Source organism: Curtobacterium sp. VKM Ac-2922 (assembly GCF_022815645.1).
Taxonomy (GTDB): Bacteria; Actinomycetota; Actinomycetes; order Actinomycetales; family Microbacteriaceae; genus Curtobacterium.
This window is the reverse complement of record NZ_JALGRO010000005.1, coordinates 1-189,188: the sequence shown is the minus strand read 5'-3', so window position 1 is coordinate 189,188 and position 189,188 is coordinate 1. Positions and strand designations below refer to the sequence as shown.

The 189,188-nt window shown below is 71.4% G+C and carries 175 protein-coding genes and 1 tRNA gene; 68 read left to right on the top strand and 108 right to left on the bottom strand.

Annotation, left to right across the window (positions count from 1 at the left end):
* Positions 1-43: 43 nt before the first annotated feature.
* Positions 44-1,822, bottom strand: a complete 1,779-nt coding sequence (locus MT346_RS08055) for a phosphatase PAP2 family protein (RefSeq protein ID WP_243562326.1) — start codon at positions 1,820-1,822, stop codon at positions 44-46.
* Positions 1,823-1,980: 158 nt separating this feature from the next.
* The gene (locus MT346_RS08050) at positions 1,981-2,958 is read right to left on the bottom strand and encodes a CPBP family intramembrane glutamic endopeptidase (RefSeq protein ID WP_243562325.1); all 978 of its coding nucleotides are present in this window, start codon (positions 2,956-2,958) and stop codon (positions 1,981-1,983) included.
* A gap of 21 nt (positions 2,959-2,979) precedes the next feature.
* Between MT346_RS08050 and MT346_RS08045 the strand changes: the two genes are divergently transcribed.
* On the top strand, positions 2,980-3,669 hold the full coding sequence (locus tag MT346_RS08045) for a metal-dependent transcriptional regulator (protein WP_243562323.1): 690 nt from the start codon (positions 2,980-2,982) through the stop codon (positions 3,667-3,669).
* A gap of 555 nt (positions 3,670-4,224) precedes the next feature.
* On the opposite strand, the gene MT346_RS08040 is transcribed toward MT346_RS08045, so the two are convergent.
* Both MT346_RS08040 and MT346_RS08035 read right to left on the bottom strand, forming a co-directional pair.
* Entirely contained in the window at positions 4,225-5,535 is a 1,311-nt protein-coding gene (locus MT346_RS08040) for a sodium:proton exchanger (RefSeq protein ID WP_243562322.1), read from the bottom strand.
* A gap of 436 nt (positions 5,536-5,971) precedes the next feature.
* Complete coding sequence (locus MT346_RS08035) at positions 5,972-6,616, bottom strand: HEAT repeat domain-containing protein (RefSeq protein ID WP_243562320.1); 645 nt, start codon at positions 6,614-6,616, stop codon at positions 5,972-5,974.
* A 90-nt stretch (positions 6,617-6,706) separates the two neighbouring features.
* Between MT346_RS08035 and MT346_RS08030 the strand changes: the two genes are divergently transcribed.
* Positions 6,707-7,660, top strand: a complete 954-nt coding sequence (locus MT346_RS08030) for an aldo/keto reductase (RefSeq protein WP_243562318.1) — start codon at positions 6,707-6,709, stop codon at positions 7,658-7,660.
* A gap of 125 nt (positions 7,661-7,785) precedes the next feature.
* Here MT346_RS08030 and MT346_RS18385 read toward each other — a convergent pair whose 3' ends face one another.
* Positions 7,786-10,083 carry a septum formation family protein gene (locus tag MT346_RS18385; RefSeq protein ID WP_243562317.1) on the bottom strand — a complete coding sequence of 766 codons (2,298 nt, stop codon included), beginning with the start codon at positions 10,081-10,083 and terminating at the stop codon, positions 7,786-7,788.
* Positions 10,080-10,631: an orotate phosphoribosyltransferase gene (gene pyrE, locus MT346_RS08020; RefSeq protein ID WP_243562316.1), complete on the bottom strand. Its 552-nt coding sequence runs from the start codon at positions 10,629-10,631 to the stop codon at positions 10,080-10,082. Before pyrE ends, MT346_RS18385 begins: the two co-directional genes overlap by 4 nt.
* Before the next feature lie 75 nt (positions 10,632-10,706).
* Here pyrE and MT346_RS08015 point away from each other — a divergent pair, with 75 nt between their 5' ends.
* Positions 10,707-12,320, top strand: a complete 1,614-nt coding sequence (locus tag MT346_RS08015; protein WP_243562315.1) for a hypothetical protein — start codon at positions 10,707-10,709, stop codon at positions 12,318-12,320.
* A 67-nt stretch (positions 12,321-12,387) separates the two neighbouring features.
* A complete protein-coding gene (locus MT346_RS08010) occupies positions 12,388-13,728 on the top strand; it encodes a M23 family metallopeptidase (RefSeq protein ID WP_243562314.1) in 1,341 nt (446 codons plus the stop codon).
* Here MT346_RS08010 and MT346_RS08005 read toward each other — a convergent pair.
* Complete coding sequence (locus MT346_RS08005; RefSeq protein WP_243562312.1) at positions 13,725-14,525, bottom strand: aminoglycoside 3'-phosphotransferase; 801 nt, start codon at positions 14,523-14,525, stop codon at positions 13,725-13,727. The two genes, MT346_RS08010 and MT346_RS08005, sit on opposite strands and share 4 nt — an antisense overlap.
* A 97-nt stretch (positions 14,526-14,622) precedes the next feature.
* On the opposite strand from MT346_RS08005, the gene MT346_RS08000 reads away from it, so the two are divergent.
* Complete coding sequence (locus tag MT346_RS08000) at positions 14,623-15,459, top strand: exodeoxyribonuclease III (protein ID WP_243562311.1); 837 nt, start codon at positions 14,623-14,625, stop codon at positions 15,457-15,459.
* 529 nt (positions 15,460-15,988) lie between these two features.
* Here the strand turns inward: MT346_RS08000 and MT346_RS07995 are convergent.
* Positions 15,989-16,912, bottom strand: coding sequence for an AEC family transporter (locus MT346_RS07995; RefSeq protein ID WP_243562309.1), 924 nt, complete (start codon positions 16,910-16,912; stop codon positions 15,989-15,991).
* A 94-nt stretch (positions 16,913-17,006) separates the two neighbouring features.
* Between MT346_RS07995 and MT346_RS07990 the strand changes: the two genes are divergently transcribed.
* Positions 17,007-17,597, top strand: coding sequence for a nitroreductase family protein (locus tag MT346_RS07990; protein WP_243562308.1), 591 nt, complete (start codon positions 17,007-17,009; stop codon positions 17,595-17,597).
* Between the two features lie 116 nt (positions 17,598-17,713).
* Positions 17,714-18,484: an HAD-IIB family hydrolase gene (locus tag MT346_RS07985; protein ID WP_243562306.1), complete on the top strand. Its 771-nt coding sequence runs from the start codon at positions 17,714-17,716 to the stop codon at positions 18,482-18,484.
* A 56-nt stretch (positions 18,485-18,540) separates the two neighbouring features.
* Here the strand turns inward: MT346_RS07985 and MT346_RS07980 are convergent, their stop codons facing one another.
* Both MT346_RS07980 and MT346_RS07975 read right to left on the bottom strand, forming a co-directional pair.
* Positions 18,541-19,164, bottom strand: a complete 624-nt coding sequence (locus MT346_RS07980; protein ID WP_243562305.1) for a phosphoribosylanthranilate isomerase — start codon at positions 19,162-19,164, stop codon at positions 18,541-18,543.
* A gap of 49 nt (positions 19,165-19,213) precedes the next feature.
* Complete coding sequence (locus MT346_RS07975; RefSeq protein ID WP_243562304.1) at positions 19,214-20,266, bottom strand: serine/threonine-protein kinase; 1,053 nt, start codon at positions 20,264-20,266, stop codon at positions 19,214-19,216.
* A gap of 191 nt (positions 20,267-20,457) precedes the next feature.
* Between MT346_RS07975 and MT346_RS07970 the strand changes: the two genes are divergently transcribed.
* Positions 20,458-20,661 (top strand): DUF2945 domain-containing protein, encoded by a 204-nt coding sequence (locus tag MT346_RS07970; protein WP_243562303.1) that lies wholly within the window; start codon positions 20,458-20,460, stop codon positions 20,659-20,661.
* On the opposite strand, the gene MT346_RS07965 is transcribed toward MT346_RS07970, so the two are convergent.
* Positions 20,662-21,372, bottom strand: a complete 711-nt coding sequence (locus MT346_RS07965; protein ID WP_243562301.1) for a DedA family protein — start codon at positions 21,370-21,372, stop codon at positions 20,662-20,664. It abuts the gene before it with no gap.
* Positions 21,373-21,440: 68 nt separating this feature from the next.
* Between MT346_RS07965 and MT346_RS07960 the strand changes: the two genes are divergently transcribed.
* The gene (locus tag MT346_RS07960; RefSeq protein WP_243562300.1) at positions 21,441-23,222 is read left to right on the top strand and encodes a beta-N-acetylhexosaminidase; all 1,782 of its coding nucleotides are present in this window, start codon (positions 21,441-21,443) and stop codon (positions 23,220-23,222) included.
* A gap of 368 nt (positions 23,223-23,590) precedes the next feature.
* On the opposite strand, the gene MT346_RS07955 is transcribed toward MT346_RS07960, so the two are convergent.
* Genes MT346_RS07955 through MT346_RS07945 form a run of 3 tightly spaced genes read right to left on the bottom strand, consistent with a single transcriptional unit; the run spans position 23,591 to position 27,533 of the window.
* Entirely contained in the window at positions 23,591-25,696 is a 2,106-nt protein-coding gene (locus tag MT346_RS07955) for a fructose-specific PTS transporter subunit EIIC (RefSeq protein ID WP_243562298.1), read from the bottom strand.
* Positions 25,693-26,748 (bottom strand): 1-phosphofructokinase family hexose kinase, encoded by a 1,056-nt coding sequence (locus MT346_RS07950; RefSeq protein WP_243562297.1) that lies wholly within the window; start codon positions 26,746-26,748, stop codon positions 25,693-25,695. The genes MT346_RS07955 and MT346_RS07950 overlap by 4 nt, the downstream gene beginning before the upstream one ends.
* The gene (locus MT346_RS07945) at positions 26,745-27,533 is read right to left on the bottom strand and encodes a DeoR/GlpR family DNA-binding transcription regulator (RefSeq protein ID WP_243562296.1); all 789 of its coding nucleotides are present in this window, start codon (positions 27,531-27,533) and stop codon (positions 26,745-26,747) included. Before MT346_RS07945 ends, MT346_RS07950 begins: the two co-directional genes overlap by 4 nt.
* Before the next feature lie 104 nt (positions 27,534-27,637).
* On the opposite strand from MT346_RS07945, the gene MT346_RS07940 reads away from it, so the two are divergent.
* A complete protein-coding gene (locus MT346_RS07940; protein ID WP_243562294.1) occupies positions 27,638-29,641 on the top strand; it encodes an acyltransferase family protein in 2,004 nt (667 codons plus the stop codon).
* Positions 29,642-29,682: 41 nt separating this feature from the next.
* Here the strand turns inward: MT346_RS07940 and MT346_RS07935 are convergent, their stop codons facing one another.
* From MT346_RS07935 to MT346_RS07885, 12 genes are all read right to left on the bottom strand, one after another.
* Positions 29,683-30,243: a DUF2231 domain-containing protein gene (locus MT346_RS07935; protein WP_243562290.1), complete on the bottom strand. Its 561-nt coding sequence runs from the start codon at positions 30,241-30,243 to the stop codon at positions 29,683-29,685.
* A 78-nt stretch (positions 30,244-30,321) separates the two neighbouring features.
* Positions 30,322-31,491, bottom strand: a complete 1,170-nt coding sequence (locus MT346_RS07930) for an ABC transporter permease (protein WP_243562288.1) — start codon at positions 31,489-31,491, stop codon at positions 30,322-30,324.
* Complete coding sequence (locus tag MT346_RS07925; RefSeq protein ID WP_243562287.1) at positions 31,488-32,162, bottom strand: ABC transporter ATP-binding protein; 675 nt, start codon at positions 32,160-32,162, stop codon at positions 31,488-31,490. Before MT346_RS07925 ends, MT346_RS07930 begins: the two co-directional genes overlap by 4 nt.
* 11 nt (positions 32,163-32,173) lie before the next feature.
* Positions 32,174-33,223, bottom strand: coding sequence for a peptidoglycan-binding protein (locus tag MT346_RS07920; protein ID WP_243562285.1), 1,050 nt, complete (start codon positions 33,221-33,223; stop codon positions 32,174-32,176).
* A complete protein-coding gene (locus MT346_RS07915) occupies positions 33,220-33,759 on the bottom strand; it encodes a hypothetical protein (RefSeq protein ID WP_243562283.1) in 540 nt (179 codons plus the stop codon). The genes MT346_RS07920 and MT346_RS07915 overlap by 4 nt, the downstream gene beginning before the upstream one ends.
* A gap of 47 nt (positions 33,760-33,806) precedes the next feature.
* Positions 33,807-34,979: a HAMP domain-containing sensor histidine kinase gene (locus MT346_RS07910; RefSeq protein WP_243562281.1), complete on the bottom strand. Its 1,173-nt coding sequence runs from the start codon at positions 34,977-34,979 to the stop codon at positions 33,807-33,809.
* Positions 34,976-35,629, bottom strand: coding sequence for a response regulator transcription factor (locus MT346_RS07905; protein WP_243562280.1), 654 nt, complete (start codon positions 35,627-35,629; stop codon positions 34,976-34,978). Before MT346_RS07905 ends, MT346_RS07910 begins: the two co-directional genes overlap by 4 nt.
* A 19-nt stretch (positions 35,630-35,648) precedes the next feature.
* Positions 35,649-35,780 carry a hypothetical protein gene (locus MT346_RS18025; protein ID WP_279396828.1) on the bottom strand — a complete coding sequence of 44 codons (132 nt, stop codon included), beginning with the start codon at positions 35,778-35,780 and terminating at the stop codon, positions 35,649-35,651.
* A gap of 112 nt (positions 35,781-35,892) precedes the next feature.
* A complete protein-coding gene (locus MT346_RS07900; protein WP_243562279.1) occupies positions 35,893-38,061 on the bottom strand; it encodes an ATP-dependent Clp protease ATP-binding subunit in 2,169 nt (722 codons plus the stop codon).
* 53 nt (positions 38,062-38,114) lie between these two features.
* Positions 38,115-39,503, bottom strand: a complete 1,389-nt coding sequence (locus MT346_RS07895) for an MFS transporter (RefSeq protein WP_243562277.1) — start codon at positions 39,501-39,503, stop codon at positions 38,115-38,117.
* Positions 39,504-39,630: 127 nt separating this feature from the next.
* Positions 39,631-39,909, bottom strand: a complete 279-nt coding sequence (gene tatA, locus MT346_RS07890) for a twin-arginine translocase TatA/TatE family subunit (RefSeq protein ID WP_374202516.1) — start codon at positions 39,907-39,909, stop codon at positions 39,631-39,633.
* A 128-nt stretch (positions 39,910-40,037) separates the two neighbouring features.
* Positions 40,038-42,818 carry a glycoside hydrolase family 2 protein gene (locus tag MT346_RS07885; protein WP_243562275.1) on the bottom strand — a complete coding sequence of 927 codons (2,781 nt, stop codon included), beginning with the start codon at positions 42,816-42,818 and terminating at the stop codon, positions 40,038-40,040.
* A gap of 231 nt (positions 42,819-43,049) precedes the next feature.
* Between MT346_RS07885 and MT346_RS07880 the strand changes: the two genes are divergently transcribed.
* Both MT346_RS07880 and MT346_RS07875 read left to right on the top strand, forming a co-directional pair.
* Positions 43,050-43,469, top strand: coding sequence for a pilus assembly protein CpaE (locus MT346_RS07880; RefSeq protein WP_243562273.1), 420 nt, complete (start codon positions 43,050-43,052; stop codon positions 43,467-43,469).
* A 59-nt stretch (positions 43,470-43,528) separates the two neighbouring features.
* The gene (locus MT346_RS07875) at positions 43,529-44,359 is read left to right on the top strand and encodes an aldo/keto reductase (protein WP_243562272.1); all 831 of its coding nucleotides are present in this window, start codon (positions 43,529-43,531) and stop codon (positions 44,357-44,359) included.
* A 61-nt stretch (positions 44,360-44,420) separates the two neighbouring features.
* On the opposite strand, the gene MT346_RS07870 is transcribed toward MT346_RS07875, so the two are convergent.
* The 4 genes from MT346_RS07870 to dnaK all read right to left on the bottom strand — a co-directional run bounded on the left by MT346_RS07870 (position 44,421) and on the right by dnaK (position 48,492).
* Positions 44,421-44,831, bottom strand: coding sequence for a heat shock protein transcriptional repressor HspR (locus MT346_RS07870; protein ID WP_243562423.1), 411 nt, complete (start codon positions 44,829-44,831; stop codon positions 44,421-44,423).
* Between the two features lie 126 nt (positions 44,832-44,957).
* Positions 44,958-45,956 carry a DnaJ C-terminal domain-containing protein gene (locus MT346_RS07865; RefSeq protein ID WP_243562271.1) on the bottom strand — a complete coding sequence of 333 codons (999 nt, stop codon included), beginning with the start codon at positions 45,954-45,956 and terminating at the stop codon, positions 44,958-44,960.
* A 23-nt stretch (positions 45,957-45,979) separates the two neighbouring features.
* Positions 45,980-46,627 carry a nucleotide exchange factor GrpE gene (locus MT346_RS07860; protein WP_243562269.1) on the bottom strand — a complete coding sequence of 216 codons (648 nt, stop codon included), beginning with the start codon at positions 46,625-46,627 and terminating at the stop codon, positions 45,980-45,982.
* A 2-nt stretch (positions 46,628-46,629) separates the two neighbouring features.
* Positions 46,630-48,492 (bottom strand): molecular chaperone DnaK, encoded by a 1,863-nt coding sequence (dnaK, locus tag MT346_RS07855; protein ID WP_243562267.1) that lies wholly within the window; start codon positions 48,490-48,492, stop codon positions 46,630-46,632.
* A 239-nt stretch (positions 48,493-48,731) separates the two neighbouring features.
* Here dnaK and MT346_RS07850 point away from each other — a divergent pair, with 239 nt between their 5' ends.
* Both MT346_RS07850 and MT346_RS07845 read left to right on the top strand, forming a co-directional pair.
* On the top strand, positions 48,732-50,885 hold the full coding sequence (locus MT346_RS07850; RefSeq protein WP_243562265.1) for a hypothetical protein: 2,154 nt from the start codon (positions 48,732-48,734) through the stop codon (positions 50,883-50,885).
* Positions 50,886-51,043: 158 nt separating this feature from the next.
* A complete protein-coding gene (locus MT346_RS07845) occupies positions 51,044-51,481 on the top strand; it encodes a DUF3060 domain-containing protein (protein WP_243562263.1) in 438 nt (145 codons plus the stop codon).
* 555 nt (positions 51,482-52,036) lie between these two features.
* Here the strand turns inward: MT346_RS07845 and MT346_RS07840 are convergent.
* The 4 genes from MT346_RS07840 to MT346_RS07825 are packed head-to-tail and all read right to left on the bottom strand — an operon-like array spanning position 52,037 to position 57,248.
* Entirely contained in the window at positions 52,037-53,464 is a 1,428-nt protein-coding gene (locus tag MT346_RS07840; protein WP_243562262.1) for a polysaccharide biosynthesis tyrosine autokinase, read from the bottom strand.
* A gap of 54 nt (positions 53,465-53,518) precedes the next feature.
* Positions 53,519-54,508, bottom strand: coding sequence for a glycosyltransferase family 4 protein (locus tag MT346_RS07835; protein ID WP_243562261.1), 990 nt, complete (start codon positions 54,506-54,508; stop codon positions 53,519-53,521).
* A complete protein-coding gene (locus tag MT346_RS07830) occupies positions 54,505-55,962 on the bottom strand; it encodes a hypothetical protein (protein ID WP_243562259.1) in 1,458 nt (485 codons plus the stop codon). Before MT346_RS07830 ends, MT346_RS07835 begins: the two co-directional genes overlap by 4 nt.
* The gene (locus MT346_RS07825) at positions 55,959-57,248 is read right to left on the bottom strand and encodes a hypothetical protein (RefSeq protein ID WP_243562257.1); all 1,290 of its coding nucleotides are present in this window, start codon (positions 57,246-57,248) and stop codon (positions 55,959-55,961) included. The genes MT346_RS07830 and MT346_RS07825 overlap by 4 nt, the downstream gene beginning before the upstream one ends.
* Before the next feature lie 55 nt (positions 57,249-57,303).
* Between MT346_RS07825 and MT346_RS07820 the strand changes: the two genes are divergently transcribed.
* Together MT346_RS07820 and MT346_RS07815 are read left to right on the top strand one after the other, a co-directional pair.
* On the top strand, positions 57,304-58,155 hold the full coding sequence (locus tag MT346_RS07820; protein WP_243562256.1) for a glycosyltransferase: 852 nt from the start codon (positions 57,304-57,306) through the stop codon (positions 58,153-58,155).
* Positions 58,152-59,342 (top strand): glycosyltransferase, encoded by a 1,191-nt coding sequence (locus tag MT346_RS07815; protein ID WP_243562255.1) that lies wholly within the window; start codon positions 58,152-58,154, stop codon positions 59,340-59,342. Before MT346_RS07820 ends, MT346_RS07815 begins: the two co-directional genes overlap by 4 nt.
* Before the next feature lie 88 nt (positions 59,343-59,430).
* Here the strand turns inward: MT346_RS07815 and MT346_RS07810 are convergent, their stop codons facing one another.
* Genes MT346_RS07810 through MT346_RS18380 form a run of 3 tightly spaced genes read right to left on the bottom strand, consistent with a single transcriptional unit; the run spans position 59,431 to position 63,195 of the window.
* Positions 59,431-60,168: a sugar transferase gene (locus tag MT346_RS07810; RefSeq protein WP_243562254.1), complete on the bottom strand. Its 738-nt coding sequence runs from the start codon at positions 60,166-60,168 to the stop codon at positions 59,431-59,433.
* Positions 60,165-61,175 carry a UDP-glucose 4-epimerase GalE gene (galE, locus tag MT346_RS07805; protein WP_243562253.1) on the bottom strand — a complete coding sequence of 337 codons (1,011 nt, stop codon included), beginning with the start codon at positions 61,173-61,175 and terminating at the stop codon, positions 60,165-60,167. The genes MT346_RS07810 and galE overlap by 4 nt, the downstream gene beginning before the upstream one ends.
* 13 nt (positions 61,176-61,188) lie before the next feature.
* Positions 61,189-63,195 carry an acyltransferase family protein gene (locus MT346_RS18380; protein WP_243562252.1) on the bottom strand — a complete coding sequence of 669 codons (2,007 nt, stop codon included), beginning with the start codon at positions 63,193-63,195 and terminating at the stop codon, positions 61,189-61,191.
* A gap of 90 nt (positions 63,196-63,285) precedes the next feature.
* Between MT346_RS18380 and MT346_RS07795 the strand changes: the two genes are divergently transcribed.
* Complete coding sequence (locus tag MT346_RS07795; RefSeq protein ID WP_243562251.1) at positions 63,286-64,458, top strand: ankyrin repeat domain-containing protein; 1,173 nt, start codon at positions 63,286-63,288, stop codon at positions 64,456-64,458.
* A gap of 113 nt (positions 64,459-64,571) precedes the next feature.
* Here the strand turns inward: MT346_RS07795 and MT346_RS07790 are convergent, their stop codons facing one another.
* From MT346_RS07790 to MT346_RS07755, 8 genes are all read right to left on the bottom strand, one after another.
* Positions 64,572-65,759 carry a glycoside hydrolase family 1 protein gene (locus MT346_RS07790; RefSeq protein ID WP_374202517.1) on the bottom strand — a complete coding sequence of 396 codons (1,188 nt, stop codon included), beginning with the start codon at positions 65,757-65,759 and terminating at the stop codon, positions 64,572-64,574.
* Positions 65,760-65,812: 53 nt separating this feature from the next.
* The gene (locus MT346_RS07785) at positions 65,813-66,685 is read right to left on the bottom strand and encodes an alpha/beta fold hydrolase (protein ID WP_243562250.1); all 873 of its coding nucleotides are present in this window, start codon (positions 66,683-66,685) and stop codon (positions 65,813-65,815) included.
* Between the two features lie 4 nt (positions 66,686-66,689).
* Complete coding sequence (locus MT346_RS07780; RefSeq protein WP_243562249.1) at positions 66,690-68,471, bottom strand: ABC transporter ATP-binding protein; 1,782 nt, start codon at positions 68,469-68,471, stop codon at positions 66,690-66,692.
* A complete protein-coding gene (locus MT346_RS07775) occupies positions 68,468-69,421 on the bottom strand; it encodes an ABC transporter permease (protein WP_243562248.1) in 954 nt (317 codons plus the stop codon). Before MT346_RS07775 ends, MT346_RS07780 begins: the two co-directional genes overlap by 4 nt.
* The gene (locus MT346_RS07770) at positions 69,418-70,398 is read right to left on the bottom strand and encodes an ABC transporter permease (RefSeq protein ID WP_243562247.1); all 981 of its coding nucleotides are present in this window, start codon (positions 70,396-70,398) and stop codon (positions 69,418-69,420) included. The genes MT346_RS07775 and MT346_RS07770 overlap by 4 nt, the downstream gene beginning before the upstream one ends.
* Positions 70,395-72,134 carry an ABC transporter substrate-binding protein gene (locus MT346_RS07765; protein WP_243562246.1) on the bottom strand — a complete coding sequence of 580 codons (1,740 nt, stop codon included), beginning with the start codon at positions 72,132-72,134 and terminating at the stop codon, positions 70,395-70,397. The genes MT346_RS07770 and MT346_RS07765 overlap by 4 nt, the downstream gene beginning before the upstream one ends.
* A gap of 282 nt (positions 72,135-72,416) precedes the next feature.
* The gene (locus MT346_RS07760) at positions 72,417-73,517 is read right to left on the bottom strand and encodes a LacI family DNA-binding transcriptional regulator (RefSeq protein WP_243562245.1); all 1,101 of its coding nucleotides are present in this window, start codon (positions 73,515-73,517) and stop codon (positions 72,417-72,419) included.
* 475 nt (positions 73,518-73,992) lie between these two features.
* A complete protein-coding gene (locus tag MT346_RS07755; protein ID WP_243562244.1) occupies positions 73,993-74,694 on the bottom strand; it encodes a GntR family transcriptional regulator in 702 nt (233 codons plus the stop codon).
* 141 nt (positions 74,695-74,835) lie between these two features.
* Between MT346_RS07755 and MT346_RS07750 the strand changes: the two genes are divergently transcribed.
* Positions 74,836-75,981 carry an MFS transporter gene (locus tag MT346_RS07750; protein ID WP_243562419.1) on the top strand — a complete coding sequence of 382 codons (1,146 nt, stop codon included), beginning with the start codon at positions 74,836-74,838 and terminating at the stop codon, positions 75,979-75,981.
* A 102-nt stretch (positions 75,982-76,083) separates the two neighbouring features.
* On the opposite strand, the gene MT346_RS07745 is transcribed toward MT346_RS07750, so the two are convergent.
* The gene (locus MT346_RS07745) at positions 76,084-77,232 is read right to left on the bottom strand and encodes a Vms1/Ankzf1 family peptidyl-tRNA hydrolase (RefSeq protein WP_243562243.1); all 1,149 of its coding nucleotides are present in this window, start codon (positions 77,230-77,232) and stop codon (positions 76,084-76,086) included.
* A 226-nt stretch (positions 77,233-77,458) separates the two neighbouring features.
* Between MT346_RS07745 and MT346_RS07740 the strand changes: the two genes are divergently transcribed.
* From MT346_RS07740 to MT346_RS07720, 5 genes are read left to right on the top strand one after another with little or no spacing between them, the layout of a single operon-like run.
* Positions 77,459-78,823, top strand: a complete 1,365-nt coding sequence (locus tag MT346_RS07740) for a sugar ABC transporter substrate-binding protein (RefSeq protein ID WP_243562242.1) — start codon at positions 77,459-77,461, stop codon at positions 78,821-78,823.
* Positions 78,820-79,908: a carbohydrate ABC transporter permease gene (locus MT346_RS07735; protein WP_243562241.1), complete on the top strand. Its 1,089-nt coding sequence runs from the start codon at positions 78,820-78,822 to the stop codon at positions 79,906-79,908. Before MT346_RS07740 ends, MT346_RS07735 begins: the two co-directional genes overlap by 4 nt.
* Positions 79,905-80,840, top strand: a complete 936-nt coding sequence (locus MT346_RS07730; protein ID WP_243562240.1) for a carbohydrate ABC transporter permease — start codon at positions 79,905-79,907, stop codon at positions 80,838-80,840. The genes MT346_RS07735 and MT346_RS07730 overlap by 4 nt, the downstream gene beginning before the upstream one ends.
* Entirely contained in the window at positions 80,837-83,860 is a 3,024-nt protein-coding gene (locus MT346_RS07725; RefSeq protein WP_243562239.1) for a glycoside hydrolase family 2 TIM barrel-domain containing protein, read from the top strand. Before MT346_RS07730 ends, MT346_RS07725 begins: the two co-directional genes overlap by 4 nt.
* A 17-nt stretch (positions 83,861-83,877) precedes the next feature.
* Positions 83,878-85,026 carry a class I SAM-dependent methyltransferase gene (locus tag MT346_RS07720; protein ID WP_243562238.1) on the top strand — a complete coding sequence of 383 codons (1,149 nt, stop codon included), beginning with the start codon at positions 83,878-83,880 and terminating at the stop codon, positions 85,024-85,026.
* Between the two features lie 138 nt (positions 85,027-85,164).
* Here the strand turns inward: MT346_RS07720 and MT346_RS07715 are convergent, their stop codons facing one another.
* Positions 85,165-85,584: a DUF3151 domain-containing protein gene (locus tag MT346_RS07715; RefSeq protein WP_243562237.1), complete on the bottom strand. Its 420-nt coding sequence runs from the start codon at positions 85,582-85,584 to the stop codon at positions 85,165-85,167.
* Between the two features lie 313 nt (positions 85,585-85,897).
* Between MT346_RS07715 and MT346_RS07710 the strand changes: the two genes are divergently transcribed.
* The gene (locus MT346_RS07710; protein ID WP_243562236.1) at positions 85,898-87,478 is read left to right on the top strand and encodes an ABC-F family ATP-binding cassette domain-containing protein; all 1,581 of its coding nucleotides are present in this window, start codon (positions 85,898-85,900) and stop codon (positions 87,476-87,478) included.
* Between the two features lie 34 nt (positions 87,479-87,512).
* Here the strand turns inward: MT346_RS07710 and MT346_RS07705 are convergent, their stop codons facing one another.
* The 10 genes from MT346_RS07705 to MT346_RS07660 form a co-directional block, all read right to left on the bottom strand.
* Positions 87,513-88,208: an SDR family oxidoreductase gene (locus tag MT346_RS07705; RefSeq protein WP_243562235.1), complete on the bottom strand. Its 696-nt coding sequence runs from the start codon at positions 88,206-88,208 to the stop codon at positions 87,513-87,515.
* Between the two features lie 74 nt (positions 88,209-88,282).
* Positions 88,283-89,320: a YihY/virulence factor BrkB family protein gene (locus MT346_RS07700; RefSeq protein WP_243562234.1), complete on the bottom strand. Its 1,038-nt coding sequence runs from the start codon at positions 89,318-89,320 to the stop codon at positions 88,283-88,285.
* 2 nt (positions 89,321-89,322) lie between these two features.
* The gene (locus MT346_RS07695) at positions 89,323-89,817 is read right to left on the bottom strand and encodes a hypothetical protein (protein ID WP_243562233.1); all 495 of its coding nucleotides are present in this window, start codon (positions 89,815-89,817) and stop codon (positions 89,323-89,325) included.
* Positions 89,818-89,999: 182 nt separating this feature from the next.
* The gene (locus MT346_RS07690; RefSeq protein WP_243562232.1) at positions 90,000-91,043 is read right to left on the bottom strand and encodes a Gfo/Idh/MocA family protein; all 1,044 of its coding nucleotides are present in this window, start codon (positions 91,041-91,043) and stop codon (positions 90,000-90,002) included.
* 196 nt (positions 91,044-91,239) lie between these two features.
* Positions 91,240-92,151, bottom strand: a complete 912-nt coding sequence (locus tag MT346_RS07685; RefSeq protein WP_243562231.1) for a prenyltransferase — start codon at positions 92,149-92,151, stop codon at positions 91,240-91,242.
* Positions 92,148-92,561 carry a lycopene cyclase domain-containing protein gene (locus MT346_RS07680; protein ID WP_243562230.1) on the bottom strand — a complete coding sequence of 138 codons (414 nt, stop codon included), beginning with the start codon at positions 92,559-92,561 and terminating at the stop codon, positions 92,148-92,150. Before MT346_RS07680 ends, MT346_RS07685 begins: the two co-directional genes overlap by 4 nt.
* A complete protein-coding gene (locus MT346_RS07675) occupies positions 92,558-92,893 on the bottom strand; it encodes a lycopene cyclase domain-containing protein (protein ID WP_243562229.1) in 336 nt (111 codons plus the stop codon). The genes MT346_RS07680 and MT346_RS07675 overlap by 4 nt, the downstream gene beginning before the upstream one ends.
* The gene (gene crtI / locus MT346_RS07670) at positions 92,893-94,563 is read right to left on the bottom strand and encodes a phytoene desaturase family protein (RefSeq protein ID WP_243562228.1); all 1,671 of its coding nucleotides are present in this window, start codon (positions 94,561-94,563) and stop codon (positions 92,893-92,895) included. Before crtI ends, MT346_RS07675 begins: the two co-directional genes overlap by 1 nt.
* Entirely contained in the window at positions 94,560-95,495 is a 936-nt protein-coding gene (locus MT346_RS07665; RefSeq protein WP_243562227.1) for a phytoene/squalene synthase family protein, read from the bottom strand. The genes crtI and MT346_RS07665 overlap by 4 nt, the downstream gene beginning before the upstream one ends.
* A complete protein-coding gene (locus MT346_RS07660; protein ID WP_243562226.1) occupies positions 95,492-96,550 on the bottom strand; it encodes a polyprenyl synthetase family protein in 1,059 nt (352 codons plus the stop codon). Before MT346_RS07660 ends, MT346_RS07665 begins: the two co-directional genes overlap by 4 nt.
* Positions 96,551-96,571: 21 nt before the next feature.
* On the opposite strand from MT346_RS07660, the gene idi reads away from it, so the two are divergent.
* Together idi and MT346_RS07650 are read left to right on the top strand one after the other, a co-directional pair.
* Positions 96,572-97,105 carry an isopentenyl-diphosphate Delta-isomerase gene (idi, locus tag MT346_RS07655; protein WP_243562225.1) on the top strand — a complete coding sequence of 178 codons (534 nt, stop codon included), beginning with the start codon at positions 96,572-96,574 and terminating at the stop codon, positions 97,103-97,105.
* 58 nt (positions 97,106-97,163) lie between these two features.
* The gene (locus MT346_RS07650; protein ID WP_243562224.1) at positions 97,164-97,751 is read left to right on the top strand and encodes a glycerol-3-phosphate responsive antiterminator; all 588 of its coding nucleotides are present in this window, start codon (positions 97,164-97,166) and stop codon (positions 97,749-97,751) included.
* 73 nt (positions 97,752-97,824) lie between these two features.
* On the opposite strand, the gene MT346_RS07645 is transcribed toward MT346_RS07650, so the two are convergent.
* The 4 genes from MT346_RS07645 to MT346_RS07630 all read right to left on the bottom strand — a co-directional run bounded on the left by MT346_RS07645 (position 97,825) and on the right by MT346_RS07630 (position 102,994).
* The gene (locus tag MT346_RS07645) at positions 97,825-99,252 is read right to left on the bottom strand and encodes an FGGY-family carbohydrate kinase (protein WP_243562223.1); all 1,428 of its coding nucleotides are present in this window, start codon (positions 99,250-99,252) and stop codon (positions 97,825-97,827) included.
* The gene (locus tag MT346_RS07640; RefSeq protein ID WP_243562222.1) at positions 99,249-100,766 is read right to left on the bottom strand and encodes an FAD-binding oxidoreductase; all 1,518 of its coding nucleotides are present in this window, start codon (positions 100,764-100,766) and stop codon (positions 99,249-99,251) included. The genes MT346_RS07645 and MT346_RS07640 overlap by 4 nt, the downstream gene beginning before the upstream one ends.
* 64 nt (positions 100,767-100,830) lie before the next feature.
* Positions 100,831-101,607, bottom strand: coding sequence for an SDR family NAD(P)-dependent oxidoreductase (locus tag MT346_RS07635; RefSeq protein ID WP_243562221.1), 777 nt, complete (start codon positions 101,605-101,607; stop codon positions 100,831-100,833).
* Between the two features lie 97 nt (positions 101,608-101,704).
* Positions 101,705-102,994, bottom strand: coding sequence for a nitrate/nitrite transporter (locus MT346_RS07630; protein WP_243562220.1), 1,290 nt, complete (start codon positions 102,992-102,994; stop codon positions 101,705-101,707).
* Between the two features lie 322 nt (positions 102,995-103,316).
* Here MT346_RS07630 and MT346_RS07625 point away from each other — a divergent pair, with 322 nt between their 5' ends.
* From MT346_RS07625 to MT346_RS07610, 4 genes are all read left to right on the top strand, one after another.
* Entirely contained in the window at positions 103,317-104,339 is a 1,023-nt protein-coding gene (locus MT346_RS07625; protein WP_243562219.1) for a LacI family DNA-binding transcriptional regulator, read from the top strand.
* A gap of 586 nt (positions 104,340-104,925) precedes the next feature.
* On the top strand, positions 104,926-106,449 hold the full coding sequence (mmsA, locus tag MT346_RS07620; RefSeq protein WP_243562418.1) for a multiple monosaccharide ABC transporter ATP-binding protein: 1,524 nt from the start codon (positions 104,926-104,928) through the stop codon (positions 106,447-106,449).
* Positions 106,446-107,738, top strand: coding sequence for a multiple monosaccharide ABC transporter permease (mmsB, locus tag MT346_RS07615; RefSeq protein WP_243562218.1), 1,293 nt, complete (start codon positions 106,446-106,448; stop codon positions 107,736-107,738). Before mmsA ends, mmsB begins: the two co-directional genes overlap by 4 nt.
* A 62-nt stretch (positions 107,739-107,800) precedes the next feature.
* Positions 107,801-108,907, top strand: a complete 1,107-nt coding sequence (locus MT346_RS07610; RefSeq protein WP_243562217.1) for a sugar-binding protein — start codon at positions 107,801-107,803, stop codon at positions 108,905-108,907.
* A gap of 338 nt (positions 108,908-109,245) precedes the next feature.
* Here MT346_RS07610 and MT346_RS07605 read toward each other — a convergent pair whose 3' ends face one another.
* From MT346_RS07605 to dcd, 3 genes are all read right to left on the bottom strand, one after another.
* Positions 109,246-109,587, bottom strand: coding sequence for a HepT-like ribonuclease domain-containing protein (locus tag MT346_RS07605; RefSeq protein WP_243562216.1), 342 nt, complete (start codon positions 109,585-109,587; stop codon positions 109,246-109,248).
* Positions 109,584-110,099, bottom strand: a complete 516-nt coding sequence (locus tag MT346_RS07600) for an XRE family transcriptional regulator (protein WP_243562215.1) — start codon at positions 110,097-110,099, stop codon at positions 109,584-109,586. The genes MT346_RS07605 and MT346_RS07600 overlap by 4 nt, the downstream gene beginning before the upstream one ends.
* Before the next feature lie 81 nt (positions 110,100-110,180).
* The gene (dcd, locus tag MT346_RS07595; protein ID WP_243562214.1) at positions 110,181-110,768 is read right to left on the bottom strand and encodes a dCTP deaminase; all 588 of its coding nucleotides are present in this window, start codon (positions 110,766-110,768) and stop codon (positions 110,181-110,183) included.
* A gap of 87 nt (positions 110,769-110,855) precedes the next feature.
* Between dcd and MT346_RS07590 the strand changes: the two genes are divergently transcribed.
* The 3 genes from MT346_RS07590 to MT346_RS07580 all read left to right on the top strand — a co-directional run bounded on the left by MT346_RS07590 (position 110,856) and on the right by MT346_RS07580 (position 114,832).
* Entirely contained in the window at positions 110,856-111,956 is a 1,101-nt protein-coding gene (locus MT346_RS07590) for a GNAT family N-acetyltransferase (RefSeq protein WP_243562213.1), read from the top strand.
* 10 nt (positions 111,957-111,966) lie between these two features.
* Positions 111,967-112,665, top strand: a complete 699-nt coding sequence (locus MT346_RS07585; protein ID WP_243562212.1) for a DUF6882 domain-containing protein — start codon at positions 111,967-111,969, stop codon at positions 112,663-112,665.
* A 121-nt stretch (positions 112,666-112,786) separates the two neighbouring features.
* A complete protein-coding gene (locus MT346_RS07580; RefSeq protein WP_243562211.1) occupies positions 112,787-114,832 on the top strand; it encodes a cytochrome c oxidase assembly protein in 2,046 nt (681 codons plus the stop codon).
* A gap of 200 nt (positions 114,833-115,032) precedes the next feature.
* Here the strand turns inward: MT346_RS07580 and MT346_RS07575 are convergent, their stop codons facing one another.
* Positions 115,033-115,389 carry a hypothetical protein gene (locus MT346_RS07575; RefSeq protein ID WP_243562210.1) on the bottom strand — a complete coding sequence of 119 codons (357 nt, stop codon included), beginning with the start codon at positions 115,387-115,389 and terminating at the stop codon, positions 115,033-115,035.
* Positions 115,370-116,449 (bottom strand): DUF6177 family protein, encoded by a 1,080-nt coding sequence (locus tag MT346_RS07570; protein WP_243562209.1) that lies wholly within the window; start codon positions 116,447-116,449, stop codon positions 115,370-115,372. The genes MT346_RS07575 and MT346_RS07570 overlap by 20 nt, the downstream gene beginning before the upstream one ends.
* Before the next feature lie 197 nt (positions 116,450-116,646).
* On the opposite strand from MT346_RS07570, the gene MT346_RS07565 reads away from it, so the two are divergent.
* Positions 116,647-116,720, top strand: a tRNA-Gly gene (locus MT346_RS07565).
* 48 nt (positions 116,721-116,768) lie between these two features.
* Here the strand turns inward: MT346_RS07565 and MT346_RS07560 are convergent.
* Together MT346_RS07560 and MT346_RS07555 are read right to left on the bottom strand one after the other, a co-directional pair.
* Positions 116,769-117,824, bottom strand: coding sequence for an amidohydrolase family protein (locus MT346_RS07560; protein ID WP_243562208.1), 1,056 nt, complete (start codon positions 117,822-117,824; stop codon positions 116,769-116,771).
* Between the two features lie 104 nt (positions 117,825-117,928).
* A complete protein-coding gene (locus tag MT346_RS07555; protein ID WP_243562207.1) occupies positions 117,929-119,119 on the bottom strand; it encodes a hypothetical protein in 1,191 nt (396 codons plus the stop codon).
* Positions 119,120-119,197: 78 nt separating this feature from the next.
* On the opposite strand from MT346_RS07555, the gene MT346_RS07550 reads away from it, so the two are divergent.
* Positions 119,198-119,821 carry a TetR/AcrR family transcriptional regulator gene (locus MT346_RS07550; protein ID WP_243562206.1) on the top strand — a complete coding sequence of 208 codons (624 nt, stop codon included), beginning with the start codon at positions 119,198-119,200 and terminating at the stop codon, positions 119,819-119,821.
* 71 nt (positions 119,822-119,892) lie between these two features.
* Here MT346_RS07550 and MT346_RS07545 read toward each other — a convergent pair whose 3' ends face one another.
* Entirely contained in the window at positions 119,893-120,558 is a 666-nt protein-coding gene (locus MT346_RS07545; RefSeq protein ID WP_243562205.1) for an SDR family oxidoreductase, read from the bottom strand.
* 48 nt (positions 120,559-120,606) lie between these two features.
* Here MT346_RS07545 and MT346_RS07535 point away from each other — a divergent pair, with 48 nt between their 5' ends.
* Positions 120,607-121,245, top strand: a complete 639-nt coding sequence (locus MT346_RS07535; protein WP_308221882.1) for a helix-turn-helix domain-containing protein — start codon at positions 120,607-120,609, stop codon at positions 121,243-121,245.
* An 87-nt stretch (positions 121,246-121,332) separates the two neighbouring features.
* On the opposite strand, the gene MT346_RS07530 is transcribed toward MT346_RS07535, so the two are convergent.
* A complete protein-coding gene (locus MT346_RS07530) occupies positions 121,333-121,899 on the bottom strand; it encodes a TetR/AcrR family transcriptional regulator C-terminal ligand-binding domain-containing protein (RefSeq protein ID WP_243562204.1) in 567 nt (188 codons plus the stop codon).
* A gap of 81 nt (positions 121,900-121,980) precedes the next feature.
* Here MT346_RS07530 and MT346_RS07525 point away from each other — a divergent pair, with 81 nt between their 5' ends.
* From MT346_RS07525 to MT346_RS07505, 5 genes are all read left to right on the top strand, one after another.
* Positions 121,981-123,207, top strand: coding sequence for an FAD-dependent monooxygenase (locus tag MT346_RS07525; protein WP_243562203.1), 1,227 nt, complete (start codon positions 121,981-121,983; stop codon positions 123,205-123,207).
* 71 nt (positions 123,208-123,278) lie between these two features.
* Positions 123,279-123,602 carry a hypothetical protein gene (locus MT346_RS07520; protein WP_243562202.1) on the top strand — a complete coding sequence of 108 codons (324 nt, stop codon included), beginning with the start codon at positions 123,279-123,281 and terminating at the stop codon, positions 123,600-123,602.
* A 273-nt stretch (positions 123,603-123,875) separates the two neighbouring features.
* Entirely contained in the window at positions 123,876-124,985 is a 1,110-nt protein-coding gene (locus MT346_RS07515) for an FAD-dependent oxidoreductase (RefSeq protein WP_243562201.1), read from the top strand.
* Positions 124,986-125,052: 67 nt separating this feature from the next.
* Complete coding sequence (locus MT346_RS07510) at positions 125,053-126,144, top strand: glycerate kinase (protein ID WP_243562200.1); 1,092 nt, start codon at positions 125,053-125,055, stop codon at positions 126,142-126,144.
* A 63-nt stretch (positions 126,145-126,207) separates the two neighbouring features.
* Positions 126,208-126,399, top strand: a complete 192-nt coding sequence (locus MT346_RS07505) for a hypothetical protein (RefSeq protein WP_243562199.1) — start codon at positions 126,208-126,210, stop codon at positions 126,397-126,399.
* Positions 126,400-126,407: 8 nt separating this feature from the next.
* Here the strand turns inward: MT346_RS07505 and MT346_RS07500 are convergent, their stop codons facing one another.
* Positions 126,408-126,563, bottom strand: coding sequence for a hypothetical protein (locus tag MT346_RS07500; protein ID WP_243562198.1), 156 nt, complete (start codon positions 126,561-126,563; stop codon positions 126,408-126,410).
* Positions 126,564-126,849: 286 nt separating this feature from the next.
* Here MT346_RS07500 and MT346_RS07495 point away from each other — a divergent pair, with 286 nt between their 5' ends.
* Positions 126,850-127,896 carry an NAD(P)-dependent alcohol dehydrogenase gene (locus tag MT346_RS07495; protein ID WP_243562197.1) on the top strand — a complete coding sequence of 349 codons (1,047 nt, stop codon included), beginning with the start codon at positions 126,850-126,852 and terminating at the stop codon, positions 127,894-127,896.
* Positions 127,897-127,990: 94 nt separating this feature from the next.
* Here MT346_RS07495 and MT346_RS07490 read toward each other — a convergent pair whose 3' ends face one another.
* Genes MT346_RS07490 through MT346_RS07475 form a run of 4 tightly spaced genes read right to left on the bottom strand, consistent with a single transcriptional unit; the run spans position 127,991 to position 131,788 of the window.
* Positions 127,991-129,397, bottom strand: a complete 1,407-nt coding sequence (locus tag MT346_RS07490) for a hypothetical protein (RefSeq protein WP_243562196.1) — start codon at positions 129,395-129,397, stop codon at positions 127,991-127,993.
* Positions 129,387-130,184, bottom strand: a complete 798-nt coding sequence (locus tag MT346_RS07485; RefSeq protein WP_243562195.1) for a TIGR03943 family protein — start codon at positions 130,182-130,184, stop codon at positions 129,387-129,389. The genes MT346_RS07490 and MT346_RS07485 overlap by 11 nt, the downstream gene beginning before the upstream one ends.
* The gene (locus tag MT346_RS07480; RefSeq protein ID WP_243562194.1) at positions 130,171-131,190 is read right to left on the bottom strand and encodes a permease; all 1,020 of its coding nucleotides are present in this window, start codon (positions 131,188-131,190) and stop codon (positions 130,171-130,173) included. Before MT346_RS07480 ends, MT346_RS07485 begins: the two co-directional genes overlap by 14 nt.
* 19 nt (positions 131,191-131,209) lie before the next feature.
* Positions 131,210-131,788, bottom strand: coding sequence for a TetR/AcrR family transcriptional regulator (locus MT346_RS07475; RefSeq protein WP_243562193.1), 579 nt, complete (start codon positions 131,786-131,788; stop codon positions 131,210-131,212).
* A gap of 95 nt (positions 131,789-131,883) precedes the next feature.
* On the opposite strand from MT346_RS07475, the gene MT346_RS07470 reads away from it, so the two are divergent.
* Together MT346_RS07470 and MT346_RS07465 are read left to right on the top strand one after the other, a co-directional pair.
* Positions 131,884-132,198 (top strand): multidrug efflux SMR transporter, encoded by a 315-nt coding sequence (locus MT346_RS07470; protein ID WP_243562192.1) that lies wholly within the window; start codon positions 131,884-131,886, stop codon positions 132,196-132,198.
* 1 nt (position 132,199) lies between these two features.
* Positions 132,200-132,538: a multidrug efflux SMR transporter gene (locus tag MT346_RS07465; protein ID WP_243562191.1), complete on the top strand. Its 339-nt coding sequence runs from the start codon at positions 132,200-132,202 to the stop codon at positions 132,536-132,538.
* Positions 132,539-132,730: 192 nt separating this feature from the next.
* Here MT346_RS07465 and MT346_RS07460 read toward each other — a convergent pair whose 3' ends face one another.
* The gene (locus MT346_RS07460) at positions 132,731-133,870 is read right to left on the bottom strand and encodes a CE1758 family FMN-dependent luciferase-like monooxygenase (RefSeq protein ID WP_243562190.1); all 1,140 of its coding nucleotides are present in this window, start codon (positions 133,868-133,870) and stop codon (positions 132,731-132,733) included.
* A 256-nt stretch (positions 133,871-134,126) separates the two neighbouring features.
* Here MT346_RS07460 and MT346_RS07455 point away from each other — a divergent pair, with 256 nt between their 5' ends.
* Complete coding sequence (locus tag MT346_RS07455) at positions 134,127-134,564, top strand: hypothetical protein (protein ID WP_243562189.1); 438 nt, start codon at positions 134,127-134,129, stop codon at positions 134,562-134,564.
* Between the two features lie 103 nt (positions 134,565-134,667).
* On the opposite strand, the gene MT346_RS18375 is transcribed toward MT346_RS07455, so the two are convergent.
* Positions 134,668-135,582, bottom strand: coding sequence for a phosphatase PAP2 family protein (locus MT346_RS18375; RefSeq protein ID WP_243562188.1), 915 nt, complete (start codon positions 135,580-135,582; stop codon positions 134,668-134,670).
* A 253-nt stretch (positions 135,583-135,835) separates the two neighbouring features.
* On the opposite strand from MT346_RS18375, the gene MT346_RS18370 reads away from it, so the two are divergent.
* Positions 135,836-136,282, top strand: coding sequence for a DUF4383 domain-containing protein (locus MT346_RS18370; RefSeq protein ID WP_243562187.1), 447 nt, complete (start codon positions 135,836-135,838; stop codon positions 136,280-136,282).
* Between the two features lie 153 nt (positions 136,283-136,435).
* On the opposite strand, the gene MT346_RS07440 is transcribed toward MT346_RS18370, so the two are convergent.
* The 11 genes from MT346_RS07440 to MT346_RS07390 all read right to left on the bottom strand — a co-directional run bounded on the left by MT346_RS07440 (position 136,436) and on the right by MT346_RS07390 (position 146,040).
* Positions 136,436-137,737, bottom strand: coding sequence for an ATP-dependent RecD-like DNA helicase (locus MT346_RS07440; RefSeq protein ID WP_243562186.1), 1,302 nt, complete (start codon positions 137,735-137,737; stop codon positions 136,436-136,438).
* Positions 137,734-139,809: a cytochrome c oxidase assembly protein gene (locus tag MT346_RS07435; protein WP_243562185.1), complete on the bottom strand. Its 2,076-nt coding sequence runs from the start codon at positions 139,807-139,809 to the stop codon at positions 137,734-137,736. The genes MT346_RS07440 and MT346_RS07435 overlap by 4 nt, the downstream gene beginning before the upstream one ends.
* Positions 139,810-139,927: 118 nt before the next feature.
* Positions 139,928-140,215: an HU family DNA-binding protein gene (locus MT346_RS07430; RefSeq protein ID WP_111114318.1), complete on the bottom strand. Its 288-nt coding sequence runs from the start codon at positions 140,213-140,215 to the stop codon at positions 139,928-139,930.
* A gap of 278 nt (positions 140,216-140,493) precedes the next feature.
* The gene (gene rpsN, locus MT346_RS07425; protein ID WP_243562184.1) at positions 140,494-140,799 is read right to left on the bottom strand and encodes a 30S ribosomal protein S14; all 306 of its coding nucleotides are present in this window, start codon (positions 140,797-140,799) and stop codon (positions 140,494-140,496) included.
* Between the two features lie 2 nt (positions 140,800-140,801).
* Positions 140,802-140,972, bottom strand: a complete 171-nt coding sequence (rpmG, locus tag MT346_RS07420; RefSeq protein ID WP_056123557.1) for a 50S ribosomal protein L33 — start codon at positions 140,970-140,972, stop codon at positions 140,802-140,804.
* On the bottom strand, positions 140,972-141,208 hold the full coding sequence (gene rpmB / locus MT346_RS07415; protein ID WP_056123559.1) for a 50S ribosomal protein L28: 237 nt from the start codon (positions 141,206-141,208) through the stop codon (positions 140,972-140,974). The genes rpmG and rpmB overlap by 1 nt, the downstream gene beginning before the upstream one ends.
* A 322-nt stretch (positions 141,209-141,530) precedes the next feature.
* Positions 141,531-141,977, bottom strand: a complete 447-nt coding sequence (locus MT346_RS07410) for a Fur family transcriptional regulator (RefSeq protein WP_243562183.1) — start codon at positions 141,975-141,977, stop codon at positions 141,531-141,533.
* Complete coding sequence (locus MT346_RS07405; protein WP_243562182.1) at positions 141,974-142,870, bottom strand: metal ABC transporter permease; 897 nt, start codon at positions 142,868-142,870, stop codon at positions 141,974-141,976. The genes MT346_RS07410 and MT346_RS07405 overlap by 4 nt, the downstream gene beginning before the upstream one ends.
* Positions 142,870-143,751, bottom strand: a complete 882-nt coding sequence (locus MT346_RS07400) for a metal ABC transporter ATP-binding protein (protein WP_243562181.1) — start codon at positions 143,749-143,751, stop codon at positions 142,870-142,872. The genes MT346_RS07405 and MT346_RS07400 overlap by 1 nt, the downstream gene beginning before the upstream one ends.
* Complete coding sequence (locus tag MT346_RS07395; RefSeq protein WP_243562180.1) at positions 143,748-144,662, bottom strand: metal ABC transporter solute-binding protein, Zn/Mn family; 915 nt, start codon at positions 144,660-144,662, stop codon at positions 143,748-143,750. The genes MT346_RS07400 and MT346_RS07395 overlap by 4 nt, the downstream gene beginning before the upstream one ends.
* A 112-nt stretch (positions 144,663-144,774) precedes the next feature.
* Entirely contained in the window at positions 144,775-146,040 is a 1,266-nt protein-coding gene (locus MT346_RS07390; RefSeq protein WP_243562179.1) for a PTS transporter subunit EIIC, read from the bottom strand.
* Between the two features lie 178 nt (positions 146,041-146,218).
* Between MT346_RS07390 and MT346_RS07385 the strand changes: the two genes are divergently transcribed.
* Together MT346_RS07385 and MT346_RS07380 are read left to right on the top strand one after the other, a co-directional pair.
* Positions 146,219-146,455 (top strand): PTS transporter subunit EIIB, encoded by a 237-nt coding sequence (locus MT346_RS07385; RefSeq protein WP_071279534.1) that lies wholly within the window; start codon positions 146,219-146,221, stop codon positions 146,453-146,455.
* On the top strand, positions 146,452-146,904 hold the full coding sequence (locus MT346_RS07380; RefSeq protein ID WP_243562178.1) for a PTS glucose transporter subunit IIA: 453 nt from the start codon (positions 146,452-146,454) through the stop codon (positions 146,902-146,904). The genes MT346_RS07385 and MT346_RS07380 overlap by 4 nt, the downstream gene beginning before the upstream one ends.
* Before the next feature lie 162 nt (positions 146,905-147,066).
* Here the strand turns inward: MT346_RS07380 and MT346_RS07375 are convergent, their stop codons facing one another.
* Complete coding sequence (locus MT346_RS07375) at positions 147,067-147,801, bottom strand: GntR family transcriptional regulator (protein ID WP_243562177.1); 735 nt, start codon at positions 147,799-147,801, stop codon at positions 147,067-147,069.
* A gap of 133 nt (positions 147,802-147,934) precedes the next feature.
* On the opposite strand from MT346_RS07375, the gene MT346_RS07370 reads away from it, so the two are divergent.
* The 5 genes from MT346_RS07370 (at position 147,935) to MT346_RS07350 (ending at position 153,399) form a co-directional block, all read left to right on the top strand.
* Positions 147,935-148,561: a response regulator transcription factor gene (locus MT346_RS07370; protein ID WP_243562176.1), complete on the top strand. Its 627-nt coding sequence runs from the start codon at positions 147,935-147,937 to the stop codon at positions 148,559-148,561.
* Complete coding sequence (locus MT346_RS07365; RefSeq protein WP_243562175.1) at positions 148,554-149,738, top strand: sensor histidine kinase; 1,185 nt, start codon at positions 148,554-148,556, stop codon at positions 149,736-149,738. The genes MT346_RS07370 and MT346_RS07365 overlap by 8 nt, the downstream gene beginning before the upstream one ends.
* 96 nt (positions 149,739-149,834) lie before the next feature.
* Entirely contained in the window at positions 149,835-151,877 is a 2,043-nt protein-coding gene (locus MT346_RS18365; RefSeq protein WP_243562174.1) for a bifunctional lysylphosphatidylglycerol flippase/synthetase MprF, read from the top strand.
* On the top strand, positions 151,877-153,223 hold the full coding sequence (locus tag MT346_RS07355; protein WP_243562173.1) for an alpha/beta hydrolase family protein: 1,347 nt from the start codon (positions 151,877-151,879) through the stop codon (positions 153,221-153,223). Before MT346_RS18365 ends, MT346_RS07355 begins: the two co-directional genes overlap by 1 nt.
* Positions 153,220-153,399, top strand: a complete 180-nt coding sequence (locus MT346_RS07350) for a hypothetical protein (protein WP_243562172.1) — start codon at positions 153,220-153,222, stop codon at positions 153,397-153,399. The genes MT346_RS07355 and MT346_RS07350 overlap by 4 nt, the downstream gene beginning before the upstream one ends.
* Positions 153,400-153,451: 52 nt before the next feature.
* On the opposite strand, the gene MT346_RS07345 is transcribed toward MT346_RS07350, so the two are convergent.
* The 5 genes from MT346_RS07345 to MT346_RS07325 all read right to left on the bottom strand — a co-directional run bounded on the left by MT346_RS07345 (position 153,452) and on the right by MT346_RS07325 (position 159,020).
* Positions 153,452-154,027: a GNAT family N-acetyltransferase gene (locus tag MT346_RS07345; RefSeq protein ID WP_243562171.1), complete on the bottom strand. Its 576-nt coding sequence runs from the start codon at positions 154,025-154,027 to the stop codon at positions 153,452-153,454.
* Positions 154,028-154,095: 68 nt separating this feature from the next.
* Positions 154,096-155,682, bottom strand: a complete 1,587-nt coding sequence (locus tag MT346_RS07340) for a dihydrolipoamide acetyltransferase family protein (RefSeq protein WP_243562170.1) — start codon at positions 155,680-155,682, stop codon at positions 154,096-154,098.
* Positions 155,683-155,734: 52 nt separating this feature from the next.
* The gene (locus tag MT346_RS07335; protein WP_243562416.1) at positions 155,735-156,694 is read right to left on the bottom strand and encodes an alpha-ketoacid dehydrogenase subunit beta; all 960 of its coding nucleotides are present in this window, start codon (positions 156,692-156,694) and stop codon (positions 155,735-155,737) included.
* Between the two features lie 86 nt (positions 156,695-156,780).
* Entirely contained in the window at positions 156,781-157,917 is a 1,137-nt protein-coding gene (locus tag MT346_RS07330) for a thiamine pyrophosphate-dependent dehydrogenase E1 component subunit alpha (RefSeq protein ID WP_243562169.1), read from the bottom strand.
* A gap of 5 nt (positions 157,918-157,922) precedes the next feature.
* Positions 157,923-159,020: a histidinol-phosphate transaminase gene (locus MT346_RS07325; RefSeq protein WP_243562168.1), complete on the bottom strand. Its 1,098-nt coding sequence runs from the start codon at positions 159,018-159,020 to the stop codon at positions 157,923-157,925.
* A 116-nt stretch (positions 159,021-159,136) separates the two neighbouring features.
* On the opposite strand from MT346_RS07325, the gene MT346_RS07320 reads away from it, so the two are divergent.
* Genes MT346_RS07320 through purB form a run of 3 tightly spaced genes read left to right on the top strand, consistent with a single transcriptional unit; the run spans position 159,137 to position 161,463 of the window.
* Entirely contained in the window at positions 159,137-159,535 is a 399-nt protein-coding gene (locus MT346_RS07320; RefSeq protein WP_243562167.1) for a phage holin family protein, read from the top strand.
* Between the two features lie 27 nt (positions 159,536-159,562).
* Complete coding sequence (locus MT346_RS07315) at positions 159,563-160,081, top strand: low molecular weight protein-tyrosine-phosphatase (protein ID WP_243562166.1); 519 nt, start codon at positions 159,563-159,565, stop codon at positions 160,079-160,081.
* The gene (gene purB / locus MT346_RS07310) at positions 160,078-161,463 is read left to right on the top strand and encodes an adenylosuccinate lyase (RefSeq protein WP_243562165.1); all 1,386 of its coding nucleotides are present in this window, start codon (positions 160,078-160,080) and stop codon (positions 161,461-161,463) included. Before MT346_RS07315 ends, purB begins: the two co-directional genes overlap by 4 nt.
* A 94-nt stretch (positions 161,464-161,557) precedes the next feature.
* On the opposite strand, the gene MT346_RS07305 is transcribed toward purB, so the two are convergent.
* A complete protein-coding gene (locus tag MT346_RS07305; RefSeq protein ID WP_243562164.1) occupies positions 161,558-162,472 on the bottom strand; it encodes a LysR family transcriptional regulator in 915 nt (304 codons plus the stop codon).
* Positions 162,473-162,543: 71 nt separating this feature from the next.
* Between MT346_RS07305 and MT346_RS07300 the strand changes: the two genes are divergently transcribed.
* On the top strand, positions 162,544-163,533 hold the full coding sequence (locus tag MT346_RS07300; protein WP_243562163.1) for an EamA family transporter: 990 nt from the start codon (positions 162,544-162,546) through the stop codon (positions 163,531-163,533).
* On the opposite strand, the gene MT346_RS07295 is transcribed toward MT346_RS07300, so the two are convergent.
* Both MT346_RS07295 and MT346_RS07290 read right to left on the bottom strand, forming a co-directional pair.
* Positions 163,502-164,494, bottom strand: coding sequence for an epimerase (locus MT346_RS07295; protein WP_243562162.1), 993 nt, complete (start codon positions 164,492-164,494; stop codon positions 163,502-163,504). The genes MT346_RS07300 and MT346_RS07295 overlap by 32 nt on opposite strands.
* Complete coding sequence (locus MT346_RS07290) at positions 164,491-165,162, bottom strand: DUF4166 domain-containing protein (RefSeq protein ID WP_243562161.1); 672 nt, start codon at positions 165,160-165,162, stop codon at positions 164,491-164,493. The genes MT346_RS07295 and MT346_RS07290 overlap by 4 nt, the downstream gene beginning before the upstream one ends.
* A gap of 48 nt (positions 165,163-165,210) precedes the next feature.
* Here MT346_RS07290 and MT346_RS07285 point away from each other — a divergent pair, with 48 nt between their 5' ends.
* Positions 165,211-166,119 carry a cation diffusion facilitator family transporter gene (locus MT346_RS07285; RefSeq protein WP_243562160.1) on the top strand — a complete coding sequence of 303 codons (909 nt, stop codon included), beginning with the start codon at positions 165,211-165,213 and terminating at the stop codon, positions 166,117-166,119.
* Between the two features lie 330 nt (positions 166,120-166,449).
* Here MT346_RS07285 and MT346_RS07280 read toward each other — a convergent pair whose 3' ends face one another.
* Positions 166,450-167,049: a hypothetical protein gene (locus tag MT346_RS07280; protein WP_243562159.1), complete on the bottom strand. Its 600-nt coding sequence runs from the start codon at positions 167,047-167,049 to the stop codon at positions 166,450-166,452.
* 70 nt (positions 167,050-167,119) lie between these two features.
* Positions 167,120-168,391, bottom strand: a complete 1,272-nt coding sequence (locus tag MT346_RS07275) for an MFS transporter (RefSeq protein WP_243562158.1) — start codon at positions 168,389-168,391, stop codon at positions 167,120-167,122.
* Positions 168,392-168,440: 49 nt separating this feature from the next.
* Here MT346_RS07275 and MT346_RS07270 point away from each other — a divergent pair, with 49 nt between their 5' ends.
* The gene (locus tag MT346_RS07270; protein ID WP_243562157.1) at positions 168,441-169,349 is read left to right on the top strand and encodes a LysR family transcriptional regulator; all 909 of its coding nucleotides are present in this window, start codon (positions 168,441-168,443) and stop codon (positions 169,347-169,349) included.
* Positions 169,350-169,464: 115 nt separating this feature from the next.
* Here the strand turns inward: MT346_RS07270 and MT346_RS07265 are convergent, their stop codons facing one another.
* From MT346_RS07265 to MT346_RS07245, 5 genes are all read right to left on the bottom strand, one after another.
* Positions 169,465-170,847, bottom strand: a complete 1,383-nt coding sequence (locus MT346_RS07265) for a DHA2 family efflux MFS transporter permease subunit (RefSeq protein WP_308221884.1) — start codon at positions 170,845-170,847, stop codon at positions 169,465-169,467.
* A gap of 61 nt (positions 170,848-170,908) precedes the next feature.
* The gene (locus MT346_RS07260; protein WP_243562155.1) at positions 170,909-171,172 is read right to left on the bottom strand and encodes a hypothetical protein; all 264 of its coding nucleotides are present in this window, start codon (positions 171,170-171,172) and stop codon (positions 170,909-170,911) included.
* On the bottom strand, positions 171,169-171,828 hold the full coding sequence (locus MT346_RS07255) for a DUF308 domain-containing protein (protein WP_243562154.1): 660 nt from the start codon (positions 171,826-171,828) through the stop codon (positions 171,169-171,171). The genes MT346_RS07260 and MT346_RS07255 overlap by 4 nt, the downstream gene beginning before the upstream one ends.
* A gap of 144 nt (positions 171,829-171,972) precedes the next feature.
* On the bottom strand, positions 171,973-173,859 hold the full coding sequence (locus MT346_RS07250; protein WP_243562153.1) for a hypothetical protein: 1,887 nt from the start codon (positions 173,857-173,859) through the stop codon (positions 171,973-171,975).
* 196 nt (positions 173,860-174,055) lie between these two features.
* Positions 174,056-175,702 carry an alpha-amylase family glycosyl hydrolase gene (locus tag MT346_RS07245; protein ID WP_243562152.1) on the bottom strand — a complete coding sequence of 549 codons (1,647 nt, stop codon included), beginning with the start codon at positions 175,700-175,702 and terminating at the stop codon, positions 174,056-174,058.
* A 128-nt stretch (positions 175,703-175,830) separates the two neighbouring features.
* Between MT346_RS07245 and MT346_RS07240 the strand changes: the two genes are divergently transcribed.
* From MT346_RS07240 to MT346_RS07225, 4 genes are all read left to right on the top strand, one after another.
* Positions 175,831-176,388 carry an NADPH-dependent FMN reductase gene (locus tag MT346_RS07240; RefSeq protein WP_243562151.1) on the top strand — a complete coding sequence of 186 codons (558 nt, stop codon included), beginning with the start codon at positions 175,831-175,833 and terminating at the stop codon, positions 176,386-176,388.
* Positions 176,389-176,549: 161 nt separating this feature from the next.
* Positions 176,550-177,062: a MarR family winged helix-turn-helix transcriptional regulator gene (locus MT346_RS07235; protein ID WP_243562150.1), complete on the top strand. Its 513-nt coding sequence runs from the start codon at positions 176,550-176,552 to the stop codon at positions 177,060-177,062.
* 96 nt (positions 177,063-177,158) lie between these two features.
* A complete protein-coding gene (locus MT346_RS07230; protein ID WP_243562149.1) occupies positions 177,159-177,665 on the top strand; it encodes a Dps family protein in 507 nt (168 codons plus the stop codon).
* Positions 177,666-177,681: 16 nt separating this feature from the next.
* Positions 177,682-178,875: an NAD(P)/FAD-dependent oxidoreductase gene (locus MT346_RS07225; RefSeq protein WP_243562148.1), complete on the top strand. Its 1,194-nt coding sequence runs from the start codon at positions 177,682-177,684 to the stop codon at positions 178,873-178,875.
* A gap of 96 nt (positions 178,876-178,971) precedes the next feature.
* Here MT346_RS07225 and MT346_RS07220 read toward each other — a convergent pair whose 3' ends face one another.
* Complete coding sequence (locus MT346_RS07220; protein WP_243562147.1) at positions 178,972-180,066, bottom strand: alpha/beta fold hydrolase; 1,095 nt, start codon at positions 180,064-180,066, stop codon at positions 178,972-178,974.
* A gap of 175 nt (positions 180,067-180,241) precedes the next feature.
* On the opposite strand from MT346_RS07220, the gene MT346_RS07215 reads away from it, so the two are divergent.
* From MT346_RS07215 to MT346_RS07205, 3 genes are all read left to right on the top strand, one after another.
* The gene (locus MT346_RS07215) at positions 180,242-181,963 is read left to right on the top strand and encodes an alkaline phosphatase family protein (protein WP_243562146.1); all 1,722 of its coding nucleotides are present in this window, start codon (positions 180,242-180,244) and stop codon (positions 181,961-181,963) included.
* A gap of 66 nt (positions 181,964-182,029) precedes the next feature.
* On the top strand, positions 182,030-182,317 hold the full coding sequence (locus MT346_RS07210; protein WP_243562145.1) for a hypothetical protein: 288 nt from the start codon (positions 182,030-182,032) through the stop codon (positions 182,315-182,317).
* 101 nt (positions 182,318-182,418) lie between these two features.
* Complete coding sequence (locus MT346_RS07205; RefSeq protein ID WP_243562144.1) at positions 182,419-183,144, top strand: hypothetical protein; 726 nt, start codon at positions 182,419-182,421, stop codon at positions 183,142-183,144.
* 123 nt (positions 183,145-183,267) lie between these two features.
* Here the strand turns inward: MT346_RS07205 and MT346_RS07200 are convergent, their stop codons facing one another.
* The 3 genes from MT346_RS07200 to MT346_RS07190 form a co-directional block, all read right to left on the bottom strand.
* Complete coding sequence (locus tag MT346_RS07200) at positions 183,268-184,125, bottom strand: DUF1206 domain-containing protein (RefSeq protein ID WP_243562143.1); 858 nt, start codon at positions 184,123-184,125, stop codon at positions 183,268-183,270.
* Positions 184,126-184,230: 105 nt separating this feature from the next.
* Positions 184,231-184,875 (bottom strand): DUF6226 family protein, encoded by a 645-nt coding sequence (locus MT346_RS07195; protein ID WP_243562142.1) that lies wholly within the window; start codon positions 184,873-184,875, stop codon positions 184,231-184,233.
* Between the two features lies 1 nt (position 184,876).
* A complete protein-coding gene (locus MT346_RS07190) occupies positions 184,877-186,043 on the bottom strand; it encodes an RtcB family protein (protein ID WP_243562141.1) in 1,167 nt (388 codons plus the stop codon).
* 502 nt (positions 186,044-186,545) lie between these two features.
* On the opposite strand from MT346_RS07190, the gene MT346_RS07185 reads away from it, so the two are divergent.
* Together MT346_RS07185 and MT346_RS07180 are read left to right on the top strand one after the other, a co-directional pair.
* Complete coding sequence (locus tag MT346_RS07185) at positions 186,546-188,375, top strand: glycoside hydrolase family 15 protein (protein ID WP_243562140.1); 1,830 nt, start codon at positions 186,546-186,548, stop codon at positions 188,373-188,375.
* A gap of 64 nt (positions 188,376-188,439) precedes the next feature.
* Positions 188,440-189,036, top strand: coding sequence for a DUF1992 domain-containing protein (locus tag MT346_RS07180; protein WP_243562139.1), 597 nt, complete (start codon positions 188,440-188,442; stop codon positions 189,034-189,036).
* Positions 189,037-189,188 lie beyond the last annotated feature (152 nt).

Here is a 189,188-nt window from a genome sequence, read left to right as displayed (position 1 = left end):
CGGCCGACGCTGGGTGCGTCGGCCGGCCCGCGGGTGGGATGCGTCAGCCGCTGACGACGGGCAGGTGGATGCCGGTCGGCGTGGTGACGGTGGTGCCGGACCCGGTCGTGCCGGTGCCGGTGGTGCCGCCCGTGGTGGGGGCAGCGGTCACGGTGATCGCGAGCGGGGCGACGAGTGCCGAGGCGCCCGCGGCGTCGACCAGGTCGACGGTGTGCGATCCGGCCGCGGTGCCCGCCGGGATGGCGACGCTGCCGGTGACGGCACCGTTCGCGTCCGCGGTGAGCGTGCCGACGACCACCGGGTCGCTGTGCAGCACGACCTGGTAGGTCGCGCCGGCGGTCAGACCGGTGCCGGCCAGGGCGAGCTGCGACCCGGCCTGCACGGTCGTGCCGTTCGGGGCGGTCAGCACGCCGGAGACGACCTTCGCGGTGCCGCCGGTCGAGACGACCTTGACGGAACCGTCGGCAGCGACGTCGACCGTGGCGCTGGTGGCAGCGGCCAGGTCGATGCGCTCCCACGAGCCGTTCGCGGTGCCGGACTGGTCGAGCGGGTCACCCGAGGCGATCTCGGTCTGGGCGAGCACGGCGGTGCGCTGGGCGTCGGTCAGGGTCGGGAACGTGCTGAGCAGCAGGTTCTCGGCACCGGTCGGGACGCTCGGGGCCAGGCCGGTGGTGCCGGTCTTGGCGAAGCCGTAGTCCATGCGCTCGTTGTAGACCTTGACGGCCGAGGCGCGGTCGGTCACGATCTGCGACGTGCCGCCGGGGATCGCCTTCCCGCCGTACGGGTCGTTCTGGTAGGGCTTCTCGGCGGCGATGCACTTCGCCAGCGTGTTGCCGCACTTCGCCTCGAGGTAGGCGGTGAGCTCGGCCCGGGCGGGCTCCAGCACGTCGGTGCGGAACGCGGTGTCGGACCAGCGGGCTGCCAGGGCGGCCTCGCCGTCCATGCGACCACCCATGATGTCGAGCGGGTAGTGCACGCCGAGCACGATGCGGTCGTTGCCGTTCTCGGACGCGCGGGCCAGGATCTCCGGCGCGAGCTCAGGGACGAGTGTGGCGAGGGTGATGCCGGCCTGGTACGCCGTGGTGGTGTGGCCGCTCGGGTACGAACCGCCGGTGCAGATGCCCTGGGTCCCGTAGCCCGGGTCCAGGACGACGTCGCTCGGCGAGAACTCGTGCGTGGTGTCCGTCTGCACGGGCACGCGCGTGATCGTCAGGTTGCCCTTGGCGTCCGCCCAGGCCTTGCCGGTGCGGTTCGCGGCGAGCGACGAGGCGTTCACCTTGGCGGGTGCGCAGTTGACCTGGTCGTCGCCGGCCGGCAGGGTCGCCGAGGCGTCCGTCGGCAGGTACGGGCGCGGGTAGCTGAAGTGCGCCTTCGCGGTGCCGGTGCTGACGTAGGCGCCGGTGGTGCCCGTGTTGCTGTTGATGAGCGCCTCGGTCAGCGGCAGGTCACCGTTCTGCCGGCCCTGCAGGTAGAGCTTCTCGAGCGCGTCGCCGAGCCCCTGCCCCACGGTCGAGGACTGGTCGTACCCGGTGGGGGTGTTCTTGTACTCGGAGTCCTGCAGCGCCGTGAACTGCTGCGCCTTCGTGGCGTTCTGGTTGATCCACGAGGTCAGCTGGTCGTTCTGCGCCAGGGTGGCACCGCTGACGACCGTGCCGTGCAGGTCGTTCGTGCCGCTGGACTTCCAGAAGGAGTCGTAGCCGCTCAGCAGCGAGACCAGGTCGGGCTTGGCGGAGTCACTCGGGTAGGTCGCGGCGTTCGCCACGAGCGGGTTGCCGATGACCAGGGACGTCGCGATCGCTGCGACCGTCACCCCTGTGGCCATGGCGCGTGCGGATGTGCGCATGCGTGGTTGCCGCCCCGGTCGGGGCGACGCTCCTTCCTGTGGTCCGGCCGGCGACGGTGTCCGGACGGGCTGGGTTCCCGGGTTGGGATCGCAGTGACGGTAAGGAGGCCCGGTGACGGTCCGAGGAACGGTTGCCGTCAGGCAGGTGAACCGGACGGGGTGTCTGTGCGGGTTCGCAGGTCGTTCCGGTCCGGAACGGGTTCGGGCTGTCCGGCAGGCGCTGCGGTGTCGCGGGGCGGGACGTGGTCGTGCCCGTGGTCCCGGGGCGGGACGTGGTCGTGGTCGGCGTCCCGCGGCGGGACGTCACGCCAGCGTCGGCGCAGGCGTCGGGGTCGGTCGTCGCGCCAGGCCACCACCCCGCCGGCCACCACGCCGAGCGCCAGCACCGCGAACGCGAACAGCCCGATGGCCCCGGCGACCGCGATGTCGTCGAAGCCCTGCCGCGAGGTCGCCGACACCGCGATCGAGCCGAAGTCCCAGAACGCGTGCAGCAGCACGGGCAGCAGCAGGTTGCCGGTCAGTCGGCGGGCCAGGTACAGCGTCGACCCGAACGACGCCGCGAACACCACCTGGATCAGCGTCGGGCCGATGCCCGCGCCGGCCAGGGCGTTCAGCAGGTGCAGCAGCCCGAACAGCACGCACGAGGCGATCCACACGCCGAACTCCGGCAGGCGCCGACGCAGCCCGACCAGCAGCACGCCGCGGGTCAGGAGCTCCTCGAAGACCCCGACGAACAGCACACCGATGCCCAGCAGCGCAAAGTAGTGCCAGGGCAGCGCCGTCCAGTCGACCAGCGGCAGGCGCGCCAGACACACCACGGCGATCAGCGCGGGAGCGACCCACGTCCACCGCGGACGACCGCGAGTGGGATCGACGGTCGCGATGCGCCACCACCCGAGCCCGGTGACGACCACGGCGAGCGCCATCGCGGCGATGCCCTCGGGGACGACGAGCGCGCGCAGGACGCTGTCGACCGTCAGCCCGAGCGACGGGTAGTCGTCACTGGGCCGTGCGCGCCAGGCACTGACCGCCGCGAAGACGACGACCGGGGCGACGCCGATCAGCAACGACGGCGGGACGGGCCAGCGGCGACGACGGCGCGTGGGTTCGGGCATCCCTGTTTGTACCATTGGGGCATGCGCCTCCCTTCGCTCTCGACGATGGCCGAGGACTACGTCAAGCTCATCTGGAAGGCGCGCGAGCGTGGGGACGGCGGCATCGCCACCCGGGACATCGCCGCCGCGCTGAAGGTGTCGGCGTCGACGGTGTCCGGCAACCTGCGCAAGCTCGACCGCGACGGCCTGATCGAGCACACCCCGTACTACGGCGTCGTGCTCACCCCGCTCGGGCAGCAGGTCGCCGTGGCGATGGTCCGACGGCACCGGCTGATCGAGTCGTTCCTGGTGTCACGCCTGGGCTACTCGTGGGACGAGGTGCACACCGAGGCCGAGGCGCTCGAGCACGCGGTCTCCGAGACCTTCCTCGACCGGGTCGACGCCGATCTCGGCCACCCGACGCACGATCCGCACGGCGACCCGATCCCGCGCGCGGACGGCACGGTGCCGGACTCCCCCGGCGCGCTGCTCGGCACGATCGCACCCGGTTCGTGCGGCACGGTCGACCGCGTCTCGGACGACGACCCGTCGCTGCTGCGCTACTTCGACGAGCTCGGCGTCGGGCTCGGGACGCACCTGCGGGTGGAGCAGGTGCGGGACTACGCGGGCGTCATCGCGGTGTCCCGGCGTTCCCCGGACGGCACCGAGTCGCTCGTGGACCTGCCGTCCGCCGCCGCCGCCGCGATCTGGCTCGCTCCCGACGCCGACTGACCCGCCCCGCCTCGCCGCGGCGCCCCGCTGCCGGGCGCGCCCCGCTGCCAGGCGCGCCCCGTCCTTTGGCGCTGCCCAGCCCGACCGGTCACAACACCCCGCTCACCGTCCCCCGACCGGTCGCATCCCGTCGCTCGCCGACGTCTCCAGCGACGTTCTCCGACCGGCCGGCGCGCGACCGACGGGGTGTCGTGACCAGTCGAACCGGCGCGATCACGTGGGACCACCGGACGGGAGGGCCGGTGCCAGCCCGCCCCGAGCCTCCCGTCCGACGGGCGGTCGCGCCCCGCCGCACCGGCCGCATCCCGCCGCACGCCCACCGGTCACAACGCCCCGCTCACGTCCGCCGACCGGTCGCATCCCGTCGCTCGCCGACGCCCCCAGCGACGTTGTCCGACCACTCGACGATGGCCGGACGGGGTGTTGCGACCACTCGAACCAGCACCCAACCGCCCCGGTACCGCGCCGCCGCACCCCCGCACCCCCGCACCCCCGCACCCAACCGCCGAACCGCCCCGGCACCGCACGACCCCGGCACCGCCGCACCGCCAACCCTCAGCGCAGCGCCGGGCTCGACGGGCGCCGGAACGGGGCCGTGATCGTCGGCACGATGTCGCGGCGGTTGATCCACAGCACCACGAGGGCCACCGCCACGTGCACCCCGCTCAACACCCACCGCCCACCGGTGTCCGTCACGACGAACTGCACCGCGAACAGCGCCACGAGAGCGATCGCCGACCACCGGTGGAAGCGCAGCGCGATGATGATCGCGACGCCGAGCACGGTCTGCGACGCGGTCAGCATGAACTCCTCCACCTGCCGAGCGTCGAGCGGCAGCCCGCCCGTGGTGCCACCACCCAGCACGTGCGCGATCGGCAGCGACCCGACCAGCAGCGACCACTGGTTCACCTTCGAGGCGATGAGCGTCCCGATGGCTGCCCCGCCCATGCCCCGCAGCGCGAAGAGGGCGGCGACGATGAACTCGGGCGCCTCGGTGGCCAGGGGGGCGAGCCACTGCACCAGGAAGTAGCTGTCGATGCCCAGTGCGCCGCCGGACTGCACCAGGGCGTCGGCGAACGGCTCGGCCGAGGCCAGGATGACCGCGGCAGCCACGACGAACAGCGCGACGATGGTCCACCGGCGCGGGCGCTGCCCCATCGACGCCAGGTTTCCCGCCATGCCGACGAGTTCTTCGTCGTCGTCCTCGTCGTCGGACGTCTTCGAGGCCCGCCACAAGTACAGCACGAACGCGACGAGCATCGCGAACCCGAACCACAGCGGGATGGAGCCCATCGCCGGGATCAGGAACGCGACCAGGGCCAGCAGCGCCAGGAACCCGATGTCCACACGCGACGAGCGCTCCAGTTCGAGCACCTTCGTCGCCGCGGCGGGCATCGCACCCGTGCGGACGAACCGGCGGGCGACCAGCAGCGAGATGATCACGACGAGCGGCCAGCCGAACCCCAGCAGCAACCGGTTGGACCCGGTCATGTTGGCGGCGGCGAACTGCTCGTACGCGGGGTCGGAGCCGGACCGGAACGCGTAGTACAGGTCGACGGCGTACTCGGGCAGCACGGCGATGAGCGCCAGGATCGCGATGGCGAGCGCGCCGGCGATGTCCTTCTGCGCGGCCTCGGCGGCCCAGGCCAGCAGGAACGACGCGGCGACGACAGCCGCACCGAACACGAGCAGGTCGACGACGGGGTTCGGCGCGAACCCCGTCACACGCCAGTGCCTGTCAGCAGCGAGGGCGACGGCGGGCAGGGCGATGGCGAAGCAGATCGCGATCTTGCCCCAGGCACTGGCGCCCATGCGGGGAGCCGGCGCCGCGGTGGCGGGTGCCTGCACGGCGATGGTCTCGGTCATGGTGGTCCTCGTGGTCGAGCCATGACGCAGCACACACACTTCGAGCGGCTTCGGCCATGGCAGAACGGCCGAAGGTCTCGCTCGCTCCGACTGCCCGTGACCAGGCCGACCGGAGTGGTGCACCGGGCCGATCATCGTGATGGCCAGTGTGTCGATGCACGCGCTGGGAGCTACTCCCCTTCGGCACCCATGCTGGCGCGCTCCGATCCGCATGCGCAAGCCGATCCACCCTGTTCGGCAACCCGAATCGTCGGGCTCGCTCGCCCGCCCCGGAACCCCGCGGCACCCACTGGAGGCCCGTGGCGACCCCGCCACGTTCCTCCCGTCCCGAGCGCGACGCGCTGGTGCGCGTCTGGTCGCCTGGTGCTCGCTTGTTGCGCTGCACGGGCCGCGCAACCTCGCACCGGCCCGGAAGTCAGCACCGTGCGCGGCCGTGTCAGCCCTTCGCGGACCGCGTCCGCCCCAGCGCCACCTCGCGACGGGCTCGCTCCCGGGCGAGCTCCGACGCGGCGTCCGGGTCGCGCAGCAGACGCTCGGTCTCGGCGGCGTGCTCGCGGACGGCCGTCGACCGGTGCGCCGAGGCGTCCCGCAGCACGGGCTCGACGACGGCTGCGCCGAGACCGACGAGCGCACGGCTCAGCGCCAGATGGGTCTCGCGGTCCCCCTGTCCGAGCTGCACGGCGAGCGCCCGGGCCAGGGACTCCCGCGAGCCCTCGGGCACCAGCACAACGGCCGCACGCCAGGCGGTCCGGACCACGCCGGGGTCGTCGTCCCCGAGCCGCGCGACCACCTGCGGGTACACCGACCCGTCGTGGATCTTGGACAGGGTGTGCAGTGCCTGGCTCCGCGCCTGCGCCTCGGGTCGGTCGAGCTCGGCGAGCACGCGGGGCAGCACAACGTGAGCGGGCAGCCGGATGAGCGCCCAGGTCAGCATCTCGCGCACCTGCAGGTCGGGCTCGTCGCGGCACTGCTCCACGAGCAGCTCGAGGTCGTCGGTCGAGGGCGAGGTCCCCGCTGCCATCACCGCCCGCAGGCGCACGGTCGGACGGGGGTCGGCGAGGTACGAGGTGAGCGTCGGCATGTCCCCCACAGCCCACCCCGACACCACACCGATGTCAAGGCGCGCGGCATACCGTGGGCCACGAACCGTACTGCGACGAAAGGACCCCGCATGCCCCGCATCGGAACCAGCGACCTGCACGTCTTCCCCCTCGCCCTGGGCGGCAACGTCTTCGGGTGGACTGCCGACGAGTCGACCTCGCACCAGGTCCTCGACGCCTACACCGCGGCCGGCGGCGACTTCATCGACACCGCCGACGTGTACTCCGCCTGGGCGCCCGGCAACTCCGGCGGCGAGTCCGAGACCGTGATCGGCTCGTGGCTGGCGAAGTCCGGCAAGCGCGACGACGTCGTCATCGCCACGAAGGGCTCGCAGCACCCCGAGTTCAAGGGCCTGTCCGCGGACACCGTCGCGAAGGCCGCGCGTGCCAGCCTGCAGCGTCTGGGCACCGACCACATCGACCTGTACTACGCGCACTTCGACGACCAGGACACCCCGCTCGAGGAGAGCGTCCGCGCGTTCGACCAGCTCGTCAAGGAGGGCCTGGTCCGCTACACCGCGATCTCGAACTACTCGAAGGAGCGCGCAGCGGAGTGGATCCGCATCGCCGACCAGCACGGTCTGGCCAAGCCCGTCGCGATCCAGCCGCACTACAACCTGGTCACCCGCCAGCCCTACGAGTCCGACATCGCGCCGCTCGCGCACGAGCACGGCCTGGGCGTCGTGCCGTACTTCGCGTTGGCCGCGGGCTTCCTGACGGGAAAGTACCGAACCAAGGACGACTTCGCCGGCAAGGACCGCGAGGGGCAGGTCGCCGGCTACTTCACCGACGCCGGCCTGGCCGTCGTCGACGCGCTCGACACGATCGCTTCGGCACACGACGCCGAGATCGCCTCGGTCGCGCTGGCCTGGCTGCAGGCGCAGCCCGACGTGGTCGCGCCGATCGCCTCGGCGCGCAACACGGAGCAGCTGCCGGCACTGCTCGCCTCGGCCGACCTCGAGCTCACGCAGGACGAGCTGGCGACGCTCAGCGACGTGTCCGCGCAGGTCCCGGTCACGGCCTGAGACCCGGCCACACCACAGACGGGAGGCTCCCCACCGGTCCGGTGGGGAGCCTCCCGTCCGTCAGGGGTCGGCTGGCTCTCTGGGGTCGGCTGGCCGTCTGGTGCCGCCTGGCTCTCTGAGGTCGGCTAGGCCGACGGTGCCAGGGAGCCGGTCATCGTGCCGCCGCCGGAGCGGGTGACGAAGCACGACCAGAAGCGGTCGCCGCGGTTCCACGAGGCGTCGTCGGGCGGGTAGACGCTCTGCACCTGGACGTCGCCGTAGGCGGATGCCGCTGACACGTCGAGTGCGCCGTCGGACTGGCACTGGTCGGTCGCGATGCGTTTCGCCTCGTCCGCACCCGGGAACGCGTCCGCCTCCATCGCACCGCGCCGGGTGAGCTGCGCCGCGTGTGCGGAGCCGCAGTCGACGACCGTGAAGTCCTCGGCCCAGGCGTTCGTGAACGGGGTCAGGCACTCGCCGCCCGCCAGCTCGTACCAGGGGTGCTGGCCGGGCGCAGCCGCCGTGGTGGCGAACGCGATCGTCGGGGCCGAGGCCGGGGGCGCCGCGGCCTGGGGCGCCGCGGTCCTGCTGGTCTGCACCGAGGCCGATGCTGCCGCCGGGGACTTGGTCGGCGTCAGCTTCTCGTCGATGTTGTTGCTCTTGATCCACCACGTGAGTGCGAAGACCGCCACGAGCATCACCAGGATGATCACGATCGCCCCGCCGAACAGCAGCTGCTTGCCGCGCGTGCCCTCACCGCGCAGCCGGGCGAAGCCGCGGTTGATGAAGTTGCCCGTGTCGGCCGGGGGCGGCACCGGAGCGCCGGACCCCGATGCGCCCGGGGACGATGTGCGGGCCGGCGTGGGCGCGACGGCAGCGGGCATCATGCGCGTGCCGGTGTCGTGCGGGTCGTAGCCGGTGGCGCCGAGCTGGTCGACCGCCTCGGTGCCGAACAGGTCCTTGATGGCGCTCGTGTCGCTGGTCTCGCGGCCGTCCCACTCGGACTGGTCGAGGTCGTCGGCGCCGGGCGCTGCCGGTGGCAGGCCGAACGGGCTGCGGGTCGGTTGGACCAGCGGCGGAGCCTGCCGCTGGTCGGCAGGTGTCGGGGCCGGGCGCGGGGCCGGCTGCTCGGCGGGCGGCGGGGTCGGCTGCTCCGCAGGCGGCGGGGTCGGCGTCGGGCGCTGGAGTGCCGGCATCGCCTGGGTCGGGACGTCGGCGCCGGGGACGTCCGTCGACGAAGGGTCCGTCGTCGGGCGGTCGGTCGACGAGGGGTCGGTCGTCGGGGCGTCCGCCGGCAGGTCGTTCATGGGGAACGGGGCGGGTTCGTCGGCCGCGGTGGGCTCGTCGGCGGCCCACCACGGGGTCTCGCCGGTGCGGACGGCTTCGTCGACCAGGGACCAGCTGCCGCTGTCGCTCGGGGCGTCGCGGCGCACCGGGTCGGTCGGCGGCGTGGGGTCCGGTGCCGGGGCCGGCGCAGGCATCGACGTCGGCAGTGGGACGGACGCGGCCGCGACGGGGGGAAGAGGGATCTCGCCCGACACCACGTCATCGTCGTCGTCGTGGTCGGCCGCCAGTGACCACGAACCGACGTCGAGCGTCGTCGTGTCGTACGAGGGTGACGTCAGCGCGACCGGCACCTCGCCCGTGGCGTCGTCGTGCACGGCCCAGTTGAAGGGCTTGTCCGCCTGGTCGCCCCCGGGGATTCGCAGCAGGTCGGTGAAGCTCGGCGGCTCGTCGCTCGTCGGCAGTGCGTTCGGCACCCCCAGCGGTTGCGCGACGGGGCCGGTCGGGGTCGGGAGGTCGCCGAGCCCGGGCGCGGGCGCGGGCGCACCGGTCGCGCGGCCGAGCCAGTCGACGTCGTCACGGCCCTCACCGCGGGGGTCGTTCCGGCGGCGCTCGGCCTCGATCGCGAGCACCTCGGCAGCGCGCTGCTCACGGTGCGTCATCGCCGACGGCAGCTGGATGGCGCTCGGGTGCGGCGCGGTGCTGTTCGGGGGCACGTCGGACGCGGCGGGGATCCGGCTGCTCAGCAGGGAGCGGTCCGGGTCGGACGCGGGCTGCGCCGGCTGCGAGGGCCGGGCGAGTTCCTCGGGCATCGAGATCGCCTGGGTGGCGTCGTCGGCGAGCGGCTCCGGCGCGGCGGGCTGCTCCGGTGCTGCCGGTGGCTCCGGCGCGGCGGGCTGCTCGGGTGCCGCGGGCGGCTCGAACGGCTCGGGCAGCGGCTGGCCGGTCTCCGCGGCCGCGCGCTCCGCCTCGCGGCGCTCGCGACGCGAGGGCCACTCGTCGGCCGTCCGCGGGGCACCGAAGATGTCCGCGGCGCTGCGGAGACCCGGGAACCGAGCGTCCGGGGCGGACGCGGGCGGAGCCTCCTGGTCGTCCGCCCCTGCTGCGGGGCGAGCGACGTCGTCGGGCTCGCGCGCGTCGTCCGGACGCTCCTCGGTCACGCGGACAGCCCCAGATCAGCCAACCCGATGGCCGCGAAGTACGGGTACCCGGCAGCCTCGATCTTCTCCTTGGCGCCGGTGTCGCGGTCGACCACGACGGCGACGGCTGCGACGATCGCGCCCTCGCGCTCGAGCGCTTCTGCGGCCTTGAGCGGGGAACCACCGGTGGTCGACGTGTCCTCGAGGACGACGACGCGCTTGCCGCGCAGGTCCGGGCCCTCGACCTGCTTGCCGCGGCCGTGGTCCTTGGGTTCCTTGCGGACGACGAACGCGTCGTACGCCTTGCCCTGGGCGGCGGACTGGTGCAGGACGGCGCTGGCGATCGGGTCGGCACCCATCGTCAGGCCGCCGACGGCCACGACGTCGGGGACCTGGTCGACGAGCTCCGTCATGACCTGTCCGATCAGCGGTGCCACGCGGTGGTCGAGGCTCACCTTGCGGAGGTCGATGTAGTACGTCGCCTTCTTGCCGCTGGTGAGCGTGAAGTCACCGTGGAACACGGCCTCGGCCGTGATGTGGTCGATCAACTGCTGGCGCGCGTCCGTCACAGCGCACAAGGGTAGCCGTTCCCGCCAGGACGCGCTCATCGGCCAGGTCGGAGGGGCCGTGGGTACGCTCCCTGCATGCGTTCCGCCCGTCTCCGTGCCCTCGGGCACGAGGCCGTCGGCGCGGTCGTGGCACTGGCGCTGACGGTCGTCGCCCTGCGGCACGTGATCGCCTCGGCGCGGGTGTCGTTGCTCTGGTACGACGGCGACTCGGTCCTGCTCCCCCTGGTCGTGCGGTCGATGCAGGCGGGCGACCCGTTCGAGTGGGCCATGTCCCCCGCGCTGTTCTTCTTCCCCGAGCTGCCGGTGTACCTGCTCTGCTCGCTCGTGACCGCGACGCCACAGCAGGCCCTGGCGCTCAACGGGGTGCTGGTGCTGCTCGGCGTGTACGCGCTGCTGCGGGCCGCGGCGAACGAGCTCATGCCCGCCGCCGGACGACCGGCGCGGATCGCGGTGTCGGGCATCGCGTTCGCGTTCCTGACGCTGCTGGTGCTCACAGAGTCGAGCGCCTCGGCGACGTCGCTCGAGCTCGCGTCCCTGCTCCTCACCACGACCTACTACTACGGCGTCGTGCTGGCGCTGCTGGCGACCGCCGTGCTCGTGCTCCGCGCGGTGCGCACGGGCCGCGCATCGGTCCCCGTGCTCGTCGTCCTCGGCCTGGTCGCGGCGGCCACGACCGCGTCGAACCCGCTCTACGTGCCGTGGTCCGGCGCCCCGGTGGTCGTCACGCTCCTCGTCCTCGCCCTGGCGCAGCGGGTGCCGTGGCGACCGGCACTGCTGGTGTCCGGCACGGTGGTCGCCGGTGCGGTCGTCGGGTACCTGGTGCGGATCCCGCTCCGGCCGTTCGTCTCGCTCGACCCGTCGACCTACGTGCACCCGGACCAAGCGATCTCGACCCTCGGCTTCTTCGCGTCGCTCACCGACGTCCGCTCCGGAACGCTCATCGGTGACGTCGGGCTCGCGCTCATGCTGATCGGGGTGCTGCTCGCAGTCGGCGGGACGGTGTGGGCGTGGCGTGTGCGGGCATCGCGGACGGTGCTCGTCGCCTCGGCGCTGCCCGTCGTCACCGTCGTGGCGGTGTCCCTCGGGGTCGTCGCCGCCGGGTCGGAGACGCCGCGGTACCTGGAACCGGTCGTGGTCGCGCCCCTGCTGGCCCTGATCGCCGTGTGCGAGCTGGTCCGGGTCGCCGTGCGGCAGACCCGCGTGTACCGACCCTCGCGCGGCATCCGGGTCGGGCTGGCGATCGGTACGGCCGTCGTGCTGGCCGCGGGCATCGCCGTCACGCCGAGCACCCTGCGCACCGTGCGCACCGCGTCGTACGCCCCCGCGGCGTGCCTGGACCGGTGGGCGGACGGCAAGCCGGTCGTGGGCGTCGGCCAGTTCTGGACCGTCCGGCCGCTCGCAACCTACGCATCACAGAACGTCCGCATGCTGCAGGTCCGTGACTCGTTCCAGGTGTACCCGTGGCTGGTCGACCTGGGCTCCTACCGGAACGCCGACCCGACGTTCGTCCTGGTCGGCTCCGGGGACGTGTGGCCGACCTCGGTCGAGGACCAGCTCGGCGCCCCCGTGTCGGTCACCCACTGCACCGGGTTCGACATCTGGGACTACGCCGGCACGGCCGGTTCGGCGACCCTGCGCGACCGCGTCGTGGACAGCGCCGCCCAGGTCCGGCGCGACCGGGGGTTCTGAGCGAGTTCTCCACAGGTGGTGCGTCGGCGTCGCGGTGACCCTGTGTGGATGTATAGGCTCGCTCCCGATGTCTCGTCCTGCCGCGCCCCACCAGCCCCAGCGTGTCCGCGCGCCCCGGCGCATCCGCGTGTCCGCGCGCCGTGCGGTCCGTTTCGCCGTCGCCGGGTTCTCGCTCGTCGGACTCGCCGGCGCGCTCGTGCTCGACGCCCCGCCTGCCCAGGCAGCCACCTACCCCTCGTGGGACGACGTCCTGGCCGCCCGCGGGCAGGAATCACAGAAGAACGAGCAGATCTCCGGCATCGAGACCCTGATCGGCGACCTGTCGAGCAAGGCCGACGCCGCGGTCGCCGAAGCCGAGACCCGCGGCAACGAGTACGCCGAGGCCCAGCGCAAGTCGCAGCGCGCTGCCGAGAAGGAACAGCGGCTCCGCACCGAAGCCGAAGCGCACGCCGAGACCGCCGCCCAGAGCGCCGCCCAGGCCGGGCAGTTCGCGGCGCAGATGTCCCGCTCGGGTGGTGCCGACGTCACCTCGAGCGTGCTCACCGGCGGTGACGACTCGCGTGACCTGCTGTACGACCTCGGTGCGCTGAGCAAGCTGTCCGAACAGGCGGAACGCGTCGAAGCCGTCGCCAGCGCCGATGCCGCCGTCGCCCGTGCCCTGTCCGGCCAGGCCGACCGTGCCGCCACCGAGCTCGCCGAACTCGCTGCCGACGCCGAAGAACGCATGGCCGAGGCGCAGGCGGCGTCCGACCGCGCCCAGGCGGCGTACGACGAACAGCAGGACAACAAGGCGCGGCTCGAGGCACAGCTCGCGACGCTCAAGTCCGGTCGTGTCCGGACCGAGGCCGAGTTCGCCAAGGGTGAAGCGGAGCGCAAGGCAGCCGAAGAACGGGCCCGCGCTGCGGCGGCCGCGGCGGCCGCGCGCGCAGCAGCGGCGAGCTCCGGCGGCGGCGGCGGGAGCAGCAGCTCGGGCGGCGGCGCAGTCGGGTCCGGTTCCGGGTCCGGGTGGGTCCGTCCCGCCGGCGGGTACATCACCAGCGGCTACGGCTCACGCGTGCACCCGATCACCGGCGCGGTCACCTTCCACGACGGCATCGACCTGGGCAGCGGCTGCTCCACGGCCATCGTCGCGGCGGCCGCAGGCACGGTGGAGTACGTCGGCTGGTACGGCGGGTACGGCAACTACGTGCGGATCGACCACGGCGGTGGGGTCAAGAGCGCGTACGGCCACATCGTCAGCGGTGGCTTCCGGGTCGCCACGGGCCAGCGGGTCGCTGCGGGCACCCTGGTCGCGCTCGTCGGGTCGACCGGCAACTCGACCGGATGCCACCTGCACTACGAGACCCACGTGGGCGGCGGCACCACCAACCCGGTGTCGTTCATGGCTGCGCGCGGGGTCGGTTTCTAGCCAGCTGCGTCGGTCTCCGTCGCGTCGCGCTCATCGACGCTGCAGTCCCACATCGCCCGGTACCAGGCCGTCCGCTCCGGGTCCACCGGGACGCCGTACGCCTGGTGGAACTCCTCGTCCCACCCCGGCCCGTAGTTCCAGCCGAGCGCCATCGTCGCCACGGCGATGTCCGCCCAGCGGTCCGCGACCCCGAGCGACCCCAGGTCGACGTGCCCGATCCAGCGGCCGTCGTCACCGAGCAGGGTGTTCGGCGAACAGGCGTCCCCGTGGCACACGACCAGCAGGTCGGGCTCGGGCGCGGGTCCGATGCGCTCGACGTCGACCCCGGCGGCACGGGCCCGGTCGAGCCGCATCGACGCCGACCAGTCGAACGGGCACTCCGCCACCGGCAGCCGGTCGTGCATCGCCCGGAGCCCCTCGGCGATCGCCACGACCGCTGTGCGGGGGTCCTCGCGCCACCGCGGGTCGACCGCACTCCACCCGGGCACGGCGCGGGTGCGCAGCCACGCCCCGTCGTCGTCCGTGCCGTGGTCCAGCACCTCGGGCACACGCAGCCAGTGCCCCGCCCAGTGCAGCCGTTCGGCCTCGGCGGTGACCCAGACCGTGTAGGGACGCGGGACCCACTTCAGGTACTCGTCGGCGGTGTCGGCGCCGCCGTCGCCCCCGACGCGGAAGGTCTTCCCGCCGATCTCGTTCACCCACACCGGCACCAGCGGACGCCCGGCGGCGAGACGGGCGATCGGACCGGGGACCTCGACGGCCTCGTCTGCGGCGGGGATCCCGTTCTTCGACGTCACACGACCAGCCAACACCAGACGCCCGGCCCGCACCCGGCACGCGCCGCGCGCCCCGCGGCGCTGCGGCCCGCAGGTCACGCCCAGTAGGTTCGATCCCATGCGCGTCGCGACCTGGAACGTGAACTCCGTCCGCACCCGAGTCGGCAGGATCGTCGACTGGCTCGTCCGGCAGGACGTCGACGTCCTCGGCATGCAGGAGATCAAGTGCAAGCCCGAGCAGTTCCCCGTCGAGGCCTTCGAGGCCGCCGGGTACCACGTCGAGGTGCACGGACTCAACCAGTGGAACGGTGTCGCCTTCGCCAGCCGGCTGCCGATGGACGACGTCACCCGTGACTTCCCCGGCCAGCCCGGGTTCCTCAAGGGCCACGAGGGCCCGGACCTGCCGGTCGAGGCCCGCGCGATCGGAGTCACCGTCGACGGCGTCCGACTCTGGAGCCTGTACGTGCCGAACGGCCGCGAGCTCGGCGACCCGCACTACACGTACAAGCTCGACTGGCTCGCGCAGCTGGCTGACCGCACCACCGAGTGGCTCGAGGCCGACCCGTCGCTGAAGCTCGCGCTGATGGGCGACTGGAACGTGGCACCGCTCGACCAGGACGTCTGGGACGTGCGGGTCTTCGAGGGCGCCACCCACGTCAGTGAGCCGGAGCGCGCGGCCTTCCGCACGTTCGAGGAGCGCGGCCTGCAGGACGTCGTCCGGCCTCTCGTCCCCTCCGGCTACACCTACTGGGACTACAAGTCGCTGCGCTTCCCCCGCAACGAGGGCATGCGCATCGACTTCGTGATGGGCTCGCAGGGCTTCGCGGACGTGGTGACGGGCGCGTCCATCCACCGCGACGAGCGCAAGGGCGACGCCCCGAGCGACCACGTCCCCGTCGTCGTCGACCTCGACCTCGAGACCTCGCTCGACGACGACCGCCCGATGATCTTCTGACCCCGGCGAGGCATCCCGCCCGGCGCGCCCCACCCGCCGACCGGTCACAACACCCCGCTCACCTCCGCCGACCGGTCGCCCCGTCGACCCGACGCCCTCCCTGGCCGGTCACAACACCCCGCTCACCTCCGCCGACCGGTCACAGAACGTCGCCTGCGGCGCCGCCACCCGACGACCTCCGACCACTCGGCGCCCCGCACCCGGGGTGTCGCGACCACTCGGGGTGGCACCGGACCCCGCGGCCAGCCGCAGACCCACCGGACGGGAGGCTCGCGACGGGCAGCTCCCGAGCCTCCAGTCCGGCCGTGGCCGGCCCACACCCCCCCGCCCACCGGTCACAACACCCCGCTCACCTCCCCCGACCGGTCACAGGACGTCGCCTGCGGCGCCGCCACCCGACGACCTCCGACCACTCGACGCCCCGCACCCGGGGTGTCGTGACCACTCGGGGCGCCACCGGACCCGCGGCCAACGCCACCGGACCTGCGCCGAGCACCACGCCCCGCGCCCCCGCCAAGCGCCGCGCGGCCTACGGGTGCAACAGCGCCGCGATCGCGACCAGCACCGGCACGGCCCCGAGCGTCGAGATGAGCACCACGTCGCGCGCCACCGGCACCGCGGCACCGTAGCGCTGGGCGTAGTTGAAGACGTTCTGCGCCGCCGGCAACGCGCCGAGCGTCGTGAGCACGAACACCTGCTGGTCGCCGAGGCCGAACACGAACCGGGCGAGCACGAACGCCACGGCCGGCATCACCACGAGCTTGATCGACGACGCGACGATGACGTCCGTGCGGATCGACGGGTCCCGCAGCGGTGCGGCACCGTGCAGGCTCATGCCGAACGACAGCAGCACGATCGGCACGGCGGCAGCCCCGACCAGGGCGAAGGGCTGCAGCACCGGGTCGGGCAGCGTGATCCGGAACGCCGAGCACAGCAACCCGAGCAACGACGCGATGATGAGCGGGTTGGTCACCGGACCGAGCACCCGGCGCTTCCACCCGCCTCCGGAAGCGGTGGCGGCGTCCAGGATCGTCAGCGCGATCGGCGCCATCACGACCAGCTGCAGCAGGATCACCGGCACCACCGCGGTGGCCTGGCCGAGCACGTACACGGCGACGGGCAGCCCGATGTTGTTCGCGTTGACGTAGCTCGCCGCGAGCGCCCCCACGGTCGTGACGGTCACCGAGCGCCGCAGCACCAGGCGGAACACGGCAGCGGTGCCCAGCGCGACCACGGCCGCGCTCAGCAGCGACACCCAGAGCATCGGCGACACCAGCGACGCGATGTCCGCGGTGGCGATGGTGTGGAACAGCAGGCACGGCATCAGCACGAAGAACGCCAGCCGGCTCATCACGAACTGGGCGTGCGGGCCGAGCAGTCCGGCGCGGCCGACGCCGTACCCGGCCGCGATGATCGCGCCGATGATCGCGAAGCCGATCAGAACGCCACCCATCCCCTCCATCCTGGCAGGCACGTTCGGTACTGGCGCGACATGTGACGTCGTTCAGCTCGGAAATACGTGCGCGGTCGGCATCGTTCCAGGCAGCATGACCTCCGTGACGACCCTCACCCGTTCGACCGATGCGAGCCAGCCACTCGTCCCCCTGCTCGACGAGCGCTGGAGCCCGCGCTCGTTCGACGAGTCGGCGACGATGTCCGATGCGCAGCTCGACGCCGTGCTCGAGGCCGCCCGCTGGGCACCGTCCGCCATGAACCTGCAGCCGCGCCGTTTCATCGCCGGCCGTCGTGGCACCGACACGTTCCGGAAGATCAACGACAACCTGCTCGGCTTCAACGCCGCGTGGGCCTTCCGTGCCAGCGCGCTCGTGGTCGGTGTCCTCGAGACGGTGAGCGAGGACGGCGACGAGCGTCCGTTCGCCCAGTACGACCTGGGGCAGTCGCTGGCGGCGCTGACGGTCCAGGCACACGCCGAGGACCTGCACGTGCACCAGATGGCCGGCATCGACGCCGAGGGCCTGCGGGCCGCGTTCGACCTGCCCGAGCGGTTCCTGCCGTACACGGTCACGGCGATCGGCACCGTCGCGCACCCGGACCAGCTCGACGACAAGGCCGCCGAGCGTGAGGTCGCCCCGCGCACCCGCATCCCCCTCGACCAGGTCGTGCTCGTCAAGGAGTAGCCACACCAGCAGCCGCAGCCACAGCAGCCGCACCGTGTGGTCGGTTTCCCGCACACCTCGGGGAGCCGACCACCGTCGGCCGCTGTCGCGCGTGGGTGCCGTGGCAGAATCGGCGCATGACCGCACCACGCCTCGTCGCCTTCGATCTGGACGACACCCTCGCCCCCTCGAAGTCCTCCCTCGACCCGCGCATGCTCGAGACCTTCGCAGCGCTGCTCGAGACGGTGCCGGTCGCGGTCATCTCCGGCGGTAACTTCGAGCAGTTCGAGCAGCAGCTCGTCACCCCGCTGCGGCACCGTGACGGCCTGACCCTCGACGACCTGCACCTGCTGCCCACGTGCGGCACCCGCTACTACCGCTGGTCCGGCGACGACTGGGCGCTGCAGTACGCCGAGGACCTGACCGACGACCAGAAGGCCCGTGCGCTCGCGGCCGTCGAGTCCGTCGCGAAGGACGCCGGCTACTGGGAGTCCGAGACCTGGGGCGACATCCTCGAGGACCGCGGTTCGCAGATCACGTTCTCGGCGCTCGGGCAGCGCGCCCCCGTCGACGTCAAGAAGGCGTGGGACCCGACCGGCGCCAAGAAGGACGATCTGCGCCGCCGCGTGCAGGCCGAGCTGCCCGACCTCGAGGTCCGTTCCGGCGGATCGACCAGCGTCGACATCACCCGCAAGGGCATCGACAAGGCGTACGGCATGCAGCGGCTGGCCGAGATCACCGGCATCGCGCTCGACGACATGCTGTTCGTGGGCGACCGCCTGGACCCCGAGGGCAACGACTACCCGGTGAAGGCGCTCGGCGTCCCCTGCCACGCGGTCGAGGGCTGGGAGGACACGAACGCGTTCCTGACGACGCTGATCCCGACCCTGCGGGTCGCCTCGGTCTGACCGCCGGTCCGACACAGGCCCGCCCGGCACCGTCCTGGAGGCCCGGCTCGGCCCCGTCAGCCCAGGCTGCGGACCGCCTCGACGAACGCCCGGATCTTCGCCGCGTCCTTGACGCCGCGCTCGGACTCGACTCCGCTCGACACGTCGACGCCGTCCGGGTCGAGGGACTGCACGGCCGCGACGACGTTCGCCGGCGTCAACCCACCCGCCAGGATCCAGGCTTCGTCGACGGCGCCCTGCATGGTCGCGGGGTCGATCAGCTGCCCGCTGCCGGGTTCGGCGGCGTCGAGCAGCAGCAGGTCGTGGTCGTACGCGGCGCGTTCGTCGGGCGTCTCGCGCAGGTAGTCCGCGGCGGCGACGGCCCGGATCGTGAAGAAGCCGGCATCGCGCGCGCGGGCGAAGTCGGTCGCGGACTCGCCGCCGTGCAGCTGCAGCGTGGTGAGTCCGACCGCCGAGGCGATCCCGACCACTTCGTCGATGGGCTGGTCGCGGAACACGCCCACGGCATCGACGCCGTCGGGCACCCGCTCGACGAGCTGCTTCGCCAGGTCGGCGGTCACGGTGCGGGGGCTGCCCGCGGCGAAGACGAACCCGACCGCGTCGGCGCCCGCGTCGACGGCGACGTCCACGGTGTCGGGCGTCGACAGGCCGCAGATCTTGATCCAGCGCTGGTCGGTCATGCGGTCCATCCTGCACGAAACCGCCGACGCGCGGGGGCCGGCCGGTCGATCAGTGGAGGGTGCCCGCGATGTAGCTCAGCACGCATGCCAGCAGCACCCCACCGGCCGCGACGGACCCCGTCACCATGTTCCGTCGACGCCACCGGTTGACGGCCTCGAACGTGCCGCGACGGGCGTGCCGGTGCGCCGCCCGGTGCATGCGGTGGTCGCGCTTGTGCTTGGTCCGGGTGGGGCCGAGCGGCACCGGTCCGGTGATCTGGGTGGACCCGCCGCGCAGGGCGTTCGCGACCGCGACGGCCGTCGGGCGGCGTGCCGGGTCACGGTCGGTCATGCGGAGCAGCAGGTCGCTCCAGTCGGGTCCGACCGACTCGGGGATCTCGGGACTGCGGCGCAGCCGTGCGAGTGCCGCTTCGACCAGCGTGCCGGAGTACTCCTGCTTGCCGGTCAGTACCTCGAGCAGCACCAGCCCGAGCGAGTACACGTCGGTGGCGTAGCTGATCGGTTCGCCGGCGACCTGCTCGGGGCTGAGGTACGCGGCGGTGCCGATGATCGTGCCGTCGTTGGTCAGCCGCGACCCGTCGACGAAGTGCGCGACGCCGAAGTCGGTGAGCTTGACGGTGCGGGCGAACCCGGACGAGCCCTCGTCGCTGATCAGGATGTTGGCGGGTTTGACGTCGCGGTGCACGATCCCGCGGGAGTGCACGTACGCCAGGGCGTCGGCGAGTTGGGCACCCAGATCCGCCGCCTCGTAGTTGTGCAGCGGCCCGTCGGCCAGTCGGCGCAGCAGGGTGGCGTCGGCGATGAGCTCCATCACGATGAACCGGTGCGGCCCGTCGGGGAACTCGTGGGTGCCGGCGTCGTAGAGCGGGATGAGCCCCGGGTGCGAGAGCATGCTGAGCAGCCGGATCTCGCGTTCCTGCCGGACCCGGTCGGCCGTGGTCATCATGTGCGGCGTCGCGAAGAGCTTCACCGCGACCAGCCGGTAGGTGTGCTCGTCGCGGGCTTCGTAGACGGACCCCATGCCGCCCGTGCCGATGAGCCGGGACAGCCGGTAGCGCGCCGCGAGCACCGTCTCGGTGCGGGTGTCGTCCACGAGGGTCATCAGGGTCGTCGATCCGTCAGGAGCCAGGACGGCGAACGGCGCTCGCGTGGTGACTCATGCTCAACGGTACGCGTCCCACCAAGCGAAGTCGCGCCGCGTTACGACATCGTGACCGGGGGTACATCCCTGAGTTCATGCGGATGTATGGGGGTCTAGCATGTGCGCCACACACACGACGGAAGGACGGGTCCATGGCGCTGTCGAAGGGCGACGAGGTCCACTGGAACACCTCGCAGGGCACGACCACCGGAACGCTGGTGGAGCAGAAGACCAAGGACTTCACGTTCGACGGGCAGCACTTCAAGCCCACCGACGACGACCCCTACTGGATCGTGGAGTCCGAGAAGTCGGGCAAGCGGGCCGCGCACAAGGAGTCGGCACTCACCCCGGCCTGATCAGGTGCGGTCCGCCGCGCCTGTCCGCGAAACGCGCTCCGCCCGCGAGCGACGGACCCGCCGGACCACGAACACGGCGACCACCACGACGATCGCGGTGTACATCCCGTAGTCGATCCACTCGGTGTACTGCTCCACGCGCTCGTACTGCGTGCCGAGGGCGGCGCCGCCGAGCACGAGGACGCTGTTCCACAGTCCAGACCCCAGGACCGTGAAGAACGAGAACGACACCAGGGGCATCCGGTCGGCACCGGCCGGCAGCGAGATCAGACTGCGGACGATCGGCACCAGACGGCCGAACAGCACCGCGCTGCGACCGTGCCGGTGGAACCACGCCGCGGCCCTGCGGAAGTCGTCCTCGTCGACCAGGGGCAGCTTGCCGAGCCACCGGACGGTCCGCTCGAAGCCGATCACCCGGCCGAGCCAGTAGAGCACCAGGGCCCCGACGTAGGACCCGAGCGTCGCCAGCACCAGCACGAGCACCAGGTTCATCCGCCCCGCACCGGCCAGGAAGCCCGCGAGCGGCAGGATCACCTCGGACGGGATCGGCGGGAACACCGTCTCGACGAACAGCATGAGCGCGACGCCCCACTCGCCCAACCGGTCGATGAGCTGCAGGACCAGGCCCGACAGCCCGCCCATCTCCGAGGTCTCGGGCCCGCCGGAGGCAGCGACGGTGGACACGGTGGCGGCGGCGAGGGCAGTCGTCATGCGCCCATGTTCCCTGAGCGGCCTGACAGCTTGCGCAGAGCACGGCGACGGACGAGCATCATCGGATCGTGGACTTCGACGTGCTCATCCCCCGCCCGCAGCGTTCGACCGCCGGTGTCGGCGCGTTCGCGATCACCCCGTCGACCCGTGTCGCCGCCGACGCCGCCAGCGAGTCCGTCCGCCGGTTCCTGCAGCAGACCCTGCGCGCATCGACCGGCCTGCCGCTCCGCGATGCCGACGGCGACGGCGAAGGCGACGGCGACCAGACCGACTCGACCGGCACAACCGGCACGACCGGCACGACCGGCACAACCGGCACGACCGGCACGACCGGCACGACCGGCGCGATCGTCCTGCGCGTCGACACCACCGGCCTGCCCGAGGGCCCCGGCGGCGCCGTCGACGAGTCCTTCCGCCTGGTCGTGACACCCGACCGGATCCAGGTCACCGGCGGTGCCGCGGCCGGGGTCTTCCACGGCGTCCAGGCCCTGCTCCAGCTGCTGCCCGCCGCCGTGTACCGGAAGGGGCAGGTCGGCACCGCGCCCTGGACCGTCCCAGCCGGCACGATCGAGGACGCCCCCGCCTTCGCCTGGCGCGGCGTGATGCTCGACGTCGCCCGGCACTTCCGCACCACGGCCGAGGTCCTGCGCGTCATCGACCAGCTCGCTGCCCACCGGCTCAACCGGCTGCACCTGCACCTGACCGACGACCAGGGCTGGCGCGTCGAGATCCGGAAGCACCCGCGCCTGACCGAGGTCGGCTCGTGGCGCCGCGAGTCCCAGGTCGGCGCGCACGTCCCCGGCGAGGACGGCGTGCTGCGGCCGGACGCATTCGACGGCCGACCCCATGGCGGGTACTACACGCAGGACGACCTGCGCGAGATCGTCGCCTACGCCGCCGACCGCTTCGTCACCGTCGTCCCCGAGATCGAGACGCCCGGGCACGTCCGGGCCGCCCTCGCGGCGTACCCCGAGCTCGGCGTCCACCCCGACGTCCCGGTCGAGGTCTGGACCGAGTGGGGCATCGCCGAGGACGTCCTCAACGCCGACGACAGCACGATCGACTTCTTCCGCGACGTCCTCGACGAGGTCATCGACCTGTTCCCGAGCCCGTACATCGGCCTGGGCGGCGACGAGTGCCCGAAGGTGCAGTGGGAGTCCGACCCGCGCACGCAGGAGCGCATCCGGTCCCTCGGGCTGGCCGACGAGGAGCAGCTGCAGGCCTGGATCATCGGGCAGCTCGCGGCGCACATCGAGTCGTCGGGCCGCCGCGCGTTCGGCTGGGACGAGATCCTCGAGGGTGGCACGCTCGCGCAGTCCGCGACGGTCGTCTCGTGGCGAGGGCTGCTCGGCGCGACGACCGCGGCACGACGCGGGCACGACGTCATCTCGACGCCGGACGACCAGGTCTACCTGGACTACCGCCAGAGCGACCTGCCGAACGAGCCGATCCCGGTGGCGATCGTGCTGGGCGTCGACGAGGTCTTCGGATTCGACCCGGTGCCCGACGAGCTGACCGACACCGAGCGCGCCCACGTCATCGGCGGCCAGGGCAACATGTGGACCGAACACGTCGACGACGTCCGGAAGCTCGACTACCAGCTCTTCCCCCGGGTCGCCGCACTCGCCGAGGCCCTGTGGTCCGCCGACGTCACGGGGCCCCGCGACCTCGAGGACTTCCGACGCCGCCTGCGCGTGCACCTGGCCCGCCTCGATGCGATGGGCATCGAGTACCGGCGCGACACCGGACCGCTGCCGTGGCAGGAGCGCCCCGGCGTGCCGGGGCGCCCGTCCTCGCGCGAGGAACGCGCGACCTACATCGACGCGGTGACCGCGAACATCGCCGACTGACCGCGCCGCCGTCCCGGACACCCCTCGCCCGCCCCGCGTCCGCCCGTCGCCCGCCGTCCCGGACATCCCTCGTCCGCCCCTCGCCCGCCCCTCGTCCGCCCCGCTGCGCTCCTTCGACCGGTCACGACACCCCGCTCACGTTCGCTGACCGGTCAAGGATCGTCGGTTCGATGCTGGCGGAACGACGATCTGTGACCGGCCCGCGTCTGCCAGGCGGGGTGTCGTGACCGCTCGCCGTGGCGGGCGGCCGACCACCCGACCACCCGACCACCCGACACCGGACCGACGACGGACGGGAGGCCCGGTGCCAGCTGGCACCGGGCCTCCCGTCCGTCAGGTGGTCGCGCGGACGACGCGGGTCGCGCGGACTACGCGGCGACCGGCGTGCGCTGTCCGACCGTCTCGCCGGCCACGGCGGCCTGCTCAGCCGCTGCGGCGTCCGCAGCCGGAGCCCGACGCACCCACTTCTTCAGCGCCACCAGCACGAGTGCCGAGACGACGGTTCCGGCCAGGATCGCGACGATGAACATGCCCACGTCGCCGATCGCGAAGAACACGAAGATCCCACCGTGCGGGGCCCGCGACGTCACGCCGGCACCCATCGAGATCGCACCGGTGACGGCAGCGCCGATCATCGAGGCCGGGATGACGCGCAGCGGGTCGGCCGCGGCGAACGGGATCGCACCCTCGGAGATGAACGAGGCACCGAGCAGCCACGCGGCCTTGCCGTTCTCGCGCTCGGGCTTCGTGAAGCCCTTGCGGTACAGCACCGTGGATGCGAGCGCCAGGGCCAGCGGCGGCACCATGCCGGCCGCCATGACCGCGGCCATGATCTCGAACGGCACCACGTTGGTCGCGGTCCCCGCCCCCAGGCCCGCGACGGCGAACGCGTAGGCGACCTTGTTGACCGGGCCACCCAGGTCGAATGCCATCATCAGGCCGAGGATGATGCCGAGCAGGATCGCCGAGGCGCCGGAGAGCGAGTTGAGGAAGCCGGTCAGCTGGGTCATGACCCACGCGATCGGTCCGCCGAGCACCAGCAGCAGCAGACCCGAGGCGATGATCGACGCCAGCAGCGGGATGATCACGACCGGCATCAGGCCACGCAGCCAGCGCCAGACCGGGATGCGCCCGATCCAGTACGCGGCGGCACCAGCGATCAGGCCACCGACCAGGCCGCCCAGGAACCCGGCGTTCATGAAGACGGCGATCGACCCGGCGACGAACCCCGGCGCGATGCCCGGACGGTCGGCCATGGCGTAGGCGATGTAGCCGGCGAGCGCTGCGACCAGGAAGCCGAGCGAGACGCCACCGATCTGGAACGCGGCCGCACCGAGGTAGTACGCCAGGCCCTGCGGCGGCAGGTTGATGAGCGTGTAGTTCGTCAGCGTGTAGACGGCGTTGTTCTGGCCCGAGTTGCCGTGGGTCAGCGCGATGCCGTACCCGGCGAGCAGGAAGCCGAGCGCGATGAGCAGCCCGCCGCCCGCCACGAACGGGATCATGTACGACACACCGGTCAGCAGCCAGCGCTTCAGGGACTGCCCGAAGTGCTCGTCCTTGGCGGTGCTCGACCCGGCCTCACCGACGGTGCCGGACACCCGGGCGGCGTTCGGGTCCTCGCTGGCGCGCAGGGCCTCGGCGATCATCGCGTCGGGCTCGTCCACGCCGCGCTTGACCGGTCCGGAGACCAGCGGCTTGCCGGCGAAGCGCGAGCGGTCGCGCACGTCGACGTCGACCGCGAACACGACGGCGTCGGCGCGGGCGATGAGCGCGGGGTCGAGGGGCTCGACCTGCGAGGAGCCCTGCGTCTCGACGTGCATCTCGGCGCCGGCCCGCTTGGCAGCGGCGACCAGGGCGTCGGCAGCCATGTAGGTGTGCGCGATGCCGGTCGGGCAGGCGGTGACGCCGACGATGACCTTGCGGCCGGCGGCGGGTGCCTCGGGGCTGGCCGGGGCCGCACCGGAGGCCCGGGGCGCGCCCGTCACACCGGCGTCGGCGACCTCGCCGGTCACCTCGCGGTCGACCAGGTCGACGATCTCCTGCTGCGTGGTCGCGGCGCGCAGGGCGGCGGTGAAGTCGTCGCGGATGAGCGCGCGGGCCAGCGTCGACAGGACCGTCAGGTGGTCCTTGTCAGCGCCCTCGGGCACGGCGATCATGAAGACCAGGTCGGCGTCGCCGTCGGGGGCGCCGAAGGGCACCGTCCGGGCCAGACGGGACATGGCCAGCGTGGGCTCGGTGACCGAGGCCGACCGGGCGTGCGGGATGGCGATGCCACCGGGGACGCCGGTGCCGACCGAGGCCTCGCGCTTGATGGCGTCGGCGGCCAGGGACTCGCCCGACGCCGCACGGCCACTCGCGGCGACGCGGTCGGCCAGCACGCGGATGACGTCGGCCGAGGTCGCGCCGAGGTCCTCGTCGAGGCCGACGAGGGGGACGCTGATCAGGCCCGGGCTCGTGTCTCGCGCAGCGGTCATGGTGTGCTCCTTTGCAGTGACGCAGTGGGGGTTCGGGGGGTGGTGTCGGTGGGCGTGGTGTCGGTGCGTGTCGTGTCGGCGGGGCCGAGCCGGGTGACCGTGACGGCGCCCGGGTCGGTGTGGTCGAGGGCCGGGACGTCGCTGCCGGGCAGTGCCGCGGCTGCTGCTCCGGTGGCGACGGCCTGGGCGAGCCGCTCGCCGGGTGGTGCTCCGGCGACCTCGGCCAGCAGGTAGCCGGCGAGCGAGGAGTCCCCCGCACCGACCGTCGAGCGGGCCGTGATCCTGGGCGCCGCGGCGGCGAAGACCCCGTCGGGGCCGACCAGCACGGCGCCGGCACTGCCCAGGGTGAGCAGGACGCTCTCGACCCCGCGGGCACGCAGCCGTTCGGCCGCCGCGGCAGCGAGCCCGAGGTCGCGCTCGTACGCGTCGGGGTCACCGCCGACGACCTCGGCGAGCTCTTCGGCGTTCGGCTTCACCAGGTCGATCCGCTCGCCGGACGACAGCAGGGCCGTGAACGGGACGCCGGACGAGTCGACCGCGATCTTGACGTCGTCGCCGTGCCGGGCACGGACGGCGCGGACCAGGACGGCGAGGGCGTCGTCGGGGAGCCCCGGCGGCAGCGATCCGGCGAGCACGACCCAGCGGGCGCGGGGCCCGGTCGCGGTGGCCGAAGCGGTGTCGGCGACCAGGTCGGCCAGGTCCTGCAGGCGTCCGGCCAACGAGGGGCCGGGTTCGTTGAGCTTCGTCGTGGTGCCGGTGGGCTCGGTCACGGTGACGTTCGAGCGGAGCGGGGCGCCGATCGGCAGCGCGGCGGTCGGGATGCCGCGCACGGCCAGCCCGAGCAGCACCGGGTCGAGCTCGTCGCCGGGCAGGACGGCCACGGTGTCCCCGCCGCTGGCGACCACGACCCGCGAGACGTTGACGCCCTTGCCGCCCGGCTCGGCGGTGCTGCGGGTGGCGCGCTGGACGACCCCGCGCTGCAGTTCGCCGGCGAGCTCGATGGTGCGGTCGAGCGACGGGTTCGGCGTCACGGTGACGATGCGGGCGCTCATGCGACGACCACCTCGACGTCGGCGTCGGCCAGGGCGACGGCCAGGTCGGCCGGGGGCTGCTCGTCGGTCACGAGCGTGTCGATCTCGTCCAGGCGGGCGAAGCGCATCAGCGCCTCGACGCCGTGCTTGGCCGCGTCGGCGAGCACGACGCTGCGACGGGCGGCGAGCACGTACGCGCCCTTGACCCCGGCCTCGTACTCGTCCGGGGTGCTCAGCCCGAAGCCGGCCGACAGGCCGTTCGTGCCGACGAAGGCGATGTCCGGGCGCAGGGCCCCGATCTGCTCGACGGTGGCGGTGCCGACCGCGGCGCTCGTGACCCCGCGGACCCGTCCGCCCAGCAGGTGCAGCTCGACGTGCGCGCTGTGCTGCAGCGTCGCGGCGATCGGGACGGAGTTCGTCACGACGGTGATCGTCGCCCCGGCCTCGGCGGGCTCCCACCGTGTGAGCTCCGACGCGACGGCGGCGCAGGTCGTCCCGGCGTCCAGGGCGATCGACCCGGTGAAGGTCGGCGGCAGCAGGCGCATCGCGGCCCGGGCTATCGCGGACTTGGCCGAGCCGTGCTGTCCCTCGCGCTCGGCGACGGTGAGCTCGACGACGCTGGAGCGCCCGATCGGGACCGCTCCCCCGTGCACGCGGCGCAGGACCCCGGCGGTCTCGAGCAGGTCCAGGTCGCGGCGGACGGTCTCGGTGGTGACGTCGAAGTGCTCGGCGAGGTCGGCGACGGAGACCCGGCCGGCACTGTGCAGCTGCGCGGCGATCGCATCATGGCGCTCCGTTGCGTACATGCCCGAACTCCTTCGTTCCCGTTGGTTTCGAGCACCATACGCCGCAAACCCACATGATCGCAACCGTCGATCCCACATCGGCTGGCACCTGATATTGTTATTTCATGTCCCAGTCTCCCGAACCCGCGCGCCGACGCGACGTCCAGGGTCTCCGCGCGGTCGCCGTGCTCGGTGTGCTCGCCTTCCACGCGGGGGTTCCCGGCGTCACCGGGGGCTTCGTCGGTGTCGACGTGTTCTTCGTGATCTCCGGCTTCCTGATCACCGGGAACCTGCTGCGCGACCGGGCCACCCACGGGCGCGTCCGCCTGGGACACTTCTTCCGCAACCGTGTGGCGCGCCTGGCGCCGGCAGCGACCGCGACCGTGGCGGCGACCGTCCTCGTGGCGTTCCTGGTCGCGCCGCCCCTGGACCGCATCGGCATCCGGGTGCAGGCGATCGCGGCGCTGGTCGGGGCCGAGAACCTGCAGCTCGCACGGACCGGCACCGACTACCTCGCCGACCACGTCGCCGGTCCGTTCCAGCAGTTCTGGTCCCTCGGGGTCGAAGAGCAGTTCTACCTCGGATGGGCGCTCGTAGTGGCGGGGATCCTGGCGGTGCCGGCCCTCCGCCGACGACTGCTCGTCGTGACCGCCGCCCTGTGCACCGTGAGCTTCGTCGCGATGGTCGCACAGACGTCGGCGAGCGGCCCGTGGGCGTTCTTCGGTCCCCACAGCCGCGCCTGGGAGCTCGGGGTCGGGGCCGTTGCCGCGGTCGTCCTCGCACGGGCCCGCCGTCGCGCAGCAGTCCCCGCGCACGTGCTGTGGCGGTGGTCCGGACTGCTCGGCATCGGGCTGGTCGCCGTGTCGTTCGTCGTGTTCGACGGGTCCACCCCGTTCCCCGGACCGCTCACGCTCGTGCCGGTGGTCGGCGCGCTCCTGCTCGTCGTCCCCGGCCCGGCTGACGACCCGGTGCGGCAGCTGCTGTCGACCCGGCCGATGCGGTGGATCGGGGACCGGTCGTACTCGCTGTACCTGTGGCACTGGCCCGCGCTCGTGCTCGCGGCCACCGCCGTGGGGCGACCACTCACGCCCCTCGAGACCGCCGCGGCGCTCGCAGCCGCCGTCGTGCTCGCCTGGGCCGGGCACGCGGTGTTCGAGGTGCGGGTCTCGGCCTGGGCACGTCGGACACGCACCAGGCCCGTCGTCCTGGTGGCCGTCGTCGCCGCGGTGGCCGTCGCCGTCGTACCCGCGACCGCGCTGCCGGTCCTGCACACCACGACGGTCGCACCCACTGCCAGTGCTGCCCGTGTCCTCGGCGGGCCGTGGGCGCCACCGGCGGTGCCACGGAACCTGACGCCGTCACTGGCATCCGCGACGGACGACGTGCCCAGACTGTACGCGTCCGGATGTCACGCGGACTTCGACGCGGTCACGACCCGGGCATGCCGGACCGGCGCGGGCGCGCGGACGATGGTGCTGTTCGGCGACTCGCACGCGGCGCAGTGGGCGTCCCCCCTGACGACCGTGGCCGACCGGCAGCACGCAGCCCTGGTGACGATGACGAAGTCGTCGTGCCCGAGTGTCGACCTGACCGTGTCGTCCGTCGAACTCGGCCGGACCTACCGCGAGTGCGACCTGTGGCGGCGGGACGCACTCCGCCGCATCACCGCGATGCGACCCGACGTCGTTGTCCTGGCGAACGCCGCGAACTCGTACGCGGCGGACACCGACGCCGCGGGGTGGGGACACGCACTCGAACACACGATCCACGACCTCCGGGCGTCCGGGGCCGCAGTGGTGCTCGTCGGCGACACCCCGTTCTGGGACGAGACGCCCGACCGGTGTCTGTCCGCCGCGCTGCACGACGTCGGGCGGTGCGCCGCGCCCCGCGACACGCTCGTCGACACGGCGCGGACGACGGCACAGGCCGAGGTCGCCGCGCGCACCGGCGTGACCTGGATCGACCCCCTGCCCTGGATCTGCCGCGACGTCTGCGCTCCGGTGCTCTGGAACGTCCTGATCTACCGCGACGCGAACCACCTGACGGACACCATGGCCCGTGCGCTCGAACCGCGGCTCGCCGACGCGCTGGCACCCGTGCTCGGACCCGCCCGTCCGGCCGGTCCCTGAGCCCCGCGCCCACGGACGGTCCGTCGACCCGCGACGGGTCGTCAGTGGATCCCGTCGAACGGCACCTCGCCGGCCGCGCTGACACCGGCACGCTGCCGGTAGGCCAGGTGTCCGCCCAGGTACCCCCCGACACCGACGACGGCCAGCCCGGCGAACCCGAGCACCTTGCCGGCGCCGTGGTTCCCGGCCCGCCGCTGCGCCCAGGACAGTCCGTACAACGAGATGCCGACCCAGTTGACCGCCTGGTGCACCCACCCGGTGCGCAGCTGTTTCGTCCCGAGCTCGGCCCAGTCGACGTAGCCGGCCACCGACGCGCTGCCCGCCGACGCCAGGCCGACGCCGACCAGGGTCGTCGCGGCCTTCGCGTTGCCCTTCCCGCCCAGCAGGTCGAGCACCGCGGCCGAGATCCACGTGCCCAGGGGCACCTGCACCATCAGCGGGTGGATCGGGTGCCCGAAGGGCACTCCGTGCAGCAGCTGCCGCAGGGCTCGCGGCCTGGCGGTCGCACGGACGACGGCCCGGTCGAAGGCCACGGCCTTGTCCAGGACGCTGGCGTCCTCGATGGCATCGGTCATGCGCCTCAGCGCTCGGATCTCCGGCATGCACCGGACGCTAGGCCCCCGGGCCCGGTGCGGTCCCAGGGACCGGCACCGGGCCTCCCGGCTGACCGCGTCGTGTCCTCAGACCGCGGCCAGCGCGCTCGTCGGGGGGATGCGCGCGGCGCGGGCCGCCGGCCAGAGCCCGGCGACCCCGCCGATCACGACGGTCGCGCCGAGGCCGCCGCCGACCGCCCACAGCGGGACCGCGACCGGCCACCCCTGTCCGACCGCGAAGGCGACCGTCACCCCGAGCCCGATCACCACGCCCGCGATGCCCCCCACGAACGACAGCAGCAGCGACTCGACCAGGAACTGGTCACGGATGTTCCGGCGCCGCGCACCCAGCGCCCGCCGCACCCCGATCTCGGCGCGACGTTCCAGCACGGTGATGACCATCGTGTTCGCCACCCCGATGCCACCGACCAGCAGCGCGACACCGCCGATCCCGACCAACAGCCCCGTGAAGGACTCGTCCGTGGCGTTCTTCGCGGCGAGCGCGTCCGACGGCCGGGTGACCCCGACGTCCTGTGCGTGTCCGGGGCTGATCGCGTCGGCCAGGACCCCGCGTGCGTCGGCGACGCGGTCCGGGTCCACCCGCGTGTAGACCGCCGTCGGGTGACCGTCGAACCCGAGTGTGGCGGCCAGCCCGCGCGGGACGAACACCTGGTTGTCCAGGTCCGCGGCGAGCGCGATCGGATCGAGGACGCCCACGACCTGCACCCACCGTCCGTCGATCCAGACCCGCGCGTCGGCGTCCACGTGGTCGATGCCGAGGTTCGCGGCGGCGCTCGCCCCGAGGACGACCTGCGGCAGCGCGGTCGGGGCCGTGTCGAGCCACCGACCCGAGGCGACCGTGCCGCCGAGGACCGCGGGGACGTCGCCCCACGCCCCCGTCACGCCGATGCCCTTCGTCTCGGCGGTCGGGACGTGGTCGTTGCGGTACGCCGAGCCGCCCGGCACGGTGCCGACCCCGGCGGCCCCGAGGACGTCGTCCTGCCGGAGCGCCGAGGCCACGGCGGTGTCCGGCAACGGCGGTCGTTCCCCGAACCCCTGTGCCGGGGTGACGGTGAGCACGTTCGTGCCCAGCTGGTCCAGCACGCGGTCGAGTGCGGCCTTGCTCGACGACGAGATCCCGACGACCGCGATCATCGCCGCGATGCCGATCGCGATGCCGAGGGCGGACAGGACGACGCGGGTCGGCCGGGTGCGCAACCCGAACACGCCGAGCCGGAACAGGTCGCCGGCGTTCACCGTGCGCTCCCGAGCGGCTGCCGGGCGTCGTCGTGCTCCACCAGTCCGTCGCGCATGCGCACCCGGCGGGGCAGGGACGCCGCCAGCTCCAGGTCGTGGGTGATGACGAGCACGGTGGTGCCGCCGTCGTTGAGTTCGCGGAGCAGCGCCAGGACCGCGGCCCCCGACACCGAGTCGAGCGCACCGGTCGGCTCGTCGGCGAGCAGGATGCTCGGGTCGCCGACGATCGCCCGGGCGATGGCGACGCGTTGCTTCTCGCCACCCGAGAGCTGGTCCGGTCGGTGGTCGACGCGGTGCCCCAGGCCGACGCGCTCGAGCGCAGCGACCGCCCGGAGACGGCGCTGGCGACGCGGGACCCCGGCGTAGAGCAGGCCGTCGGCGACGTTCTCGGCCGCGGTGGCCCCGGACTGCAGGTGGAAGTGCTGGAACACGAAGCCGACGTGCTCGGCACGCAACTGCGAGAGCGCGTCGTCCGTCATCGTGTCGACGTCGTTGCCGGCGATCGTCACGGTGCCCGCGGTCGGACGGTCGAGGGTGCCCACGATGTTGAGCATCGTCGACTTCCCCGAGCCGGACGGCCCGACGACGGCGACGAGCTCGCCGTGGTCGATCTCGAGCGAGACCCCGCGCAGGGCACCGACGTCGCCGTAGGTCTTCGTGACGTCGCGCACCGACAGCACGCTCACGACGGCACCACGACCCGGTCGCCGGCGTGCAGCGCACCCGTGACGGCGACCTTGCCACTGGCGACGAAGCCCGCCTGCACCGGAACACGCTTCGTGGTCCCGTCGCGGCGCACCACCTCGACCGCGTACCCGCCGCCGGACCCGGCACCGGCGACGAGCGCCGCCACGGGGACGGTGAGCACGTCGGTCTCCCGCTGCCCCTGGGCCTCGACCTGCGCCGAGGCCGCGGCCGGCAGTGTGCGGTCCCCGGGGTCGAAGCCGACCGTGACGTCGACGGACGCGGTGCCGTCCTTGCCGGTGGTCGGGACCGCGTCGACGACGGTGCCGTCCATCGCCGCGCCCGTGCCGTTGACCCGGACCCGGACGGCCGTGCCCACCGCCAGGCGCTCGGCCTCGCGCTGGGCCACCGTCGCCCGGACGACGCGTGCCGTGCTCGTGACGCGCAGGACGTCGCCACCGGCCGGCTGCCCGAGCACCCCGGTCACGGCGTCGACCCGGACGTCGCCCGGGACGAAGGCGATGTCGTCCGCCGTCACCACCCCGGTCACCGGCATCCGGCGGTCGTGCTGCCAGCGCTTGACGGCCGCCGCGGTCCGGCGTCCGAAGACGTCGTCGACGGCGACGTCGTACCCCAGCGCAGCGAGGTCCTGGTTGAGCTGCTGCACGTCGGCCCCGCGGGCACCGGGTGCCAAGGTCCGCCACAGCGGGGTGGTCCCGTGCATCGCGCGGACCGGGTGCTCGTCGACCGCGTACAGGGGTTCGTCCTGGTGGATCACCTGGCCCGGCGCCGGCAGCCACGTGAGCGTGCCCGTCGCAGCGCCCGGCACCGAGGACGGGGCACCGTAGCCGAGCGACCCGGCGAAGGTCTTCGTGTCGACCAGGTCGCCCCGCTCCACCGCTGCGGTGGGGTGGTGGCGCGGGGCGCTCGTCGTGTCGGCGCGGGACGCCGCCGGGTCGAGCACGGCCCAGGTGCCGACACCGGCCCCGAGCACCACGACCAGACAGACGCCTGCGATGGCGGTCCGGCGCGCGGCCACCCGCCTCACGACCCCGCTCCGGACCTGGTCGCCGGTGCGAAGTCGCGCCCGCAGGCCGTGCCGGCTTCGTCGAACGCGTCGGGGTCGCCGGGGACCTGGTAGGTGGCCTGAGCGTCGAGGGAGTCCGGGAAGTCCTCGTACCCGTGCTCGCGCAGGCAGGCAGCGACCTTCTTCGCCCGGCGGACCAGGTCCTGGTCGGGGAACTCGGAGTCGTCGCCCGTCGCGGTGCCCGGTGCAGCGTGTCCGCCGGTCCCGGCGCACGCGGCGAAGTCTGCGTCCCACTGGGCCGGGTCGACGCCGTCCGGCCGGCCGACCGAGAACTTGCCTGCAGACGGGTCCGCCATGTCGTAGCCCTTGGCGCGCATGCACGCCGCCGTCTTCGACGCGGCGCGGTCCGCGGATCCGGCGCCGGCACTCGGCGCACCGCTGGCAGAGCCGTCGGGTGACGAGCTGCATCCGGCCAGGACGGCAGGCAGCAGCAGGGCAGCGGCAGTGAGCGCCACGATCTGGGCGCGGAGGGTCTTCGTTCGTGAACTGGTGTGCATGCACCCAGCACAGCGGAACCGCTGTTTCGTCCCGGGTACCCGTCAGGTCACATCGGCGAAACACCGACGCGCACGACGAGTCCGCCGCCGGGTCGCGGCGTGATCGCCAGCGTCCACCCGTGGGCACGGACCACGGCCTGCACGATCGACAGGCCGAGCCCGCTGTGCCGACGCGTGCCGTCCACACCGTTCCGCCGGAAGGGCTCCGTCAGGGCGCCGACCGCGTCGTCCGACACGGTCGGTCCGGTGTTCTCGACGACGAGTCCACTGCGCTCGACCGTCACCCGGACGATGCCGTCGGGCACGTTGTACTCGAGCGCGTTGTCGACCAGGTTGGTCACGACCTGGCGCACGAGCGTCGGTTCGCCGGTCAGACCGACGGGAGGCTCGCCCCGCGTCACGCAGACCACGCGCGCGCCACCGGCACGCTCGGCCCGCACCGCCGTGGTCACCTGGTCGACGATCGCGGGCAGGTCGAGCGCTTCGCGGGGTACCGAGATCCCGCGTTCGGCCTGTGCCAGCACCAGCAGGCTCTCCACCAGGTGCTCGGTGCGACGGTTGTGGTCGAGCAGCTGTCCACGTGCGACGGCGATCTCATCGGGGGTCGCGTCGTCGGGCAGGCCGATCTGCAGTGCCGCGCGCTGGACGGCCAGCGGCGTCCGGAGTTCGTGCGATGCCTGGGCGACGAACCGTCGCTGGCTCTCGAACGCCGTCTCCAGCCGCGCGAGCAGGGCGTCGACGGTGCCCGAGAGCCGTCGGAGTTCGTCGTCGGGTCCGTCGAGGGCGATGCGCTCGTGCAGGTTCGACGCCGAGATGCGGGTCGCCGCCCGGGTGATCCGGTCGATCGGCCGCAGGACCCGCCGTGTGACCAGCCACCCGACACCACCGGCGAGCGCCCCCGCGGCGACGATGCCGATCGCGGACCACTGCCACTGCAGGGTGGAGACCGTCGACACGATCGTCCCCTCGGCGGGCTGCGGGGCGGGTCCGCTCGTCATGGGCAGCGCGGTCGCCGCGGCCCACCCCGGAGCAGCGGGAGCAGCCGGCGGAGCAGGGTCCACCGATGCTGGAGCCGACGCCGTCCCCTCGCGTTGGAACACCCGCGTGAAGGACTGCTGCGACGCGACGTTGACGAACACCAGCACCGCCGTGGTCAGTGCCATCGAGGCCACGGCGAACAACAGCGCCGTCCGGACCCGGATGCTCCAGGAGCGCCTCACACCGCGTAGCCGGCGCCCGGCACGGTCCGGATCGGGTCGGGGTCGCCGAGCTTCCGGCGCAGCTTGGACATCGTCACCCGCACGGCGGCGGTGAACGGGTCGATGTTCATGTCCCAGACCTTCTCGAGCAGTTCCTCGCTCGACACGATCCGGCCGTCGGCGCGCAGCAGGGTCTCGAGCACGCCGAGCTCCTTCGCCGTCAGGTCGAGCGGTCGGCCGTCGCGCGTCACCATGCGGCGGTTGGTGTCGAGCACGATGCCGCCGCGTTCGAGCACGGGCGCGACGGGTGCGGTGCTGCGGCGCCCGAGGGCCCGCACGCGCGCGACGAGCTCCGGGTACTCGAAGGGCTTCGCCAGGTAGTCGTCGGCGCCGAGTTCCAGCCCGTGCACCCGGTCGGTCAGTGTCGCCGCGGCCGTGAGCATCAGGATGCGCGTCAGGCTGCCGTGTGCCGCCAGACGCCGCGCGATCTCGTCACCGTGCACACCGGGGACGTCACGGTCGAGCACCACGACGTCGTAGTCGTTGACCGCGAGCATCTCGTCGGCGGTGTCGCCGCGGTAGGCGACGTCGACCGCCATGTCCTGCCGTGACAGCCCCCGCGCGATGAGGTCGGCCAGGGTCGTCTCGTCGTCCACCACCAGAACTCGCACACCGGTAGTACACGACATGTCACTGTGCTGGGGCTGAGTCGAGGGTCACCGACCCCGATCGCTCGTCGACCCGGACGACGAACGCGGTGACGGCCCCCGTCGGGGCGGAGACGGTGGCCAGGGGAACGGTGTCGATCGTCAGGTGGTCCATGTGCCGAGCCTTCCCGGTCCGGCGTTTCGTCGACGTTTCGCGCTCTGGGCGATGCACAGCAGGCCCGGTGCCGGTCCGTCGGACCAGCACCGGGCCTGCTGTGCGTGCTGCACTACTCCTCGACGATCTCGGCCAGTTCGAACGGCTCGACCGTCAGGCCGTCACCGCCCTCGGCGACGTCCACCCGCACCGTGTCGCCGTCACGCACGTCTCCGGCCAGGATCGCCCGCGCCAGGTGGTCGTCGATCTGCCGCTGCATGAGGCGACGCAAGGGGCGGGCGCCGTAGACCGGGTCGTAGCCGCGTTCCGCCAGCCACTGGCGTGCCTGCGGCGTGACCGCGAGCTCGAGCCGACGGTCGGACAGCCGGCGGGCCAGCCGGTCGACGTACAGCGAGACGATCTGGCCGAGGTCCTCGGCCGTCAGCGCCTGGAACACCACGATGTCGTCGAGCCGGTTGACGAACTCCGGACGGAAGGCCTGCTGCACGAGGTCCCGCACGGCTTCCTCGCGCTGGTCGGCCGTGATCGACATGTCGGTCATGAACTGCGAGCCGAGGTTCGAGGTCAGCACCATGATCGTGTTCCGGAAGTCGACCGTGCGGCCCTGGCCGTCGGTCAGTCGCCCGTCGTCCAGCACCTGCAGCAGCACGTCGAAGACCTCGGGGTGTGCCTTCTCGACCTCGTCCAGCAGGATCACCGAGTACGGACGACGCCGGACCGCTTCGGTGAGCTGCCCGCCGGCCTCGTACCCGATGTACCCGGGCGGAGCACCGATCAGGCGTGCGACGGAGTGCTTCTCGCCGTACTCGCTCATGTCGATGCGGACCAGGGCCTTCTCGTCGTCGAACAGGAACTCGGCGAGCGCCTTGGCGAGCTCGGTCTTGCCGACACCGGTCGGGCCGAGGAACAGGAACGACCCGGTCGGTCGATCCGGGTCCGAGATGCCCGCGCGGGTGCGGCGGACGGCTTCGGAGACGGTGCTGACGGCGGTGCGCTGCCCGATGATCCGGCGGCCGAGCTCGGTCTCCAGGTGCAGGAGCTTCTCGGTCTCGCCCTGCAGCAGTCGCCCGAGCGGGATGCCCGTCCACTGCGCGATGACGGCGGCGATGTCCTCGTCGGTGACGCTGTCGTTCACCATCCGGTCGGCGCCCTCGGCCTGTTCGGCGGCGGCGAGCTCGGCCTCGATCCGGGGCTTCTCGCCGTACTCCAGCCGCGACACCGTGGCGTAGTCGGCTTCGCGCTGGGCCCGCTGCGAGCGCATGTTCAGGTCGTCGAGCTGTTGCTTGAGCTCACCGATCCGGTTGAGCGAGGCCCGTTCGGCCTGCCACCGTTCCTCGAGCACGCCCAGGCGTTCCTCGCGCGAGCGGAGTTCCCCGCGCAGGGTCTCGAGCCGGGCCTTGGACGCGTCGTCCTTCTCCTGCTTGAGCGCGAACTCCTCGACCCGCAGTCGGTCGACGTTCCGCTTGAGCTCGTCGATCTCGACCGGGCTGGAGTCGATCTCCATCCGCAGGCGCGACGCGGCCTCGTCGATCAGGTCGATCGCCTTGTCGGGCAACTGGCGGCCGGAGATGTACCGGTTCGACAGGCTCGCCGCGGCCACGAGCGCGGAGTCGTTGATGGTGACCTTGTGGTGCGCTTCGTACCGTTCCTTGAGCCCGCGCAGGATCGCGATGGCGTCCTCGACGCTGGGTTCGCCCACGTACACCTGCTGGAAGCGCCGCTCGAGCGCCGCGTCCTTCTCGATGTACTGGCGGTACTCGTCGAGCGTGGTCGCACCGATCAGGCGGAGTTCACCGCGCGCCAGCATCGGCTTGAGCATGTTCGACGCGGCGACGGATCCCTCGCCCCCGCCGGCGCCCATCAGCGTGTGCAGCTCGTCGATGAACGTGATCACCTGGCCGTCGGACTCGTTGATCTCCTTGAGGACGTCCTTCAGCCGCTCCTCGAACTCGCCGCGGTACTTCGCACCCGCGATGAGCGCCGAGATGTCGAGCGACACCAGCCGCTTGTCCTTGAGCGAGTCGGCGACGTCGCCGGCGACGATGCGCTGCGCGAGTCCCTCGACGACCGCGGTCTTGCCCACGCCGGGCTCGCCGATGAGCACGGGGTTGTTCTTGGTGCGGCGCGTCAGCACCTGCGACACGCGCCGGATCTCGGCGTCACGGCCGATCACGGGGTCGAGCTTGCCGCTCCGTGCGATCGCCGTCAGGTCGACGCCGTACTGCTCGAGGGCGGTCTTCTGCCGCTCGGCAGAGTCAGGAGCGCCCTGGAGGTTCGCCATGCGTTCTGTCCTTTCCTTGCGTCGGATCTGAACTTGAGTCTACTGCACTCAACTCAGGATCGCGTGGTCGGATTCCGGATCCCGAGCGCGCTGACCACGGCGCCGGCCGCCAGCAGCACGGCCATCACGAGCATCGCCCGGTGCAGGCCGCCCACACTGACACCGCCGCCCAGGACGACCCCGGCCAGGGCCACCGTCACCAGTCCGGCGATGCGCGCGACGGCGTTGTTGACGGCCGATCCCGCGCCGGCCTCGGACTGCGGCACCGATCCCAGCACGGCACTCGTGAGCGGGGTCACCATGGTCGCGATCCCCGCCCCGATCAGCACCAGCCCCGGCAGCACCGACCACCAGTAGGCAGCGGGGTCGTCTCCCGCCAGCAGCAGCACGAGCGCGCCGACCGCCGCGATCGCCGGACCCGCCGCCATGAACCACCGTGGACCGTACCGCCCGGCGAGCGACCCGACCGTGGTCGAGAGCAGCAGCAGCATGACCGTCGGCGGCAGGGTCGCCAGGCCCGCCAGCCAGGCCGGGAAGCGCCAGATCTCCTGCAGGAACAGCGTCACCACGAAGAACACCATCCCGAGCGCGCCGTAGATCGACAGCGTGGCCAGGTTGCCGACCGCGAAGTTGCGCGCCCGGAACAGCCCGAGCGGGACGAGCGGCGCACCGGTTCCCCGCATCACACGCAGCTCCCAGGGCACGAACGCGACGAGCGCCACGCCACCGACGACCAGCGCCGCGACCACCGCCGGGGCTCCCCACCCGAGCCGCTCCTGCTCGATGAGCCCGAGCACGACACCACCCACACCGAGCACCGCGAGCACCGCGCCGACGACGTCGACCGGGGGACGGTGCCCCGCCACCACGTCGCCCGAGATCCGGCGCACCAGCACGATCGTCACCGCGATCGGGACCGCCGTCAGCACGAAGATCCACCGCCACCCGATCCCGTCCACGATCAGCCCGCCGACCACCGGGCCGACGATCACCGCAGCGCTCGACCACGCCGTCCACGACCCGATGGCCTTGGCCTGCGCCGCGCCCCGGTAGGCCGCGACGATCAGTGCCAACGCGCTCGGGGTGACGAGTGCGCCGCCGACGCCCTGCAGTGCCCGGGCGACGATGAGCACGACGCCCGTGGGTGCGATCGCGCAGAGCACCGAGGCGACCCCGAACACCACGAGCCCCCACGTGACGATCCGGACGCGACCGAACAGGTCCGACAGCGAGCCGGCGACCAGGATCAGCGAACCGAGGGTGACCAGGTACGCGTCCACCGTCCACTGCTGCACGACGAGTCCGCCGCCGAGCTCGGTCTTGATCGCCGGGAGCGCCACGTTCACCACGCTCGAGTCCAACCCCACGACGAAGGACGCCAGGATCGCGACGACGAGCACGGTACGGCGGTCGTCGCGCAGTGGCGCGGGGTGGGTGGTCACCTGCTCATCATGCGCCTGCGCGGCGGGGCGGGCCGGGGTGTCGCGCCGCTCGTCATCGCACCCGCGCCGGACACGACGAAGCCCCCGTGTGGGACCACGGGGGCTTCAGCAACGGGGCGGGACCGGATCAGCTCCGGTGGTCGGTGGTGTTCGGCTGGACCGAGGGTCCGGGGTTGACGACCGGGACCTGCTGCGCAGCAGGGGTGGTCGGCTCGGCCGTGGTGTTCTGGACGGTGCCGTCCGTGCCCTTGGCCTTCTTGTCGTCGGTGTCCATCTCCTTCTTGAAGATGTTGATCGACTGGCCGAGGCCCTTGGCCAGGGCCGGCAGCTTGGTGGCGCCGAAGAGCAGGATGACGATCCCGAGGATGATCAGCAGGTGCAGACCGGTGAGGTTTCCGAGCATCATGACTCCTTGATTCTGGAACTGGTCGCCGTCAGCGGATCGTCATCGATGCGCCCAGCGGAAGTCCGCGTTCGTCCGATGGTACCGCGCGTGCGTCCGGAAGCACAGGCGGGGCCGGGAACGGACACCGCTCATTCAGGATCGACGTGGTCGTCGAGGACGCGATCGAGGGTCCACATCACCGCGGCACCGGTGAGCGAGGGGATGTCGGCCTCGGTCACGCCGTGCAGGCGGAAGGCCACCTGCTCCCCCGGCAGCAGGGTCATGAAGCCGCGGTCGACCGTGCCACCCGGCTGCACCCGGTCCGGCTGCAGCAGCAGGTCGCGCACGAGCGACTCCGCCTCCACCACCAGGTCGAGCCCGTCGCCGTCCGCAGCCGGCGAGAACGCCGCCCGGTAGTGCGCGGGCTCCCAGCGCATGTCCTTGTCGGGTCCCGGCGTCCACACGGCACGTCGCCAGTCCATGTCCGCGATGACGAGCTCGGCCGTCGGGTCGGCCACGACGCCGACCGCCGCCGGCAGCGGCACGACGGCGACGCCGGCCTTGTCCAGCCGGACCGGCAGCTCGGCCTCGGCCAGCACCCGTCCGGACAGGTCGACCCGACGGACGCGCACCACGCTGTCCAGACCGCGGCGCGTCGATCGCACCGCGATCTCGATCGGCGACGAGGTGCCCTCGTCCGGGCGGTCGAGCACGGCGGTGTCACCCGGCGCCGAACCGGAGCCGGCGGACCCGACCACGGCAACGGACCCGACTGCGACGCCGGAGCCGTCCGCGGCACCGGACCCGACCGTCTCGGGGACCGGCAGCGACGCGGTGGTCTGGTCCGAGCCTCCTGGCCGTCCGGCGCTGTCCGCAGGCGCCCGACCGGTCGCGACCGACACCCGCGACGCCGGTCGGATCGTCAGCAGCACGTCGTCGTACAGGCGGCGCAGCTCGTGCGCCAGCGGCTTCAGCCGCCCCGCCGAGTCGATCGCCGACCACGACGACACCGGCCACAGGTCGTTCAGCTGCCACACGATCACGCCGGTGTTCCGCGGCCAGTGGGTCCGCCAGTGCTCGACCCCCGTGGCGATCGCGCGGGCCTGCTGCAGCTGCGTCAGGTAGTGCCACCGGTCCAGGTCGGTGTCCCAGCCGGTGCCGAACCGGGGCTCGAGCCCGCGGGCGAGCTTCGCCATGCCGTCCGCGGCCTTCTGGTGGTGCACGACTCCGGGCGACGTCGGCGTCATCGGGTCGTCGGACACGGCGTCGCGCAGGGTGCGCCAGGCGGGCGGCGCCTGCCAGCCGAACTCGGACACGAACCGCGGCACCGAGTCGCGGTAGTGGTCGTCGGACAGCCGGTTCCAGACGTCCCACGAGTGGTGTGTCTCGTTGTCGACGTCGTTCGCGAACAGCGACTCCGACCCGGACCACGGCGACGCCACCGTGTAGAAGCGCGACGGGTCGACCGCGTCGACGATCGTCGGCAGCAGGTCGAGGTAGTAGTCGAGCCCCCAGCCGCGGTCGCCCAGGTCCTTCGCCCAGCCGTCGGCGTCGTGCAGCCAGATGTTCTCGTTGTTGCCGTTCCACAGCACCAGCGACGGGTGCCGCGACAGCCGCGCGACGTTGTCCCGCGCCTCGGCCACGACCTCGCTGCGGAGCGGTTCGATCTCCGGGTAGGCCGAGCACGCGAACGGGAAGTCCTGCCACACCAGCAGTCCGAGTTCGTCGCAGACCTCGTAGAAGTCGTGCGACTCGTACACGCCGCCACCCCACACGCGGACCAGGTTCGTGTTGAGCGACGCCGCCGCGGCGAGCCGGTCCTGGTAGCGGGCGCGGTCGACCCGCGAGACGATGACGTCGTCCGGGATCCAGTTCACCCCGCGCACGTCGATCAGCGTGCCGTTGACGTGGATGTCGAAGGGCCGCCCGGTGTCGTCCTTGGTGGTGTCGATCCGCGTGGACCGGAACCCGGTGCGGAACGTCTGCCGGTCGAGCACCTCGCCCTCGACCGTCTGCAGCTCGACGAAGACGTCGTACAGGGGCTGCTCGCCGTACCCGCGGGGCCACCAGAGCCGCGCGTCGGGGATCCGCACCGTGACGACGGTCTCGTCCTCCTTCGGCGTGACCTGCGCGCGCGAGCGCTGCCGGGTCGTCGTGCCCTCGGCGGTCTCCCCCGCCACGGTCACCACGAGCACCAGGTCGTCGTCCTCACCGTCCTGGTCCAGGTCGTTCGCGCCCGAGCGCTCGAACGCGATGTGGGCGTCGAGGACCCCCTCGCCCGCCTCGACGTCGACCAGCGGCCGGACGTCGCGCAGTCGGGCGGTGGACCAGCGCTCGATCGCGACGTCGCGCCACGGTCCGCTCGTGACCGCGGTCAGGCCCCAGTCCCAGCCGAAGTTCGACGCCATCTTGCGCACGTAGGGGAACGGCTCGTCGTACGGTCCGGGCATCGCGCCCGCGCGGGCAGCGACGCGGCCTGCTTCGCGGTACGGCGACTCGAACAGGATCTCGAGCGTCCGGTCGTCGTCGCCGCTCCCGCCGATGCGGTTCAGCAGGTCGAAGCGGTAGCGGCGGTGCATGTTGCGCGTGGTCCCGACGACCACGCCGTCCAGGCTCAGCTCGGCGACGGTGTCGAGTCCGTCGCAGACCAGGTCGACGCGTTCGTGTCCGCGCGGGTCGACGTCGAGCTGTCGACGGTAGGTCCAGTCCGCGCGACCGACCCATGCGGCCGACGGCTCGTTCCGGTCGAAGGCGGGGTCGGGCAGCAGCCCCTCGCGCTGCAGGTCGGTGTGCACCTGCCCCGGCACCGTCGCGCTGATGCCCGGTCCGCGCAGGGCGGCCAACACCGCCGCCGGTGCACCGGCGGGCGCGGAGTCGTCGCCGATCGACACGGTCCAGTCGCCCTGGAGTTCCTCGCGGTCGAGGGTCATAGCGGTCCTTCTCTTCGGCGGAGCGCCCCGGGGTCCGCCGCGGTCGGGGCCCGGCCGTCGGTGGTGCCGTGGCCGGTCTGCGGCCTGGAGGCACGGCACCGGTGGTCCGGGCAGCGTCGCGTCGCGCGCGCGGAACGTACCAGGACGATCCGCGCGCGTGGGTGCTCCGTGATGCTAGTACGGGTTGCCATCGGGAACACGTGCGGGCGGCGTTGGTGGCAGGTTGGTGGGGTGATCACCGTCGAACTCGCCAAGACCCTCCGTGATGCCGGACTCCGTTGGAACCCCGCAACGGGCGACCGCTTCGTCATCGACAAGCCCGGGGTCGACGACGACGTCTACACCGTGTCGGAGATGACCGTCGAACGGCACGACCACCCGTCGGGCACGATCCTGGGCTTCAACGGCACCACCGAGTGGGCACTCGACTCGGTGACCGCCGCCGAGTCGCTCTGGCTGCCGCGCGAGGACCAGCTGCGTGACCTGCTCGGCCCGTCGTTCATCGGGCTGACCCGTGTGTCGAACGGGGACCGCGTCGTGTACACCGTGACGGCGACGATCTCGGGCGCCGACCGGACCTTCGCGTCCGCCGACCCGGCCATGGCGTACGGCGAGGCCCTGGCGGCGTACATCCGCGCGTCGCTCGCGTGAACCCCGTTCGCTGAGTGTTGCCGGAACGCCGCTCGGACGTCCGCTGGTTGTCTGGGGTCATGACCGTTCCGAACATCACACTCAACGACGGCAAGACCATCCCGCAGCTCGGCTTCGGTGTGTTCCAGATCGACCCCTCGGAGACCAAGGCGGCGACGCTCGCGGCCCTCGAGGTCGGCTACCGCCACATCGACACCGCCGAGATGTACGGCAACGAGAAAGAGGTCGGCGAGGCGATCGCCGAGTCCGGCATCGACCGCTCCGAGATCTTCGTGACCTCGAAGCTCAACAACGGCTTCCACGACCCCGAGGCAGCGCTCGAGAACGGCAAGAAGTCGGCCGAGCTGCTCGGCGGGTACACGGACCTCTTCCTCATCCACTGGCCGCTGCCCACCGTGACGGACTTCGTCCCCACGTGGAAGGCGATGGAGGAGCTGTACCGCGGCGGCACCGCCCGCTCGATCGGCGTCTCGAACTTCCAGGCGCACCACCTCAACCGCCTCAAGGCCGAGACGACCATCACGCCGTCGGTCAACCAGATCGAGGTGCACCCGTACCTGACCCAGGACGAGCTCCGCGCCCACAACCGCGAGCTCGGCATCGCGACCGAGGCCTGGTCCCCGATCGCCCAGGGCCTGGTGCTCGACGACGAGACCATCACGCGCATCGCCGGCAACGTCGGCAAGACCCCGGCGCAGGTCGTGCTCCGTTGGCACATCCAGCGCGGCGACATCGTGTTCCCGAAGTCGGTGACCCGCTCGCGCGTCGAGGAGAACTTCGCGATCTTCGACTTCGAGCTCTCCGACGAGGACATGACCGACATCACCACGCTCGACAAGGGCCACCGCACCGGCCCGGACCCGGACACGTTCGACTACGTCCCGGCGTAGTCCGAGCGACCGCATGGCGAAGGCCCCCTGCCGATCACGGCAGGGGGCCTTCGTCATGACGTCAGTGCGGTGGTCGCCAGAGCACGATCTGCGTGTTGCGCTCCGGACGCGAGCCCGCACGCAGCGACACCGCGGCACCGCTCGCCGTGGCCGCGAACACCCGGGCGCCGGGACGGTTGATCAGCTGGTCTGCCAGGGCCGTCTCGAGTTCGCGGACCCGGTCACGCAGCTGCTTGTTCTCGTTCTCGAGCTCGAGCACGCGGCGGATCCCCTCGAGCGACACGCCCTCGGAGCCCAGCCGCGCGATCTCGCGCAGCTGTACGACGTCGCGCATCGAGTACCGACGCGAGCCGCCGCGGGTGCGCCCCGGCACGACCAGGCCGAGCCGGTCGTACTGCCGGAGCGTCTGCGGGTGCATCTCCGCCAGCTCCGCGGCGACCGCGATCGCGAAGACGGGCGAGTTCTCGTCCATGTCGGTCATGGCGTGGGTCCCTTCCGTCGTCCGCGTGGTCTGCGACCAGCCTGGAGGCCCGGTGCGGCTTCCTGACGGAGCCGCGCCGGGCCTCCTGGCCGGGTCTGGTGCATGTGGTGCGCGACGCTAGCCGCGCGCCTTGGCGAGCAGGTCCTCGCGCGGGTCCTCGTCGGGCAGGGCCGCGGCGAGCGCCTCGACCGCTTCCTTCGCCTTGTCGGACAGGTGCGACGGCACCGCGACCTGGACCGTCGCCAGCAGGTCGCCCGTGCCGGTCTTGGTCGTGACGCCGCGGCCCTTGACGCGCAGGACGCGACCAGAGGGCGTGCCCGGAGCGACCCGCAGCTTGACGGGCTCGCCGCCGAGCGTCGGGACCTGGATGGTGGCGCCGAGCGCTGCCTCGACGAACGTCACGGGGACGTCCACGCGCAGGTGCTGCCCGTCGCGCTCGAAGACCGGGTGCTTGCGGACGTGCACCGCGACCACCAGGTCACCAGCGTCGCCGCCGTCCGGGCTCGGTTCGCCGCGGCCCCGCAGCCGGATCTTCTGACCGTCCGCGACCCCCGCGGGGATCCGGACGTTCACCGGCCGGCCGTTGCCCTGCGCGAGCTTGACCGTGTCGCCGGCGATCGCCGTGGCGAAGTCGAGCGTCGTCGTCGCGGTGACGTCGCGCCCCTTCGTCGGACCACCGAAGCCGCGGTACCCGCCGGAGGACTGGCCGAAGCCAGCACCGCCGCCGAACATCCCGCCCAGGATGTCCTCGAAGCCGCCGGCACCGCCCTGGCCGAAGCGGACACGCTGTCCGCCACCGCCCTGCTGGCCGAACATCCCGCCGAAGACGTCCTCGAATCCGCCGCCCTGGCCCGGGCCGCCCGCCGTGAAGCGAGCGCCCGAGCCCATGGCACGGACCTGGTCGTACTCGGCGCGCTGGTCCTTGTCGGACAGCACCGAGTACGCCTCGCTGATCTCCTTGAACCTGGCCTCGGCGGCAGCGTCACCCGGGTTGGAGTCCGGGTGGTACTGCCGCGCGAGCTTCCGGTAGGTCTTCTTCAGGTCGGCCTCGGACGCCTTCTTGTCGACACCGAGGACCGCGTAGAAGTCCTTGTCGAACCAGTCCTGACTGGCCACTGGTACCTACCTTCCGTCCCGGCTCAGGCCGGGACCGCCACCGCGACCTTGGCCGCACGCAGGACACGCTCACCGAGCTTGTAGCCCGGCTCGACGACGTCCGCCACGGTCTGGCCGGTGGCGCCCGGGGTCGGGAGCTGCACGATCGCCTCGTGCACGGTCGGGTCGAAGGGCTCGCCCTTCTCGCCGATCTGCACGAGCTTGAACTTGTCGAAGCCGCCGCGGATCTTCTGCCCGATGACCTGCATGGGGCCCTCGTTCAGATCGCCGTGGGCCTCGGCCCGGGTCAGGTCGTCGAGCGCCGGCAGGAGTGCCCGGACGACCTCGGCGATCGCGACCTCGCGGTTGGCTTCACGGTCACGCTCGACGCGCTTGCGGAAGTTCACCAGCTCGGCCTGCGCACGGAGCATGTCCGCGCGCATCTCGGCGACCAGGTCGCGGTCGGCAGCGCTGAGCTTGTCCTCCGCCATGCCGCGTGCGGCGTCGGCCAGCAGTGCCTCGTCCTCGGGGGACAGGTCCTGCTCGCCGCCCGCCGGGGCGTCCGTCGGGACCTCGACGTCCGGCCCCTCGGCCTCGATCAGGTCCTCGGGCTCGGCCGCGTTCGTGGCGTCCCCCTCGACCTGGGGCTCCTCGTTGTTCTCGACGTTGTCGTCGTTCGTGGAGTCCGTCATCGTTACTTCTTGTCCTTGTCGTCCTCGTCGTCCACGACCTCGGCGTCGACGATGTCCTCGTCGTCAGCCGGCTGCTCGGCGTTCGGCTGCTCGCCACCGGCCGCGGCGCCCGCGTCCTGCTGCGAGTAGATGGCCTGGCCGAGCTTGCCCTGCGACTCGTTGAGCTTGTCGAAGGCGGTCTTGACCGCGTCATCGTCCTCGCCCGCCAGGGCGGACTTCAGCGCGTCGACGTCGCCCTGCACCTCGGACTTGACGTCCGCGGGGAGCTTGTCGTCGTTCTCCTTGATGAGCTTCTCGATCGAGTAGACGAGCTGCTCGGCCTGGTTGCGACGCTCGTTCGCCTCACGACGGGCCTTGTCCTCGGCCGCGTGCTCCTCGGCTTCGCGGACCATGCGCTCGATGTCCTCCTTCGGCAGCGACGAGCCGCCGGAGATGACCATCGACTGCTCCTTGCCGGTGCCCTTGTCCTTGGCGGACACGTGCACGATGCCGTTCGCGTCGATGTCGAAGGTGACCTCGACCTGCGGCACGCCACGGGGAGCCGGCGCGATGCCGGTGAGCTCGAACGTGCCGAGCGGCTTGTTGTCGCGGGTGAACTCGCGCTCGCCCTGGAAGACCTGGATCGCGACCGACGGCTGGTTGTCGTCAGCGGTCGTGAAGGTCTCGCTGCGCTTGGTCGGGATCGCGGTGTTGCGGTCGATGAGCTTCGTCATCAGGCCGCCCTTGGTCTCGATGCCGAGCGAGAGCGGCGTGACGTCGATGAGCAGGACGTCCTTGCGCTCGCCCTTCAGGACACCCGCCTGCAGGGCGGCGCCGACGGCGACGACCTCGTCCGGGTTGACGCCCTGGTTCGGGGACTTTCCGCCGGTCAGTTGCTTGACGACCTCGGCCACGGCGGGCATGCGGGTCGAGCCACCGACCAGGACCACGTGCGCGATGTCGTTGACGGACACGCCCGCTTCCTTGATGACGTCGTTGAAGGGCTTCTTCGTGCGGTCGAGCAGGTCCGAGGTCATCTGCTCGAACTGGGCGCGCGAGATGGTCTCGTCGAGGTTCAGGGGGCCGTCGGCGGTCAGCGTGAGGTACGGCAGCTGGATGCTGGCGCTCATCTGGCTCGACAGTTCCTTCTTGGCCTGCTCGGCGGCTTCCTTGAGGCGCTGCTTGGCGATCTTGTCCGTGGACAGGTCGACGCCGTGCTCGTCCTTGAACTTCTTGATCAGGTGGTCGACGATGCGCTGGTCCCAGTCGTCACCACCGAGGCGGTTGTCACCCGAGGTCGCACGGACCTGGATGGTCGAGAAGTCGTCGTCCTTGCCCACCTCGAGCAGTGAGACGTCGAAGGTTCCACCACCCAGGTCGAAGACCAGGATGAGCTCGTCTTCCTTGCCCTTGTCGAGCCCGTAGGCCAGCGCGGCCGCGGTCGGCTCGTTGATGATGCGCAGGACGTTGAGGCCGGCGATCTCACCGGCGTCCTTGGTGGCCTGACGCTCGGCGTCGTTGAAGTACGCCGGCACGGTGATGACCGCGTCGGTGACGTCTTCGCCCAGGTACTGCTCGGCGTCGCGCTTGAGCTTGCCGAGGGTCCGGGCCGAGATCTCCTGCGGCGTGTACTTCTTGCCGTCGATGTCGGTCGTCCAGTCGGTGCCGATGTGGCGCTTGACACTGGCGATCGTGCGGTCGACGTTCGTGACGGCCTGGCGCTTGGCGGTCTCGCCGACCAGCACCTCGCCGTCCTTGGTGAAGGCGACGATCGACGGCGTGGTGCGCAGGCCCTCGGCGTTCGCGATGACGGTGGGCTCGCCACCCTCGAGCACGCTGACGACCGAGTTGGTGGTTCCGAGGTCGATGCCTACTGCACGTCCCATGTGGTGTTGCTCCTTCTGTTGGATGCGTGGTGCTGAAGTCTGCCGGACTTGCGTCCGATGGGCTCAACTCTACTCCGGACGGGAGGCGCGTCAACTTCCGGAGCGGAAACTTGCGTCGATCAGACGCAACTCCCAGGTCGGAGCGGTATTTGAGTTCTGGCATTTCACATGATATGTTGAATACACCTGTCCTGGCCCCGGTTTCGAGGCCACATCACGAGAGAGCATCAGACCCCCTCATGAAGATCACCAAGAACCGACTGCCGAAGGTGCTGGGCGCGAGTGCCCTCATCACGGCGACCGTCCTGAGTGGCATGGCCTTCGGCCCGGCCGCCGATGCCGCCGACCTTCCGCCCGTCGTCAAGCACATGCCCCTGGCATTCGAGCTGAGCGATGGGACCTTCATCGCACCGCACCCGGTGCCTTATACGGCACCCGATGGAACGCAGCTCATGTACTCGAAGAAGTTCTACGAGCTCCCTTCGGACGGGTCGCTCACGTACGTCGACTTGATCGAAGTGACCAAGGGTCGCTACGCCATGATGAACGAGGCCCACAACCAGTGTTACTGGGCACTAAAGTTCAGCACGCCTTATGTGACCATGGGCAGCGCCAGCTCCACGGAAAGCGTCTGCGCGGACGCCTCCGTGGGTGCTGCCTACGGGTGGGGGCTCAACGCCAACGGCACCCTCGTGAACATTATGACAAACGGTCTCGCCCTTGGAGTCGACCCGGACTTCAAGTACCAGTACAACTCGGAGTCGCGCGTCGCTCTGAAGCAGGCGTCGATCGACGACCCCTCCTTCGCGTCCCTGGCCGGAAGCCAGCAGCAGAACGGCGGGTTCAACGCCCAGGGCGTCGCCTCGTCAGCGACGATCAAGGCCGGCGAGCAGCAGGACGTCGCGTTCGGCATGAAGGCCGATGCCGCGGTGACGAAGCTGACGAACACCACCGTCGAGGCGAAGGCCCCGTCCGGCACCACCTTCACCGCCGGGCAGACCACGCTGACGGGCAAGTACCGTGCGTCGGCCAGCGACGCCTGGTCAGACGACAAGACCTTCACCGTGTCGGGCTCGGTCATGGCGAGCGGCTCCCTGTTCCGCGGCACGATCACCGACGTCGACGGCGCGAAGATCGCCGCCGGCAGCGAGCTGCAGTGGAAGGTGAACGTTGCCGCGCCCGCCAATGCGAAGGACGACCAGCAGGACCTCGACTTCACGGCGTCGGGCAAGACGAACGCAGGCGACTTCACGGTCACCGGCAAGTCGCCGGTCACCATCACCGCAGACAACTCGGGAGTGAACAACCCGTTCTCCGTCGACGCACCGATCGACGGCTCCGAGCACAAGGGCGAGAACACGCGCTTCTCGGGCAAGGGCTCGGCTGGCCAGAAGATCACCCTGCACGTCGACAACTTCGCGACCGCGGACGTCACCACCACGGTGAAGCAGGACGGCACCTGGGACGTGAACAAGTACACCGGCACCGGCGAGTACAAGTTCACCATCACCCAGACCGACAACGGCACGGCCAACGGCAGCAAGTCGCTGACCATCAACCCGTCCGCTGCGCCGATCAACAACCCGTTCTCGGTCGACGCACCGATGGACGGCTCCGACCACAAGGGCGAGGACACCGTCTTCTCCGGCAAGGGCTCGGCTGGCCAGCAGGTCACGGTCCACGTCGACAACTTCCCGAGCGTCGACGTCACCACCACCGTCAAGAACAACGGCACCTGGTCCGTCGTCAAGCACACCGGTGTCGGCGAGTACAAGCTCACCGTCACCCAGAAGAACGGCGCAACGGCCAACGGCAGCAAGTCGCTGACCGTCAACCCGTCCGCCGCGCCGATCAACAACCCGTTCTCGGTCGACGCACCGGTCGACGGTTCGGACCACAAGGGCGAGGACACCACCTTCTCGGGCAAGGGCTCGGCCGGCCAGCAGGTCACCATCCACGTCGACAACTTCCAGAGCGTCGACGTCACCACCACCGTCAAGAACGACGGCACCTGGTCCGTCAACAAGCACACCGGCACCGGCGAGTACAAGATCACCGTCACCCAGAAGGACGGCGCGACGGCCAACGGCAGCAAGTCGCTGACCATCAACCCGGCCAACGCGCCGGTCGTCCTGCCCTTCGACGTCACCTCGCCGAAGACGAACACCACGGGCTACAAGGGCGAATGGGTCGAGTTCACCGGCACCGGCACCCCGGGCCGCACGGTGACGCTCAAGGTGACCAACTTCACCAGCGTCTCGCCCTCGGTCGTCGTGCAGAACGACGGGCACTGGTCGCTCAAGAAGACGATCGGTTCCGGTCACTACGACATCACGATCGACCAGGCCGACGGCGACGGCATGACCGACACGAAGTCGCTCAGCCTGAACTGACGCCACCAGAGCCGGGCGGTCGCGACCGTGACCGCCCGGCTCGACACCGCGCCACACCGCGCCACACCAAACCGCACTGCGCCGTCCTGGTCCTTTCCAGGACGGCGCCTGCAGCACGACCACCACCGACCAGAACGACCCGCAACCCGGAGAGCACCATGAAGAAGCGCATCCTGATCGCAGCCACCGCGACGGCCCTCGCCGCCCTCGCCCTGACGGGCTGCACCACCAACAACACGACCACGAAGTCCGGCACGCCGTCACCATCCGCGTCATCGACGCCGAGCACGAAGGCCGATCCGGCCTCGGTCAACTCCGCCTGTGCCGACGGGGTGCAGTCGATCGGCGCGAGCGACAAGACCACCAAGGCCTCGGGCTGCGACTTCGTCGACGTCCTCGGGTCGGGCAACACCCTGACGCTCGGGGACTCCCGCGAGCTGACCGTCGAGGGCTCCAAGAACGCGATCACGGTCTCCGCTGCCACCACGATCACCACGGTCGGCTCGGACAACACCATCTACTACGACGGCGACGAGCCCAAGCACACCGAGATGGGCTCGGGGAACAAGGTCCTGCCCATCGCCCAGAAGCACTGACGACCGCGAACACGCGGTCCTGAGCGCGCGTCTCCACCGCGCGGAACGTCGATCGCCCCCGGCCCATGCCGGGGGCGATCGGCGTTTTCGTCGTGCACCGCCGGGTCGCGCTCGCAGCGGAACGCGACCGGTCCGAGGCCCGCCAGCGCCGGTGTCGGCGTTCCCCACGCCACTCGGGGCGAGCCGGTCGGTCGCGACGACGGGGTCAGGCCGGACGGATGGAACCTGCCCCGGGCCTCCTTGCCGGCGACGCTGCCGGACGATCAGGTCGACGGGTGGCGACGCTCGCCCTGTTGTCCCGAAGACCCGTCACCGCAACGGACCCCGTCCGCCGGGCCCGCTGCGGTGCTGTCGGGCGCTGGCCTGGGGCGGCACCCGCGTCCGTGACGACGGCACCGACGGTGGTGCCGCTCATGACGTGTGCGTTTCCTGCTCGCCCTTCCGGTCGGGGGGCCTCCGGACATGCAACGGCTCCAGCCACACAAGAGCGATGCCTCGAGCCCCACGTCCGGAGACGTGGGGCTCGAGGCATCGCTCGTTCCGGATCCGCTCAGGTCAGCGGGTGACCACCGGCGCGGCTGGGTCCGAATGCCGCCCGGCGAGCGTCTCGGACGCGGCATCGGCCGCGGTACCCGCACGCTGCTCGTAGGTGTAGAGCTGGCGATCGGCGCGCACGGTGCGGACCATGGTCAGGATGGACCCGATCGGCTCGACGCCGGAGTCGCGGAGTGACGCAGCGGCTCGCGCGAGGTGCTTCCGCGAGGTCCCGGCCATGGAGGCCACCAACAGTGTCCCTCCGACGACGCGACCCAGGATGGCCGCGTCGGTCACGGGCAGCATCGGCGGTGCATCGATGATGACGATGTCGAAGGCCTCTTCCAGCTCGTGCAGGACGGCCTTCATGCCGAGGGTGCCGAGCAGTTCCGCCGGGTTCGGGGGGATCTGGCCCGACGGCAGCATGACGAGGTCGTCGCGACCCCACGGCTGCAGGGCGTCTTCGAGCTCGACCCGTCCGATAAGGACGTCGGACAGTCCGGCCTGCCCCTCGAGGCCCATGAGCGACGCGATGCGCGGACGGCGGAGATCCGCGTCCACCAGGGCGACTCGGGCACCGTTCTGGGCGAGCGAGATCGCCAGGTTGGCAGCCGTCGTGCTCTTGCCCTCGTTGGCCACCGACGACGTGACGAGGAAGCTCTTCGTCGCACGACCGGCCTCGAGGAACTGCAGGTTGGTCCGGAGGCGGCGGAACTCCTCGGCGCGCGGGTCCGCGCCGTGGGCGTGCACGACGAGCGGCTGCTCGCGGACACCACGATCGAATGCGATCGACCCGATCACCGGCGCACTGGCGATGCGTTCGACTTCGTCACGGTCACGGAGCCGGACGTCGAGCGTCAGTCGGAGCGCTGCGATCGCGAGTCCGGCGAGGAGTCCCACGGCGCCGCCCCCGACGAGGTTCACGAGCAGACGCGGAGATGCCGGCGTGCTCGGCGCGATCGCCGGCTGGATCGTCTCGATGGCGAACGGGCTCTGGCCCTGGGGGTCGGGCTTCTCCAAGCGGTCCGTGACCACGTGGCGGAGCTGGGCGGCCACGGCGTTCGCGATGGCCGCAGAACGTTCGGCGGAGGTGTCCGTCACGGCGATCGTGACGAGCACGCTGTCGATCGGCGACTGTGCCTCGACCTGCCGTGCGAGATCCACCACGCCGGTGTGGAGCCCGAGCTCGTCGATCACCGGCTGCAGGACGAGCGCGCTCCGGGCCACGCTGGCGAACGTCTGCACCTTCTGTTCGGCAGCGCTGCCGCCCTGCACCAGGTCGGTCGAGGTGTTGCCACCCTTCACCGACACGTACAGCGACGTGGATGCCCGGTACTGCGGCGTGGTGGTGGCGACGAGCGCGGCGCCAGCGCCGATGCCGGCGAGCGTCGCGACGAGGATGATCAGCCAGCCGCGGCGCAGCAGGGTCATGAGCAGGTGGAAGTCCATCGGGTCCTTCTCGAGGTCAGTGGGGATGCGGGGAGGTGAGGAGTTGCGGCGCGATCAGCGCGTGAGGATGCGTCGGTACATGTCGACGTGTTCGGCGACCGCCCTGTCGATGGACAGGCGCCCGCGAACGGTCGGGGCGTTGGCCGCCCACGCCGCAGCGACGCGCTCGTAGTCGGCCATGCGGCGGAGCGCCAGGTCCGACCACCGCGTCGTGTCGTGGATCGGTGGGAGTTCCCACCCTGGTGGGACCTGTTCGTCCGCACCGCTCACGTCGAACAGCAGGACCGGCAGCCCCGACACGGCCGCCTCGCTGGTCACGGTGGAGAGCGCTTCGCGATGCGAGGGCAACACGAGGAAGTGCGACGACGCCATCTCGGTGCCGATCTCGTCGCGGGTGCGTGTGCCGAGGTAGTGGACGTCCTCGTGGACCCCGAGACGCCGAGCCGCGGTCTCGAGCTCGGGACGGAGCGTCTCGCGGTGCGAGATGATCCGCAGCCGAGCCGGTTGTCCGGCGTCGCGGAGCCGACGAAGGAGTTCGAGCGCCAGGTGCACGCGCTTGAACTCGACCAGCTGACCGACGTAGAGCAGGTCCCAGACCTGCCCGGGCCGCGGTCGGGCCCGCGTCGTCGTGGTGAACCGCTCGACCGCGAGGGCACTGCGGATGACCTCGATCTTCCGGTCCGGGACACGCCGGCCCAGGCGACGCCGCTCGTCGTCCGTGAAGACGACGACACGGTCAGCCCGCCGTTCGGTCGCGTTCCGGACCATCCGGTGGTGCCACGGCTTCCACCCGCTCGTGTGGTGGGTGAACACGACACGCGTCCGTGGCTCGACGATCGACCGCAGACAAGCGTTGGTGAGGTGGTTCAGGTGCACGACGTCGAAGGACGCCCAGTCGCCGCGGAAGGTCGGAGCCGCCGTGGTGATGTCGACCCCGGCGTCGGCGAGCGCGTCAGCGAGGAGGCTGTCCGGGGTCTCCGCCATGTGGGACGCACGGTACGCATCGGACTGGGCGAAGATGCCGGAGAGCATGAGGATCTTCATGCGAGCTGCCTTTCAGATCGGCGTCCTGGCCAGAGCGCGGCTCCGGCGGACAGCGCCAGTGGTGGGACGATGAAGTAGATGACGTTCTGCTCGATGACGTTGAAGGACGTGACGCCGGCCTGCGCGACCCACAGGACGAACAGCGCCGCAGCGTAGGAACCGAGCACGGTCGAGGTCCGCCGACGCCACAGGTCGCTGACGGCCAAGAGCACCCCGACGACGAGCCCGCACCCGATCACACCGATCACGCCGAAGCACAGGAAGCCCTCGAACCACGTCGGCAGGAGCTGGTCCTTGCCGACGAAGCTGTGGTAGACGATGTTGTTGTACAGGGCGGTGCTCGAGGCGGTCCGGGCCGCATCGGGGGCGCCCGGGATCGGAGACAGCACCGACAGGACGAAGCTCGTCATCCCGAAGGGGTCCGAGACCCGGACCGGCGGTATCGCTGCGGCGAGTTGCATCGGGGTGCCGAAGTACGGGATCACGGACTGCAGGACCGGGACGAGCTGCAGGGTGGGCGCGTCGAGCCCGGTGCGGGTCACCCACAGGCTGGAACGCAGCGTGCCGACGAGCACGAAGAACGCGGTCAGCAGGCCCAGCAGGCCGGCGAGGTGTCGTCCCCGGAGCGCCCCGGCCGCACGCTCGGCGAAGACGAAGACCATCCCGATGATCGCGTAGGCGACCGTTGCACGGTTGAGCCCGTACGACGCCAGCCCGAAGACGACCGCAACGACGAGGAACGGAACGACGGGGAGGACCGAACGCCCGGCTCGCCGACGGTCGCGCGCGAGCAGGACCAGGCCGACGAACAGCATCGGCCGGAGCACCATGCCGATCAACGGGATCCCGGAGCTCGCGCCCTCGCCGGTGCCCTGGAGCTGTTCGATCGCGCCGGACAGGAACCCGGTGACGGCCCCGGGCGACGGGAACCGGATGACGAGCCCGACTGCCCCCAGGCCGATGAGCACCCAGCTCGAGATGCGGGAGGCGCCGAGTCCGGAGACGCGGAGCGCGACCGGATCGGAGCCCCGGGCGGCCGAACCGACGATCGACGCCGACAGGCGCGTGGCGATCACGACGACGAAGAACAGGACCGCCAGCCAGAGCACGAGCTCCGTGTCGGCGTAGGTCCCCAGGCGGTAGTAGAACGCGTTCCCGTTGCCGAGGTACTGGATGATCACGGGCGTGACACAGCCGCGCATCGTCTCCCACGCGGTGAAGAGGGTCAGTGCGTCGACACGCAGTTCCTCGCGAGACGCACGAGCGACCTCGAGCGCGACGACGACCAGGACGGCTTCGACCAGGACCGGCAGGGTCAGGACGCCCGCGTCTCCCCCGGTCGTCGCGGCGATGACCAGTGACGCCAGCACGGCGCTCAGCGCAACGGCACGGATGGCCCAGTGGATCACCCGTCGACTCGCCACGACGGGAGCGGGGATCGGTGCGCGCGTCATGCGAGGCTCCCAGCGGCTCGCCGAGCGGGGCGAGCGAGGCCCACCAGCCTGACGGCCACGCCGACCGCGGATCCCGCAGCGGCGACCACGACGATCTGGACGACGTCTCCCCCGGTGGCAGCGCACACCACGAGGCCGCCGAGCACCGTGAGCATCGCGGCGACGTCCGCGCTCACCCAGGTTCCCCAACGGCGCCGTGCGACACACACGTTGCCGACGCTGATGAGCACGGCCCGCAGACATGCGGCGACCAGGACCGCCACGGTGACGGCGACGAGGCCGTCGTAGGAGCGGACGAGTCCGGGGAACACGAACACGAGCAGCGCCAGTGCAGCCGCGGACGAGACGACCGACAGGACCGTCACGACGGTGACGTAGGACCGCGCGGTCCAGTGGTTCTGGCCGGGCCGGGGGGCGGCCAGCTCGCCGACGACAGCCCGCCCCAGGACGACCGGTGCGACGGTCGTGACCGACGCGAAGCGGCTCGCAACACCGTAGACACCGAGTCCGACCGCGCCACCGACGGCGCTGATCCCCCACAGGACCGCCCAGTTCGCGATCTGCCCGAGGACGTTCGCGCTGATCCCGGCCACGACGCCACCGGAGCGGAGGTCGTGGTCGTGCTCGCGGTCGACGACGAGCACATCGGATCCGGTCGGCCGGGGCATCACCCGCAGGGCGACGAGCACGCCGAGCACTCCGACGACGTCCAGCACGAGCATCCCGGCGACGCCGCCGATCGGCCCGAGGACGACGGCGCCGACGAAGGCACCCGCGCTCGATCCGACAGCGCGACCCGCGTCCACCACCGATCCGACGAGGGGCTTGCCGCGCCCGACGACGACCGCGGTGATCCCCTCGGCCACCGGCAGCACGCCGCTGAGGGCACCGAGCACGATCAGGGCGACGATCTCATCGCTGCGCAGCCCCAGGCCGAGGGCTGCGACGCCGATCGGGAGGACCACCGCAGCGCAGCAGGCATTGACGAGGAAGGTCCGCCACCGAGCGAGCACGAGGACGCGGACGAGTGGGAGCAGGTCGGTCGAGCGTCGCTGGGTCGTCCTGGCAGCCGCCGCGTTGGTCATCGCGCTCGTCGTCGACCCGAGGACGCTGGCGACTCCGAGCAGCAGGGTCTGCATCGCCACGAACCTGCCGTAGCCCGCCGGCGACAGGACCAGCGCGAGGGTCGCGAGTGCGACGAACTGCCCCGCTCGCCCGCTCAGCGCCGGTGCCACGACCAGGAGGAGGCGGACGACGCGGATCGTGATTCGTCTGGCTCCGGCCATGATCGTCTCCGTTCTCGTGTTCCAACATCCTAGCAGTTGATATACAATACTGTACATGACGAAATCCGACGACCTCAGCGCTCCGCCTCCGCGGCACGGCACGGGCCCGGCAGTGTCCGTGGTCGTACCCGCCGTCCGACTCGACCTCCATCTCCGCACCGCGCTGCAGTCGCTCCTGACGCAGACGCTGCAGGACATCGAGGTCGTCCTGGTCCTCGACGGCGTCGGCAACGACGGCTGGGACCACCCGGACGATCGCGTCCGGGTCCTCCGCCTGCCGACGCACCAGGGGACCCCCGCCGCGCTCAACGCCGGGCTGGCAGCCAGCGCGGCGCCGTACATCGCGCGTCTCGACGCCGACGACGTGGCGGAGCCCGAGCGCCTGGAACGGCAACTCGGCACACTCACCGCACGCCCGGACCTGATCGGTGTCGGGAGCGCTGCGCTGCTCATCGACGGCGACGACGCCGTGATCGGCGAACTCGAGGTGCCCACGGGCCCCGGCATGGCTGCACACCTGCTGCGGCGGAACGTCTTCGTCCACTCCGCGATGCTGCTCGACGCGGCAGCGCTCCGTGCCGTGGGTGGGTACGACGAACGATGCCTCCGCATGCAGGACTACGACCTCTGGCTCCGCCTCAGTCGGGTCGGCGCGCTGGAGAACACGTCGGAACGGCTGGTGCGGTACCGCGTCCACGACGGGATGCACAGCAGGCAGACGAACCCGTTCGGCAGGTCGGCCCAGGTCGTCGGACGATCGCGCCGTGCACTCGCGCGGTCCCTCGGCCGATCCAGGTCGACGCAGGCGGCCCGTGACCTGGTCTGGACCGCCGGCCAGACCGCCCGCCACCTGGGCCTGCGACGTCCGGGCTACGCGTCCTCGATCGCGGCCGGGGCGGACCGATGAGCCGCCGCTCGGGGACGCTGATCGTCAAGACGTCCGACTTCAGCCTGGACGTCGTCCTCCGTGACCAGCTCCGCGCCCTGTCGACGACCGATCTCGCTCCCGTCCACATCGCGTCCGGCGATCACGGCCGCCTGGCGGAGGTCAGTCGCCGCGAGGGAGTGCAGGCCCACGCCCTCCCGCTCTCACGCGACCCGTCGCCCGCCGAGGACGTCCGAGCGCTGCTCGAGCTCATCCGGCTCATGCGGCGCCTGCGTCCTGAACTCGTCGTCTACGGAACACCCAAGGCGACCTTGCTCGCGGGCATCGCCGCCGTCTGCACACGGGTACCCGCGCGCGTCCAGGTGCTCCACGGCCTGCGACTCGAGACGACGACCGGAGTCGCACGGCAGCTGCTGTTGGCCACCGAGCGACTGGCGCTCCTGCTGTCGACCAGCACGATCGCGGTCAGCCACGGCGTCCGCCGCCGATGCGCGGAACTCGGGCTCCCCGTCGCCGACATGACGGTCCTCGGATCGGGCTCCGTCGTCGGCATCGACACCGCCCGCGCGCGCCGACTCAGTGCCGACCCCGCCGTGCGGCGGCGGATGCGGACCGCACTCGACGCCGGGCCGGACGAACTCGTCGTCGGGTACGTCGGCCGGATCACCCGCGACAAGGGCGTCGAGGTCCTCGTCCGTGCCGTGGCGCGCGCTCGCGACCACGGCCTCCCGATCCGGCTGGCGATGATCGGTCCCGACGAGGGCATCGACGCGCTCGACGACGACGTCCGCCGGCTGCTGGCCGAACCGTGGGTCACGTGCACGGGCAACGTGCCGGACCCCGCTGAGTACTACACCGCGTTCGACGCGTTCTGCATCCCGTCCTTCCGTGAGGGGCTGTCCACCGTGCTGCTCGAGGCCTGGGCTGCCGGTGTGCCGACGATCGTCAGCGACTGCACCGGACTGGGCGACGTCGTCGACGACCGATCCACCGGCATGGTCGTGCCCGTCCGGGACGTCGTGCGGACAGCAGCGGCACTCGAGGAAGTGCTCGGTGACGCCGCGCTGCGAGCTGCACTGCGCGAGCGCGCGCTCCGCCGCGTCGAGGACGACTTCTCGCGAGAGGTCGTGTGGGCCCGGTGCGCAGCGTTCTACCGGACTGCACGGGACAACGGTCGTCGGCGCCTCGGTCGCAGACCCCCGCGCTGAGTGCAACGAGAACGGCCCGTGGTGCGCGCACCACGGGCCGTTCTCGTCGTCACCCCGACGTGGGGCGGGCGTCCACGCCCGGTCCGGGTCAGATGACGACCGGACGCCGACGGTGCTCTGCTTCGGGAACCGCGACGGACGCGGTCGATGCAGCACGCCGGCTCGCCGCCGCAGGAGCGGCCGTGCAGGCCGAGCTGCCCCGACGGGACAGCACCGCGGGCAGGGTCCGCACGAGGATCGCGGCATCGAGGCGCATCGAACAGGCGTCGACGTACTCGACGTCGAACTCGAAGCGCGACCGGAAGTCGAGGTCGTTGCGGCCGTTGACCTGCGCGAGCCCGGATATCCCGGGGCGGACGTCGTGTCGACGCAGGTGCCGGTCGTCGGAGTGGTTCCGGATGAGGCCCTCGAGCTGCGGGCGTGGCCCGATGATGCTCATGTCCCCGCGGAGCACGTTCACCAGGTTCGGCAGTTCGTCGAGACTCGTTGCCCGGAGGAACTGGCCGACCTTCGTGACCCGCATGTGGTCGCTGGCGATCCCGGCGCCGTCGACGTCGTGCCGCATGGACCGGAACTTCAGCATCGTGAAGTGCGCACCGCCCAGGCCGATCCGACGCTGTCGGAAGAACACCGGCCGCCCCTGTGTGACCAGCACAACCCCGGCGATGAGCGCGAACAGCGGCGCGACGATCGCCAGCAGGAGCGCAGCACCGACCAGGTCGGCCGCACGCTTTCCCCGCAGTGATCGGAGCCGGGCGCCGGGGCGCGACGGACTGGCCGTCGTCGACGCCCGGCGGTGCGACAGTGGCAGGTGGAGGCCGGTCATGCCGCGAGCACCGCATCGAGTCGACGGACGCGGGCGGACCACGCGGAACGCGCGATGTCGGCGAGGTCGTGCTCGGCGTGCCAGCCGAGCAGCAGCGCTGCGCGCGTCGGGTCGGCGACCACGGCAGCAGGGTCACCGGCACGTCGTCCGGCATCGGTCGCCGTCGCCGAGCGGCCGCTCGCCTGCCCGACCGCGGCGACGACGTCGAGCACCGATGCCCCGCTGCCCGTCCCGAGGTTGAACGCCGTGGCCCCTGGCCGACGGGACGACAACCAGTCGAGGGCGGCGATGTGCGCGGTGGCGAGGTCGAGCACGTGGATGTAGTCGCGGACGCAGGTGCCGTCCGGCGTTGCCCAGTCGGTGCCGAACACCGGCACCAGGGCCCCCGCGTCGACGGCGTCCACGACGATGGGCACGAGGTTCGATCGTCCCTCGTCGGCCAGGTCGTCCCAGCCGGTCCCTGCGACGTTGAAGTACCGCAGGTTCGCGACGCGGAAGCCGTCGGCCATCGCGGCGTTCGCCGTCATCCACTCGCCGACGAGCTTGGACTGCCCGTAGGGGTTGGTCGGCCGGAGGGGCGCGTCTTCGTGGACCGTGGTGTCGTCGACGTCGCCGTAGACGGCTGCGGAGGACGAGAACACGAGCTGGGTGCAGTCGACCAGGCGCATCGCCGCCAGGAGGTTCGTGAGCCCGCCGACGTTGCGGTCGAAGTACGCCGTGGGCTGCCGCATCGACTCGCCCACCTGCTTCATCGCCGCGAAGTGCACGACGTGCGTGACGCGGTGCTCGAGCATCACCTCGACCAGACGCTCACGCGCGCCGGGGGCGGACACGTCGAGCAGGACGAAGGGGACACCAGCGACGCGGTCGATCCGGCCGGTGGAGAGGTCGTCGACGATGACGACGTGGTCACCCCGCTGCCGGAGGAGCCGGACCACGTGGGAGCCGATGTACCCGGCACCACCCGTGACGAGGATCCGGGCACCTGTCTCGTTCATATCCCACATGACATTGAATATACTACAACTCCACCGGCAGCGCAGCGTCGAGTTGCGGTCGGAGGAGCCGCGCGACGGCGTCCGTCAGGTGCGAGGCATCCCGGTACACGACGACGTTCCACAGGACGGGGCTGCACGACGTCCCGCACACCCACGGGACGGGGTCGACGACATCGACGTGCGGATGGTCGTCGCGCAGCCGCGAAACGCGCCGCCGGGACGCAGCATCGAGCACGGCGTCGCGCGGTGAGGCACATCGCTCCGCCGCGTCGACGTGGTCGGACAAGCACGCGTTGGGCGGGGCGGACCACGACGGGGTGTCCTGCAGCACGGACACCCGGGCGGTCCCCATCCGGTCGAGCGTCCGGCGCGCGCCCGCAGACCATGCAGCAGCGAACGAGGTGTGCGCGACCTGCTGTCCGACGTACCGGGAGGTCGCTTCGCCGATCACGACCTGCTGTGGGCGGATCTGCTCGATGCGGTCGAGGGCCCGTCGGCGCCATCCTTCGCACGCGGCGTACCGCCGGCGCAGCTGGGCGTTCACCACGGCGAAGTCCATGGGCGGACAGGCCGCACGGACCAGGACCACCAGCCGCAGGCCCCGGTCGTGCGCGATCCGTCGGAGCGGTGACGCCCACTGCGCGGCGTGCGAGTCCCCGAAGAGCACCACCGTGCCCGCGGATCCCCGCCGGCTGCCGAACGAGCACGTGCGCACGTCGTCGGCACCGGCCGTCAGCGGTGTCACACACCCGTCTGCGTAGACGGACGGCAGGTCTGCCGACGCCTGCGCCAGACCGGGTCGGGCGTTCGCCGGGACGACCGCGGAACCGTGTGGCCCCGCGAGGACGTCTCGCGCGGTCGGTGCGGGGATCTGCCGGGGATCGGCGAGGCGTCCGGGGAGTGCCACCGTCGCCGATGCCACGACGACGCCGACCATGCCGACGCACACGCCGGCCACCAGGCCCGGGGATCGTCGGGTCAGCCACCGACGGAACCGGGTCTCGACCACCACGAACGTGGCCCACGACACCACGAGCACGGCCGTCAGGGCGGCGGCGAGCTCGAGTCCGGCGAGGGGCACCGACCGTGCAACCTCGGGGAAGGCGAGCACGGGCCAGTGCCAGAGGTACACCGAGTAGGACATGTCGCCGAGCAGCCGCAGAACGCCGCTGCGCGGGACCGAGCCGGCACGCCGGGTCGTGCGGAGCGGTCGCAGCGGGACCACGAGGAGCGCAGCGCCGAGGACGGGGACGACCGCCCAGGGGACGGGGAAGGGCGCGGACTCGTCGACGAGCACCGCCGCGCCGAGGACCGCGCCGAGACCGACCACCCGCAACCCGGCACCGACCGGACGGGGCACGGGCACCGCCCTGCCCGCGGCGATCACGGCGATCAGCACGCCGACACCGAACTCCCACGCACGGGTGGTCGGTGACAGGTACGCGACGTCCGGGGCCGTGACCGTCCCCACGACGAACGAGGCGACCACGAGCAGCGACAGCACGACGATCGACCCGGCCCGGGTCCGCACCGCGAGCAGCACGACCGGCAGCGCGACGAAGAACTGGGTCTCGACGCCGAGCGACCAGAACTGCTCGAACAGCCCGATCTGCTCGCCCGCCAGGTAGTCGGTTCCACGTCCGGTGAGCACGAGGTTCTCGACCCCCAGGAGCGAGGCGACACCGTCCCACAGGGTCGCGGGGAAGTCGAGGAGCGGCAACCGCGCCCGGGCGACCAGGAGCGTGGCGGCCACGACGACGACCGCGGCGGGCAGCAGCCGTTCGACGCGACGGCGGGCGAAGGCCAGGACGTCGATGCCGCCCGTCGCGGCGCGCTCGCGCACGAGCGTCACCGCGACCACGTAGCCGGAGATGACGAAGAACACGTCGACGCCGACGAACCCCCCGCGCAGGAACACCGCATGAGCGTGGTACCCGACCACCAGGGCCGCTGCGAGCGCACGGAGGACCTGGATGTCGGTGCGGATCGGCGCGGGTGCCGGGTCGGGGACAGCGGGGGAACGAGTCACGTCGCCATTCTGACCAGCATGTCACGTCGGACATGCATGATCGGTATTTCTCTGGAGACGATCGGTGATCCACAGGGCTACGCTCGGACCGTGCGATGGAGTCGAGTGAACTGGCCCGCAGTGGGCTACGTGTCCCTCGAGGACTTCGACGGCGCCGCTGACCACCTCCGGCTGCTGCTCGAGGACGCCGCACCCCCGGTTGCGGCTCTGGCGACCGTCCGGTGGACCGACGCCCGCATCGCGGCGTGGACCGTCGAGGCCAGCCACCGGCACGCCCCCGCCGACGACCACGAGCACACCGCGCTCCCCGACCACGGCGAACCCGCCCCGGTCGTCCTGCACGCCACGGTGCTGGTCCGGAACGACGAGGTGCTCGACACCCCGGACGGCCTGTGGCGACGGTGGAACCACGCTCGGGTGACCCTGCGGTTCGCAGACGCCGTCATCGACCCGCCGCTGCTCGACCCGGAGACCCTGCTCGCCGGGGACGCGCACGTGGCCCGCGGCGAGATCGACCACGCGGGCCTGGACACCTGGGAGCTCCGGCTCCTGGTCTCCCCCATCGGTGAGGTCGCCATCCGCTTCACCGACGTCACGGTCCAGGTCCAGAGCGTCCCCGAGGCCGACTTCACCGCGCTCGACGGCCGGCCGGCGCGTGGCTGGCACGGACCGGTGCCGGACGGCTGGGTCGAGTGGGCGTCCGAGGGGGTCCGGGCCGCGGCGTGGGGCGACCTGGGCGGGCTGCACCTGGCCGACGACGCCAGCGACGTCGACGACGTCGACCCGCGGTGGGGCTTCGCACCGCTGCACGCCGCCGCCTGGTTCGACCGGCCCGAGATGATCGCCGAACTCGTGCGGCGCGGTGCGGGCGTCCAGCTCACCGACACCGAGGGACGGACGCCGCTCACCCTGGCGATCGACCGTGACGCACGCGGCGCCGTCGCCGCCCTGGTCGCCGCGGGTGCGGACCTCGGCGCGCGAGACGGCGACGGCAACCCGCCGGTCATCCGCGCCGCGTGGGGTGGTCACGCCGAGGTCGTCCGGATCCTGGCCGACGCCGGGGCGGACACCCGGGCGCGCGGCTCACGGGGTGCAACGCTGCTCATCGCCGCGGTGGACTCCGGCGACGTCGCCACCGTGCGCGAGGTCCTGACACGCGACGTCGACCGCTATGCCACGGACGACGAGGGGTCGAGCGCCGCCGACCGCGCCGAGCTGCTCCGCGACCCGGGCCCCGGCGAACTGCTCGGCATCCACCGCTGACGACGCGTCGCACGACGCCTTCGAGGGAGCAGCAGACGTCGGGTCGCGGCGGCGCACGCGACGATTGCTGCTCCCTCGAGGGGTGTCCGTCAAACCGGCAGACCGTCAGAACGTCAGACGGGCAGCGCGTTGGCGCGCGCGACGCCGCCGTACCAGTGCGCGGACGGCTTGGGCGTGCGCTCGAACGTGACCGGGTCCCATGCCACCAGCCCGAAGGTCGGCCGGAACCCCGAGGCCCACTCGTAGTTGTCGAGCAACGACCAGTGCTGGTAGCCGAGCACGGTGATGCCGTCCTCGATGCAGCGGTGGACGCCTTCGAGGGCGCCCTGCGTGTAGGCCTGGCGGCGGGTGTCGTCCGCGGTCGCGATGCCGTTCTCGGTGATCATGAGCGGCACGTGCCCGGACAGCTCCCACGCACTGCGCAGTCCGTCGGCCGACGCTTCGGGGTAGAACTCCCACCCGGTCAGGGTCGTCTCGACATCGTCGGCGACGGGCAGCGGCCCGTCCGGCCCGATGAACGTGCGCGTGTACGCCTGCACGCCCAGGAAGTCGTCGCCGGCCGCGGCTTCCAGGTACCAGTCGTCGCGCGGGTACCCGTACTCGCGCAGCGCCTGGTCGGCGCCCGGCTCACCGTTGGAGCGGAAGGCCTGCGTCGCGACGGTCCACCCGGACTGGAGGCCCGACACCTGTCCCAGCACATCGCGCGACCGCTGGTGGCTGGCCAGCAGGGCGTCGGCCACGCCGAGATCCGGGTTCGGCAGGCCGTACGCCACCAGGTTGGCCGCGTCCTCGCCACCGGCGAGCATCGCGGCGATGTTCGGCTCGTTGATCGTGCACACGTACCGGACGCCGTCCTGCACGACGGGCAGCGCGGCCTCGGTGTACCGGGCGAACAGGTCGGCGGCGTCGGGGGCACGCCAGAAGCCGTCGCGCTCGAACCACCGCGGCACCGTGAAGTGCATCAGGGTGACGATCGGCTCGAGGCCGAACTCGTGGCAGGTGTCGACCATCCGGCGGTAGTGGTCGACCTCGGCACGGCTGACGAACCCGCGCTCGGGCTCGATGCGCGCCCACTCGATGCTGAAGCGGTAGGAGTTCAGCCCGAGCTCGGCCGCGATCCGGATGTCGTCGCGGTACCGGTGGTAGCTGTCGGCCGCGTCGCCCGAGGGCTCGACGATCGTGGTGTCCGGTTCGTGCTCGTGCACCCACCAGTTGCTGTTGACGTTGTTGCCCTCGATCTGGTGGGCGGCCGTGGCGGCACCCCAGAGGAAGCCGTCGGGGAACTGCAGCGAAGTGATGATGGTGCCTTTCGTGTGCGGGGGTCAGTGCAGACCGAGGTCAGTGCTGACCCAGGTCAGTGCTCGCGCAAGAACCTGTCGAAGACCTCGACGGTCCCCTGCGGGTTCTCGGTCTGGGGGCCGTGCCAGCTCTCCGGGATCACGACGTACTCGGCGCCGGTGTCCTCGGCCATCTGCCGCTGCCACGGGATCGGCCACGCCGTGTCCCACTCGCCGTGGGTGACGAGCACGGGGAGCCCGGTCGCGCGGAGCTCGTCGGAGCTGTCGGTGTGGTCCTCGAGGATGTGTCCGCCGGCGACGACGCTCAGTGGGCTCGTGGCGTCGAAGCGGTCGCGCACCATCCGGACGTCGTCGGGCAGCTCTTCGTCGGGGCGGTACGCCCAGAGCGGGTTCGTGGCGTCGAACAGCGTGCGGTTGTTGCCGCCGGTGTCGTGCATGATCGTCAGCTCGGCGACCTTGCGGTACGGCCACCCGTACGGGCCCGAGCAGAACTGCACGACGTCACGGAAGGCACCCGGGTCCTGGATCGCGGCCGCGCGGACGATGACCCCGCCCAGCGAGTGGCCGATCAGGTGCACGGGCGCGCCGTCGTCGAGCAGGCGTGCGACCCGGACGACGTCCGCGGCTTCTTCGTCCACCGTGAAGTCCGACGGCGAGGTCGGTGCGGCCGAGTCGGCCTGGCCACGGCGGCTGATCGCGACCGCGGTCCAGCCGGCGTCGCGGAGCAGCGGCACGAAGGTGCGCCAGTCCTCCTTCGAGCCGGTGTACCCGGGGACGATCAGGACCGTGCCCTTGGACTCCCCCGACGGGACGACGCGGTAGGCGGTGAGCCGACCGACGGGCAGGTCGATGCCGACGACGTCGACGCCCTCGGGGGTGGGCAGGTGGCCGAACGGCGGGACGGTGGGGAACGCGTGCAGGTTCGTCATGCGGTCAGTCTTCTCCGCGCAGTCTGCGACGGGGGTTGGGGACCGCATCGAGGAGCGCCACCGTGTAGTCGTCCTGCGGGTGCTGCAGCACGTCCGCCGTGCGTCCGCGTTCGACCACGGCGCCGTCGTGCAGCACCATGATGTCGTCGGTGATGAGCCGGGCGCTCAGCAGGTCGTGCGTGATGTACAGCATCGAGACGCCCCACTGCTCGCGGAGGTCCTCGAGCAGGGCGAGCACCCCGGCGCGCAGCGTCACGTCGAGCATCGAGACCGGCTCGTCGGCGATGATCACCTGCGGGTCGCTGGCCAGCGCGCGGGCGATGACCACGCGCTGCCGCTGCCCACCCGACAGCTGGTGCGGGAGCTTCTGCGCGAACTGCTCCACCGGCGTCAGTCCCACGGTCTCGAGCAGTTCGAGGACGCGGTGCCGGGCCTCGCGGCCGCGCAGCCCGGTGTAGTTCACGACCGGTCGGGTCAGCGTGTACTCGACCGTGTGCAGCGGGTTGAGCGCCGAGTACGGGTCCTGGAACACCATCTGCACCTCGGAGCGCAGGTCGCGCATGCCCCGCCGCCCGAGCTTCGCGACGTCGAGGTCACCGAAGCGGACCGTGCCGCTGGTCGGCTTCTCGACGCCGGTGAGCATCTTCGCGATCGTGGACTTGCCCGAGCCCGACTGCCCGACGAGCGCCAGGGACTGCCCCGGCTCGAGGGTGAAGGACACGTCGCGGACCGCACGGACCGGGTCCTCGCCACGCCGGGGCGCCGGGTAGGTCTTCACCAGGTGCTCGACCGTGATCGGGTTGCGTGCCGCCGAGCGTTCGCGCGACCCGACCGTGCTGAACGACGAGGTGGTCTCCTGGCGGGTGGCACCGTCCGACGAGCGCAGGGAGCGGTCCGGGAACCCGGGCAGCGACACCACCTCGGCACGCGGGTCGGCGTAGTGCGACAGCAGCATCTGCGTGTACGCGTCCTGCGGGTCGCGGAGGATCGCCCGCGAACCGCCGTCCTCGACGATGCGTCCCTCGTGCATGACGAGCACGCGCTCGGTCGCCTCGAGCACGATGCCGAGGTCGTGGCTGATGAGCACCGCGGTGAAGCCCTCGGCGCGCTGCAGCTCGATGATCGTGTCCATCACGGCGTGCTGCACCAGGACGTCGAGCGCCGTGGTCGGTTCGTCGAACACCATCAGCTGCGGTTCGAGGGACAGCGCCAGCGCGATCGACACGCGCTGCCGCATGCCGCCCGACAGCTCACCGGGGAAGCGCGCCAGCATCGAGTCCGGCAGCTTCACCTTGCCGACGAGCTCCCGCATCCGTGCGTCCCACCGCTCGCGCGGCACGTGCCCGTGCGCCGTGAAGACGTCGATGAAGTGGTTCCGGATGGTCCGCACCGGGTTGAGCGCGTTCATGCCGGACTGCAGCACCATCGCGAAGCCGCCCTGCCGCTGCTGGCGGAGCGCTTCGTCGTCGAGGTCGCGGATGTCCTGCCCGGCGAAGACGATGCTGCCGCCGTTCGTGCGCGCCGGGGGCTTCTGCAACCGCGTCAGCGCGTAGCCGAGCGTCGACTTGCCCGACCCGGACTCGCCGACCAGGCCGACGAACTCGCCCTTGCGCAGTCGGAAGGACACGTGGTCGACCGCCTGCACGGCGGACTGGCCGGCCGACTCGTAGACGACCGACAGGTCGCGGACGTCGAGCAGGACGTCGGTTCCGGTGGACGCGTCGGACGGGAGGGTCGTGGCGGCGCCGCCACGGGCCTCCAGTCCGTCATGGGGTGAGCCGCTCATGCTGCTGCTCCCTTCTTGGGGCGCGCGCCGTCGCGCAGCCGCGGGTTGGAGACGGCGTCGACGCCGAAGTTGATCAGGGTCAGGCTCATCGCCAGGAGGGCGATGCACAGGCCGGGGGCGAACAGCAGGATCCACTGGCCGGTCAGCAGCGCGTTGGAGTTCTGCGCCCAGTACAGGATCGTGCCCCAGCTGACGATCGACGAGTCGCCGAGGCCCAGGAACTCGAGCCCCGCCTCGGCGAGGATCGCGCTGGTCGCGGCACCGAAGAAGCTGCCGACGATCAGGCTCGTCATGTTCGGCAGGATCTCGCGGAAGACGATGCGGAACGCACCCTCGCCGGAGAACTGTGCCGCGGTCACGAAGTCACGGCCACGCAGCGACTGCGTCTGGGAGCGGAGCACGCGAGCACCCCACGCCCAACCCGTCACCACGATCACGGCGATGATGACCGCGATGCCGCCGTTCTGCAGGTACGCCGCGATGACGATCATCAGCGGCAGGCCCGGGATCACCAGGAACAGGTTCACGACGAACCCGATGACCTCGGCGATCCAGCCGCGGACGTAGCCCCAGCTCAGGCCGATCGCGACGGCGACGAGCGTGGACAGGATGCCCGCGACCGCACCGACCATGACCGAGATCCGGGCGCCGTAGATCAGCTGGGACAGGACGTCCTCGCCGGCGGCGGTCGTGCCCATCCAGTGCGCGACGGTGGCGTCCTGGTTGCGGGCGAAGCCGTTCTGGCTGGCACCGTAGGGGGCCAGCAGCGGCGCCAGGATCGCGACCAGGACGAAGACGGCCAGGATGATGATCCCGATCCGGGCCTTCGTGTTGCTCCACACGATGCCGAACTGGCGGGCGGCGGAGCGCAGCTTGCTGGGGGCCTGCTGCTCGGGGGCGTCTTGCGTGCGGACTGCGACGGTTGCGTCGGGTGTACTCGTGTTCGTCATCGGCGCGTCCTCGGGTCCAGGACGCCGTACAGCACGTCCACGATGAAGTTGGCGATGAGCACCGACACGGTGATCATCAGGAACAGTGCCTGCATGAGCGGGTAGTCCTGCCCGATGACGGCGTTGAACAGCAGGTAGCCGATGCCCGGGTAGCCGAACACCTGCTCGACCAGGACCGAGCCGCCGACCACGCCACCCAGTGCCAGGCCGAAGCCGGTCAGGTTCGGCAGGATCGCGTTGCGCGCCGCGTAGCGGATGGCCACCGTGCGGCCGCGCAGCCCGTTCGCCTCGGCGAAGGTGACGTAGTCGTCGCCGAGGGTGTTGATCATGGCGTTGCGCATGCCGATGATCCAGCCGCCCAGGCTCGTCACCAGGATGGTCACGGCCGGCAGGACCGCGTGCTGCAGGGCATCGCCGACGAAGGCACCGCTCAGGCCGGGCGTCGTCGTCGCCGAGTAGGCACCCGTGGTCGGGAACCAGTGCAGGACGTAGCCCAGGAAGAACAGCAGCAGCAGGGCGGTCCAGAAGTACGGGAACGTCGACATGAAGCTCCCCGACAGCGTCGGGAGCGAGTCGAGCCAGGTGCCGCGCTTCCACGCTGCGGCGATCCCGATCAGGGTGCCGAGCACGAAGGCCAGGATCGTGACCACGCCGACCAGGATCAGCGTGTACGGCAGCGCCTTGGCCACCAGGTCACCGACGTTCTGCGGGTAGAACGTGTAGCTCACGCCGAAGTCGAGCGTCACGACCTGGTGCAGGTAGCTGACGTACTGGTCCCACAGGTTGCCGGTCGGCACGCCGAGCTGGGCCTCGATGGCCTTCTTGGTGGCGTCGGTGACGGGGCCGTTCTGGCTGAGCTTCGCCAGGGCGGCGTCGCTGGGGCTGCCCGGCATCAGGCGCGGCAGCACGAAGTTCAGCGTGACCGCGGCCCACAGGGTCAGGACGAACAGGACGAGTTTCTGCAGGACGTACTTCACTTGCTCTGCTCGCTTTCGGCCTCGAGGATCGCCTGGCCCGCCGCGCTGTCGCGGAGCCGGAGCTTCGTGAAGATCAGCAGCGGCGCGGAGTCGTAGTTCTGCGGCGCCATGTAGGGGTCCTCGGCACTCGGCCACCCGACGAACTTGCCGGTGTTGAACAGGCCCCAGAGCCCGCCGTAGTACATCCCGATGACGGGCAGGTCGTTGTAGACGACCTCCTGCAGCTGGTCCAGGATCTCCTGCTGCTTGGCGGTGTCCGTCGTCGCCTTGTACGCGTCGAGCAGTTCCTGGGTGTCGGCGTTCTTGTAGCGCTCGTAGTTGTTCACCGTCGACTTGCCGACCGGCTGGTAGAAGTCGCTCGACAGCAGCGAGTTGAAGGCCTGGTAGACGTCGCCGTTGCCCATGCCGCCCATCGCCATGTCGAACGTGCCGTTGTTGATGTTCGACTGGTAGCCCGCGGGCTGCGGCGCGGTGATCTGCACCTTCACGCCGATGGCCGTCAAGTTGCGGCGGACCTCCTGCGCGGCGCGGAGCCAGTCGGAGTAGCCGTTGGCGGTCATGATCGTGATCGACAGCTGCTTGCCGTCCTTCATGATCTTGCCGTCCTGCTCGACCCATCCGGACTTCGCGAACGCGGCCTTGGCGGCGTCGACGTCCTGCGTGATGACGCCCTTGTCCGGGATCCGGTCGTTCACGTACTGCTCCTGGTTCGGCAGGATCAGCCCGGTCTGCGCGGCGGCCTTCAGGTTGCCCTCGGTCGCGGTCTCGGCGATGTCGTCACGGTTCAGCGCGAGGGAGATGCCCCGGCGGACGTTGACGTCGTCGTACGGCGCCTTGGTCAGGTTGGGGATCAGGCCGATCACGCCCCCCGGCGGGAACCACCACGTGTTGGTCCGTGATGCGGCACCCCACGTGCCCTTGACGTCGGAGATGAACGAGTACGACCAGTCGTAGCCGCGCGTGACGGTGTCCAGCTGCGTGTTGGTCGCGGGGAGGATCAGGTGCTTGATGACGATCTTCTGCGCCTGCCAGTACCGCGGGTTCTTGTCCATCGAGTACTGCTGGTCGGTGTAGTTCCCGAGCACGAACGGGCCGGTTCCGACGGGGTTCGGGTCACGGAAGGTCGTCGGGTCCGTGACGCCCTTCCAGTGCTGCTCGCCGAGGATGTACGTCTGCCCGATGATCGTCAGGCTGGGGACGTCCGCGGACTTCAGGTGGAAGACCAGGTGCTGCCCGCGCTGCTCGATGGTGTCGATGTGCTGCCAGGCGCCCTTGAGGTCCATCGCGGGGAACTTCTTCAGCAGGTCGAACGTGAAGAGCACGTCCTTCGCGCTGAACGGGGTGCCGTCGGACCACTCGACGCCGCTGCGGATCGTCATGTCGATCGTCTTCGGGTCCGGCTGCGTCCACGCGCTCGCGAGCCACGGGGTGCGCTTGCCGTCGAGGGGGTTGACCTCGATGAGCGGCTCGTACATCCACTTGCTCGCGGTGCGGGCGTTGGCGATGTACGGGTTGAAGTTGCGGTCGAACAGCGGGTTGCCGTGGTCGGCGTTGATGAGCATCGTGTCCTTGCCGATGCTCGGGTCCGGTTCGGATCGGACCTGGATGCTGCAGCCGGTGGCGGTGAGTGCCACGACGGCCAGGCCGGCGAGTGCGGCCAGCAGACGGCCGCGACGGCCGGTGCGCGGCGGTCGCGACGGCGTGCGGCCGCTTGCGCGCTGTGGGGGAAGCGTCATTGCTCGGTCGACCTCCGTGTCGAGTGGGTACCGGGACAATGTATGCGCTTACATCGCGGGGCGCAAGCGCGGCGCGGCGCTGTGGGGGCGGGCGTGCGGCGCGGCGGGCGGGCGGCGCGCGGCGCGGCGGGCGCCGGCCGTGCGAGGTTGGCGGCGTGGTGCGAGGTTGTTTGCTCGCACGGAGCGCGCAGGCCCGCACGGGGACGGAAGCTCGCACGGTGCGAGGTGCGTGCGCAGGCTCGCACGGTGCGAGGTGCACGGTGCACGCGTCGGGCCGGCGCGTCACAGCTCCGGCGGGCAGCTCTCGCGCAGCAGGACCTCGACGGGGAGCCGCGTCGCGCGGGGCGGCCCCTCGAGGCGCTCCAGGCGATCGACGATCGCCTCGACCGCAGCCCGTCCGAGCGCCCCCATCGGCTGGTGCACGGTGGTCAGCGGCGGCACCGAGAACCGCCCCGCGTCGATCCCGTCGAAGCCCGTCACGACGACGTCCTCGGGCACCCGCAGCCCTGCCGCGAGCACGGCGTCGAGCACCCCGAGCGCCGACTGGTCGTTCGAGCAGACGATCGCCCGCGGCACCCCCTCGGCCACCAGCTGGACGGCGAGCTCCCGCGCCCGGGCCCGTCCGAAGTCACCGTGCACGGTCCGCACCGAGGCCGGAGCGACGCCGTGGTCGGCCAGCGCCGCCGCGAACCCGGTGGACCGCTCGTTGTCGTCGGGCGAGTCGACCGGACCGGCCACGTAGGCGACCGACCGGATCCCGAGCCGCCCGATCACGTGCGACGCCAGTGTCCGCATGCCCGCGGCGTTGTCGACACTGACCGAGTCGAACCCGTGCGAACGACGGTCGTCCGCCAGCACCACCACGGGGATGCGTCGGGCGACGTGTTCGAGCAGCTCGTCCGGCACGGTCTGCGCCAGGACCGCCAGACCGTCGACCCGACCGGCGACGTCGTTCACGATGACGTCCCGCGACGGACCCCGCCCGGCGGCGACCATCAGGGCCAGACCGCGCTGCCAGGCCTCGGTCTCGGCTCCGCGCAGGACCTCGTCGAAGTACAGGTTCGACGCGAACGGCTGCGTCACGTGCTGGCGGTCGTCGACCACCCGGACGCCCCCGTCCGTCACGAGCCCGGGCCGTTCGTCGGTGACGACGTCGAACCCCGGCAGCAGCAGCCCGATCACGCCCGTGCGCTTGCCCGCCAGGGCGCGGGCGTTGCCCGAGGGCACGTACCCGAGGCTGCGGATCGCCGCCTGCACGCGGTCACGGGTGCCCTCGCGGACGGCGTCGGGCGTGCGCAGCACGCGGGAGACGGTGGCGATGGAGACACCGGACGCCGAGGCGACGTCGTAGACCGTGGGAGGTGCCGTGCGTTGCTCGGCCAACCAGGGCCTCCCGTCCGTCGAGCGATGCGCGCCGGCGGCGAGCGACCCCGACAGCGGACCATCCTAGGCACGGCCCCGCCGGGGACTTCTCCACAGGTGGCCGTGGACCCTTGCGGGATCCGGACAGACCGGACCACACTGGGGCGACCTCAGTACGTCCCGTGAGGAAGCAGAACCAGCGGGCGGTGCCCGCCTCAACGCGCGGGCCGAGCCCGCCTTCGGGAAGGACGACCAGAGATGTCACAGTCGACCCATTCAGGACGCCGCGACGCGATCCGCGTGAGCCGCGACGAAGCCGAGGTCCGCGACGCGCTCCTCGAGCACACCGGCGCGATCACGCTGGACGACACCGACGACGGGGCGCGGCTCGAGTAGCCGCTGACCGGACAGGAGGCCCGGCCCGGCTGGGTCGGGCCGCCTCCGGTCCGGCGCTCCAGCGGTCGGTCACCCCGCCTCAGCAGTCGGGCGACACGCTTCAGCGGTCGGGCGACCCGACGATCGCCATGCCCGCTCCGCGCAGGCGCCGACGCTCCTGCGCGATGAACGCAAGCAGGCGGTCGTTGGTGCCGGCCACGTGCGCGGCGAGCAGCTCGGCCGCGCGGTCGGCGTCGCCGGCCTGCACCGCGTCGAGGATGGCGCTGTGCTCGTCCCAGGCGGCATCGCGCGCTTCTGGCGTCCGGACCTCGATCCAGCGGGTGCGCTCGAGCCGGGTGAGCGCGTCGGCGATCGCGTCGGTGACGAACCGGTTGCCGCCGAGTGCTGCCAGGTCGAGGTGGAAGGTCGAGCCCATCCGGATGCCGGACTGCCGATCGGGTGTCGGGCGCAGGGCATCCAGGTGCGCGCGGACCTCGGCGAGCGCGTCGCTTCCGGCACGTGCGACAGCCAGGCGCGCGGCTGCGGGTTCGAGGACGCCGCGGAGCTCGGCGAGCGAGGCGATCTCGTCGAGGTCGATCGGGGTGACCGTCCACGAGCGTCCCTCGTGCAGGATGAGTCCCTCGCGTTCGAGCCGCGACAGCGCTGCCCGCACGGGGGTCCGCGACGCGTGGAACCGCGCTTCGAGACCGCGCTCGGAGATGCGCTCGCCGGGTGCGATGTCGAGCGTCAGGATCGCAGCACGCAGGTTGTCGTAGAGCTGCGCCGTCTGCGACACCGGCGTCTCGTCGGTCGGATCGGTCACGGCAGATCAGCCTAGTGGCGGGTCGCCGCTGATGGTATACCGTTTTGGTATACCAATCAGTTCCGCGACGAAACGACTGCCCCAGTGACCACGACCGCCCCCACCACGCCCGCGACCCGGATCCCGGCCCGCGCCTGGACGATGCTCGCGCTCGGTGTCGCGGCACAGGCGGCCGGCACGCTCGTGGTGTCCGCTCCGGCGCTGCTCATCCCGTACCTGCACGCGCAGGGGACGCCGTTGGCGCTGGCGGGGGTGCTCGCCGCGGCACCGACGTTCGGCATGGTGCTGACGCTCATCGCCTGGGGAGCACTGACGGACCGGGTCGGCGAGCGGGTCGTCATCGCCGGCGGGCTCGTGCTCACCACGCTGGCGGTCGTCGGCGCCTGGGCAGCCGCGGGCAACCCGGTCCTGCTCGGCCTGGCGTTCCTGGCGGCGGGGATGACGAGTGCCTCGACGAACGCCGCCAGCGGACGCGTCGTCGTCGGGTGGTTCCCGAAGCAGCGCCGGGGCCTCGCGATGGGGATCCGGCAGATGTCACAGCCGCTCGGCGTGACCCTGGCCGCGGTGACCGTCCCGCAGTTCGCCGAGGCGTCGGGCATCCGCGCCGCCCTGGTCCTGCCGATCGTGCTGTGCGGGGTGCTCGCGGTGCTGTGCGCGATCGGCATCGCGAACCCGCCCCGACCGGCCCGGTCCGAGGCCGCCACCACGGTCACCGCGAACCCGTACCGGGCAAACGGGTTCCTGTGGCGGATCCACGCCGTGTCGGTGCTGCTCGTCGTGCCGCAGTTCACGCTGTCGACCTACGGCCTGGTGTGGTTGGTCGGCCTGGGGTGGTCGACGCCCGCGGCCGGGCTGCTGGTCGGCGCGTCACAGTTCGTCGGCGCGATCGGGCGGATCCTGGTCGGCGTGTGGAGCGACCGTGCGGGTTCACGGGTCGGACCGCTGCGGGTCGTGGCTGTCAGCGCTGCCGTGGTGATGGCCGTGCTGGCGGTGGTCGACGGCACGCACCTGGCCGGGGCCGCCGTGTTCCTGGTCCTCGCGACGAGTGTCACGGTCGCCGACAACGGGCTGGCCTACACCTCGGTGGCCGAGGCGGCGGGACCGTTCTGGTCGGGGCGGGCACTGGGCGCGCAGAACACCGGACAGTTCATCGCGGCGAGCGCGGTCGGTCCGGGCGTCGGAGCCCTGGTCGGGGCGCTTGGGTTCGCGGCGTCGTTCGGCATCGTGGCGGTGCTGCCCCTGCTGGCGCTGCCGCTGGTCCCGCGCACCGACCGCTCCCACGACTGACCCGCTCGTTCGTTCCCACACCACCCGCGATGGGAGGTCGGATCGCGCGTGGGCAGCGGGAAGATCCGACCGACAACGCGCGATTCGACCTCCTGCCTGGGCTCAGGCGGGGACGGTCGGGCCGACGGGCCAGCGCAGCAGGGCGGCGGCGGCCGCACCACCGGGCAACGACGCCGCATTGACCAGCACGAGCTCGGCGTCCGTCAGCACCGCGGCCCGCACGAGCGCACACACGGCGGGCACGGGGCCGATCACCGGCACGCTGGCTGCCTGTTCGGGTGCGGTCGCGATCCACGGCGCTGCCCCGAGTGCGAGCAGGGTCCTGTCGCCGATCGCCACGGCGTCCAGGGCGATCGTCGCGCCCTGGGCCTGCTGCAGTGCCTCGACGACGGGTCCGAGTCCCGTGACCGCCTGGTTGTCCCCGCGCCCGACGTGGGTGCGCAGCAGGTCCTCGAGGTCGTGCCGGTGGGTGGCGATCACCCGGGCCAGGGCGACGCGGGTGTGGTCACCGAGGACCGTCTCGTCGAAGCCGCCGCCGGGCACCTCGCTGACGAGCTTGCGCGCGTCCGAGGACAGCTTCTCGATGAGCATCGGCCGGGCCTGTGAGTCACCGGCGACGACGATGAGCGCGGGGTTCAACCGGGTGACGGCCTTGTCGATCGCGCTGGCGACCTCGGCGGTGTTCTGCCGCCAGACCTCTTCCGTCCGGCTCTGCCAGCGCGGCTGCTTCCAGTCGCCGAAGCCACCCTTGACCTTGTGCTGGTCGAAGGTCTCGCCGCTGATGCGCTCCTGGTCGTCGGACGTGGCGGGGTGTCCGAGCTTGAACGCGCGGTAGCCGCCGCCGTCCTTGCCGACCTGCACGACCAGGAAGGGCAACTCGATCGGCCGGTGGGCGACGAGCGGCACCAGGTCGGGGACGGCACCCACGCCGATCGACTCCGACGCCTGCATCGGTCCTGGCAGCACCTCGCTCACCACGAGCTCGCCGTCGTGGACGAGCACGTACCGGGCAACGGGCGACGGCACGCCCGGGGTGTCCTCGAGCTCCCCGGCGATCACGTCGACCGCGGTGGTGTCCGACCCCGATGCGCGGAGCGACTCCTCGACCCCGCGGAGCTTCAGCGCGGCCTGACGACGCGGGTCCTCGACGTTGCCGGACGCGTCCACGTAGGCCCACGCCCAGGTCCCCCCGCGTTCCAACCGCTGCCCCAGGATGCGGTGCAGTTCGTTCGTGGCGTTCGTCGACGTCATGGCAGCTCCCTTGCCTACGGTTCCCCGGGAGTCGGTCGAGCCCCGGTGCTCTCACGTGCCGTACAGCCTGCTCCTGGAACGGGCGGCATGTCCGCAGTCGGAGCGAACACCCAGTCGGAGCGAACCCCCAGACGGAGCGAACCCCCAGACGTCAAATCGCAACATCGCTCGGTTTTGTGCCAGGCTGGGGAAGCAACCCGCTCGCCGACGAACCGAGGTGCAGGCAATGACGCCAACGAACCCACGACGACCCATCACGAGACGACAGCTGTTCGGATTCGGGATCGGCGCCGCAGCGACCGGCCTGCTGGCTGGCTGTGCGGTACCGGGGTCGACCAACGTCAACAAGGCCGCACTCGTGCCGGCCGCAGCGAGCGGCGAGACCGTGACGCTCACCTACTGGGCCTGGCTCAAGGACCTGCAGAAGGTCTGCGACGTCTGGAACGCCAAGAACCCGAAGATCCAGGTGCAGGCCAACTGGATCCCCGGCGGCAACTCCGGCGGGTACCAGAAGATGTACTCCGCGCTGGCGGCGGGCGGCGGCCCGGACATCGGGCAGGTCGAGCTCCGGCAGATCCCCGAGTTCATGCTGGCCAACGGCCTGGTCGACCTGGCCCGGTACGGCGCGAAGGACTTCCAGTCGAAGTACGACGAGGCCGCCTGGGCGCAGGTCGAGTTCGTCGACGGGGTCTACGGCATCCCCCAGGACACCGGCCCGATGGGCTTCTACTACCAGACCGCGATCCTCGAAGCGGCCGGGGGCGAACCCCCGTCGACCTGGGACGAGTGGAAGGTGCTGGCCGACAAGGTCCGGAAGACCGGAAAGCAGAACTACCTCGAGGTGTTCCCGGTCGCCGACGCCTCGCCGTTCGCCGCCTACGCCCAGCAGGCCGGCGCCCGGTGGTTCAAGGTCGACGGGGACGAGTGGGTCGTCGACATGACCGACGACGCCACGATGAAGGTCGCCGACTTCTTCGACGGCTGCATCGACGACGGCCTGGTGGACACCAGCGCCGGTGCGTACTCCCCCGGCTGGTACGCCGCGTGCGCCAGCGGTCGGATCGCCGCGGTGACCAGCGCCAGCTGGGGTGACGCCCTGATCGAGTCGATCCAGGGCGGCAAGGGCAAGTGGAAGGTCGCCCCGATGCAGAAGTGGGACGCGTCTGGCTTCGGCTCGAGTGCGATCGGCGGTTCGAGCGCCGCGGTGCTCGCCAACGCCAAGCACCCGAAGGAAGCGCTCGAGTTCATCACCTGGATGACCACCTCGGAAGAGGGCATCAACGCGATGATCCAGTACTGCGGCATCGGCTGGTCCCCCGCCAAGGACTACATCGGCGCCCAGCGCCAGAAGCCCTCGGCGTGGTTCTCCGGCCAGAACTACAACGAGGACGTCTTCGTCCCCGCCGCCAAGGAGCAGAACGTCGACTGGTCGTGGTCGCCCGTGACGCAGTCCGCGTTCACGTCGCTGCAGAACCAGTTCCGCCGCAAGATCACCGGCAACCTCAAGCTCTCGGACGCCGTCGAGCTCGCCCAGGCCGAGATCGTGCAGTCGTTCAAGGAAAAGGGCCTCAGCGTCAGGACGGCACGATGACCACGCAGCAGACACGACCCGCCTTCCGCACCAGCACCAAGGCCACCCGCGCCCAGAAACGCGCACCGTGGGTGCTGCTCGCCCCGTTCCTGGCGCTCTTCCTGCTGACGTTCATCATCCCGATCATCAGCGCCCTGTTCCAGAGCTTCACGACCGTCGACCGCAAGGGCCTGTTCGGCGAGGACGGCGTCACCGGGCGGTTCGCCGGGTTCGACAACTACGTCACCGCGCTGAACGACTCGGGCTTCGTCGCCTCGATCGGCCGGATGCTGCTGTTCGGCGTCGTGCAGGTCCCGGTGATGATCATCGCGTGCACGATCCTGGCGCTGCTGCTGGAGTCGGCGAGCGCCCGCTGGCCGGGCTTCTTCCGCGCGGTGTACTTCATGCCGTACGGCGTGCCGGGCGTCATCGCGACGATCCTGTGGTCGTTCCTGTACGTGCCCGGGCTGTCGCCGATCGTGTCGCTGCTGCAGTCGATGGGGCTGCAGCCGGACTTCCTCGGCGCCAACAGCGTGCTGTGGTCGATCGCGAACATCGTCACGTGGACGTACACCGGCTACAACATGCTCATCATCGTGGCGCAGCTGAAGTCGATCCCCGGCGAGGTCTACGAGGCCGCCAAGATGGACGGCGCCGGCCCCTTCCAGGTGGCGTGGCGCATCCAGATCCCGCTCATCGCCCCGGCCCTGGTGCTGACGACGGTGTTCTCGATCATCGGCACGCTGCAGCTCTTCGCGGAGCCGCAGATCCTGTCCACGGTCGCCCCGGCGATCGACACCGAGTACACGCCGAACTACGCCGCCTACACGAACGCGTTCGCGTTCAACGAGTACGGCGTCGCGAGTGCGCAGGCGGTCATCATCGCGCTGGCCGCGTTCATCCTGTCGTTCGCGTTCCTGGCGTTGACGAACCGGCCACCCAAGAACGAGCGCGACCAGCGCAAGCGGGCCAGGCGAGACGGCCAGGAGGCCCGGCGCGCGCTCCAGACGCGCCCCTCCGCCGTCCGCACGGCCACCAACCAAGCCGACCAGGGCCTCCAGTCCGGGTCCGGAACGCAGCACGGAACGACGGGGGCACGCGCATGACCAGTGAAGCCATCCAAGCGTCGGCGACCGCGCAGAGCGCGCCGCCCGTCGACACGACGTCGATCTCGGCGCACCAACGGCGCAGGCTCGACCGCTCCGGCAAGTCGCAGGTCGTGGTGACCGGCATCCTGGTCATCGTCGCGATCTACTTCCTGGTGCCGCTGTACTGGGTCGTCATCGCCGCCACCAAGACCACCGGCGCGCTGTTCGCGACGAACGGGTTCTGGTTCGGCGGCGACTTCGCCCTGTTCAGCAACATCCAGCAGGTGTTCACGTACGACGGCGGGATCTTCGTCCGCTGGATCGCGAACAGCATCCTGTACTCCGGGGTCGGTGCGGTCCTGGCGACGTACTTCGCCGCCGCCGGTGGGTACGCCCTGGCCAAGTACGAGTTCCGCGGCCGCCAGCTGGTGTTCGGCACGATCCTGGGCGGCGTGCTGGTCCCCGGGACCGCCACCGCGCTGCCGCTGTTCCTGCTGTTCTCGACCATGGGCCTGACCGACACGTACTGGAGCGTGCTCATCCCGAGCCTGGTCTCGCCGTTCGGGCTGTTCCTGTGCCGGGTGTACGCGGCGGCCTCGGTCGACACCGCGCTGATGGAGTCCGCACGACTCGACGGTGCCAGTGAGCTGCGCATCTTCCACACCATCGTGTTGCGACAGCTGACCCCGGCCCTGGTGACCGTGTTCCTGTTCCAGGTCGTCGGCATCTGGAACAACTTCTTCCTGCCGCTGATCATGCTGGCAGACCAGAAGCTGTACCCGATCACACTGGGGTTGAACAACTGGCGGGCCCAGGTGGACCGGCTGCCCGAGTTCTACCAGCTCACCACCGGCGGGGTGCTCGTCTCGGTCATCCCGCTCGTCATCGCCATCATCGTCCTGCAGCGCTTCTGGCGCGGGGGCCTCACGGAAGGATCGGTCAAGGGTTGACCAACGCCGCCATCGACGACCTGCACACCACCACGCCCGGCTCGGCGTCCCGACTGGCACCACGTGCCTGGTTGCACACGGACGCTCCGGCCCTGTCACTGAACGGGGCGTGGGACTTCCGGTGGTCGCCGGTGGCGGACGTCCCGATGCCCGGAGCGGACGACTCGTGGGGCACGATCCCGGTGCCGGCGCACTGGGTGCTGCACGGACACGGCTCGCCGAGCTACACGAACCTGCAGTACCCGTTCCCGATCGACCCGCCGCACCCGCCGGAGGAGAACCCGACGGGCGACTACCGACGGACCTTCGAGGTACCGACGACGTTCGACGCCGCGGCCCGCGTGCTGCTGCGCTTCGACGGGGTGGAGTCGCACTTCCGGGTGTGGCTGAACGACACCGAGGTGGGCTGGGCGACCGGGTCGCGGCTGGCGACGGAGTTCGACGTGACGGACCTGCTGCGGCCGGGCTCGAACGAGTTGCGCGTGCGCGTGCACCAGTGGTCGGCGGCGTCGTACCTGGAGGACCAGGACCAGTGGTGGCTGCCGGGCATCTTCCGCGACGTCACCCTGCTGGCGCGGCCCACGGCACCCATCGACGACGTGTTCGTGCGCGCGGGCTGGTCCGCGACGCTCGGCGACGCCGCGACCGCTGGGACGGCGGCCTCGGGTCGGCCGTCGACAGGCACGGGGACCATCACGGTCCCGACGCTCGACGCGGTCTTCCCGGTGCGGTTCGCCGTGCCCGACCTGGGCGTCGACGTCGTGTGGGCCTCCGCCGACCAGGTCGAGCCGATCGTGCTCGAGGGCGTCGAGCCGTGGAGCGCCGAACTGCCGAAGCTGTACGACGCGACACTGTCCTCGGGCAGCGCCGCCGGGGGCGCCGAGGGCGGCGAGACGGTCGCACTCCGGCTGGGGTTCCGGACCGTGCAGATCGAGGGCGACCGGTTCCTGGTCAACGGCGAGCGCGTCGTGTTCCACGGGGTGAACCGCCACGAGACCCACCCCGAGCGGGGCCGCGTGTTCGACGAGGCCCACGCCCGCGCGGACATGGCGCTGATGAAGCGGCACAACGTCAACGCGATCCGCACCTCGCACTACCCGCCGCACCCCCGCGTGCTGGACCTGGCCGACGAGCTCGGCTTCTGGGTGATCCTGGAGTGCGACCTCGAGACGCACGGGTTCATCTTCACGGGATGGCAGGGCAACCCGTCCGACGACCCCGCGTGGGAGGACGCCTACCTGGACCGCATCGCCCGCACCGTCGAGCGCGACAAGAACCACGCGTCGATCGTGATGTGGTCGCTCGGCAACGAGTCCGGCACCGGCCGCAACCTGGCCGCGATGTCGAACTGGGTGCACGCACGTGACGCCGAGCGACCCGTGCACTACGAGGGCGACTACACGGGCGAGTACACCGACGTGTACTCGCGGATGTACCCGACGCTGCAGGAGACCGAGTCGATCGGTGGCGGCACCCCGACCCCGCTGCTGGAGTGCGGTCCCGCCGAGGCCGCGCGACAGCGGTCGAAGCCCTTCATCCACTGCGAGTACGTGCACGCGATGGGCAACGGCCCGGGGCAGATCGCCGAGTACGAGGCGCTCGTCGACAAGTACCCACGGCTGCACGGCGGCTTCGTGTGGGAGTGGCGCGACCACGGACTGCTCACGCACACCCCGGACGGCACGCCGTTCTACGGGTACGGCGGCGACTTCCACGAGGTCGTCCACGACGGCAACTTCGTGATGGACGGCCTGGTGCTGCCCGACGACACCCCGACGCCGGGGCTGGCGGAGTTCGCGGCCGTCGTGGCCCCGATCCGGATGTCGCTCGGCACGACGACGGTCTTGGTCGAGAACCGGTACCACTCGGCCTCGACCGCGGGGCTGCGCTTCCGGTGGACCCTGTCGCAGAACGGTGTCGTCGAGCACGAGGGACGCCTGGCGCCCGGTGTCGTCGCGGCACGGCAGTCCGCCACCGTGCCGGTCCCGACCGAAGTGCTCGAGGCCGCGGCTGGGCCGATCGCCCCCGGCGAGGAGCTCTGGCTCGACGTCGTCGCGGAGCTCGCCGGACCGACCGCCTGGGCGGACACCGGCCACGTCGTCGCACGCGCCCAGACGCTCGTCGCAGCACGCCCTGCCGAGGCCCCACGGGCCTCCCGGCTCGGCTGGGACGGCGACCGGCTCGGTGAGGAGACCTTCACCGAGCGCGGCGACCTGTCCAGCTGGAAGGGCCACGAGGTCGCGGGCCCGCGGCTCGAGCTCTGGCGCGCGCCCACGGACAACGACCGGCTGGCCTCGCAGGGCGGCTACGAGACAGCCGACCCGGTGCTGACGCACGGCGTCGGCGACCCGGATGCGCCGGCGTCCGCGACGAAGTGGACGGCGCACGGGCTCGATCGGCTGACGCACCGCCTGGTGCACGTCGAACGGACCGAGCACGGCCTGGTGCAGCGCGTCCGCGTCGCAGCGGCGAACAGCGGTGCCGGCGTCGACGTCACCCACCGGTGGACGCTCACCGACGACGGATTGCTGCTCGACACGACCGCGGTGCCGTTCGGCCCGTGGGGCATCACCTGGCCGCGGATCGGTGTGCGCATCGACCTGCCGGCATCGCTCGTGGACGAGTCCGCGGAGTGGTTCGGGACCGGGCCGCTGGAGTCGTACGCGGACTCGTCGCACGCGGCGCACGTCGGGGTGTTCGGCTCGCCGGTGGCGCTCCTGACCGCGAACTACTCGCGGCCGCAGGAGTCCGGCCACCGTCCGGACCTGCGCACGCTGCGGGTGGGCCCGTTCACGGTGTCGTCGGTCGGCACGAAGCGGACCGGCTTCACGCTCACACCGTGGACGGCACAGCAGGTCGCCCGCGCCGGCCACCCGCACGAGCTGCCGACACCGGAGGCGACCTACCTGTACCTCGACGCCGCCCAGCACGGCCTGGGCTCGCGCGCCTGCGGGCTGGACGTGCTGCCCGAGCACCAGCTCTGGCCCGCGACGACGTCGTGGTCGGTCCTGCTGGGCTGACTGGGTAGGTTGGGCGGATGCCCCCGTTCGACTTCGCCGCGGTGTTCCGGCGCGACCCCGATGCCGACGAGCCCGACCTGGTCACCATCGACGGCACCGACCGGTTCCTGCTGGACGAGGCACCGCACGTGCACGGCGACGCGCTGCGCCAGCCGGGGCAGGTCGCGGTCGTCGACGACCGGAACGGGGTGCTGACCCTCGGGCTGCTCACCGTGCACGGCGCAGCCGACGTCCGGGTCGTGCAGGACTCCCTGAGCGCCGAACGTGCCCTCGAAGCGAACGCGGGCACGTTCGGCCGGCGCGGGTTCCACCACCCGGACTCGCTGCAGGACGCCTTCCGCGGCGCCCGGCTCGTGCTGCTGCGGTTGTCGAAGTCGCTCGACCGTCTGGACGAGGTCGCGCGCGCCGTCGCCCGGTACGCCGCCCCGGACGTGGTGCTGCTGTGCGGCGGGCAGACCAAGCACATGACCCTGTCGCAGAACGACGTGCTGCGGCGGTCGTTCGGCGACGTCGTCGCGAGCCGCGGCCGCGGGAAGTCCCGGTTGCTCGTCGCGCAGGACCCACTGCAGGCGGCCGCGAACCGGGCCGCGCTGACCGCGCCGTGGCCGAAGCACGTGCACGTCGACGACCTCGGCCTGACGCTCGTCGCGCACGGCGGCGTGTTCGCCGGGGCATCGCTCGACCTGGGCACCCGGACGCTGCTCGACGTGCTCGACGACGCCGTGCCGACCGCCCGCGTCGCCGTCGACATGGGCTGCGGGAACGGGGTGATCGCGACCGTGCTGGCTCGCCGCCGCCCGGGCCTGAAGGTGATCGCGACCGACGTGTCCGCGATCGCCGTCGCCTCGACCCGCGCCACGGCGACCGTGAACGGTGTCGACGACCGCGTCCGGGTGCTACGGACCGACGCGGGCGACGAACTCGATGCGGGGTCGGCGCAGCTGGTGGTCTGCAACCCGCCGTTCCACGCCGACAGCGCCGTCTCCACCGACGCGGCCGAGTCGATGTTCCGGAACGCGGCCACGATCCTGCAGTCCGGCGGCGAACTGTGGTGCGTGTGGAACTCGCACCTGCGCTACCGGCCGGTGCTCGAGCGGATCGTCGGACCGACGCGACAGGTCACCCGCACGGCGAAGTTCACCGTGACGGCGTCACGCGTCGGCTGAGGGCTCGCGCGGCGCTCGCGTGCGCGGCGCCGATCGGCTTCGCACAACCGGAAGCACTTCGCACCGCGGTGTTCGGCGGCGCGAACGGGTTTCGGTTGTGCGAAACCGTTTCGCGCTGCGCTGCGCAGCGCAGCGCCGCTACGCCTGCAGCGCGGGGATGACCGCCGGGTCGGCCCCGTTCAGGAAGTCGGTCAGGCGCTCGGGTTCGCCCGGCTCCTCGATCGCGATCGCGGCCCGGCGCAGCGCGAACAGGGAGCGCAGCACCCCGCGGTTCGGCTCGTGCGACCACGGCACCGGCCCGGCACCACGCCACCCGGCCTTCCGCAGCGAGTCGAGTCCGCGGTGGTACCCGACGCGGGCGTAGGCGTAGGACTCGAGCGTGGCGCCACGCTCCCAGGCCTCGTCGGCCAGCAGCGCCCACGCCAGGCTCGACGACGGGTGCGACACGACGACGCTCGCGACCGGGGCGTCGGCGGCCAGGGCGGCATCGACCTCGGGGTCGGCGGGCAGCAGGGTCTCGGGGTTCGACGACGGGGTCGGCAGCAGGTTCTCGGGCATGGCTCCACCCTGTCACGCATGGCCGGGTGCTTGCGCACGCATCGCTCCGAGGCGTAGCGTCAGAGCACTCCGTCGTGACCGCGGAGCAGCGGGGCGGGAGACCGACCGCCGGCTCGGGTCACGGAAACGGGGGTGAACCGACGGAAGAAGTCGCCTTGCGCGTGATCACCGGGACTGCGTCCTCGCAGCAGCTGCCCCTGCGCTGACACCGTGATCACGCCCGACTCGTCGGGCCCGCCCGTTCGTCGGGTGATGCCGCCTCGCTGCGGCTGACGGTGTCGTGCGCCCGCATCGACATCCCGGAGGCACCTCCATGCCCGCGAACCCATCCGTCGTCCTGCACGACCTCACCTTCACCTGGCCGGACGGCACCCCGGCACTCGACCACCTGACCACCGCCTTCGGCTCCGGCCGGACCGGTCTGGTCGGGAGGAACGGGGCCGGCAAGTCCACGCTCGTCCGGCTGGTCACCGGCCGGCTCCAGCCCACGTCGGGCACCGTCACGACGTCGGGTCCCGTCGACCTGCTGCCCCAGCGGCTGGACACCGGTCCGGACGACACGGTCGCCGACCTGCTCGGCGTCGGCCCGCAGCTGCGCGCCCTGCACGCGATCCTGGGCGGTGACGCCGACCCGGCGCACTTCGACGCGCTCGGCGACGCGTGGGACCTCGAGGAGCGCGCCGCCCTGGCGATCGCCGACCTGGGCATCGGCGACGACCTTGGCCGCCCCGTCGCCACCCTGTCCGGCGGGCAGGCCGTGCTGGTCGCCGTCGCCGGCATCCGGCTGCGTGCGCTGCCCATCGCGTTCCTCGACGAACCGACGAACAACCTGGACCGTCGGGCACGCGCGATGCTGCTCGACCTGGTGGACGACTGGCGCGGGACCCTGGTGCTCGTCAGCCACGACCGCGAGCTGCTGGAACACGTCGACGAGATCGCCGAGCTGCGTGCCGGCGCGATGACCGTGTTCGGCGGGACGTACGCCGGGTTCGAGGAGCACCTGGCCGTGCAACAGGCCGCGGTCGAGCGCGAGGTCCGCGTCGCTGCCCAGCGTCACCGCGCCGAGAAACGGCAGCGCATCGAGGCCGAGACGACCATCGCACGCCGGGCCAAGGCGGGCGAGAAGGCCGGGCGCTCGATGCCGGCGATCTTCCGGAACGAGATGCGCAAGCGCGCCGAGGAGACTGCGGGGAGACTCCGCACGGGTCACGCCGACGACGAGGCCACCGCGCTGGCGACCAAGCGCGAGGCCGAACTCCGGCTGCGCGACGACGAGTCCATCCACGTCGAACTGCCCGACCCGCACGTGCCGGCGTCACGGCGGATCGCGACGATCACCGTGCGCGGCCGGCCGAGCATCGTGCAGGGGCCGGAGCGCATCGCCGTCGGCGGGGACAACGGCGTCGGCAAGACGACCCTGCTCGAACAGCTGGTCGGGGACCCCGGCGCGCGGGAGCATCCGCTGCCGGACACGGGGGCCGTCGCGCACGTCGAGCACATCGGGTACCTGCCGCAGCGGAAGGACTCCCTGGACGATGACGCCACCGTGCTCGAGAACGTCCGACGTCGAGCGCCCGACGTGTCCACAGGCGAGCTGCGGAACCGGCTCGCCCGGTTCCTGGTCCGTGGGGACACCGTCGACCGCCCGGCCGGTGCGCTGTCCGGCGGCGAGCGGTTCCGGGTGGCGCTGGCGGGGCTCGTGCTGGCGGACCCGCCGCCGCAGCTGCTGGTGCTCGACGAGCCGACGAACGACCTCGACCTGACGAGCGTCGACCAGCTCGTGGACGCCCTCGGCGCCTACCGCGGTGCGCTGGTCGTCGTCAGCCACGACGACGCGTTCCTGGAGCGCCTGGGGCTCGACGAGCGGCTGGAGCTGGGCACGCGGGCCGGGTGACGCGGGCCCGTTGCGCGCACGCGTCGGGCCCGCGTCAGCGCTTCCGGGTGGGGCGGATCGAGAGCGTCTCGATCGTGCCCCGCTCGGGCAGGTCCACGACCGTTCGGACCGCGTCGGCGACGTCCTCGGGCGCCAGGTAGTACGCGGTGTCGTAGTCCTCGCCGAGCTTCTCGGTGAGCTGGCGCTGCATGTCCGAGTCCGTCCGGCCGGGGTGCACGCTCGACACCCGCACGCCGTTCGCCCGCTCTTCTTCACGCAGGGCGTCGGTGAACGCCCGCAGCGCGAACTTCGACGCGCCGTACACGCCCCCGCCCGGACCCGAGACGAACCCCGATCCGGAGTTGATCGTCACGACGATGCCCCGGCTGCTGCGGAGCGCCGGCAGCGCCAGGCGGGTGAGCTCGGCGACGGCGAAGACGTTCGTGGCGAACACGGCCTCCCACGTGGATCGCGGAGTGTCGGCGACGCGGGTGCCCTGCTCGACGCCCGCGGAGTGCACGAGCACGTCGAGCCGGTCCGGCAGCGCCGGCATCTGACCCGCGCCCAGGTCGCCCACGAACGGCGCGGCATCCGGCAGCGTGGCCACCACGGCATCGACGGCGTCGGCGGAACGGCCGCCGACCAGCACGTGGTGGGTGCGGCCGAGGTCGGCCGCGATCGCGCGGCCGATGCCGCGGGTGGCCCCGGTCACCAGGGCGACCGGCCGGTCTGGAGTCGTGGAGTACGTCACGTGACCCACCCTACGGAAACCGAGCCGGGCCTCCTGGCCGGAAGCGCTACCGGGGCCGCCGCCGGGCCCGCCGCTCAGTCCTTCTCGCGCCCGGCGGTCTGGCGGATCTTGATGGCCTCGAGCACGTCCTGCGCGTGCTTCTCGTCCAGCTTGTCGATCTGGCGGGTGTCACGCTCGGGCAGCTGGATGTCCTCTTCCGCGCGGATGCCGGCCTGCAGCTGCCGACCGCGCTCGAGTTCGGCGTCGAACTCGGCACCGAACAGCAGCGCGTTGTTCGTGATCCAGATCCACAGCAGGAACACGATCACGCCACCGAGCGAGCCGTACGTGGCGTTGTAGTTCGAGAAGTTTCCGACGTAGAACCCGAAGCCGACGCTCGCGATGATCCAGATCAGCAGCGCCAGGATCGATCCGCCACTGACCCACGTGAACTTGGGCTGCTTGACGTTGGGGGCCCAGTAGTAGAGCACCGCGATGATGACGATGCCGATCACCAGCAGGATCGGCCACTGCACGATCGACAGGACGGTGGCAGCGGCCTGGCCCAGGCCGATCAGGTCACCGACGCTACGGGCGAGCGGGCCACTGACCAGCGCGAGCAGCCCGAGCACGAGCATGACGACCGTGAACACCGTGACGCCGAGCATCGTCGGGCGCAGCTTCCAGATCGGGCGGCCCTCGCGGACGTTGTAGATGCGGTTCATCGCGCGGCCGAAGGCACCGACGTAGCCCGAGGCGGACCAGATCGCGCCGACGATGCCGACGATGAACGTGACCGGCGCCGCGGGCGAGCGGACCAGTCCCTCGACGGGCTTGCGGATCAGGTCGACGACCTGCTCCGACCCGATGCTGCTGACGATCCGCAACAGGGTGTCGATCGTCTTCTGCGGATCCGACACCAGGCCGAGGATCGACACGATCGCCAGCAGGCCGGGGAACAGCGCCAGCACCGTGTAGTACGTCAGGCTCGCCGCCAGGTCGGTGCACTGGTCGCCGGAGAACTCGCGCAGCGTCTTGCCGAGCGTGTACTTCAGGGTCGGCTTGGTCAGGTCGGTCGGGCTGTCCGGCTTGCGGGCGTCGTCCGCAGCGGGCTTGCCGTGGTCGTCGGCCATGGTCAGTTCGCCTTCGCGCGCTTGGCAGCCTGCTTGCGGTACTTGTCCGCCTGCTTCCGCACGCGGGCGGTGCGCTTCTGCTGGCTCGCGCGCATCTGGTGGCCCGGGTCCTGCGCGAGGGCTGCCGTGCGCGCCTTCCGACCTGCCCTGCGCGCCTTGCGGCCCTTCCGCCCCGGAGCGGACTCGTCGCCACCCCGGGCACCGAACGGCAGCAGCGCGGTGAACGCGGTCGAGGACGGCGGTGCGGCCAGGTGGCCGGCGGGCGTCCGGGCGATGCGGGCGCCGAGCACGACGGCTGCCACGCCCGCGGCGGCGATCGTGCCGAGGGCGACCAGCGGCGTGGGGTCGCGGTGCCACCGCTGTCGGGTCTTCGCCAGCGCCAGACGCGTGCGCGCGGGCAGGTCGACCTTGTGCCGGATGCGCTCGACCGTGTCGGTCATGCGTTCCCGGGTGCGGACGTTCGCGAGCTCGAGCTCGGGGAGACTGTCGTGCGCCATACCTCGTTCGTACACGGTCGTGGTCGCGGAGTCTCCCGACAGGCCGCGTGACGCGGCATGTGGCGGACGGGAGGCCCGGTGCCAGCCGGCACCGAGCCTCCTGTCCGAACGTGGTCGCGGTGGTCCGAACCGGGCCGCGCCGAGCGCGGGGCTCCGAGCGGGGCCGCGCGCTCCGCGCGTCGTCAGGACGGGACGACGACGTCCTCGGGCACACCCGACGCGGCGGAGCGGGTGGCCGCCTCCATCAGCGCCAGGCTGCGCAGGTTGTCGCGGCCGCTGGTCTCCGGCGCGGGACCGCCCTGGATCGCCCGCGCGAAGGCCTGCAGGCCACCCTGCCGGTCGTGGTGCTCGGCCGTCGGCAGCTCGACCGACGTCGGCGCCGCGTCACCGGGCTTCCGGATCGTGACGACGTCGCCGGAGACGTCCCCGGGTTCGCCCGCACGGCTGGTGAACCGCAGCTCGCCGTCCTCGCCCTGGATGCTCCACTCCCCCGCCCACGCGGTGTGCTCCGCGCGGCTCAGCCAGCTGCCGCGGTAGCTCACGACCAGGCCGTCCTGCATCTCGATGAGCATCGACGCGACGGCCTCGTCCTGGTACTTGCTGAACGACGGGTAGGTGGCCTTGGCGAAGACCCGCACGGCCTCTTGCCCGGTGACCATGCGGAGCAGGTCGACGTGGTGGATCGCCATGTCGTTGAACATCGCGTGCGGGAAGCGGTAGTGCGGGTGGTCGGCGAACGGGCGGTCGTTGTCCCACTGGCGGAAGTCGACGTTGATCGCGGAGAGCTCCCCCACGGCGTCGGCGCGCAGCAGGTCCCGGGTCACCTGCGGGGCGGGGTAGAAGCGGTAGTTCTGGCTGACCTGCAGCACCAGCCCACGTTCCTCGGCACGGTGGACGGCCTCGGCGGCTTCGTCGGCGGTGTTGGCGAAGGGTTTCTCGACCAGGACGTGCTTGCCGGCGTCCAGCGCTTCGAGGGCGAGCGGCACGTGGGTGACGGCCGGCGCCGTGATCACGACGGCGTCGGCGTCGACCGCGGCGAGCGCAGCGGTCAGCGAGGGGAACGCCGCAGTCTCGGGAAGCCCCAGGTCCGTCCGCACGGCGTCGAGGGTGTCGGCGCTCGGGTCGACGATGCCGACCACCTCGACCTCTGACACGGCGGGGATGGCCTCGCGGGCCCAGCTGCCGCCCCACCCTCCGAGACCGACGTGGATGATGCGGACCGGCATGCGGACACTCCTTCGTGATCGACGTGACACCGACCTCGGCGTCACGTCCATCCTGTCAGGGACGACCGACGTGTTCGTTCCCACACCGGTCGCGATGGGATGTCGGATCGCGCGTGGTCGGTCGGAAGTTCGGACTGACCACGCGCGAATCGACCCTCTGTGCGCGATTCGACCACCTCCGCGCGATCGGAGCGCGTCAGTGCGTGAAGGCGTAGGCGATGAGCGCCATCGTGACGATGAAGCCCGCCAGGTAGTTGATCCACAGGAAGCGCTTCCACCCCGCGTTCGCCGACTCGGCCGCGGCGTCGGTGACGTTCCACCAGGGCAGCACGTTGAGCGCGTACGGGATCACCACGACCGCCGCGATGGGCCCCGGGAACGCCGAGAACAGCAGCGCGACGCCCGCGACGACGTACGCCACGAACGCCAGCCGGACGGTCGCCCGCGCGCCGATCACCGTGGCCACCGAGCCGATGCCGCCAGCCCGGTCGGCCAGGACGTCCTGCACGGCACCGAACGCGTGCGAGGCGACGCCCCACAGGAAGAACGCGATGCACACCGCCACGAGCTGCCCGGTCCAGTGCGGCCCGGCGAGCGCCAGGCCGTAGATCGCCGGGGACACGAAGTGCGTCGACGAGGTCAGCGAGTCCAGGAACGGCTTCTCCTTGAACCGCAGGCCCGGTGCCGAGTAGGCGATGACCGCGAAGACGCTGATCGCCAGGACCAACCACGACCACGGTCCGCCGAGCAGCACGAGCGCCACCAGGAACGGCACGTTCGTCACGACCACGGCCCACAGGGTGGTGCGGTGCACGCTCTTGTCGAGCAGCGCGCCCTCGACGCCGCCCTTGCGCGGGTTCACCAGGTCGGACTCGTAGTCGAAGACGTCGTTGATGCCGTACATCGCCAGGTTGTAGGGCACCAGGAAGTACACGACGCCGATCAGGAACGCGGCGATCGAGAACCCGCCACCGCCGTCGACGCCGACCCCGCTGCCGAGCAGGTAGGCGGCACCGAACGGGTACGCCGTGTTCACCCAGCTGATGGGCCGCGACGACACGAACAGCGCGCGCATGGTGGACTGCCGGGAGGCAGGGGTCGCCGTCATCGCGGGTCCTCCGGTTCGGGGCGTGGCTGGGTGCGGGTCGTGGAACCGGTCCCGTGGACACGGTCGCGTCCGCCGCTGCGGTCGAACAGCACCCACAGGGCGGGCAGCAGGAACGCGGCACCGATCGCGTACGCCAGGTCCTCGATCGGGAACGCACCGATGCGCACCCCGCTGATCCGGGCCGGGTCGTAGGCGACGATGCTGAGGGTCACGATCACGTTGTTGAACACGACCGTCATGACGAGCAGTGCGACGCCGGCGACGAGCCCGCTCACCAGGGCGATCCGTCGGCCGCTGACCGCCCGGGCCCGTGAGCCAGCGCGACGTGCGGCGACGATGCCGGCGGCGACAGCGACCAAGACGGCCACGGCCAGGAACGGCACCGCGAGCAGCGCGTAGAGCCCGTTCACCGTGTCCTCCGACGAGCGAGTGCGCGCGCCACGACCGGCCGGACGGCGCCGGTCAGGTTCATCGTCGTGTAGCAGAGCAGCAGCAGGAAGAAGAGCTCCTCGAGCGGGACGTCGGGCGCGAGCAGCACGCCCGACAGCAGCTGTGTCGGGCCGATGAAGAAGATGCCGAGGGCCACCCCGGCGACGTCCCAGACCATGAAGAACGCGACGCCGACGACCATCACCGCGGTGGCCCGCCACGGCGCCCGCCAGAAGAACAGGCGGAAGCGGGCGTCGAGCACGACCATGCCCGTCAGCGAGACGAGCAGTCCGAGCAGGTACAGGCCGGGCATCACCCAGCTGCCGTCGCGGACGCGCGCTGCTTCGTCGCCCGCGGGGCCGGACGCGGGGGCACGCCCTCGGCGCGCACGAGCGGGGTCGGCAGGGGTTCGGTCGAGGTGTCGCCGTGGATGCGCTTCAGCAGGACCTCGGCCGAGATCAGGCACATCGGCAGACCGATGCCCGGGATCGTCGACGAACCGGTGTAGTACAGGCCCTCGACCTGCTTCGACTTGTTGCCCTCGCGGAAGAAGGCACTCTGCTTGAGGGTGTGCGCCGGGCCGAGCATCGAGCCGCTCCAGGCGTTGTAGTCGTCCGCGAAGTCACGCGGGCCGATGGTCCGGCGCACGCGGATGCGGTCGCGCAGGTCCGGCACGCCCGAGCGCTCGGCGACGACGTCGATGGCACGGTCGGCGATCTGTTCGACCTCGTAGTCGCCGGCACCATCGATGCCGCCCTTGCCGATGCCCACGTCGGCGGGCAGCGGGACCAGGATGAACAGGTTGCTCGTGCCGGGCGGGGCGACGGTCGGGTCGGTCTCCGACGGGGCGCAGACGTAGATCGAGGCGGGGTCCGGCACGTGCCGGTCGTCGCCGAACACCGCGCCGAAGTTGGCCTTCCAGTCCGCGGTGAACATCAGCGTGTGGTGCAGCAGCCCCGGCACCGGCCCGTCGACCCCGAGGTAGACCAGCACGGCCGAGGGGCCGGGGTCGCGCCGCTTCCAGTGCGACTCGTCGTGGGTGCGGTGCTCGCGGTCGAGCAGCTGCATCTCGGTGTGCCGCAGGTCGGCCGCGCTGACGACGACGTCGGCGGGTGCCACGTGCTGCTCGCCGCGACGGTCGCGGTGCACCACGCCGGTGACGTGGCCGTCCTCGACCTGGATCCGCTCGACCTTGGCGCCCGCGACGATCTGCGCGCCCTCGGCCCGGGCGACGCGCTCGACGGCGGAGATCACCTCGGTGATGCCGCCCTTCGGGTAGAGCACCCCGTCGGCCAGGTCGAGGTGGCTCATCAGGTGGTACATGCTCGGCGCCGAGTACGGGCTGGTGCCGAGGAACACGGCCGGGTAGCCCAGGACCTGCCACAACCGGCGGTCGCGGACAGCGCTCTCGGCGAAGGTGGACAGCGGCTCGAGCAGCAGGCGGGCGAGCTTGCCCATCCGCAGCAGCACGTCGGGTGCGGCGAGCTTCCGGAAGTCCTGGAACGTGCCGTACAGGAACCGGCGCACCGCCATGTCGTAGGTGTCCGCAGCCGAGTCGAGGTACTTCGCCATCCGCTTGCCCGCGCCGGGCTCGACGGACTCGAACAGCGCGAGGTTGTCCTCGCGCGATGCCCGCAGGTCGATCGGGTCGTCGTAGCCCTCGCTGTAGACGCGGTAGCCCGGGTCGAGCTTGACCAGGTCGAGCTGTTCGTCGGCGCTGGTGCCGAGCAGCTGGAAGAAGTGGTCGAACACCTCGGGCATCAGGTACCAGCTCGGGCCGGTGTCGAACCGGAAGCCGTCGCGCTCCCACGAGCCGGCGCGCCCGCCCAGCTGGGTGCGCTGCTCGAGCACGGTGACGGCGTAGCCGTCGCGCGCCAGCAGCGCGGCCGACGCGAGTCCGCTGATCCCGCCGCCGATCACGACGGCACGGCGCACGGGGACCTTGCGGGTGGCCTTCGGACCAGAGGCTCGTGGCGGGGTCATCGGGGGCCTCCAGGCTGGGTGGTGGTGACGGAACGGGAACGGAGCGGCGCGCGGCGCGCGAGCACCTGCGCGGCGAGCCGCGCCTTGACGGGGTTGGGGACGCGCACGCGCGTCGTGATCAGCCGGTCCGCCGGGGTGGCGGCGATCCGGTCGTTCAGCTCTTGGAACAGCGCGTGCGCGAGACCGACCGCGGCGCGGGCGTCCTTCGGCAGCAGCGGGACGGTGCGGGCCGCGGTGTCGAGGTCGGCCTGCACGTCCGCGACGAGTCGGCGCTTGGTGGCCTCGTCGAAGGTGCGGACGTCGACCCCCGGGAAGTACGAGCGGCCCAGCACCTCGAAGTCGGCGTGCAGGTCGCGCAGGAAGTTGACCTTCTGGAACGCGGCACCGAGTGCCCGGGCCCCGTCGACCAGCACGGTGCCGTCGAACGTCGGCCGGCCGGCCCGGTAGACGAACGCGCGCAGACACATCAGCCCGACGACCTCGGCCGAGCCGTACACGTAGGTGGCGAACGAGGCGTCGTCGTGCTCGGTCTGCTCGAGGTCCATCCGCATCGACGCGAAGAACGGCCGCGTCAGCTCGGCACCGAACCCGGTCGTCCGCGCGGTGCGTGCGAAGGCGTGCGCCACCGGGTTCACCGAGAAGCCGTGCGTCATCGCGCGCTCGGTGTCCTGCTCGAGCTCGTCGAGGACCTGGCGGGCGAGCACGGGATCCAGCCCGGCTTCGGTCGCCGGACCGTCCACCACTTCGTCCGCCACCCGCACCAGGGCGTAGACGTTCGTGATGTGCTCGCGCGTGTCCTTCGTCAGCAGCCGGCTGGCCAGCCCGAACGAGGTCGAGTAGCGATCGATGACGACGGCGGACGCCGCCTCGGCCGTGGCGTCGTAGAGCGGGAGTCGCGCGGCGTGCGTGCTCCCGGTGCGGTTCGTGGTCACCGGACGCGCTCCACCAGTTCGGACACCAGGGCTTCGAGCCGGACGGCCAGGTCGTAGGGCAGCGCGGCCAGTTCGGCCCGGGCGAGCGCGGTGTGCTCCTGCACCCGTGCCAGGGCAGCGTCGTGGGCGCCGCAGTGCACGAGCAGGCGGCGCATCTCGGCCGCGCGTTCCTCGGTCAGGTCCGGGTCGCCCAGGTACGGCGCCAGCTCGGACCAGCACTCGGTGGTGGCGGCGTAGGCGATGAGCATGGTGCGCTTGCCCTCGCGCAGGTCGCCGATCGCGGTCTTGCCCGTCGCGGCTTCGTCACCGAAGACCCCGAGCAGGTCGTCGACCACCTGGTAGGCGATGCCGATCTCGCGGCCGAACGCCCCGAGCGCGGTGACGACCGCTTCGTCGGCCCCGGCCAGCACTGCCCCGGACTGCAGGGGCGCCTCGAACGAGTACACGCTCGTCTTCGCACGCTCCATCGCCAGGACCTCGTCCACGGTGGGCATCACGCCGTGGGTCAGGTCGACGTCGGCCATCTCGCCCGCGGCGCTGGCGAACACGGCGTCGTCGAACAGGTCGAGCAGCCGGGCGCGTCGTTCGCCGTCGGCGCCGCTCGACTCGATGAACCGCGGTGCACCGGCGAGCGCCAGGTCACCGGCGATCACCGCTGCGCTGGTCCCCCGGTGCTCGGCCGTCGGCAGCGGCAGACCGCCCGTCGTGCCGGTGTCGCGGAACGCCCCGGCGACGTTCGGCTGCCCGCGGCGGGACCAGTCTCGGTCGATCACGTCGTCGTGCACCACGAGTGCCGTGTGCAGGAGTTCGTACGCCGCACCGACGTTCGCCGCTGCGTGCACGTCCGTGCCGCCGAGCCCGGCATAGGCGGTGAGCACCATGCGCGGGCGGAAGCGCTTGCCGCCCATGCTCGCCTTGCGGAGCACCCGCCAGAGTTCCTCGGAGGGGCGTCCGAACGCCTGGGCTCGGGCCGACGACACGGTGAAGAACCGTTCCAGACACTCGTCGACCAGCGCGAGGTCGATGTGCGCCACGGTGGCCGCTTCGTCCGTCATTGGCCTAATCTATCGAACTAGATGAACCACTTCCCTGAAACCGTCGTGCTGCTCGGCGAGGACCGTACCCCGATCGGCACCGCGGACAAGTTCGCGGTCCACACCGACCACACGCCGCTGCACCTGGCGTTCAGCTGCCACGTGACCAACAGCGACGGGGATCTGCTCGTCACACGGCGTGCCCTGTCGAAGAAGGCGTGGCCCGGTGTCTGGACCAACTCGTTCTGCGGACACCCCGGTCCGGACGAGTCGTTCGAGGATGCGATCGCCCGGCGTGCCGCCCGCGAACTCGGCATCACCGTCCGCGACGTCCAGCCCGTGCTGCCCGACTTCCGCTACCGCGCGGTCGATGCGTCGGGGATCGTCGAGAACGAGGTCTGCCCGGTGTTCCGCGCCGTGACCGACGACGTGCCCGCCCCGGCCGACGACGAGGTCTCCGAGTACGAGTGGCTGTCCGAGGACGCCCTGCGCAGCGCCGTGTCGGCCGCGCCGTTCGCGTTCAGCCCGTGGCTCGGGTGGCAGCTCGAGCAGCTGCCGGTCCGCGCGCTCGACTGACCCGATCGCCCGCGCGGGACCAGTGCGCGCCCAGGTCGGGACATCGACAATGGTGCGTATGACCCTGACGCAGCGCGATCCCGCGCAGGTGGTGCTCGAGGCCCTGCACGACGACCCGGTGATCGCCAGCGTCAAGGACGAAACCGCGCTGACCGAGGTCCTGCGCTCCGACCGGGCCGTCGTGTTCCTGCTGTTCGGCAGCGTGCTCGACGTCGTCCGGATCGTGCAGCGAGCGAAGGACGCCGGCAAGACCGTCCTGGTCGACGTCGACCTGCTGGACGGGTTCGCCGCGCGTGACGTCGTCGTGACGTGGATCGCCGAGCACACGGCCGCCGACGGCATCCTGTCGACGAAGGCGAACCTGGTCCGCGCCGCCAAGCGTGCCGGCCTGGTCGCGGTGCAGCGCTTCTTCCTGGTGGACTCGTTCTCGTACCACCAGCTCCCCCGCGTGGTCGAGCAGGCGAAGCCGGACGCGATCGAGATCCTGCCCGGGTGCATGCCGCGGGTGATCACCTGGCTGCGGTCGGACACCGACGTGCCCGTGATCGCCGGCGGCCTGGTGTGCGACAAGGCCGATGTGCTGGCCGCGCTCGGCGCCGGCGCGGTGGCCGTGGCGACGTCGAACCGCGACGTCTGGGACATGTGAACTGACGCACTGGGCGTGACCGTCCGGAGGCCCGGTGCCGGTCCGGCGGACCGACACCGGGCCTGCGGGCGGTTCAGCCCACGATCGCGGCGGTGCGCCGGTAGAGCGCGTCGGTCTGCGCCGCCACGTCCGCGTGGACGCCGCGCAGGGCGTCGTACACCGCGGCGTGCTCGGCTCGCGGCGTGGTCCGGTCACGCTCGACGACCATCGCCCGGGTGGCCGCGTCGAACGACGGGTGCACCCCGGTCGCGACGGCAGCGCAGATCGCCGCGCCACGTCCGGCGGCACTGTCGCCGACGACCCGGATCGACGGCAGCTGGAAGACGTCCGCCATCACCTGCATCATCAGGTCCGAACTCGACCCGCCGCCCGACACGACGACCCGTCGGAACCGGATGCCGAGCTCGTCGGCCATCGCGTCGGCGCGCTCGCGCATGGTCATCGCGATGCCCTCGAGGATCGAGCGGTACACGTGCGCACGGCCGTGCCGGGCGTCGAAGCCGAGGATGCTCCCCTTGCGGAAGGTCGCGTCCGACGGCGCCAGCCAGTCGAGCACCGTCAGCAGGCCGTCGGACCCGGCCGGGACGGCAGCGGCCTCGCGGTTGAGCAGGTCCTCGACCCGTTCGCCCGCGGCAGCGGCCTCGGCCTCGGTGCCGGCGCCGAGCAGGTCCCGGAACCAGCTGACCGTCCACATGCCCCGCCGGATGCCGCCGCTCTCGTACAGGTAACGGCCGGGCTCCGACCCGAAGTTCGCCCAGAACGCGGACGAGTCCGCGGTGTCGTGGTCGCCGACGGACATGCCGGCGATGTACGTGCCGAGCGACACGAGCAGCGTCGCGGGGTCGCGGAGGCCGCATCCGAGGGCCTCGACGGCCTTGTCGTTCGCGGTGGCGACGACCGGCAGGCCCACGGGGAGGCCCGTGGCCGCCGCCGCAGCAGCGGTCACGGTGCCCAGGACCGTGCCCGGATCGACCAGTTCGAACAGCTGGTCCGGACGCATGCCGGTGCGGGCATACGCATCCGGATCGGTGGACCAGCGCCACGTGCCGGTGTCGATCGGCCACATGCCCTGGTGGTTCGCGGCGGTGTCCCGGAACATCCCGGTCAGGCGGTGGCCGATGTACCCGGACGACGTCGTCACCCAGGCGACGTCGTCGTGCTCGGCGACGAAGGGCTGCCCGACGCGGGCGTCCATCCAGCTGAGCACGGGCTGCGCCAGGGACCCGTCGGCACGGAGCATCGCCCGGCAGAACCGGATGGTGCACAGGCCGACACCGGCGATGTCGGCCGGGTCCCCGGTGAAGGCGTCCATCGCGATCCGGCACGCGGCGGCGATGGAGTCCCACAGGTCGTCGTCCGGGTGTTCGACGACGCCCGGCACCGGGGTGTGGTTCGGCCGGAGCGGCACACGCCCCTCGGCGACGACGACACCGTGTTCGTCGACGACCGAGACCTTGGACGACTGCGAGCCGTTGTCGATGCCGACCAGGTACCGGGTCACGGGCGCGACGCCGCGAAGGTGGTGTCCGGGTCGGCGGCGGCCGGCTGGATGGCACCGGCCGCGGGGAAGATCGTGCCCTTGTTCATGATGCCCTTCGGGTCGAACTGCGCCTTGAGCCCCTGCATGATCGCGAACGCCGAGCCGTGCTCCTCTTCCACCCACGGCGTGCGGTACTTGCCGACACCGTGATGGTGGACCATCGAGCCGCCGTGGCGCAGCGCCTCTTCGACGATGATCGCGTTGAGCGGGATGTGGTACTTCTCGATCTCCTGCTCCGGCTCGCAGTTGATCACGTAGTCGTAGACGAAGTACATGTTCGTGCCGGTCTGGTAGCTGTGCGACGAGTGCCCGCCGAGCATGGTCAGGTCGTCGGCGTGCGGGTACTCGGTGCGGATGCGGTGCATGACCGCGTCGTAGACGTCCGCGACGGCCGACCAGTCCGCCGAGATCTCGGTCGTGTACCCGAGGCGTCCCTCGGTGAGCATGACCTGCTTCTCGGCGTCGATCTTGTCCTGGCCCCAGTTCAGGTCGTCGAACCAGGCCTCGATGAGCGCCGGGTCGACGGGCTCGTGCGGGTGCTGGGCGATCACGCGGTCGATCTCGGCGCTCGTGGCCTGGACGATCCCCTTCGGGCCCTCGGCGACGAAGACGACCACGCACTTGCCCCGCGAGAAGTGCGCGAAGTGCTGGTTGGCGTCCTCGGGCGAGTACAGCCGGACGACCGACGGGTGGAAGCCGTTCGTGATGACCTCGCGCAGGATCGCGATGCCCGTGCGCATGTCGTCGACGAGCGCGCCGTGGAAGGTGTTGTTCTCGGGCTGGTACTTGAAGACCTTGACGGTGACCTCGGTGATGACGCAGAGCGCGCCCTCGTTGCCGATGACCACGTGGCGGATGTCCGGGCCGGCCGACCGACGGGGGACGGCCTTGATGCGCCGGACGGCGCCGCCGGGGAACACGGCCTCGAGTCCGACGACCATGTCCTCGATCGCGCCGTACAGGGTCGAGAACTGCCCGATCGAGCGAGTGGCCACCAGGCCGCCGTACTGGGCGAGCGGCTTGGACTGCGGCGAGTGCCCGGTGGTCAGGCCGCGCTCGCGCAGCGCGTCCTCCAACCGCTGCAACGGCACGCCGGCCTGCACCGTGACCTGCATGTTCTCCTCGTCGATGCGCAGGACGGCGTCCATCCGCGAGCAGTCGAGCACGATCGTGTCGACGACGCTGGTCTCGAGTCCGCCCTCGGTGCCGGTGCGGCCGGTGCGCGGGACGATGTTGACCAGGGCGTCGTTCGCGAACGCCAGCACGGCGGCGACGTCCTCGGTGGACTCGGCGTTGACGATCGCGACGGGCAGCGGGGCGTCGTGGATGCCGTGCACGGACTGGTACTTCTTGAAGCGGTCGACGCTGGCGTCCGCCAGGTGCTGCTGGTCGGTGTCGATCTGCTCGGGGCGGACGATCGTGGCGAGCTGGGCCAGGATCTCGGAGCGGTCGAGGGTGGCGATCGAGTCGATCATGGGGTGCCTTTCGTTGCGGGCTGGCGGGTCGGGAGAGGTCGAGGAGGGCGGTGGCGGTGGCGGGTCAGCGCACCAGGTAGCCGCCGTCGACGGTCAGGGTGTGGCCGTTGACGTAGTCCGATGCCGGCGAGGCCAGGAACACCGTCGCGCCCATCAGGTCGGCGAGCTCGCCCCAGCGGCCGGCGGGGATGTGGTCGAGGACGCGCTGGTTCGTCGTCGGGTCGGACCGCGTGGCCTGGGTGATCGCGGTCGCGAAGTACCCCGGAGCGATGGCGTTCACCTGCACCCCGTGCTGGGCGAGCTCGTCGCAGTACGCCTTGGTGAAGCCGACGATGCCGTGCTTGGTCGCCGCGTACGCCGGGGACCACTGACCACCGAGGAACGCGAACAGGGACGCGATGTTGATGATCTTGCCGGAGCCCTGCGCCGCGAAGTGCTGGGACACGGCGTGGCCGAGAGCGAACGGGGCCGTGAGGTTGACGGCGACCATCGGGTCCCACTCCTCGCGGCCGAAGGCGTCGACGGTCGCGAGCTTGCAGATGCCCGCGGAGTTGACGAGCACGTCGATCCCGCCCATCCGCTGCAGGCAGGTGTCGACGATGCGGGCAGGAGCGTCGGCGGCGGTCAGGTCGATCTCGAGGAACTCGTAGCGGCGTCCCTCGGCCTCGACCAGCGCGCGGGTCGTGCCGTCGTCGTCGAGCACGCCCGGCACGAACACGTCGGCGCCGGCCTTGGCCAGGGCGAGCGTGAACGCCTGCCCCAGGCCGGAGTTGCCGCCGGTGACGATCGCGGTGCGGCCGGCGAGTGAGAACAGGTCGAGCGAGAAGTCGCGGATGTCCATGTGGGGTCCTTTCGGTGGAGCGGGCGGTGCAGGTGGAGCGGGCGGTGCAGGTGGAGCGGGCGCTGCAGGTCGAGCGGGCGCTGCAGGTCGAGCGGGGTCAGGCGGGGACGGTGTCGGGCGCGGTCGGGGTCGGGCGCCGGGCCAGGTCCCGCTGGCGGACGCGCATCGTGAGCGTGGTCAGGACGAGACCGACGACGGCCGCGCCGACCAGCACGGCGAACATCGCGGTGTATCCGCCGCCCTGCTGCGGCACGTCGCTGGCAGGGTCACCGGCCCACCATGCGCCGATCGCCGGCAGGAACGCGTCAGGCAGGTAGGCGATCCCCGATGCCAGGCCGATCACGCCGCCGCGCTGGGCGAGCGGGACCTCGACCTCGCCGATCTGCGCCCAGTAGACCCCGCGCGAGGTGAAGACGGCCAGGCACAGGACGGTCATCAGCGCGATCGCGACCCACACCAGGGCGGGCGACTGCGGCAGGAGGACGAAGCCGAGCGCACCGGCACCGGCCACGACGAAGGCCCAGCGCAGGAAGGCGGGCGAGGACTTCGTCCAGCGGTCGACGAGCACGCCGCCGACCGGACCGCCGACGATCTGGAACACGTAGCTGCGCACGACACCGATCACACCGAGCAGCGCGACGGGCACCGCGTAGCCGTCCTGCAGCAGCGGCGTCAGGTAGCCGAGCAGCGTGTAGAACGCGTACATCATCATGATCGAGCAGCCGATCAGCCACGTGTACTTGTTGCGGGCCGCGGCACCGAGCTCACGGAGCGTGACGGTCTGCCGGGCGACACCGTCGAGCGCCGAGCGGTCGGTCCGCACCACCACGAGCACGAGCACGGCGAACACCAGGCAGAGCACGCCGTAGATCCGCATGACGTCCAGCACGCCGCTGGTGCTGGCGATCGCCGCGGCCACGATGCCCGCGCCGACGAACCCGACGATCGTCGACGTCACGCCACGGATCCCCTCGAGGAAGCCGAACAGCTTGCCCTGCTCGTCGGCCGAGCCGAGCATCGAGACGAGCTTGACCAGCGAGGACCAGTACAGCCCCATCCCGAGCACGGCCATCAGCACGTGGGCGACCACGACGCCGCCGGCACTCGGGACGGTCGCCAGCCAGAGGTCGACCACGCCCGTGCCGCCGAGGGCGACGACGATGAGCGCCTTGGGCGGGAACCGGTCGGCGAACCAGCCGCCGCAGAAGTACATCACCACGGCGACGGCGCCGAAGATGCTGGTCACCTCGCCGTAGCGCTGGATGGTCAGGCCGAGTGCGTGTGCGGTGTCTGCCAGGAAGACGAAGCGGAGGTACGCCACCTGGAAGACGACACCACCGGTCATGGACAGGACGATGAAGCTCGTCAGTCTGCGGGACTTCGACAAGGCCACTCCTTCGTGGGCGGGCGGGGTCTGGTGGGTGGTGGGGTGCGCCCCGGGCACGAAAAAAGAACAGCCGACACCCCAGCGTCGTGCGCTGTGGGTGTCGCTGTTCTCTGGTGTCTGGAGCGACTGCCGTCGGGTGAGGACGGCCGATGTTCGATTGTCGATGCATCCGACATACCGGATGCTGGGCAGCACGCTACCCGGTCGGTGAGCGCTTCCACAACTCAGGTGGCGCCCGGTCGCCGGACGTGCATAATGATCTGGCTCGGAATGTGAACGTGCACATGGGCGTGCCACGGCCCCGAGCGGGAAACGAGAACCAATGTCGTCGACGCGGACACAGCCACCGCGGTCGCCCAGCATCCGCGACGTCGCGCGGGTGGCCGGGGTGTCGCACCAGACGGTGTCGCGCGTGCTGAACAACTCCGACGCCATCCGCGCCGAGACCCGCGACAAGGTGCTGGCCGCGATGGAGCAGCTGCAGTACCGGCCGAACCGTGCCGCGCGGGCGCTGGTCACCAGCCGGACGCGCACGATCGGCGTCCTGACGGCCCAGCGCTCCCACTACGGACCCGCCGTCACGATGCAGGCGATCGAGGACGCCGCCGTCGGACGCGGCTACTCGATCACGACCGCGAACATCGCCGAGCCGACGGACACCGCAGTGCGCGACGGGCTGGGGCACCTGCTCGACCAGGACGTCGAGGGGCTCATCGTCATCGCACCGCAGCAGCGGGTGTTCGACCTGATCGAGGAGCTCGGGGTCCGCACGCCCTACGTCACCCTGCGCTCGAGCGTCAACGAGGACCCGACGGCGCTGTGGGTCGACCAGATGGAGGGCGCCCGCCTGGCCACGGCGCACCTGCTCGACCTGGGCCACGAGTACGTCCGGCACATCGCCGGACCCCAGGACTGGATCGAGGCCGACGCACGGATGCAGGGGTTCCTGCGCGAGATGTCCGACCGCGACAAGCCCGTGCAGCCCCCGATCCTGGGTGACTGGACGGCGGACTTCGGCTACCACGCCGGACGCGAACTACTGCGGTACCGGGACTGCACGGCCGTGTTCTGCTCGAACGACGCGATGGCGCTCGGGGTGGTGCACGCGGCACGGTCGTACGGGCTCGACGTCCCCGGGGACCTGTCGGTCGTGGGCTACGACGACATCCCCGAGGCCAAGCACTTCTGGCCGCCGCTCACCACCGTGCAGGTCGACTTCGCGGACCTCGGCCGACGGTGCGTCGACCTGCTGCTGCCGGACGGCGACGACGAGTTGCGACCGGTCGAGATCGTCCCGCAGCTGGTGGTCCGCGCGTCCACGAGCGCACCCCGACACCGCGGCTGAGCCCCAGGCTGCCGGGTCGGTCGGATCGCGCGTCCTCCGCCGCACGGGTGGTCGGATCGCGCGTGGTGACCGGGGAGTTCCGACCGCCAACGCGCGATTCGACGTCCTGCGCGCGGATCGGCACGGGGATCGGAGCGGCAGACCGCAGGTCGGGTCAGCGCTTGTCCGGGGAACGCGACCGGGTGGCGGACGGGAGGGCCGGTGCCAGCCCGCACCGTGCCTCCCGTCCGATCCGCACCACGCCGGGGCAGGGCCCCACCTCGGGGGACACCGAGCGTCCGCCGCCTCGCGGACATGCGGACCGTTACCGAAACGCGACCAATCCGAATTGACACCGGCGACGACGCCATGCGTAGTATTACCTCCGTTCCAGCCGATGTGACCGTTCACATCACGTCACACGGGCTGGGGCACCGGACCCGACAACGAAGTCCGACACAGCACCCTGTGCCCCTTCGTTGCCGCAGCAGGACCACACGAAGGACTGCCGCATCGCAGCGGCAGAAGGAGATGCACTGTGGCGTCAAACCCGATCGACACCGGACTTCAGACCCGGTCGATCACCGCACCCGAGACCATCCTCGAGATGCGGTCGATCACCAAGGAGTTCCCTGGTGTCAAGGCACTGTCCGAGGTGTCGCTCAACGTCCGCGCCGGCGAGATCCACGCGATCTGCGGCGAGAACGGTGCCGGCAAGTCGACCCTGATGAAGGTCCTGTCCGGCGTCTACCCGTTCGGCACCTACGACGGCGAGATCGTCTTCGAGGGCGAAGAGATGCGCTTCTCGAACATCAAGCAGTCCGAGCAGGCCGGCATCGTCATCATCCACCAGGAGCTGGCGCTCATCCCGGAGCTCTCGATCACCGAGAACCTGTTCCTGGGCAACGAGCCGAGCCGCTTCGGCGCGATCGACTGGACCGCCGCGCAGCTGCGTGCGCAGGACCTGCTCGCCCGCGTCGGCCTGCGGGACGACCCGGACACGCAGATCAAGAACATCGGCGTCGGCAAGCAGCAGCTCGTGGAGATCGCGAAGGCGCTGCACAAGGACGTCAAGCTGCTCATCCTCGACGAGCCCACCGCGGCCCTGAACGAGAACGACTCGCAGCACCTGCTCGACCTGATCGTCGGGTTGAAGGCCAAGGGCATCTCCAGCATCATCATCAGCCACAAGCTCAACGAGATCGAGCAGATCGCGGACGAGATCACGATCATCCGCGACGGCAAGACCATCGAGACGCTCAACGTCAAGGCGGACGGCGTCAACGAGGACCGGATCATCCGCGGGATGGTCGGCCGCTCGCTCGAGTCCCGCTTCCCGGACCGCACCCCGAAGATCGGCGACACGTTCTTCGAGGTCCGCGACTGGACCGTGCAGCACCCGCTCGACTCGAGCCGCCTGGTCTGCAAGGGCTCGAACTTCCACGTCAAGCGCGGCGAGATCGTCGGCTTCGCCGGGCTGATGGGCGCCGGTCGCACCGAGCTCGCGATGAGCCTGTTCGGCCACTCGTACGGCACGTTCCTGGGCGGCACCATCCTCAAGGACGGGCGCGAGATCAAGGTCAACACCGTGCAGCAGGCGATCGACGCCGGCATCGGGTACGTCTCCGAGGACCGCAAGGCGCTGGGCCTGAACCTGCTCGACACCGTGAAGCGCTCGACCGTCGCGGCCGACCTGAAGAAGATCTCCAAGGGCGGCGTCGTCGACTCGCTCGAGGAGTACTCGGTCGCCGAGAAGTACCGCAAGATGCTCCGCACCAAGGTGCCCACGGTGGAAGAGAACGTCGGCAAGCTCTCCGGCGGGAACCAGCAGAAGGTCGTCCTGTCGAAGTGGATGTTCACCGACCCCGACCTGCTCATCCTCGACGAGCCCACCCGCGGCATCGACGTCGGCGCCAAGTTCGAGATCTACGGCATCATCCAGCAGCTCGCGGCCGAGGGGAAGGGCATCATCCTGATCTCGTCCGAGCTCCCCGAACTGCTCGGGCTGTCCGACCGCATCTACACCATCTTCGAAGGTCAGATCACCGCTGACCTGCCGGCCGACCAGGCCGATCCCGAATCGCTCATGCGCAGCATGACCTCCGCGCGGAAGGGCGCCACCGTCTCATGAACAAACTGAAACTGCTGTTCGGCAAGGGCAACAGCATCGGCCAGTACGGCATGATCATCGCGCTCATCGTGCTGCTGATCTTCTTCTCGATCACCACCCAGGGCCTGATCCTGCAGCCCACCAACGTGATCAACCTGTTCCTGCAGTACTCGTACATCCTGATCCTGGCGCTCGGCATGGTCATGGTGATCATCGCCGGACACATCGACCTGTCGGTCGGTTCGGTCGCGGCGGTCGTCGGCATCATCGTGGCGCAGTCCATCGCGGTGTGGCACTTCCCGGTCTGGACGGCGATCATCCTCGGCCTGGCCGTCGGTGCCGTCATCGGCGCCTGGCAGGGCTTCTGGGTCGCCTTCGTCCGCGTCCCGGCGTTCATCGTGACGCTGGCCGGCCAGCTGATCTTCCGTGGTGTCAACCAGATCATCGGCAACTCGACGTCGGTCCCCGTGCCGGACAGCTTCACCCCGATCGGCGCCGGCTTCCTCGGCGACTTCGGACCGGACTTCGGCTACTCGAACGGCACCCTGCTGCTCGGCCTGGTGACGATCGCAGCGCTCATCATCATCGAGGCCCGCGGCCGTGCCCGTCGCCGCAAGATGCAGGCAGAGGTCCCGCCGCTGTGGGTCTCCGTCGTCCGCACCGGCATCCTGGTCGCCGTGACGCTCGTCGCCACGTACCTGTTCGGCGCCGGCCCCGTGGGCACCTCGGTCCCGATCGTCGCGATCATCCTGGGCGTGCTGACGATCATCTACGGCTTCGTCACGAAGAACACGATCTTCGGTCGCCAGGTCTACGCCGTCGGTGGCAACTCCAGCGCCGCCGTCCTGTCCGGTGTCTCGGCCAAGAAGGTCAACTTCTTCGTCATGATGAACATGTCCGTCCTGGCCGCCGTCGCCGGCATGGTGTTCGTCGCCTACTCCGGTGCCTCTGGTCCCGCTGACGGCACCGGCTGGGAACTCGACGCGATCGCCGCCGTGTTCGTCGGTGGTGCCGCGGTCGCCGGTGGTGTCGGCACGATCTCCGGGTCGATCATCGGTGGTCTCGTGATGGCCCTGCTGTCGAACGGCCTGCAGCTGATGGGCCTGGAGTCCAACAAGGTGCAGATCATCCGCGGTCTGGTCCTGCTGGTCGCCGTCGCCTTCGACGTCTACTCGAAGTCGCAGGGACGCCCGTCCCTGATCGGCGGCATGCTCCGGCAGTTCCAGCGGAAGGACACCGAGCAGAACACGGTGGCCGCCCAGCAGCCGCGGTCCATCGAGGACCAGCCCGAGAAGGTCACCCTCCCCTAGCCCACCCATCCCCACAGCGGGGCCTCGGCCCCACCCCTCCTCAACGAAGAGAAAGCAATCACATGCGCAAGAAGATCGTCGCCGGCCTCAGCCTGGCGCTCATCGCGGGCCTCGCCCTCAGCGGCTGCTCGTCGCGTGGCTCGGACTCCGGCAGCGGTTCCTCCACCGCGACCATCAAGAAGGGCGACCTGATCGGTGTCGCACTGCCCGCGAAGACCTCGCAGAACTGGGTCCTCGCTGGTGCCGCGTTCAAGAAGTCGATCGAGGACGCCGGCTTCAAGGCCGACATCCAGTACGCCAACGCCGGCAGCCCCGTCCCGGACCAGCAGTCGCAGATCTCGGGCATGATCACCAAGGGCGCCAAGGCCGTCATCATCGGTGCCGCCGATGGTTCGCAGCTCACCTCGCAGGTCAAGTCGGCGAAGTCCTCGGGCGCGGTCGTCATCGCCTGGGACCGCAACATCCTGAACACCAAGAACGTCGACTACTACGTCGCGTTCAACAACTACAAGGTCGGCCAGCTGCAGGCCCAGGCGCTGCTCAAGGGCCTGAAGGAGAAGAAGGGCGACGGACCGTACAACGTCGAGCTCTTCGCCGGTTCGGCTGACGACGCCAACGCCACCGTGTTCTTCAACGGTGCGATGAACGTCCTGCAGCCGAAGATCGACGACGGCACCATCAAGGTCGTCTCGGGTCAGACCACCTTCCAGAAGGTGCAGACCAAGGGCTGGCTCGCGCAGAACGCCCAGTCGCGCATGACCGACCTGATCTCGCAGTACTACACGGGTGACACCAAGCTCGACGGCGTCCTGTCGCCGAACGACACCCTGGCCCGCGCCATCCTCACCGCGACCAAGGCCGCCGGCAAGGACAACCCCGTCGTGACCGGTCAGGACTCGGAGACCGCTTCGATCCCGCTGATCATGCAGGGCACGCAGTACTCGACGATCTACAAGAACACCACGGAAGAGGCCCAGGCGGCCGTCGACCTGGTCTCGACCCTGGCCAAGGGCGACAAGCCCGACACCAAGATCGACAAGACCAACAACTACAACGGTGTGAAGACGGTGCCGGCCATCGAGCTGACCCCGATCCTCGTCACCAAGGACAACGCGGTCGAGGCCTACAAGGGCAACTCGACCCTCGAGGACCTCGCCAAGCAGGGCTGATCCTCAGCACGACCCGACAGGGCCCCGTCCGCGTGAGCGGACGGGGCCCTGTCCTCGTTGCGGCTGGCGGAGCCGGCCACTGCGCCGAGACTCGGTCCGGCGGACAGAACGCGGCCACCGGACCGCGCAGACTGTCCGCCCAGCCGAGACTCGGTTGCAGCGCAAGTGCATGCCGGACGGGAGGCGCGTGGCTGGCTGGCACCGGGCCTCCCGTCCGTCACGGTGCGCGCTGGCGGCGGGGCCGCTGCCCCGAGTCTCGGCCCGGCGGACACAACGCGGCCACCGGACGGCGCAACCTGTCCGCCGAGCCGAGACTCGGCAGTGGCTGGCGCCGTCCGTCAGCGGCTCCGCACCGCGTGGCGGGCGCGCAGGCGGCGCGCTGCCGCGCACAGGTGCGGGACGTCCACTCGGGCAGTCCCGAGCACCACCGCGGGCGTGGTGTCGAAGTAGCGGCGCGTGAGCCGCTCCCCCAGCAGCGAGACGCGCGACCAGGGGATGTCCGGCTCGGCAGCCGTGACCGCGACGGGGAGCATCCGCACGGCCTCGCCGATCTCGACCAGGCGCATCCGCACGGCGTCGTAGACCAGGTCGTCGGGCAGCGCCGGGTCGGACACGTACCGGGCGATCACCCCGCACGCCCAGATGACGTCGTCCAGGCGGTCGCCGAGCTCGCGGTTCACAGCGGGACCGCCGACGCGACGACGTCCTCGCTCATCCCGTCCGCGACCACGACGTCGACGCGGACCCCGAGGACCTGCTCGGCCGCGTCCTGGATCCGCATGAGCGCGAAGATCCCGTGCTCGGGCTGCAGGTCGACCATCAGGTCGACGTCACTGTCGGGGCCGTCCTCGCCCCGCGCGACGCTGCCGAACAGCCGCGGGTTCGACCCACCGAGTTCGTGGACCAGGTCCACCAGCTGCTCGCGGTGTCGGTGCACGCGCTCGAGCAGGGACGGCCCCTCGGCGACGGGCTCCAGGTCGATCACCGTCAGGAAACCGGCTGCCAGCAGCAGCCGCTGCAGGGCTGCCAACGAGGGTTCGCGGCGACCGTTCTCGTAGGTGCTGATGACGCTCTGCGTGACGCCGGCACGGTGCGCGAGCTGGACCTGCGTCAACTCGGCGCGCAGACGGGCGTCACGGATGAGCTCGGCCGCGGACGGTCGTTGGACGGGCCGTGGCAGGACTGCGGACATGGCGCCACGATACACAACATGCAACATGTTTGGTCGGATTGCGACCGCTCGTTCTACCCCGCCGGTGATCGCGGGCGCGGATCAGTCCCGCTGGGACACGTCCGCGCGGTGGAAGTTCTGCGCCGACCGCGACGGGGTCGGGCCGCGCTGCCCCTGGTAGCGCGACTGGTACTCGGCCGAGCCGTAGGGCTTGTCGGCGGGGCTCGAGAGCTGGAAGAAGCACAGCTGCCCGATCTTCATGCCCGGCCAGAGCTTGATCGGCAGCGTCGCCACGTTGCTCAGCTCGAGCGTGACGTGCCCGGTGAAGCCCGGGTCGATGAAGCCCGCCGTCGAGTGTGTGAGGAGCCCGAGGCGGCCGAGGGAGCTCTTGCCCTCGAGTCGCGCGGCGATGTCGTCCGGCAGCGTCACGACCTCGTACGTCGAGCCGAGGACGAACTCGCCGGGGTGCAGCACGAACGCCTCGTCCGGGTCGGTCTCCACCAGGCGGGTCAGGTCGGGCTGGTCGATCGCCGGGTCGATGTGGGGGTACTTGTGGTTGTCGAACAGCCGGAAGTACTTGTCCAGACGGACGTCGATGCTCGACGGCTGGATGAGCGCCGCGTCATGGGGATCGAGACCGATCCGGCCGGCGGCGAGCTGGGCGGTGATGTCGCGGTCGGAGAGGAGCACGCAAGGGATCCTAGCGGCGGCGGCCGGTCCACCGATATGCTGCTCGGCTGCCCGCGCACCGTGCACGGCCAGCGGGAGGAACCGATCGTGTACCGCGTCACCGAACTCGACGTGCCCGCCACCATGACCGACGACCCGGCGAAGGTCCGGGCGTTCCGCGAGTGGGTGGACGTGTCCAACCGCTCCGAGATCGCGGTGCACGGCCTGGCGGAGCTGGCCTGGAAGGCCGAGGAGCAACTCCCCCAGCAGCACGACCCCGATGCCCCGAGCCGGCTGTTCCTGGTGCGTGACGAGCACGACACAGCGGTCGCTGCCGGCTCGTACGACTCCAAGACCGCGCCGGGCACGACCAACTGCTGGGTCTCGATCGGCGTCGACCCGGACCACCGTCGGCGTGGCGTCGGGACGCTGCTCGCCGACCACCTGGAGGGCATCGCCCGGGCCGAGGGACGCACGCAGTGGAAGACCTACGCCGTCTCACGGCAGGTCGGTCCGGCATCGGGCTCCGGGTTCGTGCAGGCCCCCACGGGCTTCGGCGCCGTGCCCGCGGACGAGGCCGGCGTGTGTTTCCTGACCGGACGTGGGTGGCACTTCGGCCAGGTGAACCGGATCAGTCGTCTGGGACTGCCCGCGGACCCGACGCAGATCGGTCGGATCCACGCCGAGGCCTCTGCGGCCGCAGGTGCGCAGTACCGCGTGCACACCTGGACGGGCGCGACCCCGGCGCGGTGGGAAGCCGACATCGCGGTGCTCGAGACCCGGATGAGCACCGACGCTCCGCAGGGGGGCATGGACGAGCCCGAGGACGTCTGGACCGTGGAGCGCCTGCGGGAGCGCGAGGCCCAGCAGCTGACGGCGCCGCGGACGATGCTCACGATCGCCGTCGAGGACGTCGTAAGCACCACCCTGGCCGGTTTCAGTCAGCTCGCCGTACCGCACGACGTCACGCAGCCGGTGTTCCAGTGGGACACCCTGGTCTTGCGCGAGCACCGGGGTCACCGCCTCGGGTGGCTGCTCAAGGTCGTCGGGATCGAGACCGTCGAGCGAGACCACCCCGGGCACCCGTCCATCGTCACGTTCAACGCCGAGGAGAACCGGCCGATGCTCGACGTCAACGAGGCGGTCGGGTTCGTCGGCGTCGGCAGCGAAGGCGTCTGGGAGCGCCGCGTCGACGTCCCTGCCCTGTAGCGTCGGACGCATGACACGCTCGCGGGGGTTCGACGCACTGGTCACCGACGGGGTCTTCCTGGCCTACGAGGCGCAGCTGCAGTTCGCCGATCGACACGACGACCACGACCACTGGGACATCGACCTGGCCGCGGGGACGCTCCGCTTCACCGGGCCGCAGCCCGGCGAGTTCCGCATCCAGCTGCTCGGCTCGGCGGCGCCGGGTCCGCGCAGCTGGCTGTGGGGCTGGGCGAACCCGTCGCAGTTCCCGCCGTCGGTGCTGGCCGCCGCGACCGCGACCCGGGCGTTCGGCGAGCAGTACGACGTGCCGGAGCTGACGCAGCCCGAGGTGCCGTTCGGCGAGCAGCGCCAGGCCGATCCCGCCGAGGCCGGCTACGAGTTCGCGTGGAGCCTGTCGATCGCGGCACGCCTGGCCACCGGGTCGTGGTTCGCGTTCGGGGCTCCGGTCGGTGGTGGCACCCGGGCGTGGGTGCTGCTCGAGGGGATGCTCTTCGACGCCCCGAGCGTCCCCCGCATCGTGCGGGTGTTCGGCGAGGCGATCGGCACCATCGACGTCACCGACCACCGTCGCGCGGTGGGCAGCTGGGCGTCGCTCCGGGGTGTGCCGTGGGACGGCCGGACCCTGACCCTGCCCGACGGCACCGTGTCGGTGGAGTTCGACGAGCTGGGCCGGATCCGGAACCTGCAGGGCTCGGCCGGCCCCGCCTGACGCAGCAGCGGCTGAGGCGGACCGCAGGCGGCGGGGCGGACGTCCGCCGGGCCTCCAGGCTGGAGCGCCTACCATGGAGGGTCCGCGGAACCGCGGACGCACGCACCGCTGGAACAGGTTGATGACCGTCACCACCTCCGAAGCCCCCACGCCAGGCGCGGGTCCGGAATCCGCGCCCCGCACCGCTCGCACCTCGACCGTCGCGACCGTGCTCGCGATCGCGGTGCCGCTCGCCGTCGCGTGCTCGATCCTCGGCATGACCGTGACCGGCGCGTTCACCGCCGACCAGCAGCTCGTGTCGGCCGGCGACCTGGTGCAGTACGGCCTGCCGGTCGCACGCGCCGTGCACGACACCATGGCCGCGCTGACCATCGGGCTGCTGATCGTCGCCGCGTTCGCGCTGCCCGCGCAGAAGGCCGACCACGGGGCGATCTCGAGCGTGCAGCACCGCGCCGTGCGCTGGGCCGCGACGACCGGTGCCGTGTGGTTCCTGGCCGCGGTCGTCGGCATCGTCTTCACGGGCGCCAACACGCTCGGGTCCTCGATCACGTCGCCGCTGTTCGCCCGCAACTTCATGGTCTTCGCGTTCCAGGTCGAGATCGGGCAGTCGCTCGTGGTGTCGGCGGTGGCGATCCTGATCGCGACCGTGCTGGCCGCGTTCGCCACCCGGGTCACGACGCTCGCCGTCGCCACGGTCTTCGGCCTGTTCGCGCTGCTGCCGCTCGCCCTGTCCGGCCACGCTGCAGGGTCGCTCGAGCACGCCAACGCGGTGAACTCCCTGGCGATCCACCTGATCGGGGTGTGCGTCTGGGCCGGCGGCCTGGTCGCCGTGCTGCTGCTGCGCACGCGGACCAAGGGCGCCACGGGCCGGGTCGTCGCGCGCTACTCGACGCTCGCCGGGTGGTCGTTCGCAGCCGTCGCGTTCTCGGGCATCGTCAACGCGTCGCTCCGCCTGACCGGCCCGCTCGACCTGGTCACGACGACGTACGGCGCGCTCATCAGCGTCAAGGCCACGATCCTGGTGCTGCTCGGCGTGGCCGGGGTCGTCCAGCGGCGCAAGCTCGTCCCCGCGCTACTGCGGTCGCCGCTCGACCGTCGCTCGTTCACCCGGTTCGCGCTGGCCGAGGTCGTGTTCATGGCGGTCGCGATCGGTGTCTCGGTCGCCGTCTCGCGCAGCCAACCACCGATCCCGCAGACCCCGGAGACCGGTGAGGACACCCGCTCGGGCCTGATCGGCTACCCCTACCCGCCGACGCAGACGCTGCACACGTTCCTGACCCAGTGGCACATCGACTGGGTGTGGCTCGCGCTCGCGGTGGTCGGTGCCGGCTGGTACCTGTTGGCGGTCCGCAAGCTCCGGCAGCGCGGGGACGCCTGGCCGGTCGGCCGGACGATCTCGTGGCTGATCGGGTGTGCGATCTTCATCTGGACGACGTCGGCCGGGCCCTCGGTCTACGGCATGATCCACTTCTCGTCGCACATGATCCAGCACATGCTGCTGATGATGTTCGTGCCGCTCCCGCTGGTGCTCGGCGGCCCGGTGCTGCTGGCGCTGCGGACCCTGCCCGTGCGCAACGACGGGTCCCGCGGTGCCCGCGAGTGGCTGATGCTGTTCGTGCACTCGCGGTACATGCAGTTCATGGCGAAGCCGGCCGTCGCGGGCGTCATCTTCGCCGGGTCGCTCGTGGTGTTCTACTTCACCCCGGCGTTCCAGTTCGCGATGCAGTCGCACGAGTGGCACGTCGCGATGGTCGTGCACTTCGTGTTGAGCGGGTACCTGTTCTTCTGGGTCTTCATCGGCATCGACCCGGGCCCGAAGCGTCCGGCCTACCCGATCCTGATCATCGCGCTGCTGGCGACCCTGGCGTTCCACGCGTTCTTCGGCGTCGCGGTGATGACCTCGCAGTCGGTGTACGCGGCCGACTGGTTCCACGCGCTGGGACAGACCAACGACGTGGGGCTGCTCGCCGACCAGCACACCGGCGGCGGCATCGCATGGGGAGCGTCCGAGCTGCCGATGGTCTTCGTGGCGCTGCTCGTGGTGCGCAACTGGGTGCGGTCGGACAAGCGCGACGCCAAGCGGCTGGACCGGCAGGCGGAGCGGGACGGCGACGCCGAACTCAAGGCGTACAACGAGCGTCTGGCGGCGATGCGCGACCGCGACTGACGGCGGCGCGCGGCGGGGTGCGGGCGCGCGCGGAGCACGGTGCGACGTTGATGGCTGGTGCGGCGTCAGTGGTTCCGTGCCAGGTTGTTCCGCCGCACCGAGCCGTCAACCGCGCACGGGGTCCGAACCGAGCACGGTGCGCGGGCTCCACCGAGCCGTCAACCCCGCACGGTGCGCGACCGCGACAGCAGTCAGCGCCCTCAGTCCCCGTGGACGATGCAGACCGCGTCCAGGTCGAGCGCGGCCTCGAGCGCAGCGGAGATGCCCGACTCGCCGTCCGCCCCGGCCGGTGTCACGGTGTCGACCCACCACAGCGGCACGGCGAGCGCAGGAGCATCGGGCAGGATCCGCACGACCTCGTCGAGCGTGTCCACGCGGCGGACACCGAGCACCGTGATGACGGGATGCGTCGCGTCACGGCAGACCTGCAGCATCGGGCCGTCGTCGAGCGCACGGACACCCCACGAGTCGTCGTGCCGCAGCAGCGCCTCGGCCACCTCGCGCACCTCGACCTCGCCGCGGCACAGCAGGGTCACGTCACGGGGCACTGCGGCCACCCGGCAGGCTCGCGCCGACGTGGCCGTCGAGGGTCCCCTCGTCGTGCGCCGGATCGAGCGGAGCTCCGCCGACCAACTGCGCGAAACGGTCTTCGTCGATGCGGTCGAGGAAGGCCTCGAGCGCACCCCAGCCGTCTTCGAGCCGGACGATCAGCCCGTGGTCGTCGCCGGTCTCACGACCGCCGAACGTCGACGTCGAGGTGCGTGGCGGGGGCCAGACGTCGCCGCGGTCGAGGAACGAGGCCGCTTCGGGCCCGACGATGACGGCGAGCGGCGACGGCTCGCCGTGCGCGACCGCCCGCACCAGGTGGTCGGTGTCGCCGCGGCGCTGCATGACGACGCCGAACACGGGCACGACGTCCTCGGCGACACGGTGCACGGCGTCGAGCAGGCGTTCCGCCAGCTGCGGGTCGGCACCGGACTCGGGGATGGTGAGCACGGCGGACATCGTCTCGATCACGACGGTGTCGGTGATGTGCGCGGTCATCGTGGCCGAGAAGCCCTCGCCGACGGCGTACGAGGTGCTGATCCCCGGGGCTTCGTGCTTCGCGTACTGCGTCACGACCCAGCGGTCCCACGGCATGGCGAGCGGCTCGACCGTGCCCCAGCGGTCGGGGCAGGCGCCGACGGTGTGGCACAGGGCCTCGATCGCCGAGCCGATGTCGATCGCGCGCTCGGGGTGGTGCCGCAGCGTCAGGTCGATGCTGATCTGGCGGACGGAGCCGGATGCCTGGGGGTGCACGCTCGACGGCGGACCGAGCAACTCGGGTCCGTGCTCGACGAAGTCCTCGATGTGGGTGGCGCGGACCCCGGTCCGCCCGTCGCGCAGGATGCCGTCGGGGTCGACGACGGCCCATGCCGCTCCGTGGGCGCCGAGGGCGTGGCGGAGTGCTGGCGTCAGTGCGGCCCGGGGGCCGGTGCGCAGGACGACTGTGCGTCCGGCGGCCGACGCGCGGTGCAACAGCGACGCGAACGCCTCGGTCAGCCACACCACCGGCGAGTCGGAGTCGACCACGATGGCGGAGCCGATCACGTCGTCGATGAGGGGATGTCTGACCATCCGTGTCCTCCTCGGTCGGGGTCGCTGGAACCCCCTGGACGCTACACACGACCCCGACACCTGTCCGTCAGAGCGCCCGGCTCACAGAAGAGACACGGGAGGCTCGGGGCGGGTCCGACGGAACGGCGCACGGCGGGCGTTCGGCTGGCTTCCAGCGCAGAATCCGCTAAGGTGGTCGAGTCCCGCTGAGCGGGTCTGCGAGTGTAGTTCAATGGTAGAACTCCAGCTTCCCAAGCTGGTAGCGCGGGTTCGATTCCCGTCACTCGCTCCACGTTCTCCCCCGTCGGCTGCCGCTCGCCGTCATGTCCGTCGGAACACCTCAGCGAGCCAAGCGGGGGAAGAGCTGCTCGGCAGCAGAGCGGTGCACCTGTCCCAGTCGGTCTGCGCCCGGGCCGTCGTAGGTGTCCAGTTCGCGGTCGAAGCGGGCGCTCCAGTTCGGGTGCGCGTACGGGAGATCACTGCCGTACAGGACGTGGCCGGGCTCTGCGAACGCCAGCAGTGACGGCAGCGAGGTGGCTGATGCTGACAGCGCGGTGTCGAAGTAGAACCTGCGCAGGCCCGCTTGCATGCGCTCCGGCGTGGTTGCGGGGTTGAACATGGCGGCGGCGCTGAACCGGCTGGCGGCGTAGGGCAGGAACCCGCCGGCGTGGGCGAGGATCACGCGGAGATCCGGGTACCGGTCGAAGACCCCGTGCGCGACGAGGTCCACGGCAGTGCGTGTGGTGTCGAACGGGAAGTCCAACAGCGCCGTGGGCATGCCCGGCAACGGCGTGATCGGTGGGGCAGTGGGGTGCACGAACACCACGGCCGAGCGCGCGGCGAGTTCTGCCCACAGCGGCTCGTACGCGGGGTCTCCGAGGTACCGCCCGTGCGCGTTCGACAGCATCAGGACGCCGTCGGCGTGGAGTTCGTCGAGTGCTCGCACGGCTTCGGCGACGGCGCCGTCGAAGTCGGGCAGCGGCAGCACGGCGAAGTGCCCGAACCGGTCCGGCTGTTCCCTGACGAGTTCGGCCTGGTCGTCGTTCAGTTCGCGGGCGAGTTCACGGGCGGCGGCGTCGTCACCGAAGTGGACACCGGGGGCGCTGATCGACAGCATCCCGGTCTCGATCCCCGCCGCGTCCATCATCGCGATCGCCGATCGGGGGCTCCATTCCGGCATCGCCCAACCGCCGATGGTCCGAGGGCCCCGTCGCGGCGCCGTCCCTCCGCGTTCACCCCACGGATCCCACTGCGCGGTTCCGCCGGTCGCCGCCGGTGGGCCCCCTCGCGCGCCGGCTGTGGCGCCGGAACCCATCGCCCGCGCTCCTGCCGCAGCCAGCGCGTCGAAGTAGCGGGGTGGAAGCAGGTGCTGGTGAACATCGATCTTGCCGGGCATGGTGCGGTCCTCCGATCGCCCTCGACAACGAGGGCTGGTTGTGTGCAGGAGTGGATGTCGTGATGCGCTCCACCGGTTCACCGGCAGCGCTCTCGTACGTCTGGTCAGCGCCCGGGAACCGACGGAAGCGATGTCGACCCGTGCGTGACCGCGGTGAGCTCCGTGTCGGCACCCGACGGTGCAGCTGCCTGGCGGGAACCGCGCTCGGGGTGGAGGCCGTGCATCGATCGGGCCGCAGCGTCGCGTCGGTTCCGGATGAGCATCGCCGTCAGGGTGAGCAGGACACCGGCCACCGCCCAGATGGCCAGCCGGATGATCGGGGCGGCGACCGCGGCGCCGTCGAAGTACTGCACGGACCGCAGCAGGTCGAGGGCGCCACCCTGCGGGAAGACGGCGTAGAGCGTCTGGAAGAAGTCGTTGAGGACGTGGATGCCGAGCGGGCCACCGGACGACGTGTTCCCGAGGATCACCAGGGCGAGCGTCATCGCCAGAGCCGCGATGGACCCGCCCAGTGCGGCGACGCCGGTGACTGCGCCCCCGATGGCGACCCCGGTCAGCCAGAGCACCCCCATCACGGCCCAGGGGCCGACGGTCACCGCCCCGAGTGCGGAGTCGATCCACAGGGTGATCAGACCGGCGAGGAGGCCGGCGTAGAGCACGAGGACGACGCTGCGCTCGACGAACTTCGCCGCCGTGTCGACCGTGCCGAGGATGCGCCCGAACACCGTCGCACCGAGGGCCGCTCCCAGGCCCGCGAAGAGGATCGCGTAGAACTCGATCGATCCGACCGGGTCCTTGGCGGGCAGGGGTGCGAGGTCGGTGGCCGTGTTGGTGGCCTGCAGCTTCGCCGCGATCGAGTCGCCGATGCCGGAGACCGCCTGGCCGAGGCCGCGTCCGCCGCCGCTGGCGATGTACGTGGTGACGGCGGCACCCTCTCCCGGTGCTGGCAGGACGACCGCGCCGTCGACGACTCGGTCGAGCACCGCGGTTCGCGCCTGCCGTTCCGATGCCACGACGGTGATGTCCAGCGATCCGTGCTGCTCGAGCGCAACGATCGCGTCCGCGTCGCCGGTGACCGCGAGGTGGACGTTGTTCGGCGTCGGATTGCCGAACGCGCTCGAGTAGCTCGTCAACATCGCCATCGCGAGGAGCAGGATCGCGATCCCACCGAGGATCACGTTCCGGTAGCGGTGAGCTGTCCCCGGCCCTTCGGAGTTCAGCGCGCCGCCCGCGACCGCCGCTTCGTACTCAGGGTGCTGCGAGCCATCGCCCCGGCGCGATGCCGGCTCGGTCACGTGCGTCATGGTGTCCTTTACAGTTGTCCAGTATATGACGAACGTACATCAGTACGCACGCTCTGACAAGATGGGGGCATGACGGAGGGAACGAGCACGGCGCCACTCGCGAGCCACCGGGTGGACCCGCGCGTCACGCGCACCCGCGCCGCCCTGATCCGGGCAATGGCCGCGCTGGTGTCCGAGGCGCCGAAGGGCGAGACGATCACGATGAGCGCGGTGGCGCAGCGCGCCGGCCTGAGCAGGCAGGCGCTCCACAACCACTACGGCAACGTCGGTGATCTGGCGACGGACGTCTGGATCAGCCGGCTCCTCGACGACTGGCTCCCGCTCGATACGGGCGCGGCGAACCTCGCGCAGGCCCTCACCGATGCGGTTCGGGAGCGCGGGATCGAACCCTTGCTCACCGCTGGGCGAGCGGATCGTGACTTCTTCGACAAGCTCCGCGCGGTCCCACGGGGCGAGCGCGTCGCCGAGGTCCTCGCCGCGGCGATGACGACCTGGCTGACGGAATCCGATCACGACGGCTCGCAGCCGGTGACAGCGCTCACCGGGGACGCTCGGACCTTCACCATCGGCGGCATGATCGCGCTGGTGTCGACGTGGCAGATGGCCGACGCACCGCCGAGCACCGCCGAGCAGGTCGCCACGCTCCGCAAGTTCGCAGCCGCAGCCGCAGCCGCCGGTGCCGGGACCGGCTGACCTCCGGAGCGCGACCACACACGGATCCCGGCGGAGGCCCGCCGGGTCGGCTGGCCCGGTCAGGAGACGCGTCAGCCGTCGTACGCGACGTAGTGCAACTCGGCGTCCCGCCGCTCGTCGTGCAGCCGCACGTACGACTGCGCGATGACCGCGGGTTCAGCGTCCGGTCGACCCCCTCCGATCAGCGCCGTGATGGCGACGAAGCCGACGTAGACGCCCTTCGGGGCGAGGGCGGTGTTCAGGTTGAGGGTCCAGTTCCGGAGTCCCGCGGCGGCGATGTTGACGTTTCCCCGGACCGGCGTCTGGGCGAGCGCGCCACCACCGGTCGTCACGAGGACCGTCCCGGTGCCCGCGGCGACCATGTCGGGCAGGACCTCTCCGATGGCTGCGATGGCACCGCCGAGGTAGAAGTCGATCTGTGGCTGCAGGTTCTCCATCGTCACGTCGAGTGCATCGACCGATTCGAGGGTCCGGTCCGCCGGCGAGAACTCGAGGACATCGATCGGACCGAGCGTCTGTCGGATCGATCGGAGCGCACTCCGGATCGTGTCCGGCTCGCTGACGTCCGCGGCGAACCCGCGAGCGTGGATGCCCTCCGCGACGAGCTCGCTCGCCAGCGCATCCACCCGCGCCTGGTTGCGAGCCACGAGCGCGACGTCGAAGCCCTTGCCGCCGAAGGCCCGAGCGATCTCGAGCCCCAGCCCGGGTCCCGCTCCGATGATGGTGATGAGGGGCATGATGCGTCCTTCCGTGGCCCACCGCCGGGCCGGCTGTGCTGGTGCGGTATGTTGAGGGCGTCCTCAAATCGACTTCAGCATATGTTGAGGTTGACCTCAACATCCTTCGGAGTCGCTGTGAGCACCCCTCCCCGCCTGCGTCGAGACGCGCAGGCGAACGTCGAGAAGCTGCGCGCAGCCGCGATTGCGGTGTTCTCGCAGCGGGGGTTGTCCGCTCCGCTGGAGGACATCGCTCGAGAAGCCGGCGTGAGCATCGGAACCCTGTACAACCGCGTCGGTTCGCGGGAGGAACTCATCGACGCCGTCGTGCCCGACATCGCAGGCGCGAAACTCACGACCCTCCGCGAACGGACACTGGCACAGATCACTCCCCGCGCGCAGCTGGAGACGTTCATCGCCGAGATGATCGACCTCCAGCGGAGCGACCCGGCCATGAACGACGCGATGCTGCGGCGGTACCCCGAGGCGGTGCTCCTCATCAACGCGTGTGAACGATCGATGGCGCTCGGAGCGCAACTCGTCGACAACGCCCACACCGCCGGGGTTCTCGCCGAGGACTTCACGACCGAGGACCTGATGACCGTTCTGTGGCTGGCCGGGACGGCAAGCCGCGAACCGACCGCTCCGGAGGGGTGGCGTCGCGTCGTCGACCGCATCGTCGCCGGAGCCTGGACGACGACCGACTGACACGCGGAGAAGTCGACCACCACCAGTTCGACGAACAGCGGACCGGGGCCCACCAGGTCGCCTCTCGCGATGTGCGCGAGCGTCGCCTCAGGTCGAGCTGACTCGGAGCACGGTGTCCACCAGGCGCTCCGTGTCCTTCGCCGGGTCGAGGGGGGATCCGAGCTGGGCCCACAGGTACGCGGGTGCGATCACGATCTCGATGCACCCCATGCCGTCGATCGCGGTGACACCCGCTGCGTCGAGCATCGCCTGGAAGTCGGCCACCCGCGGCTGCACGAGTTCGGCGAGCGTCCGGGGATCGGGCGATGAGCGCGACGCAGCGAGGAGCGCCCGGAGCAACCCGAGCGCGTGCGGTCCGCGCAGGCTCGTGAGGAGCTGATCGACGTACGTCGTGAGGTCGGCGCGGAGGTCACCGGTTGCCGGGATCGGTGAGGACCGACGCACGTCGCTGACCACGACGTCGAGCACGAGGGACTCGATGGTCTGCCACCGCCGGTACACCGTGGTGGCGTGCACCCCGGCACGCTGCGCGATCCCCGGCACGGTGAGCTCCGCGGCAGGATCGGCCAGTGTCTCGCGGACGGCGTTCAACACGGCTTCCCGCGTCCGAGCGGTGCGCCCACCCGGGCGGAGGGAACCGGCGACTTCTGGCATGGCTGCAGTCTATTGCACAACGGGTTGCGTTAGGTATGGTGGGGTCTACTAACGCAACGTGAGTTGCAAGAACGGAGCACCATGTCGAACGTCCTCATCGTCGGAGCCGGGATTGCCGGTGACACCCTCGCGCTCTGTCTCGCCCGCGACGGATGGCAGGTCGCCGTGGTCGAGATCGCCCCCGCACTCCGGACGGGCGGGCAGACCGTCGACCTGCGTGGCGACTCGCGGCAGGTCCTCGTCGACCTCGGTCTCATCGACGCCGCACTCGAACACGTGGTCCCGCAGCGCGGCATCGCCTGGATCCGTGCTGACGGCAGCCGGATGGCCGAGATGCCGGTCGAGGCGTTCGGAGGACAGGGACTCATCTCGCGCGAGGAACTCCTGCGGACCGACCTGGCAGGTCTCCTGCACGACGGAGCGCGTGACGCCGGTGTCGTGCACCGGTTCGCAGAGACGATCGATGCCCTGTCGGACACGGTCGAGGGCGTCGAGGTGCGGTTCCGGTCCGGGCAGGTCGCCGTGTTCGACGTCGTCGTGGGCGCGGACGGCACGCACTCCCGGACGCGCGCCCTGCGATTCGGCCCGGAGGACCGCTTCCGGAAGCCACTCGGTCTCGCGCACGCCTGGTTCACGCTGCAGGAGCGGCCGGAGACGCCTCGGTTGCACGGGTGGGCGCTGTCCTACAACGAACCGGGACGTCGGGGAGTCACGGCTCGCCCCGGACATGCCGGCCGACAAGAGGTCGGGATGACGTTCGCCGCATCCACCGTTCCCCGCGATCGTGACGAGCAGCTCGCGCTCCTCGGCACGGTGTTCGCCGGCGCCGCTTGGCGTACGGCCGAGTTCCTGGACGCGGCGCAGACCGCGCCGGACTTCGCACTCGACACCTACGACCAGATCCACGTCCCCGACAGCTGGTCCGACGGACGCGTGGTGCTCATCGGCGATGCCGCCTGGTGCGCCAGCCCCCTGAGCGGCCTCGGGACCGCTCTCGGTCTCCGCGGCGCGGCAGAACTGGCACAGGCGCTCCGCCGTCACGACGTGCACGCGGATGCGTCCGACGAGCGGGTCTCCGCAGCACTGCGGGCGTTCGAGGCAGCCATGCGACCCCGGGCCGCTGCGGCGCAGAAACTCCTCCCGGGACGCGTCGCCATGGTCGCTCCGGAACATCGATGGGGCATCCACGCGAACGCTGCGGCGATGCGCTTGCTCCAGGCCCGCGTCCTGCTGCCCCTCGTCGGGCTCCTCGCGGGCAGTCGTGGTCACGATGCCGCTCTGCCCACGCCCGCGCCCGCGGCCCGGTAGCGGATCGGCGACCAGACTGTGTGCAGGACATCTCCACGCAGCGAGATGGTCGTTGCAGGAAGAGGACATCGATGCCGAGAGCACTGACCGGGGCAGAAGCGGCCGTGGTCCGCTGGCTGTTGGCCCATCACATGCCGCGGGGCGCGTCGGTGGCACAACTCGACCTGAGCACGGCGCAGGTTGCTCGGTACGACGAGTCCGAGTGTCTCCGCTTCGTCGACCCGGCAGCATCGGACGATCGCGGCTTCAGTTCCCACATGGGCACCTTCGAGGATCAGGACGGTGTTCCGATCACGGCGTTCCTCACCTTCGATCAGCAGGGCCGCATCCGAGAACTCGACCTGTGGAAGGGGGACGATTCTCCGATCTCACGTCTTCCCGAGTCCTTCGGCTGACCGTCATCCACGTCGGACCCGATGCGACGCTCGTCGAGTCACAGTCAATGTCCGTCGTCATCGCCCACGCTCGGTCCGAACCGGCGTCGGTGCGGGTCATGCGGGCCCACTGCACGCCCGGGTGCACGGATCGGTGGACGCGATCAGCGACGTCCCCCACCCCCACACGGGCTCGGAGTGGCCGACTCGTCCGAGCACCCAGGCGCCACGATCGGCATCGGCCACGGTGAGCATGCCACCGAGCCCAGGCCGACCAGACAGTACGATCGCGACATGAGCGAGCACCACGACCACGTCGTCATCGGCGGCGGTGTCGTCGGAGCCGCCGCAGCCCGCTCGCTGGCGGCCCGAGGCGCCCGGGTGCTGCTGGTGGAACGGTTCGGCCGCGGACACGACCGAGGATCGTCGCACGGGGGCAGCCGCATCTTCCGGCTGGGCTACGCGGACCCCGAGTACGTCGCGCTGTGCCAGCTGGCCCTCGACGCATGGCGTGCCCTGGAGTCCGCAAGCGGCAGGACGCTGCTCGACCTGACCGGCGCGGTCGACCACGGGCGCCCCGAGCAGGTCGACGCGATCGCCGCCGCGCTGACCGGCGCCGGCATCGACCACGAGCGGCTCACCCCGGAGCAGGCGACCGCACGGTGGCCGGGCCTGGCGTTCGAGGGCTCCGTCCTGACGCATCCGTCCGCGGGGCGTATCCGCGCGGCCGACACGATCGAGGCACTGCTGGACCTGGCGGCGTCCGACGGCGCCCACCTGCGGTTCGACACCCGGGTCACGAGCGTCGAGGACCACGGCGACACGGTCACGCTGGTGCTCGACGGCCCGGACGGCACCACCTCGATCACCGCCACCAGCGTCGTGGCCGCGGTGGGGTCGTGGGCGCCCGCCGTGGTCGGCGAGCTGTTCGCCGGACGCGGGGCGGGCCTCCCGGCACTGCGTGTCACCCAAGAGCAGCCCGCCCACTTCCCCAGCCACCTGCCGGAGTCGGCCTGGCCGAGCTTCGTGCACTGGCAGACCGACGGACCGGACGTGTACGGGCTGCTGACCCCGGGCGAGGGCGTCAAGGTCGGCTTCCACGGCACCGGCGCCGTCGTCGACCCGGACACGCGCGACTTCGCCCCCGAGCCGGATCAGGTCCGTCGGCTGCAGGAGTACGTCGCACGGTTCGTGCCGGGCGTCGACGCTGCCGCGCCGGAACTGATCAGCTGCCTGTACGACAACTCCCCCGCCGAGGACTTCGTGCTGGACCGCCGCGGACCGGTGACGGTGGCGACGGGGTTCTCCGGGCACGGGTTCAAGTTCGCGCCGCTGCTCGGCGAGATGCTGGCCGACCTGGCGACCGGCGGTGCGCCGCACCCGCGGTTCGCGCTGCCCGCGTGAGGGCTGCCCGCCTGAGCACCAGCCGCGCGCACCACCCGCCCGCGCACCGCCCGCTAGCGTGGTCGCCGTGCACGTCGTGATCGCTCCGGACTCGTTCAAGGGGACCGCCACCGCCGCGGCCGTCGCCACCGCGATCGCCTCCGGCTGGGCCGAGGAACGCCCGGACGACGTCCTGACCCTGGTGCCCATGGCCGACGGCGGCGAGGGCACGCTCGACGCCTTCGCCACGGCGTTCCCCCGGGCACGGCGCATGCCGATCACCGTGACGGGTCCTGCCGGCACACCGGTCGACACGTGGTGGTTGTCGCTGCCGGACGGTCGTGCGGTCGTCGAGCTCGCGGCGACCAGCGGCCTGCCGCTCCTGACGACACCCGAGCCGGACCGCGCACAGACGACCGGCTTCGGGCAGTCGATCGCCGCCGCGCTCGATGCGGGGGCCACGGGGCTGGTGCTGGGGATCGGTGGGAGCGCCTCGACGGACGGCGGTGCCGGCCTGCTCGGCGCGCTCGGGCTGGTACTCGGCGACACCGGTGCAGGCGGGTCACTGCTCGACGCGCCCGGCGACGGGCCGCTCGACACGACCACGCTCCGGCCGCTGCCGCCGCTCGGGGTCACGGTGCTGACGGACGTCACGTCCCCGCTGCTGGGGCCCGATGGCGCCGCGGCGGTGTTCGGTCCGCAGAAGGGCGTCACGCCGGACCGGGTGGCCGTGCACGAGGCACGCCTGACGCGTTGGGCGGCACGGTTCCCGGACGTCGACCCGACGACCGCCGGTGCCGGGGCCGCCGGTGGCGCGGGGTTCGGGCTGCTGGTGTGGGGCGCACGTCTGGTGGGTGGCGCACAGGGCGTCGCCGAGGTGCTCGGGCTGCCGTCAGCGATCGCGCACGCCGACGTGGTGGTCACGGGCGAAGGACGCTACGACGGGCAGTCGGCAGCGGGCAAGGTGCCGTCGGTCGTACAGGTTCTCGCTGCCGGGCGACCGTCGATGCTCGTCGCAGGGGACGTCGACGCCCCGGTGGACGCCTTCGCGGCTGCGGCCTCGCTGACGGTCATCGCCACGCAAACGACCGGCGAACCGGACGACGCCATGACCGATCCGCTGCGGTTCGCGCGCATCGCGGGACGGCGACTCGCGAGCCGCGTCGGACAGCACGACTGACCCCGTCGGGACACCACCCCCTGACCTGCGGGGGGCACAGCCGCGGCGCGTAACCTCGAGTTCATGGCACGTACCTGGATCCGCCGGCCGCACGTGCTCGTCCTGATCGGGGTGGGAGCGCTGGTGGTGGCGGGCATCGTGCTGTTGCTCAGTCCACTGGACGGCGGCTTCGACGCGCTCGCCTGGGTGCTGATCGTCGCGGCGGTGGTGCTCGGCGCGCTGACGCTGTTCTTCTCACGGGCTCCGCGGAGCTAGGGGGAGCGTCAGACGACGGGCTCGCCGAGGAAGTCGGCGTACGTGGGCTCGTCAGCATCGATGAAGTGGACCAGACGGGCTTCGACGAGTGCGGTGATCTCGGCCGGCGAGCGCAGGCCGCGGCGGTGCCATTCGTGGGCGGGAAGGAGTGCTGTGGCGGTCATGGGGACTGCCCTTCGTGAGCGGTGAAGCTCGAACTGACCGGGTCGTTCCGCTGTGCCATGGATCCGCAGTCGCGGACGGCATCGTGGCGACGGATTCGGTGTCGACTCGGTGTGGGCTCAACGGTACGACGGACGGCGTCGACCGCCAAAGCCGTTGCGCGAATGGGACGGCCACGCTGTCGCCCCAGTCCGGGGTGCCCTGATGGGACCTCCCACGGTCAGGAGCGCTCCAGCAAGATGGATGCGGGCCGCACCCGGCCCTGACCCGACCCCCACGAGGAGACCATTGCGAACCGTCAACGCGTACGCGGCACCGTCTGCCACCGAGCCGCTCGTCAAGACCACCATCACCCGTCGTGACCTCGGCCCGGACGACGTCATGATCGATATCGCCTACGCCGGCATCTGCCACTCGGACATCCACACCGTCCGTGGCGAGTGGGGCCCCATCCAGTACCCCCAGGTCGTCGGCCACGAGATCGTCGGCCACGTGACCGAGGTCGGTGCGAACGTCACCAAGCACAAGGTCGGCGACCGCGTCGGCGTCGGCTGCATGGTGAACTCCTGCGGCGAGTGCGAGCAGTGCCTCGCCGGCCAGGAGCAGTACTGCCTCAAGGGCAACATCGGCACCTACGCCAGCGTCGACCCCGCCGACGGCTCGATCACGCAGGGCGGCTACTCGCAGGCCGTCGTCGTGAACGAGGACTTCGTCCTGCGTGTGCCCGAGTCGCTCGACATCGAGAAGGTCGCGCCGCTGCTGTGCGCCGGCATCACGACCTACTCGCCGCTGCACCACTGGAAGGCCGGCCCCGGCACGAAGGTCGCGGTCGTCGGCATGGGTGGCCTCGGCCACATGGCCGTCAAGATCGCGGTCGCGCTCGGCGCCGAGGTCACCGTCCTGTCGCAGACCACGTCGAAGGAAGCCGACTCGCTGCGCTACGGCGCGAAGGCCCACTACGCCACGAAGGACGCCGAGACCTTCGACAAGCTGGCGGGCTCGTTCGAGCTCATCATCAACACGGTGTCGGCGAAGCTCGACATGCAGGCCCACCTCGGCCTGCTGCAGGTCGACGGCACGCTGGTCAACGTCGGCGCTCCGTCCGAGCCCCTCGAGGTCCCGGCGTTCGCGCTCATCCCGCGTCGCCTGAGCTGGGCCGGTTCGGCCATCGGCGGCATCGCCGAGACCCAGGAGATGCTCGACTTCTGCGCCGAGCACGGCATCCTGCCGGAGACCGAGCTCATCAGCGCCGACCAGGTCAACGAGGCCTACGAGCGCGTGCTGTCCTCGGACGTGCGCTACCGCTTCGTGATCGACGCGGCGACGCTCGCGTAGTCACCACCTGCGGGACGGGAGGCCCGGTGCCAGCTGGCACCGGGCCTCCCGTCTCGGCCGACGCGCGGAACGTGACGGCCGGGGCGACGACCCGTCAGCCGACCTCGTCGCCGCTCGGCAGCGCGCCGCACCAGTCGACGGCCTGGCCGGCGAGCGACGCCTCGAGCGCACCGCTCGACGCGTCGACGACGCTGACCAGGGACGCACCGCGCGAGCGGGTCTCGACCGCGACGAACTGGCCGTTCGGCGACGGGCAGACCGCGGTCAGCGTCGCGTCGTCGGGGATCGCGACGGGCAGCCGGGAGGCCCTGGTGCCGTCCACACGCACGATGCGGCTGGCGATGGTGCCGTCGGACCGGACCGACCCCACCGTCCGCAGGTAGGTGTCGTCCGTCAGCTGCGCGATCCGCCCCAGGTACGCCGCGTCGGTGCTGCCGACGGGCGCGGTGATCGCCGCGCGCTTGCCGTTCGTCAGGTCGAGTCGCTGGATGCCCGTGCCGGACTCGACGACGGCGGTGGTGCCGGTGCCGACGAAGCCGTGCAGGTACGTCGCCGAGCCGAGTCGCACGGCGGCGACCCGGCCGCTCATGTCGACCAGGAACAGCTCGTCGGTGCCGGTGCGGACCAGAGCGCTCTCGGTGCGCGGGACGTAGGCCCACTGCGCCACGGTCATCGGCACGGCGCCGGTGGTGGGCTTGCCGTCCGCGGCGATCGCCTGCGGCTGGTGGGTGCCGGTCATGTCGACGACGTACAGCCCGACGTCGCGGGACTGCCCGGTCGACGTGTCGGCGTACCGGAACCCGAACGACGCGCCGTCGTCGGCTGCGTGCAGGGCGGTGGCCGATCCGCGGCTGCTCGGCAGGGTGATGTGCTCCACGGGGGCGTCGGGGTCCTCGACACCGTTCCGCAGCGGGACGATGTCGATCCGGGAGTCCCCCACCGCGGTGTCCCGGAGGACGACCAGGGCGCGGCTCAGCCGGGCGTAGCCGGTGATCCCGTCCCCCTGGTACACGGTCGTGGCTCCCGCAGCGTCGAGTGACCGCCGGACGATGCGGTCCTTGCCGCCGTCGGCCGCGGGCACCAGCGCGAGGACGTCGGTGCTGCCGGTGCGGATCGTGGCCCGCAGGTCGGCGGTCGCGGCCTGTCCGGGTGCCCGCGCGTCCGACACCGTCACCGTGTAGTCGCGGTCGTAGTCCAGCGGCCCGGCGAACTCGACCGCGACGGTGTTGCCGCTCGACGTCACCGTGTGCGCGGCGGCGGGGCTGACGCGGACGTCGCGTGCGGGGACCCGCTGCAGTGCCTGGTTCGCGGTGATGATGACACGCTGGGCCGGTCGCGACACGATGCCCGTCGCGTCGTACGACACCGCCCGCAGCCGTGGGCCCTGCTGCGAGCCGACGACCGCGGCGAGCGCTGCCACGACGACCAGCACGAGCACGACGGCCACGAACCGACGTCGGAAGCGTGTCGCGACGGGGCGGCGCTCCGGCTCAGTACTCATACGGGTCCTCGGGCTGTGCGACGGTGCGCACGGTGGCGGCCCGGATGACGATCCGGACGTCCGAGGCCTGGTCGGGGTTGTCGGCGAACGCCCCGGTGACCCGGACCCACTGGTTCTCGCGCGGGACGGTGCCGTCGGTGGTCACCCCGAGCCCGACGGGCTGGGCGTCGACGGCGCAGCAGCTGATCACGAAGCGCGTCAGGGTGAACGAGTCCCCGGAGCCGGGCACGACGAACCCGGTCAGCGTCACCCGCTTGCCGACGAGCTCGCTGGTGTCCGTCGTCTGCCGGATGATCGCTGCCCAGTCCTTCACGCCGTAGCCCGACGTGTCGACGGCACTGCTGCCGAGCAGTGACACGGGGGCGTTCGAGCCGGTGGCGTTCGACAGCGACGCCGAGTCGACGGCGCGCTGCTGGGCGGTGCGGGCCGACAGCGTCGTCGGGGGCAGGACCAACATCGCGGCGGTGACCCCGACCGTCACCAGTGCCGCGATCCCGCCGAGCACGAGCCGCACTGCGCCTCTGGACCGCGCGGGTGCTGCATCGTCCGGACCCGCGTGGTCGTGTGTGTGACCCGCTCCCCGCGCCACGACGAGCAGTCCCGCGACGCTCGCCGGCACCGCGACCCCGGCGAGCACGATCGTGAACACCGAGTACCGCGGGTTGATGTACAGGTCCAGGTGACCGCTGGCGGCGAGCCAGATCGTGCAGAGGGCGACCGCCAGCACCGACCCCAGGCCGAGCAGTGCTGGAGGGCGCCGGTCGTGTTCCGTGTCAGACGAGGACATTCATCACCAACCCCACGGCAGCGGCGAACAGGATGCAGACGACCGACAGCAGGACCAGGAACCGCGTGCGGAAGGTCGTCCGGAGCAGGGCGATCATCTTGACGTCGATGATCGGCCCGATGATCAGGAAGGCGGTGAGGGCCCCGGGCAGGAACGTCGACGCGAACGACAGCGCGAAGAAGGCGTCGACGTTCGAGCAGAGCGACACCGTCATCGCCAGCAGCATCATCGCGAGCACGGAGAGCACGGGGTTGCTGCCGATCGCCACGAGCGTGCTGCGCGGCACGGCGACCTGGATCGCGGCGGCCAGCCCCGCACCGACGAACAGTGCGGGCATCATCGTGGCCGTCTCGCCGCCGAACTGCGCCGCGCTCTCCCGCCAGCGGTTCCGCGGCGCAGTGGCACCGACGGCGGCGCGACACCGGGCCTCGAAGGCGGGGAGCAGCAGGTCCGTGGGGCGACGGTGCGCGGCGACGATCCAGCCGACCAGGTTCGCGACGACGAACCCGCCGACGATGCGGACGGGCAGGATCCAGCCCGACCAGCCGAACGCCTGCGCGGTGCTGACGATGACGAGCGGGTTGAGGATCGGCGCCGCGACCAGGAACGTGACGGCCTCGGCGGGCGTGAAGCCGCGGAGCATCAGGCCGCGCGCGAGCGGGACGTTGCCGCACTCGCACACGGGGAACAGCATGCCGATCAGCGAGATCACCGCACGCCGGGGCATCGGGCGGCTCGGCAGGATGCGCTCGAGCGCACCGTGGGGCACCCACACCTCGACCACGATCGACAGCACGATGCCGAGCACCACGAACGGCAGCGACTCGACGACGACGCTGATCGCGAGCGTCAGGAAGTCCTGCACCACGTCGGGCAGTCCGGCGTTCCCGACGTTCGGCGTGACGAGCCGGATGCCCAGCAGGACGACGACGGCCAGCAGCACCAGGCCCGGGCCGGTCAGGGTCCGGCTGCGCTGCTGCGGCGGCGTGGTGGTGCGCGTCGTCACCGGGACAGGATAGGCGGCGTCAGTGTCCGACCAGTGCGGCGACGTGCCGGTCGAGCAGGTCGATCGCCCAGCTGGTGTCGGCGTCGGGCGGCAACCGCACGACCTGCATCGCGAGCCCGTCGATCAGCGCGTGCAGCCGGCAGGCCTCGTACGCCATGTCGTCCGGTGACACCCCGACGGCACCGAGGACCTGCCCGCACCAGTCCTGCATCTCGGCGACCACCCGGTCGTGGAACGGCCGGAGCTCGGGATCGGTCAGTGCCGCGGTGCCCAACGCCAGGTAGACGTCGAGCTCGATGCGGCGTTCGTCGTCCAGGGGCAGCAGCTCGACGAGCACCGCGTGTGCCAGTGCGCGCCCGGTCAGGTGGTCGGGGAGCGCGTCGATGCGGGCCGCCGTGCCGTCGAAGACCAGGTTCAGCGCATGCTCGCGCACGCTGGCCTGGGTCGGGAAGGTGTAGCGGACGGTGCTCGGCGCCAGACCGGCCTCGGCGGCGACGTTCCGCACACTGAGCGCCCCGAGACCGTCGCGCGCCAGCACCCGGCAGGCCGCTTCGGAGACGGTCCTGCGGCGTTCGTCGACGTCCATGCTGCGAGCCACCCGATCATTCTGGCACGACTGTGCGACTTCGTGCTAGAACTGGTCTGGTCGTTGTCGCACAGTCGTGCGGGAATGTTGATCGAAGGAGGAACGTCATGGTCTGGATCGTCCTGGTCCTGTCCGGCGTGCTCGAAGCCGTGTGGGCCACGGCGCTCGGCGCGTCGAACGGGTTCAAGAAGGTGGTGCCGTCGATCGTCTTCGTCGCCGGCATGGCCCTGAGCATGATCGGCCTGGCGTTCGCGATGACCGCGATCCCGGTGGGCACGGCCTATGCGGTGTGGGTCGGCATCGGCGCGTCCCTGACGGTGCTGGTCGCCGTCGCCCGCCGGCAGGAAGCAGCGTCCTTCGCCCGGATCGGCCTGGTGCTCGGACTCGTCGCCTGCGTCGTCGGGCTCAAGGTGGTGAGCTGAGATGCCGTGGATCGTGTTGTTCGTCAGCGCCACCCTCGAGACCGTGTGGGCGACCGCCCTCGGTGCGAGCAACGGGTTCACCGAGCTCGGCCCGACACTGCTGTTCGCCGTGACGATCGCGATCAGCCTGGTCGCGTTCGCGTACGTGCTCAAGCACATCCCGATCAGCACCGCCTACGCCGTGTGGACGGGGACCGGGGCAGCGCTGACCGTGCTGTGGGGCATGGCGACCGGCGCCGAGCCCGTCACCGTGCTGCGCCTGGTCTTCATCGCCGGGATCGTCGGGTGCGTGGTCGGCCTGAAGCTGCTGCCGGCACGCCCGCCGGCACCGCGCGCCTGACCCCCCGTTCCCCTCCGAAAGCGACAGTTCACCGCCAACGGTCGGCGGGGTTCTGTCGCTTTCGCGAAAGCGACAGATCGAGCTGGATGGTCGGGGCGGATCTGTCGCGTTCGCAGGGTGGACCGGACCGCAGACGGACGGGAGGCCCGGTGCCAGCTGGCACCGGGCCTCCCGTCCGTCATGGTCGTCGGATCAGACCGACGCTCCGGTGAACTCGTCGACGGCGGCGACGTGGTCGCTGCCGACCGCACCCGCTGCGCGGGCGGCGGCGACGCGCTCGGCGTGGCTCGGCGGGTTGCTCGGAACGTGGGCCGGGCGGTCACCGTCGTTGATCGCACGCAGGGCGGGGACGATGTCCTCGGCCAGGATGTCGATCTGCTCGAGCACCGTCTTGAGCGGCAGGCCCGCGTGGTCGATGAGGAACAGCTGGCGCTGGTAGTGGCCGACGTGGTCCTTCATCGCGGCGTACCGGTCGATGACCTGCTGCGGGGAACCGACCGTCAGCGGGGTCTGCTCGGTGAAGTCCTCCATGGTCGGGCCGTGGCCGTAGACCGGGGCGTTGTCGAAGTACGGGCGGAACTCGGCCTGGGCGTCCTGCGAGTTCTTCCGGGCGAAGAACTGCCCACCCAGGCCCACGATCGCCTGGTCGGCACGGCCGTGTCCGTAGTGCTCGAAGCGCTGACGGTAGAGCCCGACCATCTGCTCGGTGTGCTGGATCGGCCAGAAGATGTTGTTGTGGAAGAACCCGTCGCCGTAGTAGGCGGCCTGCTCGGCGATCTCCGGCGTGCGGATCGAGCCGTGCCAGACGAAGGGCGCGACGCCGTCGAGCGGGCGCGGGGTCGACGTGAAGCCCTGCAGCGGCGTGCGGAACTTCCCCTGCCAGTTCACGACGTCGTTCTCCCAGAGCTGGCGGACGAGCGCGTAGTTCTCGATCGCCAGGTTGACGCCCTGCCGGATGTCCTGCCCGAACCACGGGTAGACCGGGCCGGTGTTGCCGCGGCCCATCATCAGGTCCATGCGGCCGTCGGAGATGACCTGCAGCATCGCGTACTCCTCGGCGATGCGCACGGGGTCGTTCGTGGTGATGAGCGTGGTGCTCGTCGAGAGCGTGATGTTCTTCGTCCGACCGGCCAGGTAGCCGAGCATCGTCGTCGGGCTCGAGGCCACGAACGGCGGGTTGTGGTGCTCGCCGGTCGCGAACACGTCGAGGCCGGCCTGGTCCGCGTGCTCGGCGATCGTCAGGATGTCGCGCACGCGCTGGGTGTCGTCCGGCGTGGTGCCCGTCGTGGGGTCGGTCGTGACGTCGCTGACCGTGAAGATCCCGAACTGCATGGTGGTCGCCTCCTGCGTCCTCGTTCTATGCGTTTGCATCGAACTGACGAGTACAACGTAGCGGAGGCCGGGGCATTCCGCCACCGTCCCCGACTCCCTCGTGGGCGCGTGGTGGGTCACCGGGCCCGCTGCCTGCCCCCCGAGATCACCCCTGGTTGGGTGCCATCCGCGGGCAGCGCGACGGTGCCGATCACCGGTAGCGTCGATGCAACGCCCTCACCAGGCACGATGATCAGGACTCCACGGAGGTGTCAGCGTGACCACCATCACCTCGACCGCGCGTCTCGTCCGCGACGAGTGGGTCCTGACCTGCATGGACTACCCCGCGATCGAGCACCACGGGTCGTGGCTCGACGAGGTCGTCGTGCAGCACCGCTCGATGGTCCGCGAGTTCTCGGGCGTCGACCCGGACATCGAGTACCTGCTCGGGGACGCGGACACGATGGCCCGCATGGCGACCGTTCGCCAGGCCGCAGCACGGGCGCGGGAGCTCCGCGACGAGGCCAGGGCCGTCGAGGACTCGGTCGCCCTCGAGCGCGACCGTCTGGTGCAGGAGCTGTCGGACCTGCGCGTCGCGCCGTCCGAGATCGCCGTCGTGCTCGGCGTGCCGGTCCGGTCCGTGCGGCACGATGCCGGCGCCGACGAAGAGGCGCGCATCGCACGTCGGATCCTGCGGTCCATGCACGCGGTGTGACCGACCGGGCGGCGCTCTGGAGGCCCGGGGCCGGGTCCAGACACGGGTCCGGCCCGGTTCGTGGCCGCTTCCGTGCGCGGTTCCGGCCCGGTTCCGAGTCCGGTCAGACAGGCGTCGGCGTGCCGCTGGTGTCGGTCGTCGGCGCCGCGTGGTGCATCCCGTCCGCCAACCACACGACGGTGACCACCACCAGCACGCTCGCCGACGACGCCATACGGCCCGCGACGAGCAGCGCGTCGTGGTCGTGGCCCGAGCCGGTCGCGAGCGCCACGACAGCCGCGGCCGCACCCACGGCGAACGTCACACCGGTCGAGACGACGAGGATCGCGGTCACCAGACGGCGCGGTCCACGTCGGCCGTCGCGGTCACCGCGCGCACCCTGGTCGACCCGCGGACCGACCGCACGGACGATGCCGACCCAGAACAGGGCGACGGCGCAGGCCCCCACGATGTCACTGACGCGGTGCCAGCCGTACACGACGGTCTGGTTCGCGACGAAGACGGCGTAGGCGGCCCCGACCAGCAGCACCACCGGCCGGAAGCGCCTGGGCGTGACCATCAGCACGGCGAACAGCGCGGCGAGGGCGATCGTCGCGTGGCCCGAGGGGAACGAGTTCGGCGTCGTCGACTGGGCGATCTCCGGGCGGACGGCGATACGCTTCACCAGGGTCGAGGTGCCCGCCGACGCGAGCACCACCAGACCCGCCGCCAGTCCCACGGCGAGCCGCCTCCGGGCGAACGCCACGGCGGCGATCACGACGATGAGCAGCAGCACGACCGGGACCGAGATGACGTTCAGGGCGGTGTCCGACCCGAACAGGTCGGTCTCGCGGACGCCGCCGAGCGCGGAGTCCTCGACTCGCTGCCCGACGGGCGTCAGCACGGCGACCGCGTACACGAGAGGCACGATCACGAACCCCACACCGGCCAGCACCCCCCACCGCAGCCGCCGAGACACGCTCGGCCCGCGGGGGTCCTCACGCGAGAACGGCGCACGGCGGTCGGGCGTGCGGGTCACGGGGATCGTCCTCCTCGGCGTGGTCGTCGCGGGACTGCTCGTGCGCCTGGTGACGGCGCTTCGATTGGGTCGGTCGGGGCGGGACACGATACCGTTGACCGGCCGGTCGGACGCTGGGAACCAGGGCGCCGTCGCGCCGGGTGCGGGTCCGGTCGCAGCCCGCTCGCCGGGGACGTCCGCCCGGACGGCACCGGCAACAGCGTCCCGCACGACATCACCGTCGGCCCTGGTGGCACGAGAAGAGGAGACCGAAGTGGCAGTCAAGGAACCGAGCATCATCGCCTCGCCGAACCGAGGGCTCGCGCTGACCGTCGGCATGCTGCTCGCCGTCTGGGGCGTCCTGGGCTTCTTCTTCGCCGGTGACAACGGCGCCCGCTTCTTCGGCGACAGCGGCGGCCTGCTGTGGAACGCCTTCCTGGTGAACGCCGCCCTCGTCCTGATCTGGACGGTGCTCGCCGCTGCGCTGTTCATCGTCGGCCTCGGCAACACCATCGGCTCGCGCAACGTGAACCTGGTCGTGGGCGTCGTGCTGATCGTCATGGCCGTGTACGGCTTCGTGTTCATGAACACCTCGGCCAACGTGTTCGCGATGAACCTGGCGGACAACATCTTCAACGCGATCGTGGGCGTCGTGCTGGTGCTCACCGCGCTGGGTGCGGACAAGCAGAACATCGCCGCGCTGCGGGCCGCCCGCGCCTGACACCTGCTCCCTCGACGCCCGTCTGCCGCACCGGCAGGCGGGCGTCGTCGTCGGGCGGGCGGGCGTCGTCGTCGGGCGGGCGTCGTCGTCGGGCGGGCGTCGTCGTCGGGCGGGCGTCGTCGTCGGGCGGGCGTCGTCGTCGGGTTCGCCGCGTCAGGCGTCGGGCTTCGGCGCTTCGAGCTGCGTCGCGACGACGCGGGGCGCCTCGGACATGAAGCGCCGGACGTCCAGGTCCACGATGATGTCCGACGGGCGCAACGGCCGCGTCAGGTAGAGCCCGTCCAGCGAGGTCAGTCGGGAGAGCGCGACGTAGGTCTGCCCCGCGCTGAACACCCGGTTGCCCAGGTCGATCACGGCCCGGTCGTAGGTGCTGCCCTGGGACTTGTGGATCGTCACGGCCCAGGCGAGCCGCAGCGGGAACTGCTGGAACTCCCCCACGGTGTCCTTCTTGAGTTCCTTCTTGTCGGCGTCGTAGGAGTACTTGAACTTCTCCCACACCGATGGCTGGACCTCGAAGGACTCACCGTCGATGTCGACCCAGACCGTGTCGCGGATGGTCTGCACGACGCCGAGCGTGCCGTTCACCCAGCGTTGATCGGGGTCGTTGCGCAGGAACATCACGTGGGCGCCGGGCTTGAGCTCGAGGGCTTCGTCCGCCGGGAAGTTCCGACCGCCGAAGTCGCCGTTGACGTCGGCCCGGGCGGTCTTCACGGTGCCGGGCAGCCGTTCGAGCGCCGCCTTGTTGATCCGCGCCACGGTGTCGTTGCGGGTCGCGAGGGTGATCGCGTCGTCCGGAGCCGGACGCGCACCGGCCTCGTTCAGGCGGTTCGCCACGTCCGCGGTGACCCGACCGTGCCGCACGGCCGTCAGCATCGCCGCGAAGGCGTCGTCCCGCTGCCGGTGGACGGTGGCGAGCTCGATGATGTTGAGCTCGGCCTCGAGCCACACCTTGGCGTCGAAGAACCAGAGCGATCGGTAGTGGTCGGTGAAGTACGCGCGCTCGTCCCCGTCGCCCGGCACCGGCGGCAGCTGGTACGGGTCACCGAACATGACGACCTGCACGCCACCGAACGCCTCGAACTGGCGGCCGCGGGCCTTGCGGAGTGAGCGGTCCATGGCGTCGAGCAGGTCAGCGTTGACCATCGAGACCTCGTCGATGACCAGGGTGTCGATCGTGTTGAGGAGTTTGCGGGTGTCTGGGCCCTGTCGCAGCTCGGCGTCCGCGATGAGCCCGATCGGCAGCCGGAACAGCGAGTGGATGGTCTGGCCGCCGACGTTGAGGGCTGCGACGCCCGTGGGGGCGCAGATGACGACCTGCTTCTCGGTGTTCCACGACAGGTGGTTGAGCAGCGTGGACTTGCCCGTCCCCGCGCGCCCGGTGATGAAGACGTGGTCGCGGGTGGACTCGATGTGGTCGAAGACAGCGCGCTGCTCAGCGCTCAGCTCGATGCTCACGAGACGCTCGTCTCGGTGCCGGGGGCCGCGGCGCCGGGCGTCGCACCCCCGTGCGGACGGCGCGCCCCGTCCACCGCGGGCGCGACGCCCGCAGAGGGGCGCGATCCGGGGCCGTGCGATCCGGACGCACCCGCACCGGCCGCACCCGCACCCGCCGCAGCCGCACCCGCACCCGCACCCGGCGCACGCCCACGGTCGTGCCGCACCCGCACGACACCGACGACCACCACGGCGACGACCAGCAGCACGCCGGCCACGACCAGGACGACGCCGGCGCGGGCCTGGTCGACCAGCGGGTCCGGCCCCCACGTCCGCCCCATCGCGCCGAACCACGACGCCTGCAGCAGTCCGAGGGCGCCCTGCATCGCGATGCCGAGCGACACCATGCCCGCGGCGACGACCACGGCACCGGCAGCCCGCACCGCGAACGCCGCCCGCGATGCCGACCGGGCACCGGCGGCGACGGGCGTCAGGAGCGTCGGCAGCGCGAGGAGCCCGACCAGCAGGAACACCACGTCGATCACGGTGCGACCGATCGAGTCACTGGCCGACCACCGGACCGCCTGGGTGCCGAAGAACGCCCACCAGAGCGCCGCCAGCAGAACGAACGCCGGGAAGGGCTGCACCAGGTAGCGCACGGCGGCGTTGTCGACGAGGACACCGGTCCACTCGCGGACGCCCGTGCTGCCGTCGTCCCGCGGGTGCGCTGCCGCACGGATGAGCTGCACCGGTGCCGCGGCCCACACCAGCGCGGGGACGACCACTCCGAGCAGCACGTGCGCACCGACGTCGGCAGACAGCAGGAACCGGTCGTACTGGTGCAGCGAGCCCGAGGTCGCGACGACCAGGCTGACGACGGCGATCGCAGCCGCGACACTGCGACGGACCGGCCAGGACACTCCGCGACGACGGAGCCGGACCACGCCGGCGATGTAGGTGGCCACGAGGAGCACGGCGACCATGAGCCAGAACAGGTCGATGTTCCACTGCGTCAGCCACCCCCACGTGCCGGGCGCCCGGGGCAACGGGTCGTCGGTCAGGATCTCGGCCGGAGAGGGATCACTCGTCTTGCTCAGGGCGATCTGGTCGACCGGCGTCGCCGTGCGGCCGAGCGCCGCCGCGAAGCCCGAGGCGACGCCCATGACGGCGAGCTCGAGCACCACCAGGGTCCAGAACGGCCGCGCACGCCCAGGCGTGGCCGTCAGGGCGACGACGGCGCGACGACGCTGCACCGCCCCGAGGACGCCGAGCGCGATGATCGCCGCGGTCTTCACCAGGACCAGCGCGCCGTACGGGGTGAACAGGTTCGAGAACGCGCCGACCCGGATCTGCGCGGACGCGACACCGGAGACCGCGACCAGGACGAAGCACCCGAGCGCGATGCTGGAGTACCGACCGACCACGAGTGCCAGGCGGTCCCCCGGCACCACCGCACGGACGAGCGTCAGCATCACGAGCCCGCCGATCCACAGAGCGGCGCCGACCAGGTGCAGCCCGAGCGCGGTGACCGCGGCGTCGTGGCTGGCCGTGCCGGCGGCGTGCCCCTGCTGCGCGAGGGGGACGAGGCCGATCATCGCGACGCCGGCGGTCAGGGCGACCATGCCCCGCGACCGGACGGCGAAGCAGAGCACCGTGACGGCGGCCGCGACCAGCACGGTGACCAGCCACGCCAAGCCCAGGTCGGTCCCGGTCAGGAACACGCCCATCGACTGGCCGAACTGGTCGTCGAGCGAGATCCGCGATCCGGCGACGCTGAGGAACGTGAAGAAGGTCGTGACGGCCGACGCGACGGTCCAGACGCCGGCCGACGCGGCCGCGACGTCGATCGCACGGTTCCACTCGGGGGCCGTCCGTGACAGCCCGATGGTCACGAGCGCGAGACCGCCGATGGTGGCCGCAGCGGACAGGTCGACGACGACCCGGGCGATCGGCAGCCCGAAGCGCACCGCGGAACCGGGGTCGGCGATCAGCGCGGCGTCGGCCCCGCCGCCGATCACCAGGGCGACCAGCAGCGACACGAACGCGACGAGGACCAGCACGGCTGGCCCGGCGATGCGCGCGATCCGGTTCACCCGACAAGCCTAGGCGCTGCCCACCGCGGCACCGAACGCCGGACCCGGACCTGTGGAGGACCGGCAGGAACGACGAAGGGGACGGCCGGAGCCGTCCCCTGCGTGCCGTACGACAGTCTTACTTGACCGAGGCCTTGAGCTTCGAGCCGGCGCTGACCTTGACCGAGTCGCTCGCGGCGATCTCGATGGCTTCACCCGTCTGCGGGTTGCGGCCGGTGCGGGCGGCGCGGTGCGTCTTCTCGAAGGCGATCCACCCGGGGATCGTGACCTTCGTGCCGTCGGCGACGGAGCCCGAGACGACGCTGAAGAGCGCGTCGACGACGCCGTTGACGGTGGCCTGGCTCTGGCCGGACTCGGCGGCGACGGCAGCGACGAGCTCGGTGCGGTTCAGTGACTTGTCAGCCATTGGATGTCCTCCTCGGACTTCTTGCGTATCGGTCGGACGCACGTGGCGCCCGGTGCCCTGAGCGGTTGCCCCGGGGCTTCGGACCAGCGGGCCGAGGGCCCGGCGGAACCAGAGGTGAACCTACCAGCCGGTCGCGATGATGACCGCCGACTCGCCCGGATTTCCGGGGGTGTCGCGGGATGCGAGGGACGGATGGGGCCAATGTGACGAACCTGTCCCCCGAAACGACGAACACCCCGTCACCGGTGTGGGTGACGGGGTGTTCGTGGAGTGGGTGCTTACCAGGAGCTCTTGGTGATGCCCGGCAGTTCGCCACGGTGCGCCATGTCGCGGAAGCGGACACGGCTGATGCCGAACTCACCGAGGTGGCCACGGGGGCGGCCGTCGATGGCGTCACGGTTGCGGTAGCGCACCGGCGAGGCGTCGCGGGGGAGCTTCTGCAGCCCCACGCGAGCGGCCTCACGCGACTCGTCCGTGCCGTTCGGGTCCACGAGGGCCTTCTTCAGCTCGAGACGACGCTCGGCGTAGCGCGCGATGACGACGGCACGCTGGTTGTTCTTCGCGATCATGCTCTTCTTGGCCATGCTTAGCGCTCCTCACGGAAGTCGACGTGCTTGCGGACGACCGGGTCGTACTTCTTCAGCACGAGACGGTCCGGGTTGTTGCGACGGTTCTTCTTGGTCACGTACGTGAACCCGGTGCCCGCCGTCGAGCGGAGCTTGATGATCGGACGGACGTCCTGACCCTTCTTCGCCATCAGATCTTCTCCCCACGGGCGAGGACGTCCTTGACGACGGACTCGATCCCACGTGCGTCGATGACCTTGATGCCCTTCGCGCTCAGGGTGAGCGTGACGTTACGACGAAGCGAGGGCACGTAGTACGTCTTCTTCTGCACGTTCGGGTCGAAGCGACGCTTCGTCCGGCGGTGCGAGTGCGAGATGTTGTGTCCGAAGCCGGGGGTGGCTCCGGTCACCTGGCACACTGCTGCCATGGTTTCCTCCTGATGATTACCGTGCGGCCGATCGGTCGCACCCAAGGTCACTTGCCTGGCGCACACGCGCGTGGTCACCGTGGGTGACGTTGCGAGGGGGTTGTGTGCACCGCCCAGTTCGACTGCGAGAGACGAACACGTCCGTCTTCGAGAGACGGATCCGCGCAACCGCGGCGTTCGCGACGGTCGGAGGGCTGAACAACGGGCCCGTGCAAGCACGGACCAGCAGCCAACGATACGCGAAGGTCGGGCGTGTCGCAAACCCGGTCTGGAGGCCCGGCCCGCCTCGGTCCCGCCGGCGCGGTCCCCGGGGTGGGCGGTCTCAGGCCCCGGTGCGCGCCGCCGTGCAGGCAGCACACTCGCCGAAGATGTCCACGACGTGGCTGGCGTTCGTGAACCCGTGCTCGGCGGCGACCTGCTGGGCCCACCGCTCGACCGGGTCCGCCTGGATCTCGACCGTCCGTCCGCAGTTCCGGCAGATCAGGTGGTGGTGGTGCTTGTCGGTCGTGCAGGCCCGGTAGAGCGACTCGCCGTCCTGCTGCAGGGAGTCGGCGTCACCCTCGGTCGCCAGGTCGGCGAGCGCGCGGTACACCGTGGCAAGACCGATCGTCGAGCCGCCGTCACGCAGGTGTGCGTGCAGCGCCTGGGCACTGACGAACCCCTCGGTGGAGTCGAGCGCGCCGCGGACGGCCTCGCGCTGCCAGGTGTTGCGCTTGGCCTTGGGCGCTGCGGACTGCGGTGCGGCGGCGGGCTTCTGGACGGCGTTCATGCGGCGACCTCCTGCTGGGGTGCTGACTGCTGTTCGCGGACGGTGACGCGGCCCCGGCCCCGTCGTTCGCGGCGCGCTCCGACGATCCGGCACACCACCCAGATGGCGAACGAGATGGTGGTGACGTACGGGCTGATCGGCAGTCCACCACCGAGCGCCAGCAGGATCCCGCCGACGACCGACACGACGGCGAACAGCATCGACAGCAGCGGAACCAGCACCGGGTGCACGGTCAGGCGGAGCGCCGCGGCCGCTGGCGTCACCAGCAGCGAGAGCACGAGCAGGGCGCCGACGATCTGCACCGAGACCGCCGTCGCGAGCCCGAGCGCGAGCATGAAGACGAGCGCGAGCGTCCGGACGGGGACGCCCGCTGCCGCCGCGACATCGGGGTCGACGGACGCGAACATCAGCGGACGCCAGATGACGACCAGGATCGCCACGACGACGGCGCTGATCACGATGAGCGAGGTGAGCTGCGGGTTGTCGACCGAGACGATCTGCCCGGTCAGCAGCCCGAACTTGTTCGCCGCACGCCCCTTGTAGAGCGCCAGGCACAGGATCCCGAGGCCGAGCCCGAACGGCATCAGCACGGCGATGATCGAGTTGCGGTCGCGGGCCCGTGAACCGAGCAGCCCGATCAGCAGCGCGGCGATCACCGAGCCCACCAGGGACCCGGTGACGACGTTGACGCCGAGCAGCAGCGACGCGCTGGCACCCGCGAACGACAGCTCACTGATGCCGTGCACCGCGAACGGCATGTTGCGCGCGACGACGAACGGCCCGATGAGCCCGCCGACGATGCCCAGCACCGCGCCGGCCCAGATCGAGTTCTGCACGAGAGCGACGAGCTCGGGCCAGTCCTGGAACGAGAAGACCGTCGACCAGACGTCCATCACAGCCGCCCTTCGTCCGGACCCGGCGTGTGCGGGTCCGCTTCGCAGTGGTGGTGTTCGCCGGGGGCCTCGGCACCGCCGACGATGACGATCCGCCCCATCGTGCGCACGACGTCGACGGGCGTGCCGTACAGGTCGGACAACACGTCGGCGCGCAGGACCTCGTCCGGGGACCCGATCCGGAAGCGGCCGCCCGCGATGTACAGGACCCGGTCGACGACGTCGAGGATCGGGTTCACGTCGTGCGTGACGAACAGCACTGCCGCGCCCTGCTGTCGGCGCTGGCGGTCGATGAGCTCGGTGACCCCGCGCTGATGGCGCAGGTCGAGCGAGATGAGGGGTTCGTCGCAGAGCAGCAGGGCCGGGTCGGCCGCGATGGCCTGTCCGACGCGGGTGCGCTGCTGTTCGCCGCCGGAGAGCTCGGCCACGGGGGCGTCGGCGAACGCGGTGGCCCCGACCTCGTCGATGATGCGGTCGATGCGCTCGCGCTCGGCCCCGCGCTCGGGTCGGATGCCCCAACGGTGCCCGGTCACGCCCTGGGCGATCATGTCCCGGGCACGCAACGGGGTACCGGACTCCATCAGGCGCTGCTGCGGGATGTACCCGATGCGGCGGTGCCCACGGCGGATCGGCTGGCCGAGGAACGTCATCGACCCGCTGGTCAGGCGCTGCTGCCCGAGCACGGTCCGCAGCAACGAGGTCTTGCCGGCGCCGTTCGGCCCGAGCACCGCCAGGAACTCCCCCGGTGCCACGTCGAGGTCGAGGCCGTCCCAGAGCTTGCGCGCCCCGTAGGACAGCCCCGCGTCGTGCAGCGCGAGCACGGCGGGACCGCCGCTGCGCTGGGCAGCGGCGGTCCGCGTCTGGTCCTGGATCGTCGTCACTTCGTCAGCGCCGCCTTGACCGCGTCGATGTTCGCCTGCTGCCACGAGACGTAATCCTCCCCCTTCGGGAGCGTCTCCGTGACACCGACCACCGGGATGCCTGCCGTGTCGGCGGCCTTCTTGACCTGTTCGGTCTCGGGGCTGGAGGTCTGCTCGTTGTAGGCCAGCAGCTTGACGGTGCGGTCGCTGAACAGCTTCAGGGTGTCGTTGAGCGACGCGGGCGGGACGTCGTTGCCCTCTTCGATCGCCTCGGAGAAGGCCTGGGGCGTGACGTTGTCGAGTCCCATCGCCTGGAAGAGGTAGCCCGGCACGGGCTCGGTGTAGGCCACCTTGTCGCCCTGGTCGGACTGCTTGGCGGCGGCGGTCTGCGACTCGAGGTCCTGCAGCTTGGCCGTCAGGGCCTTGGCGTTGGACTCGAACGTCGCCTTGTCCGCGTTGTCGAGGGTGCCGAGGCGGTGGGCGATGTCCGCGACGAGCGTGACCATCGTCGGGTAGCTGTAGAACACGTGCTCGTTGAACTCGGTGTCGCCGGCCTTGTCGAGCCCGGACAGCTTCACGACGTTGATCGTGTCGGCCGTGGTGTTCGACGACTTCGCCAGCGTGGTCATGAAGTCGTCGTACCCGCCACCGTTCTCGATGAGCAGGTCGGCCTTGGACACGGCGAGCTGGGTCTGCGCGCTGGACTCGAACGAGTGCGGGTCCTGCGAGGGGTCCTCGAGGATGCTCGTCACGCTGACGTGCCCGCCGCCGATCGTCTCGACGAGCGAGCCGTACACGTTGGTCGAGGCGACGACGCGGACGGTGCCGTCACTGCTGGCACCGGAGGGCCCGGACGAGGTCGCGCAGCCCGTCAGGGCGAGCGCGGCGGCGCCGACGACGAGCGGCAGGGCGAGGAGGCGACGGTTCTGCATGTCGACGACGCTAGTGCTAGTTGATAACGATTGTCAAAACCACCGCAACCCCGGACAGACGGGAGGCCCGGTGCCAGCTGGCACCGAGCCTCCCGTCTGGTGGTGGTCGCGACTACGCCTTGGTGGCCGCGTCGATCGTGTTCTCGGCGATCGTGTCCTCTTCGCGGCCGGGGGTCCGCAGGTTCCACTTCTTGATCACGAAGCTGAACAGGAAGTAGTAGACGACCGCGTAGCCCAGGCCGATCGGGATGAGCCAGATCGCCCCGTCCGCCTTGCCGAAGTTGAGCACGTAGTCGATCGCGCCGGCCGAGAACGAGAACCCGTCCCGGATGCCGAGCGCGTTGACCAGCGCGAGCGAGGTCCCCGTCAGCACTGCGTGGATGACGTAGAGCGGGAACGCCACGAACATGAACGAGTACTCGAGCGGCTCGGTGATGCCCGTCACGAACGAGGTGAGTGCCGCGGAGAGCATGATGCCGCCGACGAGCTTGCGGTTCTGCGGCTTGGCGTTGCGCCAGATCGCCAGGGCACCGGCGGGGAGCGCGAACATCATGATCGGGAAGAAGCCGGTCTGGAAGATGCCCGCGGTCGGGTCGCCGTTCAGGAAGCGGGCGATGTCGCCGTGCCACACCGTGCCGCCGGCGTTGAAGCTGCCGAGCTGGAACCACGGGAAGAAGTTCAGCAGCTGGTGCAGGCCGATCGGGATGAGCATGCGGTTCGCGAAGCCGAAGATGCCGCCACCGATCACCGCGTTGTCGGAGACGGCCTGGCCGGCCGCGGTGAGCGCGATGTCGAAGTAGCGGTACACGAACGACATGAGCACGGCGATGACGAGCCCGGCCGCAGCCGTGAGGATCGGGACCAGCCGTCGGCCCGAGAAGAACCCGAGGAAGTCCGGCATCTTCGTGCGGTGGAACCGCGTCCACAGGCCGGCCGCGACCAGACCCATGACGATGCCGCCGAGGACACCGAAGTTGATCGTCGCCTGCTCGCCGTTGGCGTCCTTGACCCCCGCCAGCACGATCGGCGACATGACCGCGAACACCTGGTACATGACCATGTAGCCGACGACCGCGGCGAGCGCCGTGGTGCCGTCGGACTTCTTGGCCCAGCCGATCGCGATGCCGACCGCGAACAGCAGCGGCAGCCACGTGAAGATCGCCTGACCGGCGGCGGAGATGACCCCGGCCCCGGTCTCGAACCCGGGGATCGCGCCGAGCAGGTCCGGCTGGCCGATGCGGTTCAGGATGCCGGCGGCGGGCATGACCGCGATCGGCAGCAGCAGGCTCCGCCCGAGGCGTTGCGCGTTGGCGAAGAGCTTGCTCTGCTTCTTCGGCGTCTTCTTCTCCGGCACATCCGTGGTGGCAGCAGTGCTCATCGGAGGTCCTCTCGTCATCGGGTGGAGCTGTCGGGGGTGGGTTGAGTCGTGGGGGCGGCGCAGGTAACCTCGGCGGTGTCGCCAGGTCCGGTCCTGTCCGGTCATGACCAGTCCGTAGTCTCCGTGACGACGGCATGCATGTCAACCTGGGCAACGACCCTGAACGAGGAGGAAACCGATGGCCGACATCAAGGCAGCCGACATCATCGCCGCGCTCGGCGGCGCCGACAACATCGAAGAGGTCGAAGGCTGCATCACACGCCTCCGCGTCGAGGTGGAGGACGGCGACCTCGTCGACAAGGACGCCCTGAAGACGGCGGGCGCGCAGGCCGTCGTCGGTGGCGGCACCGGCTGGCAGGTCATCGTCGGACCGATCGCCGACAACCTCGCCCAGGACATCCAGGACGAGCTGTGACCGCAGTCCTGACCCCGTTCGCCGGCCCGGTCGTCGCACTCGCCGACGTGCCCGACCCGGTGTTCGCCGGGCAGCTCGTCGGGGCCGGGGTCGCCGTCGACCCGACGGGCGTCGAGGGCACGGTCACCGCGGTGGCACCCGTCGCGGGCACGATCGTCAAGCTGCACCCGCACGCGTTCGCGATGCAGGGCTCGGCGGGGACGGACGTCCTGGTGCACGTCGGCATCGACACCGTGAAGCTCAAGGGCGAGGGCTTCACGCTGCTGGCTGCCGAGGGTGACACCGTCGCTGCCGGCGACCCCGTCGTCCGGTTCACCCCGGCGACGATCACGGCCGCCGGGTACTCCCCGGTGTGCCCGGTCGTCGTGCTCGGGTCCGCGCCGGACTCCATCCCGCAGGACACGGTCGGCACCACGGTCGCCGAGGGCGCCACGCTCTACACGGTCTGACCCGCCTGGCCGCACGGCCGCTTGCCCCCGCGCCCGCCTGCCCGCGCGGCCAGGCGGCGCCGAGACTCGGCGCTGCGGACACTTTCGCTGGTCCAGCCCCGCGAAAGTGTCCGCCGGGCCGAGACTCGGCGGCGCGGTTCGGCGCCGCCGGCGGCGGCCGGGTCAGGCGACCGCGCGGGCCGCCGTGACCTCCATCTGCACGCGGTAGCGGTCGGAGCGGTACCACGACATCGCGTGCTCGACGGGCCGGTCGCCCGAGTACGACACCCGGTCGAACTCCAGCACCGGAGCACCCGTCTTCGTGCCGAGCAGCGTCGCGACGTCGTCCGCCGCGGGCTTCGCCGCGACGGTCTGCTGGGCCCGGTCGATGGGCATGCCGTACTCGTTCGCGACGATCGAGTACACCGACCCGGACAGGTCGTGTTCGAGGAGCCCCGGGAACGCGTCCGCGACCAGCCATGCGTCGTCGATCGACACCGGCGCCCCGTCGGCCATGCGCAGGCGCTTCAGGTGGTACGCCGCGACGCCCTCGCCCAGGCGCAGTGCCGCGGCGGTGTCGGCCGGCGGGACCCGCTCCTCACGCACCAGCACGACCGTGGTCGGCACGTGGCCCATCGCCCGCATCTCCTCGGTGAACGAGGCCAGGTGCAGGGTCGACTGCACGGGCCGGTGGGCGACGAAGGTGCCCTTGCCGCGGACGCGCTCCAGGTAGCCCTCGTTGACGAGCTGGCCGAGGGCCTCGCGCACCGTGATCCGCGAGACGCCGTACTCGGCGATGAGTGCCCGCTCGGACGGGATCGCCGCCCCCGGGGCCAGTCGGACGGTGGCCAGCTCGAGCAGGATCCGCCGCAGCTGCTGGTGCTTCGGCTCCGCGCCTTCGGTGATGCGGCTCGTCATCGGTCCCTCGTGCTCCGTTGCGGTGTCGGTGGTCGGCCGGGTGGTCCTGGGCGGACATGACCAGTTCCATCACAGTAGCGATCCCTGGGCAGAAGGTCGATGTACCCCGGAGAACCCGTGCCAGGATGTGCCCGTGATCTCCGTGGTGATCGTCGACGACGAAGCGCTGGTGCGGTACGGCTTCGAGCTGATCCTCGGCGCGGCACCCGACATCGAGGTGGTGGCGACGACCTCGGACGTCGACGCGCTCGCCGTCGTCACCGAGCACCACCCCGACGTGGTGCTGCTGGACGTCCGCATGCCCCGCATCGACGGACTCGACCTGCTCGGTGCGATCACCGCGTTGCCCGAGCCTCCGGCGGTCGCCATGCTCACGACGTTCGACGCCGCCGAGCACCTGGGCCGGGCGATGGAGCTCGGCGCCGCGGGGTTCCTGCTCAAGGACACCGACCCCGAGGGACTGGCCCAGTACGTGAGAGTCCTGGCAGCCGGCGGCGTGGTGCTCGCGTCGGAACTCGACCGGGCCAGGCTGTTCGCCCCGTCGGTCACCGCGACCGAGGCGCCGCCGATGACGGACCGTGAGCTCGCGGTCCTGCAGCTCGTCGCCGACGGGGTCAGCAACCCCGAGATCGGTGCGCGGCTCGGCGTCAGCACCGGCACCGTGAAGGAGGACGTCCGCGCGCTGCTCGCGGCCTTCGGCGTCGCGAGTCGTGTGCAGCTGGCCCTGCGCGCGGCCGCGGCCGGGCTGCTCCGTGTCTGAGTCGCGCGTCCGTCGGGTGCTCGACACGACGGACAGGAGGCTCGACACCGTGGTCGACGCCGGCCTGCGCTGGATCCGTGGCCACCGGCCGCCCTGGTGGCTGGTCGACGCCTTCTTCGTCGCCGCCGCCGTCGGGGACGCCGTGCTCGACATCTCCGGCGCCACCACGTTCGAGACGTCGATGTCCCTGCTGGCCGCAGCGGCCCTGCTGCTGCGCCGTCGCCTGCCCGTGACGGCGTTCGCGCTGACCCTGCCGGGGCTGTTCGTCGGGTCCGCGGTGGTGGCATCCGTCGTGGCGCTGTTCACGATCGGGCAGCGGACCGAGCGGCGGTGGCTGATGCTGCTCGCCGCGGTCGTCGAGTTCGTCGGGTTCGGCGGGTTCGTCGGCCCACCGCAGACCTTCGAGGACGTCATCGTCTCGATCATCTACGCACTGATCTTCGCGCTCGGTCCCCTGTCGATCGGGCTGCTCGCCCAGACCCGCCAGCGCCTGACCGAACGGCTCGCCGAACGTGACACCGCCCGCGCCGAGGAACGCCGACAGGCCGCCGAGGTCGCGCTGTCCCGCGAACGGGCCCTGCTGGCGCGCGAGATGCACGACGTCGTGTCGCACCAGGTCACCCTCATCGCCGTGCAGGCCGGCGGGATGCAGATGGCCGGCCGGGACGAGGCCGAACGCGGCTTCGCCCGGACCATCCGGCAGCTGTGCGTCGTGACCCTGCAGGAGCTGCGCGAGATGGTGCAGGTGCTCCGGGCCGCGGGTGGCACCGACCGGCAGATCGCCCCACAGCCCGTCCTGGCCGACCTCGACCGGCTCGTCGCCGCCGCGGGGCTCGACACCACGACCGCGGTCGCGTTGCCCGAGACCCTGTCCCAGCCGGTGCAGCGTGCGGTCTACCGCTTCGTGCAAGAGGCGCTGACCAACGTCCGGAAGCACGCCCCCGGCGCCGCCGTGCACGTGTCGGGAGCCGTCGTCGACGGGGCCGTCGCCGTGCACGTCGTGAACGGGCCACCGGCGTCGGCGCGTCTGGAGCTGCCGGGGTCCGGCCTCGGGCTCATCGGCCTGAGCGAACGTGCGTCGCTGCTCGGCGGTGCACTCGTGAGCGGTCCCACCGAGGACGGCGGGTTCGCCCTGCACCTGACGCTGCCGGTCGACCACCTGCCGCCGACCGGCTGAGCGGACGGGTCCGAGCACGTCCGATGGCCGATCGGCCATCGCGGTTCAACCCCAGGGTCGATGTCCTCGGACCCCCGGATGCACTGAGATGGCACCGTGGCCATCCGTCCCGTCCTCGACCGGCTCCGCCGGTACCCCGTCACCCTCGTCGTGACCGGGGCCATCGTCGTCCTCGTGGTCGGCGCACGCCTGGCGCACGCCGAGCCCGACTTCCCGCACCACCCGCCCGTCGCCTGCCTGGCGCTCGTCGCGACGGTGCTCGCCACGGCACTCGCCGAGCGCACCCTGGGGTCCGTCCGGACGGCCGTCATCGGTGTCGTCGTCCCGACGGTCGCCGTCCTCGGCACGCAGCTCGCGGTGACGATCGGCGACGCGCTCGGCGAGGCCCACGCCGAAGCGACGCGCGGGCAGCCGATGCTCGCGCCGTCCGTCATCGCCGTCACCCTGTTCGCCGCGGCATCGGCGGGCCTGCCTGCCCAACGCCGCTGGCGGATGCGGACCGTGTTGTGGACGCTGACGCTCACCCTGCTGCTGTTCGCGGGTCACGGGTCGGACGTCACCCGCGCCCTGGGCGCCCTGCTCGGCACAGCGGCCGGCGCGCTCGTCGTGCACCGAGCCTCCCGTCCGACCACCCGGGACCACCTGACCCCCCGCACCGTCGTCGTGGCCACGCTCGTCGCCCTGGGCGGCGGCACCCTGGTGACGCTCGTCGTGCCGGACCCGGACGGCGTGCTGTCGCCGTTCGCCGACGCGATGAGCGACCGTGCCGGCGTGCTCGTCGGCGTCCTGCTGCTGGTCGCCGCGTGGCTGGTGCACCACGGGCGGCGTGCGGGCGTCGTCGTGGCGACCGGCGTGCTCGTCGTCCTGACCGCGGTGCTGGCGGACGTGTTCCTCATCGAGCCGATGACCGACTCGGCCGTGCAGTGGCAGGGCCTCGGGCTGGACGAGGTCGAGTGGCAGGTGACCCTGCTGGGCGCGTGGGTGGTCCCCGCGGCCGTGCTGCTGGCGATCCTGGTGCTGCGCGGTCGACTGGTCCGCGCGCCGTTCCGCGCCGCGTCCGAACCCTCCGCGCTCGTGGCGATGCTGCGGGGTGGCGACGCCGGTTCCCTCGGGCACATGGGCACGTGGCGCGGCAACGCGGTCTGGTCGCACCCGGACGGACTCGGCGCGGTGGCGTACCGCGTGCGGGGCGACGTCGCCCTGACCGTCTCCGACCCGGTGTGCGCCGCAGCGGACCGGGCCGCGGTGATCGACGCGTTCGTCGTGCACTGCCAGGACAACGGCTGGATCCCGGCGTTCACGAGCGTGCACGAGCCGGTGCGGGCGATCCTGGCCCCCGAGGGCTGGACGGCGCTGCCCGTCGGGGTCGAGGCCGTCCTCGACGTCACCACCTTCGACCTGCGCGGCAAGCGCCGACAGGACCTGCGGACCGCGTCGAACCGTGCCGACCGCGAGGGCGTCCGCGACGAGTGGACCCGCTTCGAACAGCTCGACGCCGGGCAGCGCGCCGAGGTCGAGGCGATCTGCACCCGCTGGGCCGCCGATCGTCGCCTGCCGGAGATGGGCTTCACGCTGGGCGGCTTCCGCGAGCTCGACGACCCCGACGTCCGCCTGGCGTTGGCGGTCGACGCGTCCGACCGGGTCGTCGCCGTCACGAGCTGGCTGCCCGTGTACGCGCACGGCGCCCTGACCGGGTACACGCTCGACGTGATGCGCCGCGGCGACGGGGGGATGCCCGGTGTCGTCGAGTTCCTGATCGCCCGCACCGCCCTGCGCTCGCGCGAGGCCGGCCTGACCACGCTGAGCCTGTCCGGCACCCCGCTCGCCGCGCACGACCCCGCGTCGCACGCCGTGATGGACCGGGGTTCGCGGCTGCTCGCCCGTCTGCTCGAGCCCGCCTACGGGTTCCGGTCGCTGCAGCGGTTCAAGGAGAAGTTCGGCGCAGCGCACGAGCCGCTCTGGCTGGTGGTCCCGACGCCGTTGCACGTGCCCCGGGTCGCCCGGGCGCTGGCGAGCGCGTACCTGCCCGGGCTGCGACCGCGGCACCTGTGGGAGCTGCGTCGCGCCCACCGGGCTGCCGGGGCCACGGCAGCCGCCGGAGCGGGCCGGACCGAGACACCCGCCGGGGGCCGCGACTGATGCTCGACCCGTTCCACTGGGCGATGGGGACCCGGCTCGAGGTCCCCACGAAGCTCGTGCCCGCCGACGTCGTGTTCGGGGTGCTGGCCCTGCTCGTCCTGCTGCCCGCGCTGCGCACCGGACTGCGTTCCGGACCGGCGTGGCGGCGCACGGGCCTGCGCGCCGCGATCGCCGCGGGCGGAGCGGTGCTCGGGCTGCTCGCCTGCTGGGTCGTCGGGGACCTGCTCAACGCCTTCGACGTCCGGCTGACCGACGTCACACGGATGTGGGTGGCGTTCGCCTTCGCGGCCCTCGCCCTGGCCGTCACCGGGATCGTGCAGGGCGGACGCGGACGCCGGGTGCTGGCGGCCGTGCTGGTCCCCGCGGCGCTGCTGGTGCCGGCCCTGGGCATCAACGTCGACTACGCGGCCTACCCGACGCTCAACGCACTCGTGCAGACGAACCCGTTCCCGACCCTCGACCTGGGATCCGAGTCGGGCATCGACGCCGCCGCGGTCCGGCCGGCGTCACGGTGGACCGCACCCGTCTCGATGCCGACCGCCGGCCGCGTCGGCACCGTCCGCATCCCCGGCACCCGCTCCGGCTTCCCGGCCCGACCGGCCGTCGTGTACCTGCCCCCGGCCGCGCTCACCGACGACCCCCCGACCCTGCCCGTGGTCGTGTCGCTGTCCGGGCAGCCCGGCACCCCGAGCGACATGTTCACCGCGGGTGGCATCGCGACGGTGCTCGACCGGTACGCGGCCGCCCACCACGGACTGGCGCCGATCGTGGTGTCGGCCGACCAGCTCGCCGTCCCCGGCCACAACACCATGTGCGTCGACTCGTCGATCGGCAACTCGGCGACCTACATCACCCGCGACGTGCCGGACTGGATCACGGCGCACCTGCGCGTGCCGACCGATCCGCACGGATGGGGCCTGGTCGGGTTCTCGCAGGGGGCGACCTGCGCGATGCAGTTCCTGACCGGTGACCCGGACCGCTTCAGCGCGGCGCTGGCGATCTCGAGCGAGCTGCACCCGGTCGACCGGTCGCCGCAGAACAGCGCGGACGAGGCGTTCGGTGGGTCCCTGGCACGCTGGCGTGCGGCGTCCCCCGGCGCCCTGATGGCCGCGAACGGTCCCTACTCGGACGCGCACCTGTGGTTGACCGCCGGCGCGAACGACCACGAGTTCACCGAGTCCGCCCGCACGCTCGGCCGGGATGCCGTCCGCGCGGGGATCCACACCGCGGTGGCGTCGTCGCCCGGCAGCGGACACGACTGGAACACCGTGCAGTGGTCGCTCACGAACGAGCTGCCACGCCTGGCCGACGAGCTGTTCGAGGCGCCGGGGAGCGTGCGCTCGTGAACGACGCGTCCGGCATGCTGCTCGTCCGTCTGGGCCTGCTCGGGACCGCGGTGCTCGTGCTGGTCGCCGTGCTGTCGTTCAGCCCGTGCGAGGTCTGCGTCGTCGCGGCCGTCGTGCTCGGCCTGGCAGCGGCCGCCGCCGGGCTGGTCGGCGCGATGGTGCTCGGACGGCGCTGAGCGATCCCGCGGCCCAGCGGTCACAGCGGCTGCCGCAGCCACTGCGGCGGTCTCAGGCGTTCGCGACGAGCCAGGCGTGCTGCTGGTCGGTGAGCGCGCGGTCGGTCCAGACCTGCCGCTCGGCTCCGTCCGGCGCCGGAGCAGCGGTCGTGCCCTGCCAGACCAGCGCGAGCCCGGCCTTCGCGAGCACCCGCGCGGACGCGGGGTTGCTGGTCAGGACCCGGCCGGTCACGGGCACACCGGGGGCCGTGTCGTGCGCCGCGGTCATCGCCGCGCGGGCGATCTCGGTCCCCAGACCCGTGCCCCACGCCGACGGTGTGAGTCGGTAGCCCAGGTTCCAGACGCCGCCGGCGGTCATGTCGACCCCGCCGACGCCGAGCACGTCGCCACTGTGGGCGTCGCGGACCGTCCACGACCCCAGCCCGTGCCGGACCCGTCCGCCGATCTTGCGCTGGACCAGGTCGACGGTCTGCTCGCGCGCCGTGTGTCGCCCGCTCGGCAGGTGGGTCCAGGTGCGGGCGTCGGAGAAGACCGCGTGCACGGCGTCGATGTCGGCCGGGGTGACGGGAGTCAGCAGGAGGCGATCCGTTCGGATCTCCTGCGGGGCGCTCAGGAGCTGGTGGACCATGTGCTGATCATCGCCCGCTCCACCGACATCCGCATGAACACCACGCCAACGAGCGGCAAGCCCGTGTGTCAGTCGAGCAGCAGCGCGGGTTCCTCGATGACCGAGGCCACGTCGTGCACGAACCGCGACGCCACGTCGCCGTCCACCACGCGGTGGTCGAACGAGGCGCCGATGGTCGTCACCATGCGCGAGCGGACCTCGCCGTCGACGACCCACGGCTTGGGCTTGATCGTGCCCATCGCGACGATGGCGACCTGACCGGGGTTCAGGATCGGCGTGCCGGTGTCCATCCCGAACACCCCGATGTTCGTCACGGTGATCGTGCCGTCGGCCATCTCGGCGGGGCTGGTCTTGCCGTCGCGGGCCGTCAGGGTCATCGCTTCGAGGGCCTTGGCCAGCTCGAACAGCGACATGTCCTGCGCGTCCTTGATGTTCGGCACGATCAGACCGCGCGGGGTCGCGGCGGCGATGCCGAGGTTCACGAAGTGGTGGACGATGATCTCGCGGTCGGTCCACGACGAGTTGACCGACCGGTTGCGGCGGACGGCCCAGATGACGGCCTTCGCCATGATCAGCAGCGGCGAGACCTTGACCCCGGCGAACGTCGGCGACGCCTTGAGCCGCTTGACGAAGTCCATGGTGCGCGTGGCGTCGACGTCCACGAACAGCGACACGTGCGGCGCGGTGAATGCCGACGTGGTCATCGCAGTCGCGATCGCCTTGCGGACGCCCTTGACCGGGATGGTCTCCTGGCGGACGTCACCCCACTCGGGAGTCTGGATGTTGCGGAAGACCGTGGCCTGCGTGGCGTGGCGGATGACGTCGTCACGGGTGACCTCACCGGCGAGTCCGGTCGGCACCACGACGGCCAGGTCGACGTCGAGGTCCTTCGCGAGCTTGCGGATCGGCGGCTTCGCCATCACGGCGGGCGCTGACGGGCGCGCGGGACGCTGTCCCTGTGCGGCGACGGCGTCGGCGGTCGCGGCCTCGCCCTCGTCCGTCAGGACCAGGTCGGTCTCCCGACTGGAGGCCCGACTCGCCTGGGCAGCGGCGGCTGCGGCCCGGCGGGCGCCCGGCTTGCGGCGTGACGGTGCGCTGGTCGCGGAGCCGTAGCCGACCAGGACGGCCCCGGAGGACTCGTCGGTGCCGACGACGGACGCACCCTCGGCCGCGGGCAGCGAGGCGGGCATGCGGGACTCGGCAGGCGCGGGCGGGGCCGCCTGCGCCGGGGCGGTCACGGGTGCCGGCGCCGTGGCCCGGGCGGGAACCGCGACGGGCGGGGCGGGCGTGACCGGGGCACTGGGAGCGACCACGGGCGACGTCGGAGCGGCGTCGTCGACGTCAGCCGCGCCTCCGGTCGGGGCAGCCGGAGCCGGGTCGGCCGGAGCCGGCACAGCCGCAGCCGGCACGGACGAGCTGGACTCGACCCGGATGATCGGGCGACCGACCTCGACGGTGTCGCCCTCGGCGACCAGCAGACCGGTCACCGTGCCCGCGAACGGGGACGGCAGCTCGACCAGGGACTTGGCGGTCTCGATCTCGACCAGCACCTGGTCCACCGCGACATCGTCACCGATCGCCACGCGCCACTGCACGATCTCGGCCTCGTTGAGGCCTTCGCCCACGTCGGGGAGGGGGAATTCGGCGACGGCCACGTCGGCTCCTTCGTCGGTCGTTCGTACGGTGGGTGGTCCGGTCGGGACCAGGTCAGTAGGCGAGGGCGCGGTCCACGGCCTCGAGGACGCGGTCGGCGTCCGGCAGGTGCAGGTGTTCGAGCTTGGACTGTGGGAACGGGATGTCGAACCCGGACACCCGCAGCGGCGGCGCCTGCAGCGTGTAGAACGCCCGCTCGGCGACGGTCGCGGCGATCTCGCTGCCGACGCTGACGAACTCGGACGCCTCTTGCGCGACGACCAGGCGGCCGGTCTTGCGCACCGAGGCCAGCAGCGGTTCCCAGTCGATCGGCGAGATCGAGCGCAGGTCGACGACCTCGCAGCTGGTGCCCTCGGCGTCGGCGATGTCGGCGGCCTGCATGAGCGTGGCGACCATCGCGCCGTGCCCGACCAGGGTGACCTCGGTGCCGGTGCGTGCGACACGAGAGGTGTGCATCGGCACGTGGCCGTCGAGCAGGTCGACCTGTCCCTTGGGCCAGTAGCGCGACTTCGGCTCCATGAAGACGACCGGGTCCTTCGAGCGAACAGCCTCTTGGATCATCCAGTAGGCGTCGTTCGGGGTGCTCGGGCTGACCACGCGCAGACCGGGGGTGTGCGCGAAGTACGCCTCGGGCGACTCCTGGTGGTGCTCGATCGCGCCGATGTGGCCGCCGTAGGGGATGCGGATGACGATCGGCAGCGACATGTGCGCCGGCAGCCGGTTCGCCATCTTGGCCAGCTGCGAGGTGATCTGGTTGAACGCGGGCCACACGAAGCCGTCGAACTGGATCTCGATGACCGGACGGTACCCGCGCAGCGCCAGGCCGATCGCGGTGCCGACGATGCCCGACTCGGCGAGCGGGGTGTCCCGCACGCGGTCGGCGCCGAAGCGCTCCTGCAGGCCCTCGGTGATGCGGAAGACACCGCCGAGCTGCCCGATGTCCTCGCCCATCAGCAGGACCTTGTCGTCCGCGGCCATCGCTGCGGCCAGGCCGGCGTTGAGCGCCTTGGCCATCGGGATCGTCGGGGTGGGGTCGGCGGGTGCCTGACCGGCGCCGGGGTGCGACCGGAGCGTGTAGTCGACCAGCTGCTCGGTGGTGCTCATGCGTTGGCTCCTGCGTCCTGGGAGGACTCGTAGTCGTGCAGCCAGGCGCGCTGCTCGTCGATGCGCGGGTGCTGCTCGCGGTAGACGTTGTCGAACATGGCGTCCATCGGGGGTGCCTGCAGCGCCGAGGTCTTCGCGCGGATGTCCGCCGCGATCTGCTCGCCCTCGGCGTCGAACTCGGCGAACTGCGCGTCGGTGGCCCCGCGGCTGCGCAGGTACGCCTCGGAGCGGGCGATCGGGTCACGCGCGACCCAGTCGGCGAGCTCGTCGTCGCCGCGGTAGCGCGTGGGGTCGTCGGAGCTGGTGTGCGCGCCGATGCGGTAGGTCTCGGCCTCGATGAACGCCGGGCCCTGCCCGCTGCGGGCGTGCTGCGTGGCGACGACGCTGACCGCGTAGGACGCCAGCACGTCGTTGCCGTCCACCCGGACGCTCGGGATGCCGAAGCCGCGCGGGCGGTCGACCAGCGGCGTCGGCGACTGCACCGACACCGGGACCGAGATCGCCCAGTGGTTGTTCTGCAGGAAGAAGACGACCGGGGCCTTGTGCGACGCGGCGAACACGTACGCCTCGTTCACGTCGCCCTGGCTGGTCGCACCGTCGCCGAAGTACACGATCGAGCACTCGTCGACGTCCGGGTCGCCCGTGCCGACGACGCCGTCGAGCGCCTGGCCCATCGCGTAGCCCGTCGCGTGCAGGGTCTGCGCACCGATGACGAGCGTGTAGACGTGCGTGTTGCCGCGGGCGTCCGGGTCCCAGTTGCCGTGGGCCTGACCGCGGAAGAGCGAGATGATCTCCATCGGCTCGACCCCGCGCTGCAGGACGACGGCGTGCTCACGGTACGAGGGGAACAGGTGGTCCTGCGGGCGCAGCGCGAAGGCCGAACCGACCTGGGCGGCTTCCTGCCCGTGGCTCGGTGCCCACAGGCCGAGCTGCCCCGTGCGCTGCAGGTTGCCGGCAGCGTGGTCGAAGCGTCGGGTGAGCACCATCTGGCGGTGCATGGCGAGCAGCGTCTCGTCCGGGAGCTCCTTGACGATGCCCGCGTACTCGGCGTTCTCGTCGGTCTCCACGAACCGGCCCTCGGTGTCGAGGAGCCGGACGGTGGTCGTCGCGGGGGCCGCGGCGTGGAAGGACATGCCGGTCAGCGTAGCGGCCGGGTCACCGCGGCCGTTGTGAGACCCCCGACAAGTGAACGGGCGGTATCGAGGAGCTTCTCGACAGCCTCGTGCTCGCCGATCGAGATGCGGATCCCCTCGGTGCCGAAGGCGCGGACGATGATCCCCGCGTGCTCGAACTGCTCAGCCGCGTGGCCCGTCTGCTCGCCCGTCGGCAACCACACGAAGTTGCCCTGCGCATCGGGGACGTCCCAGCCCTGGCCGCGGAGCGCGCCCACGATCAGGTCGCGCCGCTGGGTCAGGTGGGTGACGCGCTCGAGCAGCTCGGTCTCGCGTTCGAGACTGGCCAGCGCGCCGGCCTGTCCCTGCGCGGTGACGCTGAGCGGGATGGCGCAGGCGCGGACGGCGTCCAGGACGTATGCCGGTCCGAGCGCGTACCCGACCCGCAGGCCCGCGAGTCCGTACGCCTTGGAGAACGTCCGGAGCACGACCAGGTTCGGGTGGCGCTCGAGCAGGGGCACGCCGCGCACGGCGTCGGGGTCGGTGACGAACTCGGCGTACGCCTCGTCGAGGACCACGAGCACACTCGTCGGGACCCGGCCCATGAACCGGTCGAACTCCGCGGCGGTCACCACGGGGCCGGTGGGGTTGTTCGGCGTGCAGACGATCACCATGCGGGTGCGCTCGGTGACGGCAGCGGCCATCGCGTCGAGGTCGTGACCGCCGTCCGGCCGGTTCGGCACCTGCACGCTGGTGGCACCGGCGACCGTGACGACACCCGGGTAGGCCTCGAACGACCGCCACGCGTACACGATCTCGTCGCCGGGGCCCGACGTGGCCTTGGCGAGCTCGTGCAGGATCGCGACGCTGCCGGGCGCGACGTGCACCTCGTCCACGGTGACGCCGAACCGGTTCGCCAACGCGGCACGCACGGCGAGCGCGGAGGCGTCGGGGTAGCGGTTGTAGGCGGTCTGCGCCCGGACCGCCTCGACCACCCCGGGGAGCGGCGGGAACGGGTTCTCGTTGCTGGACAGCTTGAAGGCGTCGGCCGCGGCCTGCCGGCCCTGCTTGTAGGCGGGCAGGATCGCGATCTCGGGGCGGATGTGCACGGGCTGGTCGGTCACCCTCCCAGACTACCGACGGGCCGGACCGCGATACAGCGCCCACCGGGCAGGGATGTGCACGGGCTGGTCGGTCACCCGCCCAGCCTACCGAGCGCGTCACCGGGCATCATGGACGCATGCGATTCCTCGTCCGCCTCGTCATCAACGCCGTCGCGCTGTGGCTCACCACGCTCATCGTCAGCGGCGTCTCCGTCACGGCCTTCGGCAGCGGTGGCACCGTCGAGACCGTCCTGACCTTCCTGCTCGTGGCGTTCGTCTTCGGACTCGTCAACGCCGTGATCGGCACGGTCATCCGGGTCGTGGCCTTCCCGGTCTACGTCCTGACGCTCGGCCTGATCTCGTTCGTCGTGAACGCGATCCTGCTGCTCATCGTCGCCGGCATCTCGACCGCGATCGGCTTCGGCCTGCACGTCGACTCGTTCGGCTGGGGCATCGTCGGCGCCTTCGTGCTGGCGGTCTTCGCGTGGCTGATCGGGCTGTTCGTCCGGCCGGTGCTGAACCGCCCGCGCGCCTGAGCGCGGCTGGTGCGCCATGATGTGGGCATGACCACGGACGCCGGCGCCCCGTCGACCTTCCGCGTCTCGTTCGTCTGCAGCGGCAACATCTGCCGATCGCCGATGGCGGAGATCGTGTTCCAGCACGTCGTCGACCAGGCCGGCATGACCGACCGGTTCCAGGTGCAGTCCGCCGGCACCGGGGACTGGCACGTCGGCGAACCCGCCGACGAGCGTACGATCGCCGCGTTGGCGGCGCGCGGATACGATGGGTCCAGGCATCGCGCCCGTCAGTTCGACCCGGACCGGTTCCCGGACCTCGACCTGGTGGTCGCACTCGACCGCTCCCACGAACGCATCCTGCGCTCGTGGGCCCCCACGATGGACGACGCCGCCAAGGTGACGCTCCTGCTGCGGTACGACGACGCCTGGCCAGAGCAGGCCGACGTGCCGGACCCGTACTACGCGGACCGGCACGAGTTCGACCGGGTCCTCACCACGGTCGAGCGTGCCTGCCGCGCACTCTTCCACCAGATCGAACCGGCCGTCCGCCAGGGAGCACCATGACCCCCCTTCCCCCGCAGCCGATCAGCCCGCTCGACGGGCGGTACTACCCGGTCGTGCACACGGTGGGCGAGCACCTGTCCGAGGCCGGACTCAACCGTGCGCGCATCACCGTCGAGGTCGAGTGGCTCGTCTTCCTGACCGACCACGCGATGTTCACCACCTCGCCGCTGAGCGTCGACGACAAGGCCGCCCTGCGCGCCGTCGTGACGGACTTCGGCCAGGCACAGATCGCCGAGCTGGCCGAGATCGAGGCCACGACCCGGCACGACGTCAAGGCAGTCGAGTACTTCGTCCGCCGTCGCCTGTCCGACCTGGGACTCGACGCGATCGCCGAGCTGACCCACTTCGCGTGCACCAGCGAGGACATCAACAACCTGTCCTACGCGCTGACCATCAAGGACGCGACCGAGCACGTCTGGCTGCCGGCCTTCCGCGCGGTCGTCGCCCGCCTGCGCGAGGTCGCCGTCGAGCTGCGCGCCGTGCCGATGCTGTCCCACACGCACGGCCAGCCCGCCACCCCGACCACGCTCGGCAAGGAGCTCGCCGTGGTCGTCTACCGGCTCGAGCGCGTGCTGGCGCAGATCGAGGGCAGCGAGTACCTCGGCAAGTTCTCCGGCGCCACGGGCACGTTCTCGGCGCACATGGCCGCCGACCCCGAGGCCGACTGGCCCACCCTGTCGCGGGAGTTCGTCGAGGGCCTCGGCCTGACGTGGAACCCGCTCACGACGCAGATCGAGTCGCACGACTGGCAGGCCGAGCTGTACGACCGGATCCGGCACGCCAACCGCATCCTGCACAACCTGGCGACCGACGTGTGGACCTACATCTCGATGGGGTACTTCACGCAGATCCCGCAGGCCGGCGCCACGGGGTCGTCGACGATGCCGCACAAGATCAACCCGATCCGGTTCGAGAACGCCGAGGCCAACCTCGAGATCTCGTCGGCGCTGTTCTCGACGCTGTCGGAGACCCTCGTCACGAGCCGTCTGCAGCGTGACCTGACCGACTCCACCACGCAGCGGAACGTCGGCGTCGCGGTCGCACACTCGCTGCTCGCGCTTGACAACCTGCGTCGTGGGCTCAGTGAGATCGCCGTCAACGAGCAGCGCCTGGCCGAGGACCTCGACGGCAACTGGGAGGTGCTCGGCGAGGCGATCCAGACCGTCATCCGCGCCGAGGTCACCGCCGGGCAGTCCGACATCGAGGACCCCTACGCGATGCTCAAGGAGCTCACCCGCGGCAAGCGGGTCAGCCAGCAGGACCTGATCGCGTTCGTCAACGGGCTCGACGTCTCGGACGGTGCCAAGGCCCGCCTGACCAACATGACCCCGGCGACCTACACGGGGCTGGCGGACGAGCTGGTCGACCACCTGGACGTCTGAGCGACGCCGCCCGGACCGGCGGACCGTCGGACCGTCGGACCGTCGGACCGTCGGACGGGAGGCCCGGCCCGGCCCCGCCGCACACGTCACCACCTCAGGTGGTGACGTCGACCGCGGTGGCGACCAGGGCCTCCAGGACGGTGCGGACCACGGGACGGGCCATGCGATCCGGTCGGACGAGCGCCTCGATGCGCCGTCCGGCGCGCACGTCGGCCAGCTCCGCCAGGTGGAAGCGCCCCGGCGCCCGCGTGCCGGAGGTGTAGCGCGGGACCAGGGCGATGCCGTGTCCGGCTGCCACCAGGTTCTCGATCACGGGCAGGTGGATCGTCCGGAAGGCGACCTCGGGTGGTGCGTCGGTGGCCGCGGCCATCGCGGTGAGCACCCGGTCGATGGGGTACCCCTCGGGCACACCGATCCACGTCTCGCCGACCACCTCGTCGATCCGGACCCGCTCGCGACCGGCCAGCCGGTGCCCGTCGGGCAGTGCGACGTCGAGCGGTTCCCGCAGCAGCGCGACGGTCTCGAGTGCCGAACGGTCGGGCGCGGGCGCTCCGTCCGGTCGGTGTCCGACGACGACGTCGTGGTCGGCGGCGAGCGGGGCGAACGCGTCCTCGCTGACGTCGACGTCGGACAGTGCCAGGTCGATGCCCGGGTGGTCCCGCATCCGCGTCAGCAGCCCGGGCAGCAGGAGCTCGGCGGCGGACGGGAAGATCGCCAGCTGCACCGTCCCCGACGCTCCGCCGAGGTGCTCCTGCCAGGCGGCGTCCGCGGTGGCGACGGCGGTTGCGACGCCTCCGGCCAGGCCGGCGAGCACCCGGCCGTCGTCGGTCAGGCGGACCCCGCGACCGACGCGTTCGACCAGCGGGACGCCGACCTGGCGCTGCAGGGTCCGGAGCTGCTGCGACACCGCGCTCGGCGTGCGGTGCGTGGCCGCGGCGACGGCGCTCACCGAGCCGCGTTCGTGCAGTTCCGCCAGGACGGGGAGCAGCGTGACGTCGAAGCCGACCATGCAGGGACCCTACAACGACGGTGTCCGAACGTGCGCTGGTCCTTCCGTGTCCGCTGCGCGACGATCGAGGGGTGCTGCTCCGTGACCGTTTGCTCGCCCTGCTGGTCGCCGTCGTCTGGGGACTGAACTTCCCCGCCACGGCCCTCGCACTGACGCACTTCCCACCGTTCCTGCTGGCAGCCGTGCGGTTCACCCTGCTCGCCGTGCCGACGCTGCTGTTCGTTCCGCGGCCCGCGATGCCGTTCGGGCGGCTGGTGCTGATCGGCTCGGGGCTCGGGGTCCTGCAGTTCGCGTTCCTGTACCTCAGCATGGCGTCCGGCATCCCCTCGGGGTTGGCGTCGCTGGTGCTGCAGGCCTCGGCACCGTTCACCGTCGTGCTGGCGGGGGTGTTCCTGCGTGAGCGGCTGACCGGGCGTCAGGTCGTCGGTGTCGCGGTGGCCGTGGCGGCCCTCGCGGCGATCGCCGTGCACCGTTCCCAGACCGCGGCGCTGCTGCCCGTCGTGCTGGCACTGTGCGGGGCACTCGGGTGGGCGATCGGCAACGTCGCCACACGCCGCGCGGGGCCGGTCAACCCGCTGCACCTGACGCTGTGGTGGTCGGTGGTGCCGCCGATCCCGATGGCCGTGCTGTCGTTCGTGGTCGAGGGGCCCGACCGCATCGGGGCGTCGCTCGGCACGGTCTTCACGGTGTCGGCGCTGTCGGCCGACCTGGGGCTGCTGTACATCGTGCTCGTGGCGTCGCTGGTGGGCTACGGGCTGTGGTCGCGGCTGCTGGGCCGGTACCCGTCGAGCACCGTCGCGCCGTTCTCGATGCTCGTGCCCGTCGTCGGGGTGCTGGCCTCGTGGCTGGCGTTCGGCGAGGTGCCCGACCTGGTCGAGGTACTCGCGGGCGCCGTCGTCGTGGGCGGCGTGCTCTGGGCGTCACGCGCCGGGAAGCCCACGCCCCCCACGTCGTCCGCGTTGTCGAGGGAGCAGGAATCGTCGGGTCCGCTGCAGGCAGGCGACGATTCCTGCTCCGTCGACAGCGCGCTCAGCCCCGGTGCTGGCGGCGCTCCGCGATGATGTGCGCGAGTGCCCCGCGCAGCAGCGGGTACCGGAACTCGTAGCCGGCCTGCACCAGGCGGGTCGGCACCACCCAGCGGCTCTTGAGCACCAGCTCGGTCTCGGTGCGGATCGCGATCGACCCGAGTTCGAGCATCCACCGCCAGGTCGGCAGCCCGAACCGCCGTCCGACCGCGTCGCGGATCGTCGCCATCACGGTGCGGTTGTCCGACGGGTTCGGGCTCGACAGGTTCACGGCGCCGTCGATGTCCTCGTGGTCACGGATGAAGCGGATTGCTCCGAGGACGTCCGCGATGTGGATCCAGCTGAACCGCTGGCGCCCGTGGGTGTGGCGGTCGTGGTGGTACGTGCCGGCGGCGAGTCGTGCGCGGGTCGGGAACCACGGCCCGTCGTACTGCGGGCCGCCCAGTCCGGCCTGCGCCAGGCGAACCAAGGGCACCAGGGCGCTGCCGTCGCCGAAGACGATCGCCATCCGGAGCGCCACACGACGGGTGCCGGGCAGGTCGGCCGCGAACAGGGCGTCCTCCCACGCACGGGCGACCCCGACCGAGAAGCCCTCGCCGAGCTCGCCCGTCGCCTCGTCCTGCGCACGGTCGGTCGCGTGGCGGTAGATCGTCGCCGTCGACGCGTTCATCCACACCGGCGGCGGGTGCTCGGACGTGCGGATCGCCTCGGCGAGCTCGAGCGTCGTGTCCACCCGTGAGCGCAGGATCTCCGCCCGGTTCCGGCGCCCGTACCGGCAGTTGACGCTCTTGCCCGCCATGTTCACGACGATCGCGGCACCGTCCACCAACTCACGGATGCGGAGCGTGTTGCCCCACACCGCGTCGCCGGTGCGGCCGATCGTCACGACGTCGTAGCCCTCGTCGCGGAACGCCTCCTGCAGGAACCGGCCGACGAAGCCGCTGGCCCCCGCGATCACCGCGCGGCCCCTGGTGGTGTCGGTGCTGTCGTCGCTCATGTGCTCCCCCGTCCTGGGTCCGGTGCGATCGCGTACCGGAACGCCCCCTCGTACCGGTACAGCGTGCCGACCACCGGCGCTGACAGCACCAGGGACACGCGCTGCAGGTCGGCTTCGTCATCGAATCGTTCTGTGAGCGTCACACGTGGTGCGATCACACCCGGGAGGCTCCACGCGCGTCCCAGCGCACGGAACGACACGCGGGTGGAGACCAGGTGCAGCGCTCCCGCGTCCGGCCCGTCGGCGTCGACCGTCACCGCGAGCCGGGCGCTGACGCGCCCGTGGCGACCGAGGTGGTCGACCAGCCCCGCCGGCTCGGCGGTGATGGCGTCCACCATGGTGCGGTCACCGGAGCGGAAGTGGAAGGTGCGGTGCGCGCGGACGGCGAGGTGGGCCTCCTGGCCGGTGTGACCACGTCGGACGGTGACCGGGCGGTTCTCGACCGTGAACGGGACGTCGCGCTGCCAGACCGGGAACATCACGGCGTCGCGAGCGAACAGCGCCAGGACCGGCCACAGCCACCGGCGCGGGGTGCCGACAACGGTGAACACGCCCTGGCCACGGCCGACGTGCCCGGCGGGGATCGGGCCGAAGTAGATTCGCAGCCGCGGGTGCAGGCGGGCGAGGACCTGGGGCGGAGCGCTGCGCTCGTACGGTGACCGGGACATGTCTGCCGATCCTGGCATGTCGTCAGCGCCGGTCCCTACGATCGAGGCATGGGACACGACCACGGGCACGCCGGCGCGAACGAGCGCGCGCTGCTCGTGGCGTTCTGCATCTCGGCGACCATCCTGCTGGCCGAGGTCGTCGGTGCCGTCGTCACCGGGTCGCTCGCGCTGCTGGTCGACGCCGGCCACATGGTCGTCGACACCGGCGGGATCGGCATCGGGCTGGTGGCCACGCGGCTCGCGCGGCGCTCCCCCACCTCGCAGCGCACCTGGGGCTTCCAGCGCGCCGAGGTGCTCGGCGCGACCGCGCAGGCCGCCATCCTGCTCGCCGTCGGCGTGTTCGTCATCGTCTCCGCGATCCAGCGACTGTTCGTCCCGGCCGAGATCCACTCCGGGCCGCTGCTGGTGTTCGGCATCATCGGACTCGTCGGCAACCTGGTCGCGTACGCCGTGCTGATGCGGGCCTCGGGCGAGAACTTCACGTCGCGGGCCGCCCGGCTCGAGGTCCTCAACGACACGCTCGGCTCGGTCGCCGTGATCGCCGCGGCCGTGGTGCTCGGCTTGACCGGGTGGGAGCGCGCCGACTCGGTCGCGGCGCTCGTCATCGGCGGGTTGATCCTGCCGCGGGCCGTCCGGCTGCTGCGCGAGACCGCGAACGTGCTGCTCGAATCGACGCCGCCGGGGCTCGACCTGGAGGACGTGCGGGGCCACATCCTCGAGCTGGACCACGTGATCGCCGTGCACGACCTGCACGCCACGCTCGTCGCCACCGGGGTGCCGAACCTGACCGCACACGTCGTGGTGGACGACCACTGCTTCACGACGTCACACGCCCCGGCGATCCTCGACGAGCTGCAGCGGTGCGTGGCCGAGCACTTCGACGTGCCGGTCGAGCACTCCACGTTCCAGCTCGAGCCCGCGTCGCACCAGCGGCACGAGCACGACGTCCACGCGTAGGGCTGCGGGGGGGGGGGTGGGCCACGGGCCCCGGCAACCCGCGCGACATCGACGTTGTCGCACGACATCGGCGTTGTCGCACGCCCGGCACCGTGCCGCAGCTCACCCGGTCCCCGCCACCCCCGCGACACCGACGCTGTCGCACGACATCGGACTCGTCGCACGAGCGGCCCGGCGGCACCCGAACGACACCACCGACGTCGTACGACATCGGACTCGTCGCACGGCGTCAGGCGTCACCCAACAAGCCCCACGCCACCCGCGCGACATCGACGTCGTCGTACGACATCGGACTTGTCGTACCGAGTCCGCGCACACCCGCGCCCGGCGTCAGCAGTCGTCGGTGCGCGTGGGGTAGGCGGTGATCACGCGGTCGGTGGTCCTCGACACGATGACCTTGACGAAGGCGTCCGGCGAGGGAGCCGCATCGTCGTCGAACCGCATTGCCGCGGCGTAGCAGACCTTGCCGTCGCCGGCGTCGCGCGGGAAGCCCGAGCGCGGGGTCGTCAGCGCGGTCTGCACGGCGGTCAGCATCGCGTCGTCCCAGTCGCGGCCGCCTCGCCCGCCGACGACCTGCCGCCAGTCACCGGTGTGGCGCACGCGGATGTGCTCGTAGCCCTGGCTGCTCGTGCCGCACTGCAACACGACGTCGCCGAGTGCCGCGGTGTCGTAGCGCGCGACGTCCGCCCGGCTGCTCGAGTCGCAGCGATCGAGGACGCCGCTGCCCGGCAGGTCCGGTCCCTGCCGCTCGAGCACGACGACGCCGTCCGCCGTGGCCTCGGCCGTCGGCACCGACGACGCAGTCGGGCCTGCGAGCACCGGGTCGTCGGTGCCCTGGCGTGCGGTCAGCGCGAACCCGCCGGCCACCAGCCCGGCGGCGACCAGCGCGGCGAGCCCGGTCAGGACGGAACGGTTGCGGCGGGTCGGCATGCGGCCAGTATGCCGGAGGTGAGCGGAGCCTCCCGTCGGCTCGGTGACCGACCGGGAGGCCCTGCCCGCGTCAGGCGCGTGCGGCCAGTCGGGTCCCGGCGACGACGGCCAGCACGGAGACGAGCACCACGTACCCCATCAGGACGGGGAGCGTCGGGAGCACCAGGAGCGCTGCACCGACCGCGACCACGGGCACCGTCAGCCCGGCGTACGCGATGAGGAACACCGCGGCGAGCACCCCACCACGCTGGTCGGGTTCGGCGAGGGCGCCCGCGCTGCCGATGCTCGCGCGGAACAGCAGCCCCACACCGGCACCGGCGACGACACCGCCGCCGATGAAGCCCGCGACCTGCAGCACGACGGCGGAGACGGCCAGGACAGCGAGGCCCCCGACGAGCAGGACCATGCCCAGGCGGATCTGCGTGCGTTGCGCAAGGCGCGCGAAGACGACCTGGGACAGCGCACTCGCGGCGAACACCCCGAACGTCGTCGCGCCGGCTGCCAGGCGGTCGGTGACGTGGAAGGTGGTGCCGAGGAACGTCGGCGCGACCGAGGTGAACAGGCCCTGCACCGCCAGCGCGGCGAACGCTCCGGTGCCGGCAGCCCAGAACGCGGCGGACTTGCCGGCCGGCGCCTGGATGCGCTGCGGCCGGTACGGCACACGCTGCTGGGGGCGGCCCACCGTCTCGGGTGCGACCAGGACGACCACGAAGGCGACGACGAGCGCGACCACGAACACGGCGTACGGCACGAGCAGGGGCTGTCCGACGAACTCGGCCAGCGCCCCGCCGACCAGGGCGCCGAGCGACAGGCCACCCAGGTTCACGACGCCCGCGGCGACGCTCGCACCCTTCGCGGACCCCTCGTCACCCGTTGCCCGCACCCGGAGCTCGCCGAGGTGCGCGGTCGCCGTGGCGGTGAGCGTCCCGATGCCCAGCCCGGTGACCAGGCGAGCGACGATGAGCCCGCTGACGTCGTTCCACACCAGGAACAGCACCGCGGCGACGAGCTCGAGCGCGATGGACACCAGGATGAGCGGCTTGCGACCGTGCACGTCGCTCAGGTGTCCGGCGAGCCAGAGCGACCCGACGACGCCGACGCCGTACGCCGCGAAGACGATCGTCGTCGTGAAGGTCGGGAACCCGTCGCGCGCCTGGTAGATGACGTACAGCGGCGCGGGGACGGTGGCGAACGCCATCACCGCCAGGAACGCGAACGCGACCGCCCAGAAGCCGACGTCGTGGCGACGCCGCGTGTGCGCGCGGCGGCCGCGCGGGGCCTCGGCGACGGTGTCGCCGGTCGTGGCGGAACGGGAGGCTGTGGTCGCGGTGGTCGAGGACATGTCCCGATGATCGCTCCACCCGACGGATCGAGTCCAACGGATGTGCTTGATGCGCACCATCGATCCGGTCGATGATGTCGGCATGGAGACCCGTCTGCTCGAACAGTTCGTCGCCGTCGCCGCCGAGGGCAGCGTCACCCGCGCAGCCGAACGGCTGTGGGCAGCGCAGTCGACCGTGTCCGCGGGGCTCGCGAGCCTGGAGCGCTCGTTCGGCGTGCGGCTGTTCGACCGGACCGGGCGGCAACTGGTCCTGACCTCCGCGGGCAAGGACCTGCTGCCGCACGCACGAGCCGTGCTGGCGTCGCTCGACCGGATGCGCGACCTGGCGACCTCGGACGATGCCGACCTTCGCGGACGGGTCCGGCTCGGGATCTTCACCAGCATGGACGTCGTCGACCTGACCGGGGTGCTGCGGGCCTTCCGCGAGCGCTACCCCCTGGTGACGGTCGAGCTGATGACCTCGCCGTCCGGCACGACCGGGCTGGTGCAGGACCTGGTGTCCGGGCGGCTCGACCTGGCGTACTCGGGGCTGCGGGTCGTGCCGTCGGGCATCGTGGTGGAGCCGCTGCGCGAGATGCCGTTCCGGGTGTTCCTGGCGGCGGACCACCCGCTGGCCGGCCGGACCACGGTGTCGCTCCGTGAGCTGGCCGACGAGTCGTTCATCGACACCGCGCACGGCTTCGGCAACCGGCTGATCCTCGACCAGGCGTGCGAGCGGCTCGGGATCCGCCGGCGCATCGTCGCGGAGATGAACGACATGCCCGCGGTGGTGCGGTTCGCGGCCGCGGGGCTCGGGGTGGGGGTGGTACCCGACGCGGGGGTGGCGCACGACGGGGTCGCGATCGAGCTGTCGGACCACGTGGAACCCCTGCGCATCGGGCTGGCGATGCGGGGGGACGTCGAGCCGACCCGGGCGGTCCGGGCCCTGGCGCGCGACATCGTGGCCGCGCGGCGCTGACGGCGAGGCCGGGGCTTGCCGGCCAGCGCGCGCTCGCCGGGCCGCTGGCGTGCTCGCCGGTCCGCTGGCGCACTCGTCGGCCGGCTGGCGGCGGGCCGTGTGTGCCCGCGCTTGCTCAGGCGTCGAGCAGCGGTGCCACCCGTTCGACCGACCGACGTGCTGCGGCCGAGGACGACACGAACCCGACGACCGTGATGGCAGCACCGATGCCGACGACGATCCACCACATCGCGTGTGTGGCCACGGCGAAGTCCGCACCGACGCTGGCGACGGCGCTGGCCCCGGTGACGGTGCCGGCCAGCGCCACACCGAGCGACACCCCGGTCTGCCGACTCGTCGACGCCACGGCGGCTGCCGACCCGGCCTGCGCGCGGGGCATGCCCGACACCGCGGTGTTCGTGATCGGGGCGTTCACCATGCCGAACCCGAAGCCGAACAGCACGAACGCGGCCACCAGCACGAGCATCGGCGTGTGCGCGTCGATCGTCGTCAGGACCAGCCCGGCGCCGAGGATCCCGATGCCGGCCAGGACGAGCGGCACCCGCGTGCCGACGGACGCCACGAGCCGGCCGGACAGCGGCGAGACGAGCATGGTCGCCAGTGCTGCGGGCAGCGTCCAGAGCCCGGCCTGGAACGGGGTCATGCCGCGCACCTCTTGCAGGTACAGGGCGTTGAGGAACAGGAACGCACCGTTCGCCCCGAACGCCACGACCGCGGTGACGACGGCGGACGAGAACGGGATGCTGGCGAAGAAGCGGACGTCGATCAGGGGTTCCGGCCGCCGCCGTTCGACGATGACGAGCGACACGAGCGCTACCGCCGCGACGACGAACAGCCCGAGGGTGCCGACCGAGGCCCAGCCGAGTCGGGGCCCCTCGATCAGCCCGCCGACCAGGGTGGCCAGCAGGACGAGGACGATGCCCTGCCCGAGCGGGTCGAGACGCCGGGGCTTCGGCGCGCGGGACTCCGGGACGAACAGGAACGTCAGGACGATCGCCACGATGCCGATCGGCACGTTGATCCAGAAGATCGCACGCCAGCCGACGGCGTCGGTCAACGCGCCGCCGACGAGCGGGCCGACCCCCATCGAGACGCCGACCACCGCACCCCACACGCCGACCGCCTTGGCGCGTTCCTTCGCGTCGTCGAACGTCGCCGTGATGATGGACATCGCAACGGGGTTCATCATCGAGCCGCCGACGGCCTGCACCATGCGGAACACCACGAGCCAGCCGACGCTCGGCGCAACGGAGCACAGCAGCGACCCGATCGAGAACAGCGTCAGGCCGATCTGGAAGGTCCGGCGACGGCCGATCCGGTCAGCGGTGGACCCGGACAGCATGAGCAGGCTGGCCAGGACGAGCGTGTAGGCGTCGATGGTCCACTGCAGGCCGGAGATGGTGCTGTGCAGCTCGCGGCCGATCGACGGCAGGGCGACGTTCACCACGGTGGCGTCCATCGAGACGATGAACAGGCTCATGCAGCAGACCGCGAGGATCAGGTACCGGTGGCGGTACCTGCTCGGCAGTTCCGGGGCGCCCGGCAGCGGGCGGCGGACGTCAGTGGAAGCCGTCGGTGTCTCCCTCGCCCGGGGTCTTGTGGCCGCCGAGCATGTCGTTGTCGTCCTGGTCGCTCGTCGAGGCGAGCTGCAGCATGGCCAGCACGACGACCACGACGATGAACGCGACGCCGAGGAAGATCAGCGCGAGCGTGACCTCGCGCGTGGAGAACAGCACGACGAGCCCGACGAACACCGCGACGATCGCGGAGATCCCGAGGAGCTCGACCGGGCGCAGACGGTCACGACGGCTGGGGGTGGTCATGCGTGTGGTGCTCCGTCCGGGGACGCCGCCGGAGCGACCGTCCCCCACTTGTGCGAGAGGCCGGCGATCACGTGGAAGACCGCCGCGATGGCGAGGTAGGCGCCCAGCAGACCGACCAGGACGACCGAGGCGTCGAGTGTGCCGGGCACCTTCTCGATGCCGCCGAGCTGCTGCGAGTAGTCGGGCGGTGTCACCAGGAAGGCGATCGCCAGCAGCAGGGTGAGTCCGCCGATGGTCATCCAGTCGCGGGCGAACGGCGAACGCCCGCGGGACCGGAGGCCCTGCGTGAGTTCGAGCGCCCCGGTCAGGACGGCGAACACGACGACCACGGCGATGAAGGCCGTGAGCCCGAACCCGTTGGCCGCGATGGCGACGATGCCCGACACCACCGTGATGACGGACTGCGCCAGTGCGGTGCGGCGGGAGCGCTGGTCGTCACGCAGTCGGGCCGCGCTGCCGATGCCGAGGACCGCGCCCTCGACCACGGCGAAGACCCCGAACAACAGCAGGCCGTAGCCGGCGGCGTGGTTCGAGGAGAAGGTGATGACGAGCGCGATGACGGCGGCCGGGACGGCCCGGAGGACGGGGATCGGCCAGTACCGCGCGCGCTGGTGTGCGTCGGCGACGGAGTCGGACACGAGACCTCTTTCGGGCATGCGGATCGTAGGAACGATCCTACCGCCGCCGCGCATGTGCCCTCTCCGTGCACGGACGCCCGAAGGCCCCCGGGGCTGAGGATGCTCCGACCTGGGCCGCAGCGGACCGCGGTCCGTGCGCCCGGGCCGGAGCACCCTGCGGCCTCAGTCCGACGGTCCACCGTCCGCCGCGCGCGTCCGGCGACGGAGCCACCACCACGTGGACAGGCCGGCGACGGCGAGCACTGCGCCGACGGCGCCGAGTCCGGCCAGGCCCTCGGCCCCGGTGTACGCGAGCGCTCCGCCCGTGCCACCCGACCCAGCACCGGTGTGGTTCGCTGCGCCCGTTCCCCCGGTGGGTCCCGCCGTCGGGTGCCGGGTCGGCGTCGGCGTCGGCGTCGCCGTCGGTGCCGGGCCCTGCGGGTCGACGACACCGATGTCGACACCGGGCGACGGGTCGCCGCCGTCCGGGTCGGTCGGCGAGGCGGCTGTGGCGACGTTCACCACGTCCGAACCGTCGCCGCGGTAGTCCGGGTCGAGCACGGTCCGGAACCGGAAGGCGGCGTCGGCCCCGGGGGCGAGGTCCTGGCTCGCACGGCACGTGACGCGCTGGCCGTCGGCGGTGCAGTCGTCGTCACTGTCGACGAACGTCAGCGGAGCCGGCAGGTCGTCGACCACCGTCACCTGGCGGGCGAGGGCGGGCCCGTGGTTCGCAGCGGTGACCGTGTACTCGAGCTCGTCGCCCGGGTGCACGCCGGTGGACGGGGTGACGGACTTGTCGGTGCCGAGCTGGGCAGCGACGGAGACCGGTGCGCTGGCGACGGAGACGTTGTCGGACTCGTCGGTGTCGGCCAGGTGCGGGGCGGTGGCGATCTCGGCCCGACTGTCGATCTGCCCGGTGGCGGCCGGGTCGAGCGTCCCCTCGATCCGGATCGTCGCCGACGCGCCGCGCGGCAGGTCGAGCGCGGTCGCGACGTCACCGGTACCGGAGTCGTCTGCGCACGCGGCAGCGGGCTCGCACGTCCAGTGGACGTCGTGGAGCTCGTCCGGCACGTCGACGGTCAACGGACTGGGCGCGGAGTCGTTGATGCCGACGTTCGACGCCGTCACCGTGTACGCGACGTGCTCGCCCGCGATCACGGGTGGCATGTCGTGGACGACGCGCAGGTCGGTGGGCTGCCGCACGTGCAGGTCGTCGATCTCGTGCACCTCGGAGAAGGACCCCGTGGCCCCCGCGAACCCGAGGCGCAGCGTGTCCGGCAACGGGACCTGGCCGGCGCCGTGCAGCGGCACGTGGTCGAACACGGTGCGCAGGGCGCCGCCGGCCTGGAGTCGGACGGTCACGAAGAGCTCGCCCTGCGCGCCGGGGAGCAGCGTGACCCGGACCTTGCGGGGCGTGCGGCCGTCCGAGCCGACGCCGCCGGGGGCGGGCGCGTTGGTGACGAAGCGGTAGCCGTCGTTGCCGTTGCCCGAGCCCCGGACCACCACGGCGTCCGGGGTCGCTCCGGGTCCGCTGCCGTTCATCGGGAGTGAGAAGTTGCCGTAGCGGTCGAGCGCGACCGCGGCGAAGCCACCGGGGACACCGGGGTCGTCGCACGGCCCCTGCCCCTGCGTCGCCGCGTTCGCACACGTGTAGCCGAGTCCGGCGCCTGGTGCACCGACACCGGGCGCTGCCGCGCCGTCAGCCAGGTAGAGCAACAGTCCGTCGGCCCGGGTCTTGGCGACGTCGCTGTACATCGCGTAGTCGAACTCGATCTCGAGCCCCGCGGTGGACGGGAACGTGTCGTCGGTCGACCACGAGCCCGCCTGGCTGCGGACGTCGTCCGTCAGGCGGAGCCGTCCGTCGACGATGCGCGCGGCACCGTTGAGCGTGCCGCCGGCAGCGGACGAGAAGTCGTCGTCGAACGGGAAGCCCAGGTCGGCGGCGGAGGCCGTCGGCGCCGCCAGGGCGCCCCCGGCAGCGAGCCCCGACAGTGTCGCGATGGTCGTCAGGGCCGCGGCGACGCGCCGCCGGGCCCTGCGTGGAGTGGATGGTGTCCGTGGAGGTGTCATGCATCGATGCTCGCCAGCAGGGCTCGCGTGCCGACCCGGCCTGACGCATCTGTGGACGGCATCCCGGTGACGCCGCAATGTGGAGGGACGAGCGGGCCAGGCCAGCCAGCGGGCCAGGCCAGGCCAGCCAGCGGGCCAGGCCAGGCCAGCCAGCGGGCCAGGCCGGGCCAGCCAGCGGGCCAGGCCAGCCAGCGGGCTACGCCAGCCAGACCGTCGTGGCGCCCGGCAGCTCGCCGCCGTCCGCACCGTCGCCGAGCGGCCCGGACGCCAGCAGCACCGAGCCCGCCGGCATCGGCACGGGCGCATCGCCGAAGTTCGTGTACGACCGCCAGCCGTCGTGCCGCGCGAACCCGACGACCGACGGAGGCGTCTCCAGCCACGTCAGCGACTCCCCCTGCTGCAGTCGTCGTCGTGCGGCGAGCGCCGCGCGGTACATCGACAGCGTGGAGTCCGGGTCGCCGTCGAGCGCCTCGACCGAGTCCGCCCCGAAGTCGACCGGCTGCGGCAGGAACGGCGCGACGTCCCCGAAGCCGAACGACGGCCCCGACGTCGTCCACGGGATCGGCACGCGGCACCCGTCGCGACCCTTGACGGTGTGTCCCGAGCGCAGCCACTTCGGGTCCTGCAGGTCCTGGCGCGGGATCGCCACGGCCTCGTGCAGGCCGAGCTCCTCGCCCTGGTAGGCGTAGGTCGACCCGGGCAGCGCCAGCAGCAGCATCGTCGCGGCGCGTGCCCGACGCAGCCCCAGCGCGCGGTCGAGCGGCGGCGTGGCGCCGTCGGTCATCAGCCACGCGTCCGTGTCGGTGCCCTGCGGCAGGCCGTACCGCGAGGCGTACCGGACGACGTCGTGGTTCGACAGCACCCAGGTGCTCGACGCGCCGGACTCGTCCGCCATCGCCAGGTTCTGCTCGATCAACCGGCGGAACACCACCGGGTCGAACGGTGCCTCGAGCAGGTCGAAGTTGAACGCCTGCCCCAGCTCGGTCGGCCGGGCGTACAGCACACGACGCGGGGCCGGAGCCCAGGCCTCGGCGATCGCGGCCCGGGGCGGGTCGTACTCGTCCAGCACGGTGCGCCACGTGGCGAAGATCGCGTGCACCTCGTCGCGGTCGTACAGCGGGTCGGACCCGTCGAGCGGCAGGTGGTGCTCGTTCGACGGCCGGTACGGCACGGACAGGTCCTTCGCGAGCCCGTGCGCGACGTCCACCCGGAAGCCGTCGACCCCGCGGTCCGACCAGAACCGCAGGGTGTGTTCGAAGTCGGCGCGGACCTCGGGGTTCGACCAGTCCAGGTCGGGCTGCTCGGGGGCGAACAGGTGCAGGTACCACTCGCCGTCCGGCACACGGCTCCAGGCCGACCCACCGAAGTTGGACACCCAGTCGCTCGGCGGCAGCGAGCCGTCCGGTCCCGAGCCCTGGCGGAAGACGTACCGCGCCCGCTCCGGCGAACCCGGCGCAGCGGCGAGCGCTGCCCGGAACCACGCGTGCTGGTCCGAGGTGTGGTTCGGCACGACGTCGACGATCACCCGGATGTCGTGCGCGTGGGCGGTGCGCAGCAGGTCGTCCAGGTCGTCGAGCGTGCCGAGCCGCGGGTCGACGTCGCGGTAGTCGGCCACGTCGTAGCCGCCGTCGGCGAGCGGCGAGGGGAAGAACGGCGAGAGCCAGATCGCATCGACGCCGAGCGACGCCAGGTACGGCACGCGGCTGGTGATGCCGACGACGTCGCCGAGCCCGTCGGCGTTCGAGTCGGCGAAGCTGCGCGGGTACACCTGGTAGACGACGGCTTGCCGCCACCAGTCCGGGTCGGGGGTGCTGGGGGTGCTGGAGGGCGTCCGGAGGGTCACCCCGCCGAGCGTACCGATCGTCGACACGCCGCTCACGGACCGCGCGGGAATGCCGATCACTGCGAACGCATTGGTTGTTGCTGTAACCATTCCGTTGGACAACGGATCATCGCAACGAAAGGGTCACCATGACGAACGTCGTCGTGCTCGTCGGCAGCCTCCGCGCCGGCTCCATCAACCGCCAGCTCGCCGAAGCCGCGATCGCCCACGCCCCCGAGGGCATCGACCTGTCCGTGTACGACGGCATCGTCGACCTGCCCTTCTACAACGAGGACATCGACGGCGACACCCCGCCCGAGGCAGCGGTCGCGTTCCGTCAGGCCATCGCGGACGCCGACGGCATCCTGCTGATCACGCCCGAGTACAACGGCACGATCCCGGCCGTGCTGAAGAACGCGCTCGACTGGGCCTCGCGTCCGTTCGGCTCGTCGCCCATCTCCGGCAAGCCGCTCGCCGTCATCGGTTCGGCGTTCGGCCAGTACGGCGGGGTCTGGGCACACGACGACGCCCGCAAGGCCGCCGGCATCGCCGGTGCCGCGGTGCTCGAGGACGTCAAGGTCGCCATCCCGCAGTCGGTCGTCCGCTTCGCCGAGACGCACCCGCGCGAGGACGCCGAGGTCACCGAGCAGCTCCAGCAGACGCTCGACGCCATCGCCGCGGCCGCTGCGGAGCGCGTCGCCGCGTAACGCACCCGCGCAGGTGCACGACGGTCGCGACGCGACCACAGGACGGACGGGAGGCCCGTGGCGACACCGCCACGGGCCTCCCGTCCGCCTGTCTGGACGTCCGCTCGCAACTCCGACGGTCGCTAGAGCGCCTGGTAACCAGACGGGTTACGCTACCGACCATGACCGCGACGGAGATCACCGAAGCGTCCGGGTACTGGTTCCCCGACGACGACGCGACCCAGCGCGGGGTCGCCGTGCTGAACGCGCTCCGTCGCTACCGTGCCGCCGAGACCGCCATGCGACGCCGCACCCGCGACTCGATGGGCATGGGCGAGACCGACCTGCTGGCCGTCCGCTTCCTGCTGCAGGCGCAGCGCTCGGGCCGCGCGGTCAGCCCCAAGGACCTCGCCGCGTACCTCAAGATCAGCTCCGCGTCGACGACGATCCTGATCGACCGACTCGTCAAGAGCAACCACGTCCGGCGTGAGCCCCACCCGACCGACCGCCGTGCACTGCTGATCACGCCGACGATCGAGACCGACGACGAGGTCCGCGCCACCCTGGGCGTGATGCACCGCCGGATGATGTCCATCGCCGAGGGCCTCGACGCCGAACAGGCACGCACCGTCGCCTTCTTCCTCGAGCACATGCGCGAGGCCGTCGACCAGGTCGACCAGACCGCCACGCACTGAGACGCGCCCACGGGGGACGAACCCTCACCGTGCTCTGTGAAGGCGTCCTGCCGCGGCGCGTAGACCGGAGTGGTCACCGACGCGAAAGGAGTCATCATGCACGCATCGGACAAGATGGCCAAGAACCTCCAGGCGGTCCTCGTGGACCTCATCGACCTGCACGTCCAGGGCAAGCAGGCCCACTGGAACATCCTGGGCACGAACTTCCGCGACCTGCACCTGCAGCTCGACGAGATCGTCGACGCCGCCCGCGAGTTCGCCGACGACACCGCCGAGCGCATGCGCGCCCTGTACCTGGTGCCGGACGGGCGTTCCTCGAGCGTCGCCGCGCAGAGCCACCTCGACCAGTTCCCCGAGGGCGAGATCACCACGCACGACGCGATCGACCAGATCACGCTCCGCCTGTACCAGGCGACCGGCACGATGCGCGACGTGCACGACGAGGTCGACGACGAGGACCCGACGACCGCGGACCTGCTCCACGGGTTCATCGAGCGCCTCGAGCAGCTCGCGTGGATGGTCAGCGCCGAGAACCGCGCCCCGAGCACACCGCTCGCTGCCGCCGTCTCGCCGTCGACCGCCGAAGCGTCGGCCCACGCCTAGGCGCGGCCGCGACGACATGACCGACTACCGCTACCTCATCGTCGGCGGCGGGATGGTCGCGGACGCGGCCGCCCGCGGCATCCGCGAACTCGACGACTCCGGCACGATCGGGATCATCAGCGAGGAGACCGACCGTCCCTACGCCCGTCCGGCCCTGTCCAAGAAGCTGTGGACCGACCCGGACTTCAGCTGGGACGAGAAGGTCGACCTGCACAGTGAGGAGACCGGCGCCGAGTTCGTGCTCGGCACCGTCGTCACCGCGATCGACCGTGACGGCAAGACCGTGACCACCTCGGACGGCGGCACCTACGGCTACGAGCGCCTGCTCATCGCCACGGGCGGCCACCCACGCGGCCTGCCCGACCTGCAGCCGTCCGAACGGGTGCTGAGCTACCGCAGCGCCGACGACTACCGACGACTGCGGGCCCTGGCCGACGCCGGCGCCCACGTGGTCGTGGTCGGCGGCGGCTACATCGGCACCGAGATCGCGTCGGGCATCGTGCAGAACGGCGCCCGTGTCACGCTCGTCGACCCGGACGAGGTCGTCGGCGGCAGCACGTTCCCGCCGGACCTGGCCAAGGCGTTCCAGCAGCGCTTCGTCGACCACGGCGTCGAACTGCGCACCGGCCGACGCGTGACGACCGGCACCGACACCGGATCCGGCGTGACGCTGACGCTCGACGACGGTTCCGTCATCGAGGCCGACGCGGTCGTCGCCGGCCTCGGCATCGAGCCCGCCACCGAGCTCGCCGCTGCCGCCGGCCTGACGGTCGACGACGGCGTCGTCGTGTCGTCCACCCTGGTGACCGACGACCCGTCGGTGTTCGCCGCGGGCGACGTCGCCGAGTACCCGGACCGCATCCTGGGCACCCGTCGCGTCGAGCACGTCGACAACGCGCAGCAGCAGGGACGCCAGGCCGGCCGCAACCTGGCCGACGCCGACGAGACCTACGACCACACGCCGATGTACTACTCGGACGTGTTCGACATGGGCTACGAGGCCGTCGGACAGGTGTCCACCTCGCTGCACACCGTCGAGGACTGGCAGGAGCCGACCGTCACGGGCGTCGTCTACTACCTGGACGACGACGACACGGTCCGCGGCGTGCTGCTGTGGAACGTGTGGGACAAGACCGACGAGGCCCGCAAGGTGCTCGCCGACGCCAACTCGCTGACGCGCGACATGCTGCCGGGTCGCATCACCGCCTGATCCGCAGGCCACGCGCCCTGGGCGCAACCGACGGGAGGCCCGTCACCGGTCCCGGGACCGGTGGCGGGCCTCCTGTCGGTTGCGTCTCGGGCCGTCTCAGGACGGGTCGCGCGGTTCCGCCGGCTTGGTGTCGGTGTGGTTCAGCTCCGGCGCGACGGCCTGCACGATCTCGTGCCGCACCGACTCGGGCACCGGCGCATCCGCGTCGTCGGCCATCGCGAGCGCGTGGGCGGACTTGCCGGCCTCGAGCACCTCGTCGTCGCCCTTCGCCATCCCGAGCAGCTCGGTGAACCGTGCTCGGACGACCAGCCACGCGTCCCCCGGGCTGAGCCGGGACAGATCTGACGCCGTCGAGTCGTCGCGGACCCGTTGCATCGAGGACACCCCGCGGTCCGGGATCTCGTCACGGACGTGCGCCACGGCGAGCTGCGCGACGGCATCGGCCTGCGCGTGCATCACCGAGTGCGCACCACCCACGACCTCGCGCAGGACCGCGTACGGGAACACCCGCGCCAGCCGACGCACCCAGTCGCGCGGCACCATCGCGTCGTGCTCGCCGCGGATGATCAGGACCTTGGCCTGCACGTGCGGGGCGCGCTGCTCGATGGGGAAGGCGACCATCTTCGGCAGGACCTTGCGGAACCAGTGCCAGCCGCACAGCGCGTAGGCGGTGACCGCATGCCACCGGACCGCCGCGGGCTCGTGCACTGCGGACCGCAGGAACCGGACGGCGGACTCGCTGATCGTGCGGGCCGACGAGTCGACGACCGGGCTGATCAGCACCACGTGGGTGTACTCCGGGTGCCGGGCAGCGACCTCGGTGACGACCTGGGTCCCCATCGAGTGGCCGACCAGCACCGGGTTCGTCAGCCCGAGTTCCGCGATGACGGTCTCGACGGCATCGGCGTAGCGCTCGATCGACACGGGCCCCCTGAACTTCGGGACCCCGGCGAACCCGGGCAGGTCGAGTGCGCGGACGGGGCCGAACTCCTCGAGGTTCGGCGCGAGCCGCTCGTAGTACGTCGACGCGATGCCGAGCCCGGCCACGAGCAGGAACGACCGCTCCCCGACCTCGCCGATCGACGACACCCGGACGTTGGTGTGGTCGACGGGGATCCGGTCGACCTTGACCACGACGTCGGCGGTCTCCGCATCAAGCGCGTCGGCATGCCGTGGGGTCTGCTCGTTCACGGGGTCTCCTTGCGGGTCGGGCGGTCGACCGGCGGGGGCCGGGCGGTCGCCCAGCGTGGGGCCGGGCGGTCGCCCAGACTACCGCCGGTGTCCCCCGTCCGCGGGTGAGCGGTGACTCAGCCGCGCGCGGAGCACGTGCTTGCCCGTCGCACTGTCCGTGCACGACACTGCTGCCATGGGCCGAGACGCGGACGCAGGTGACCGCCACCACTCACGTCGTGCGTTCCTGCGCCGTGCCGGGATCGGTGCCGCCGGAGCCGCGGTCGGTGCGGGCGCCGTCGGCGCGGGTGTCGCCTACGACGAGCGGGTGCAGGACGAGCGGTACGGGTTCACCCCGCTGCCCGAACGGCGGGAGCCCGGGTTCGACCACGTCGTCGTGCTGATGTTCGAGAACCGCAGCTTCGACCACGTGTTCGGCCGGCTCTACACCGACGACGAGCTCGGCGACGGGCAGTCCTTCGAGGGACTGCAGCACGGCACGCACGCCAACACCGCGCCCGACGGCACCATCGTGCCCGCGCACGTCTACCAGGGCTCGACCGACTCGGTGATGAGCCAACCCGATCCGGACCCCGGCGAGTTCTATCCTCACGTCAACACGCAGTGGTACGGAACCGTGGACCCGGAAGGGAACGCCGATCCGACCCGGAACGGGTACGCGGCGCCGTACAACGTCCCGTCGGACACGAGCGCGCCGACCATGTCCGGCTTCGTGCACGACTACGTCGTCAACTACCGGATCGAGCGCGGCCGCGAACCCACCGTGCAGGAGTACTCCCGCGTGATGGGCGGCTTCTCGCCCGAGATGCTCCCCGTGTTCTCCACCCTGGCCAAGTCGTTCGCGGTCTACGACCACTGGCACTGCGCCGTGCCCTCGCAGACGTTCTGCAACCGGTCGTTCTTCCACGCCAGCACCTCGCACGGCTACGTGACGAACGGACTGCAGGACGGCCCCGGTAAGTGGCTCGACGCGTCGGACGTGCCGACGCTGTTCAACCGGCTCGAAGAGGCCGGCAAGAGCTGGCGCGTGTACTTCGACGCCGACCAGGTGGTGTCCCTGACCGGGTTCCTGCACGCGCCCTCGATCGAGCGGTACTGGAAGAGCAACTTCCGCAGCATGGAGCAGTTCCACGCCGATGCCGCGGCGGGTACGTTGCCCGACTACGCGTTCGTCGAGCCGCGGATGGTCTTCGATCACAACGACATGCACCCGCCGGTCAGCCGCCCCGGTGCCGGCGCCGATCAGGCGGCCTACGAATCGGCGACGTCGGACGTGCGTGCTGCCGAGGTGCTCCTCGCCGAGGTCTACGGCGCGGTGCGTGGCGGGCGTTCGACGACCGGTTCGAACGCCGTGAACACCGCCCTCGTCGTCACGTTCGACGAGCACGGTGGCATCTACGACCATGTCCCACCACCCGGAGCCGTCCCACCGTCCGGATCGGCCCAACCCGGCGAGATGGACTTCACGTTCGACCGGCTCGGTGGACGCGTCCCCACGTTCGTCGTGTCGGCCTACACCGAACCGGGCACGATCATCAACGAACCGATGCACCACGCCGCGATCGTGCGCACCCTCACGCAACAGCACGGTCTGGAACCCCTGACCCACCGCGACGCCGACGCCCGCGGCATCCAGGACGTCCTCAACCGGACGGTCCCGCGGCAGCCCCAACTCTGGCCCGACGTCGCGAAGCCCTACGTGCCGCGGAATCCCGAGCACCGTCGGTCGGCGCCGAACGAGCGGGACCGGCGACGGCCACTGAGCGCTCCCGGCAAAGGGCTGCTCGGGTTGCTGCTGGCGAAGTACGAACCCGACGCACCGGTCCCCGAGACGTTCGGTGACGCCTACGACGTCCTCACCCGGCACGGCATGGGCCTGTTCGGGGACCGCGACTGACTCGCAGTTCTCCACAGATCGCCGTTACGGGCAACAGCTACTCCACGGCGCTGCCAGCGTTGCCGGATGACCTGTCCGCTGCACGCGTGGGGTGACGAGAGCATCCGTTCACACGGGCTCGACGCACCCGCGTACCTCCCCCGCGCCTCGTTGATCGACGTCGACCAGGCCGACAGGGTCCGAGACCAGTTGCGGCGACTCCGCGCAGGGGCGCGGAAGCTGCACTGGTACGACATGAACGAACGTCATCGACGACAGGTCATCGATCAGGTCCGTCGGCTGGATGCCGGTCACCTGATCGTCATCGACAGCCCGATGCGCTCCGCCGGCACGAGCATCGAGATCGACCCGTGATCCGGCTGTGGCCCCCGACAGCGCGGAAGCCGGGTCCCATCGAAGGACGGGGAGCACCGGCTTCTCCTTCTCAGGCCCCGAGGGACAAGAACAGGACCAAGATGTCAGATGCGGGCGTACTTCGCGCGGAGGAAACTGTCGGCGCCGAATGCCGGGAACCCGATCCCGATCACCAGGAGCAGCAGCCCGGGAGAGTGGTCATCTCGCGAGATACCGTGGACTCTGCTCGCGGTGCCGGCACGTGCGAACGTGGACCGATGATCCCGCCGCTGCACGCATGGGGCGACGAGAGCGTCCGTACCCACACAGCCGGACAGCCGCGGTACCTCCTCGCTGCGTCCGTCGTCGACTCGAACGACGTGGAGGCGTCCCGTGCCCTGCTCGAAGACCTCCGTCCGACGCGCGGGAAGCTGCACTGGCACGACTTGAACGACCGGCAACGGAAACGCGTCATCGCCGCAGTCGCCGAGATCGACGCGGTGCACCTCATCGTGATCGCCGCCCCGATGGATCCACGCCGCGAGGAGCGCGCTCGGGCCGTCTGCCTGGAGCGGCTCGGTTGGGAACTCGCGCGTCAGGACGTCGCACTGCTCACGCTGGAGCAGCGCGCCACTGCACTCGCGGCGCGCGACCTGCGGGTCGTCGAGGCGTTGCGGGGTCGAAGGATCATCCCCGCCTCACTCCGTGTCGAGCACGGTGATCCGACGGCGGAGCCGATGCTGTGGCTGCCGGACCAAGTCCTTGGAGCGTTCGGTGCGGCGAGTGAGGGTCATCCAGTTCCGCCGTCACTCAGTGCGGCCATCGAAACGTACGACGTCGAGCCGTGACAGGCCGGGGACAGCGCAGGAGCCGGGATCTGGTATACCCCAGATGCACCGGCTCCGACTTCTCTTCCCCCCAGCAGGAGGCGAGCTGACACCAGTGTGCCAGATGGCAACGGGTCGCGGGTATCAGATGCGGGCGTACTTCGCGCGCAGGAAACTGTAGGCGCCGAAGGCCAGGAACCCGATCCCGATCACCACGAGCAGCACCCCGCCACCGGGCACCGCCTTCACCGCATCGAACGCCGCATCAAGTCCCGATGCCTGCTGCGGATCGCTCCGGAACCCCGCGACCGCGACGAGCACGCCCACGATCGTCACGGCGATCCCCTTCGCCACGTAGCCCGTCACCGCCAGGACCGTCAGCGGCCGCTCGACCGACTTCGGCGGCGTCACGAGCTGCTTCCGGTACGAGCGACGGACGCCGATGACGACCAGCCCGACGCCGATCGCGATCGCGACCGCGCCGGCAGCCAGAACCAGGAACACCCCGCCGGGTGTCGCGATCGCCTTCGCGGCGGCTCCCCGCGTGGAACCCGACGAGCTCGTGCCGGCACCGAGCGCGAACGACGCCGACGAGGACGCGATCAGGCCGTAGACGACGGCCTTGCCGGCGTTCTTCGCCCGGTTGAGCCAGGAACGCGCGGTGTCCGTCCGGCCGCCGACGACGGCCTCGACGACCAGCCGGATCGTCAGCGCGGCGGTGCCGATCGCGACGAGCCACAGCAGGAGGACCCCGCCCGGCACCGCGGCCAGCTGGGCCAGCGCACCGGACTGGTCGGTCTCGCCGGACTGCGAGCCCTGCGCGCCGCTGTTGCCCGCGGTGCTCCCGATGCCGAGCAGGACGACCAGGTACCCGATGAGCAGGTGCACGACACCGCTGCCGACGAAGCCGGCCCGCGCGGTCACCTCGAACCAGCGGCTGTCGGCAGCGCGGCGCACCTGTCGTCCGGTCTCGCGGGCAGTGGCTTCAGCGCTGTCGGTCACGGGGGACCACACTGCCCGACGCGGCTGCGGATGTCCGGCGCACAATCCGCGGACAGGAGGCGCGGTGCGGGGCCGCACCGCGCCTCCCGTCCGCCTGGCCCCGCGTCAGACCGCCCACCAGGACGCGCTCACCAGGGTCCGGTCGCCGACCCGCTCGCCCCGACGAGCGCGACGGATCGCGTCGTCGACGCCGCGCGTCCATCCAGCGGCGGACCACTCGTCGGACGACGCGACGATCTTCCGGTCACGCGGCCCGACCACGACGACCAGGTCCCCGCCCAGCACCCGGACGAAGGCGTCGTCGACGGCACCGAGCAGGTCGGCAGATCCGGTGTCACAGGCATCGCAGCCGCAGTCCGGCTCGATGCCGACGTCGACCGGCGGCGCACCGAGGGCCAGGTCGACCACCGAGCCCGGTACGTCCTCGAGTGACCGGGTCGTGATCTCCAGCGGCAGCGCCACGGGCACCGTGGGGACCAACCGGACACGCTCGACTCCGACACCGACCACGTCGGGCGGCACCGTGAGCGGCTCGGACCGCGCGAGCCCGAGCCGGACGAGAGCCGAAGCCCACGTCGCGGCCCGGGCGCCGACGACCCGGTAGCGCTCGGGGTCCGTCACCCGCGAGTACTCCTCGGTCAACGGAGCGCGATCCGGATGCCGGTCGGGCCACGCGATCCCGGATTCCGGGCGGACGGCCCACTCCTGGTCGACGGCGTGTCGCACGTCGGCCAGGGTCACGCGGGCCACCTCAGTCGCCCTTCACGTTGACGACCTGGCGCAGCGTGTGCCGGATGGTCACCAGGTCCTCGGCGTCGGCCATCACCTGGTCGATCGGCTTGTACGCCGCCGGGATCTCGTCGAGGAACGCGTCGGTGTCGCGGTACTCGATCCCGACCATGGCGGCCCGGAGCTCGTCGTGTGTGAACGTCCGACGGGCTGCCGACCGCGAGTACATCCGTCCGGCACCGTGCGGCGAGGACTCGAGCGACGGCTTGTTGCCCCGTCCCTCGACGACGTACGACGCGGTGCCCATGGACCCGGGGATCAGCCCGAGCTGCCCCTCGCGCGCCTGGATCGCACCCTTGCGGGAGACCCACACGGACTTGCCCCAGTGCGTCTCGCGCTGCGTGAAGTTGTGGTGGCAGTTGATCCGCTCCTGCTCGTCGACCGCGGTTCCCATCACCTCGGACAGCTGCCGGACGACCCGGTCCATCATCTCCTCACGGTTGAGCAGCGCGAAGTGCTGCGCCCACCGCAGCTCGGCGATGTAGCGGTCGAACTCCGGGGTGCCCTCGACCAGGTAGGCCAGGTCGGGGTCCGGCAGCGTGATCCACCAGCGCTCCATCGCGGCCTTGGCGACCTTGATGTGCCGCTGGGCGATCTTGTTGCCGACGCCCCGCGACCCGGAGTGCAGGAACAGCCAGACCCGGTCCTCCTCGTCGAGGCTGACCTCGATGAAGTGGTTGCCGGACCCCAGGGTCCCCAGCTGGTTGCGCCAGCCACCGAGGGCTCCGGCGGGGTCGAAGCCCGCGGCCTCGGCCATCGTCTCGAGCTCGGCGATCCGCGGTGCGGCGGTCGCGACGATCTTGCGGTTCGTCGCGCCGGCGGACAGTGGGATCGCGCGCTCGATCTGCTCGCGGAGCGGCCGCAGGTCTGCGGGCAGCTCGGCCGCCGTGAACTGGGAGCGCACGGCGATCATCCCGCAGCCGATGTCGACGCCCACGGCCGCGGGCATCACGGCGCCGAGCGTCGGGATGACCGAGCCCACGGTCGCGCCGAGGCCCAGGTGGGCGTCGGGCATGAGTGCCAGGTGCGGGAACACGAACGGCATCGCCGCCGTGGTGCGGGCCTGCTGCTCCGTGTTCTCCTCGAGCAGTGATGCCCAGGACAGCAGCCGGCCGGTGATCTTCTGCATTGCTTCTTCTCGTCTCGTTTCGTCATTGCGAGTGGTGACGGTCCGAGGCGGACGTTCGCCGGGCCTCCTGTCCGGTGCGGACGCGTGTCCTGTGGACGCGACGTCCGGGTCGGACGATGCGCGTCGTGGACGCGTGGAGGGCGGCGGGCGATGCCCCGGGCCGGGTGGGCACGGGGCGTCTGGTGACGGTCGTGCCTACGCGGGATACCCGGTGGACTGCTCGTTGCGCTGTTCGGGCAGCACGAGGAGCAGGTCGAGCCAGCGCTCGTCCTGCTGTTCGCGGTGCTGCACGGGGCGCATGCGCGGTCCTTCCGGTCGTTCCGCCGCGTGGCGGACGGTCTGCCCGGGGCGGGCAGGAGAGCGAGACTAGCGCGACACGCCCGGGATGCACAACCCGCGTCCGGCGTGGTGCGGACCACGCCTGGGAGGCCCGGTGCGGGTCCGCCACGCGGGGTACGGGCGACATGTGGTCACCGTCGGGGGCCCCGGGCAGCATGGACGCATGCCTGCACGTTCGCGCGACTCCACGGAGACCTCCGACAACCCCGTCACCCGGGAGCGCGTCGACGGGTACGTCCCCCTGCGCTCCTACGGCGCCATCGGTGACGGCCGCACCGTCGCGCTGATTGCCCGTGACGGCCGGATCGACTGGCTGCCCATCCCGTCGATGGACTCACCCCCGGTGTTCGCCAGCATCGTCGACGCCGAGCACGGCGGCCACGTCGCGCTCCGGCCCGTGGACGGCACCGCGACGATGACGCGCGAGTACCTCCCCGGTACGAACGTGCTCGTCACGACGTGGACGACCGCGTCCGGCAGTGCCACCGTCACCGACGCCATGGTCACGGGCGTCGCCGGACGACTGCCGTGGGCCGAGATCGGCCGATGTGTGCAGGGCGTCGAGGGGTCCGTCGACATGGAGTGGGCGGTCGTGCCGGGCACCCTGCTGAACACCGCCGAACCGACGCGGCTCGACACGGCGAACGGTGCGGTGATCGGCATCGACGGCGTCACGATCGCCATCGTCGAGCACGGGTTCGAGCCGGTCCACGACGACGGTCCGCGGTTCTCCGGGCGGTTCACCGCCACCGCGGGGGCGAAGGCGATCCTGACGATCGTCGGCACGAAGGACGAGCCGATCTTCATGCCCGACCCCGAGAGCACCCTCGACGCGGTCGACCGCACCATCGAGAACTGGGCGACGTGGTCGAAGGAGTTCTCGTACGACGGGCCGTGGGCCGAGGCCGTGCAGCGGAGCGCTCTGGCGCTGAAGCTGCTCATCTTCTCGCCGACCGGCGCCATCGCTGCCGCGCCGACGACCAGCCTGCCCGAGGACCGCACCGGCGGGAAGAACTGGGACTACCGCTTCGCCTGGGTGCGCGACCTGTCGTACACGGTGCACGCGCTGACCCGCTTCGGTCTGCGCGAGGAGACCCATGCCGCCGTGTCCTGGATGATGCGCACGATCGGCGAGCACGACGAGACCATGCCGATCTTCTACCGGCTCGACGGGTCGAAGACCGACCAGGTCGAGGAGCGGGACGTGCCCGGCTGGAACGGCATCGGGCCGGTGACCGTCGGCAACCGTGCGGGCGACCAGCTGCAGCTCGGCGTCTGGGGTGACGTCTTCGAGATCATGCGGCAGTACGTCCGCGCCGGCAACGTGCTCGACCGTGCCACCGCGAAGGTCCTCGAGCAGCTGGCGGACGACGCGTGCCACCGCTGGGAAGAAGCCGACTCGGGCATGTGGGAGCTGCAGGAGACGCAGCACTACGTGTCGAGCAAGATCGGGTGCTGGCAGGCCCTGGACGCCGCGGTCGAGCTGCACGACGCCGGCATGATCGACGGCCCGCGCGACAAGTGGACCGAGAACCGTTCGCTCATCGAGGGATGGGTGTCCGAGCACGGCTGGGACGAGGACCTCGGGTACTACGTCATGTACCCCGGCTCGGAGGCGCTCGACACCTCGATCCTGCTGCACGCGATGTCGGCGTTCGACCGCGGACCCCGCATGCAGTCGACGATCCGCGCGATCGAGGACCAGCTGCAGCACGGACCCCTGGTGTACCGCTACACCGGGATGGCGGACGAGGAGTCCCCCTTCGTCGCCTGCTCGTTCTGGCTGGCCGCGGCGATGGCCTGCGTGGGCCGGGTCGACGACGCGACCGCCCTGATGGACGAGATGGTCGAGCAGGCGAACGACGTCGGGCTGTTCAGCGAGATGCTCAGCGCGGTGGACGGCGAGTTCATGGGCAACATCCCGCAGGGGCTGTCGCACCTGGCACTGATCCAGGCGGCGCTGACGATCGAGGAGATCTCGGCCGACCACTGACCGCGGAGTCCAGATCGTCGTCCTGGGTGACGATCCCGTCGCTGCGAGGCATCATGGACTGACCATGAACGACGTCGACGCACGCATGGACCGCCTGCGACGGGCCGCGCGGTACCGCTACCAGCAGCTCGTGGACAGCGAGGTCCAACGGGGCTCGCTCGACCCGGACGAGGTGCGCGAGGAACGACGGCTGCTCAAGGCCGCCGACGTCGCCGCACATGCCCGGGCGCAGATCGAGGAAGCGGAGCGGCGCGGGGTGTTCGAGGGCAACCCGTACCACGGCAAGCCCCTGCCGGGGAACGACGGGCACCACGATCCGGACTGGTGGATCCGCTCGAAGATCGAACGCGAGGACATCCGCGGCATCGCTCCGCCCGCCTTCGCGCTGCGGACCGAGGACGCGGGCCTGGACGAAGCACTCGATGCCCTGTCGCACGAGGGCGACGTCCGTGACGTGCTGGTGGACTTCAACGCGCGCGTGCGCGAGGCCCGGCGGCAGCTGCTCGGTGGCCCGCCGGTCGTGACCCCGATGCGCGACGTCGACGCCGAGGTCGCCGCCTGGTTCACGCGGCGCGAGGAGCGACTCGCCGCCGCAGCGCGAGCCGCGGACGACGCACGGCAGTCGGAACAGCCACGCCGGTGGTGGCGCCGACGCGGCTGACCCGCATCGGGCCGGTGTGTCACCGACACGCGAGAACGGCCGGTCCCCGGGGTGGTGGGGACCGGCCGTTCTGGTGTGCGGGGTGTTACTTGATCTGTGCGGTGATGGTGGCGGTGCCGACGAGCAGGCCGCCCTTGACGGCGTCGGTCTTG

Coding starts and splice junctions, on each gene's coding strand:
- MT346_RS08055 (WP_243562326.1), bottom strand. CDS start 1,822: ATGGCCACAGGGGTGACGGTCGCAGCGATCGCGACGTCCCTGGTCATC.
- MT346_RS08050 (WP_243562325.1), bottom strand. CDS start 2,958: ATGCCCGAACCCACGCGCCGTCGTCGCCGCTGGCCCGTCCCGCCGTCG.
- MT346_RS08045 (WP_243562323.1), top strand. CDS start 2,980: ATGCGCCTCCCTTCGCTCTCGACGATGGCCGAGGACTACGTCAAGCTC.
- MT346_RS08040 (WP_243562322.1), bottom strand. CDS start 5,535: ATGACCGAGACCATCGCCGTGCAGGCACCCGCCACCGCGGCGCCGGCT.
- MT346_RS08035 (WP_243562320.1), bottom strand. CDS start 6,616: ATGCCGACGCTCACCTCGTACCTCGCCGACCCCCGTCCGACCGTGCGC.
- MT346_RS08030 (WP_243562318.1), top strand. CDS start 6,707: ATGCCCCGCATCGGAACCAGCGACCTGCACGTCTTCCCCCTCGCCCTG.
- MT346_RS08015 (WP_243562315.1), top strand. CDS start 10,707: ATGCGTTCCGCCCGTCTCCGTGCCCTCGGGCACGAGGCCGTCGGCGCG.
- MT346_RS08010 (WP_243562314.1), top strand. CDS start 12,388: ATGTCTCGTCCTGCCGCGCCCCACCAGCCCCAGCGTGTCCGCGCGCCC.
- MT346_RS08000 (WP_243562311.1), top strand. CDS start 14,623: ATGCGCGTCGCGACCTGGAACGTGAACTCCGTCCGCACCCGAGTCGGC.
- MT346_RS07995 (WP_243562309.1), bottom strand. CDS start 16,912: ATGGGTGGCGTTCTGATCGGCTTCGCGATCATCGGCGCGATCATCGCG.
- MT346_RS07990 (WP_243562308.1), top strand. CDS start 17,007: ATGACCTCCGTGACGACCCTCACCCGTTCGACCGATGCGAGCCAGCCA.
- MT346_RS07985 (WP_243562306.1), top strand. CDS start 17,714: ATGACCGCACCACGCCTCGTCGCCTTCGATCTGGACGACACCCTCGCC.
- MT346_RS07980 (WP_243562305.1), bottom strand. CDS start 19,164: ATGACCGACCAGCGCTGGATCAAGATCTGCGGCCTGTCGACGCCCGAC.
- MT346_RS07975 (WP_243562304.1), bottom strand. CDS start 20,266: ATGACCCTCGTGGACGACACCCGCACCGAGACGGTGCTCGCGGCGCGC.
- MT346_RS07970 (WP_243562303.1), top strand. CDS start 20,458: ATGGCGCTGTCGAAGGGCGACGAGGTCCACTGGAACACCTCGCAGGGC.
- MT346_RS07965 (WP_243562301.1), bottom strand. CDS start 21,372: ATGACGACTGCCCTCGCCGCCGCCACCGTGTCCACCGTCGCTGCCTCC.
- MT346_RS07955 (WP_243562298.1), bottom strand. CDS start 25,696: ATGACCGCTGCGCGAGACACGAGCCCGGGCCTGATCAGCGTCCCCCTC.
- MT346_RS07950 (WP_243562297.1), bottom strand. CDS start 26,748: ATGAGCGCCCGCATCGTCACCGTGACGCCGAACCCGTCGCTCGACCGC.
- MT346_RS07945 (WP_243562296.1), bottom strand. CDS start 27,533: ATGTACGCAACGGAGCGCCATGATGCGATCGCCGCGCAGCTGCACAGT.
- MT346_RS07940 (WP_243562294.1), top strand. CDS start 27,638: ATGTCCCAGTCTCCCGAACCCGCGCGCCGACGCGACGTCCAGGGTCTC.
- MT346_RS07935 (WP_243562290.1), bottom strand. CDS start 30,243: ATGCCGGAGATCCGAGCGCTGAGGCGCATGACCGATGCCATCGAGGAC.
- MT346_RS07915 (WP_243562283.1), bottom strand. CDS start 33,759: ATGCACACCAGTTCACGAACGAAGACCCTCCGCGCCCAGATCGTGGCG.
- MT346_RS18025 (WP_279396828.1), bottom strand. CDS start 35,780: ATGGACCACCTGACGATCGACACCGTTCCCCTGGCCACCGTCTCCGCC.
- MT346_RS07900 (WP_243562279.1), bottom strand. CDS start 38,061: ATGGCGAACCTCCAGGGCGCTCCTGACTCTGCCGAGCGGCAGAAGACC.
- tatA (WP_374202516.1), bottom strand. CDS start 39,909: ATGATGCTCGGAAACCTCACCGGTCTGCACCTGCTGATCATCCTCGGG.
- MT346_RS07885 (WP_243562275.1), bottom strand. CDS start 42,818: ATGACCCTCGACCGCGAGGAACTCCAGGGCGACTGGACCGTGTCGATC.
- MT346_RS07875 (WP_243562272.1), top strand. CDS start 43,529: ATGACCGTTCCGAACATCACACTCAACGACGGCAAGACCATCCCGCAG.
- MT346_RS07870 (WP_243562423.1), bottom strand. CDS start 44,831: ATGGACGAGAACTCGCCCGTCTTCGCGATCGCGGTCGCCGCGGAGCTG.
- MT346_RS07860 (WP_243562269.1), bottom strand. CDS start 46,627: ATGACGGACTCCACGAACGACGACAACGTCGAGAACAACGAGGAGCCC.
- dnaK (WP_243562267.1), bottom strand. CDS start 48,492: ATGGGACGTGCAGTAGGCATCGACCTCGGAACCACCAACTCGGTCGTC.
- MT346_RS07850 (WP_243562265.1), top strand. CDS start 48,732: ATGAAGATCACCAAGAACCGACTGCCGAAGGTGCTGGGCGCGAGTGCC.
- MT346_RS07845 (WP_243562263.1), top strand. CDS start 51,044: ATGAAGAAGCGCATCCTGATCGCAGCCACCGCGACGGCCCTCGCCGCC.
- MT346_RS07840 (WP_243562262.1), bottom strand. CDS start 53,464: ATGGACTTCCACCTGCTCATGACCCTGCTGCGCCGCGGCTGGCTGATC.
- MT346_RS07835 (WP_243562261.1), bottom strand. CDS start 54,508: ATGAAGATCCTCATGCTCTCCGGCATCTTCGCCCAGTCCGATGCGTAC.
- MT346_RS07830 (WP_243562259.1), bottom strand. CDS start 55,962: ATGACGCGCGCACCGATCCCCGCTCCCGTCGTGGCGAGTCGACGGGTG.
- MT346_RS07825 (WP_243562257.1), bottom strand. CDS start 57,248: ATGGCCGGAGCCAGACGAATCACGATCCGCGTCGTCCGCCTCCTCCTG.
- MT346_RS07820 (WP_243562256.1), top strand. CDS start 57,304: ATGACGAAATCCGACGACCTCAGCGCTCCGCCTCCGCGGCACGGCACG.
- MT346_RS07815 (WP_243562255.1), top strand. CDS start 58,152: ATGAGCCGCCGCTCGGGGACGCTGATCGTCAAGACGTCCGACTTCAGC.
- MT346_RS07810 (WP_243562254.1), bottom strand. CDS start 60,168: ATGACCGGCCTCCACCTGCCACTGTCGCACCGCCGGGCGTCGACGACG.
- galE (WP_243562253.1), bottom strand. CDS start 61,175: ATGTGGGATATGAACGAGACAGGTGCCCGGATCCTCGTCACGGGTGGT.
- MT346_RS07785 (WP_243562250.1), bottom strand. CDS start 66,685: ATGACGAACCTGCACGCGTTCCCCACCGTCCCGCCGTTCGGCCACCTG.
- MT346_RS07780 (WP_243562249.1), bottom strand. CDS start 68,471: ATGAGCGGCTCACCCCATGACGGACTGGAGGCCCGTGGCGGCGCCGCC.
- MT346_RS07775 (WP_243562248.1), bottom strand. CDS start 69,421: ATGACGAACACGAGTACACCCGACGCAACCGTCGCAGTCCGCACGCAA.
- MT346_RS07765 (WP_243562246.1), bottom strand. CDS start 72,134: ATGACGCTTCCCCCACAGCGCGCAAGCGGCCGCACGCCGTCGCGACCG.
- MT346_RS07750 (WP_243562419.1), top strand. CDS start 74,836: ATGCTCGCGCTCGGTGTCGCGGCACAGGCGGCCGGCACGCTCGTGGTG.
- MT346_RS07745 (WP_243562243.1), bottom strand. CDS start 77,232: ATGACGTCGACGAACGCCACGAACGAACTGCACCGCATCCTGGGGCAG.
- MT346_RS07740 (WP_243562242.1), top strand. CDS start 77,459: ATGACGCCAACGAACCCACGACGACCCATCACGAGACGACAGCTGTTC.
- MT346_RS07735 (WP_243562241.1), top strand. CDS start 78,820: ATGACCACGCAGCAGACACGACCCGCCTTCCGCACCAGCACCAAGGCC.
- MT346_RS07730 (WP_243562240.1), top strand. CDS start 79,905: ATGACCAGTGAAGCCATCCAAGCGTCGGCGACCGCGCAGAGCGCGCCG.
- MT346_RS07720 (WP_243562238.1), top strand. CDS start 83,878: ATGCCCCCGTTCGACTTCGCCGCGGTGTTCCGGCGCGACCCCGATGCC.
- MT346_RS07715 (WP_243562237.1), bottom strand. CDS start 85,584: ATGCCCGAGAACCTGCTGCCGACCCCGTCGTCGAACCCCGAGACCCTG.
- MT346_RS07710 (WP_243562236.1), top strand. CDS start 85,898: ATGCCCGCGAACCCATCCGTCGTCCTGCACGACCTCACCTTCACCTGG.
- MT346_RS07700 (WP_243562234.1), bottom strand. CDS start 89,320: ATGGCCGACGACCACGGCAAGCCCGCTGCGGACGACGCCCGCAAGCCG.
- MT346_RS07695 (WP_243562233.1), bottom strand. CDS start 89,817: ATGGCGCACGACAGTCTCCCCGAGCTCGAGCTCGCGAACGTCCGCACC.
- MT346_RS07690 (WP_243562232.1), bottom strand. CDS start 91,043: ATGCCGGTCCGCATCATCCACGTCGGTCTCGGAGGGTGGGGCGGCAGC.
- MT346_RS07685 (WP_243562231.1), bottom strand. CDS start 92,151: ATGACGGCGACCCCTGCCTCCCGGCAGTCCACCATGCGCGCGCTGTTC.
- MT346_RS07675 (WP_243562229.1), bottom strand. CDS start 92,893: ATGCCCGGCCTGTACCTGCTCGGACTGCTCGTCTCGCTGACGGGCATG.
- crtI (WP_243562228.1), bottom strand. CDS start 94,563: ATGACCCCGCCACGAGCCTCTGGTCCGAAGGCCACCCGCAAGGTCCCC.
- MT346_RS07660 (WP_243562226.1), bottom strand. CDS start 96,550: ATGACGGACGAAGCGGCCACCGTGGCGCACATCGACCTCGCGCTGGTC.
- idi (WP_243562225.1), top strand. CDS start 96,572: ATGAACCACTTCCCTGAAACCGTCGTGCTGCTCGGCGAGGACCGTACC.
- MT346_RS07650 (WP_243562224.1), top strand. CDS start 97,164: ATGACCCTGACGCAGCGCGATCCCGCGCAGGTGGTGCTCGAGGCCCTG.
- MT346_RS07640 (WP_243562222.1), bottom strand. CDS start 100,766: ATGATCGACTCGATCGCCACCCTCGACCGCTCCGAGATCCTGGCCCAG.
- MT346_RS07635 (WP_243562221.1), bottom strand. CDS start 101,607: ATGGACATCCGCGACTTCTCGCTCGACCTGTTCTCACTCGCCGGCCGC.
- MT346_RS07625 (WP_243562219.1), top strand. CDS start 103,317: ATGTCGTCGACGCGGACACAGCCACCGCGGTCGCCCAGCATCCGCGAC.
- mmsA (WP_243562418.1), top strand. CDS start 104,926: ATGCGGTCGATCACCAAGGAGTTCCCTGGTGTCAAGGCACTGTCCGAG.
- mmsB (WP_243562218.1), top strand. CDS start 106,446: ATGAACAAACTGAAACTGCTGTTCGGCAAGGGCAACAGCATCGGCCAG.
- MT346_RS07610 (WP_243562217.1), top strand. CDS start 107,801: ATGCGCAAGAAGATCGTCGCCGGCCTCAGCCTGGCGCTCATCGCGGGC.
- MT346_RS07600 (WP_243562215.1), bottom strand. CDS start 110,099: ATGTCCGCAGTCCTGCCACGGCCCGTCCAACGACCGTCCGCGGCCGAG.
- MT346_RS07585 (WP_243562212.1), top strand. CDS start 111,967: ATGACACGCTCGCGGGGGTTCGACGCACTGGTCACCGACGGGGTCTTC.
- MT346_RS07580 (WP_243562211.1), top strand. CDS start 112,787: ATGACCGTCACCACCTCCGAAGCCCCCACGCCAGGCGCGGGTCCGGAA.
- MT346_RS07570 (WP_243562209.1), bottom strand. CDS start 116,449: ATGGTCAGACATCCCCTCATCGACGACGTGATCGGCTCCGCCATCGTG.
- MT346_RS07560 (WP_243562208.1), bottom strand. CDS start 117,824: ATGCCCGGCAAGATCGATGTTCACCAGCACCTGCTTCCACCCCGCTAC.
- MT346_RS07550 (WP_243562206.1), top strand. CDS start 119,198: ATGACGGAGGGAACGAGCACGGCGCCACTCGCGAGCCACCGGGTGGAC.
- MT346_RS07545 (WP_243562205.1), bottom strand. CDS start 120,558: ATGCCCCTCATCACCATCATCGGAGCGGGACCCGGGCTGGGGCTCGAG.
- MT346_RS07535 (WP_308221882.1), top strand. CDS start 120,607: ATGTTGAGGGCGTCCTCAAATCGACTTCAGCATATGTTGAGGTTGACC.
- MT346_RS07530 (WP_243562204.1), bottom strand. CDS start 121,899: ATGCCAGAAGTCGCCGGTTCCCTCCGCCCGGGTGGGCGCACCGCTCGG.
- MT346_RS07525 (WP_243562203.1), top strand. CDS start 121,981: ATGTCGAACGTCCTCATCGTCGGAGCCGGGATTGCCGGTGACACCCTC.
- MT346_RS07520 (WP_243562202.1), top strand. CDS start 123,279: ATGCCGAGAGCACTGACCGGGGCAGAAGCGGCCGTGGTCCGCTGGCTG.
- MT346_RS07515 (WP_243562201.1), top strand. CDS start 123,876: ATGAGCGAGCACCACGACCACGTCGTCATCGGCGGCGGTGTCGTCGGA.
- MT346_RS07505 (WP_243562199.1), top strand. CDS start 126,208: ATGGCACGTACCTGGATCCGCCGGCCGCACGTGCTCGTCCTGATCGGG.
- MT346_RS07500 (WP_243562198.1), bottom strand. CDS start 126,563: ATGACCGCCACAGCACTCCTTCCCGCCCACGAATGGCACCGCCGCGGC.
- MT346_RS07490 (WP_243562196.1), bottom strand. CDS start 129,397: ATGAGTACTGAGCCGGAGCGCCGCCCCGTCGCGACACGCTTCCGACGT.
- MT346_RS07485 (WP_243562195.1), bottom strand. CDS start 130,184: ATGTCCTCGTCTGACACGGAACACGACCGGCGCCCTCCAGCACTGCTC.
- MT346_RS07470 (WP_243562192.1), top strand. CDS start 131,884: ATGGTCTGGATCGTCCTGGTCCTGTCCGGCGTGCTCGAAGCCGTGTGG.
- MT346_RS07465 (WP_243562191.1), top strand. CDS start 132,200: ATGCCGTGGATCGTGTTGTTCGTCAGCGCCACCCTCGAGACCGTGTGG.
- MT346_RS07460 (WP_243562190.1), bottom strand. CDS start 133,870: ATGCAGTTCGGGATCTTCACGGTCAGCGACGTCACGACCGACCCCACG.
- MT346_RS07430 (WP_111114318.1), bottom strand. CDS start 140,215: ATGGCTGACAAGTCACTGAACCGCACCGAGCTCGTCGCTGCCGTCGCC.
- rpsN (WP_243562184.1), bottom strand. CDS start 140,799: ATGGCCAAGAAGAGCATGATCGCGAAGAACAACCAGCGTGCCGTCGTC.
- rpmG (WP_056123557.1), bottom strand. CDS start 140,972: ATGGCGAAGAAGGGTCAGGACGTCCGTCCGATCATCAAGCTCCGCTCG.
- rpmB (WP_056123559.1), bottom strand. CDS start 141,208: ATGGCAGCAGTGTGCCAGGTGACCGGAGCCACCCCCGGCTTCGGACAC.
- MT346_RS07410 (WP_243562183.1), bottom strand. CDS start 141,977: ATGAACGCCGTCCAGAAGCCCGCCGCCGCACCGCAGTCCGCAGCGCCC.
- MT346_RS07405 (WP_243562182.1), bottom strand. CDS start 142,870: ATGGACGTCTGGTCGACGGTCTTCTCGTTCCAGGACTGGCCCGAGCTC.
- MT346_RS07395 (WP_243562180.1), bottom strand. CDS start 144,662: ATGCAGAACCGTCGCCTCCTCGCCCTGCCGCTCGTCGTCGGCGCCGCC.
- MT346_RS07390 (WP_243562179.1), bottom strand. CDS start 146,040: ATGAGCACTGCTGCCACCACGGATGTGCCGGAGAAGAAGACGCCGAAG.
- MT346_RS07385 (WP_071279534.1), top strand. CDS start 146,219: ATGGCCGACATCAAGGCAGCCGACATCATCGCCGCGCTCGGCGGCGCC.
- MT346_RS07375 (WP_243562177.1), bottom strand. CDS start 147,801: ATGACGAGCCGCATCACCGAAGGCGCGGAGCCGAAGCACCAGCAGCTG.
- MT346_RS07355 (WP_243562173.1), top strand. CDS start 151,877: ATGCTCGACCCGTTCCACTGGGCGATGGGGACCCGGCTCGAGGTCCCC.
- MT346_RS07345 (WP_243562171.1), bottom strand. CDS start 154,027: ATGGTCCACCAGCTCCTGAGCGCCCCGCAGGAGATCCGAACGGATCGC.
- MT346_RS07335 (WP_243562416.1), bottom strand. CDS start 156,694: ATGGCCAAGGCGCTCAACGCCGGCCTGGCCGCAGCGATGGCCGCGGAC.
- MT346_RS07330 (WP_243562169.1), bottom strand. CDS start 157,917: ATGTCCTTCCACGCCGCGGCCCCCGCGACGACCACCGTCCGGCTCCTC.
- MT346_RS07320 (WP_243562167.1), top strand. CDS start 159,137: ATGCGATTCCTCGTCCGCCTCGTCATCAACGCCGTCGCGCTGTGGCTC.
- MT346_RS07315 (WP_243562166.1), top strand. CDS start 159,563: ATGACCACGGACGCCGGCGCCCCGTCGACCTTCCGCGTCTCGTTCGTC.
- purB (WP_243562165.1), top strand. CDS start 160,078: ATGACCCCCCTTCCCCCGCAGCCGATCAGCCCGCTCGACGGGCGGTAC.
- MT346_RS07305 (WP_243562164.1), bottom strand. CDS start 162,472: ATGGTCGGCTTCGACGTCACGCTGCTCCCCGTCCTGGCGGAACTGCAC.
- MT346_RS07295 (WP_243562162.1), bottom strand. CDS start 164,494: ATGAGCGACGACAGCACCGACACCACCAGGGGCCGCGCGGTGATCGCG.
- MT346_RS07290 (WP_243562161.1), bottom strand. CDS start 165,162: ATGTCCCGGTCACCGTACGAGCGCAGCGCTCCGCCCCAGGTCCTCGCC.
- MT346_RS07285 (WP_243562160.1), top strand. CDS start 165,211: ATGGGACACGACCACGGGCACGCCGGCGCGAACGAGCGCGCGCTGCTC.
- MT346_RS07280 (WP_243562159.1), bottom strand. CDS start 167,049: ATGCCGACCCGCCGCAACCGTTCCGTCCTGACCGGGCTCGCCGCGCTG.
- MT346_RS07275 (WP_243562158.1), bottom strand. CDS start 168,391: ATGTCCTCGACCACCGCGACCACAGCCTCCCGTTCCGCCACGACCGGC.
- MT346_RS07270 (WP_243562157.1), top strand. CDS start 168,441: ATGCGCACCATCGATCCGGTCGATGATGTCGGCATGGAGACCCGTCTG.
- MT346_RS07260 (WP_243562155.1), bottom strand. CDS start 171,172: ATGACCACCCCCAGCCGTCGTGACCGTCTGCGCCCGGTCGAGCTCCTC.
- MT346_RS07255 (WP_243562154.1), bottom strand. CDS start 171,828: ATGCCCGAAAGAGGTCTCGTGTCCGACTCCGTCGCCGACGCACACCAG.
- MT346_RS07250 (WP_243562153.1), bottom strand. CDS start 173,859: ATGACACCTCCACGGACACCATCCACTCCACGCAGGGCCCGGCGGCGC.
- MT346_RS07240 (WP_243562151.1), top strand. CDS start 175,831: ATGACGAACGTCGTCGTGCTCGTCGGCAGCCTCCGCGCCGGCTCCATC.
- MT346_RS07235 (WP_243562150.1), top strand. CDS start 176,550: ATGACCGCGACGGAGATCACCGAAGCGTCCGGGTACTGGTTCCCCGAC.
- MT346_RS07230 (WP_243562149.1), top strand. CDS start 177,159: ATGCACGCATCGGACAAGATGGCCAAGAACCTCCAGGCGGTCCTCGTG.
- MT346_RS07225 (WP_243562148.1), top strand. CDS start 177,682: ATGACCGACTACCGCTACCTCATCGTCGGCGGCGGGATGGTCGCGGAC.
- MT346_RS07215 (WP_243562146.1), top strand. CDS start 180,242: ATGGGCCGAGACGCGGACGCAGGTGACCGCCACCACTCACGTCGTGCG.
- MT346_RS07210 (WP_243562145.1), top strand. CDS start 182,030: ATGACCTGTCCGCTGCACGCGTGGGGTGACGAGAGCATCCGTTCACAC.
- MT346_RS07205 (WP_243562144.1), top strand. CDS start 182,419: ATGTCAGATGCGGGCGTACTTCGCGCGGAGGAAACTGTCGGCGCCGAA.
- MT346_RS07190 (WP_243562141.1), bottom strand. CDS start 186,043: ATGCAGAAGATCACCGGCCGGCTGCTGTCCTGGGCATCACTGCTCGAG.
- MT346_RS07185 (WP_243562140.1), top strand. CDS start 186,546: ATGCCTGCACGTTCGCGCGACTCCACGGAGACCTCCGACAACCCCGTC.
- MT346_RS07180 (WP_243562139.1), top strand. CDS start 188,440: ATGAACGACGTCGACGCACGCATGGACCGCCTGCGACGGGCCGCGCGG.